This window comes from Pseudomonas sp. MAFF 730105 (genome assembly GCF_055380705.1).
Map to the genome: position 1 here is coordinate 4,214,349 of NZ_AP018438.1, position 230,686 is coordinate 4,445,034.

General features: G+C 61.7%; 205 protein-coding genes and 17 pseudogenes (2 of these 222 only partly in view). 121 read left to right on the forward strand and 101 right to left on the reverse strand.

The window, feature by feature from the left end; translation table 11 throughout:
* From PCOSP_RS17885 to PCOSP_RS17945, 13 genes and pseudogenes are all read right to left on the reverse strand, one after another.
* Positions 1-106 carry the start of a methyl-accepting chemotaxis protein gene (locus tag PCOSP_RS17885; RefSeq protein ID WP_175385679.1) on the reverse strand. The gene continues 1,502 nt to the left of window position 1, outside the view, so the window shows 106 of its 1,608 coding nt (coding positions 1-106); it begins with the start codon at positions 104-106; its stop codon lies off the left edge, out of view.
* A 200-nt stretch (positions 107-306) separates the two neighbouring features.
* Positions 307-711 carry a TraR/DksA family transcriptional regulator gene (locus tag PCOSP_RS17890; protein WP_024780047.1) on the reverse strand — a complete coding sequence of 135 codons (405 nt, stop codon included), beginning with the start codon at positions 709-711 and terminating at the stop codon, positions 307-309.
* A 326-nt stretch (positions 712-1,037) separates the two neighbouring features.
* The gene (locus PCOSP_RS17895; protein ID WP_175364225.1) at positions 1,038-2,060 is read right to left on the reverse strand and encodes an ABC transporter permease; all 1,023 of its coding nucleotides are present in this window, start codon (positions 2,058-2,060) and stop codon (positions 1,038-1,040) included.
* 164 nt (positions 2,061-2,224) lie between these two features.
* Positions 2,225-3,778 carry a sugar ABC transporter ATP-binding protein gene (locus PCOSP_RS17900; RefSeq protein ID WP_175364224.1) on the reverse strand — a complete coding sequence of 518 codons (1,554 nt, stop codon included), beginning with the start codon at positions 3,776-3,778 and terminating at the stop codon, positions 2,225-2,227.
* 80 nt (positions 3,779-3,858) lie between these two features.
* On the reverse strand, positions 3,859-4,785 hold the full coding sequence (locus tag PCOSP_RS17905) for a sugar ABC transporter substrate-binding protein (RefSeq protein ID WP_139648320.1): 927 nt from the start codon (positions 4,783-4,785) through the stop codon (positions 3,859-3,861).
* 53 nt (positions 4,786-4,838) lie between these two features.
* A complete protein-coding gene (locus PCOSP_RS17910; RefSeq protein WP_162843601.1) occupies positions 4,839-4,991 on the reverse strand; it encodes a hypothetical protein in 153 nt (50 codons plus the stop codon).
* Positions 4,992-5,132: 141 nt separating this feature from the next.
* Positions 5,133-6,184, reverse strand: a pseudogene (locus PCOSP_RS17915) (Gfo/Idh/MocA family protein).
* A 136-nt stretch (positions 6,185-6,320) separates the two neighbouring features.
* On the reverse strand, positions 6,321-7,331 hold the full coding sequence (iolG, locus tag PCOSP_RS17920) for a bifunctional inositol 2-dehydrogenase/D-chiro-inositol 1-dehydrogenase (protein WP_175385677.1): 1,011 nt from the start codon (positions 7,329-7,331) through the stop codon (positions 6,321-6,323).
* Positions 7,332-7,361: 30 nt separating this feature from the next.
* A complete protein-coding gene (gene iolD, locus PCOSP_RS17925) occupies positions 7,362-9,293 on the reverse strand; it encodes a 3D-(3,5/4)-trihydroxycyclohexane-1,2-dione acylhydrolase (decyclizing) (RefSeq protein WP_464709196.1) in 1,932 nt (643 codons plus the stop codon).
* A 145-nt stretch (positions 9,294-9,438) separates the two neighbouring features.
* Complete coding sequence (locus PCOSP_RS17930) at positions 9,439-10,260, reverse strand: TIM barrel protein (RefSeq protein ID WP_139648312.1); 822 nt, start codon at positions 10,258-10,260, stop codon at positions 9,439-9,441.
* A 59-nt stretch (positions 10,261-10,319) separates the two neighbouring features.
* Positions 10,320-11,128: pseudogene (iolB, locus tag PCOSP_RS17935) on the reverse strand (5-deoxy-glucuronate isomerase).
* Positions 11,125-12,018 carry a myo-inosose-2 dehydratase gene (gene iolE / locus PCOSP_RS17940; RefSeq protein WP_139648308.1) on the reverse strand — a complete coding sequence of 298 codons (894 nt, stop codon included), beginning with the start codon at positions 12,016-12,018 and terminating at the stop codon, positions 11,125-11,127. The pseudogene iolB and the gene iolE overlap by 4 nt, the downstream one beginning before the upstream one ends.
* Positions 12,019-12,180: 162 nt before the next feature.
* The gene (locus PCOSP_RS17945) at positions 12,181-14,118 is read right to left on the reverse strand and encodes a bifunctional 5-dehydro-2-deoxygluconokinase/5-dehydro-2-deoxyphosphogluconate aldolase (protein ID WP_464709197.1); all 1,938 of its coding nucleotides are present in this window, start codon (positions 14,116-14,118) and stop codon (positions 12,181-12,183) included.
* Positions 14,119-14,429: 311 nt separating this feature from the next.
* Between PCOSP_RS17945 and PCOSP_RS17950 the strand changes: the two genes are divergently transcribed.
* Positions 14,430-15,350: a MurR/RpiR family transcriptional regulator gene (locus PCOSP_RS17950; RefSeq protein WP_041022148.1), complete on the forward strand. Its 921-nt coding sequence runs from the start codon at positions 14,430-14,432 to the stop codon at positions 15,348-15,350.
* A gap of 159 nt (positions 15,351-15,509) precedes the next feature.
* Here PCOSP_RS17950 and hcnC read toward each other — a convergent pair.
* The 3 genes and pseudogenes from hcnC to hcnA all read right to left on the reverse strand — a co-directional run bounded on the left by hcnC (position 15,510) and on the right by hcnA (position 18,504).
* Positions 15,510-16,784: pseudogene (gene hcnC / locus PCOSP_RS17955) on the reverse strand (cyanide-forming glycine dehydrogenase subunit HcnC).
* Positions 16,777-18,184: pseudogene (hcnB, locus tag PCOSP_RS17960) on the reverse strand (cyanide-forming glycine dehydrogenase subunit HcnB). Before hcnB ends, hcnC begins: the two co-directional pseudogenes overlap by 8 nt.
* On the reverse strand, positions 18,181-18,504 hold the full coding sequence (gene hcnA / locus PCOSP_RS17965) for a cyanide-forming glycine dehydrogenase subunit HcnA (protein ID WP_041022151.1): 324 nt from the start codon (positions 18,502-18,504) through the stop codon (positions 18,181-18,183). Before hcnA ends, hcnB begins: the two are co-directional and overlap by 4 nt.
* A gap of 290 nt (positions 18,505-18,794) precedes the next feature.
* On the opposite strand from hcnA, the gene PCOSP_RS17970 reads away from it, so the two are divergent.
* Entirely contained in the window at positions 18,795-19,478 is a 684-nt protein-coding gene (locus PCOSP_RS17970) for a response regulator transcription factor (protein WP_139648297.1), read from the forward strand.
* A complete protein-coding gene (locus tag PCOSP_RS17975) occupies positions 19,456-20,841 on the forward strand; it encodes a sensor histidine kinase (protein ID WP_139648295.1) in 1,386 nt (461 codons plus the stop codon). The genes PCOSP_RS17970 and PCOSP_RS17975 overlap by 23 nt, the downstream gene beginning before the upstream one ends.
* Positions 20,842-21,013: 172 nt before the next feature.
* Here PCOSP_RS17975 and PCOSP_RS17980 read toward each other — a convergent pair whose 3' ends face one another.
* The 4 genes from PCOSP_RS17980 to PCOSP_RS17995 all read right to left on the reverse strand — a co-directional run bounded on the left by PCOSP_RS17980 (position 21,014) and on the right by PCOSP_RS17995 (position 25,969).
* On the reverse strand, positions 21,014-21,262 hold the full coding sequence (locus tag PCOSP_RS17980) for a DUF1652 domain-containing protein (RefSeq protein ID WP_139648293.1): 249 nt from the start codon (positions 21,260-21,262) through the stop codon (positions 21,014-21,016).
* A gap of 242 nt (positions 21,263-21,504) precedes the next feature.
* Positions 21,505-22,989 (reverse strand): helix-turn-helix transcriptional regulator, encoded by a 1,485-nt coding sequence (locus PCOSP_RS17985; RefSeq protein WP_139648291.1) that lies wholly within the window; start codon positions 22,987-22,989, stop codon positions 21,505-21,507.
* 96 nt (positions 22,990-23,085) lie between these two features.
* Complete coding sequence (locus PCOSP_RS17990; RefSeq protein WP_175364186.1) at positions 23,086-24,369, reverse strand: Zn-dependent hydrolase; 1,284 nt, start codon at positions 24,367-24,369, stop codon at positions 23,086-23,088.
* Between the two features lie 121 nt (positions 24,370-24,490).
* Complete coding sequence (locus tag PCOSP_RS17995) at positions 24,491-25,969, reverse strand: NCS1 family nucleobase:cation symporter-1 (protein ID WP_464709199.1); 1,479 nt, start codon at positions 25,967-25,969, stop codon at positions 24,491-24,493.
* A 624-nt stretch (positions 25,970-26,593) separates the two neighbouring features.
* On the opposite strand from PCOSP_RS17995, the gene hydA reads away from it, so the two are divergent.
* The 3 genes from hydA to preA all read left to right on the forward strand — a co-directional run bounded on the left by hydA (position 26,594) and on the right by preA (position 30,828).
* Positions 26,594-28,033: a dihydropyrimidinase gene (gene hydA, locus PCOSP_RS18000; RefSeq protein WP_175364184.1), complete on the forward strand. Its 1,440-nt coding sequence runs from the start codon at positions 26,594-26,596 to the stop codon at positions 28,031-28,033.
* Positions 28,034-28,185: 152 nt separating this feature from the next.
* Positions 28,186-29,553, forward strand: a complete 1,368-nt coding sequence (locus PCOSP_RS18005; RefSeq protein ID WP_464709200.1) for an NAD(P)-dependent oxidoreductase — start codon at positions 28,186-28,188, stop codon at positions 29,551-29,553.
* On the forward strand, positions 29,554-30,828 hold the full coding sequence (gene preA / locus PCOSP_RS18010; protein WP_464709202.1) for an NAD-dependent dihydropyrimidine dehydrogenase subunit PreA: 1,275 nt from the start codon (positions 29,554-29,556) through the stop codon (positions 30,826-30,828).
* Positions 30,829-30,942: 114 nt separating this feature from the next.
* On the opposite strand, the gene PCOSP_RS18015 is transcribed toward preA, so the two are convergent.
* Positions 30,943-31,563 carry a TetR/AcrR family transcriptional regulator gene (locus tag PCOSP_RS18015; RefSeq protein WP_175364181.1) on the reverse strand — a complete coding sequence of 207 codons (621 nt, stop codon included), beginning with the start codon at positions 31,561-31,563 and terminating at the stop codon, positions 30,943-30,945.
* A 567-nt stretch (positions 31,564-32,130) separates the two neighbouring features.
* On the opposite strand from PCOSP_RS18015, the gene PCOSP_RS18020 reads away from it, so the two are divergent.
* The 7 genes and pseudogenes from PCOSP_RS18020 to PCOSP_RS18050 all read left to right on the forward strand — a co-directional run bounded on the left by PCOSP_RS18020 (position 32,131) and on the right by PCOSP_RS18050 (position 39,417).
* Positions 32,131-33,360 (forward strand): OprD family porin, encoded by a 1,230-nt coding sequence (locus PCOSP_RS18020; protein WP_464711963.1) that lies wholly within the window; start codon positions 32,131-32,133, stop codon positions 33,358-33,360.
* Between the two features lie 308 nt (positions 33,361-33,668).
* Positions 33,669-34,490: an NAD-dependent epimerase/dehydratase family protein gene (locus PCOSP_RS18025; RefSeq protein ID WP_139648725.1), complete on the forward strand. Its 822-nt coding sequence runs from the start codon at positions 33,669-33,671 to the stop codon at positions 34,488-34,490.
* Between the two features lie 43 nt (positions 34,491-34,533).
* Complete coding sequence (locus tag PCOSP_RS18030; protein ID WP_464709204.1) at positions 34,534-35,439, forward strand: SMP-30/gluconolactonase/LRE family protein; 906 nt, start codon at positions 34,534-34,536, stop codon at positions 35,437-35,439.
* Between the two features lie 56 nt (positions 35,440-35,495).
* Positions 35,496-36,464 (forward strand): TRAP transporter substrate-binding protein, encoded by a 969-nt coding sequence (locus tag PCOSP_RS18035; protein ID WP_175362203.1) that lies wholly within the window; start codon positions 35,496-35,498, stop codon positions 36,462-36,464.
* A gap of 73 nt (positions 36,465-36,537) precedes the next feature.
* A pseudogene (locus tag PCOSP_RS18040) lies at positions 36,538-37,064 on the forward strand (TRAP transporter small permease).
* Entirely contained in the window at positions 37,064-38,344 is a 1,281-nt protein-coding gene (locus tag PCOSP_RS18045) for a TRAP transporter large permease (protein ID WP_175386746.1), read from the forward strand. Before PCOSP_RS18040 ends, PCOSP_RS18045 begins: the two are co-directional and overlap by 1 nt.
* 206 nt (positions 38,345-38,550) lie before the next feature.
* Positions 38,551-39,417, forward strand: a complete 867-nt coding sequence (locus PCOSP_RS18050; protein ID WP_464709205.1) for an aldose 1-epimerase — start codon at positions 38,551-38,553, stop codon at positions 39,415-39,417.
* A gap of 135 nt (positions 39,418-39,552) precedes the next feature.
* Here PCOSP_RS18050 and PCOSP_RS18055 read toward each other — a convergent pair whose 3' ends face one another.
* A complete protein-coding gene (locus tag PCOSP_RS18055) occupies positions 39,553-40,353 on the reverse strand; it encodes a sulfite exporter TauE/SafE family protein (protein WP_175362199.1) in 801 nt (266 codons plus the stop codon).
* Positions 40,354-40,490: 137 nt separating this feature from the next.
* On the opposite strand from PCOSP_RS18055, the gene PCOSP_RS18060 reads away from it, so the two are divergent.
* Entirely contained in the window at positions 40,491-41,354 is an 864-nt protein-coding gene (locus PCOSP_RS18060; protein WP_464709207.1) for an MBL fold metallo-hydrolase, read from the forward strand.
* 127 nt (positions 41,355-41,481) lie between these two features.
* On the opposite strand, the gene bkdR is transcribed toward PCOSP_RS18060, so the two are convergent.
* Positions 41,482-41,970 carry a Bkd operon transcriptional regulator BkdR gene (gene bkdR / locus PCOSP_RS18065; RefSeq protein WP_003202929.1) on the reverse strand — a complete coding sequence of 163 codons (489 nt, stop codon included), beginning with the start codon at positions 41,968-41,970 and terminating at the stop codon, positions 41,482-41,484.
* 191 nt (positions 41,971-42,161) lie between these two features.
* On the opposite strand from bkdR, the gene PCOSP_RS18070 reads away from it, so the two are divergent.
* The 5 genes and pseudogenes from PCOSP_RS18070 to PCOSP_RS18090 all read left to right on the forward strand — a co-directional run bounded on the left by PCOSP_RS18070 (position 42,162) and on the right by PCOSP_RS18090 (position 48,380).
* A complete protein-coding gene (locus PCOSP_RS18070) occupies positions 42,162-43,397 on the forward strand; it encodes a 3-methyl-2-oxobutanoate dehydrogenase (2-methylpropanoyl-transferring) subunit alpha (RefSeq protein WP_139648709.1) in 1,236 nt (411 codons plus the stop codon).
* Between the two features lies 1 nt (position 43,398).
* On the forward strand, positions 43,399-44,457 hold the full coding sequence (locus PCOSP_RS18075) for an alpha-ketoacid dehydrogenase subunit beta (protein ID WP_139648707.1): 1,059 nt from the start codon (positions 43,399-43,401) through the stop codon (positions 44,455-44,457).
* A complete protein-coding gene (locus PCOSP_RS18080) occupies positions 44,458-45,732 on the forward strand; it encodes a dihydrolipoamide acetyltransferase family protein (protein ID WP_175362196.1) in 1,275 nt (424 codons plus the stop codon).
* A 14-nt stretch (positions 45,733-45,746) separates the two neighbouring features.
* The gene (gene lpdA, locus PCOSP_RS18085; RefSeq protein ID WP_464709209.1) at positions 45,747-47,132 is read left to right on the forward strand and encodes a dihydrolipoyl dehydrogenase; all 1,386 of its coding nucleotides are present in this window, start codon (positions 45,747-45,749) and stop codon (positions 47,130-47,132) included.
* Positions 47,133-47,361: 229 nt separating this feature from the next.
* Positions 47,362-48,380 (forward strand): annotated as a pseudogene (locus tag PCOSP_RS18090) (branched-chain amino acid aminotransferase).
* A gap of 108 nt (positions 48,381-48,488) precedes the next feature.
* Here PCOSP_RS18090 and PCOSP_RS18095 read toward each other — a convergent pair.
* Positions 48,489-49,243, reverse strand: a pseudogene (locus tag PCOSP_RS18095) (ArsR/SmtB family transcription factor).
* A gap of 82 nt (positions 49,244-49,325) precedes the next feature.
* Here PCOSP_RS18095 and PCOSP_RS18100 point away from each other — a divergent pair.
* On the forward strand, positions 49,326-50,459 hold the full coding sequence (locus PCOSP_RS18100) for a cytochrome P450 (RefSeq protein ID WP_464709210.1): 1,134 nt from the start codon (positions 49,326-49,328) through the stop codon (positions 50,457-50,459).
* Between the two features lie 16 nt (positions 50,460-50,475).
* Here the strand turns inward: PCOSP_RS18100 and PCOSP_RS18105 are convergent, their stop codons facing one another.
* Entirely contained in the window at positions 50,476-50,817 is a 342-nt protein-coding gene (locus PCOSP_RS18105) for an FKBP-type peptidyl-prolyl cis-trans isomerase (protein ID WP_139648696.1), read from the reverse strand.
* Between the two features lie 177 nt (positions 50,818-50,994).
* Between PCOSP_RS18105 and PCOSP_RS18110 the strand changes: the two genes are divergently transcribed.
* Together PCOSP_RS18110 and PCOSP_RS18115 are read left to right on the forward strand one after the other, a co-directional pair.
* Positions 50,995-52,053 carry a M4 family metallopeptidase gene (locus tag PCOSP_RS18110; protein ID WP_139648694.1) on the forward strand — a complete coding sequence of 353 codons (1,059 nt, stop codon included), beginning with the start codon at positions 50,995-50,997 and terminating at the stop codon, positions 52,051-52,053.
* A complete protein-coding gene (locus PCOSP_RS18115; protein ID WP_139648692.1) occupies positions 52,053-52,376 on the forward strand; it encodes a protealysin inhibitor emfourin in 324 nt (107 codons plus the stop codon). The genes PCOSP_RS18110 and PCOSP_RS18115 overlap by 1 nt, the downstream gene beginning before the upstream one ends.
* A gap of 26 nt (positions 52,377-52,402) precedes the next feature.
* On the opposite strand, the gene PCOSP_RS18120 is transcribed toward PCOSP_RS18115, so the two are convergent.
* Positions 52,403-52,711 (reverse strand): RcnB family protein, encoded by a 309-nt coding sequence (locus PCOSP_RS18120; protein WP_041022179.1) that lies wholly within the window; start codon positions 52,709-52,711, stop codon positions 52,403-52,405.
* Positions 52,712-53,095: 384 nt separating this feature from the next.
* Entirely contained in the window at positions 53,096-55,174 is a 2,079-nt protein-coding gene (locus tag PCOSP_RS18125) for a putative bifunctional diguanylate cyclase/phosphodiesterase (protein ID WP_139648690.1), read from the reverse strand.
* Between the two features lie 262 nt (positions 55,175-55,436).
* Here PCOSP_RS18125 and pncA point away from each other — a divergent pair, with 262 nt between their 5' ends.
* On the forward strand, positions 55,437-56,066 hold the full coding sequence (gene pncA / locus PCOSP_RS18130) for a bifunctional nicotinamidase/pyrazinamidase (RefSeq protein WP_139648688.1): 630 nt from the start codon (positions 55,437-55,439) through the stop codon (positions 56,064-56,066).
* A gap of 3 nt (positions 56,067-56,069) precedes the next feature.
* Positions 56,070-56,711 carry a DUF1345 domain-containing protein gene (locus tag PCOSP_RS18135; RefSeq protein WP_464709212.1) on the forward strand — a complete coding sequence of 214 codons (642 nt, stop codon included), beginning with the start codon at positions 56,070-56,072 and terminating at the stop codon, positions 56,709-56,711.
* Between the two features lie 93 nt (positions 56,712-56,804).
* Here the strand turns inward: PCOSP_RS18135 and PCOSP_RS18140 are convergent.
* A pseudogene (locus tag PCOSP_RS18140) lies at positions 56,805-58,108 on the reverse strand (ATP-binding protein).
* Positions 58,109-58,112: 4 nt separating this feature from the next.
* Positions 58,113-58,814, reverse strand: coding sequence for a response regulator (locus tag PCOSP_RS18145; RefSeq protein WP_024777367.1), 702 nt, complete (start codon positions 58,812-58,814; stop codon positions 58,113-58,115).
* 266 nt (positions 58,815-59,080) lie between these two features.
* On the opposite strand from PCOSP_RS18145, the gene PCOSP_RS18150 reads away from it, so the two are divergent.
* From PCOSP_RS18150 to PCOSP_RS18160, 3 genes are all read left to right on the forward strand, one after another.
* Complete coding sequence (locus PCOSP_RS18150; protein WP_175362188.1) at positions 59,081-60,238, forward strand: efflux RND transporter periplasmic adaptor subunit; 1,158 nt, start codon at positions 59,081-59,083, stop codon at positions 60,236-60,238.
* Positions 60,239-60,252: 14 nt separating this feature from the next.
* A complete protein-coding gene (locus tag PCOSP_RS18155) occupies positions 60,253-63,354 on the forward strand; it encodes a multidrug efflux RND transporter permease subunit (protein ID WP_464709213.1) in 3,102 nt (1,033 codons plus the stop codon).
* Between the two features lie 162 nt (positions 63,355-63,516).
* A complete protein-coding gene (locus PCOSP_RS18160; RefSeq protein WP_464709214.1) occupies positions 63,517-64,032 on the forward strand; it encodes a hypothetical protein in 516 nt (171 codons plus the stop codon).
* 72 nt (positions 64,033-64,104) lie between these two features.
* On the opposite strand, the gene PCOSP_RS18165 is transcribed toward PCOSP_RS18160, so the two are convergent.
* The 7 genes and pseudogenes from PCOSP_RS18165 to PCOSP_RS18195 form a co-directional block, all read right to left on the reverse strand.
* Entirely contained in the window at positions 64,105-66,174 is a 2,070-nt protein-coding gene (locus PCOSP_RS18165) for an autotransporter outer membrane beta-barrel domain-containing protein (protein WP_464711964.1), read from the reverse strand.
* Positions 66,175-66,578: 404 nt separating this feature from the next.
* Positions 66,579-68,558 (reverse strand): hypothetical protein, encoded by a 1,980-nt coding sequence (locus PCOSP_RS18170; protein ID WP_464709216.1) that lies wholly within the window; start codon positions 68,556-68,558, stop codon positions 66,579-66,581.
* An 89-nt stretch (positions 68,559-68,647) separates the two neighbouring features.
* Positions 68,648-69,445, reverse strand: a complete 798-nt coding sequence (locus PCOSP_RS18175) for a hypothetical protein (protein WP_464709217.1) — start codon at positions 69,443-69,445, stop codon at positions 68,648-68,650.
* Between the two features lie 158 nt (positions 69,446-69,603).
* Positions 69,604-70,791: a pyridoxal phosphate-dependent aminotransferase gene (locus PCOSP_RS18180; RefSeq protein WP_464709218.1), complete on the reverse strand. Its 1,188-nt coding sequence runs from the start codon at positions 70,789-70,791 to the stop codon at positions 69,604-69,606.
* A gap of 42 nt (positions 70,792-70,833) precedes the next feature.
* A complete protein-coding gene (locus PCOSP_RS18185; protein ID WP_464709220.1) occupies positions 70,834-72,459 on the reverse strand; it encodes a methyl-accepting chemotaxis protein in 1,626 nt (541 codons plus the stop codon).
* Positions 72,460-72,647: 188 nt separating this feature from the next.
* The gene (locus tag PCOSP_RS18190) at positions 72,648-73,784 is read right to left on the reverse strand and encodes a glycerate kinase (protein ID WP_464709221.1); all 1,137 of its coding nucleotides are present in this window, start codon (positions 73,782-73,784) and stop codon (positions 72,648-72,650) included.
* A gap of 222 nt (positions 73,785-74,006) precedes the next feature.
* Positions 74,007-75,129, reverse strand: a pseudogene (locus tag PCOSP_RS18195) (sugar diacid recognition domain-containing protein).
* A gap of 160 nt (positions 75,130-75,289) precedes the next feature.
* On the opposite strand from PCOSP_RS18195, the gene PCOSP_RS18200 reads away from it, so the two are divergent.
* The 3 genes from PCOSP_RS18200 to rarD all read left to right on the forward strand — a co-directional run bounded on the left by PCOSP_RS18200 (position 75,290) and on the right by rarD (position 78,947).
* Positions 75,290-76,600, forward strand: coding sequence for an MFS transporter (locus PCOSP_RS18200; RefSeq protein ID WP_422775899.1), 1,311 nt, complete (start codon positions 75,290-75,292; stop codon positions 76,598-76,600).
* Positions 76,601-76,872: 272 nt separating this feature from the next.
* The gene (locus PCOSP_RS18205; protein ID WP_464709222.1) at positions 76,873-77,886 is read left to right on the forward strand and encodes an aldo/keto reductase; all 1,014 of its coding nucleotides are present in this window, start codon (positions 76,873-76,875) and stop codon (positions 77,884-77,886) included.
* Positions 77,887-78,062: 176 nt separating this feature from the next.
* Complete coding sequence (gene rarD, locus PCOSP_RS18210; protein WP_139648661.1) at positions 78,063-78,947, forward strand: EamA family transporter RarD; 885 nt, start codon at positions 78,063-78,065, stop codon at positions 78,945-78,947.
* 104 nt (positions 78,948-79,051) lie between these two features.
* Here the strand turns inward: rarD and hppD are convergent, their stop codons facing one another.
* Both hppD and PCOSP_RS18220 read right to left on the reverse strand, forming a co-directional pair.
* Positions 79,052-80,128 (reverse strand): 4-hydroxyphenylpyruvate dioxygenase, encoded by a 1,077-nt coding sequence (gene hppD / locus PCOSP_RS18215; RefSeq protein WP_139648659.1) that lies wholly within the window; start codon positions 80,126-80,128, stop codon positions 79,052-79,054.
* 248 nt (positions 80,129-80,376) lie between these two features.
* The gene (locus tag PCOSP_RS18220; RefSeq protein ID WP_139648657.1) at positions 80,377-81,321 is read right to left on the reverse strand and encodes a DMT family transporter; all 945 of its coding nucleotides are present in this window, start codon (positions 81,319-81,321) and stop codon (positions 80,377-80,379) included.
* 121 nt (positions 81,322-81,442) lie between these two features.
* On the opposite strand from PCOSP_RS18220, the gene PCOSP_RS18225 reads away from it, so the two are divergent.
* Positions 81,443-82,309: a LysR family transcriptional regulator gene (locus PCOSP_RS18225; RefSeq protein ID WP_139648655.1), complete on the forward strand. Its 867-nt coding sequence runs from the start codon at positions 81,443-81,445 to the stop codon at positions 82,307-82,309.
* 321 nt (positions 82,310-82,630) lie between these two features.
* Complete coding sequence (locus PCOSP_RS18230) at positions 82,631-82,996, forward strand: histone-like nucleoid-structuring protein, MvaT/MvaU family (protein WP_139648653.1); 366 nt, start codon at positions 82,631-82,633, stop codon at positions 82,994-82,996.
* Between the two features lie 92 nt (positions 82,997-83,088).
* Here the strand turns inward: PCOSP_RS18230 and PCOSP_RS18235 are convergent, their stop codons facing one another.
* Positions 83,089-83,625 carry a DUF4946 domain-containing protein gene (locus PCOSP_RS18235; protein WP_139648651.1) on the reverse strand — a complete coding sequence of 179 codons (537 nt, stop codon included), beginning with the start codon at positions 83,623-83,625 and terminating at the stop codon, positions 83,089-83,091.
* Between the two features lie 173 nt (positions 83,626-83,798).
* On the opposite strand from PCOSP_RS18235, the gene gloA reads away from it, so the two are divergent.
* Positions 83,799-84,320 carry a lactoylglutathione lyase gene (gene gloA, locus PCOSP_RS18240; RefSeq protein WP_139648649.1) on the forward strand — a complete coding sequence of 174 codons (522 nt, stop codon included), beginning with the start codon at positions 83,799-83,801 and terminating at the stop codon, positions 84,318-84,320.
* A gap of 226 nt (positions 84,321-84,546) precedes the next feature.
* On the opposite strand, the gene ahpF is transcribed toward gloA, so the two are convergent.
* The 4 genes and pseudogenes from ahpF to galU all read right to left on the reverse strand — a co-directional run bounded on the left by ahpF (position 84,547) and on the right by galU (position 89,522).
* Positions 84,547-86,109, reverse strand: a complete 1,563-nt coding sequence (gene ahpF, locus PCOSP_RS18245; protein WP_139648647.1) for an alkyl hydroperoxide reductase subunit F — start codon at positions 86,107-86,109, stop codon at positions 84,547-84,549.
* A gap of 124 nt (positions 86,110-86,233) precedes the next feature.
* A complete protein-coding gene (ahpC, locus tag PCOSP_RS18250) occupies positions 86,234-86,797 on the reverse strand; it encodes an alkyl hydroperoxide reductase subunit C (protein ID WP_020294651.1) in 564 nt (187 codons plus the stop codon).
* A 173-nt stretch (positions 86,798-86,970) separates the two neighbouring features.
* Positions 86,971-88,325, reverse strand: a pseudogene (gorA, locus tag PCOSP_RS18255) (glutathione-disulfide reductase).
* 357 nt (positions 88,326-88,682) lie between these two features.
* Entirely contained in the window at positions 88,683-89,522 is an 840-nt protein-coding gene (gene galU / locus PCOSP_RS18260; protein WP_003182953.1) for a UTP--glucose-1-phosphate uridylyltransferase GalU, read from the reverse strand.
* 234 nt (positions 89,523-89,756) lie between these two features.
* On the opposite strand from galU, the gene PCOSP_RS18265 reads away from it, so the two are divergent.
* Positions 89,757-89,972 carry a hypothetical protein gene (locus PCOSP_RS18265; protein WP_041022205.1) on the forward strand — a complete coding sequence of 72 codons (216 nt, stop codon included), beginning with the start codon at positions 89,757-89,759 and terminating at the stop codon, positions 89,970-89,972.
* A 117-nt stretch (positions 89,973-90,089) separates the two neighbouring features.
* Entirely contained in the window at positions 90,090-90,371 is a 282-nt protein-coding gene (locus PCOSP_RS18270; protein WP_139648644.1) for a hypothetical protein, read from the forward strand.
* Positions 90,372-90,396: 25 nt separating this feature from the next.
* Here the strand turns inward: PCOSP_RS18270 and PCOSP_RS18275 are convergent, their stop codons facing one another.
* Positions 90,397-90,747, reverse strand: a complete 351-nt coding sequence (locus PCOSP_RS18275) for a hypothetical protein (RefSeq protein ID WP_139648642.1) — start codon at positions 90,745-90,747, stop codon at positions 90,397-90,399.
* A 371-nt stretch (positions 90,748-91,118) separates the two neighbouring features.
* Between PCOSP_RS18275 and PCOSP_RS18280 the strand changes: the two genes are divergently transcribed.
* The 5 genes from PCOSP_RS18280 to ada all read left to right on the forward strand — a co-directional run bounded on the left by PCOSP_RS18280 (position 91,119) and on the right by ada (position 94,314).
* Positions 91,119-91,421 (forward strand): DUF1883 domain-containing protein, encoded by a 303-nt coding sequence (locus PCOSP_RS18280; protein ID WP_041022208.1) that lies wholly within the window; start codon positions 91,119-91,121, stop codon positions 91,419-91,421.
* 25 nt (positions 91,422-91,446) lie between these two features.
* A complete protein-coding gene (locus PCOSP_RS18285; RefSeq protein ID WP_464709225.1) occupies positions 91,447-91,617 on the forward strand; it encodes a hypothetical protein in 171 nt (56 codons plus the stop codon).
* A gap of 157 nt (positions 91,618-91,774) precedes the next feature.
* Positions 91,775-92,485: a 2OG-Fe(II) oxygenase gene (locus PCOSP_RS18290; protein ID WP_464709227.1), complete on the forward strand. Its 711-nt coding sequence runs from the start codon at positions 91,775-91,777 to the stop codon at positions 92,483-92,485.
* A complete protein-coding gene (alkB, locus tag PCOSP_RS18295; protein ID WP_464709228.1) occupies positions 92,472-93,152 on the forward strand; it encodes a DNA oxidative demethylase AlkB in 681 nt (226 codons plus the stop codon). The genes PCOSP_RS18290 and alkB overlap by 14 nt, the downstream gene beginning before the upstream one ends.
* Before the next feature lie 88 nt (positions 93,153-93,240).
* A complete protein-coding gene (gene ada, locus PCOSP_RS18300; protein ID WP_464709230.1) occupies positions 93,241-94,314 on the forward strand; it encodes a bifunctional DNA-binding transcriptional regulator/O6-methylguanine-DNA methyltransferase Ada in 1,074 nt (357 codons plus the stop codon).
* On the opposite strand, the gene PCOSP_RS18305 is transcribed toward ada, so the two are convergent.
* A complete protein-coding gene (locus PCOSP_RS18305) occupies positions 94,278-94,766 on the reverse strand; it encodes a GyrI-like domain-containing protein (protein ID WP_139648634.1) in 489 nt (162 codons plus the stop codon). The genes ada and PCOSP_RS18305 overlap by 37 nt on opposite strands.
* A gap of 148 nt (positions 94,767-94,914) precedes the next feature.
* Between PCOSP_RS18305 and PCOSP_RS18310 the strand changes: the two genes are divergently transcribed.
* The 8 genes from PCOSP_RS18310 (at position 94,915) to PCOSP_RS18345 (ending at position 101,440) form a co-directional block, all read left to right on the forward strand.
* Positions 94,915-95,988: an NAD(P)H-dependent flavin oxidoreductase gene (locus tag PCOSP_RS18310; protein ID WP_139648632.1), complete on the forward strand. Its 1,074-nt coding sequence runs from the start codon at positions 94,915-94,917 to the stop codon at positions 95,986-95,988.
* A gap of 227 nt (positions 95,989-96,215) precedes the next feature.
* Positions 96,216-96,968 (forward strand): molybdate ABC transporter substrate-binding protein, encoded by a 753-nt coding sequence (gene modA / locus PCOSP_RS18315; protein ID WP_139648631.1) that lies wholly within the window; start codon positions 96,216-96,218, stop codon positions 96,966-96,968.
* Complete coding sequence (gene modB / locus PCOSP_RS18320; RefSeq protein WP_139648629.1) at positions 96,969-97,649, forward strand: molybdate ABC transporter permease subunit; 681 nt, start codon at positions 96,969-96,971, stop codon at positions 97,647-97,649.
* Between the two features lie 3 nt (positions 97,650-97,652).
* Complete coding sequence (modC, locus tag PCOSP_RS18325; RefSeq protein ID WP_464709231.1) at positions 97,653-98,732, forward strand: molybdenum ABC transporter ATP-binding protein; 1,080 nt, start codon at positions 97,653-97,655, stop codon at positions 98,730-98,732.
* 235 nt (positions 98,733-98,967) lie between these two features.
* Positions 98,968-100,023, forward strand: coding sequence for a DNA topoisomerase IB (locus PCOSP_RS18330; RefSeq protein ID WP_139648625.1), 1,056 nt, complete (start codon positions 98,968-98,970; stop codon positions 100,021-100,023).
* A 105-nt stretch (positions 100,024-100,128) separates the two neighbouring features.
* On the forward strand, positions 100,129-100,692 hold the full coding sequence (locus PCOSP_RS18335; RefSeq protein WP_139648624.1) for an ATP-dependent Clp protease proteolytic subunit: 564 nt from the start codon (positions 100,129-100,131) through the stop codon (positions 100,690-100,692).
* 274 nt (positions 100,693-100,966) lie between these two features.
* On the forward strand, positions 100,967-101,149 hold the full coding sequence (locus PCOSP_RS18340; RefSeq protein WP_139648623.1) for a con-10 family general stress protein: 183 nt from the start codon (positions 100,967-100,969) through the stop codon (positions 101,147-101,149).
* A 63-nt stretch (positions 101,150-101,212) separates the two neighbouring features.
* Positions 101,213-101,440, forward strand: a complete 228-nt coding sequence (locus PCOSP_RS18345; protein ID WP_175362168.1) for a hypothetical protein — start codon at positions 101,213-101,215, stop codon at positions 101,438-101,440.
* 41 nt (positions 101,441-101,481) lie between these two features.
* Here PCOSP_RS18345 and PCOSP_RS18350 read toward each other — a convergent pair whose 3' ends face one another.
* Positions 101,482-102,015, reverse strand: coding sequence for a DUF3087 family protein (locus PCOSP_RS18350; RefSeq protein WP_464709233.1), 534 nt, complete (start codon positions 102,013-102,015; stop codon positions 101,482-101,484).
* A gap of 217 nt (positions 102,016-102,232) precedes the next feature.
* Here PCOSP_RS18350 and ppnN point away from each other — a divergent pair, with 217 nt between their 5' ends.
* On the forward strand, positions 102,233-103,606 hold the full coding sequence (gene ppnN, locus PCOSP_RS18355; protein WP_139648620.1) for a nucleotide 5'-monophosphate nucleosidase PpnN: 1,374 nt from the start codon (positions 102,233-102,235) through the stop codon (positions 103,604-103,606).
* 127 nt (positions 103,607-103,733) lie between these two features.
* Here ppnN and PCOSP_RS18360 read toward each other — a convergent pair whose 3' ends face one another.
* Together PCOSP_RS18360 and PCOSP_RS18365 are read right to left on the reverse strand one after the other, a co-directional pair.
* Positions 103,734-104,399 (reverse strand): HAD-IA family hydrolase, encoded by a 666-nt coding sequence (locus tag PCOSP_RS18360; protein WP_464709234.1) that lies wholly within the window; start codon positions 104,397-104,399, stop codon positions 103,734-103,736.
* Positions 104,400-104,542: 143 nt separating this feature from the next.
* Positions 104,543-105,888, reverse strand: a pseudogene (locus PCOSP_RS18365) (MATE family efflux transporter).
* A 722-nt stretch (positions 105,889-106,610) separates the two neighbouring features.
* On the opposite strand from PCOSP_RS18365, the gene PCOSP_RS18370 reads away from it, so the two are divergent.
* From PCOSP_RS18370 to PCOSP_RS18435, 14 genes and pseudogenes are all read left to right on the forward strand, one after another.
* Positions 106,611-107,522 carry a methyl-accepting chemotaxis protein gene (locus tag PCOSP_RS18370; RefSeq protein ID WP_464711965.1) on the forward strand — a complete coding sequence of 304 codons (912 nt, stop codon included), beginning with the start codon at positions 106,611-106,613 and terminating at the stop codon, positions 107,520-107,522.
* A gap of 11 nt (positions 107,523-107,533) precedes the next feature.
* Positions 107,534-107,902 (forward strand): response regulator, encoded by a 369-nt coding sequence (locus tag PCOSP_RS18375; protein ID WP_003203044.1) that lies wholly within the window; start codon positions 107,534-107,536, stop codon positions 107,900-107,902.
* A 15-nt stretch (positions 107,903-107,917) separates the two neighbouring features.
* Entirely contained in the window at positions 107,918-108,202 is a 285-nt protein-coding gene (locus PCOSP_RS18380) for an STAS domain-containing protein (RefSeq protein ID WP_175362164.1), read from the forward strand.
* 40 nt (positions 108,203-108,242) lie between these two features.
* Positions 108,243-110,333 carry a chemotaxis protein CheA gene (locus tag PCOSP_RS18385; RefSeq protein WP_464709236.1) on the forward strand — a complete coding sequence of 697 codons (2,091 nt, stop codon included), beginning with the start codon at positions 108,243-108,245 and terminating at the stop codon, positions 110,331-110,333.
* A 33-nt stretch (positions 110,334-110,366) separates the two neighbouring features.
* Complete coding sequence (locus PCOSP_RS18390) at positions 110,367-112,025, forward strand: methyl-accepting chemotaxis protein (protein ID WP_139648614.1); 1,659 nt, start codon at positions 110,367-110,369, stop codon at positions 112,023-112,025.
* 38 nt (positions 112,026-112,063) lie between these two features.
* Positions 112,064-112,600 (forward strand): chemotaxis protein CheW, encoded by a 537-nt coding sequence (locus PCOSP_RS18395; protein WP_024778565.1) that lies wholly within the window; start codon positions 112,064-112,066, stop codon positions 112,598-112,600.
* Positions 112,597-113,432: pseudogene (locus tag PCOSP_RS18400) on the forward strand (CheR family methyltransferase). Before PCOSP_RS18395 ends, PCOSP_RS18400 begins: the two are co-directional and overlap by 4 nt.
* A gap of 8 nt (positions 113,433-113,440) precedes the next feature.
* Positions 113,441-113,938 (forward strand): chemoreceptor glutamine deamidase CheD, encoded by a 498-nt coding sequence (cheD, locus tag PCOSP_RS18405; RefSeq protein ID WP_139648612.1) that lies wholly within the window; start codon positions 113,441-113,443, stop codon positions 113,936-113,938.
* Between the two features lie 2 nt (positions 113,939-113,940).
* On the forward strand, positions 113,941-115,008 hold the full coding sequence (locus tag PCOSP_RS18410; RefSeq protein WP_175362160.1) for a protein-glutamate methylesterase/protein-glutamine glutaminase: 1,068 nt from the start codon (positions 113,941-113,943) through the stop codon (positions 115,006-115,008).
* 731 nt (positions 115,009-115,739) lie between these two features.
* Positions 115,740-117,347, forward strand: coding sequence for an ABC transporter permease (locus PCOSP_RS18415; protein WP_464711967.1), 1,608 nt, complete (start codon positions 115,740-115,742; stop codon positions 117,345-117,347).
* A 10-nt stretch (positions 117,348-117,357) separates the two neighbouring features.
* Positions 117,358-118,662, forward strand: a complete 1,305-nt coding sequence (locus tag PCOSP_RS18420; RefSeq protein ID WP_139648608.1) for an ABC transporter ATP-binding protein — start codon at positions 117,358-117,360, stop codon at positions 118,660-118,662.
* Between the two features lie 60 nt (positions 118,663-118,722).
* A complete protein-coding gene (locus tag PCOSP_RS18425; RefSeq protein WP_139648607.1) occupies positions 118,723-119,775 on the forward strand; it encodes a sensor histidine kinase in 1,053 nt (350 codons plus the stop codon).
* Complete coding sequence (locus tag PCOSP_RS18430) at positions 119,768-120,397, forward strand: response regulator transcription factor (protein WP_464709237.1); 630 nt, start codon at positions 119,768-119,770, stop codon at positions 120,395-120,397. The genes PCOSP_RS18425 and PCOSP_RS18430 overlap by 8 nt, the downstream gene beginning before the upstream one ends.
* Positions 120,398-120,968: 571 nt before the next feature.
* On the forward strand, positions 120,969-121,526 hold the full coding sequence (locus PCOSP_RS18435) for a GNAT family N-acetyltransferase (RefSeq protein WP_464709239.1): 558 nt from the start codon (positions 120,969-120,971) through the stop codon (positions 121,524-121,526).
* A 16-nt stretch (positions 121,527-121,542) separates the two neighbouring features.
* On the opposite strand, the gene PCOSP_RS18440 is transcribed toward PCOSP_RS18435, so the two are convergent.
* Complete coding sequence (locus tag PCOSP_RS18440) at positions 121,543-122,223, reverse strand: phytanoyl-CoA dioxygenase family protein (protein ID WP_175385828.1); 681 nt, start codon at positions 122,221-122,223, stop codon at positions 121,543-121,545.
* A gap of 80 nt (positions 122,224-122,303) precedes the next feature.
* Positions 122,304-123,269, reverse strand: coding sequence for a hypothetical protein (locus tag PCOSP_RS18445; protein WP_464709240.1), 966 nt, complete (start codon positions 123,267-123,269; stop codon positions 122,304-122,306).
* Positions 123,270-123,634: 365 nt separating this feature from the next.
* On the opposite strand from PCOSP_RS18445, the gene PCOSP_RS18450 reads away from it, so the two are divergent.
* Positions 123,635-123,907, forward strand: coding sequence for a hypothetical protein (locus PCOSP_RS18450; RefSeq protein WP_175362153.1), 273 nt, complete (start codon positions 123,635-123,637; stop codon positions 123,905-123,907).
* 447 nt (positions 123,908-124,354) lie between these two features.
* Here PCOSP_RS18450 and PCOSP_RS18455 read toward each other — a convergent pair whose 3' ends face one another.
* On the reverse strand, positions 124,355-126,340 hold the full coding sequence (locus PCOSP_RS18455) for a M10 family metallopeptidase C-terminal domain-containing protein (protein WP_464709242.1): 1,986 nt from the start codon (positions 126,338-126,340) through the stop codon (positions 124,355-124,357).
* 166 nt (positions 126,341-126,506) lie between these two features.
* On the reverse strand, positions 126,507-127,418 hold the full coding sequence (locus tag PCOSP_RS18460) for a hypothetical protein (protein WP_464709243.1): 912 nt from the start codon (positions 127,416-127,418) through the stop codon (positions 126,507-126,509).
* A 43-nt stretch (positions 127,419-127,461) separates the two neighbouring features.
* Between PCOSP_RS18460 and PCOSP_RS18465 the strand changes: the two genes are divergently transcribed.
* On the forward strand, positions 127,462-128,007 hold the full coding sequence (locus PCOSP_RS18465) for a hypothetical protein (protein ID WP_024778587.1): 546 nt from the start codon (positions 127,462-127,464) through the stop codon (positions 128,005-128,007).
* A 195-nt stretch (positions 128,008-128,202) separates the two neighbouring features.
* Here PCOSP_RS18465 and PCOSP_RS18470 read toward each other — a convergent pair whose 3' ends face one another.
* Both PCOSP_RS18470 and PCOSP_RS18475 read right to left on the reverse strand, forming a co-directional pair.
* On the reverse strand, positions 128,203-128,838 hold the full coding sequence (locus tag PCOSP_RS18470) for a hypothetical protein (protein ID WP_464709244.1): 636 nt from the start codon (positions 128,836-128,838) through the stop codon (positions 128,203-128,205).
* 133 nt (positions 128,839-128,971) lie between these two features.
* Positions 128,972-129,859, reverse strand: coding sequence for a MerR family transcriptional regulator (locus PCOSP_RS18475; protein WP_175362149.1), 888 nt, complete (start codon positions 129,857-129,859; stop codon positions 128,972-128,974).
* Between the two features lie 147 nt (positions 129,860-130,006).
* On the opposite strand from PCOSP_RS18475, the gene PCOSP_RS18480 reads away from it, so the two are divergent.
* The 7 genes from PCOSP_RS18480 to PCOSP_RS18510 all read left to right on the forward strand — a co-directional run bounded on the left by PCOSP_RS18480 (position 130,007) and on the right by PCOSP_RS18510 (position 135,513).
* The gene (locus tag PCOSP_RS18480; protein WP_139648582.1) at positions 130,007-130,453 is read left to right on the forward strand and encodes a PAS domain S-box protein; all 447 of its coding nucleotides are present in this window, start codon (positions 130,007-130,009) and stop codon (positions 130,451-130,453) included.
* 103 nt (positions 130,454-130,556) lie between these two features.
* Entirely contained in the window at positions 130,557-130,979 is a 423-nt protein-coding gene (locus PCOSP_RS18485; RefSeq protein ID WP_464709246.1) for a nuclear transport factor 2 family protein, read from the forward strand.
* The gene (locus tag PCOSP_RS18490) at positions 130,976-131,731 is read left to right on the forward strand and encodes an SDR family NAD(P)-dependent oxidoreductase (RefSeq protein WP_464709247.1); all 756 of its coding nucleotides are present in this window, start codon (positions 130,976-130,978) and stop codon (positions 131,729-131,731) included. Before PCOSP_RS18485 ends, PCOSP_RS18490 begins: the two co-directional genes overlap by 4 nt.
* 3 nt (positions 131,732-131,734) lie before the next feature.
* Positions 131,735-132,982 carry an NAD(P)/FAD-dependent oxidoreductase gene (locus PCOSP_RS18495; RefSeq protein WP_464709249.1) on the forward strand — a complete coding sequence of 416 codons (1,248 nt, stop codon included), beginning with the start codon at positions 131,735-131,737 and terminating at the stop codon, positions 132,980-132,982.
* On the forward strand, positions 132,979-133,788 hold the full coding sequence (locus PCOSP_RS18500) for a DUF1365 domain-containing protein (RefSeq protein WP_464709250.1): 810 nt from the start codon (positions 132,979-132,981) through the stop codon (positions 133,786-133,788). Before PCOSP_RS18495 ends, PCOSP_RS18500 begins: the two co-directional genes overlap by 4 nt.
* A complete protein-coding gene (locus PCOSP_RS18505; protein WP_139648573.1) occupies positions 133,763-135,025 on the forward strand; it encodes an SAM-dependent methyltransferase in 1,263 nt (420 codons plus the stop codon). Before PCOSP_RS18500 ends, PCOSP_RS18505 begins: the two co-directional genes overlap by 26 nt.
* Positions 135,025-135,513: a DUF2878 domain-containing protein gene (locus PCOSP_RS18510; protein ID WP_175362145.1), complete on the forward strand. Its 489-nt coding sequence runs from the start codon at positions 135,025-135,027 to the stop codon at positions 135,511-135,513. The genes PCOSP_RS18505 and PCOSP_RS18510 overlap by 1 nt, the downstream gene beginning before the upstream one ends.
* Before the next feature lie 18 nt (positions 135,514-135,531).
* On the opposite strand, the gene PCOSP_RS18515 is transcribed toward PCOSP_RS18510, so the two are convergent.
* Genes PCOSP_RS18515 through PCOSP_RS18525 form a run of 3 tightly spaced genes read right to left on the reverse strand, consistent with a single transcriptional unit; the run spans position 135,532 to position 136,912 of the window.
* Positions 135,532-135,837: a DUF6482 family protein gene (locus PCOSP_RS18515; RefSeq protein WP_175362144.1), complete on the reverse strand. Its 306-nt coding sequence runs from the start codon at positions 135,835-135,837 to the stop codon at positions 135,532-135,534.
* Positions 135,834-136,370, reverse strand: coding sequence for a DUF3833 domain-containing protein (locus tag PCOSP_RS18520; protein WP_139648566.1), 537 nt, complete (start codon positions 136,368-136,370; stop codon positions 135,834-135,836). Before PCOSP_RS18520 ends, PCOSP_RS18515 begins: the two co-directional genes overlap by 4 nt.
* A gap of 2 nt (positions 136,371-136,372) precedes the next feature.
* Entirely contained in the window at positions 136,373-136,912 is a 540-nt protein-coding gene (locus PCOSP_RS18525) for a chalcone isomerase family protein (RefSeq protein WP_139648564.1), read from the reverse strand.
* 110 nt (positions 136,913-137,022) lie between these two features.
* Here PCOSP_RS18525 and PCOSP_RS18530 point away from each other — a divergent pair, with 110 nt between their 5' ends.
* Complete coding sequence (locus tag PCOSP_RS18530; RefSeq protein ID WP_464709252.1) at positions 137,023-137,514, forward strand: DUF1543 domain-containing protein; 492 nt, start codon at positions 137,023-137,025, stop codon at positions 137,512-137,514.
* Between the two features lie 19 nt (positions 137,515-137,533).
* Here PCOSP_RS18530 and PCOSP_RS18535 read toward each other — a convergent pair whose 3' ends face one another.
* Positions 137,534-138,535, reverse strand: coding sequence for an NADP-dependent oxidoreductase (locus PCOSP_RS18535; protein ID WP_464709253.1), 1,002 nt, complete (start codon positions 138,533-138,535; stop codon positions 137,534-137,536).
* 167 nt (positions 138,536-138,702) lie between these two features.
* Here PCOSP_RS18535 and PCOSP_RS18540 point away from each other — a divergent pair, with 167 nt between their 5' ends.
* Positions 138,703-139,305 (forward strand): TetR family transcriptional regulator, encoded by a 603-nt coding sequence (locus PCOSP_RS18540; protein WP_139648558.1) that lies wholly within the window; start codon positions 138,703-138,705, stop codon positions 139,303-139,305.
* A gap of 107 nt (positions 139,306-139,412) precedes the next feature.
* On the opposite strand, the gene PCOSP_RS18545 is transcribed toward PCOSP_RS18540, so the two are convergent.
* On the reverse strand, positions 139,413-140,624 hold the full coding sequence (locus tag PCOSP_RS18545) for an MFS transporter (RefSeq protein ID WP_139648556.1): 1,212 nt from the start codon (positions 140,622-140,624) through the stop codon (positions 139,413-139,415).
* Positions 140,625-140,719: 95 nt separating this feature from the next.
* Between PCOSP_RS18545 and PCOSP_RS18550 the strand changes: the two genes are divergently transcribed.
* Positions 140,720-141,541, forward strand: coding sequence for an AraC family transcriptional regulator (locus PCOSP_RS18550; RefSeq protein WP_464711969.1), 822 nt, complete (start codon positions 140,720-140,722; stop codon positions 141,539-141,541).
* 221 nt (positions 141,542-141,762) lie between these two features.
* Here PCOSP_RS18550 and PCOSP_RS18555 read toward each other — a convergent pair whose 3' ends face one another.
* Positions 141,763-141,927: a DUF2986 domain-containing protein gene (locus tag PCOSP_RS18555; protein WP_139648554.1), complete on the reverse strand. Its 165-nt coding sequence runs from the start codon at positions 141,925-141,927 to the stop codon at positions 141,763-141,765.
* Positions 141,928-141,976: 49 nt separating this feature from the next.
* On the opposite strand from PCOSP_RS18555, the gene PCOSP_RS18560 reads away from it, so the two are divergent.
* Both PCOSP_RS18560 and PCOSP_RS18565 read left to right on the forward strand, forming a co-directional pair.
* Positions 141,977-142,804: a hypothetical protein gene (locus PCOSP_RS18560; RefSeq protein ID WP_464709254.1), complete on the forward strand. Its 828-nt coding sequence runs from the start codon at positions 141,977-141,979 to the stop codon at positions 142,802-142,804.
* A 16-nt stretch (positions 142,805-142,820) separates the two neighbouring features.
* Positions 142,821-143,054 (forward strand): hypothetical protein, encoded by a 234-nt coding sequence (locus PCOSP_RS18565; protein ID WP_464709255.1) that lies wholly within the window; start codon positions 142,821-142,823, stop codon positions 143,052-143,054.
* A gap of 3 nt (positions 143,055-143,057) precedes the next feature.
* On the opposite strand, the gene PCOSP_RS18570 is transcribed toward PCOSP_RS18565, so the two are convergent.
* A complete protein-coding gene (locus tag PCOSP_RS18570) occupies positions 143,058-143,807 on the reverse strand; it encodes a substrate-binding periplasmic protein (RefSeq protein WP_464709256.1) in 750 nt (249 codons plus the stop codon).
* A 281-nt stretch (positions 143,808-144,088) separates the two neighbouring features.
* On the opposite strand from PCOSP_RS18570, the gene PCOSP_RS18575 reads away from it, so the two are divergent.
* On the forward strand, positions 144,089-145,045 hold the full coding sequence (locus PCOSP_RS18575; protein ID WP_464709257.1) for an alpha/beta fold hydrolase: 957 nt from the start codon (positions 144,089-144,091) through the stop codon (positions 145,043-145,045).
* A 137-nt stretch (positions 145,046-145,182) separates the two neighbouring features.
* Here PCOSP_RS18575 and PCOSP_RS18580 read toward each other — a convergent pair whose 3' ends face one another.
* From PCOSP_RS18580 to gabT, 3 genes are all read right to left on the reverse strand, one after another.
* Entirely contained in the window at positions 145,183-145,671 is a 489-nt protein-coding gene (locus PCOSP_RS18580) for an Lrp/AsnC family transcriptional regulator (protein WP_003203167.1), read from the reverse strand.
* Between the two features lie 44 nt (positions 145,672-145,715).
* On the reverse strand, positions 145,716-146,372 hold the full coding sequence (locus PCOSP_RS18585) for an HAD family hydrolase (RefSeq protein WP_175362136.1): 657 nt from the start codon (positions 146,370-146,372) through the stop codon (positions 145,716-145,718).
* A 90-nt stretch (positions 146,373-146,462) separates the two neighbouring features.
* Positions 146,463-147,755: a 4-aminobutyrate--2-oxoglutarate transaminase gene (gene gabT, locus PCOSP_RS18590; protein WP_139648544.1), complete on the reverse strand. Its 1,293-nt coding sequence runs from the start codon at positions 147,753-147,755 to the stop codon at positions 146,463-146,465.
* A gap of 194 nt (positions 147,756-147,949) precedes the next feature.
* Here gabT and PCOSP_RS18595 point away from each other — a divergent pair, with 194 nt between their 5' ends.
* From PCOSP_RS18595 to PCOSP_RS18605, 3 genes are all read left to right on the forward strand, one after another.
* On the forward strand, positions 147,950-148,876 hold the full coding sequence (locus PCOSP_RS18595) for a 2-hydroxyacid dehydrogenase (RefSeq protein ID WP_464709259.1): 927 nt from the start codon (positions 147,950-147,952) through the stop codon (positions 148,874-148,876).
* Between the two features lie 401 nt (positions 148,877-149,277).
* Positions 149,278-150,135, forward strand: coding sequence for a GNAT family N-acetyltransferase (locus tag PCOSP_RS18600; protein WP_139648539.1), 858 nt, complete (start codon positions 149,278-149,280; stop codon positions 150,133-150,135).
* 28 nt (positions 150,136-150,163) lie between these two features.
* Complete coding sequence (locus PCOSP_RS18605; protein WP_175385844.1) at positions 150,164-150,871, forward strand: cupin domain-containing protein; 708 nt, start codon at positions 150,164-150,166, stop codon at positions 150,869-150,871.
* Positions 150,872-151,100: 229 nt separating this feature from the next.
* Here the strand turns inward: PCOSP_RS18605 and PCOSP_RS18610 are convergent, their stop codons facing one another.
* From PCOSP_RS18610 to PCOSP_RS18670, 13 genes and pseudogenes are all read right to left on the reverse strand, one after another.
* On the reverse strand, positions 151,101-152,180 hold the full coding sequence (locus PCOSP_RS18610) for a tartrate dehydrogenase (RefSeq protein ID WP_175385845.1): 1,080 nt from the start codon (positions 152,178-152,180) through the stop codon (positions 151,101-151,103).
* Positions 152,181-152,220: 40 nt separating this feature from the next.
* Positions 152,221-153,678 carry an NAD-dependent succinate-semialdehyde dehydrogenase gene (locus tag PCOSP_RS18615; protein WP_175362132.1) on the reverse strand — a complete coding sequence of 486 codons (1,458 nt, stop codon included), beginning with the start codon at positions 153,676-153,678 and terminating at the stop codon, positions 152,221-152,223.
* Positions 153,679-153,940: 262 nt separating this feature from the next.
* Positions 153,941-155,098 (reverse strand): acetylornithine deacetylase, encoded by a 1,158-nt coding sequence (gene argE / locus PCOSP_RS18620; RefSeq protein WP_464709260.1) that lies wholly within the window; start codon positions 155,096-155,098, stop codon positions 153,941-153,943.
* Positions 155,095-156,252, reverse strand: a complete 1,158-nt coding sequence (locus PCOSP_RS18625; protein WP_464709261.1) for an NAD(P)/FAD-dependent oxidoreductase — start codon at positions 156,250-156,252, stop codon at positions 155,095-155,097. Before PCOSP_RS18625 ends, argE begins: the two co-directional genes overlap by 4 nt.
* Positions 156,249-157,625 carry an FAD/NAD(P)-dependent oxidoreductase gene (locus PCOSP_RS18630; RefSeq protein ID WP_464709262.1) on the reverse strand — a complete coding sequence of 459 codons (1,377 nt, stop codon included), beginning with the start codon at positions 157,623-157,625 and terminating at the stop codon, positions 156,249-156,251. The genes PCOSP_RS18625 and PCOSP_RS18630 overlap by 4 nt, the downstream gene beginning before the upstream one ends.
* Positions 157,607-157,915, reverse strand: a complete 309-nt coding sequence (locus tag PCOSP_RS18635; protein ID WP_464709264.1) for a (2Fe-2S)-binding protein — start codon at positions 157,913-157,915, stop codon at positions 157,607-157,609. The genes PCOSP_RS18630 and PCOSP_RS18635 overlap by 19 nt, the downstream gene beginning before the upstream one ends.
* A pseudogene (locus PCOSP_RS18640) lies at positions 157,912-159,755 on the reverse strand (ABC transporter ATP-binding protein). Before PCOSP_RS18640 ends, PCOSP_RS18635 begins: the two are co-directional and overlap by 4 nt.
* Before the next feature lies 1 nt (position 159,756).
* Entirely contained in the window at positions 159,757-160,632 is an 876-nt protein-coding gene (locus PCOSP_RS18645) for an ABC transporter permease (RefSeq protein ID WP_139648523.1), read from the reverse strand.
* Positions 160,629-161,585, reverse strand: a complete 957-nt coding sequence (locus tag PCOSP_RS18650) for an ABC transporter permease (protein ID WP_139648521.1) — start codon at positions 161,583-161,585, stop codon at positions 160,629-160,631. Before PCOSP_RS18650 ends, PCOSP_RS18645 begins: the two co-directional genes overlap by 4 nt.
* Positions 161,586-161,630: 45 nt before the next feature.
* On the reverse strand, positions 161,631-163,274 hold the full coding sequence (locus PCOSP_RS18655) for an ABC transporter substrate-binding protein (RefSeq protein WP_139648519.1): 1,644 nt from the start codon (positions 163,272-163,274) through the stop codon (positions 161,631-161,633).
* An 87-nt stretch (positions 163,275-163,361) separates the two neighbouring features.
* A complete protein-coding gene (locus PCOSP_RS18660) occupies positions 163,362-164,636 on the reverse strand; it encodes an NAD(P)/FAD-dependent oxidoreductase (protein ID WP_139648517.1) in 1,275 nt (424 codons plus the stop codon).
* 35 nt (positions 164,637-164,671) lie between these two features.
* Positions 164,672-165,340: a haloacid dehalogenase type II gene (locus PCOSP_RS18665; RefSeq protein ID WP_139648515.1), complete on the reverse strand. Its 669-nt coding sequence runs from the start codon at positions 165,338-165,340 to the stop codon at positions 164,672-164,674.
* Positions 165,341-165,808: 468 nt separating this feature from the next.
* Positions 165,809-166,693, reverse strand: a complete 885-nt coding sequence (locus tag PCOSP_RS18670; RefSeq protein ID WP_139648513.1) for a LysR family transcriptional regulator — start codon at positions 166,691-166,693, stop codon at positions 165,809-165,811.
* A 94-nt stretch (positions 166,694-166,787) separates the two neighbouring features.
* Between PCOSP_RS18670 and PCOSP_RS18675 the strand changes: the two genes are divergently transcribed.
* From PCOSP_RS18675 to PCOSP_RS18685, 3 genes are all read left to right on the forward strand, one after another.
* Positions 166,788-167,924: a DSD1 family PLP-dependent enzyme gene (locus tag PCOSP_RS18675; protein ID WP_464709265.1), complete on the forward strand. Its 1,137-nt coding sequence runs from the start codon at positions 166,788-166,790 to the stop codon at positions 167,922-167,924.
* Positions 167,914-168,300, forward strand: coding sequence for a RidA family protein (locus PCOSP_RS18680; RefSeq protein ID WP_139648509.1), 387 nt, complete (start codon positions 167,914-167,916; stop codon positions 168,298-168,300). Before PCOSP_RS18675 ends, PCOSP_RS18680 begins: the two co-directional genes overlap by 11 nt.
* 190 nt (positions 168,301-168,490) lie before the next feature.
* Complete coding sequence (locus PCOSP_RS18685) at positions 168,491-169,948, forward strand: aldehyde dehydrogenase family protein (protein WP_464709266.1); 1,458 nt, start codon at positions 168,491-168,493, stop codon at positions 169,946-169,948.
* A 5-nt stretch (positions 169,949-169,953) separates the two neighbouring features.
* Here PCOSP_RS18685 and PCOSP_RS18690 read toward each other — a convergent pair whose 3' ends face one another.
* The 3 genes and pseudogenes from PCOSP_RS18690 to PCOSP_RS18700 form a co-directional block, all read right to left on the reverse strand.
* Positions 169,954-170,343: a GFA family protein gene (locus PCOSP_RS18690; protein ID WP_464709267.1), complete on the reverse strand. Its 390-nt coding sequence runs from the start codon at positions 170,341-170,343 to the stop codon at positions 169,954-169,956.
* A gap of 94 nt (positions 170,344-170,437) precedes the next feature.
* Positions 170,438-171,138 (reverse strand): annotated as a pseudogene (locus PCOSP_RS18695) (LysR substrate-binding domain-containing protein).
* Between the two features lie 99 nt (positions 171,139-171,237).
* Positions 171,238-171,363: pseudogene (locus PCOSP_RS18700) on the reverse strand (LysR family transcriptional regulator); the annotation flags it as partial.
* 134 nt (positions 171,364-171,497) lie between these two features.
* On the opposite strand from PCOSP_RS18700, the gene PCOSP_RS18705 reads away from it, so the two are divergent.
* The gene (locus PCOSP_RS18705) at positions 171,498-171,899 is read left to right on the forward strand and encodes a RidA family protein (RefSeq protein WP_175385854.1); all 402 of its coding nucleotides are present in this window, start codon (positions 171,498-171,500) and stop codon (positions 171,897-171,899) included.
* Positions 171,900-172,164: 265 nt separating this feature from the next.
* Here the strand turns inward: PCOSP_RS18705 and PCOSP_RS18710 are convergent, their stop codons facing one another.
* The 3 genes from PCOSP_RS18710 to PCOSP_RS18720 form a co-directional block, all read right to left on the reverse strand.
* A complete protein-coding gene (locus PCOSP_RS18710) occupies positions 172,165-172,644 on the reverse strand; it encodes a VOC family protein (protein WP_139648498.1) in 480 nt (159 codons plus the stop codon).
* Between the two features lie 154 nt (positions 172,645-172,798).
* Positions 172,799-173,035, reverse strand: a complete 237-nt coding sequence (locus PCOSP_RS18715) for a hypothetical protein (protein WP_175362121.1) — start codon at positions 173,033-173,035, stop codon at positions 172,799-172,801.
* The gene (locus tag PCOSP_RS18720; protein ID WP_175362120.1) at positions 173,028-173,804 is read right to left on the reverse strand and encodes an MlaA family lipoprotein; all 777 of its coding nucleotides are present in this window, start codon (positions 173,802-173,804) and stop codon (positions 173,028-173,030) included. Before PCOSP_RS18720 ends, PCOSP_RS18715 begins: the two co-directional genes overlap by 8 nt.
* A gap of 329 nt (positions 173,805-174,133) precedes the next feature.
* On the opposite strand from PCOSP_RS18720, the gene PCOSP_RS18725 reads away from it, so the two are divergent.
* From PCOSP_RS18725 to kefC, 4 genes are all read left to right on the forward strand, one after another.
* The gene (locus PCOSP_RS18725) at positions 174,134-174,844 is read left to right on the forward strand and encodes a response regulator (protein ID WP_047700760.1); all 711 of its coding nucleotides are present in this window, start codon (positions 174,134-174,136) and stop codon (positions 174,842-174,844) included.
* Positions 174,841-176,190 carry a sensor histidine kinase gene (locus tag PCOSP_RS18730; RefSeq protein WP_464709269.1) on the forward strand — a complete coding sequence of 450 codons (1,350 nt, stop codon included), beginning with the start codon at positions 174,841-174,843 and terminating at the stop codon, positions 176,188-176,190. The genes PCOSP_RS18725 and PCOSP_RS18730 overlap by 4 nt, the downstream gene beginning before the upstream one ends.
* A 98-nt stretch (positions 176,191-176,288) precedes the next feature.
* Positions 176,289-176,810 carry a glutathione-regulated potassium-efflux system oxidoreductase KefF gene (gene kefF, locus PCOSP_RS18735; RefSeq protein WP_139648489.1) on the forward strand — a complete coding sequence of 174 codons (522 nt, stop codon included), beginning with the start codon at positions 176,289-176,291 and terminating at the stop codon, positions 176,808-176,810.
* A 1-nt stretch (position 176,811) separates the two neighbouring features.
* On the forward strand, positions 176,812-178,638 hold the full coding sequence (gene kefC, locus PCOSP_RS18740) for a glutathione-regulated potassium-efflux system protein KefC (protein WP_464709270.1): 1,827 nt from the start codon (positions 176,812-176,814) through the stop codon (positions 178,636-178,638).
* Between the two features lie 64 nt (positions 178,639-178,702).
* On the opposite strand, the gene PCOSP_RS18745 is transcribed toward kefC, so the two are convergent.
* Positions 178,703-179,566, reverse strand: coding sequence for an aldo/keto reductase family oxidoreductase (locus PCOSP_RS18745; RefSeq protein ID WP_464709271.1), 864 nt, complete (start codon positions 179,564-179,566; stop codon positions 178,703-178,705).
* 101 nt (positions 179,567-179,667) lie between these two features.
* Here PCOSP_RS18745 and PCOSP_RS18750 point away from each other — a divergent pair, with 101 nt between their 5' ends.
* The 6 genes from PCOSP_RS18750 (at position 179,668) to PCOSP_RS18775 (ending at position 186,450) form a co-directional block, all read left to right on the forward strand.
* The gene (locus PCOSP_RS18750; RefSeq protein WP_464709272.1) at positions 179,668-180,570 is read left to right on the forward strand and encodes a LysR family transcriptional regulator; all 903 of its coding nucleotides are present in this window, start codon (positions 179,668-179,670) and stop codon (positions 180,568-180,570) included.
* Between the two features lie 202 nt (positions 180,571-180,772).
* A complete protein-coding gene (locus tag PCOSP_RS18755; protein WP_464709273.1) occupies positions 180,773-181,450 on the forward strand; it encodes an SOS response-associated peptidase family protein in 678 nt (225 codons plus the stop codon).
* A gap of 25 nt (positions 181,451-181,475) precedes the next feature.
* Positions 181,476-182,342, forward strand: a complete 867-nt coding sequence (locus PCOSP_RS18760) for an NmrA family NAD(P)-binding protein (protein ID WP_464709274.1) — start codon at positions 181,476-181,478, stop codon at positions 182,340-182,342.
* 68 nt (positions 182,343-182,410) lie between these two features.
* Entirely contained in the window at positions 182,411-182,791 is a 381-nt protein-coding gene (locus PCOSP_RS18765; protein WP_139648477.1) for a RidA family protein, read from the forward strand.
* A gap of 1,235 nt (positions 182,792-184,026) precedes the next feature.
* Entirely contained in the window at positions 184,027-184,584 is a 558-nt protein-coding gene (locus PCOSP_RS18770) for a thioesterase family protein (RefSeq protein ID WP_139643690.1), read from the forward strand.
* Between the two features lie 102 nt (positions 184,585-184,686).
* A complete protein-coding gene (locus PCOSP_RS18775; RefSeq protein WP_139643693.1) occupies positions 184,687-186,450 on the forward strand; it encodes an L-lactate permease in 1,764 nt (587 codons plus the stop codon).
* Between the two features lie 110 nt (positions 186,451-186,560).
* Here the strand turns inward: PCOSP_RS18775 and PCOSP_RS18780 are convergent, their stop codons facing one another.
* Positions 186,561-186,896 carry a hypothetical protein gene (locus tag PCOSP_RS18780; RefSeq protein WP_139643697.1) on the reverse strand — a complete coding sequence of 112 codons (336 nt, stop codon included), beginning with the start codon at positions 186,894-186,896 and terminating at the stop codon, positions 186,561-186,563.
* Positions 186,897-187,160: 264 nt separating this feature from the next.
* Here PCOSP_RS18780 and PCOSP_RS18785 point away from each other — a divergent pair, with 264 nt between their 5' ends.
* A complete protein-coding gene (locus tag PCOSP_RS18785; protein ID WP_139643700.1) occupies positions 187,161-187,817 on the forward strand; it encodes a polysaccharide lyase family 7 protein in 657 nt (218 codons plus the stop codon).
* 26 nt (positions 187,818-187,843) lie between these two features.
* Here PCOSP_RS18785 and PCOSP_RS18790 read toward each other — a convergent pair whose 3' ends face one another.
* The 3 genes from PCOSP_RS18790 to PCOSP_RS18800 form a co-directional block, all read right to left on the reverse strand.
* Positions 187,844-189,073 carry a nucleoside permease gene (locus PCOSP_RS18790; RefSeq protein WP_175385865.1) on the reverse strand — a complete coding sequence of 410 codons (1,230 nt, stop codon included), beginning with the start codon at positions 189,071-189,073 and terminating at the stop codon, positions 187,844-187,846.
* Positions 189,074-189,267: 194 nt separating this feature from the next.
* Positions 189,268-190,347 carry a sugar phosphate isomerase/epimerase family protein gene (locus PCOSP_RS18795; protein WP_464709275.1) on the reverse strand — a complete coding sequence of 360 codons (1,080 nt, stop codon included), beginning with the start codon at positions 190,345-190,347 and terminating at the stop codon, positions 189,268-189,270.
* Positions 190,344-191,519, reverse strand: coding sequence for a Gfo/Idh/MocA family protein (locus PCOSP_RS18800; protein ID WP_464709276.1), 1,176 nt, complete (start codon positions 191,517-191,519; stop codon positions 190,344-190,346). Before PCOSP_RS18800 ends, PCOSP_RS18795 begins: the two co-directional genes overlap by 4 nt.
* A 179-nt stretch (positions 191,520-191,698) precedes the next feature.
* Between PCOSP_RS18800 and PCOSP_RS18805 the strand changes: the two genes are divergently transcribed.
* The 4 genes and pseudogenes from PCOSP_RS18805 to PCOSP_RS18820 all read left to right on the forward strand — a co-directional run bounded on the left by PCOSP_RS18805 (position 191,699) and on the right by PCOSP_RS18820 (position 196,243).
* The gene (locus PCOSP_RS18805; RefSeq protein WP_464709278.1) at positions 191,699-192,709 is read left to right on the forward strand and encodes a LacI family DNA-binding transcriptional regulator; all 1,011 of its coding nucleotides are present in this window, start codon (positions 191,699-191,701) and stop codon (positions 192,707-192,709) included.
* Positions 192,710-192,803: 94 nt separating this feature from the next.
* A pseudogene (locus PCOSP_RS18810) lies at positions 192,804-193,753 on the forward strand (TAXI family TRAP transporter solute-binding subunit).
* A 79-nt stretch (positions 193,754-193,832) separates the two neighbouring features.
* Entirely contained in the window at positions 193,833-195,860 is a 2,028-nt protein-coding gene (locus tag PCOSP_RS18815) for a TRAP transporter permease (RefSeq protein ID WP_464709279.1), read from the forward strand.
* Positions 195,857-196,243 (forward strand): DUF1850 domain-containing protein, encoded by a 387-nt coding sequence (locus PCOSP_RS18820; RefSeq protein ID WP_464709281.1) that lies wholly within the window; start codon positions 195,857-195,859, stop codon positions 196,241-196,243. The genes PCOSP_RS18815 and PCOSP_RS18820 overlap by 4 nt, the downstream gene beginning before the upstream one ends.
* Before the next feature lie 41 nt (positions 196,244-196,284).
* Here PCOSP_RS18820 and PCOSP_RS18825 read toward each other — a convergent pair whose 3' ends face one another.
* Positions 196,285-197,376, reverse strand: a complete 1,092-nt coding sequence (locus PCOSP_RS18825) for an SMP-30/gluconolactonase/LRE family protein (protein ID WP_464709282.1) — start codon at positions 197,374-197,376, stop codon at positions 196,285-196,287.
* A 278-nt stretch (positions 197,377-197,654) separates the two neighbouring features.
* Between PCOSP_RS18825 and PCOSP_RS18830 the strand changes: the two genes are divergently transcribed.
* Entirely contained in the window at positions 197,655-198,626 is a 972-nt protein-coding gene (locus PCOSP_RS18830; protein WP_175385868.1) for an EamA family transporter, read from the forward strand.
* Positions 198,627-198,783: 157 nt separating this feature from the next.
* Positions 198,784-199,645: pseudogene (locus tag PCOSP_RS18835) on the forward strand (CAP domain-containing protein).
* Between the two features lie 70 nt (positions 199,646-199,715).
* On the opposite strand, the gene PCOSP_RS18840 reads toward PCOSP_RS18835, so the two are convergent.
* The gene (locus PCOSP_RS18840; RefSeq protein ID WP_175362102.1) at positions 199,716-200,249 is read right to left on the reverse strand and encodes a cysteine hydrolase family protein; all 534 of its coding nucleotides are present in this window, start codon (positions 200,247-200,249) and stop codon (positions 199,716-199,718) included.
* A gap of 62 nt (positions 200,250-200,311) precedes the next feature.
* Positions 200,312-202,039, reverse strand: coding sequence for a gamma-glutamyltransferase (gene ggt / locus PCOSP_RS18845; RefSeq protein ID WP_464709283.1), 1,728 nt, complete (start codon positions 202,037-202,039; stop codon positions 200,312-200,314).
* Between the two features lie 131 nt (positions 202,040-202,170).
* On the opposite strand from ggt, the gene PCOSP_RS18850 reads away from it, so the two are divergent.
* Complete coding sequence (locus tag PCOSP_RS18850) at positions 202,171-202,596, forward strand: GNAT family N-acetyltransferase (protein WP_464709284.1); 426 nt, start codon at positions 202,171-202,173, stop codon at positions 202,594-202,596.
* A 441-nt stretch (positions 202,597-203,037) separates the two neighbouring features.
* Here PCOSP_RS18850 and PCOSP_RS18855 read toward each other — a convergent pair whose 3' ends face one another.
* Positions 203,038-203,388, reverse strand: a complete 351-nt coding sequence (locus PCOSP_RS18855; RefSeq protein WP_175385872.1) for a hypothetical protein — start codon at positions 203,386-203,388, stop codon at positions 203,038-203,040.
* Between the two features lie 138 nt (positions 203,389-203,526).
* Between PCOSP_RS18855 and PCOSP_RS18860 the strand changes: the two genes are divergently transcribed.
* From PCOSP_RS18860 to PCOSP_RS18890, 7 genes are all read left to right on the forward strand, one after another.
* On the forward strand, positions 203,527-203,862 hold the full coding sequence (locus PCOSP_RS18860; RefSeq protein ID WP_139643744.1) for a DUF6388 family protein: 336 nt from the start codon (positions 203,527-203,529) through the stop codon (positions 203,860-203,862).
* A 225-nt stretch (positions 203,863-204,087) separates the two neighbouring features.
* On the forward strand, positions 204,088-204,480 hold the full coding sequence (gene tusD / locus PCOSP_RS18865) for a sulfurtransferase complex subunit TusD (protein WP_175362099.1): 393 nt from the start codon (positions 204,088-204,090) through the stop codon (positions 204,478-204,480).
* The gene (gene tusC / locus PCOSP_RS18870) at positions 204,480-204,842 is read left to right on the forward strand and encodes a sulfurtransferase complex subunit TusC (protein ID WP_139643749.1); all 363 of its coding nucleotides are present in this window, start codon (positions 204,480-204,482) and stop codon (positions 204,840-204,842) included. The genes tusD and tusC overlap by 1 nt, the downstream gene beginning before the upstream one ends.
* A complete protein-coding gene (tusB, locus tag PCOSP_RS18875) occupies positions 204,842-205,135 on the forward strand; it encodes a sulfurtransferase complex subunit TusB (protein WP_464709285.1) in 294 nt (97 codons plus the stop codon). Before tusC ends, tusB begins: the two co-directional genes overlap by 1 nt.
* On the forward strand, positions 205,132-205,467 hold the full coding sequence (locus PCOSP_RS18880) for a TusE/DsrC/DsvC family sulfur relay protein (protein WP_464709287.1): 336 nt from the start codon (positions 205,132-205,134) through the stop codon (positions 205,465-205,467). The genes tusB and PCOSP_RS18880 overlap by 4 nt, the downstream gene beginning before the upstream one ends.
* The gene (locus PCOSP_RS18885; protein ID WP_464709288.1) at positions 205,464-206,465 is read left to right on the forward strand and encodes a glycosyl transferase family protein; all 1,002 of its coding nucleotides are present in this window, start codon (positions 205,464-205,466) and stop codon (positions 206,463-206,465) included. The genes PCOSP_RS18880 and PCOSP_RS18885 overlap by 4 nt, the downstream gene beginning before the upstream one ends.
* An 88-nt stretch (positions 206,466-206,553) precedes the next feature.
* On the forward strand, positions 206,554-207,552 hold the full coding sequence (locus PCOSP_RS18890) for a glutathione S-transferase family protein (RefSeq protein ID WP_464709290.1): 999 nt from the start codon (positions 206,554-206,556) through the stop codon (positions 207,550-207,552).
* A gap of 138 nt (positions 207,553-207,690) precedes the next feature.
* Here the strand turns inward: PCOSP_RS18890 and cysG are convergent, their stop codons facing one another.
* The 6 genes from cysG to ftsK form a co-directional block, all read right to left on the reverse strand.
* Positions 207,691-209,085: a siroheme synthase CysG gene (gene cysG, locus PCOSP_RS18895; protein ID WP_139643762.1), complete on the reverse strand. Its 1,395-nt coding sequence runs from the start codon at positions 209,083-209,085 to the stop codon at positions 207,691-207,693.
* The gene (gene serS / locus PCOSP_RS18900) at positions 209,086-210,366 is read right to left on the reverse strand and encodes a serine--tRNA ligase (protein ID WP_139643765.1); all 1,281 of its coding nucleotides are present in this window, start codon (positions 210,364-210,366) and stop codon (positions 209,086-209,088) included.
* A 13-nt stretch (positions 210,367-210,379) separates the two neighbouring features.
* The gene (gene crcB / locus PCOSP_RS18905) at positions 210,380-210,757 is read right to left on the reverse strand and encodes a fluoride efflux transporter CrcB (RefSeq protein ID WP_175362095.1); all 378 of its coding nucleotides are present in this window, start codon (positions 210,755-210,757) and stop codon (positions 210,380-210,382) included.
* Entirely contained in the window at positions 210,754-212,079 is a 1,326-nt protein-coding gene (locus tag PCOSP_RS18910) for a replication-associated recombination protein A (protein WP_139643771.1), read from the reverse strand. Before PCOSP_RS18910 ends, crcB begins: the two co-directional genes overlap by 4 nt.
* A 124-nt stretch (positions 212,080-212,203) precedes the next feature.
* Positions 212,204-212,827, reverse strand: a complete 624-nt coding sequence (gene lolA, locus PCOSP_RS18915) for an outer membrane lipoprotein periplasmic chaperone LolA (protein WP_024779296.1) — start codon at positions 212,825-212,827, stop codon at positions 212,204-212,206.
* A 56-nt stretch (positions 212,828-212,883) separates the two neighbouring features.
* Positions 212,884-215,289, reverse strand: a complete 2,406-nt coding sequence (ftsK, locus tag PCOSP_RS18920; RefSeq protein ID WP_084213792.1) for a DNA translocase FtsK — start codon at positions 215,287-215,289, stop codon at positions 212,884-212,886.
* A gap of 319 nt (positions 215,290-215,608) precedes the next feature.
* Between ftsK and trxB the strand changes: the two genes are divergently transcribed.
* The 4 genes from trxB to infA all read left to right on the forward strand — a co-directional run bounded on the left by trxB (position 215,609) and on the right by infA (position 218,472).
* Positions 215,609-216,568, forward strand: a complete 960-nt coding sequence (gene trxB / locus PCOSP_RS18925) for a thioredoxin-disulfide reductase (protein ID WP_464709292.1) — start codon at positions 215,609-215,611, stop codon at positions 216,566-216,568.
* Between the two features lie 83 nt (positions 216,569-216,651).
* A complete protein-coding gene (gene aat / locus PCOSP_RS18930; protein WP_139643777.1) occupies positions 216,652-217,332 on the forward strand; it encodes a leucyl/phenylalanyl-tRNA--protein transferase in 681 nt (226 codons plus the stop codon).
* A gap of 56 nt (positions 217,333-217,388) precedes the next feature.
* Positions 217,389-218,096, forward strand: a complete 708-nt coding sequence (locus tag PCOSP_RS18935) for an arginyltransferase (RefSeq protein WP_175362092.1) — start codon at positions 217,389-217,391, stop codon at positions 218,094-218,096.
* 157 nt (positions 218,097-218,253) lie between these two features.
* A complete protein-coding gene (infA, locus tag PCOSP_RS18940; protein WP_002553999.1) occupies positions 218,254-218,472 on the forward strand; it encodes a translation initiation factor IF-1 in 219 nt (72 codons plus the stop codon).
* A 220-nt stretch (positions 218,473-218,692) separates the two neighbouring features.
* Here infA and clpA read toward each other — a convergent pair whose 3' ends face one another.
* On the reverse strand, positions 218,693-220,963 hold the full coding sequence (gene clpA / locus PCOSP_RS18945) for an ATP-dependent Clp protease ATP-binding subunit ClpA (RefSeq protein ID WP_024779301.1): 2,271 nt from the start codon (positions 220,961-220,963) through the stop codon (positions 218,693-218,695).
* A 29-nt stretch (positions 220,964-220,992) separates the two neighbouring features.
* A complete protein-coding gene (gene clpS / locus PCOSP_RS18950) occupies positions 220,993-221,355 on the reverse strand; it encodes an ATP-dependent Clp protease adapter ClpS (RefSeq protein ID WP_041023703.1) in 363 nt (120 codons plus the stop codon).
* Positions 221,356-221,596: 241 nt separating this feature from the next.
* Between clpS and cspD the strand changes: the two genes are divergently transcribed.
* On the forward strand, positions 221,597-221,860 hold the full coding sequence (cspD, locus tag PCOSP_RS18955) for a cold shock domain-containing protein CspD (protein ID WP_175362207.1): 264 nt from the start codon (positions 221,597-221,599) through the stop codon (positions 221,858-221,860).
* 77 nt (positions 221,861-221,937) lie between these two features.
* Here the strand turns inward: cspD and icd are convergent, their stop codons facing one another.
* Positions 221,938-223,194: an NADP-dependent isocitrate dehydrogenase gene (icd, locus tag PCOSP_RS18960; RefSeq protein ID WP_024779303.1), complete on the reverse strand. Its 1,257-nt coding sequence runs from the start codon at positions 223,192-223,194 to the stop codon at positions 221,938-221,940.
* Between the two features lie 482 nt (positions 223,195-223,676).
* Here icd and PCOSP_RS18965 point away from each other — a divergent pair, with 482 nt between their 5' ends.
* The 6 genes from PCOSP_RS18965 to PCOSP_RS18990 form a co-directional block, all read left to right on the forward strand.
* Positions 223,677-225,902 carry an NADP-dependent isocitrate dehydrogenase gene (locus PCOSP_RS18965; protein WP_175385877.1) on the forward strand — a complete coding sequence of 742 codons (2,226 nt, stop codon included), beginning with the start codon at positions 223,677-223,679 and terminating at the stop codon, positions 225,900-225,902.
* Between the two features lie 232 nt (positions 225,903-226,134).
* Positions 226,135-226,581, forward strand: coding sequence for an NUDIX hydrolase (locus PCOSP_RS18970; protein ID WP_464709294.1), 447 nt, complete (start codon positions 226,135-226,137; stop codon positions 226,579-226,581).
* A 59-nt stretch (positions 226,582-226,640) separates the two neighbouring features.
* Positions 226,641-227,765, forward strand: coding sequence for a tRNA 2-thiouridine(34) synthase MnmA (gene mnmA / locus PCOSP_RS18975; protein ID WP_139643797.1), 1,125 nt, complete (start codon positions 226,641-226,643; stop codon positions 227,763-227,765).
* Entirely contained in the window at positions 227,762-228,385 is a 624-nt protein-coding gene (hflD, locus tag PCOSP_RS18980) for a high frequency lysogenization protein HflD (protein ID WP_139643800.1), read from the forward strand. The genes mnmA and hflD overlap by 4 nt, the downstream gene beginning before the upstream one ends.
* Positions 228,386-228,508: 123 nt before the next feature.
* Positions 228,509-229,879, forward strand: a complete 1,371-nt coding sequence (gene purB, locus PCOSP_RS18985; protein WP_175362088.1) for an adenylosuccinate lyase — start codon at positions 228,509-228,511, stop codon at positions 229,877-229,879.
* A gap of 84 nt (positions 229,880-229,963) precedes the next feature.
* On the forward strand, positions 229,964-230,686 hold the 5' portion of the coding sequence (locus tag PCOSP_RS18990; protein WP_464709296.1) for a ribosomal protein uL16 3-hydroxylase. The gene runs 444 nt beyond the window's last position; the window shows 723 of its 1,167 coding nt (coding positions 1-723); the start codon lies at positions 229,964-229,966; the stop codon falls past the right edge of the window.

The window sequence follows — 230,686 nt, forward strand, 5'->3', positions numbered from 1 at the left end:
GCAAGGTCAGGGCAAGACTCTGCAAGGTCGGCGTCAGCCAGCGCGCCGTGCTTTTTGTAGCAGATACCGAGGCAGGCACCGCCGCCAGAGATCCGTCTGTCGCCATGTTCGTCACCACACTTCTCGTTGTTATGTCAGCATTAAACGCCACTACCGAGCCATTATCCATGGTCCATTAGTCGCGTTCTTGCAGCAGATCAACGCAGGTGTAGAGATTTTTCGAAGGCCGCTACGCAACTTGGCGGGAGCAAGCTCCCTCGCCCAAGGTCTATGCAGCCTTCGGTATCGCGAATGGCAGGTCGAGGATCAGGCCTGGCGCTGGTGCTTGTCGATCTGCTCGTGACGTTCCTGAGCTTCGATGCAGTACTTGGTGGTCGGGCTGATCAGCAGGCGCTTGAGGCCGATCGGCTCGCCGCTGTCGTCGCACCAGCCGAAGCTTTCGTCGTTGATACGGTCCAGGGCCTGCTCCAGCTGGGGCAGCATGCGCTGGTCACGATCGATGGCGTTGACCAGCCAGGTACGCTCTTCTTCTACGGAAGCAGCGTCGGCCGGGTCAGCCGGGGAATCCAGGCTTTCAATGGCGATTCGGTTCTGTTCGATGCGCTCGTGGGTTTCGACTTTCATGTTCTGCAACAGCTTGGTGAAGAAAGCCAGCTGCTCGGCGTTCATGTAGTCATCCGCCGGCATGGCCAGCAACTTTTCCTTTGTCATTGATATCTCTATAAAAAAACGTGCATTAAGGCGAATTATGGAGCGTCCCGCAGCGCAGCTGCCACGCTCGTCAGGAAGGCGCCGTCTATTCCAAGCGCCACCCGGCACTCAATTTACGAGGGGCGGCAGTCTAAGGCCGAGTCGAGGCCTCAGCAACCGAAAACATGGGAAAATGTCCGACAACCCCTTCAAATGTTCTCTGACAGGCTTCTGGCGGTCATCGGAGTGCGTTTATAACAAGAAATTCGGTGTAATGGCTGTATTAAGAAGACAAATGGCAACGCCACGCGGGTCAGGCGTGGCGCTTTGTCGCAACAGGGCAATCGTTAACGCTTGAGTTTGCGCTTGTTGCGGTACTGGTCGATGACCACCGCGACCACAATGATCAGCCCCTTGATGATGTCCTGGATGTAGGCATCGACACCCACGAAGGTGAAGCCGCTGGCCATGACGCCAAGAATCAGCGCCCCGATCACCGTCCCGGTGATGCGCCCTACACCACCGGCCAGGCTGGTGCCGCCGATCACGGCTGCGGCAATCGCATCCAGCTCATAGGACATGCCCATGCCGGCCTGTCCGGTCGCGGCCCGCGCCGAGGCCACCACTCCGGCGAGGCCGGCCAGCAGCCCGGCGATGCTGTAGACAATGACCAGATGCCGCTTGACGTTGATCCCCGAGGTACGCGCCGCCTGCATGTTGCCGCCGATGGCATAGGTGTATTTGCCGTACTTGGTGTAGCGCAGGGCGATATGGAAAATCACCGCCACCACCAGGAAGATGATCACCGGCATGGCGCCATGCCCGATGGCGGTGTAGGAATCCGACAACATGCTCACCGGCTGACCTTCGGTGTAGTAACGCGCCAGGCCCCGGGCCGACACCATCATGCCGAGCGTCGCGATAAAGGGCGGAATGCCGGTGATGGCGATGATACTGCCGTTGATCGCCCCGGCCAGCAGTCCCACGCCCAGCCCGGCCACCACCGGGATCCAGACCGGCAAGTCAGTCAGCGACGGGAACACCGCTCGGGCGAAGTCCGAGGTCTGGGCCAGGCTGGCAGCAATCATCGCCGACAGCGCCAGCACGGAACCGGACGACAGGTCGATACCGGTGGTGATGATCACCTGGGTCACGCCGATGGCCAGCAGGCCGATGATCGACACCTGCAGGATCATCAGGACCAGGCGCTGGGAGTTCATCAGGAAGCTCTGGTCGCGCATGATCCAGCCGAACAGCTCGAACACCAGGCCAATGCCGATCAGTACCAGGAAGATACTCAGTTCCGTCGGCAACCGCCGGCGCGTCCTGGCCGGAGCGGCCGTGGGTTTGTTTTCCAGTATTGCGTTCATAGCCATCCACCTTTTTATTCTTCGACGAAGGCGCTCGTTCCCGCTGGGCGCCGCCATTGCTCTTGAACAGGGCCGCTTCGTGCTGGAGGGCCAGCCCGGCCCAGCGGGAGCAAGCTCCCTCGCCACGGAAATATTGCTCGATATCGCGTCTCTACCAGCACGCCTCAGGACAGCCCCGAGGCCAGTTGCATGACCCGCTCCTGGGTCGCTTCGCTCCGGTCGAGGGTGCCCATCAGGTCACCTTCGTGCATCACCAGGACCCGGTCGCTCATGCCCAGCACTTCCGGCAGTTCGGAGGAAATCATGATGACTGCCATGCCCTCGCCGGCGAGGTAGGCAATGAGCCGGTAGATCTCGGCCTTCGCGCCAACGTCGATGCCACGGGTCGGTTCGTCGAGGATCAGGATCCGCGGGTTGGTCATCAGCCAGCGGGCCAGTAGCGCCTTCTGTTGATTACCGCCGGACAGGGTATCGATGCACTGCTCCAGGGACGGGGTCTTGACCCGCAGCTTCTTGCACATGTCTTCGCACAAGGCGCGCAAGGCTTTCTGCTGGATGAACCCGTTGCCGACGTAATGGGGCAGCACGGCCATTTCCATGTTTTCCAGCACCGACAGGCACGGGAACAGCCCACTGAGCTTGCGATCCTCGGTCAACAAGGCGAAGCCCTTCTCGATGGCCATGTGCGGGTCGGTGATACGCACCGGTTGGCCGTCCAGCAAGATCTCGCCGCCGGTACTGGGCGTGACACCGAAGATCGCCTCGGCCACGTTGGTCCGTCCCGAGCCCATGAGCCCGGCGATGCCGAGGACCTCCCCGGCGTGGAGGTCGAAGGAGACCCCCTTGAAAATGCCATCCAGGCTCAGGTCGCGCACCGACAGCACCAAGTCGCCGATGGGTTTGTCCCGCTCCGGAAACAGCTGGCTCAATTCCCGTCCGACCATCATCGAGATCAGACTGTCGCCGTCCATGCTGTCGGCCCGTTGCAGGCCGATGTAGCGGCCGTCGCGAAACACCGCCACTTCATCGGCGATAGCAAACACTTCGTTCATTTTATGGGTGATGTAAATGATGCCCTTACCTTGGGCCTTGAGGTCGGCAATGATCGAGAACAGGTGGGCGACTTCCGTTTCGGTGATGGCCGAGGTCGGTTCGTCCATGATCAGGATGTCGGAGTCATAGGACACCGCCTTGGCGATTTCCACCATTTGCCGCTCGGCAATACTCAGGTTGCCCACCAGATCCTCGGGGTCGAGGTTGATCCGCAGGCGTTCCAGCAACCTGGCGGTGCAACGGTGCATCTCCCCGTGGTCGATCATGTGCAAGCCATTGAGCTGCTCGCGGCCGATCCAGATGTTTTCGGCGATGCTCATGTGGGGCATCAGGTTCAGTTCCTGGTGGATCATCGCAATGCCGGCCTGCAGCGCCGCCAGGGGCGTGTCGAAGGTGACCGGTCTGCCCCGCAGGCGCAGTTCACCGGCGTCCGGCTGGTAGATGCCGGCAATGATCTTCATCAGGGTGGATTTACCCGCGCCGTTTTCGCCCATCAGGGCCAGGACGGAGCCGGGACGTACCCGCAACTGCACGTCGGACAAGGCCACCACGCCGGGAAATCCCTTGCTGACATTGACGACTTCCAGCAGATACGGTTCGTCAGGTAATACGCCCGGCTGGACAGTCATTGCCGGGGCGCTCGAAGCTATCGCTGAGGCAAACATGGTCAGGTACTCCCTCGGCAAGGTCGGCGTGGCGTCCTTGCCTGCTTATTGTTGTGGTCGAACCAGTGGTGCGTGGAACGTTACTTGAACTGGTCGACGTTTTCCGGCGTGATCAGGCGATACGGCACCCACACGGCCTGCTCCACCGGCTGTTTCTTGATCATTTTCACCGCCGTGTCGATCGAACCGTCGGCCTGGCCCTTGGCATCCTGGAACACCGAGACCGCCATGTCGCCCTTCTTCACGGCGTTCAAGCCATCCGGCGTGCCGTCGACCCCGGCTATCAGAACGCTGCCCTTCTCCTTGCCGGCGCCCTTGAGCGCCATGGACGCGCCGATGGCCATCTCGTCGTTGTTCGCCACCACGGCGTTGAACTCACGCCCCTGGGTCAGCCAGTCGTTGACCAGGGTCATGCCCTTGTCCCTGGACCAGGTGCCGGTCTGTTCCTGTTCGATCTTGATGTTCGGGTACTTGGCGAGCACTTCCTTGACGCCCTTGGTGCGGTTGGTGGTGGAGTTGTTGGCCAGGTCGCCCAGCAGGATCACGATATCGCCCTTGCCCCCCATTTTGTCCGCCAGGTATTGCATCTGCATCCGGCCGGCTTCCAGGTCGTCCGAGGCAACAGTCACCACGCCCGCCGGCAGTTTCAGGTCATCGGGACGACGGTTGACGTAGACCAGCGGAATACCGGCGGCCACGGCGGACTTGGTGATGCGCTGGGTCGCAGCGGTGTCCACCGGGTTGACGATGATGGCGTCGACTTTCTGGCTGATGAAACTTTCCACCTGGCTCAATTGCTTGACCACATCACTGCGTGCGTCTTCGAACTGCAGGCTGACGCCGTCCGGCATGGACTTGGCTTTCTTGTCCATGGACTCACGCAGGTAAGTCAGCCAGGTGTCGTCGAACTGCGACATGCTGACCCCAATCTTCAGGTCCGCCAGGGCAGCGCCGCTGGCAAGCATCAACGACAGGGCCAACGAGGCGATACGGGTCTTGGTCTTCATGAACGGTCTTTCTCCACATTCTTGTTGGTTTTATGGATAAGGCGTGTCGGAGCTCAGGAACGGGGCAAACGCACGATGGGCGCACCGGGCATGCAACACACCACGGCGCCGTTGCGCTGGATGCACAGGGATTCGAACAGGGGAAGGACTGCGGACAAGCGCAGCAGATGTGACAGATGAAACGCAGAGCGGCTGAAGGTTTTCATCGACGGTACCTGGCTGTGTTTCTTGTTTTTGTTGAGTTCGCCGCTTGTTTAAGAAGCCATTGCACAAGCGGGAACAGGATGTCGGTAACCTGGAAAAGACTTTATTAGAAAATATTTTCCATATCAACAGATTTTAGAATTTTATTCGTTTTTTATTCCATGACCAATGGGCGTGGCTAACACCACCACTTCATGGCGCTCCGCGCTCTGCCGGGCAGCGTCCAGGATTCGGGTGGTCGCCAGTGCATCACAGGGCTGGACTGGCAGCGGGCCAGTTCCCTGCAATGCGGTTTGCAGGCGCTGGTAGAACTCGATCCAGCACCCCCGCTCCGACGTCACCCGCTCACGCTCGGTGCCGTGCTCGAACCAGCCCCAGCGTCGATGTTCTTCGGTCCCCAGCGTTCGCCCTCTGTGGCCGGGCTCAAACCGGCCAGGGCCTGGGCCTCCTGTCCGTCCAGGCCCTCGACGGTATAACAACCCTCGGAACCACTGACCCGGAACCGTGGACGCGGCGCGTTCTGCAGGCAACTGCCACTCAAGTGCGACACCACGCCGTCGGCATGGGTCAGGGACATGAAGAAGCCATTGTCGAAAACCTGGCCTGGCCGCCGGTAGTCCAGTTCGGCGTAGATTCGCACCACTGGCCCGAACAGCTGCAACGCCTGGTCCACCAGATGACTGCCCAGGTCACGCAGGAATCCGCCACCGCTGCCCTTGCCCACCGACGTCGGCGAATAACGCTCGACACTGGACTCGAACCGCAGGACCTGTCCCAGGACACCGGACGCCAACAATTTGCGCACGGTCAGGAAGTCCGAGTCCCAGCGCCGGTTCTGGTACACGCACAGCGGCACGTTGCGTCGCTCGGCGGCCAGCACCATCGCCTCGGCCTGCGCGGCATCAGGGGCGAAAGGTTTGTCGCTGACCACCGCCACGCCCCGCTCGATGGCCTCCATCACCACCGCCGGACGACCGTCCAGAGGCGTGGAAACCACCACCGCGTCGACACCGGCCGCCACCAGTTGCTCCAGCGTGTCGAAAGCCTGGACATCAGGATGTTCGGTCGCCAGTTGCTGGCGGCGCTCGGGAGACCGGGTCACCACACCCACGAACGTCGCCCCCGGCAAACTGCTGATCAGCGGCGCATGAAAGAATCGTCCACCCTTGCCGTAGCCCACCAGTCCGACTCGCATGAAAGCTCCTTGTCCCACAATTTAAATGCGGCCCTGTGGGAGCGAGCCTGCTCGCGATGGCGGCCTGTCAATCACATTGATGTCGCCTGACACACCGCCATCGCGAGCAGGCTCGCTCCCACATTTAAAACAGTGATCAACCGTAGAAACGCGGACGCTCGGGCAACTCCACCTTGACGATCTGCCCACTGCCCTGCGCCTCGATGCAGGCATCCGCCGCCACCGCCGCCGCGAAACCATCCCACGCCGAAGGGCCGCCCACCTGCCCGGCGCGGACGCCGTCGATAAAGGCCTGCAACTCGACGTCATAGGCGGCGATGAAGCGATCCTTCCAGTCCATCAGGATGGCATTGGACAGCTTGGCGCCACTGCGCAGCTGTACCTGGGACGGTTCCGGCAACTTGGCGATGCCGGTCTCCCCCACCACCTCGCATTGGATGTCATAGCCGTACTGACAGTTGACGAACACTTCCACGTCGATGCGCGTGCCCCTGGCGGTTTCCAGCAGGACGATCTGGGGATCGCGCAGGTGGGCCAGGGCCTTGCTGGTCTTGCGGGGGAAGACCACTTGCACCGACACGTAGTCGTCGGCCAGCAGCCAACGCAACACGTCCAACTCATGGATCAAGGTGTCGGTGATCGCCATGTCGGTCTTGTAGTTTTCACCCACGCTGGGGTTACGGTGGGCGCAATGCAGCATCAGGGGTTCGCCGATCTGGCCGCTGTCGATCACCGCCTTGAGCGCCCGATAGCCCTCATCGTACGGGCGCATGAAACCGACCTGCACCAATCGCTTGCCATGGGCCACCTCGGCCTCGACGATCCGGCGGCAGCCTTCTGCCGTGACAGCCAGGGGCTTTTCACAGAACACCGGCTTTCCGGCGGCGATCGCCGCCAGCACGAACTCCTCATGACTCGGCCCCCAGGACGTGACGAGGATCGCCTCGACTTCCGGCGCCTTGATCAATGCATGTCCATCGGGATAGACCTCGGCGGTCAGGTTCAGGTCGGCCACCACTTTCGCCGCCTGGGCCAGGTTGATGTCGGTCACCGCCACCACCTGGCTGTTGAGCAAGGTCTGACTGCAACGACGGATATGGTCCTGGCCGATGGCCCCGGTGCCGATGACGCCCAGCTTCAAAGACATGTAGAACTCCTTATGTAGGGTTGGGGCAAATCAGTACTGACGGGCCTGGGCCAGTCGTTCATTGAGGGCCTTGGCGACGGCGTTGGTCCGGGCGCTGGTGGAGACTTGCGCCACACCGACCCGCCACCAGGACAGGTAGCCGTGGATCATGGTCTTGGGCAGGACCTTGATGTCGATCAGGGTCGAGACCGTTTGCAGCCGTGCGTCCGCCAGGGCCGCGTGCAGTTCGTCGAGGGTCTTCACCTTGTAGGTCTTGCAGCCGTAGGCCGCCGCACTCATAGCGAAATCCACCGGCACGAAACCGCCGTCGAGCTTGCCGGTGTCGGGGTTGCGGAAGCGGAACTCGGTGCCGAAGCTGTCCATCCCGTTCCCCATCTGTAAATTGTTGATGCAGCCGAACGTCATGTTGTCCAGCAGCACCACATTGATCTTGCGCCGCTCCTGAATCGAGGTCGCCAGCTCCGAATGCAGCATCATGTAGGAACCGTCACCCACCAGGGCGTACACCTCTTTATCAGGCTCGGCGAGTTTCACCCCCAGCGCCGCATTCACCTCGTACCCCATGCAGGAATAGCCGTATTCGAGGTGATAGGTATTCACGCCCTTGCTGCGCCAACTGCGCTGCAAGTCCCCGGGCAGGCTGCCGGCGGCGGCGACAATGATCGCGTCATCGGCCAAAGCTTCGTTGAGCGTGCCCAGCACCCGACTCTGGGTCAGGCAGGAGCCGGTGAGTTCGATGAACTCGCGAAACACCGCCGGATCCATGCCGTCATCGATTTCCGGGACGAAACCCTCGGCCTGATAATCGGCCTGGTAGACCCGGTCCACCTCAGCCTCCAGTTGCCCCTTGGCGTCAGCGATCCGCCCGCCCCATTCGGCACGGTAATCCCCCACGGCACTGGACAGCGCCTCCAGCCCCGCACGAGCATCGGCCAGCAATTGCACGCCGTCGAGTTTCAGCGCGTCGCATGGGCTGACATTGAGGTTGAGGAATTGCACATCCGGATGCTGGAACAGCCATTTGGAGCCGGTGGTGAAATCGCTGTAGCGGGTACCGATGCCGATGATCAGGTCCGCTTCCTTGGCCAACAGGTTCGCCGCCAGGCAGCCGGTTTCGCCAACACCGCCGACGTTCAGCGGATGACTGGATATCACTGCGCTCTTGCCGGCCTGGGTCTCGGCAAAAGGAATGCCGAAGCGTTCGGCAAAGGCTTGCAATGCGGCGTTGGCGCCGGCGTACTTCACCCCACCGCCACAGATGATCAGCGGCCGACGCTTGCCCTTGAGCAGGGCCAAGGCATCGCCGAGCATCGCCGCGGTGGCCGGACGGCGGTCGATGCGATGCACACGCTTGGCCAGGAAGTAATCCGGGTAGTCATAGGCTTCGGCTTGCACATCCTGAGGCAGCGCCAGGGTCACCGCGCCGGTTTCAGCCGGATCGGTGAGCACGCGCATGGCGTGGATCGCGGCGCTCATCAATTGCTCGGGACGGTTGATCCGGTCCCAGTATTTGCTCACCGCCTTGAACGCATCGTTGGTGCTGATGCTCAGGTCGTGGAACTGCTCGATCTGTTGCAGCACCGGGTCCGGTTGACGGCTGGCGTAGACATCGCCGGGCAACAGCAGTAGCGGAATGCGATTGGCCGTCGCGGTGGCCGCCGCCGTCAACATGTTCGCCGCGCCGGGACCGACCGATGAGGTACAGGCATAGATCTTGCGGCGCAGGTGCTGCTTGGCGAAACCGATGGCGGCATGGGCCATGCCCTGTTCATTGCGGCCCTGATGGACCACCAGGTCGCCGCTGTCCTGTTCCAGCGCCTGGCCCAGGCCCAGCACATTGCCGTGGCCGAAAATGGTAAAGACTCCGGCGACGAACTTGCTCTGGACGCCGTCGACCTCGACGTACTGGTTATCGAGGAATTTCACCAGGGCCTGGGCCATGGTCAGTCGTGTTGTGGACATGCTTGCACCTTGTCTGGAATGCGATCCCTGTGGGAGCGAGCCTGCTCGCGAAGCGGTATATCAGACAACATCATTGTCGAATGTGAGATCGCTTTCGCGAGCAGGCTCGCACCCACAAGGGGGCTCATCATTTTTGAGAGGCGTGTCAGGCCTGGGAATTCTGCAGATGGCTCATGCTCGCCCCCAACGCCTGGCGGATATCGGCCAGTTCATGGACGCTCTCGGCGAACGGTTCGAAGGACAGGTAACCTTCATAGCCACCGGCCCGCAGCGCCTCGATCTGTGCGGCGTTGCCGAGGATGTCGGCCTTGCCTACCAACACCCGGTGGCCGTCGCGGATCGTCGCCAACGGCGCCTGGGCATCTTCCACGCCGGAGATGTGCACCAGCCCGGTCAGCTCGGGGAAGAACGCCTGCTCACCCGCCAGATGGTGGTGAAAAGTGTCGTGAACCAGGCGAAACACATCCAGCCCGCCGATGGCCTTGATCGCTTCCACCGCCGTCCCCTTGCGGCGCAACGAGCATTCCTCGAACCCCAGGGGCTCGATGAAGCCGTAGATGCCGAAGGCCCGCAGGATCGGCGCCAGTTCGCTGAGCGCCGTACGCAGCCCCGTCGCGCGCTCGGCCTCGCTGCGTGGGTCGGCACGCTCATTGAGCGGGCACATGACCAGGCCCTCGGCGCCACATTCGCGTGCATAGTCGGCCAACCTCACGGCCTGGGCGCGACGCTCTTCGTTCCATACATCGAAGGGATAGAGGGCGTTGATCGACAACACCTTGATGCCCCGCTCCTCGCACAATTCACGCACGCGAGCAGGTGCCATGCCGTTCTCGATCTCGACGCCTTTGAGATCGTTGCGGATCTCGATGGCATCGGTTTTCAGGGCCAGGGCCAGATCGATGAATTCGGGCAACGCCAGGCGCGGAGCGACCATTCGGTTCAAGGCAAAACGCAGGGGCTTATTCATCTTGTTATCCCTCCAGTGTCCATACGAAACGGTTTGGGTGATCGGGCAGCAAACGGTGTTCAGAGATCCAGCAACCAACTGTGCTGTGGGTCGTTATGGAACTGCCAGACCCGCTTCGGACCGGCCATGACATTCAGGTAATACGACTCGTACCCGTAGGGCACGCTGACCGGGTGGTAGCCCTTGGGCACCACCACCAGGTCGCCGTTCTCCACGGCCATGGCCTGGTCGATGCTGCGGTCGTCGGTGTAGACCCGTTGGAACACGAAGCCTTGGGACGGGCTGACCTGGTGATAGTAGGTTTCCTCCAGGAAACTCTGGTGCGGCAGGTCGTCGGTGTCGTGCTTGTGGGGTGGATAGCTCGACGAGTGACCCGACGGCGTGCGCACTTCCACTACCAGTAACGAATGGGCCGGTTCGCTGTCCGGTAGGATGTCGCAGACATACCGGGTGTTCGCCCCTTGCCGCGCACGCTGCGCTTCATGCTATCGGGACGGATCAGCCGTGGGCCGTAGTCGTTGTGGCTAGAGCCCGGCGCGGCACAGACGGCGACCTGAACATCGCTCAGGGCGATCACCTGGGCCTGGCTGCCGGGTGGCAGGTAGGCGGCATAGGGCGATTTATCCTCGAACACTGACTGACGATCGCCGAGGTTGTCCCAGGCGAAGCTGCCCTGCCCCGGCGCTTCGCCCTTGAGGCTGATGCGACCGCTGAGCAGCACCAGGCATAACTCCTTGTCGCCGGCGGCCACCGGCAGGGTCTCGCCGAGGCTCAGGCGGTAGGCCGCGAACCCGACGTATTCCAGCTCACCCTGGGGCAGTTGGACCATGGTCCGGCCACCGGGCTGGTTCTTGATCAACAGACTCATGACGAACTCCTTTCCTGCAGCAAGGCGCGCAAGGTGTCGTAACCCTTTTTGGCGTAGGCATAACTCGGCGCCACGGCCGGATCCTGCTCGGCTTCCACCACCAACCAGCCCTGATAATCGGCGGCCAGCAGGACGTCCAGCAACGCGGCGAAATCAATGTCGCCGTCCCCCGGCACGGTGAAGGTGCCGTTGACGATGCAATCCGGGAAGCTCCAGAGATGGTTGCGCGCCAGTTGCACCACCGGCTTGCGCACATCCTTGAAGTGCACATGACAGATCCGCTCGATGTGCTTGCGCAAGACCTGTAGCGGCTCGCCACCGCCCATATAGCAGTGACCCGAGTCGAACAGCAGGCCGACCTCACTGCCGGTCAGGGCCATCAGTTTGTCGATGTCCGAGGGCGATTCGACGTAGGCCCCCATGTGGTGGTGATACGCCAGGCGCACGCCCTGGGACAAGGTGAAGCGGGCCAGTTCGGTCAGCTTGTCGGCATAGGCCTGCCAGGCGGCGTCGGTGTGGAAACGCGGCCGCTCGATCAGGGGAATGCGCTGGCCCTGGATCGAGTCGGCGACTTCACCATAAACCAGCACCGTTGCGCCGTTTTGCGCCAGCAACTGGACGTGGGCGGCAATCGCGTCGATTTCCTCGGCCGCCGAGCGCCGGGCCAGGCGACTGGAGTACCAACCGGACACCAGTGCCAGGTCGTAGGGACGCAGCACATCGCCAACGCCCTTGGCGTCCTTGGGAAACTTGCCGTTGAGCTCGAACCCCTCGTAGCCGATGGCCTTGCCTTCGCTCAGCGCGGTGCTCAACGGCGTCTCACCGCCCAGGGACGGCAAGTCGTCGTTGCTCCAGGAAATCGGGTTGATGCCAATTCGAATAGCGGGCATGGCTGCACCTTTTATTGTTTTTACATAGCAATTGAAAGCTGCGCAGAACCTTGTGGGAGCGAGCCTGCTCGCGATAGCGGTCTTTCAGACGACTGATGGTCAACAGTTAGTCCGCTATCGCGAGCAGGCTCGCTCCCACATCAGGTTCAGTGTTCACATTATTCAGCTCCGGGCAGCACGCCACGCCTTGATCAACTCCACAAACGTGCCCTGCACCTGCTGGATCAGGGTTTCGTCATCGATGTCCCCCGCCAGCCAGGCCCGGCTCGGCTCTTGGAAAATCGTGCGGCCCACGGCGAATCCTCGGCAGCTGGTGCTCTGGCTGGCCTGGCGAAACCCCTCGGCCAAGGCCGCGGCCGGGGCGTTGAGCCCCAGGAGCACGACCCCGCGGCAATAGGGATCGCGCTGTTGGATCAGTGCGTCGAGCTGCTTCCACTCGTCCGCAGTCTGCGCTTCGATCTTCCACCACGCCGGGTAGATGCCCAGGTTGTAGAGGCGCTTGAGCGCGCGGTACAGCACATCGGGATGCTGCGAGGGATGATCCTTCGGTGGAATGACCTCCAACAGCAATTCATGGCCGCTGACCTGGGAAGCCTTGTAGAGCCCCATCAGTTGCGCCTCCTGCTCCAAACGCAGCAGCGGTTCGTCATCGGGGTGGAACTGCACCAGGCACTTGATGATTTGCTCGCTGGGCCAGGCGATCAGGTTGCTGCCGATGGAACGCCCGTGTTCGAACGCCAGCGGCCGCGAGCCTTGCACTTCCACCGGCCGCGCGACCCACCAACCGCGCCCGGTGGCGGCGTTCAATGAATCCTGGCCAAAGCGTTGATCGGCCAGCAAGCCGACATCGGCCTCGATGCCCTGGCGCTTCAGGTCGGCTTCGACCCGTTCCACCGCCTGGACGAACAGTTGCTTGAGCTTCCCAATGCAACTCAGGTCTCGATCACCCTTTTGCGCCAGTTCCACCAGTTGCCAACGATGGTCAAAGGCAAAGATGAACAGTTGTTTCCAGTTCTTGCGCGGCACGCTGACCTGATGCAACCGTTGCAGCACGACGTCCTGGTCCGGCCGGGTGATCGGTACCGGGCTGTCGAACAGATAGTCGAGTTCAGCCCGGGTCGGCATCGCTGGCGCACAGCCGTGGCGCGACACCACCAGACCACCGCAGGCGTTGGCCAATTGGCAGCAGCGCTCATCGCTGGCGTCCTCCAGCCAGCCGGCGAGGAAACCCGACATAAAGGCATCGCCGGCGCCCAGTACATTCAGGACTTCGACCCGGACTCCCGGATAAATCGCACCGTCCTCGAGCCGAGCCGGGATGGCGCCGTGAATCACCGTGCAACCCTGCGGGCCGAGCTTGACCACCAGGGTGGCCGCCGTCAGCGAACGGACAGTACGCAGCGCCGTCAGCAGATCTTCGCTGCCGCCGGCAATCAGGAACTCTTCTTCGGTGCCGACGATCAGGTCGAAGCGCGGCAGGATGCCTTGCACATGCTGGCTGACTTTCTGGTCGGCGACGAAACGGGTTTCCCCATCGGCCTTGCCCGTCAGGCCCCAGAGCACCGGTCGATAGTCGATGTCCAGTATGCGTTTGACGTTGTGTTTGGCGGCATGATCCAGCGCCTGGAGGCTGGCGTTGTAGACGCTTTCGGAGGAGAAATGAGTGCCGGTGATCAGGAGGGCCTTGCTCGAAGCGATGAAGGCCTCGTCAATGTCTTCGGCGCGCAGCGCCATGTCGGCGCAGTTTTCCCGGTAGAACACCAGGGGAAAGGTTTCCCGATCCTTGATACCCAGCAGCACCAGGGCGGTCAGGCGCTCAGGGTCAACCTTGATGCCGCTGACATCGCAGCCCTCGCGGGCCAGGGATTCCACCAGGAAACGGCCCATGTGGTCATCCCCCACCCGGCTCAACATCGCCGACCTGAGCCCAAGTCGAGCGGTGCCGAAAGCGATGTTGGCGGACGAGCCACCCAGGTATTTGGCGAAGCTCGACACATCTTCCAGCCGCGCCCCGACTTGCTGCGCGTACAGGTCAACGCCCAGGCGTCCCAGGCAGATCACATCCAATTGACGCCCACTGGCAAAACGAGTCTGGCCCATGCTGGCTCCTGTTATTTTTATCAGCCTGCGTTCGCTGCCGGACCGGCGCCAACGCTCTTGGTGGATGCAGACTAAAACGAGCAAGGGCCAATAATCAATAATTTTTCTATAAAAATTTTATGTGGAATATTTTTTCCAATAAACTTCCAATCAGCTGTATCAGACGCAGTGCATCGTTTCAGTCATGGATTGCGACGTTACCCATCATGATTTTCCCTGCGCCTACGCTGTAGACTGCGAACAGCCAACTTATTGTCGAGGGCCGGTCTTTCAGCGAACGGCCCTATAAGAACAAGCCAGAAGGATTATCTATGACCCGCCCCGATCTGCCGGCGCCATCCGAGAGCGCGTCCGAGGCCGCCCTCGCCAGCCCACCGATCAATGCCGAGCGTCTGTTGCAACTGATCACCGATGAATATGAAAGCCTGCCGCGCCAGCTCAAACGCATTGCCAGCTACATGAGCCAGCAAAGCGACCGGATCATGGTGGATCGCATCAGCGACATCGCCCGCGAGTGCGAAGTGCACCCGTCGGCCATCGTGCGCTTCTCCCAACGGTTCGGCTTCAGCGGGTTCAGCGAAATGCAGGCATTGTTTCGCGAGGCCTACACCCACAAGACCACACCGGTACAGAACTACCAGCAGCGTATTCGCAGCATGATCGCCAACAAGTCGCAGAAAGCCAGCGGCGGCGACCTGGCACGCGAATGCATCAACGCCACGCTGTCGGGCATCGAGCGACTGGGGCTGGAGCTGGACGACCAGGCGTTCGACAAGGCTGTCGACCTGGTGGTCAATGCCGACAACATCTATGTGGTGGGTGTGCGGCGCTCCTTCGCGGTGGCCGATTACCTGGTCTATAACCTTCAGCACACCAACAAGCGTATCCATCTGGTTTCCGGCCTGGGGGGCAGTTATCGCGAGCAGATGCGCAGTGTGCGGGCCAATGACCTGGTGATCGCCATCAGCTTCACGCCCTATGGCAAGGAAACCCAGCACTGCTTGCGCATCGCCCAGCATCACCAGGCCAAGACGCTGATCATCACCGACAGCAACCTGTCGCCCCTGGCGAAACGGGCCAACACCGTGCTGCTGGTGAACGAAGGCAGCTCCTTCGCCTTCCGCTCGCTGAGTGCCACCTTGTGCCTGTGCCAGGCGTTGTTCATTGCCGTGGCCTATCGGCTGGAACTCAAGGTCGATGAGATTCATGAACAGGTCGGGTTCGAGGATTGACGCTCGACCTACAACCCATCCCTGTGGGAGCAAAGCTCGCTCGCGATAGTGGCAGACCAGTCAATATTGTTGCCGACTGACTTACCGCAATCGCGAGCAAGCTTTGCTCCCACAGGGTGGAGGCTTCACTGACTTGCATTCGAGCATAGGCTCGATGCCTCAGGCCAACTCCATATCCTTCGGCTCAGCCACCCTCGGCATCACCTCGAAGCGGTCCGCCAGGAACGGCGTGATATCCAACGGCAGCGGCTCGTTGTTTACCAACCTGTCCAGCAAGACGCCGGTGATGGCCGAGGTCAGGATGCCCGTGCGGAAATGTCCGCAGGCATTGAGGTAGCCTTCCACGCCTCGCATCGGCCCCAGGATCGGCAATTCATCGGGAGAGCCCGGGCGCAGGCCAGCCCAAGTCCGCTTGAGGTTGATGTCGGCCAGTTGCGGGATGCACCGCATCGCCCCCTGCACCAGCCCCTCGATCTCTGGGTAGGTGGTGGTCACATCGAAGCCCTTGTCTTCCGTGGTGCTACCGATAAGGATTTCGCCGTTGTCTTTCTGCGCCACGTAGCAGTCGCTGGTGGTCAGGCACCCATTGAGAAGCTTCGGCATACGCTCGGTCAGCAGGATCTGCCCCTTGACCGGCTTGACCGGAATCCGCACGCCGGTGGCCTGCTCGCTCAGGTCCGCCGCCCAGGCACCGGTGGCATTGATCAGGGTCCGGCAGTTGAAGGTGCCGGCCTCGGCGGTGTTTACCCCGTCACCCGCGTCCCGCTACGCAACACCTCGGTAACGTGGGTATTGAAGTACAGGTCGACACCATTCTGCCGGGCACCTTCGGTGTAGGCGTCGGCCAGCCGGAACGGGCTGACCTGGTGGTCGCACAGGAATTCCAGGGCGCCCCGGGCTTCATGGCTGACGCTGGGCTCGGCCTCGCGCAGGGCGGCCTGGTCAAGCCAGCGCACCTGATCGGCCAGTGGGGAATGCAGGCGACGATGTGCTCGGCATACAAGCGATCCTCATCGTCGTAGATCACGAACTTGAGCCGGTTTCCTCGAATTTGATATCCATGCCATGGTTGTCCAGCAGCTCCCGGTGCAGTTGGGGGTACATCGCATTGGACTGCAAGGCAAAGTCGAAGAACGACTGCGGCAGGATATGCGGCGTGCTGGCATCCACCGCCACAGCCGCTCCCTGGGTCTGGCGCTTGCGGTTGGCCGACATCATGCGAAAGAAGATCACCCCGCACCCCAGCCCCACCGACTCGCCAATGGCCCACAGCCCGCCGGCCGAAGCGCGGGTCGCGTTGCCGGGGCGCTTGGCATCGATCAGGGCGACCCTCAGGTGCTTGCGCTTGGACAGTTGGTAGGCACAGGAAGCGCCGATCACGCCGCCACCGGCGATGACCACATCGTAGTCCCGGGTCTCTAAATGCTTAGTCATGCCGAGCGACCTCCATGCCAACATTACGGAAAGCTGAAAACGGTATCGGATCGATCGGAAAGCGTGGTCGCAGCCAGCCAACATCGGCACGCCCGGTGGCTTCGCGCAGGCGGTCGCTGCAGTACCCGACGCACATCCGTCCCTGGCAATCGCCCATGCTCACGCGGGTGCGCATCTTCAGGCTGGCCATGTCCTGCACACCCTGCTCCAGGGCCCGGTCGATGTCGGCGCGGGTGGCGTGTTCACAGCGGCAGATCACCGTATCGGCCGCCGGCAGGGCGGTTTGTCCGGCACCGCGTCGGGTGTAGCGATCCACGGCGGCACGGAAACGGATGATCCGATCCAACTGTGCCTGATACTGTTTGCGGCGCTCGAGGGCGACATGGGGCTCCAGCACATTGCATTGCATCAGCACCGACAGCGCGGCAATACGCCCGCTGAGCATGGCCGCTTCACCGCCGCGAATCCCGCCCATGTCACCGGCAAGGTGGATGTGCGCCTCGCTGCTTTGCTGCCAGGCATCGGCCACCGCCCGCAGGTAGCCATCGTCGCTGAAACCATGCTCAAGGCCCATCTGCTGGCTCAACTGGGTGCGCGGTATGAAGCCGTAGCCGACCGCCAACGTCTGGGCCGGCACTTGTTCGGCGCGTGCGAGGTCGGGCTCCCAATCGCTGGAATACGGCGCGACGGTGACCATGTTCAATTCATCCTCCCCGTGGGCCTGCACCACGCCCCAACCATAGCGCACGGGTATGCGATAACGCTTGAGATAGGCCAGCATGCTCAGGCCGTCGAGAAAAAGCTGCGGCTTGTTCAGTAACGCCAGGCTTTCCTTGGCGATCCGGCCGAATGCGCAGGCTTCATAGACACCAGCCACGGCCACGCCTGCGGCATGCAGCTGACACGCCACCAGCGGCAGCAACGGACCGGTACCGGCGATCACCACCGGGCTCGGAGGCTTGACCACCCCGCTCTTGATCTGCAGTTGCAGGCCACCCAACAGCATCACCCCGGCAAGGTCCAGCCGGGGAACGGCACGCTGCGCTCATGGCAACCGGCCGCCAGGACCAGATGGGAATAGGCAACCTCGCGCACGCGTTCATCGGCATCGAGCAGCATCAGCGCCCGCAACCCTTCGGCGCCGATGACGCGGTTGTTGAGCCGGACGTCGATCAGTCCGGCGTGCTGGTCAAACTCACCATGGAGTTTCTCCAGGGCTTCGCTGTAGCGCGGTCCCAGGTAGTCCAGGCTGACGCCGTCGCGCAATGGCCCCCGATACACCACGCCGCCCAGGCGCGGCGCCTCTTCAAGCAAGGTGCAGCGCAGCCCATGGCCGCCAGTTCGATGGCCGCCGCCATGCCCGCCGGCCCACCGCCGACAATCACCGGATCGAGGTTCATGGCGCCTCCGTTTCGACGATACGGTTGGTCCGGGTTTCGATCTGCATGCCGGGGCGCACCTGGGTCTGGCAGGCCCGGCGCTTGTGCCGGCCGTCGATCCTGACCAGACAGCATTGGCAGACGCCCATGCCGCAGTAGGCGCCGCTGATCTGGCCATGATCGTTGCGGGCCACCTGGCGCTGGCCCTGGGACTGGATGACGGTCAGGACGGTTTCACCCCGGGCGGCATTGACGATCCGCCCGTCCAGGTGCACCGTCATGTCAGGCCGGGTCAATGGCTGGATATCGAATTTTTGGCGTAGAAGGTCTTGAGGCTGCATGATGCGGCTCTTCCTTGATGCTTTTATTGAAGACCGGTGAGGTCTCGGCTCCTTGCAGCACACCATCACCGGTTAGCGTCGTTACCCGACGGCGACAGCGCGCCAAGGCAGGGTAACGGACGCAACATAATGGTGCGCACTCAATTCATGTTAGGGATTATTTGTGACCAAGTGTTGATCCAGGCCAGTGAAACCGCTTGGCCGTCCATGAACTTTTTTTCAGAAAGCCGACAGGTTTTCTTTGGCAGAATGCCGCGCAATGGCATCAATTTCTCAACTCGGTACCGCCCATGAACCGCATTCTGACCATCGAAGACGACGCCGTGACCGCCCGTGAAATCGTCGCCGAGCTGACCCGTAACGGCCTGAACGTCGACTGGGTCGACAACGGTCGCGAAGGCCTGGAGCGAGCGGTGAGCGGGGACTACGACCTGATTACCCTCGACCGCATGCTGCCCGAGCTCGACGGCCTGGTGATTGTCACGACCCTGCGCACCATGGGCGTGGCGACACCGATCCTGATGATCAGCGCCCTTTCCGATGTGGACGAGCGTGTCCGTGGCCTGCGGGCCGGCGGCGACGATTACCTGACCAAACCGTTCGCCACCGATGAAATGGCCGCCCGCGTCGAAGTGTTGCTACGACGCAACAATGGCACCCGGGAGCCGGAAACCATCCTGCGCGTGGCCGATCTGGAACTGGATCTGATCAGCCGTGAGGCCAGCCGCAACGGGCAACTGCTCAGCCTGCTGCCCACCGAATACAAACTGCTTGAGTTCCTGATGCGCAACAGCGGGCAGATTCTTTCGCGCATGATGATTTTCGAGGAAGTCTGGGGCTATCACTTCGACCCGGGCACCAACCTGATCGACGTCCATATCGGTCGCCTGCGCAAGAAAATCGATCCGCCGGGCCTGGAACCGCTGATTCGCACCGTGCGGGGTTCGGGCTATGTCATTGCTGAACCCTGCTAAGGGCTGGCGCTCTTCCAGCAGCCGCCTGCTGGCGCTGTACAGCGCGCTGTTCGTGCTGTGGAGCGCCATCCTGATGGGGGTGATGTACTACGAGGTTTTCGGCTACCTCGACAGCCTGGCCAAACATTCCCTGATGCAGCGCCAGCATCTGTTCGCCCGCATCCACGGCGATCAACTGGAAGACGCGCTCATGGCCAGCCTGACCCTGGACGACCGCGGTGTCGACGCCTACGGCCTGTTCGACGCCCAACTGCGACACCTGAGCGGGCCGATCCTGCGGGTCCCCGCCGACCTGCCGCTGGACGGCAAGATCCACATACTCAGCGATTGTGTCGACTACGACGACCCGAGCGTACCCTCCGACAGTTGCGATGCCGTGGCGAGCCGGACCCAGGACGGGCGCTGGCTGGTGCTGGCGCGGGACAACGGCTCGCTCTTCGCGGTGACCCGCATCATCCTCCATGCGTTGTTATGGGGTGTGTCGCTGACCATTCTGCCGGGGATCGCCGGTTGGCATCTTTTGCGCCGCCGACCGCTGCAGCGCATCCGCAAACTGCAGGCCAGTGCCGAGGCCATCGTCGCCGGCGACCTGACTCATCGCCTGCCGCTGTCGAGTCGGCGGGATGAACTGGACATGCTGGCGGCAATCGTCAATGCCATGCTCGATCGCATCGAACGCCTGATGAACGAGGTCAAGGGCGTATGCGACAACATCGCCCACGATCTGCGCACGCCGCTGACCCGTTTGCGCGCCCAGCTTTATCGTATCCAGCAGCAAGCCGCGGATGGATCACCCGAGGCCTTGCAGATGGATCAGGTGATCGCCGAGACCGATACCCTGATGGCACGGTTCCGAGGCTTGCTGAGGATCTCCGAGCTGGAAGACCAGCAGCGCCGCTCGGGTTTCGTGCGCGTCGACCCGCTGCAGTTGCTACAGGAGCTGCACGACTTCTATCTGCCCCTGGCCGAGGAAGGCGAGTTGACCTTCAGCCTCGAAGTACCCGAGACCTTGCCTTTGCTCAACGGCGACCGGGCGTTGCTGTTCGAAGCAGTGTCGAACCTGTTGAGCAACTCCATCAAGTTCACCCCGGCGGGAGGCAAAGTGACTCTGCGCGGTATCGACCAGGGCGACAGCACCCGCATCGAGGTGCTCGACTCCGGCCCCGGCATTCCGGAGCCAGAGCGCAAGGCCGTGTTCCGCCGCTTCTATCGTGCCGAAGGCAGCAGCCACCATGGCGGGTTTGGCCTGGGGCTGTCGATCGTCGCGGCGATTGTCAATTTGCACGGCTTCACACTGGAGGTGGGCAACAGCGAACACGGCGGCGCGCGGCTGGCGCTCGATTGCCGGGCGACGCTGTTGTAAAGATCGAGCCCAGTCTATTTGTGGCGAGGGGATTTAGCGAAACGTCGCACCGCCCCGCTGGGGTGCGAAGCAGCCCCAAAATAGTCACGTGATCGACGAACTTAGGGGGGCCGCTCCGCGACCCAGCGGGGATAAATCCCCTCGCCACAGAAGACTGCATTCAGTTGATTATCTACACGGGATCGTTGCGATGCCCTGGGGTGTTCTGCAGTTCATACCGCAATTCGTCGATCAGCTTCGCCAGGCTTTCTTCCGAGCGAACGCTGTCGAGGTTCAAGCCGCTCACCACCAGGTCCACCTCTCCGCTTCCGCGGTGATAAAGACGGACAGTCAAAGTACCATCACCGTTGAGGTTGCAGTCGCAGGACAGCGGCGAGAAACTTTCTTCGAGTCGGGCGCGCAGGGGGGCCAATTGGGTCATGGTCTGCCCCCTCAAAACAAGACACACAAAGGAGCGGCAAACAACGCCGAGCCCCGGGTTTCAGCAGACGTCCTGTCAATGACTCGTTGGCTTTGATCACTACACATTGTGGCGTATTCCTTGACTGTTTCGTGGGGACGCGGCACTGCTCTGACACTGCCGCACCCTCACATCCTAAGCAGCCACCTGCCCGTCAGAAACCCGAATTTGCACTAACCCATCCGGTGCATTTGCACTGGCTATCATGGTGCCTTCATGTTCCAGTCATTCCCGAACAGACCTCGCTCCCGAGCCCAGACAATGGCCTCGCTACGGCTGTGAACATCCAGTTTCGAGTACAGGGTGGCGACGTGATTTCGCACGGTGTTGGGCGCAAGTTTCAAACGTGCGGCAATCTCCTTGTCTGCCAGGCCCTGGCAAATGAGCCCCAGCACATCCCGTTCCCGGGCAGTCAACTCGGTATAGGAAGTGCTGGGCAATTGCGTGTTGATGCTCTTTACGTTGGCCAGCTTCTCGATCAATGTACGGCTGAACCAGGAAGCGTCCTTCATCACCTCCTCGATCGCCGCCACCAGCTCCAGTTGCGAGCGCTTGCGTTCGGTGATGTTCACCAGGACCAGCAGATAACAAGGCTGGTCCTGAATGACCACGGTGTCGGCCGCCACCTCGCAGTCGATCAGCTCGCCGCCCTTCTTGCGTACCTTGACGTCGACATTGGACACCGTCGTGGTCTTCTCCAGACGGGCAAACAGCGTGGCACTGGCGTCCTTGTCGAGAAAGCCGATTTCCGCCACGGTCTTGCCAAAGAGTTCTTCACTGGCGTAGCCGGTGGTCTCGAGAAAGGCGTCGTTGATTTCCAGCAACAGCTGTTCGGCGCTGCACACCAAGGTGGGCACCGGGGACAGGCGAAACGACTTGGCGAAGCGCTCCTCGCTCTGGCGCAGGGCCGTTTCGGCCTTGCGTCGCGGCTCCATGTCCATGAAGGAAAACAGCATGCAATCTTCGTCGTGCAGGTCCAGTGGCTGGCCGGCGACGATGACTTGCTTGCTCGTGCCTTCCGGCAACTTCAGCTCGGCCTGCATCTGCGGAATGGTTGCGCCCTGCCCCAGGCGCTCGATGGCCAGCTCACGTCGCTCGGCGGCCTCCAGCACGTCCAGCTCGTAGACCGAACGGCCGATCACCTGCTCGCGGCTGTAGCCGGTCATCTCCAGAAAACCCTGGTTGACCTTGATGTAGCGCAGGTCGCTGAGGCGACAGATCACCGCCGGCGCCGGATTGGCGCCGAAGGTTTTCTCGAACCGCTGTTCGGCGCTGGCCCACTCCGTGGCGTCGCTGAGAATCAGCACCAGTAACTCCGGTGCGTCGTTGCGATCGGTCAGTACCATGCTGCGGATGCGATGGACCCAGGTGCGGTCCGGATCGTCCACCGGTGTGACTTCCACCAACACATCGCTGAACTCCTCGCCACGGGCGACCCGGGCGATGGGGTAGTTGTCCGCGGTCAAGGGATGGTTGTTGCGATAACGCAAATTGAAGCGCTGGGCATACTCCCGGGCATTGGCACCCAGTTCCCCGAGGTTCTTGACCCCGTGCATGTTCAGCACGGCTTCGTTGGCCCAGGCGATGGTCTGGTCGACCTCTATCAACATCACCCCGTCCGACAGTCCGGCGATGATTTGCAGCAATTGACGACGATTGGTCTCCGTGGTGGGGACGTCCTGGCTCATTGGGTCTCCATAGGTCAGAAGCGCATGGAGGTTACGACCGTCCGTGGTCGTCGTGCGTTCCCTTGCGAGTACTGGTGAAGCCGCCGATTCCCCCGTTCAAGCCGCCATGCGCCCTTCGGCGATGGCCTGGGAGGCGGCGAGCATCGCCCGCAGCAACACCGCGCAGCCGGCAGCGAGATCGTCGGGGGCGGCGTTCTCGATTTCGTTGTGGCTGATCCCGCCCTCGCAGGGCACGAAGATCATCCCGGCCGGGCCCAGCTCGGCCAGGAAAATCGCGTCATGGCCGGCGCCGCTGACGATGTCCATATGGGACAGGCCCAGCCCCTGGGCAGCCCCGCGTACGGCTTCGACACAGCCCGAATCGAAATACAGCGGCGGGAAGTCGGCGGTGGGGGTCAACTCATACGTCAGGCCGTGTTGCCGGCAGGTGTCGTCGATCACTTGCTTGACCTCGGCGATCATCGAATCCAGCCGCGCCGGTTCCAGATGACGGAAATCCAGGGTCATGCGCACTTCCCCCGGAATGACGTTGCGCGAGCCCGGATAGGCTTGCAGGCAACCGACGGTGCCGCAAGCATGGGGCTGATGGCCAAGGGCGGCACGGTTGACGGCGCCGACAATGATCGAGGCGCCAACCAGGGCGTCCTTGCGCAGGTGCATCGGGGTCGGACCGGCATGGGCCTCGACACCTCGCAGCGAGAGGTCGAACCACTTCTGCCCCAGTGCGCCCATGACGATGCCGATGGTCTTGTGTTCGTCTTCCAGGATCGGGCCCTGTTCGATGTGCGCCTCGAAATAGGCGCCCACCGGATGACCGGTGACCTGGCGAGGACCGGCATAGCCGATGGCATTCAGCGCTTGCCCCACGGTGATGCCTTCGGCGTCGACCTTGGCCAGGGTTTCTTCGAGGGTGAATTTCTCCGCGAACACCCCGGACCCCATCATGCACGGGGCGAAGCGCGAGCCTTCTTCGTTGGTCCACACCACCACTTCCAGCGGCGCTTCGGTTTCGATGTTCAGGTCATTGAGGGTGCGCAACACTTCCAGACCGGACAATACGCCGAAGCAACCATCGAACTTGCCGCCGGTGGGCTGGGTGTCGATGTGACTGCCGGTCATTACCGGTGGCAGGATCGGATTGCGCCCCGGACGACGGGCGAAAATATTGCCCACCGCATCGATGCTGACGGTGCAGCCAGCCGCCTCGGCCCACTGCACGAACAGGTCCCGGGCCTGGCGGTCCAGGTCGGTCAGGGCCAGCCGGCATACACCGCCCTTGACCGTGGCGCCCAATTGGGCCAGATCCATGAGCGACCGCCAGAGGCGATCGCGGTTGATGTGTTGATGGGTGGATTGCAGGACGTCGATGGCGGCGTTCATGGAGATCTCCTTTTCCAGGCATTTTTCGCTGTATTCGAAGCCGCCATCGCGAGCAGGCTCGCCCCCACAGGGGAGTGCATTGCACATGTGGGAGCGAGCCTGCTCGCGATAGGGCCCTCCTCTACACGGCGGACTTGGCGACGGATGGGCTCGCACGCAAACTGCACAACCCGTAATAAATCACCCCACCCAGCGCCGAGCCGGTGAACCAGCCGTAGCTGTAGAACCAGTTGAACGCATCACTGCCCAGGGACAGCAGCGTCAATGCCACCGGCACGCCGAAGGCGATGAAACCGTTCCAGTTCCACGCAGGGTAAACGTCGTCGCGGTACAACCCGGCCAAGTCCAGCTGTTGTTTCTTGATCAGGAAGTAATCCACCACCATGATCCCGGCAATCGGCCCCAGCAGACTCGAATACCCCAGCAGCCAATTGGAATACACCGATTCAAGGCTGACGTCGGAGACAATCCAGCCGAGTTTTTTCAGCAGTTCGTGGGCCATCAGTGCCAGCCCCACCAGCCCGGTCAGCATCACGGCCTTGGAGCGGCCGATCACCTTGGGCGCCAGGTTCTGGAAGTCATTGGTGGGCGAGACGATGTTGGCGGCGGTGTTGGTCGAGAGCGTGGCGACGATGATCAGCACCATGGCCAGCGCGACCCACAACGGGCTCTGGATATGCCCGATCAAGGTCACCGGGTCGGAGACGGTCACACCCACCAATTTTTCCGAAGCGGCGGTCATGACCACGCCGAGGGAGGCGAACAGGAACATGGTCAGTGGCAGGCCTATGATCTGTCCCACAATCTGGTCCTTCTGGCTCTTGGCATACCGGCTGAAATCCGGAATGTTCAATGACAGGGTCGCCCAGAAACCAACCATGGCCGTCAGTCCGGCAAGGAAGTAGCTGGTCACGCCGGCACCCTCGGGTCGCTTGGCCGGCACCGCCATCAGCTCGGTCAGGGAGACATTCGGCAAGGCCCACATCAGCAGGCCGGCCCCCACCAGCACCAACAGCGGCGCGGACAGGGTTTCCAGCCACTTGATCGATTCGGCGCCCCGCAGCACCACCCACAGGTTCATGACCCAGAACATCATGAAGCCCAGTACCTCGCCCGTGCCCCCGAGGCTTTTCCAGCCTTCGAACACCGAACCGAGAAACAGGTGGATCGCCAGCCCGCCGAACATGGTCTGGATCCCGAACCAGCCGCATGCCACCAGGGCGCGGATCAGACAAGGAACGTTGGAACCGATGACCCCGAAGGACGAGCGCAGCAATACCGGAAACGGAATGCCGTACTTGGTTCCGGCAAAGGCGTTCAGGGTCAGGGGAATCAATACGATGATGTTGGCGAACAGAATCGCCAGCAGCGCCTCGCCCACCGTCAGGCCGAAATAGGCGGTGAGTACACCGCCAAGGGTGTAGGTCGGCACGCAGATCGCCATGCCGACCCACAGCGCAGTGATGTGCCATTTGTTCCAGGTTCTCTCATGCACTTTCGTCGGTGCGATGTCGTGGTTGTAACGGGGGCTCTCGAATACGTCGCTGCCGGCTTCAAGCTCGAACAACCCATCGCGCTCGGTCACAGTTGATCTGGTCATGTCCGCTCCACTGTTTTCATTATTTTTGCTCATCGACAGGGCGATGGCCGGAGTACTTGCATGTAAAGCACGCTGGCGACCGACGACCCTGCTTGGCAACGCAGACACTCAATTACCGTGCCGAATAACGCGCCGAGTTGACCGTTCGATCGATATAAGCGTTACAACCCTCTGATTCCTGGAAATAAAACAGCCATTCAAGGCCCTGCTGCTTTGCGCTGTTACCGTCTTCAGGCTAGATGACGTGCGCATTCTGTCGAGCCCGGGATTCAAAGTGGTGCATCCCGAATGAATGCGACGTGTCTAGGCCGCACGTCCACTGCTTTCAAGCCGCTGATTTACCATGACAAATCTCGCTCAAATAAGAATCCTGTCAAGTGCGTCAAAATGGTGAGCCCCCTCATCATTTTGGTGATTTGAATAATTATTTATTAAATATCAACAAGTTGAATTCACAAGTAACTTGTTAAAAATAATCTTGATCATTTCAATAACTCCAGCTAGCGTCTAATCCTGACAGCAATGACAGGATCAACAACCTGCATGACTGCGTCACTGTCCAATCGTGATCTATAAAACATAAAGAACCGACATCAGTCGGTCATTGCCTGCGAGGAACTCGGAATGTCTCTGTTGATCCGTGGCGCCACCGTTATTACCCATGATGAAAGTTACCGCGCCGATGTGTTCTGTGCCGACGGCCTGATCAAGGCCATCGGCGAAAACCTGGAGGTTCCGGCCGCGGTCGAAGTGCTCGATGGCAGCGGTCAATACCTGATGCCCGGCGGCATCGATCCCCATACCCATATGCAGTTGCCATTCATGGGCACGGTCGCCAGCGAAGACTTCTTCAGCGGCACCGCAGCAGGCTTGGCCGGCGGGACCACCTCGATCATCGACTTCGTGATCCCCAATCCCCAGCAGTCGCTGATGGAAGCCTTTCATCAATGGCGCGGCTGGGCCGAGAAAAGCGCCAGCGACTACGGTTTTCACGTCGCAATCACCTGGTGGAGCGAGCAGGTCCGTGAAGAAATGGCCGAGCTGGTCAACCACCACGGCGTGAACAGTTTCAAGCATTTCATGGCCTACAAGAACGCGATCATGGCCGCCGACGACACCCTGGTGGCGAGTTTCGAACGGTGCCTGGAACTGGGCGCGGTGCCCACGGTGCACGCCGAGAACGGCGAGTTGGTCTACCACCTGCAGCGCAAGCTGTTGGCCCAGGGCATCACCGGGCCCGAAGCGCACCCGCTGTCACGGCCTTCGCAGGTGGAAGGCGAAGCCGCGAGCCGGGCCATCCGCATTGCCGAGACGCTGGGCACGCCGCTGTACCTGGTACACGTTTCCACCCGGGAAGCGCTGGACGAAATCACCTATGCCCGCAGCAAAGGCCAACCGGTCTACGGTGAAGTGCTGGCCGGGCACCTGTTGCTGGACGACAGCGTCTATCGCCACCCCGACTGGCAGACCGCAGCCGGTTACGTGATGAGTCCGCCCTTCCGTCCCCGCGGACATCAGGAAGCGCTGTGGCACGGCTTGCAATCGGGCAATCTGCACACCACCGCCACCGACCATTGCTGTTTCTGCGCCGAACAGAAAGCCGCCGGCCGCGACGACTTCAGCAAGATCCCCAACGGCACCGCCGGCATCGAAGACCGCATGGCCGTGCTCTGGGACGAAGGGGTCAACAGCGGCAAATTGTCGATGCAGGATTTCGTCGCACTGACCTCCACCAACACCGCGAAGATCTTCAATCTCTACCCGCGCAAAGGGGCAATCCGCGTCGGTGCCGACGCCGACCTGGTGCTCTGGGATCCCCAAGGCAGCCGCACGATTTCGGCCAAGACCCACCATCAGCAAGTGGATTTCAACATCTTCGAAGGCAAGACCGTGCGCGGCGTGCCCAGCCACACCATCAGCCAGGGTCGGCTGGTATGGGCCAACGGTGACTTGCGGGCCGAGCGCGGTGCCGGGCGCTACATCGAACGACCGGCGTATCCGGCGGTGTTCGATCTGCTGAGCAAGCGGGCTGAGTTGCAAAGGCCCACTGCCGTTAAACGCTGACAGCGGCCTTCGGCCGATCGCGAGCAGGCTCGCTCCCACAGGGGCCGCATTTCCAATGTGGGAGCGAGCCTGCTCGCGATGGGGCCAGCGCAGCTCCCCAGAAAAACACTGCCCATCAGAGGCAGCACCTCCAACACCGTGAGGCCCATTCCATGATCCAGCCCTTGAGCCACCTTCCCCATTCCCAGGAAGACCCGACCACCCTCGCCGCCCGCTTCAGCGACTTGGCGCCACCGCTCAACGCCAGGCAAGCCCACCTGGAAGCGGCCCGGTGCCTGTACTGCTACGACGCCCCGTGCGTGAACGCTTGCCCGAGCGAGATCGATATTCCTTCGTTCATTCGCAACATCCACCAGGACAATGTCCAGGGCGCGGCTCAGAAGATTCTCTCGGCCAACATCCTCGGCGGCAGTTGCGCCCGGGTCTGCCCTACGGAGATCCTTTGCGAGCAAGCCTGCGTGCGCAACAACAGCCACGAATGCGCCCCGGTGTTGATCGGCCTGTTGCAGCGCTACGCCGTGGACAATGCCCACTTCAGCGAACACCCGTTCAAACGGGCCGCCACCACGGGCAAGCGCATCGCCGTGGTCGGTGCCGGTCCGGCGGGCTTGTCCTGTGCTCACCGCAGTGCGATGCACGGTCATGACGTGGTGATTTTCGAAGCCCGGGACAAGGCCGGCGGTCTCAACGAATACGGGATCGCCAAGTACAAACTGGTGGACGACTACGCCCAGCGCGAGCTGGACTTTCTGCTGGAGATCGGCGGCATCGAAATCCGCCACGGTCAGAAACTGGGCGGGAACCTCAGCCTGAGCGAACTGCACCAACAGTTCGACGCGGTGTTCCTCGGCCTCGGCCTGGCCGCCAGCAAACAACTGGGCCTGAGCGACGAACAAGCGCCGGGGCTGCTGGCCGCCACTGACTACATCCGCGAGCTGCGCCAGACCGACGACCTCAGCCAATTGCCGCTGGCCGACCGTTGCATCGTGCTCGGAGCCGGCAACACCGCCATCGACATGGCCGTGCAGATGGCCCGCCTCGGTGCCCGGGACGTCAGTCTGGTTTACCGTCGCGGACTTGAGGACATGGGCGCAACCGGGCACGAACAGGACATCGCCAAGGCCAATCAGGTCCGCCTGCTGACCTGGGCCCAACCGCAACAGGTGCTGCTCGACGACGCCGGGCACGTGCGGGGCATGCGCTTCTCCCGCACCCACCTGGAGAACGGCCGACTGGTCATCGATGCCGACACGTTCGACCTGCCCGCCGACGGCATTTTCAAAGCCATCGGCCAGGCTTTCGATGAGGACGCACTGGCGGACCCGCTGGCCCGGGAACTCAAGCGCCAGGACGGACGGATCCTGGTGGACGAACACCTGCGCACCAGTATCCCCGGCGTGTATGCCGGCGGCGACTGCACCAGCCTGGACCAGGACCTCACCGTACAGGCGGTGCAGCACGGCAAGCTCGCCGCCGAGGCGATCAATGCCCAACTCATGCTCAACGTGGAGGCTGCGTAAATGGCCGATCTGTCGATTGTCTTCGCCGGCATCAAAGCCCCCAACCCGTTCTGGCTGGCCTCCGCGCCGCCCACCGACAAAGCCTACAACGTGGTGCGTGCCTTCGAGGCCGGCTGGGGTGGCGTGGTCTGGAAAACCCTGGGGGAAGACCCGGCGGCGGTGAACGTGTCGTCTCGCTACTCGGCCCACTTCGGCGCGAATCGCGAGGTGTTGGGCATCAATAACATCGAGCTGATCACCGACCGCTCCCTGGAGATCAACCTGCGGGAAATCACCCAGGTGAAGAAGGACTGGCCAGACCGGGCCTTGATCGTGTCGCTGATGGTGCCCTGTGTCGAGGAGTCCTGGAAACACATCCTGCCGCTGGTGGAAGCCACCGGCGCCGACGGTATCGAGCTGAACTTCGGTTGCCCCCACGGCATGCCGGAACGGGGCATGGGGGCGGCGGTCGGCCAGGTGCCGGAGTACGTCGAGCAGGTGACCCGCTGGTGCAAGACCTATTGCTCGCTGCCGGTGATCGTCAAGCTCACGCCGAACATCACCGACATCCGCGTCGCCGCCCGGGCGGCCCATCGCGGTGGCGCGGACGCGGTGTCGCTGATCAACACCATCAACTCCATCACCAGCGTTGACCTGGACCGGATGGTCGCGCTGCCCACCGTCGGCAGCCAGAGCACCCATGGCGGTTACTGCGGCTCGGCGGTCAAGCCGATCGCACTGAACATGGTGGCGGAAATCGCCCGTGATCCGCAGACCCACGGCTTGCCCATCTGCGGCATCGGCGGCATCGGCAGTTGGCGCGACGCCGCGGAATTCATCGCCCTGGGCAGCGGCGCGGTGCAGGTGTGCACGGCGGCGATGCTGCACGGTTTTCGCATCGTCGAAGAGATGAAGGACGGCCTGTCACGTTGGATGGACAGCCAGGGGCACGCCAACCTCCAGGCGTTCTCCGGTCGCGCGGTGGGCAACACCACCGATTGGAAATACCTGGACATCAACTACCAGGTCATCGCGAAAATCGACCAGGAGGCCTGCATCGGTTGTGGTCGCTGCCACATCGCCTGTGAAGACACCTCACACCAGGCCATCGCCAGCCACAAGCAAACTGACGGAACGCGCAAATATGAAGTGATCGATGAAGAGTGCGTAGGCTGCAACCTGTGTCAAATTACCTGCCCGGTGCAGGATTGCATCGAGATGGTCCCGGTGGAAACGGGCAAGCCGTTTCTGGATTGGGACCATGATCCGCGTAATCCCTATCATGTAGCCGTTTGAGAGCTGCGGTGCCTGGACTGGCGCCATCGCGAGCAGGCTCGCTCCCACAGGGGATCGCATTTCCAATGTGGGAGCGAGCCTGCTCGCGATAGCGCCGTCAGCCCCGACACAACACTAAGGCTCCAACCCGATCCCCCGCAAAATCACCCCGGTCACCGTCTGCACCGCCCGCTCGAACTGCATGTCCGACAACGGCTGGTGATCGTTGAGGATGTTGATCTGATGGTCGAAGTCGGCGTAGTGCTGGGTCGAAGCCCAGATCATGTAAAGCAGGCTCGACGGCTCCACCGGCAGGATGCGTTTGTCCTCCACCCACTGGCGAATTTTCGCTTCCTTCATCTTGGCCCATTCATAAAGACTGGCGTCCAGCGCCTGCCCCAGCGTGGGCGCGCCATGGATCACTTCGTTGGCCCAGACCTTCGAACCATAGGGCCGGCTGCGGGAATGGTTCATCTTGGCGCGGATATAACTGCTGAGCACCACCCGCGGATCGTCGAACATTTCGAAGCACAGGGCGTCCTGCTTCCAGACTTCCAGCAGATCGAACAGCACGGCGCTGTAGAGCTCGGTCTTGGTGCTGAAGTAGTAATGCAGGTTGGAACGGGGCAACTGCACTTCAGCCGCGATGTCGGCCATGGCAGTGCTGCCGAAACCTTTCTCGGCAAAGACCTTCTCGGCGGCCAGAAGGATTTTCTCGACGTTACTGCGACGAATCTCGATCTTGTGATTGCCCATGAGGGCTCCCTGGCAACAGCGATGCCCAAGACTAGCATTCCCCACTGTCGAAAACACCGGGATTGCCTGTGGGAGTCGCTCCTTGTGGCGAGGGGATTTATCCCCGCTGGGCTGCGAAGCAGCCCTAATTACAGACACCTGGATGTATCTGACCTATTGTGCGAGTACCCAGGGGCTGCTCCGCAGCCCCAGCGGGGATAAATCCCCTCGCCACAAAAACTGAGGTGCTTCGAGGGAACCATTCGACCAATGTCTTAGACCAGTCATCGCATAACTTTCAGGCAAGGCGGCTACCTGCATCGAACCACTGCCAAGGCCGCGTTCTGCACTCCCCTCTGCTGCAACCGTCGACCCAGGCGACTTTCAAGCATCGCTCAATTGGATAATTCCGATCATGGCCAGTTGACAACGCGCAACGGCCCACAAATAATCGACGCCATGTTGTACGACGACGTATGACAAAAATAAAAACAACAAAAGTAGGAAGCCATCATCGTGAGCACACGTGTCCGTTTTTCGCCCGACAGCCGTCCAACCCGCCGTACCCTTCTCCATTCCAGCCCCGCGATGCTCCTGCTCGGTTGCAGTGGTCTGGCCGCGTTCCTGCCAACCGCCGTCCACGCCGAAGGTTTCGTCGACGACGCCAAGGCCACGTTGACCCTGCGCAATGCCTACTTCAACCGCAACTTCATCAACTCGAACAACGCCCAGGGCAAGGCCGAGGAATGGACCCAGAACTTCATCCTCGACGCCAAGTCCGGTTTCACCCAGGGCCCGGTGGGGTTCGGCATGGACGTGCTGGGCCTGTACTCGATCAAGCTCGATGGCGGCAAAGGCACCGCCGGCACCCAGTTGCTGCCGGTCCACGATGACGGCCGCCCGGCCGATGACTTCGGTCGCCTGGGGGTAGCCCTCAAGGCCAAGGTGTCGAAGACCGAACTGAAGGTCGGCGAATGGATGCCGGTGTTGCCGATCCTGCGTTCCGACGACGGTCGTTCCCTGCCGCAAACCTTCCGCGGTGGCCAGGTCACTTCCACCGAAATCAGCGGCCTGAGCCTCTACGGCGGCCAGTTCCGCGGCAACAGCCCGCGCAACGATGCGAGCATGGAAGACATGTTCATGAACGGCCGCCCGGCCTTCACCTCCGACCGCTTCAATTTCGGCGGCGGCGAGTATGCCTTCAACGACAAACGCACCCAGGTCGGCGTCTGGTACTCGGAACTGAGCGACATCTACCAGCAGCAGTATTTCAACCTGACCCACAGCCAACCCATCGGCGACTGGACCCTGGGCGCCAACCTCGGCTACTTCATCGGCAAGGAAAACGGCAGTGCCCTGGCCGGCGACCTGGACAACAAGACCGCCTTCGCCATGCTCTCGGCCAAGTACGGTGGCAACACCTTCTACGTCGGCCTGCAGAAACTCAGCGGCGACGATGCCTGGATGCGCGTCAACGGCACCAGCGGCGGCACCCTGGCCAACGATAGCTACAACTCCAGCTACGACAACGCCAAGGAAAAGTCCTGGCAAGTGCGCCACGACTTCAACTTCGCCGCCGTTGGCGTGCCGGGCCTGACCCTGATGAACCGCTACATCAGCGGCGACAACGTGCACACCGCCACGGTGGACGACGGCAAGGAATGGGGTCGTGAAAGCGAACTGGCGTACACCGTGCAGAGCGGTGCGCTGAAGAACCTCAACGTAAAGTGGCGTAATGCGTCGATTCGTCGGGACTACAGTACCAATGAGTTCGACGAGAACCGCATCTTTATCAGCTACCCGATCAGCTTGTTGTAAAGCGGCTGCGGTGGGTCTGTCGCTCAAGTGACGGCTGACCCACCACTTTCGCGAGCAGGCTCGCTCCCACAGGGGATGGTGATGAACACATTATTTGCACGCGACGCCAAACCACTGTGGGAGCCGAGCTTGCTCGCGATGGCGGCGGTACATCCAACTTCTATGCAAGCTGACCCGCCACTTTCGCGAGCAAGCTCGGCTCCCACAGTGGAATGGCGCTGAAGATCAGCATGAGGACAAGGATATTTTCCAGCGGTCAAACGGCAACCCATAACTGATACCTCTCACTGTTTTGCTCAGGTAACTCCATGACTACCACACACATCCGTCATCCCTTCAATCGCTTGCTGCTGACCGGCGCCGCCGGCGGCCTGGGCAAAGTCCTGCGCGAACGTCTCAAGCCTTTCGCCCGACACATTCGCCTGTCGGACATCGCCAACATGACCCCGGCCATCGACGAAAGCGAGGAAGTGGTGCTGTGCGACCTGTCCGATAAACAGGCGGTGCATCAACTGGTGGAGGGCGTCGATGCGATCCTGCATTTCGGTGGCGTTTCGGTAGAGCGTCCGTTCGAAGAAATCCTCGGCGCCAACATCAGCGGTGTGTTCCACATCTATGAAGCCGCCCGCAAGCACGGCGTCAAACGCGTCATTTTCGCCAGCTCCAACCACGTCATCGGTTTCTACAAGCAAGATGAAGCCCTCGACGCCCTCTCCCCTCGCCGTCCGGATGGCTACTACGGCCTGTCCAAGTCCTACGGCGAAGACATGGCCAGCTTCTACTTCGATCGCTACGGCATCGAGACCGTCAGCATCCGCATCGGCTCTTCGTTCGTCGAACCCCAGAACCGCCGGATGATGAGCACCTGGCTGAGCTACGACGACCTCACCCAGTTGATCGAATGCTCGCTCTACACCCCGAACGTCGGGCACACCGTGGTGTACGGCATGTCCGCCAACCGCGATGTCTGGTGGGACAACAGCCACGCCGCGCACCTGGGTTATCAGCCCAAGGACAGTTCCGAAATCTTCCGTGCCAAGGTCGAAGCCCAGCCGATGCCGGCCGCCGATGACCCGGCCAGGATCTACCAGGGCGGTGCTTTCGTAGCGGCCGGCCCGTTCGACGACTGATTCGCCTGTTTTTCATGGGATACGAATGCACAAGGGAATCACCATGCAAGCTGAATTGATTGTCGACGCACGCAACGCCGTCGGGGAAAGCCCGGTGTGGGTCCCCGAGGAAAACGCGCTGTATTGGGTGGACATCCCCAGTGGCGGCCTGCAGTGCTGGAACGCCGGGACCGGCCAACTAAAGGGCTGGGGAACGCCGGAAATGCTCGCCTGTATCGCCCGTCACCAGGACGGTGGCTGGGTGGCCGGCATGGAGAGCGGTTTCTTTCGCCTGCACCCCAATGACGACGGGACGCTGGACAGTGAGTTGTGCGCCAGCGTCGAGCATAGCCGCGCCGACATGCGCCTCAACGATGGCCGTTGCGACCGTCAGGGGCGTTTCTGGGCCGGCAGCATGGTACTGAACATGGGCGCCAATGCCGCCGAAGGTCGGCTGTACCGTTATGAGGCGGGGCAACGCAGCCCGGTCGAGGCGCAACTGAGCGGTTTCATCGTGCCCAACGGCCTCGGTTTCAGCCCGGACGGACGGACGATGTACCTCTCCGACTCTCACCCCCTGGTGCAGCAGATCTGGGCCTTCGACTACGACCCCGACAGCGGTACGCCCTCCAACCGGCGCGTGTTCGTCGATATGCAACCGTTGGCCGGGCGTCCCGACGGCGCGGCCGTGGATGCCGAAGGTTGCTACTGGATCTGCGCCAACGATGCCGGGCTGATCCATCGCTTTACCCCGGATGGCCGCCTGGACCGTTCGCTGGCCGTACCGGTGAAGAAACCAACGATGTGCGCCTTTGGCGGCAGCCGTCTGGACACCCTGTTCGTCACCTCGATCCGCCCAGGCGATGACAACGACCCGCAATCCCTGGCCGGTGGCGTGTTTGCCCTCAACCCCGGCATCAAGGGCCTGGCTGAACCTGCTTTCGGAGGACGGAAACACTCCGCGAACTGATCTGCTTTGCCGCTTCACATCGATAGACATAAAAACAACAACACTGGAGATTGATCATGAATTTCAAACGCACGCTTTTGATCGCCGCTTTGCCCCTGGCCTTCCTGGCGCAGGCAGCTCATGCCCTCGATATCAAGATCGCCGACATCCACCCCAAGGGCTACCCGACCGTGGTCGCCGAGGAATCCATGGGTAAAACCTTGGAGAAGGAGAGCAACGGCGAGCTGAAATTCAAGTACTTCCCAGGTGGCGTACTGGGCTCTGAAAAAGAAGTCATCGAGCAGATGCAAGCCGGCGCGATCCAGATGTCCCGCGTCAGCCTGGGTATCGTCGGCCCTGTGGTGCCAGACGTGAACGTATTCAACATGCCATTCATCTTCCGCGACCAGGCCCATATGCGCGCCGTCATCGACGGTGAAGTGGGTGATGCGATTCTCGACCGGATCACCAACTCCGAATTTGGCCTGGTGGCCCTGGCCTGGATGGACGGCGGCACGCGCAACCTCTACACCAAGAAGCCAGTGCGCAAGCTCGAAGACCTCAAGGGCATGAAGATTCGCGTGCAAGGCAACCCGATGTTCATCGAGACCATCAATGCCATGGGCGGCAATGGTATCGCCATGGACACCGGCGAGATCTTCAGCGCCTTGCAGACCGGCGTGATCGACGGCGCGGAAAACAACCCGCCGACCATGCTCGAGCACAACCACTACCAGAACGCCAAGTACTACAGCCTGACCAATCACCTGATCCTGCCCGAGCCGATCGTGATGTCGAAGATCACCTGGAACAAGCTCACACCGGAACAGCAGGACATGGTGAAAAAAGCCGCCAAGGCAGCCCAGGCCGAAGAGCGCGTGCTGTGGGACAAGAAGTCCATCGCCAGTGAAGAAAAACTCAAGGCTGCCGGCGTCGAGTTCATCACCGTCGACAAGAAACCTTTCTACGACGCCACCGCACCGATCCGGGCCAAATACGGCGCGCCTTATGCCGATCTGATCAAGCGTATCGAAGCGGTCCAGTAAACCTCGATCTGTACTCATGAAAAGGCCGGGCGCGCCTGCGGTTAAAAGGCGCGCCCGGTTACGGTGGAACCCGATGAAGAATTTACTGCTGCGTATCAACGACACGATTTACATGACTTGCATCTGGGTGGCCGGCCTTTCTGTCCTTGCCGTTGCGCTGATGATTCCGTGGGGGTGTTTGCCCGCTACGTACTCGGTACCGGCTCAAGCTGGCCGGAGCCCACCGCCATTTTGCTGATGATCGTTTTTACGTTCATCGGTGCCGCCGCCAGCTATCGCTCCGGCTCGCACATGGCCGTGGACATGGTCACCAGCCGGCTGCCCCCGCGCTGGCAAACCCTGGCTTCGATTTTCACCCAACTCCTGATGGCCGCGGTGTGCATTTTCATGACCGTCTGGGGCACCAAGCTGTGCATGACCACCTGGAATCAATTCATGAGCGCCATCCCCACCCTGCGCGTCGGCATCACCTACATGCCGATCCCGGTCGGTGGTTTCCTGACACTGATTTTTGTCCTGGAAAAGCTCTTGCTGGGTGATCAAAGCAAGCGTCGGGTCGTGCAGTTCGACCTGGTTGAAGAAAACGAAGGTGCCGCTTAATGGACGCTCTGATTCTGCTAGGCAGTTTTTTGTTGTTGATCCTGATCGGCATGCCGGTCGCCTACGCGCTGGGCGCTGCCGCCCTGATCGGGGCGTGGTGGATCGATATTCCGTTCCAGGCCATGATGATTCAGATAACGGGCGGCGTGAACAAATTCTCGTTGTTGGCCATTCCCTTCTTCGTCCTGGCCGGTGCGATCATGGCCGAGGGCGGCATGTCCCGCCGATTGGTGGCATTTGCCAGTGTGCTGGTGGGCTTCGTGCGCGGCGGCCTGTCATTGGTCAACCTCGTGGCCTCGAGTTTTTTTGGTGCAATCTCCGGTTCCTCGGTAGCCGATACCGCTTCGGTCGGCTCGGTGCTGATCCCGGAAATGGAACGCCGCGGCTATCCGCGTGAGTTCGCCACCGCCGTCACCGTCAGTGGTTCGGTGCAAGCGCTGCTGACGCCGCCCAGCCACAACGCGGTGCTGTACTCCCTCGCCGCTGGCGGCACCGTTTCCATCGGATCGCTGTTCATGGCTGGCATCGTCCCCGGCATCATGATGAACCTCTGCCTGATGGCGCTGTGCCTGGTCTTTGCGAGAAAGCGCAATTACCCCAAGGGCGAGGTGATTCCGCTCAAGCAAGCGTTGAAGATCTGCAAGGAAGCCATGTGGGGCATGATGACGCTGTTCATCATCCTTGGCGGCATTCTCTCGGGTGTTTTCACGGCCACCGAGTCGGCCGCCATTGCCGTGGTCTGGGCATTCTTCGTGACCATGTGCATCTATCGCGACTACAAGTGGAGCGAGTTGCCAAAACTGATGCACCGTACGGTGCGCACCATCTCCATCGTGATGATCCTGATCGGCTTCGCCGCCAGCTTCGGCTACATCATGACGCTGATGGAAATCCCGGCGAAGATCACCACCGCGTTCCTGACCTTGTCGGACAACCGCTATGTGATCCTGATGTGCATCAACGTGATGTTGCTGTTGCTCGGCACCGTGATGGACATGGCGCCGCTGATCCTGATCCTGACACCAATCCTGATGCCGGTGATCATGGGCATCGGCGTGGACCCGGTACAGTTCGGCATGATCATGCTGGTGAACCTGGGCATCGGCCTGATCACGCCGCCGGTGGGCGCAGTGCTGTTCGTGGGCTCAGCCATTGGCAAGGTCAGCATCGAATCCACCGTCAAGGCCCTGCTGCCGTTCTACGCCATGTTGTTCCTGGTACTGCTCCTGGTGACTTACGTCCCCGCCATTTCGCTGTGGCTGCCGCATCTGGTGTTGTAACTCGAAGTAAATCCCCTGTGGCGAGGGGATTTATCCCCGCTGGGCTGCTCAGCAGCCCCATCACAGCAGACTCAATCTGTCTGACACACCGAGGCGGCTGGTTTTAGGGCTGCTTCGCAGCCCAGCGGGGATAAAATCCCCTCGCCACAACAGCGTTTACATAGAAGCCCTTGCACCGCCCCTCCTACCCTGCAGACAGCGCCCACATGACATCCCTCCTGCACCTCGAAGACGAACTCACCCACCTCACCGTGGCGCCGCACCTGGGTGCCAGCCTGGTCAGTTGGACCTTGCGCAGCAACGGCCAGCCTCTGTTGCGCCCGCCCGCACCGCAGGCGCTGGAAAACCGCCTGCCTGGCAAGCTCGGCTGTTTTCCATTGATCCCCTGGTCGAACCGGATCGCCAACGGCGGCTTCGATTGTCCCGGCGGCTGGCTGGCATTGGAGGCCAACAGCCCCAACGACCCGTTTCCGATCCATGGCAGCGCCTGGCAACAGGCGTGGCAGGTGAGCGAACAGAGCCCTCAGGAGGCATTGCTGCAACTGCACAGCCAATACCCATTCGCCTATTGCGCCAATCTGCGCATCCGCCTGGACGGTGGCCAATTGCAGGTTTCGATGCAGGTCACCCACCTGGCCGAACAGCCGGCCTGGCATGGGTTGGGCTTGCATCCTTACTTCCCCCGGACCATCAACACCCGCTTGCAGACCTGCGCCACCGACGTCTGGTTGTGCGACGCCACGAAGCTGCCGACGCAGTTGAGTGATGTTCCCGCACACTGGGACTTCCAGCAGCCTCGTGCGCTGCCGGATGCCCTGGTGGATAACGGTTTCGGCGGTTGGGACGGACACTGCCTGATCGAACAACCCGACCTGGGCTATGCATTGGAATGCCGAGCCAGCGGCAGCGATTACTTCCTGCTGTACTGCCCGGTGGGCCTGGACTTCTTTTGCATCGAACCGGTCAGTCATCCGGTCAACGCCCACCACCTGCCAGGGCGACCGGGGTTGCGCCTGCTGGAACAAGGGCAGTCTGTGGCGTTGGGGTTTTCTATGCAGTGCAAGCCACTGTAATCCCTGTGGCGGGGGAGCTTGCCGTGGGAGCAAGGCTTGCCCGCGATAGAGGCGACACGGTTCCAAGGTAAAAACCGCGCTAACTTCATCGCGGGCGCGCCTTGCTCCCACACTGGGTTTCCACAGCTGCGCGCATTACGCCCGCACCCACATGTACACCGCTACCCCCAGACACACTCCGGCAAACCCGACCTGCAACACCCGGGCCGGGACCCGGGACGCCAGTCGCCGGCCCAGCACCATGCCGACAATGCTGGCCACGATGAACATTGCCCCAACCTGATCGATACGCACCCCGGCATGAAGGGCCCCCGCCACGCCGATCAGCGAAATCAGGCTGATGACCATCAGCGAGGTGGCGACGATCCCGCGCATCTGCACGTCGGTCAGTTGCTTGAATGCCGGCACGATCAGGAAACCACCGCCCACGCCCAGCAGGCCGGACACCACGCCGGTCACCGCGCCGAGCGTCGCCAGCGTGGCGGTGCAGCGCGGGGTCCAGGCCAGGCGTCCGGTCTGGCGATCGAGCATGCAATTCTTCTGGCCCCAACTGGCCGCACCGTGGTCGCTCGGCCCCGGCTGCGCGCTTTCCCGTCGCAACATGCGCACCGCCACCAGCACCATCAACAAGCTGAACAGGATCATCAGGATTTTTTCCGGGAGTTGATGGGCCAGGAAGATGCCCAGTGGCGAAAACACCGCCCCCAGCAATGCGATCAACAACGCCGCGCGATAGCGCACCAGGCCATGGCGCAAGCCATCGATGGCGCCTACCGCCGCCGAACTGCCCACGGCGAACAACGCCACGGGCGCGGCCTGGGTCATGGTCAAGCCCAGCCCCAGCACCAACGCCGGAACCGCGAGGATGCCGCCGCCCGCCCCGGTCAATCCCAGGACCAGGCCCATGACCACGCCGAAAAAACTTGCCAGCAACATAAGATTCTCTCAAGCCGCGCACACCTGTTGGCAGGTGCGATCGCATTTGCAGGAGGCCTTGGCCCTCACTAAGCTGCGGACCATATGTTGCCAACCTTACGTGTTGCAACCGGTTCCTTCCGTACAGGTTAGTCGTCATGCCCGCGCAGATCCAAAGCTTCCTCGACCCCGCTTCAAAGACCTACACCCATGTCGTTTATGAGCAGGACGCAGGGCAATGCGCGGTGGTCGATCCGGTGCTCGACTACGACCCGGCCTCGGGGCGCAGCGGCACCACGCAGGCTGACCGGGTGATCGCGTTCGTACGCGAACACCGGTTGACCGTGCAGTGGCTGCTGGAGACCCACGCCCACGCCGACCACCTTTCCGCCGCGCCCTACCTGCGTCGGGAACTGGGCGGCAAGATCGCCATCGGCCAGTCCATCGGCCAGGTCCAGAACGTCTTCAAGGCACTGTTCAACCTCGAAGCGCAGTTTGCCGTGGACGGTTCGCAGTTCGATCATCTGTTTGGCCCCGATGAAACGTTCTTCATCGGCAACCTCAAGGCCACCGCGTTACACGTGCCCGGCCATACCCCGGCGGACATGGCCTACCTGATCGACGACGATGTGATCCTGGTGGGCGATACGCTGTTCATGCCCGATGTCGGCAGCGCCCGTTGCGACTTCCCCGGCGGTAACGCGCACCAGCTCTACGCCTCGATCCGCAAGCTGCTGGCCTTCCCCGCCAGCGTGCGGCTGTATGTGTGCCATGACTATCCGCCGGATCATCGCGAGCCCCACTGCATGAGCACCGTGGGCGAACAGCGCCAGCACAATATCCACGTTCACGATGGCATCGACGAAGCCACCTTTGTCACCATGCGCACCCAGCGCGACGCCACGTTGGGTATGCCAACGCTGCTGTTGCCGGCGATCCAGGTCAATGTGCGGGTAGGCAACCTGCCGCCCGCCGAGGCCAATGGCGTGACGTATCTGAAGATTCCGCTCAATCAGCTTTAAGGGCAAAAACCCTGTGGAAGCGAGCCTGCTCGCGATAGCGGTGGGCCAGCTTGCATTGATGTCGCAGGCGCTGACGCTATCGCGAGCAGGCTCGCTCCCACAGGGGATTGCGACTATCCGTTGAGGTTCAGGTACCCAAGGTCAACCCATTGGCCGGCAGCGGCAATGCCGTCTTGTAGCGTACCTGCTTGAGCGCGAAGCTGGAGCGGATATTCGCCACGCCCGGGACCTTGGTCAGGAAGTCCATCATGAACCGCTCCAGGGACTGGATCGTCGGCACCAGCACGCGGATCAGGTAATCCGGATCGCCCGCCATCAGGTAGCACTCCATCACCTCGGGCCGGTCCGAGATCGCTTCTTCGAAATGCTGCAGCGCCTCCTCCACCTGCTTCTCCAGGCTGACGTGGATGAACACGTTGACGTGCAGGCCCAGCAGGTCGGCATCCAGCAGCGTGACCTGCTCGCGGATCACCCCCAGCTCTTCCATGGCGCGGACCCGGTTGAAGCACGGCGTCGGCGAAAGATTGACCGAACGGGCGAGATCGGCGTTGGTGATGCGGGCGTTTTCCTGAAGGCTGTTCAGAATGCCGATGTCGGTGCGATCCAGTTTACGCATGAGACAGATATTCCTGATTTTTATCGTTGTGCAGATTTTTTATCTGCAAATGGTCCGAACAGCAAGCCAACTGAGAAAAATATTCTTCGCCGTCGAGCCTATGATTGTTGTAGGACAATTCTCCTCACCCAGGGGATTTGTCAGCTAGCGCGCCCACTACAAGAAATTCACAAGATCGAGCGTAGAAAGCCATGAACCCAGCGTACGAACCGCTACGCCTGCACGTCCCCGAACCTACGGGCCGTCCCGGCTGCAAGACCGACTTTTCCTACCTGCATCTGAGCGATGCGGGCACGGTGCGCAAACCTTCCATCGACGTTGAGCCGTCCGATACCGCCGACCTGGCCCGGAGCCTGATCCGCGTGCTCGACGACCAGGGCAATGCCCATGGTCCCTGGGCCGAAGACGTGCCCCTCGACATCCTGGAAAAGGGCATGCGCGCCATGCTCAAGACGCGGATCTACGACAACCGCATGGTGGTCGCCCAACGCCAGAAAAAGATGTCGTTCTACATGCAGAGTCTCGGCGAGGAAGCCATCGGCAGCGGCCAGGCCCTGGCGCTGAACATCGACGACATGTGCTTCCCGACCTATCGCCAGCAAAGCATCCTGATGGCCCGTGACGTGCCATTGGTGGACATGATCTGCCAGTTGCTGTCCAACGAGCGGGACCCGCTCAAGGGCCGCCAGTTGCCGATCATGTATTCGGTCAAGGAAGCCGGTTTCTTCACCATCTCCGGCAACCTCGCCACGCAGTTCATCCAGGGCGTGGGCTGGGGCATGGCGTCGGCGATCAAGGGCGACACCAAGATCGCGTCGGCCTGGATCGGTGACGGCGCCACCGCCGAGTCGGACTTCCACACCGCCCTCACTTTCGCCCACGTCTATCGGGCGCCGGTAATCCTCAACGTGGTCAACAACCAGTGGGCAATCTCCACCTTCCAGGCCATTGCCGGCGGTGAAGCCACCACCTTCGCCGGACGCGGCGTCGGTTGCGGCATCGCCTCGCTGCGGGTCGACGGCAACGACTTCATGGCCGTCTATGCCGCCTCGCGCTGGGCCGCCGAACGCGCCCGCCGCAACCTCGGCCCGACCCTGATCGAATGGGTCACCTACCGCGCTGGCCCGCACTCTACCTCCGACGATCCTTCCAAGTACCGGCCTGCCGATGACTGGAGTCATTTCCCGTTGGGCGATCCGATTACCCGTCTCAAGCAGCACATGATCCGCATCGGTCAATGGTCGGAAGAGCAACACGCCGCCGTCACCGCCGAGCTGGAAGCGCAGATCATCGCGGCCCAGAAGGAAGCCGAACAGTACGGCACCCTCGCCGGCGGCCAGGTACCGAGCGCCGCGACGATGTTCGAAGACGTCTACAAAGAGATGCCGGAGCACTTGAAGCGCCAGCGTCAGCAGTTGGGGATCTGACATGAACGATCACAACAACACTATTGCGCTGGATACCGCCATGACCACTACCACCATGACCATGATCCAGGCCCTGCGCTCGGCCATGGACGTGATGCTCGAACGTGACGACAACGTCGTGGTGTTCGGCCAGGATGTGGGCTACTTCGGCGGCGTGTTCCGCTGCACCGAAGGCCTGCAGAACAAATACGGCACCTCGCGGGTGTTCGACGCGCCGATCTCCGAAAGCGGCATCGTCGGCGTGGCCGTAGGCATGGGCGCCTACGGATTGCGGCCGGTGGCCGAGATCCAGTTTGCCGACTACGTCTACCCGGCCTCGGACCAAATCATTTCCGAAGCAGCGCGCCTGCGCTATCGCTCGGCCGGCGAGTTCACCGCGCCCATGACCCTGCGCATGCCCTGCGGCGGCGGCATCTACGGCGGCCAGACCCACAGCCAGAGCATCGAGGCGATGTTCACCCAGGTCTGCGGCCTGCGCACCGTGATGCCATCGAACCCCTATGACGCCAAGGGCCTGCTGATCGCCTCCATCGAAAACGATGATCCGGTGATCTTCCTCGAACCCAAGCGCTTGTATAACGGCCCGTTCGACGGCCATCACGACCGCCCGGTAACGCCGTGGTCGAAACACCCGACGGCACAAGTACCCGACGGCTACTACACGGTACCGCTGGACGTCGCCGCCATCACCCGTCCAGGCAAGGACGTGACCATCCTCACCTACGGCACCACGGTCTATGTGTCCCAGGCCGCCGCCGAGGAAACCGGCATCGATGCCGAGGTCATCGACCTGCGCAGCCTGTGGCCGCTGGACCTGGACACCATCGTCAAGTCGGTGAAGAAGACCGGCCGTTGCGTGATCGTCCACGAAGCCACCCGCACCTGCGGCTTCGGCGCCGAGCTGGTGTCGCTGGTCCAGGAACACTGCTTCCATCACCTGGAAGCCCCTATCGAGCGTGTCACCGGTTGGGATACCCCCTACCCGCATGCGCAGGAGTGGGCATATTTCCCAGGGCCGTCCCGGGTGGGCGCGGCGTTGAAACGGGTCATGGAGGTCTGAATGGGCACGCACGTTATCAAGATGCCGGACATCGGCGAAGGCATCGCGGAAGTGGAATTGGCGGCATGGCACGTCAAGGTTGGCGACCTGGTGACCGAGGATCAGGTTCTGGCCGATGTCATGACTGACAAGGCCATGGTGGACATCCCCTCGCCCGTGCATGGCCGGGTCATCGCCCTGGGCGGTGAGCCGGGTGAAGTCATGGCGGTGGGCAGCGAACTGATCCGTATTGAAGTGGAAGGTGCCGGCAACCTGAAGGAATCGGCACAACCACCGGCTGCGGCTACGACTCCGGCCGCCGAGCCCGCACCGTCCAAAGCGCCTGAGCCGGTGGCGGAAAAACCTGCCGCCGCGCCCCGCCCGGCCCAGCAACCCCAGGCCCCTGTGGCCCGCGATCCCGACGAGCGCCCACTGGCCTCGCCGGCTGTGCGCAAACACGCCCTGGACCTGGGCATCCAACTGCGTCTGGTCCAGGGCAGCGGCCCTGCCGGCCGGGTACTGCACGAGGACCTGGAAGCGTATCTGGCCCAAGGCCCCTCGACGCCGGCCAAGGGCGGCTCAGGCTACGCCGAGCGCCACGACGAGCAGCAGATCCCGGTGATCGGCATGCGGCGCAAGATCGCCCAGCGCATGCAGGAAGCCACCCAGCGCGCCGCCCATTTCAGCTACGTCGAGGAAATCGACGTCACCGCCCTCGAAGAGCTGCGGGTTCACCTGAATGAAAAACACGGTGCCAGCCGTGGCAAGCTGACCTTGCTGCCGTTCCTGGTGCGGGCGCTGGTCGTGGCCTTGCGGGATTTCCCGCAGATGAACGCGCGCTATGACGACGAGGCCCAGGTCATCACCCGCTCCGGTGCGGTGCATGTCGGGGTCGCGACCCAGAGCGATGTCGGCCTGATGGTGCCGGTGGTGCGTCATGCCGAGGCCCGCAGCCTATGGGACAGCGCGGCGGAGATCGCGCGCCTGGCCACGGCAGCCCGCAATGGCAAGGCCAGCCGCGACGAACTGTCCGGCTCGACCATCACCCTGACCAGCCTCGGCGCGTTGGGCGGGATCGTCAGCACTCCGGTGCTGAACCTGCCGGAGGTGGCAATCGTCGGCGTGAACAAAATCGTCGAGCGGCCCGTGGTCATCAAGGGCCAGGTGGTGATCCGCAAGATGATGAACCTCTCCAGCTCCTTCGATCACCGGGTGGTCGACGGCATGGATGCTGCGCAATTCATCCAGGCCCTGCGCGGCCTGCTTGAACAACCCGCCACCTTGTTTGTGGACTGATACCAGGAGCAGGCATGCAACAGACTTTGAACACCACCCTGCTGATCATTGGCGGTGGCCCTGGCGGTTACGTAGCGGCGATCCGCGCCGGTCAGCTGGGCATCCCGACCATTCTCGTGGAGGGCCAGGCGCTGGGCGGGACTTGCCTGAACATCGGCTGCATCCCGTCCAAGGCGTTGATCCATGTGGCCGAACAGTTTCATCAGGCACAACACCACAGCCAGGGTTCAACCCTGGGTATCACGGTGTCCGCGCCGGTGCTGGACATCGGCAAGAGCGTGGAATGGAAGAACGGCATCGTCGATCGCCTGACCACCGGTGTGGCGACACTGTTGAAAAAGCACAAGGTCCAGGTCATTCACGGCTGGGCCAAGATCATCGACGGCAAGACCGTCGAGGTCGGCGATAGCCGCATCCAGTGCGAACACCTGCTGCTGGCGACCGGCTCGAAAAGCGTCGATCTGCCGATGCTGCCCATCGGTGGGCCGATCGTTTCTTCCACCGAAGCCCTCGCCCCGACCTCGCTGCCCAAGCACCTGGTGGTGGTCGGTGGCGGTTACATCGGCCTGGAATTGGGCATTGCCTACCGCAAGCTCGGTGCCGAGGTCAGCGTCGTGGAAGCCCAGGAACGGATCCTGCCGGCCTACGACGGCGAGCTGACCCAGCCGGTGCATGAGGCGCTCAAGCAATTGGGCGTGAAGTTGTACCTCAAGCACAGCGTCGAGGGTTTCGACGCCCAGGCCAGCACGTTGCAAGTGCGCGACCCCGTCGGCGACACCTTGAGCCTGTCCACCGACCGGGTCCTGGTGGCGGTCGGTCGCAAGCCCAATACCCAAGGTTGGAACCTCGAGGCCTTGAACCTGACGATGAACGGCTCGGCGCTGAAAATCGACAGTCGCTGCCAGACCAGCATGCGTAACGTCTGGGCTATCGGCGACCTGAGCGGTGAACCGATGCTCGCCCACCGGGCCATGGCCCAAGGTGAAATGGTCGCCGAACTGATCGCCGGCCAGCCTCGCGAGTTCAACCCGACGGCCATCGCAGCCGTGTGCTTCACCGATCCGGAGCTGGTGGTGGTGGGCAAGACGCCGGACGAAGCCAAGGCAGCCGGTCTGGACTGCATCGTTTCCAGCTTCCCGTTCGCCGCCAACGGCCGGGCGATGACGCTGGAGTCGAAGAGTGGTTTCGTGCGGGTGGTGGCGCGTCGGGACAACCATGTGATCGTCGGCTGGCAAGCGGTCGGCGTGGGTGTCTCGGAACTGTCCACCGCGTTTGGCCAATCCCTGGAAATGGGCGCACGACTGGAAGACATCGCCGGCACCATCCACGCCCATCCGACGCTCGGCGAGGCGGTACAGGAAGCGGCGCTGCGGGCATTGGGGCATGCGTTGCATCTGTGAGATAGCGACCTGAGGATCGTTCCCACGCTCCGCGTGGGAATGCAGCCAGGGACGCTCCGCGTCCCAAAGCCGAACGCGGAGCGTCCGTTGAAGTATTCCCACGCGGAGCGTGGGAACAATCATGCGAGTGAGGCTGCGAAACACCCCTGGAATGAAGTATTGTTGTCCCCATCCAAAAAACGTCAGAAGCCTTGACCGTTTCGACGGTTATGAAGATATAGAGGGTGTCATGGGTAACGAGAGCATCAATTGGGACAAACTGGGCTTTGACTACATCAAGACCGACAAGCGCTACCTGTCGCACTGGCGCAATGGTGCCTGGGACACCGGCACCCTGACCGACGACAACGTGCTGCACATCAGCGAGGGCTCCACCGCCCTGCACTACGGCCAGCAGTGCTTCGAAGGCCTCAAGGCCTACCGCTGCAAGGACGGCTCGATCAACCTGTTCCGCCCGGACCAGAACGCCGCCCGCATGCAGCGCAGCTGCGCCCGCCTGCTGATGCCACACGTCGACACCGAGCAGTTCATCGACGCCTGCAAGCAAGTGGTTCGCGCCAACGAGCGCTTCATTCCACCTTACGGCACCGGCGGCGCGCTGTACCTGCGCCCCTTCGTGATCGGCGTGGGTGACAACATCGGCGTGCGCACCGCCCCCGAGTTCATTTTCTCGGTGTTCTGCATTCCAGTCGGCGCTTACTTCAAGGGCGGCCTGACCCGCACAACTTCCTGATCTCCAGCTTCGACCGCGCCGCCCCACAAGGCACCGGGGCCGCCAAGGTTGGTGGCAACTATGCCGCCAGCCTGATGCCGGGCTCTCAGGCCAAGAAAGCCAGCTTCGCCGATTGCATCTACCTTGACCCGCTGACCCATTCGAAAATCGAGGAAGTCGGCTCGGCCAACTTCTTCGGCATCACCCATGACAACAAATTCGTCACGCCCAACTCCCCGTCGGTCCTGCCGGGCATCACCCGCCTGTCACTGATCGAGCTGGCCAAGACCCGCCTGGGCCTGGAAGTGATTGAAGGTGATGTGTTCATCGACAAGCTGTCGGACTTCAAGGAAGCTGGCGCCTGCGGTACCGCGGCGGTGATCACCCCGATCGGTGGCATCAGCTACAAGGACAAGCTGCACGTGTTCCATAGCGAAACCGAAGTCGGCCCGATCACCCAGAAGCTCTATAAAGAGCTGACTGGCGTGCAGACCGGCGATGTGGAAGCGCCGGCTGGCTGGATCGTCAAGGTCTGATCCGATTGTACCGGGGGGGCTTGCTCCCCCGCGTGGCAGTGCTGCTGATGACGCCATCGCGAGCAGGCTCGCTCCCACAGGGATTCTCAGTGGTCATGAGGCTTGCGTTCAACGCAAATCCACTGTGGGAGCGAGCCTGCTCGCGATAGCGCCGGCGGGTTCGACATCCCTCTGCGCACTGACACCCAATCGCCCGGGCATTTCCCGGCGCCCCTTGGCCGTCACGGCCAATGCCCGGCTGTCCAGATCCTGAGTCAGCCACTGGCGCCTGATCGCCAATTGCAGCAACGCGGCCCCCAAGGCACCGCCCAGATGCGGCCGACGCATGCTCCAGTCCAGGCAGGGGCAGGCAAATCGGCGCCGTTCACTGGCCAGGGCCTGGACGTCGATGCCTAACGCCTCGAACAGCGTCTTGCCGGATTCGCTCAGCCGATAATCCTGCCCCTCCCCTCTACCAACCATCCGGCGTCAATCATGCGGTCATGCAACCGCACCGCCAGGGTGCCAGCCATGTGGTCGTAGCAGGTGCGAGCAAATTGCAGGCGATCCGGAGTACGCGACACAAAAGCCGGCACGGGCTTCTGACCGATCACCATCAACGCTTCCAGCGCCTGGGCGACACGCTTGTCCGCCAGGCTGTAGTAGCGATGACGGCCCTGGACATGTAGACGGACCAGGGCCAGGTCCTTGAGCTTCGCCAGATGGGCACTGGCGGTGGAGGCGCTAACCTCGGCGATGCTCGCCAATTCTGTGCTGGTACGGGCATGACCGTCCATCAACGAACAGAGCATCCGGGTACGCGCCGGTTCGGCAATGGCCGCAGCCACCTGGGACACACCTAGATCAAAGTGTTCTGCGCTCATATTTCGCTCCCGGACGAATCAAGTCATGCATCGACTGGGGATAGTAGCAACACTTTCGTCAACACGAACAAGGCAGCGCTGCATGGACCCGATCACCGCCGCGACCCATCCCGACCCCTACCCTTACTACGCCAGCCTGCGAGCCCAGGGAGGGCTGACCTTCGATCCGCACCTGAAATTGTGGATCGCCAGCAGCGCCGAGGCGGTGTGTGCCGTGCTGCGCCACGCCGATTGCCATGTGCGCCCGGCCCACGAACCCGTGCCGAAAGCCATTGCCGATGGCCCTGCCGGCCGAGTATTCGGGCGCCTGATGCGCATGAACGAAGGCGAGCGCCAGCGTTGCCCCCGAGCGGCCATTGCATCTGGGCTACAGGACATCGACCCGCAACAGGTGGAGGCACTGGTCAGGGCACGTTTCATCACGGAGGACGACGTCGACCTGCACCCTCGGCAGTTCATCGGACCGGCCAGCGTGGTAGCGACGCTGCTGGGTTTCAGTCCGACGCAAAGCCACTTGGTCAGTGAACTCACCGGGGATTTCGTCGCCTGCCTGTCGCCCTTGAGTCAAGCCACGCAGTTGGATGCGGCGCACCGGGCCACCGAACAACTGGAAATGCTGTTCCGGGAACGCATCGACACGCCGGACAACCCTCTGCTGAAACGCATCTGCCAGGGCTTGGCAACCGATCCGGACAGCCTGGTCCCCAACCTGATCGGCCTGCTTTCGCAGACCTATGAAGCCACGGCGGGCTTGATCGGCAACGCGGTGCTGGCACTGATCCGCGACCCGGCGTTGCGACGGACAGTCATCGCCGCCCCCAAGCAGATCAGCCCGCTGCTGGCCGAAGTCCAGCGCTTCGACCCGGGCGTGCAAAACACCCGCCGCTTCGTCGCCGCCCCCTGCGAAATCCTCGGCGCGACGCTGAACAGCGGCGATGTGATCCTGGTGCTGCTGGCCTCGGCCAACCGTGACCCGCGGCTCAATCCGCAACCGGACGACTTCCTGCTGGATCGCTCGAACCGTCGCAGCGTCAGTTTCGGAACCGGGCGTCATGAATGTCCCGGGCAAACCCTGGCGCTGAGCATCGCCCACGCCACACTCGAAGCGATGCTTGAACGAGAACCGCGATGGGACCGTTTGACCTGGAGCTACCGCCCCTCGATCAACGGGCGCATCCCGATATTCAGCGACCGGTCAGGCCCCCAAGCACCTTGACGTGCCCCAGCGCTCGTCAATCGTCCCTGGTCAGCACTTCCAGCAGTTCGATTTCAAAGATGAGGTTGGCGTTGGGCTTGATGTGGGCGCCCATGGATCGCTCGCCATAGGCCAGGTGCGCCGGCACCAGCAGCTTGCGCTTGCCGCCGACTTTCATCCCCATCAGGCCCTGGTCCCAGCCCTTGATGACGCGCCCGGTGCCGATCACGCACTGAAAAGGCTTGCCGCGACTGTAGGACGAATCGAACTCGGTGCCGTCCTCCAGGGTGCCGCGGTATTGGGTGGTAATCAGCGCGCCTTTGACTACGCTTTTGCCGTCGCCCTGTTCCAGGTCGATGATTTGCAGTACTTCGTTCATGGGTATTCCCGAGTGATTCCAGGCGCGGTTTTTCGCAGAAATCGGCGCGCCTGGCAACTCCAATGGTCTTTGAGCGCAACGTGCGCCGGCGGATGAATCCGGTAAACAGGAGGGAACCGTAGCGCCCGCGTCGGTTCACATGGGTATCGACCCTGCTATTCAGATAAGGATGTTCTGATGATCGACTCTCGCCCTCTCAACGGCTTTATTCCTCCCTATATCCTCAATCGCATCATCGCCCACGGCTCAGAACAGCAACGCTCCAGTGCCCTCGGCACCCTGACCCATGTGCGTAGCCTGCGGCACAACCCGGGTCCGCCTGGCAACTCTCCCGCCGCCGCTGTGCTGCCCAAGGGTAAGGCCGGACACCCACAGCGCAGCGTGCACGATGCCCAGAACAGCATGGAGCTGCCCGGCCAGCCGGTGCGCCTCGAGGGTCAAGCGGCCAGTGGCGATGCGGCCGTGGACGAGGCTTACGACGCCCTGGGCGCGACCTATGATTTCTTCTGGAAGGTCCTGGGCCGCGACTCCATCGACAACAAAGGCTTTGCCCTGGTAGGCAGCGTGCATTATGGCAAGGGCTATGAGAATGCCTTCTGGAACGGCGCGCAGATGGTCTTTGGCGACGGCGATGGGGAAATTTTCCAGCGTTTTACCCGCTCCCTGGACGTCGTGGCTCATGAGCTGGCCCACGGCGTCACCGAAAGCGAAGCCGGGTTGATCTATGCCAATCAATCCGGTGCCCTGAACGAGTCTATCTCCGACGTGTTCGGTGTGCTGGTCAAGCAGTTCGTCCTCGAACAGACGGCCGACCAGGCCGATTGGCTGATCGGTGCCGACCTGCTCACCGATAAGATCAACGGCGATGGCCTGCGCAGCATGGCCAATCCCGGCACCGCCTACGATGACCCGCTGCTGGGCAAGGACCCGCAGCCCGCTCACATGCGCCAGTTCGTCATCACCCGTGAGGACAACGGCGGTGTGCACATCAACTCCGGTATCCCCAACCACGCCTTTTATCTGATAGCCACCGCACTGGGCGGATTTGCCTGGGAAAAGGCCGGGCGGATCTGGTATGAAACCTTGTGCGACAGGAACCTGGCCAACGACGCGACTTTCAGTGCCTTCGCCCACCTGACCGTCGAGCATGCACGCCAGCGGTTCGGCGAGCGGGAGGTACGAGCGGTACAGGACGGCTGGGCCCAGGTCGGCGTCAACCTGACCGAGGAGAGCTGATGAAAACCCTTCCAGACCTTGACGACAACGCCGTGGTGCGCCTGTCGCGCCAGGGCGGCGTGGCAGCGATCCATGCCCTGACCCGCCCGCGGGAAATCGAGTTCGCCCAATGCGACCTCGACCAGCGCACGCGCATCCATTCGGTTCTGGAGGGTTGCCTGCCGCTGACCTCCTCCACCTCGGGTCAGGGGGATCAACGTTTCTTCCAGATCGAAGTACGCTATCGCACCGACGATCAGGACAATGAAATGGTGTTACAGGTGCCCGAGGACCGGGCACCCGGCGAGCTGGTTCACTTGTGGGACAAAGGAGAAGTGCTCTGAAGTCCTAAAGACTTTCCACACAGAGCCTAACGCGTGGCCGGAACGATCTTGACGATCGCGCCGGACACGGTTTCGATCAGCAAGTATTTGTCGTCGATATGCACCCATTGCTGGTCGTTTGTCGGCTGTTCGAGCTTCTTCTGTTTCCAGTCTTTCATGGCCCTGTCCGCGCGCTGGTAATCCGCGGGTACCCGGTCGTTCTCCACCAGCCTGCGGCCATTGCTCGGCGAATGCTCCAAGGCATCCCCGGTTTTCTCGACCGCTTGTGCAACAGGCCCAAGGGCTCCAAGGCCGACGATCAGCGCCAGGCTGGCGATCAAGGTTGGTTTACGCATAGAAAGACTCCAGTTATCAAGGTACTGAATCTCCGACTTCAACGGTGGCGAATCATTCCTTTTACTGTAGCGACCAACCAAGATACATAAAGCCTGTGGGACCGGCTTGCTCGCGATAGCGGTGTATCGGCCACAAAGATGTTGAATGGACCGCCGCCTTCGCGGGCAAGCCCGGCTCCCACAGGTCCAGCGGCGTACTCGATATCTCCTGCACCATGACTCCCCCTGTGGGAGCGAGCCTGCTCGCGATGACGGCTGCACAGTCGACTCACCTGCAACTGAGCCATCGCTATCGCGAGCAGGCTCGCTCCCACAGGGAATGGCGGTAGACATGAACTCTCCGGTCATCCCGGAACCAGGTTCGCTCCCACAGGCGATGCTGTTTCAGACCACCGCCAAGCGTGGCACCTGGCGGATATTCTGCAGGAAGCGATCGGCCGGCATTGGATGGCCCAGCAGGTAGCCTTGCAGTGAGTCGCAGCCCAGTTGGGTCAGGAAGTCCTGTTGCACATCGGTCTCCACCCCTTCGGCGACGATCCGCAGGCCAAGGGCCTGGCCGAGGGCGACGATGGCCGAGACGATGGCGGCGTCGTCGCTGTCGTGCTCCAGGTCGCGCACGAAGCCGCGATCGATCTTCAGCTCGTTGGCCGGCAGCCGCTTGAGGTACATCAGGCTCGAATAGCCGGTGCCAAAGTCGTCGATGGACAGGTCCACACCCATGTCCGAAAGCTGCTGCAATACCGTCATGCTGGCATCCGCGTCGCTCATGGCGGTGGTTTCAGTGATTTCCAGGGTCAGGCTGTTGGGCAGCAAATGGTGCACCTCCAGGGCCTTGGCGACACTTTGCACCAGTCCGGCATGGCAGAACTGCAAGGCCGAGAGGTTCACGGCGATACGCCAATCGGTATAACCGAGCACGTACCATTCACGCATCTGCCGACAGGCCTCGTTCAGTACCCATTCGCCAATGGGGATGATCAGCCCGGTCTTTTCCGCCAGGTCGATGAAGGTGTCGGGCATCAACAGGCCCTGGGTCGGATGGTGCCAGCGCAGCAACGCCTCGGCGCCGACCGGACGACCGTTGGCCGCGTCGAACTTGGGTTGATAATGCAGGCTGAACTGCCGCTGTTCGACGGCGATGCGCAAGTCTTGCAGCAACTGCAATTGCTTGCGGGCATTGCTGTTCATCGAAGCATCGAAAAAGCTGTAGCCATTCTTGCCGGCGCCTTTGGCGTGGTACATCGCCGCGTCGGCGTTCATCAGCAGCTCTTCGGCGCTCAGACCGTTACCGGGGAACAGCGCGATACCGACGCTGGCGGAAATCTGCAGATCATGCTCAGTGACCCGGAACGTGCGGCCGATCAAGCCGACCTGGCGCGCCGCCAGCCGCAGGGCATCGTCGGGCTCGGCCAGTTGCACCAGCAACACGAATTCATCACCGCCGATCCGCGCCAGGGTGTCCTGGCTGCGCAAATCTTCGCGCAGGCGCAGGGCCACGTCGCGTAGCAGCAAATCACCCATGTGATGGCCAAAGGCGTCGTTGACCGGCTTGAAGCCGTCCAGGTCGATGAACATCAAGGCGAAGCAGCCACCCTGCTCCTGCACCCGGTGCATGGCCTGGTCGATGCGATCCGCCAGCAGCACCCGGTTGGGCAATCCGGTGAGGGGGTCGTGCAGGGCCAGTTGAGTCAGTTCCCGGTTCGCCTGGGTCAACGATTGGGCCAGTTCCGCGGTACGGGCCTCCAGGCGTGCGTCGAGAATCGACGTCAGCAAGGCAATGGCCAGCACCGCCAACGTCGTGATCAGCACCACATTGTCCAGGCCTTTGCCGCTCAAGCCGTCGAGGGAACCACAGAAGCTGCCCTCCCTGAACTGCGCCCCCGCCATGCCGGTGTAATGCATGCCGACAATGGCCACGCCCATGATCACGGCGGCGCCGGCACGGGCCAGTCGAACACGGGGACTGTTGTGGCGCAGGCGAAAGGCAATCCACAACGCCGCGGCGGAGGCCCCTACCGCGATCACCAGCGAAGCGCCGAACAGCGTCGGGTCGTAGTCGATGCCCGGCTGCATCCGCAGGGCCGCCATGCCGGTGTAATGCATGGCGCTGATGCCGGCGCCCATGATCAGCGCGCCAAAAGCCAACTGCCAGGCCGGCAAACGTGGCTGGCTGACCAGCCACAGGGCAAAACCACTGGAAAGAATGGCAATCAGCAACGACAGCGCAGTGATGGACAGGTCGTAACCAAGTTCCACCGGCAAGGTGAATGCCAGCATGCCGATGAAATGCATTGACCAGATACCCACCCCCATCGCGAATGCGCCACCGGCCATCCAGAGGTGAGCAGCGTGGCCACGGGTGGTGGCGATACGTCCGGCCAGATCCAGCGCGGTGTAGGACGCCAGTACTGCAACCAATAGGGAAATCAAAACAAGGGCGGGGGAATAACTGCCGATGAGCATGGGGGTTTTCTCGTAGCTGAAACGCCGAACTGCCTCCATGCCCGGTTGAGGCTGCGATTGTACTCAATCCCTTCGCAGGAAGTATCAAAAAGCCATCAATCTGGGAATGTTTACGACGAAAGACACTTCGCCGTGCATGGAGATTACTGTTGGGTGTGCCGCCGCTTCGCGCGGCTGTTCGCGATGACGTAGTAGCCCGCGACGATACTGGATCCGATCCGGTTCCGCTAAGCTTGCAGACGACTTCAAGGAGAACGTAGCCATGACTCGCGCCACAACTACTGCATTGCTGGTGATAGACGTACAGAACGATTTCATCCCGGGTGGCCAGTTGGCCGTGCCAGGGGGCGATGAGATCGTGCCACTGATCAACCGTCTGGGCCGGTCATTCACGCGGGTCATCCTAGCACAGGACTGGCACCCGGCCGGACACGCTTCGTTTGCGTCCAGCCACCCTGGCAAGCAACCGTTCGACACCATCCCGTTGCCCTACGGCGAACAAACCCTGTGGCCCGACCACTGCATACAAGGCAGCCAAGGCGCGGCGTTGCACCCGGCACTGGACCTGCCCCATGCCCAACTGATCATCCGCAAGGGCTGCAATCCGGACATCGACAGTTATTCGGCGTTCATGGAGGCCGACCGCCAGACACCCACCGGGTTGGCGGGTTACCTCAAGGAGCGCGGCGTCGACACCGTCTATGTGGTGGGGCTGGCCCTGGATTTCTGCGTGATGTTCACCGCCCTGGATGCGCGGATCGCGGGGTTCAATGCCGTCGTGGTACTCGACGCTTGCCGGGGCATCGATATCGAGGGTTCGATAGACGCGGCGCTACGACGGATGCAACAAGCGGGTGTGCAATTGATTCAGTCCACCGACATGACGAACTAACCTGTGCCCTTCCTCGCTCGCACCCACCCACGCCTTTCCGGCGCAACGGCCCTTGGCCTGATCGCGGGACTCCTGGTTCCCGCGGATTCAGTCATCGGCAAAATCCTCATCGGCTGGAATGTCGGAGTCTGGACGTACCTGGCACTGATGGTCTGGCTGACCGTGCGCGCCAAGGCGCCCGACGTCAGGCGCATCGCCGAGATCGAAGACGAAAATGCCGGGCTGGTCCTGCTGGTGGTCTGCATCGCGGCGCTGGCCAGCCTGGCGACCATCACCTTCGAGCTGGCCGGCAGCCGCGACCTGCAAACCGCAGGCAAGCTGCTGCATTACGGTTTCACCGCGCTCACGGTGATCGGTTCATGGCTGCTGATCGGGGTGATCTTCAGCGTTCATTACGCGCGTTTGTATTACACCTGGGACGGTAAGGAGCCGGCCCTGCGGTTTGCCGAAGGGCTGACCACGCCCAATTACTGGGACTTCCTGTATTTCTCGTTCACCATCGGCGTGGCCGTCCAGACCTCGGACGTGGGCGTTGCCACCCGGCAGTTACGCAAGATCGTGCTGGCGCAGTCGTTGATCGGGTTTGTGTTCAACACGGCGATTCTCGGGTTCTCGATCAATATTGCGGCGGGGTTGTTTGGGTGATGAAGGGGGGGCCGCTTTGCGGCCCAGCGGGGCGGTGCGACGTTTCGCTAAATCCCCTCGCCACAGTAAATCCTCGCCACAGGAAACTGCAGGTTATGGCTGGGGCGTTGGCAGCCACAACCTGAAGCGTGCGCCGCCCAGCGGTGAGACGTCAGCCGTCAAGGTGCCCCCCTGGGCTTCCAGGGCGCGGCGACTGATGGCCAGGCCCAGGCCGAAACCGCCCGTGGCGCGGTCGCGGCTGCGGTCCAGGCGGTAGAACGGCTCGAACACCCGCTCGCGCTCGCCGTCGGGAATGCCGATGCCGTCGTCGTCGACCCAGATCTCGCAGCCCTCGTCGCCCACTCGCACACCGACCTGGATCCGCTTCTCGCAATAACGCATGGCATTGCGCAACAGGTTCTGCAGTGCCCGGGCCGTCAGCCGCGGGTCCAGCACAAAACGCTCCAACGTCCCATGCAAGAGCACGTCGATCACCACGTCCGGCGCAGCCAGGTCCTCGTCGACGCTGCCCAGGATGCTGTCGATGAACTCGTCCAGCGGCACTTCGACCTGCTCCGGCAGGCGCTCGGGATTCTGCAACCGACTGTAGGAGAGCAATTCCAGTACCAGCTCGTCCAGTTCACGAATGTGCGCCACCAACCCTTGCAGGCGCTCGCGGCTGGCCGGTGGCAAGTCATCGGACAGCGCCAGGGCCAGACCGAAGTCGAGCCGGGTCAAGGGGTACGCAATTCATGGGAGACCGCATTGAGCAAGTCCCGCTGCTGGTTGAGCAGGTTCTCGATGTCACTGGCCATGGTGTCGAACACATGGGCCAGGCTACCGATGTTCGAGCTGGAGGCGATGTGCGTGCGCTCGCTCAAATGGCCCTTGCCGAAGCGTTCGGCGGTGCTCCTGAGGCGCTCCAGGTCGCGCCAGTGCGGCCGCAGCCACAGCAACAGGCACGCCAGCATCGTCGCGCCGATCAACACGTTGATGCTCCAGTACAACCAATTGACGTCGGTCGGGTCAGGAGGAACGATCATCTTGACCACCGTGCGCTCGTCCAGAGGCGCCACCGCCAGGGTGCGCCAGGCCCAGTCACCCAGGCGCACCACGTTCTCGCCACGCTTGAGACGCGCCTGCTCATCCGCGCTGAAATCCGCGTCATCAATGGCAGCCAACTCGATGCGCAGCGGTTCGAATTCCTTGTCCATCTGCGCCGCCAGCGCCGGCCATTGCTCACTCGGCACGGCATGGAACTGCTTGCTCATCAGGGTTTGCAGGCCACGGGAGTAGTCGAGGTTGTAGCTCATGAACCGCTCATGGAACAGGCGGATCACCAGTTCCGGCATCAGGTAGATCGCTGCGCTGTAGGACACGATGGTGACCAGGTAAAGGCGGATCAACAGCTTCCACATCGACTCAGCACTCCCACTCGGAGCGGCTGAACAGATACCCCTTGCCCCACACTGTCTTGATCTTGCGCGCTTCGCCGGCGTTGTCGTCGAACTTGCGCCGCAGCTTGGAAATCGCCACGTCCACCGAGCGGTCGGTGCCGTTGAATTCGATGCCGCGCAAGCGTTGCAAGATCTGGTCGCGGCTCAACACTTCGCCGGAATGACGGGCCAGCACCACCAGCAGGTTGTACTCGCCACTGGACAACTCCACCGCTTGCCCGCGCCAGGTCACGGTACGTTCGGATAAATCGATGCAGAGGTTGCCCATGAGGATGCGGTCGTTGGCCGTCTGCGGCTCGCTGAGGCTGCTGCGCCGCAGCAAGGTGCGCACCCGCGCCAGCAACACCCGCGGCTCGCACGGCTTGGTGACGTAGTCGTCGGCGCCCATCTCCAGGCCCAGCACCTGGTCGTGACTGTCGTCCCGGGCGGTCAGCATCAGGATCGGCAGGGTCGCCGAATCGGCCCGCAGCAAACGGCAGACCTGCAAGCCGTCCAGCCCCGGCAGCATCAGGTCGAGGATCACCAGGTCCGGCGGATCGACCCGCGCCCGTTCGCGCACATGATCGCCCCGGCTGAGCACGCTGACCTGATAGCCGTTGCGTTCCAGGTAACTGGCGATCAGTTCGCTGAGGGCGGTGTCGTCTTCCACCAGGAGGATGTTGGGCATGGGGGATTCCAGAAAGTGCTGTGGCGCCTGGCACACCGCTATCGCGAGCAGGCTCGCTCCCACAGGGTTTGCGTGAACCTTGTGGGAGCGAGCCTGCTCGCGATGAGGCCCTGCCAGGCGCAGAAAATCTCAAGCAGCCAAGGATATACGTCCTCACCCGCTCGCGAGCAAACCCCTTACACAATTTCACACACCCCCTACAAACCTTTACCGCTGTCCCCCACCGCTCTCCGTAGCATGGCGATGTTCATCATTGGGGAAGCACCATGCCAAAGAACTCTTTCGCCACCCTGGGCCTGTTGCTCGGGGTACTGTCGTTGAGCGCCTGCGACAAGGCCTCGCCACCCACGGACGAGGCACCGCGCCCCACCGTTGCCATCGAAACCGTCGAAGCCCGGCCGCTGTCCATCAGCAGCGAATTGAGCGGGCGTATCGCCGCGCCGCGCATCGCCGAAGTCCGCGCACGGGTGCCCGGTGTGGTGTTGCAACGGGTCTACCGCGAAGGCAGCGATGTGAAAAAGGGCGACGTGCTGTTCCGCATCGACCCAGCGCCGTTCAAGGCCGACCTGGACAGCGCCGAGGCGGCGTTGCGCAAGGCCGAGGCCAACGCGTTCCAGGCGCGCTTGCAGGAGCAGCGCTACGCCCGGTTGATCGAGGACAACGCCATCAGCGCCCAGGACTACGACAACGCCCGCGCCGCCGCACGCCAGACCGCCGCCGATGTCGCCGCCAACAAGGCCGCCGTCGAGCGGGCCCGGTTGAACCTGGGTTATGCCACGGTCACCGCGCCGATTGCCGGACGCATCGGCCGGGCACTGGTGACCGAGGGCGCGCTGGTGGGGCAGAACGAAACCACGCCGCTGGCCCTCATCCAGCAATTGAACCCGATCCACGCCGACCTCACCCAATCGACCCGCGAACTCAACGAGCTGCGCCGGGCCTTGCGTGCCGGTCAGTTGCAGCAGGTCGGCCAGGACCAGGCCAAGGCCACGCTGATCCAGGACGACGGCAGCCTCTACCCGCTACCGGGCAAGCTGTTGTTCACCGACATCAGCGTCGACCCGGGCACCGGCCAGATCACCCTGCGCAGCGAGTTCCCCAACCCCGATCTCGACCTGCTGCCCGGCAGCTTCGTGCGCGTGCGCCTGGAGCAGGCCGTCGACCGCCAGGGCATCAGCGTGCCGCAACGGGCCATCCAGCGTGACAGTGCCGGCGTCGCCCAGGTGTTGCTGGTCGACGCCGAGCAGCAAGTCAGCCTGCAACCGGTGGAACTGGGCGGCGTACAGGACAACCGCTGGATCGTCACCCACGGCCTGAAGCCGGGCGACCGCATCGTCGTCGAAGGCCTGCAACATGCCCGCCCCGGTGAAAAAGTCCAGATCGACAACTCCCCTCTTCCACTCGCCCAGGCACCTGGTCAGTAAGCAGGACGTTTCCCATGCCGCAGTTCTTTATCGACCGTCCGGTGTTTGCCTGGGTGGTCGCGTTGTTCATCCTGCTGGCCGGTGTGCTGGCGATCCCGCAATTGCCGGTGGCCCAGTACCCGGACGTCGCGCCACCACAAATCGAGATCTACGCGGTGTACCCCGGTGCCTCGGCGCAAACCGTGGACCAGAGTGTCGTCAGCCTGATCGAGGAAGAGCTCAATGGCGCCGACAACCTGCTGTACTTCGGTTCCCAGAGCAGCCTGGGCAGCGCCACTATCACCGCGACGTTCAAGCCCGGCACCAACCCGGAACTGGCCCAGGTCGACGTGCAGAACCGCCTCAAGGCGGTGGAGTCGCGCCTGCCCCAGGCGGTCACCCAGCAAGGCTTGCAGGTGGACAAGGTCTCGGCCGGTTTCCTGCTGCTGATCACCCTCACGTCCAATGACGGCAAGCTCGACGACGTCGCCCTCAGCGACTACCTGGCGCGCAACGTGATGAACGAGATCAAGCGCCTGGACGGCGTCGGCAAGGCGCAGTTGTACGGCGCCGAACGGGCGATGCGGATCTGGATCGACCCACAGAAACTGCTCGGCTTCAACCTGACTCCGGCCGACGTCAACGCCGCCGTCCTGGCGCAGAATGCCCAGGTTTCAGCGGGCAGCATTGGCGACTTGCCGAGCCGCGGCACCCAGGAAATCACCGCGACCATCCTGGTCAAGGGCCAGTTGTCGACGCCGGAAGAATTCGCCGACATCGTGCTCAAGGCCAACCCCGACGGTTCCACCGTGCGCATCGGCGATGTGGCGCGGGTGGAAGTCGGCAGCCAGGAGTATCAGTTTTCCACCCGCCTCAACGGCAAGCCCTCCACGGCCGTCGGCGTGCAGCTGTCGCCGGGGGCCAATGCCCTGAGCACGGCGACCCTGGTGCGGGCGAAAATGGACGAACTGGCGCGCTACTTCCCGGCCGGCGTGGAATACAAGATTCCCTACGACACCTCGCCATTCGTCAAGGTCTCCATCACCAAAGTGATCTACACCCTGGGCGAGGCCATGCTGCTGGTGTTCGCCGTGATGTTCCTGTTCCTGCAGAACATCCGCTACACCCTGATCCCGACCCTGGTGGTGCCGGTGGCGCTGATGGGCACGTTCGCCATCATGCTGGCGCTGGACTTCTCCATCAACGTGCTGACCATGTTCGGCATGGTGTTGGCCATCGGCATCCTGGTGGACGACGCCATCGTCGTGGTGGAGAACGTCGAACGGATCATGGCCAGCGAAGGGCTGTCGCCCAAAGATGCGACGCGCAAGGCGATGCGCCAGATCACCGGGGCCATCATCGGCATCACCCTGGTATTGGTGGCGGTGTTCATTCCAATGGCGTTCATGCCGGGTTCAGTGGGGGTCATCTATCGACAGTTCTCGCTGTCCATGGCCACGTCGATCCTGTTCTCGGCGTTCCTGGCCCTGAGCCTGACGCCCGCCTTGTGCGCCACCCTGCTCAAGCCCATCAGCCAGGACGAGCATCACGCCAAGGGCGGCTTCTTTGGCTGGTTCAATCGCCGCTTCGATCAACTGGGTGAGCGCTATCAAGGCTGGGTCGCCTATGCCCTCAAGCGTACCGGACGCTACCTGGTGATCTACGGTTTGCTGCTGGTGGGCATGGGTCTGCTGTTCAGTCGCCTGCCCTCCTCGTTCCTGCCGGTGGAAGACCAGGGCTACACCATCACCGACATCCAATTGCCGCCCGGCGCGAGCAAGAACCGCACGGTGCAAGTGGTCGAGCAGATCGAAGCCCATAACGCCGGCGAGCCGGGTGTCGGTGACAGCACGGTGATCCTGGGCTTCAGTTTCTCCGGTAGCGGGCAGAACGCGGCGCTGGCGTTCACCACCCTCAAGGACTGGTCACACCGTGGCAGCGACGACTCGGCCAGCGCCATAGCCGAGCGAGCCAACCAGGCCTTCGGCGGGATCAAGGACGCCATGGCCTTCGCCGTGCTGCCACCACCGGTGGATGGCCTGGGGACGTCCAGCGGCTTCGAGTTCCGCCTGCAGGATCGCGGCGGTCTCGGCCACGCGACGCTGATGCAGGCCCGCGACGCATTGCTCGCCGCCGCCGAAAAAAGCCCGGTGCTGATCAACGTGCGCGAAAGCGCCCTGGCCGAAGCGCCGCAAGTACAGCTGGAAGTCGACCGCAAGCAGGCCAATGCCCTGGGAGTATCTTTCGCCGATGTTGGCAATGTGCTGGCGACCGCTGTGGGTTCGAGCTACATCAATGACTTCCCCAACCAGGGGCGCATGCAGCGGGTGGTGGTCCAGGCCGAAGGCGACCAGCGCAGCCAGGTGGCCGATCTGCTGAAGATCCATGTGCGCAACGATGCCGGGAAAATGGTGCCGTTGTCGGCCTTCGTCCAGGCCAAGTGGACTCAGGGCCCGACGCAACTGACCCGCTACAACGGCTACCCGGCCATCAGCATTTCCGGCGAACCGGCACCGGGCTACAGCACCGGCCAGGCCATGGCGGAGATCGAACGGCTGGTGGCCCAGGGGCCGGCAGGCCTGGGCCAGGAATGGACCGGTCTGTCGTTGCAGGAACGCCTGTCCGGCACCCAGGCGCCAATCCTGCTGGGCCTTTCATTGCTGGTGGTGTTCCTGTGCCTGGCGGCGCTGTACGAGAGCTGGTCGATTCCCGCCTCGGTGCTGCTGGTAGTACCGCTGGGGGTACTCGGCGCGGTGCTGGCGGTGTCGTTGCGCGGTATGCCCAACGACGTGTTCTTCAAAGTCGGCCTGGTGACCATCATCGGCCTGTCGGCGAAGAACGCGATCCTGATCATCGAGTTCGCCAAGAGCCTGTACGACGAAGGCCACGACCTGGTCGACGCCACCCTCCAGGCCGCACGCCTGCGCCTGCGGCCGATCATCATGACCTCCCTGGCGTTCATCCTTGGTGTGGTGCCCCTGGCAATCGCCACCGGGGCCAGTTCGGCGAGCCAGCAGGCCATCGGGACCGGGGTGATTGGCGGGATGATCAGCGCGACGTTGGCGGTGGTGTTTGTGCCGGTGTTTTTCGTGGGGGTGATGAGGCTGGTGCGTGGCCGCCGGAAGGATCTCAACTGAATGGCGTCCAGATGATTAACTCCAAAAGAGTCACAGGAATGTCGGTGCGTAAACTGTCAGGTCTTACAGTTTACAAGTTCGTCAGGGCGGCATTACATAGGTTGATCTCGCCTGTTTTCCATTGGTGAGACATCACTTGTCATGACAGTGGAGACTATATCAATGAACGCACTTGCGAGCACGAATACGCAACCTCAGTTACTGGGAATGTGCCAAGGAGTTATCAATGGAACAGAACCCTTTAGCGCCAGTCTGGTAGAGCTTTCGGAGGCCGACTATCCCGACTATCCTCCACCTCACGAAAGGGCTCATGTCATGCTGGCCACACAGATTGCCCCTGGGCCGGACTACACGTACAAAGAGTTACTGATGTCCTTCACCAAGGACTTTCAGAATGGCCGGTATAAACTGGGTGAGACTCCCTACCCTGTAGGTATGAGCTTCATTGATCGGTCAACACCGGCTACACCGGTGGTCTATACCCCCATCCAAGGCGTCGTCGGGCTTGAGTACGATCCAGAAAAATCAACGCTCTCAGGTGAGCTCAGTGCAGAACTCGAGAATCGGGATGAAGACACCGTCAAGACACTGAACCTGCGGGTCATATTTCATGCCTATCCTCCCGTAAGGACTCCCAGGAACTTGCGTCATCCCAAATCGCGCGCAAGGAATTGCTAATGCTTAGCGCGATATCACGCAAGTCGTAAATAAAAAAGGAGGCCAAGGCCTCCTTTTTGACTTACGTTGATATTAAAACGCGTATCGCAACCCCAGTGTCAAGCCTCCCGGTTGTCGGAAGTTCTTGCCATCGTTGTATTCGTAATCCGCATGCACCTGCAACTTGTCTGTCATCGCGGCGGCAATACCGGTCCCGAAACCCGCTCGAGAGCCGGAAAGGTCGTTTTTAAATACATTGTCATTGACCTGCACTTCATTGTTTTTTGCGAACTCATAACCGCCTGAAACACGGACATAAGGCTGCAACTCAACGTCGTTTTCCAGTTTGAAGTTGCGTCCTGCGGTCAACCCGACCTCGCCCAACAATGATCGAGCGCGGTCCCCTTCGGCACGCAGATCATTATCCAGGGAATAGCTCTTGCCCTGGATGACCACCGCCGACCACTTGGTGAACGGCTCGATGAAATACCCATCGTCGAGCTTGATGTGCCGGCCGAACTCGACCGATCCACCCACGCCGCTGTTGTCATAGTCACCTTTGGCTCGGGTTCCATCGCTCAGACGGGCTTTGGCTTCGTTGCGAAACCGGTTCACTTTCAGCACGGCATCCGCGTAGTACCCGCTGCTCGCATCGAGCCAGGTGGCATATGTGCCCAGGTAGAAGCTGTCGACGTTACCCGAGCTGCCGCCCTGCAAATTGAGATCGGAGGTGCTATGGCCTCCCATGATCCCCACCAGCCATTGGCCATCCCCCGCCGGCAACGCAGCGTCAGCGCCGAGAGTGAATCCACGTTGGGACTGCCGATAACCGACACCGGAACCATCGGCGATGTCGAACTTGTTGCCATAGGTACGTCCCCATGCCCCGGACTGGCCAGGATTGAAACGCAACTCACCCATGCGAGAGCGCAATGACGTCAACTCACCGTACCAGGTAGGCAGTGGCGTATTGAACAATGCCAACACCGAGCGCGTCCCTGGGCTGATGACACGCGTTTCCGGGTCCAGGATCCAGTCATTGCCGCTCTTGGCCAGCCCATAGGAATAAGCGCCCTGATCCACAACGTCATTGAACAATGTGAATGTTGCGTTCCCCCCGGCGGTGGTCACGACGGTGATCGGCCGACCGGCCGCGGGTTCGGTACCGCTGCTGGCAATCAGCAATTCATGAGTGCCGCTGGCGGTTCCGGTCACGTTAAGCACATCCGTCCGGCCCGTGGCGAAGTCGGTGCCCATGATGAACCTGCCCTGGCCCGACAGGTTCGTCACGTTCAATTGGTAGAACGCATTGTCAGCCCCAAAACTGACCGAACCGCCATTGAGTGCAAGGTCACCGACCTGGCTGTCACCCACCAGTACCCACTGAGAGGTGTCGTTGATGGTCGCACTGGCAACATTCTCCAACTGCCCGGTCAGCACGGAGTTGTTTTGCAGGGTCAATGCCGTGCTGCTGCCGGCCTCGGTGACAATATTGCCATTCAGTACACTGCCATTGACCGTCATCGTAGAGGTGGCGCCGCCCTTGACCTCAAGCAACGTACCGTTGCCGGCCAGCAGGTTGGAGTTGGTCAGGGTCAAATCAGCCGTGGAACTGCCCTGATTAGCGAAATCCACCACGATGGCAGAACCGGTCTTACCCTGGACCGTCGTGTTTTCCAGGTTCAGGGTGGCCGGAGCAATGCCGGTGATATCCAGTTCGACAAGCACGCCGTTCTGCCCACCGACGATCGTACTGCCCCTGGCAACGGCGCTGGCACTCTGTAGCCGCAGGCCAGAACTGGTGGCCGACGTCCCTTCGAGGATGGAATCGGTGACATCGATAAGGCTATGGGAGGAAGCAAAGGCACCGGAATTAACCCCGGAAATGGTGCTATTTCCCGTTATGTGGACTGTGGAGCCGTCCTGGGTATTGTTGACCCGTACCGCTGAGATCCCATTGAGTCCGCCACTGATATGGGTGTTGTCGACATTGGCCTTGCTGGAGACCAGCTCGAGTCCCGCTCGCCCACTGCCCGCCACGTTGGCGCCACTGAGATTGACTGTAGAATTCCCGCTCGCCGATATCGACTGGGTGCTGCTGCCGGCATTGACATTGACCGTTGACGCATTGGCGCTGATGTTCAACGTCTGGGCATTGTTCACGTTCAACGTTGCGCCTTGGCTTAGTGCCCAACTTTCAACAGGATCGCCACTAAGGACATCCTCGACCCCGCCCACAACGGGTGCCGCTTCAGTAAAGGAAGAAAGTAACAAGACGGGCAGGCACAACACCGTCTTTGTGAAAGGGGGGGCGAAAACAGCAAGGATTTGAAGTGCATACTGAATACCTGCATCGAAAGTACGGATCGAATTTCGGAAGCAAGCCGTGAAATTCAACGACCTACTTTTTGAGGTCCGCAAGGCTATCGAGTAATGGCGCGCCATTATGTAGGACTTTTCCCAATGCGCGGCCAGATAAATCCTTTAACAACCCCAACGACTCGGAATGCGAACCATGTGGGCATGACAATGAAACCTCTCATATCCACACGGTTCAATAACCCGTATCACGGGATCGGGTTGGCGATCTCACAATACTCACCGTTGTTATCCAGCAAGAACACCCTATGAATAGCTGCATCCGAATCCGGCACTATACCAGTGATGGTATAGGTCAACTTCCCATAACCACCTGAAACCGGCTTGAAATTATCAAAGTAATCACCTATTTCCAACTCTATTCCATTTACGGGTACTGGCCCTACAACAGTATGGGTCACGGTCACTTCTGTACCCTGAATGGGAACCGTCGCAAACTCATCAGTGTACCCGCCCCATTTCAACACCACGTCCTTACCATCGACAAGCGATGAGCTGGGTGGAATGATAACTTTCAGATTTCTACGAGACGTCCCATCGCCCGGCGGCACGAAGTTCAATGTAGGACAGGAGATATTGTTCCTTACAAGCCCTTGCACCAATGGCTTAGGTAAGTCGATCTTTGTAATATCGACATTCACGTCTTGGAATCGTGAGGAAACTGGATTATTACCTCCGATAATTGACAGGACCCACTTCACCTTCACGATGCCATTGGGCTTTTGTGCAATGATATCCCAAGGTACTGTCGCCGCGAGAATTTCCGTGCCTTCCTCCCCAGCCGCCAGATAATAAGGTGGTGAAAGCTCGTTATCATCATACCAGACGGTTACGAGCTGCCCCGCCTCCGTTGCGGGAGAGTCATAGAGCTGAACAAAAACTTTTGCATCCTCACCATAATCGTTATCGTCAAGGATATTATCCACACCTTGAGATGAGACCAGACGAGGATATTCGAAGTCTGGGTTAACCGGCTTTGGTTTGTCAGGGTTTTCCGGCCCAGGATAGGAAATATCGACATCAATAGTTGTTTCCTGCCTCACTACGACGTTGCCCGACCCGCGTAACATGACATAACTGACCCTTGTTGGAACAGATCCATCAGTCACACCATAAGCCGTCTCGATATCCGCGAAGTTTACGTTAAAGACAAGCAGCGTCTCCGTTCCTACCGTCTGCGGAGGCAAATCAATGTCCTTCCAGGTCGCAACGATCCGGTCATTGGGAGAGCTGGGCACAGGCACCTCGATCTCTATCGTGACCCCTTGATCACAATCGGCCAGATCGATCAAGGTATCGCCATCGGTCCCGTCTGCCAACGGTACGACGGGCGGCTTACCCACGGGAGGGGCCAAACGACGGACGTTCCGCTGATTCTGCCTGGATACGCGGCTGACATTGCCTGGCAGATCTGTCACTCGAAAAGTCAGGGTATTCAAGCCTTCGTTGGAGTTCTCGAAAATATCGATCGGAAGCACGATCTTGCCGTCACTGGGCACCAATACATTGCTCAGAATAGGGGTGGCATAAGCGGGATCGGCGGGATCGCCCCAATAGATATCAACCCTGTCGGTGGCTTCAGCGTTACTGGACGCTAAAGTCAATGTAATCTCGATGCCGCCTGGGTGGTTGCCGATATATTCGTCATCAATATCCTGGCTAGGGGGCAAATCAGCGGGAAATGCCGCCGCTGGAGGCGAAAGATCCGTCGCAGGTGTTTTGGTCTGATAGGGCCTGGTCTTGTCAACATGAAACTCGGCGACCCCCTCTTCAGTCGGGTTAGCACCATCAGCAACGACTATATATACCAGTTCATATTGGGTGGGCGTTTCTGGTGTCGCAAGTTCCACAAGTTTGCCGAGTGGAACTTTCATGGGCAGCGGCCAGTCACGATCGGCAATCGGCCCTAACGGCTTGTCATACTCAAGGTAATCCATCGTAGGATCACCTTTGAGCCGTAAGAAAACATCCAATGTATCCCCCTCATACTCCATCAAGGGCTTTGGAATTGTGAAATCCAGATCGGCATCCAGCGCAGCGCGTGGAATTCGCAAGTCGCCGCCTGGCAAATTCTGCGCGGGGATGTCAGGTGGATCGGTTTGCAGCACACCATCATTCTGCAGCGAAACCTGCCTGCTTGAACCGAGACTTCCAACTTTAATATTCATAGAAACAAACTCCCTTTTTATGCACGATGGCGCCTCGTCGACAATGCGACGCACATGAATTACATACACTTACAACAAATTATGATGGCTCAAGGCCCGCAAGGACGTGATTCGCCCGGAATGATTCGATCAATTTTTACCAATCGTTTGACCGAGCCACCGATTTTTTTCCTGCCGCGATACAGGTTGTAGTTCGCCAAGGCCGATGCATTACTCTGCATGGGTTCAAGATGGGGGCGAAAAGGCTCTATCGTGACTGAGAAGCCATTTCTTATTTCCTGATCAGTCAACAACGGTTTTTCGATGTTTTTATAGGTGGAAGCAATTGGCGGACCACTACCGTTCAGGCTCTGATAGCCAATCCATTCCACGCTGCAAACATCACCTATTCGGCAAAAACCAGGAAGTGGCGGAACTTTAACTTCCACGCCCTCCCAGATTGGAGGTTTGGTTTCACAATTGAGGTAGCCGTGTAGATTCTTTGCGGGAAAATCAACGCCCTCAAGATCCAGGGGAATGGGTGTGTGATCGATGGTCAGAGGTCGAGGGTCTGAAGGATGTGGATTCCCGGCATAGTTATAAGTCGTATATGAAACCTGCACCACACCATCGTTCACAAGGTAATTCGGAGCAATGAAAATGAAAAACTCCGTCTCGGTAATCGGCCCAGGATGAGAAGTATCCGACACGAACTCTTCCACCCCGCCACGCTTCATTTCGACAACAAGTCTGTCAACTTGGCCAGGACCTGCGGGAAAAGGCCAGATCGGCACCCTGACCTCAATGCCGCTCTGCAGTAATTCAAACGGAATATGACCCTCCGGATCGTTTTCATCGACCCCGACCACTGTCGGCGGATCATAGGCCTGGATTTCCAAAGGCGGCATGATTGCTCTCCCTTGCACTCATTTTTGAGTACGTCGTCAGAGCAAATTAGGCATCCAATTGCTTTTATGAACCACTGTCAGGTTTGACAGTTAATATGACCGCTCGTCGGTTTATATAGGTCCGACCAAACAAGTTTCCTCAGAAATAATCGGACTGATCATGCCCGCCGTTCCTGCAGCAAACCCGCCGCACACAACGCAATCCGCCGGCACGCCTGCGCCAGCTTCACCCGGTCGACCACCAACCCAATCCGAATATGCCCCGCCGCACTCGGTCCAAACGCCTCGCCGGCCAGCACCGACACGCCATACCCATCCAACAGCCGCTCGGCAAACGCCTGGGCAGCGAGCCCCGTCTGGCGTACGTCCACCATCACGAACATGCCACCATCGGGCCGAATGGGCGTCAGCCCTGGGCAGTCATCCAGCATGGCGCACACCAGGTCCCGACGCTGGCGATACTCGTCTTGCATGGACACCACTTCAGGCAGTTGCTCCTCCAGCGCAACCAGGGCCGCCCGCTGCACGAATTCCGGCAGGCCGAACAGCATGCACAACGAAAGATTCGCCAGGTGTGAGGCCAGGGGTTCGGGGCCGATGACCCAGCCGATGCGCCAACCGGTCATGGCGTGGGATTTGGACAGGCTGTTGATGGTCGCGGTGCGTTCGGCCATGCCCGGCAGGCTGGCCGGGCTGATGTGCTCACCTTCGTACAACAGGTCGCTGTAGACCTCGTCACTGATCAGCCACAGGTCATGCTCGATGCACAGTTGCGCCAGCGCCTGCCAGGTGGGCAAGCGCAGGCTGGCCCCGGAGGGATTGTTGGGGCTGTTGAGTAGCAGGGCTCGGGTCCGAGGGGTGATCAGGCGGGCAACATCGGCCGGTTCGACCCGGAATGCATTCTCCGGGCGTACCGCCACCGGTATCACTTTCGCGCCACAGGCACCGAACACCGCTTCGTAGGTAACGTACATGGGCTCGGCCACGATGACTTCGTCGCCGGGGTCGAGCAGGCATTGTGCGACCGCATACACCGCGCATTGCGCGCCCGGCAGCACCGTGACGTGCTCAGCCCCGACCGACTGGCCGCTTCGCCGACGATGACGACCCGCGATGCTGGCGCGCAGACCGTGGAGGCCGCGCACGTCGCAATAGTGAGTGTCCCCGGCTCGCAGGCTGTCCACGGCGGCGTCGACGATGGCCCGTGGCGTGTCGAAATCCGGATCGCCCACCGACAGCAACAACACGTCCCTGCCCTGCTCACGCATGGCCAGTGCCCGGTCGTGGATCTGCCACGCGGCGGCACCCTCGCCGGTGATGCGTTGGGTCAAGGCTGAATAGCGCATGTACGGCTCCTGGTTTATGCGGTGTCCAGCCTCAACCCTATCTCAAATCACAAACCGCGCCACCATCGCATTCAAGCCCACTGCCAGGCGCGACAGTTCGTGGGTCGCGTCGCTCGTCTGCTGCGCGCCCGAAGCCGATTGCGTCGCCAGGTCGCGGATGTTCACCAGGTTGCGGTCCACTTCACGGGACACCTGGGCCTGTTCTTCCGAAGCGCTGGCAATGACCAGGTTGCGTTCGTTGATCTGGTGGATCGACTGGGTGATCTGTTCCAGGGCGACGCCGGCGGCACGGGCCAGCTCCAGGGTGCTCTGGGTGCGCTGGTTGCTCTGCTGCATCGATTGCACCGCCTCGCCGGTGCCGTTCTGGATGCCGGCGACCATCCTTTCGATTTCCTGGGTCGACTGTGCGGTGCGATGGGCCAGGGCCCGGACTTCATCGGCCACCACGGCGAAACCGCGTCCGGCTTCCCCTGCGCGAGCCGCTTCGATGGCGGCGTTGAGTGCCAGCAGGTTGGTCTGTTCGGCGATGGCACGGATCACGTCCAGCACCTTGCCAATGTCGCGTCCCTGGACGGCCAGGCCCTCGACCATGGTGGCGGTGGCTTGCACGTCATGGGTCATGGTCTGGATCGCCTCGACGGTTTCCACCACCCGGCTGCGACCTTCCTGTGCGGCCTGGGTCGACTGGTTTGACGCTTCGGAGGTCGACACGGCGTTGCGGGCAACCTCTTCCACGGCGGCGGTCATCTCATTGACGGCGGTCGCCGCCTGTTCGATTTCATTGTGCTGGCGTTGCAGGCCACGGGAGAATTCCTGGGTCACCGCACTCAATTCCTCGGCCGCCGCGCCCAATTGGGTGGCGGAACCGGCAATCTGCTCGATGGTCTTGCGCAGGCTGCTTTGCATGTCGGCCAGGGCCTGGAGCAAACGAGCAGGTTCATCCTTGCCGTCGACTTCAATGGCCTGGACCAGGTTACCGCCGGCGATGACCCGTGCCGCCTCCAACGCGCGGTTGAGCGGCGTGACGATGCTGCGAGTCAGGAGCACAGCGAGCAATACGGTGGCTAATGCGGCAATGACCGAGACGGCGATGATTCCGGTGATGGCGCCGCTGTAGTGTTCACCCGCGCTGGCCGAGGCCTTGCTGGCATTGGCCACATTCAGCGTGATCAGCCCGTTGAGCTGCTCGCCCATGAGGTCAGTGCCTTCCTTGATCCGAGTATTGATGTGCGCACGTAGCTCATCAAGCTTGTCCTGTCGCGACAGCTCGAGCATTTGCTCCTGATCCTTCAGGTATTTCTCAAGGGTCACGGAAAAGGTCTTGTACAGCCCGGCCTCTTCGGCGCCGGCCGGGAGCGCCGCGTAAGCGGCGTTAGCCTTGTTCAGCTTTTCCACCAGAACACCGATACGGGTCTCGGCTTCCTTCAAGCTGGCCGGGTCCCGGTTGACCAATATGCGAAACGAGAGAATGCGCATGCGCAGCACGCTCTCCATCACATTGGACAGGTGGCCGAGACTGGGTACCTCATTCTGCTCCATGTCCAGCGAGGCCTGGCGAACGTCGGACATACGATCGGCGGCGAAAACACCGAGGATAATGACCAGCAAGGCAATGAAGGCAAAGCCGAGAAAGGCTCGGGGGGCGATATTCAGGCTGCGTAACGACATGGGTGGACCTCGGTGTGATGGGGTCGAGCGTCCATGCCGGTCAGCGTATCGATTGCAGGAGTTATGAGAACGCTTGCCCCGTTATCGGCTGGACGTGAGCCTTCATTTAGGGCACCCATGAAATATATTTCATAATGTGTCAAAAAATCGTGGCAAGGGCGCGTGCTCCCTGCGCCACGGTTAGCCGGTCACCGGGCGGCGACCCGCCAGAGCCGGGCGATGTCCCGGGCTCGTTCGCGCAGCAAACGTGGTGCGTCGACGCAAGCCTCTTGCAGCGTCATCGGCCCGCTGACCAATGCGAAGGCGGCATCGATGCCATGCTCGTACAGCGCCTGGTAACCCTCCCCCAGCGTGCCGGCAATGACCAGCACCGGCACGCCATGACGGCGTGCAACGCGAGCCACGCCAAAGGGTGTCTTGCCCCGCAAGGTCTGGGCGTCGAAGCGGCCTTCTCCGGTAATCACCAGGTCGGCGTCCTCGATGCCATCGGCCAGGCCAGTCAGTTGGGCGACGACGTCCACGCCGGCCCGAAACTGCGCATCCAGAAATGCCTTGGCCGCGAATCCCAGCCCACCGGCGGCGCCGCTGCCCGGTTCGTCCCTGACGTCGCGGCTCAACACCTGGGCGCAGTGTCCGGCGAAGTGCGCCAGGGCCTGGTCCAGTTGCTGCACCTGCTGCGCGGAGGCGCCTTTCTGGGGACCGAAAATCGCTGAAGCGCCATGGGGCCCGCACAGGGGATTGTCGACATCGGCGGCAATCTCGACATTCACCCCGTCCAGGCGCGGGTCCAGGCCACTCAGGTCGATACGCGACAGTTTTGCCAGGGCCAGGCCGCCGGGTGGCAGGGGTTGCCCGTGCTCATCCAACAACGCCACGCCCAGCGCTTGCATGGCACCCGCACCGGCATCGTTGGTGGCGCTGCCGCCAATCGCCAGGATCACCCGCCCAGCCCCTTCATCCAGGGCCGCACGAATCAACTCGCCGGTGCCATAGGTGCTGCTGGTACAGGCATCGCGCTGCCCCGGTGGCACCAACTGCAAGCCACTGGCCTCGGCCATTTCGATGATCGCCGTGCGACTGTCGGCCAACCAGCCCCAACGCGCCTCGACCGCAGCGCCCAAGGGGCCCCGGACGCGGGTATGACGCCATTCGCCGTTGCACGCGGCCAGCACCGACTCCACCGTCCCCTCGCCACCATCGGCCATCGGGCATTTGATCAACTGCGCATCCGGCCAGACCTCACCCAGCCCGACGGCGATGGCATCGGCTACGCCCTGGGCGCTGAGGCTGTCCTTGAACGAGTCGGGGGCGATGATTATTTTCATTTTGGTCTCCGGTTCCGATGCTCGACATGCTGCCAGCAGACCGCCGACGTCGCGCCGGTCTGCCGCACAAAAGACACGTGGGATTATTGTTCAGATTCACAAAAGCAGGTGCGTACACCGAAGATCCACTGTGGGAGCGAGCCTGCTCGCGATAGCGTCAGTTCAATCAACCTTGATGTGGACTGACACAGCGCTATCGCGAGCAGGCTCGCTCCCACAGGGTTATGTGGCGGGACTTTCGGTCTGTGGCAGCAGTTGGATGCCAAGGTACAACGCCAGCATCCCATCCAACCGCAGCGGGTCTACACCACTGAGCTCGGCGATGCGCTCCATACGGTAACGCAGGCTGTTGCGATGGATGCCGAGGGCTTCGGCGCAGGCCTGGCTCTGGCCGTCGTGTTCACACCAACTGCGCAAGGTCGCGAGCAGTTGGCCGTTGCTGTCCTTGGCGATGACTTTGCGCAACGGCGTGAGCAACTCGTCCAGGGCGTCATCGTTGCGATGGCGCCAGAGCATCACCGGCAGCCGATAGCGATTGAGCGTCAGCAACCTCGATTGCGGCAGCACATCACGCCCATAGGCCAGCAGGTCCCCTACCCGTCGGTAGCAACGCCGCAGACCCCCAGTCCCTCGGCCTGGCCGCCCACCGCGACCCGCAGGATATTCCAGCCCAACCCGTCGAGCTTGCCCAGCAAGCGCTCGTTCTCCACCGAGGCGGTGACCGGTCGGCACCAGAGCAAGGAGGACTTGGACGAGGTCAGGCACCAACTGTCGGGGTAGCGGGACATCAGCCAGGCGCTCAGCGCCTCGACGGTCTGCCCCGGCCCATGTTCCAGCCCCAACTCGAACAGATACGGCACCCGTGACAATTGCGGCTTGAGGCCCATCTGCCGCGCCTCATCCAGCAACCGCGGCGAATCCCCCGCGTCCCCAGCAACAACGCCAGCAAGTCATCGCAACGCTGGCGGCGCCACTGCTGTTCGGCCTGTTGGTTGCGCTGGCCCAGGAGCATTTCGGCGGTCATGCGCACCAGCTCGGCATAGGTGCGCAACGGCTCCGGCTCGCCGGTGATGCCCAGCACACCGATCAGCCGTTGATCGAGCATCAGCGGCAGGTTGATGCCCGGTTGCACGCCCTTGAGCCGCAGCGCCGTGTGCGCATCGATCTCCACCACCCGACCATTGGCCAGGACCAGTTGCGCGCCCTCATGACGGGTGTTGATCCGCTCGCGCTCGCCACTGCCCAGGATCAGGCCCTGGTTGTCCATGACATTGACGTTGTACGGCAGGATCGCCATCGCCCGGTCGACGATGTCCTGCGCCAGGTCGTGATCGAGTTCGAACATGGGCGGAGTTCCTTGCAAGGGGGATTGGTCAGGCGCACAGGGTCCGGGCGCAAACCCTGTGCCCAGGCACAAAGACACGGGGCCTTGGGCTGGCCGAGACTCAAGGGGCGGTCAACGTTACCCCTTGGCTCGCAAAAATCATAATAAAGAGAGACTCGCCATGTCCCAGAGCGCCACAGCCGTCCTGGCTACTCCAGACGAAAAAAACAGCGTCTACAAACGCATCACCCTGCGTTTGATCCCCTTTATCTTCATCTGCTACCTGTTCAACTACCTTGACCGGGTCAACGTCGGCTTCGCCAAGCTGCAGATGCTCGACGCGCTGAAGTTCAGCGAAACCGTGTACGGCCTCGGCGCCGGGATCTTCTTCATCGGCTACGTGCTGTGCGGTGTGCCGAGCAACCTGGCCCTGACCCGATTCGGCCCACGGCGCTGGATCGCGCTGATGATGATCACCTGGGGCACCTTGTCGACCTGCCTGCTGTTCGTCACCACTCCTACCGAGTTCTACACTTTGCGGCTGCTCACCGGCGCCGCCGAAGCCGGGTTCTTTCCCGGCGTGGTGCTGTACCTCTCGCAATGGTTCCCGACGTTCCGCCGCGGCCGGATCATGGCGTTGTTCATGTCGGCCATCCCGGTGTCCGGCCTGCTGGGCAGCCCGTTCTCCGGTTGGATCCTCAACCACTTCGCGGCGGGCCAGGGTGGCCTGGCGGGCTGGCAGTGGATGTTCCTGCTGCAGGGGATCCCCACCGTCATTCTCGGCGCCCTGGCGTTTTTCCTGCTCAGCGACACCTTCGCCAACGCCAAGTGGCTGACCGCGGAAGAACGCGCCGTGCTCACCGCCGACCACGCGCAAGACCTGGCGAACAAACCGAAGACCAGCAGCGACTCCCTGCTCGCCGTGTTCAGGAACCCGGCGATCTGGGCGTTCGGCCTGGTGTACTTCTGCATCCAGAGTGGCGTGTACGCGATCAACTTCTGGCTCCCGTCGATCATCAAGAACCTGGGCTTCAGCGATAACCTGACAATCGGTTGGCTGAGCGCGATTCCCTACCTGCTGGCTGCGCTGTTCATGCTGTTGGTGGGGCGCTCGGCGGACCTGCACAAGGAACGTCGCTGGCACCTGGTGGTGCCGATGCTGATGGGCGCGCTGGGGTTGCTGATCGCGGTCAACTTCGCCGGCACCCCGGTCATCGCCATACTGGGCCTGTCCATCGCCACCATGGGCGCCCTCACCGGCTTGCCAATGTTCTGGCCGGTGCCCACCGCCCTGCTCAGCGCGGGCGCGGCGGCCGGCGGCCTGGCGCTGATCAATTCCATGGGCCAGATGGCGGGCTTTCTCAGCCCATACCTGGTGGGCTGGGTGAAAGACGCCAGCGGGTCGACCGATGCGGCGCTGTACCTGCTGGCGGGGGTGATTGTCTGCGGGAGCGGGCTGGCATTGCGCATGACCCGTACTTTGAAAGCCTGACACCAGATCTGCGACAGCAAGGCTGTGACAGCAAGACTGTGGGAGCAAGACTGTGGGAGCAAGACTGTGGGAGCAAGACTGTGGGAGCATGGCTTGCCCGCGATGAAGGCGCCTCGGTTCCCAGGTGAATCGCGTTGACTTCATCGCGGGCAAGCCATGCTCCCACAGAGGCCCGCCCATATGGGTTCCTGGGTGTTTGATAAATGTGTTTGATCCGTGCGGTCGTTCTGGGGTTTGATTGAGCCTTTCCCATCGATAAAAAGGATCTTGTCATGAGCTACCGCACACTGGGTCACTCCGGGTTACACGTCTCGACATTGACCCTGGGCACCATGATGTTCGGCGAACAGACCAGCACCGAGGATTCGTTGCGGATCATCGACAAGGCCTGGGACCAGGGCATCAACTTCATCGACACGGCGGACGTCTACACCAACGGACGCTCCGAAGAAATCGTCGGCGAGGCGATTGCCAGTCGCCGCCAGGAATGGGTGCTCGCCACCAAGGTCGGCTTCGGCCCGGCGGACGGCGTGCCCAACCGCAGCGGCCTGAGCCGCAAGCACCTGTTCAATGGCATCGAGGCCAGCCTCACCCGCCTGGGCACCGATTACCTGGACATCTATTACCTGCACCGCGAAGACCACAACACACCGCTGCACGTCACCGTGTCGGCCATCGGCGACTTGATCCGCCAAGGCAAGATCCGCTATTGGGGCCTGTCGAACTACCGTGGCTGGCGCATCGCCGAAGTGATCCGCATCGCCGACAGCCTGGGCATCGACCGGCCGGTGATCAGCCAGCCGCTGTACAACATCGTCAACCGCCAGGCGGAAACCGAGCAAATCACCGCCGCCCAGAACTATGGCCTTGGCGTGGTGCCCTTCAGCCCTCTCGCCCGGGGGGTACTCAGCGGCAAATATGCGCCGGACGTGGCACCGGACGCCAACAGCCGCGCCGGCCGCCAGGACAAACGCATCCTGGAAACCGAATGGCGGATCGAGTCCCTGCGCATTGCCCAGCAGATCCAGCAGTACACCCGGGAACGGGGCGTGGGTATCGTCGAGTTCGCCATTGCCTGGGTGCTGAACAACCGCGCCGTCACCTCGGCCATCGTCGGGCCGCGCACCGAGGAACAGTGGGATGGCTACACCAAGGCGCAAGCCGTGACGATCACCGCCGAGGACGAAGCCTTCATCGATTCGCTGGTGACGCCGGGGCATGCGTCGACACCGGGCTTCAATGACGTGGGGCATTTCGTGCCGGGGCGCGTGCCGCGGACGTCATAAAACCACTGCGTACAGCGAACCTCATTGTGGTGTGCCGGGCTGTGGGAGCAAGGCTTGCCCGCGACGAAGACGCCTCGATTCCCAGGTGAATCGCGTTGACTTCATCGCGGGCAAGCCTTGCTCCCACAGTGTTGCGCTCATTGTTCTGGTGCTGTCTCATTTTCCAGAGAGTTATCGTGTCCAAAGGCATCGCCCTATCGGTTTCGGCCTCCACGCTGTTCGCCGTCATGTATTACTACACCTCGCTGCTCTCTCCATTGAGCGGCCTGGAAATCTTTGGCTGGCGCATGTTGCTGACGATGCCCTGCATGACCGTGTTCATGCTGATGGCAAAGGAGTGGACGCGGGTCACTGAACTGGTCCGGCGCCTGATCGCCACGCCGCGCCTGTTGCTCGGGGCGATGGCTTCTTCGGCGTTGATGGGGTTGCAACTGTGGCTGTTCATGTGGGCGCCGCTCAACGGCTACAGCCTGGATGTGTCGCTGGGGTATTTCCTGTTGCCGCTGTCGATGGTCCTGACCGGGCGCATGTTCTTTGGCGAACGCTTGTCCTACTTTCAGAAAATCGCCGTCTTCCTCGCCTCCCTCGGCGTGCTCAACGAGCTGATCCAGGTCGGCGGTTTTTCCTGGGCGACCCTGTTGGTGGTAGTGGGTTATCCGATCTATTTCATCTTGCGCAAACGCCTTAGGACCGACCACCTGGGCGGCCTCTGGCTGGACATGGCCCTGATCGTGCCGGTCGCCCTCTGGTTCGTCCAAAGCGGTGAACAGGGTTTCGCCGTTTTCGATCAACACCCATGGTTATCGCTGCTGATCCCCGTGCTCGGCGTGATCAGCACGTCAGCGCTGGTGACCTACATCGTCGCCAGCCGGTTGTTGCCGTTCAGCCTGTTCGGGTTATTGAGCTACGTCGAACCGGTGTTGCTGCTGGGGGTTGCGCTGCTGTTGGGAGAAAGCATCAAGGCCGCCGAGTGGCTGACCTACATCCCCATCTGGCTGGCGGTGGCGGTGTTGGTGTTTGAAGGCTTCAAGCATCTGACGCGGCAGCGGCGCCGGACTTGACCCATGTGGGAGCGAGCCTGCTCGCGATGACGGCCTGTCAGTCAATGCATCGGTGACTGACACACCGCCATCGTGAGCAGGCTCGCTCCCACAGGATTCGGGTATTACTCGGTCGTCAACACCCCACGCCGCACCTGGTCACGCTCGATGGACTCGAACAATGCCTTGAAGTTGCCTTCGCCAAACCCATCGTCGCCCTTGCGCTGGATGAATTCGAAGAACACCGGCCCCATCAGGGTTTCCGAGAAAATCTGCAGCAGCAGGCGCTTGTCGTCCGGGTTGGAAGAACCGTCCAGCAGGATGCCCCGCGATTGCAGTTCATCCACCGGCTCGCCGTGGTTCGGCAAACGCCCTTCGAGCATCTCGTAGTAGGTGTCCGGCGGAGCGGTCATGAAGCGCATGCCGATCTTCTTCAGCGCATCCCAGGTCTTGACCAGGTCGTCGGTGAGGAACGCCACGTGCTGGATGCCCTCGCCGTTGAACTGCATCAGGAACTCTTCGATCTGCCCTGCGCCTTTGGACGATTCCTCGTTCAACGGAATACGGATCATGCCGTCCGGAGCGGTCATGGCCTTGGACGTCAGACCGGTGTACTCGCCCTTGATGTCGAAGTAACGGATCTCGCGGAAGTTGAACAGTTTCTCGTAGAAGCCCGCCCAGTAGGCCATGCGGCCGCGATACACGTTGTGGGTCAGGTGGTCGATGATCTTCAGGCCCGCGCCCACCGGATGACGGTCGACACCGTCGAGGAACACGAAGTCGATGTCATAGATCGAGCTACCTTCGCCAAAACGGTCGATCAGGTACAGCGGCGCACCACCGATGCCCTTGATTGCCGGCAGGTTCAGTTCCATCGGACCGGTTTCGATATGGATCGGCTGGGCGCCGAGTTCCAGGGCACGCCGGTAGGCCAGCTGTGAGTCCTTGACCCGGAACGCCATGCCGCAGACCGACGGACCATGCTCGGCCGCAAAGTACGACGCCACGCTGTGGGGTTCGTTGTTGAGGATCAGATTGATCGCGCCCTGGCGATACAGGTGCACGTCCTTGGAACGGTGCGTGGCGACTTTGGTGAAGCCCATGATCTCGAAGATCGGCTCCAGGGTATTGGGTGTAGGCGATGCGAATTCGATGAATTCAAAGCCCATCAGGCCCATCGGGTTTTCGTATAGATCTGCCATGTCGGCGCCTCATCATGCTTATCAATTAACGGAACGTTAGTTGCTGGCCATGCTGAGGGTGCAAGGTGGCGCGCAGGAGATACCGCGAACGCTGCGGGCGAGGAAATCGCCATAGATCAGTTGTAACCCAAGTATCTTCATTGTCGACCCAAGGCTTTTGCGGGCGAGGCTTCTGCTGCCAGAAGACGTTATTCTTATATGCGTAAATCGATTCTACACAGCGTAACCGGATTTGTCCGCCTCCTCTATCAAATCGTCTTTTTCGCCGACCGCGCAAGGGGTCTGTTACACAGGAAAATGCCTGTCAGGATCAGCCCGCCGCCCACGCTCATCAAGGCCGTGAGCCGTTCGTCCAATAGCACCGCCCCCAACAGCACCGCCGTCAGTGGGTTGAGGGCAATGAATACACCGGAACGGGTAGCGCCGATCCGGCGAATGCCGTCGTACCAGGCGATGTAGGCCAGGGCGGAGCCCAACACCCCCAGGTAAAGCAAGCTCAACCATTGCCTGCCGTCCAACCCGCGCAGGGCTTCGAAACGAACCTCACCGCCGACCGCACAGGCCAGCCACAGCATCAGCGTGCCCAGCAGAATCGACCAGGTGACGGTCTGCAACGGGCCGAGACTTTCATTCAGGCTGCGCGAAAACAACGAATAGACGCCCCATCCCAGCACGCAGCCGAAAATCAGCAGGTCGCCAATCCAGCCCTGCGCGGACGCCTGCAGCAAGGAAGGATCGCGACTGACAATGACCAGCCCCGCGCCGCCGATGCACAGCGCGATGCCACCGACCTTGGACCGACTCAACCGCTCCTTGAACAACCACCAGGACGCCAGGCCGATCACCGCCGGGTTCAAGGCCACGATCAGCGAGGCCCGCGACGCATTGATGTAGTGCAAGCCGTAGAAGAAACACAGGTTGTAGAAAAGGATGCCGAAGAATCCCAGCACCGCCAATTGCAGACCCTGTTTCACCGTCGGCCTGGCCAGCGGGATCCTCGCCAGGCCGAGGAACAGCAGCAGTGCCACACTGGCCAGCAAAAAACGCAGACTGGCGGCCAACAGGGGCGCCAGGGCATCGGACAGAACCCTGCCAGCCACGAAGGTGCCGCCCCAGATCATGGTGACCATGGACAGCTTCAGGTAGACCGGCAGGTCCGAGGGGGTCGAAAAGGTGTGTTCGAGGGTTTTCATGTTCACCACAGACAAATAAAACGAGGTACACCACCTCGCCACAAGGTGGTGTCTATCCAGTTCGAATCGGATGCCCCATTATCCAGCTCATGTTAAGTCATCGTAAAATGAGCAATTCCTCATGACCCTCACCCAGCTCGAAATCTTCTCCCTGGTGGCCGAACTGCATGGTTTCACCGCTGCGGCGACGCGCTTGGGCATCAGCCAATCAGCGGTGTCCCATGCCATCAAATCGCTGGAGCAGGAACTGGGGGTCGAACTGTTCAGGCGGCACCAGTCCTTGGTAGAGCTCAGCGACATCGGCCAGCAATTGCTCCTGCGCGCCCGCGCCATGCTTGGGCTGGCCAACACCCTGCGCCAGGAAGCCGCCGACGCCCGCGGCATGCGCCGTGGCACTTTGCGCATCGGCTCGTTCGGCCCGACCTCATCGATGAAGCTGTTGCCGGCCATCCTGCAGCGCTATCGTGCCTTGCATCCGGGGATAGAGGTGCACATCGACGAAGGGCCGGACCGGCAAGTCATCCAATGGCTGGATGAGCGACGGATCGATGTCGGCTTCGTGGTACTGCCTGAGGACCGTTTCGATACGTTTGCCCTGATGGAGGACCAGATGGTCGCCCTCCTTCCCACCGCCCACCCCCTCGCCGCCCGAACCAGCTTGAGTCTCAGCGATCTGTGCCACGACCCCTTCGTGCTCACCGAGGCCGGATCGGCGGAGCTGGTCACTCGCCTGTTCAGTGCCGCCCGGCTCACCCCGAATGTGCGTTATCGCTGTTCACAGTTGCTCAGCACCTTGAACACCGTCAGCCGGGGCGAGGCCGTGACCGTGATCTCCGAAGGCTCGCTGCCACAGGGGGACCAACCGCACTTCGTCGTACGGCCCTTGTCGCCCCCGGTACCGCGCCAGATCGGCCTGGCGGTGCTGGACAGTCGCCAGGTTTCGCCTGCCACTCGGGCATTTATCGAATTGGCTTTGGCTATTGAATGAAGAAAGCCTGGGTTGTACTGGGCGATATCGTAATGCCATCTATCGACAAGCGAAGCACAACTTCCAATCGGATTACCCATTTGAATCTATACTTTGTACACACACCGACCTGGCGCAGACTGCGATGCAACTTGAGGAAAACGTTTGCTCTTGTTACATGATGAAAAAGATACGATTTACACTGTCCGGTTTAACTACTACAATTTTTCTGCCTGTGCTGGATAGCAGGAGAGTCATTTATCACGAGGCGCTTCAAAGCGCTTGGCTTATAGCTTTGTCTGCGGTTGGTCTCAGCCAAATATTTGATTGGAGTAACGATAATTGTCCAGACTCGTTGAATTTCGTAAAGCCGAAAAGGCCCTTCAGGATCAGCTCAAACAGTTGGAATTGCTGAAGAATGATGCCGGGCTCAAGAAAGAAATCGAATTCGAAGAAAAGCTCCAGGCACTGATGAAGACCTACGACAAGGGTTTGCGCGACATCATCGCAATTCTTGACCCAAACCCGTCAAAAGCGGGGGCTTCATCGGCCAAGGCGCCTAAAACCCGCCGTGCCCGAGTGGTCAAGGTCTATCAGAACCCGCACACCGGCGAACTGATCGAAACCAAGGGCGGTAATCACCGCGGCCTGAAAGCCTGGAAAGAACAATACGGCGCAAGCACCGTCGACTCCTGGGTACGTACCTGACATCCAGGATGAATAAAAAAGCCCTGAACATAGCAGGGCTTTTTCATGGACTCACACTTCTGGAGTAAGCCTGGCGCATTAGGTGGATAGCCTTATAGTTTCAGACTATTTCGTACCGCCTGTATTTCATCCTGGCTTTCAACAAACACCTGGGCCTGTCCCGCATAGGACAGTACATAAGCCCGACCTTCATTAAGTGCTGCGACCAGTGTCTGAGACAACACATGTCGGCCGTTCTGCGTGATCGTACAGGTAGTTTCCAGGGCGGTTACCCCGCCCAATAGGGATGCATGAATCTTATTGCATACACTTTGATAACCACCCTGAAAAAAATCCTTCTGGATCGACTTGCGCATTTCCAGAAGCACGCCTTGCAAGTTGACTTGATGACCGGGCTCGGTGGGCGTGGTGGTCAGTTCCATGACCATCACGGCATTGCCTGCCGGGTCATTCTTGGTCGCCCGTTGCCGAGAGGTTCCCGGTGCCACCGGCGCGACAGATGCATCGGCAGGCAGCGGCTCGATGAACCAGCCCTGGGGCCAGGTGACCTGCGGTTCGGCGGCCTGGACGGCGGTATTTGCAGCCATGGCAAAAAACAGGACGAACAACGAAAGGAACGGTCGAATCATTGCGCTGCACTCAAGGACGAATCGCGAAGTCTGAAGCTCACTGCAGCACCAGGCAATAGCCGCACATGGTTTGGCGATGCCGCGCACCCTGCGTATCATGTTTGACGCAAGCCACAGAACCGTCGCGCCAAGCCCTGCGACGTCGTTTGCCCCACTTATTTTCCGGAGGGCCCATGAGCCTGCACGAACTCGACACTTTCCCGGGCGTCACCGCCCAACCCGATGCTGCCACGGCCAACTTCGTCTTCAACCACACCATGCTGCGGGTCAAGGACATAACCAAGTCCCTGGATTTCTACACCCGCGTACTGGGTTTCTCGCTGGTGGAAAAGCGCGACTTCCCTGAGGCCGAATTCAGCCTGTATTTCCTCGCCCTGGTGGACAAGCGCCAGATCCCGGCGGACGCTGCGGCGCGCACCGAGTGGATGAAATCGATTCCTGGCATCCTGGAACTGACCCACAACCATGGCACCGAAAGCGACCCGGCGTTCGCCTACCACAACGGCAACACCGACCCACGCGGGTTCGGTCACATCTGCATCTCGGTACCGGATGTGGTCGCAGCCTGCGAACGCTTCGAAGCGTTGGGCTGTGACTTCCAGAAGCGCCTGAGCGACGGCCGCATGAAAAGCCTGGCGTTCATCAAGGACCCGGATGGCTACTGGGTCGAGATTATCCAGCCTGCGCCGCTCTAAGACCCACCGAGAAACCTAGCTGTGGTAGCAAGGCTCTCCCTCCACAAACCTGTGGGAGCAAAGCTTGCTCGCGACGACGGTAAATTCAGTCAGCAACAATGTTGACTGGTCTAGCGCTATCGCGAGCAAGCTTTGCTCCCACAGGGCTCGGTGGTGGATATGAAAGCTCAATAAAAAACCCCACGGGCCAGGCCCATGGGGTTTTGTTTTTCCAGTGCCTGGCTGTTTATGCTGGCGCGGAAGTCCGGATCAGATGGTCGAAGGCGCTCAACGAAGCCTTGGCCCCCTCGCCTACGGCGATCACGATCTGCTTGTACGGCACGGTGGTCACATCGCCAGCGGCGAACACACCGGGGATGGAGGTTTCACCCCGGGCGTCGACGATGATCTCGCCACGCGGTGACAGCTCGACAGTACCTTTGAGCCAATCAGTGTTGGGCAACAGGCCGATCTGCACGAATATCCCTTCCAGCGCCACGTCACGCACTTCACCGCTTGGACGGTCCTTGTAACGCAGGCCGTTGACCTTCTGACCATCGCCCGTCACTTCGGTGGTCTGGGCATTGGTCACCACCGTCACGTTCGGCAAACTGTGCAGTTTGCGCTGCAACACCGCGTCGGCGCGCAATTGCACATCGAACTCCAGCAAAGTCACATGGGCCACGATGCCGGCCAGATCGATGGCCGCTTCGACACCGGAGTTGCCCCCGCCGATCACCGCCACGCGCTTGCCCTTGAACAGCGGACCGTCACAGTGCGGGCAGTACGCCACGCCCTTGTTGCGGTATTGCTGCTCGCCCGGCACGTTCATTTCACGCCAGCGGGCGCCAGTTGCCAGGATCACGGTCTTGGCCTTGAGGCGCGCACCGCTGGCGAACCGGACTTCGTGCAGAGCGCCGTCCGTGCCTGGTATCAGCGCATCGGCACGTTGCAGGTTCATGATGTCCACGTCGTACTGCTTGACGTGCTCTTCCAGGGCGACGGCCAGTTTCGGCCCTTCGGTTTCCTGGACCGAGATGAAGTTCTCGATGGCCATGGTATCGAGCACCTGACCGCCGAAGCGTTCGGCCGCCACACCGGTGCGGATGCCTTTACGGGCCGCATAGATCGCTGCCGACGCGCCAGCCGGGCCACCGCCGACCACCAACACATCGAAGGCGTCCTTGGCGCTGATTTTTTCGGCCTGGCGTTCGATGCCGCTGGTGTCGATCTTGGCGAGAATCTCTTCCAGGCCCATGCGGCCCTGACCGAAGTTCTCACCGTTCAGGTAGATGCTCGGCACGGCCATGATCTGACGTTCATCGACCTCGGCCTGGAACAGCGCACCGTCGATGGCTACGTGGCGGATGTTCGGGTTCAGCACCGCCATCAGGTTCAGCGCCTGGACCACGTCCGGGCAGTTCTGGCACGACAGCGAGAAATAGGTCTCGAAGTTGAACTCGCCTTCAAGGGCGCGGATCTGTTCGATAACTTCGACACTGGCCTTCGAAGGGTGGCCGCCGACTTGCAGCAAGGCCAACACCAGCGAAGTGAATTCGTGGCCCATGGGAATACCGGCGAAACGCAGGCTGATATCGGCTCCCGGGCGGTTCAACGAGAACGAAGGCTTGCGCGCATCGGTGCCGTTGTCGAGCAAGATGATCTGGGTGGAGAGACTGGCAATGTCTTTGAGCAGCGCCAGCATTTCCTGGGATTTCGCACCGTCGTCGAGGGATGCAACGATCTCGATCGGTTGGGTGACCCGTTCCAGATATGACTTCAACTGAGCTTTAAGATTGGCGTCCAACATACGGGCGATTTCCATTTTTGAATTTCAGAAAAAACAACGCCCGAGCGAATCTCGCCCGGGCGTTTTTTGGGGGCGAAGCGGCTTACTTGATCAAGAGCTGATCGCCCTCGGATGACCCACGGGCTTAGATCTTGCCAACCAGGTCCAGGGACGGAGCCAGGGTGGCCTCGCCTTCTTTCCACTTGGCTGGGCAGACTTCGCCAGGGTGAGCAGCGACGTACTGGGCGGCCTTGATCTTGCGCAGCAGCTCGGAAGCGTCACGGCCTACACCGCCGTCGTTGATTTCGACGATCTTGATCTGACCTTCAGGGTTGATCACGAAAGTACCGCGGTCAGCCAGGCCAGCTTCTTCGATCAGCACGTCGAAGTTGCGGGAGATGGTCAGGGTCGGGTCGCCGATCATGGTGTACTGGATCTTGCCGATGGCTGGCGAAGTGTTGTGCCAGGCAGCGTGGGCAAAGTGAGTGTCGGTGGACACGCTGTAGATCTCGACGCCCAGTTTCTGGAATTCGGCGTAGTTGTCGGCCAGGTCTTCCAGTTCGGTTGGGCAAACGAAGGTGAAGTCAGCCGGGTAGAAGAACACGACAGACCACTTGCCTTTCAGGTCGGCGTCCGACACTTCGACGAAAGCGCCGTTTTTGAATGCGGTAGCTTTGAACGGTTTAACTTGGCTGTTGATGATAGGCATCGGTGTTTCTCCATCAGGGTTGAAAAGTTGATGGAGAGAAGCTTACCCACTCATGCCCAACCTGGCTCATTGGCAAAGCTGATGCGAATAATTGGTTTTGGCTATCAGGGAACGGTATAGATAGAAAAAATCTGTAGAAGCTGCCGCAGCCCGGCAGCTTCTACTCCACAGCGTCAGGCCGCGGGGGTGCGCATGGTGACGAACTCTTCGGCGGCAGTCGGATGCACGCCAATGGTTTCGTCAAAATCGCGCTTGCTGGCGCCGGCCTTGAGGGCAATGGCCAGGCCCTGGACGATTTCCCCGGCGTCCGGGCCAACCATGTGGCAACCCAGGACCTTGTCGGTCCGGGCATCCACCACCAGCTTCATCAGCGTACGTTCCTGACAGTCGGTCAGGCTCAGCTTCATCGGCCGGAAACGGCTTTCGAAAATCTGCACCTCATGCCCCTCTTCCCGGGCCTGCTCCTCGCTCAGGCCAACCGTGCCGATGTTCGGCAGGCTGAATACCGCGGTGGGAATCATCCGGTAGTCCACCAGGCGGTACTGCTCGGGCTTGAACAGGCGCCGCGCCACCGCCATGCCTTCGGCCAGGGCGACGGGTGTCAGCTGTACGCGCCCGATCACGTCGCCAATGGCAAGGATCGACGGCTCGGAGGTCTCGTATTTTTCATTGACCTGGACAAAGCCCTTCTCATCCAACGTGACAGCGGTGTTCTCCAGGCCGAGGTTATCGAGCATCGGCCGCCGGCCGGTGGCGTAGAACACGCAATCGGTCAACAGCGTGCGGCCGTCCTTGAGCGTCACCTCCAGGCTGCCATCGGCCAGCTTGTCGATGCGCTGGATATCGGCATTGAACTGCAGATCCAGGCCCCGGCGCGTCAGTTCCTCGGCCAGGTGCTTGCGCACCGCGCCGTCAAAGCCGCGCAAGAACAGCTCACCGCGATACAGCAAGGACGTCTGCGCCCCCATGCCGTGGAAAATCCCAGCGAACTCCACCGCAATGTAGCCCCCCCCACCACCAGCACGCGCTTGGGCAGTTCCTTGAGGAAAAAAGCCTCGTTGGAGCTGATGGCATGCTCACGCCCCGGAATCTGCGGGATGACCGGCCAACCGCCGGTGGCAACCAGGATGTGCTCGGCAGTATGGCGCTGGCCATTGATCTCGACCTCATGAGGACCGGTGATCTTCGCATGGCCCTCATGCAACGCCACGCCGCTGTTGACCAGCAGATTGCGATAGATGCCGTTGAGGCGGTTGATCTCCTGGTCCTTGTTGGCAATCAGCGTGGCCCAGTCGAAACTCGCCTCGCCCGCCGACCAGCCGTAGGCTGAAGCCTGCTCGAAGTCTTCGGCATAATGCGCGCCGTAGACCAGCAGCTTTTTCGGAACGCAACCAACGTTCACACAGGTACCGCCCAGGTAACGGCTTTCCGCCACGGCCACCCTGGCGCCAAAACCGGCGGCAAACCGCGCAGCCCGCACACCACCGGAACCGGCGCCAATCACATACAGGTCAAAATCGTAGGCCATTTACTGTCTCCTTAGGCAGGCCATCAGCATACCCGCTGTTTCCAGACGGGTCAGCGTTGCGTGGGTTATGGGGGCGGAAAATGAAAAAGCCAGGGTGAGCGTCATCAAGCCAAGCGCGGCTCCTGTGGCGAGGGGATTTAGCGAAACGTCGCACCGCCCCGCTGGGCTGTGAAGCGGCCCTAAAACCAGGCGACTTGGTGTGTCAGGCAGATTGAGTTGGTTGGTTTGGGGCTGCTATGCAGCCCAGCGGGGATAAATCCCCTCGCCACAGGGTTCTATGCCAGACACGGCAATACATTGCCCCAAAAAAAACGCCCCGAACCAGTCGGGGCGTTTTTCAGTCCGCGGCGTGGGCTATCAGTAAGCCTTGCCGGTCTTGTAGAAGTTCTCGAAGCAGAAGTTGGTCGCGTCGATGTAGCCTTCGGCACCACCGCAGTCGAAACGCTTGCCCTTGAACTTGTAGGCCATGACGCAGCCGTTCTGGGCTTGCTTCATCAGGGCGTCGGTGATCTGGATCTCACCGCCCTTGCCTGGTTCGGTCTGTTCGATCAGGTCGAAAATGTCCGGCGTCAGGATGTAACGGCCGATGATCGCCAGGTTCGACGGAGCGTCTTCAGGCTTTGGCTTTTCAACCATGCTGTGCACACGATAGATGTCGTCGCGGATCATTTCGCCGGCGATCACGCCGTACTTGTTGGTTTCCTGCGGATCGACTTCCTGGATCGCCACGATGGAGCAGCGGAACTGCTTGTACAGCTTGACCATCTGGGTCAGCACGCCGTCGCCTTCCAGGTTGACGCACAGGTCGTCCGCCAGTACCACGGCGAAGGGTTCGTCGCCGATCAGCGGACGGCCGGTCAGGATCGCGTGGCCCAGGCCTTTCATTTCGGTCTGGCGGGTGTAGGAGAACGAACACTCATCCAGCAGCTTGCGGATACCGACCAGGTATTTTTCCTTGTCGGTGCCCTTGATCTGGTTTTCCAGCTCGTAGCTGATGTCGAAATGGTCTTCCAGCGCGCGCTTGCCACGGCCGGTCACGATGGAGATTTCCGTCAGGCCCGCATCAAGGGCTTCTTCGACACCGTACTGGATCAGTGGCTTGTTCACCACCGGCAGCATTTCTTTGGGCATGGCCTTAGTCGCTGGCAGGAAGCGAGTACCGTAACCGGCTGCTGGGAACAAGCATTTCTTGATCATATGAATCCTTTAAAAGGCGGTGTGTACGACGAGTTTCGGCGCAGTCTAATCAGGCCGCAGGCACCTTACAATGCCTGCACTGGCCAACCGATGCCATCATAGAGAAATAAACCGGCGGATAGTTCAATCGCCTTTCGTTTCGGGGGTTCAACGGTCTTGCTGCAAGCCCGCAGGCACCGTTTGCGTGCATTTGGCGTATCATGGCGCCCTTGATCCCGCCAATGAGGCAGCTAGATGTCGGCAACACGAAACGCAAACGGTTATTCGGTCAGTCAGGACAAGGACGGCCAGTGGTGGATTGTCAATTACCATGGCGAGCAGGTTGCCGGTCCCTTGCCCACCAAGACCATGGCGGTGGAAGTGGCCGCGGTGTTCCAGGATGAGCGTCCTGCGCCCGCCGCCAAGGAGCGCGAAAAAGCTCCGGCACGCACCGATCGCCGCAAGAAATAACCGGACGGGCCTGGGTCAATTGCCTTGTGGCGTTGGCGCAGGCCTGTTGTTTATCTGTACCGAAATGACCATTCGCTATAACCTCGCGCTTGTCCCTTCCCTTGCGATGACCACTCCATGAGAACTTTTCTGGCGCTGTTTACGGTCCTGGCCCTGGCGGGTTGTGCCTCGACTGAAAATACCTATCTGGCCAACGGCGAACAGGGCCTGACCATTGACTGTTCAGGCGAAGCCAATTCCTGGGCCGCCTGCTATGAAAAGGCAGATGCCTCCTGCGCCGGCACCGGCTACCGTATCGTCGGCACCGAAGGTACGCCCCAGGCCAATGAAAGCGACAAGACCCTGGGCGTGAATGTCGGCAACTTCACCAGCCGCAGTGTCGTGGTGGTATGCAAGTAAGCTCCAGACGGAGCTGATACCTTTCTCAGCCGGAAATACAGGCGTTGGCCGCATCCTGCACATCACCCGGGCGCAGCGGTACATTGGACATGCTTTCATGCAGCTTGATGCTGCTGCCGCTGGAGCGTTCGTCAATATCGAACACGGCCGCCGGCAGGCTCGATAGTTTGCCGGGAACGATCAGCCGGACGCCGTTCTTATGGGGTTCCATCTGCAATGCGCCACGGCTGCCGGCCAGCTTGTCGGCGACGCATTTGGCATATTCGTGAGGTTTCTTACCGGAGATAACGCTCATGGTGGGCGGCGTCTGGTTGATGTCCGATACCGATGCACATCCACTTACGGCCACTGCCAACACCCACGCACTACGCTTCATATGATTCCTCCGACAAAGACCCTCCGACAGCGTAGAAGCTGTTTTTCTCCGGCGCCCTGCATTTTTTTATCCGCTACTGCTGCGCTAAATCAGCAAAGCCGGGTCGAGGGCTAATGCCAGTCAGTCAAGCCACAAACCTGTTGGAGCAAAACTTGCTCGCGATTGCGGTAAGCCAGTCAGCAGCAATGTGGACTGCTCTGTCGCTATCGCGAGCAAGCTTTGCTCCCACAGGTTTTGCGCCGTATTAGGCTTTTCGTACAGAGCCTAGGTCGAGGGCCGGCTATTTCACCCTCGGTGCTGATAAACTGCGTCCCATTATTGCAGCCCCCTACCGTGTCGAGCGTGTAGAAAAAGCCCTTCTGGAGGCGCCCATGAAATTCATCCACCAACGCGAGCACCTCAACGAAGACGATATTGTCGTCATCGAATGCTCCCAAACGTGCAACATCCGCTTGATGAACGACGCGAACTTCCGCAGTTTCAAAAATGGCGGACGGCATACTTACCATGGCGGCGCGTTCGATACGTTCCCGGCGCGGATCACCGCACCGAGCACCGGTTTCTGGAACATCACCATCGATACCGTCAGCCGTCGGGCCATCAGCGTCACGCGCAAGCCGACCCTGACCCACAAGATCAAAATCATCCGGCGCTCCAGCTCGAAACTGAGCTGAGCCCCCAGCTCACATAGGCAAAACCGTGGCCCAGACAACCAAATACGTCATCAAGTACAAACTCAACGACGAACGCCGCTTCGAGTTCGCGCAGCTGGAAACCGGCACCAAGGAAGAAGCCCGGGCGGCGCTGGAAGCGATGCATGGAAAGTCCGACGATGTGATCAGCGAGGTCAAGGTCAGCAAGGCGTTGTAAAGCTTTTTGTGGCGAGGGGATTTACCCCCTCGCCACAGGGTGATGCGGCGTGAGAGATGGCCCCCGGTCCAGAATGGAACATTGACCGCAAGCCCCGGAGTGTTGGCCAACAGGACATCCACCAAACTGACCAATCCTCTCCCCCAGGATTGTCACCATGTCTCCTCCGCCCCAGTTCATCAACGCAGTCGACCTTCCAGCCCTGGAACAGAGCCTCGAGCAGGATGGCAGCGGCGTGCTTCGCCACCTGTTGTCGGCGACTCAATGCCGACAGCTCAGCAGCCTGTACGCGCAGTCCGGGCTGTTCCGTTCCCGGGTGATCATGGCTCGCCACGGCTTCGGACGCGGCGAATATCAGTATTTCCGCTACCCGCTGCCCGCTATCGTCCAGCAACTGCGAGAAGCGTTGTATCCGCTGTTGGTGCCCCTGGCCAATCGCTGGAACGAACGCATGGACCTTGAGGTGAGATACCCCGACGCGCACAGCGATTTCATCCAGCACTCCCATGACGCCGGGCAACAGCGTCCGACGCCGTTGCTGCTGCAATACGGTCCCCAGGATTACAACTGCCTGCACCAGGATCTGTACGGCGAGCAGGTGTTCCCGCTGCAGGTGGCGATTCTGCTGTCGGAACCGGGCCAGGACTTTACCGGTGGCGAGTTCGTGCTTACCGAACAACGCCCGCGCATGCAGTCACGTCCCCAGGTCATCGGTCTGAAACAAGGCGATGCCGTGGTGTTTGCCGTGCATCAACGACCGGTCAAAGGCGTTCGCGGTTATTATCGGGTGAACATGCGCCATGGCGTCAGCCGCGTGCACAGCGGCCAACGGCACACCCTCGGAATCATTTTTCATGACGCGCAATGACGACACCCCGATCACGCTGGACCTGTTCGCCGACGAGCCGACGACGACACCCGGGCAGATCGAACAGATTGGCCAGCAGGCGTTCGTGCTGCGCGGCTTCGCCCTGCCTTGGCTGGAACGGTTGCTGCCGGACCTGGAAACGATCCTGGAGGCTGCGCCGTTTCGGCAGATGGTCACGCCCGGCGGCTTTACCATGTCGGTGGCCTTGAGCAATTGCGGCGCGTTGGGCTGGACCACCGACCGCAGCGGCTATCGCTACACCACCTATGACCCACAGAGCGGCCGCCCCTGGCCCGACATGCCGACGCTGTTCCGCGAACTGGCCCGGGCCGCCGCGCGGACAGCACATTTCGAGGACTTCGTGCCCGACGCCTGCCTGATCAACCGCTACGTGCCGGGCGCGCGGATGTCGTTGCACCAGGACAAGGACGAGCACAGCCTCACCGCCCCCATCGTCTCGATCTCCCTGGGTCTGCCGGCGGTGTTCCAGTTCGGCGGATTCGAGCGCAGCGACAAGCCCTTGCGCGTTCCGCTGTTTCACGGCGACATCGTGGTCTGGGGCGGCGTCGACCGGCTGCGTTACCACGGCGTGCTGCCGCTCAAGGACGGCCGGCATTCACGGCTGGGCGCGCAGCGCATCAACATGACATTCCGCACCGCCGGATAACCGTGCAGAATTCAACCGCAAGAGCCGGAGTGTCGCCCTCCCGCAGGCTGGTTACGGTAGCCAAAACGGGCCAATGGACAAAACGACCATGAACACCACTTCGAACACCCTCGCCCCTGAACTGGATCCCCGCTGGGCCGCCGTGCTCGCCCGGGACCCACGCGCTGATGGGCAATTCGTCTACGGCGTGAAAACCACCGGTATCTACTGCCACCCCAGCAGCCTGTCGCGCCTGCCCAATCCGCGGAATGTCGAATTCTTCGACACGCCGGAACAGGCCCAGGCCGCCGGCTATCGTCCCAGCAAACGCGCCGCCAGGGACCAGACCCAGGTGGCCGCCCAACAAGCCGCCCGGGTCGCGGCGGCCTGCCGGCAGATCGAGGCGGCAGAGGAGCTGCCAGGGCTCAATGAACTGGCGCAAAGCGCAGGCCTGAGCCCCTTCCATTTCCATCGGATCTTCAAGACCGTCACTGGCCTGACCCCCAAGGGCTATGCCGCCGCCCACCGCTCGCGCAGGGTGCGCGAACGCCTGGCCGACGCGGGGACCGTCACCGAAGCGTTGTACGACGCCGGCTTCAACTCCAACAGCCGCTTTTACGAAGCGGCCGATAAAGTGCTGGGCATGAAACCCGCCGACTACCGTGCCGCCGGGCAGAACACCGACATCCGCTTCGCCGTCGGGCAATGCTCCCTGGGAGCGATCCTGGTGGCGCAAAGCGAACGAGGCGTGTGTGCCATCCTGCTGGGGGACGACCCGGACGCGCTGGTCCGCGACCTGCAGGATAAATTCCGCCGCGCCAACCTCATCGGCGCCGACCGGGAATTCGAGCAACTGGTCGCCCAGGTGGTCGGCTTCATCGAAGCGCCCGCCCTGGGCCTGAACCTGCCCCTGGATTTACAAGGCACGGCGTTCCAGGAGCGAGTCTGGCAGGCCCTGCGGGAGATTCCGTCCGGCAGCACCGCCAGCTACGCCGAGATCGCCCAGCGCATCGGCCTGCCCAAGGCCGTGCGCGCAGTGGCCCAGGCCTGCGGCGCCAACAGCCTGGCCGTGGCGATCCCCTGTCACCGGGTGGTGCGCAGCGACGGCAACCTCTCGGGCTATCGCTGGGGCGTGGAGCGCAAGCGTCAGTTGCTGGCGTTGGAGCGCTCGTCCGGGGACTGAACGCCAATGTAGATCGCCACCGAATCGGGGCCGCTGTAGACCTCGAAGTCGGTGGCGAAGCGGCGCACCGTCTGTGGGTTGTCGGCGAAATACGCCCAGATCAGACCCCAGGTCTGGATCACGCAGTCGGGCATCGGCCCCTTGGCCGAGAACACCAGGTAATCCCCGCCCTCGATGTCCACGGCGGGGTAGCCTGGACTCGTCGCGTCGACCTCCACGCCGGCCGTCACATCGAAGTGCCCGGTCGCATCGGACTCATAATTGGAATACACCCCATAGACGAACGACTCCGAGCGTCTGGCTGGAATCCGGTCGAACAGGCCCTCGGTGAAGAACTGCTCCCACATCGGGCCGATCCTTGCCGTGTCGGGTTGCTGCTCATCGGTGTTGCGGGTGCGGACCTGCAAACCCGCCACGCTAAAGGGTTCGACTGCCTTGAGTTTTACATCCATGGCTAAGGCTCCTGGGTGAGTGAAGCACGCATGGTAATCCTCTCGCCCGAGGGATCAAGCGCTGCCTTCGATTGAAAAACTCGACTGGCCCTGGCGGGGCCACACCTGCTACAAACGGGGTTTCTTGCCCTGCCGGAGCACCCTGCACATGAGCCAATGGCCAGACACCCGCCTCCTCGACCTGCTCGGTATCGAGCTGCCCATTATCCAGGGGCCGCTGGCCGGGGTGACCGGGCCCGCCATGGTGGTCGCCACCTGCAATGCCGGCGGGCTGGGCTCGATGCCGGCGGCGATGCTGGACGTCGAGCAACTGCGCCAGGCATTGACGACGATCAGCGAGCAGACCGACAAGCCGTTCAATGTGAACTTTTTCTCCCATCAGCCACCGGCCTTCGACGAGCAGCGGGCCGAGGCCTGGAAGCAGCGACTCAAGCCCTACTATGACGAACTGGGCGCCGATTTCGAGGCGCCGACGCCGGTGTCCAACCGCACGCCATTCGACGATGCCGCCTGCCGGGTGCTGGAGGAGATGCGACCGAAAGTGGTCAGCTTCCATTTCGGCTTGCCGGAGCAATCCCTGCTGGATCGGGTAAAGGCCACCGGGGCGAAGATCCTTTCTTCGGCAACCACCGTCGAGGAGGCTATCTGGCTGGAACAGCACGGTTGCGACGCGATCATCGCCATGGGCTACGAAGCCGGCGGCCACCGTGGGATGTTTCTCAGCGACGACCTCAACACCCAGGTAGGTCTGTTCGCCTTGCTGCCCCAAGTGGTGGATGCGGTGAAAGTGCCGGTGATCGCCACCGGCGGCATCGGCGATGCGCGGGGAATCGTTGCGGCGTTTGCCCTCGGCGCATCGGCGGCGCAACTGGGCAGCGCGTACCTGTTCACCCCCGAGGCCAAGATCAGCGCATCCCACCACCGGGCGCTGCGCACCGCCCGGGAAAGCCAGACCGCCGTGACCAACCTGTTCACCGGGCGGCCGGCCCGGGGCATCGTCAACCGGGTGATGCGCGAAGTCGGCCCGATGAGCCCGCTGGCACCGGCATTTCCCCTGGCAGGTGGTGCCTTGATGCCGCTACGGGCCAAGGACGAAGCCGATTTCAGCAACCTCTGGGCGGGCCAGGCGTTTCCCATGGGCCGGGAGTTGCCGACCGGCGAACTGACCCGGCGCCTGGCTGATGAAACACTGGCGCGGCTTGGCAAGTGTTCAAGTGCCTGAGAGCCTCATCGCCGGCCCGGACGCCATCGCGAGCAGGCTCGCTCCCACAGTGTCCGGTACTAGAACAGGATCAAGCACAGATCCCTGTGGGAGCGAGCCTGCTCGCGATGAGGCCGGCACATTCTCACCCCACTGCCAACAGCAACAACACAAAACTCACATTCCGTTTGTCAGGCATTCGCTATATATTTCCGTATATAGCGAAACCACCCCTTACGGAGTCTTCAATGCGCCCCACCCGCTTCGCGTCATTGCTGCTGACCACCTTCCTGGCCGCTGGCGCCGTCGAGGCCGATGAAGTACAGGTGGCCGTGGCCGCCAACTTCACCGCACCGATCCAGGCCATCGCCGCTGACTTCGAAAAAGACACCGGCCACAAACTGGTGGCAGCCTACGGTGCAACGGGGCAGTTCTATACCCAGATCAAGAATGGCGCGCCCTTCGAAGTGTTCCTCGCCGCCGATGACACCACCCCGGCCAAGCTGGAAAACGAAGGTGACACCGTCAAGGGTTCACGCTTCACCTACGCCATCGGCACGCTGGCGCTGTGGTCGGCCAGGGACGGCTATGTCGACGACCAGGGCCAGGTCCTCAAGAACAACGGCTTCCAGCACCTGTCCATCGCCAATCCCAAGGCCGCGCCCTACGGCCTGGCCGCGACCCAGGTGCTGGACAAACTGGGGTTGGCCGCAGAGGTCAAGGGTAAGATCGTCGAAGGCCAGAACATCACCCAGGCCTATCAATTCGTCTCCACCGGCAACGCCGAACTTGGCTTCGTGGCGCTGTCCCAGGTGTACAAGGACGGCAAGCTCACCAGCGGTTCGACATGGATCGTCCCGGCCGAACTGCACGACCCGATCAAACAGGACGCGGTGATCCTCAGTAAAGGCCGCGACAACCCCGCCGCCAAGGCATTGATGGACTACCTCAAGGGCCCGAAAGCCACCGCCATCATCCAAGCCTACGGTTACCAACGCTAAATGCCGCTGACCAGTGCCGATTATTCAGCGATCTGGCTGACCCTCAAACTCGCCTCGCTGACCACAGTGATTCTGCTGCTCATCGGCACGCCCGTCGCCCTGTGGCTGTCGCGCACCCGATCCTGGTTGCGCGGGCCGGTGGGTGCGGTGGTGGCCCTGCCGCTGGTGCTGCCGCCTACGGTGATCGGTTTCTATCTGCTCCTGGCATTGGGGCCCAATGGCTGGATCGGTCAGTTGACCCAGGCCCTCGGGCTGGGCACCCTAACGTTCAGTTTCGCCGGGCTGGTAGTCGGCTCGGTGATCTATTCCATGCCGTTTGTGGTGCAGCCCCTGCAGAACGCGTTCTCGGCCATCGGCAGTCGCCCCCTGGAGGTCGCCGCCACCCTGCGCGCCGGTCCCTGGGACACCTTCTTCAGCGTCATCCTGCCCCTCGCCCGCCCCGGCTTCATCACCGCGGCCATCCTCGGCTTCGCCCACACTGTCGGCGAGTTCGGCGTGGTGCTGATGATCGGCGGCAATATCCCGGACAAGACCCGGGTGGTGTCGGTGCAGATCTACGACCACGTCGAAGCCCTGGAATACGCCCAGGCCCACTGGCTGGCGGCGGCGATGCTGGTATTTTCATTCGTTGTGCTGCTGGCGCTGTATACCCGCCGCAGGACCCGGACAGCCTGGAGCTGATCGATGATTCAGGCGCGTTTGCAGCTCGACCAGGGCGATTTTTCCCTGGACCTGGATGTGCAACTGCCGGGCCGGGGCGTGACGGCGTGGTATGGTCCATCCGGCTCCGGCAAGACCACCTGCCTGCGCTGCATCGCAGGCCTGGAGCGCGCGCCACGAGGCTTCGTGCGGATCAACGGCGAGGTGTGGCAGGACAGCGAGCGCGGTATGTTCGTGCCGCCCCATCAACGGGCAGTGGGATATGTGTTCCAGGAGGCGAGCCTGTTCAGCCATCTGTCGGTGCGGGCCAACCTGGCATTCGGTCTCAAGCGCATCGCCCCGGGGCAACGGCGGGTGGACATGGACCAGGCCACCGAACTGCTGGGCATCGGCCACTTGCTCGACCGCCAGCCCCACAACCTGTCCGGCGGTGAGCGCCAGCGGGTGGGCATCGCCCGCGCCCTGCTGACCAGCCCACGCCTGTTGTTGATGGATGAGCCGCTGGCCGCGCTCGACATCCGGCGCAAGAACGAGATCCTGCCCTACCTGCAACGGCTCCACGATGAGCTGGACATCCCGGTGCTGTACGTCAGTCATTCCCAGGACGAAGTGGCGCGCCTGGCCGATCACATTGTGTTGCTCGACGGTGGCCGCGCGCTGGCCAGCGGGCCGATTGGCGAGACCCTGGCGCGGCTCGACCTGCCGCTGGCCCTGGGGGATGACGCCGGCGTGGTGATCCAGGGTACGGTCAGCGATTACGACCCCGCCTATCAATTGCTCACCCTGACACTGCCCGGTAGCCCGCTGCACGTGCGGGTAGCCCATACGCCGCTGGCCATCGGGCAGCCGCTGCGCTTCAAGGTCCAGGCCCGGGACGTCAGCCTCAGCCTGGCGAACGATGCCCAGACCAGTATCCTCAATCGCTTGCCGGTCACGGTGACCAGCGAACTGGCCGCCGACAACGCCGCCCACGTGCTGATCCGCCTGGAAGCCGCCGGCACGCCGCTGCTGGCCCGCATCACCCGCTATTCCCGCGATCAGTTGGCGCTGCACCCGGGGCAGGTGCTGTGGGCGCAGATCAAGGCGGTGGCGGTGTTGGCCTGAGCAGTAGACGCGGCCTGACAGCCGACCGGTCTTTTGAAGCGTTCGCTATTCCCTGTGGGAGCGAGCCTGCTCGCGATAGCGGTGGTTCAGTTGCATTGATGCTGAACGTACCGCCGTCATCGCGAGCAGGCTCGCTCCCACAGGGGTTCTGGGTGTTCTCAGAATTTCGGCACGACCGCAACGGGCCGCGGTCAATGAATCCATAGGCCACCGCATAGCTGCCAAGGATTTCTCCATGCCCGACACTCCGCTGCCCGAAGCATTGCCGGCCGATCTGCATTATGTCGACGACACCGGCCCCGGTATCACCCGCAGGAAGTTACGGGGCAAGTTCTGTTATTTCGATCCTCAGGGTCAACGTATCACCGATGCGGCCGAAATCCAGCGCATCAATGCCCTTGCGGTGCCGCCAGCCTATACCGATGTGTGGATCTGCACCGACCCGCGCGGGCATCTCCAGGCCACCGGCCGGGACGCACGCGGGCGCAAGCAATACCGTTACCACGCGCGCTGGCGCGAGGTGCGCGATGCCGACAAGTATTCGCGGATGCTGGAGTTCGGTCGCACCCTGCCCCGCTTGCGCAAACGCCTGGAGGCGATTCTCGCGACACCCGGTTTCAGTCGCGACAAAGTCATGGCCACCGTCATCACCTTGCTGGACGTGACCTTGATCCGCGTCGGCAACAGCCAGTACGCCCGGGAGAATCGCTCTTATGGCCTGACCACCCTGCGCAGCAAACATGTCGAGGTCAACGGCAGCGCCATCGCCTTCCAGTTCCGTGGCAAGAGCGGCGTCGAGCACCAGATCACCGTGAAGGACCGGCGCCTGGCACGGATCATCAAGCGCTGCCAGGAAATACCCGGGCAGAATCTGTTCCAGTACCTGGACGAACACGGTGAGCGCCACGCCATCAGTTCCTCGGACATCAATGCCTACCTCAAGACCCTGACCGGCGCCGAGTTCACCGCCAAGGATTACCGCACCTGGGCCGGCAGTGCGGCGGCCCTGGCAGGCTTGCGGACGTTGGGCTGGGAAACCGAGACAGAAGCGAAAAAACACATCGCCGAGATGGTCAGGCAGGTCGCCCGGCAATTGGGCAATACGCCGTCCGTCTGTCGCAAGTGCTACATTCATCCTGCGGTGCTGGAAGGTTTCCTGCTCGGCACGTTGAAGCAACTGCCCAAGCCCCGGGCCCGTAAAGGTCTCAGCGAAGAAGAAGCCGGGCTGGCGATTTTTTTGCAACGGGTGATGCAAGCCACGCAAGCGTGCGAGTCGAAGTTCGGAAGCTGACACGACCCGAACAATGGTCTCTCCCTCAGGAACATCCAGCCAACGGTGAACTCCCAACTGTACGGTCCCGCAATACCTCACGCGTGAAATCGACAGGAGTCCTCGATGTCTGAACACATTGTCCATTTTCATTGCCAGATCGATCAGGGAACCACCGAACGTTTCCGCGACAACTGCCTGGAGGCGATCGAGAAAGGCGCAGATTCACTGATGCTCAATCTCTCCACGGTCGGCGGCAGCACCAACTTCGGCTTCACCCTCTACACCTTCATCAAGTCCCTCCCCGTGCCGGTGCGTGCGGTAAACGCCGGCAATATCGAATCCATGGGCATCGTCATGTACCTGGCCGCCAGCGACCGCACCACAACCCCTCATTCGCGCTTCCTGATCCATCCCATGAACTGGTATTTCGGCCAGAAATCGGTGGATCACTCGCGTCTGCGCGAATACCTGTCCAGCCTGGACAACGACGTCGCGCGATACGTGGAGATCTACGTCAAGGAAACCGCCGGGGCTGCCACGCAGCTGGATATATTCAAATGCCTGTGCAATGAGGAACGGGTCATTCCGGCGGAAAACTCCCTGGCCTTCGGCATCGCCCACCGGGTCGAACAGGTGGTCTTCCCCACGGACGCCAGGCACTGGAAAGTCAGCGGTGGTGAGGATTGAGGCCCCGGGTGGCGCAACGCCTGTCAGTTAAGCCACCGTTTGTGGGAGCAACGCTCTTTTAATGCGATTAACAAAATGAGGTATTCCTTGCTTCATTATAAAAATATTCAATTCCTTACAACTACGAAGCGAAGCGGCGAGACAACTCTTTTAATTAACATCCAATGACCATTCGTCGCCAGTACAACGCTTTTATTAAACTTCCTTCGCCACTTACCTTTCACATTTAATGCGAGGCACGTTGCTCGCTTAAACCAGTATGAGGATTCTCGAAATGGCTAACAGCGGAAACAAAAACCCAGGCAACTTCGCAAATGATCGTGAAAAAGCATCTGAAGCCGGTAAGAAAGGCGGACAGGCATCGGGCGGCAGCAACACCAACGACCGCCAAAAAGGCTCTGGCGCTGGCAGCAAAGGCAGCGAACGCGGCCAGAGCGGCGCTGGCAGGAAGTCCTAACCCCTGAGACCCGCTGGGGCGCAGCCTTGCTGCGCCCTGGTGCTCGATGAATCGAGGTGAAGCATGAGCACCCCGGAGCGGTTCATCGTCAGCTTTATCGCCAACGGCCAACCTGATAGCCGCGTGATGCAAGCCGACAGCGAGACATTGAGTGTCAGCGAAGCCGAAGCCCTGTTAAGAGTTTCTTTCAGTGAACTCCAAGACGCTCAATTGAGTGATGTTCAAGTTCAGAAAAGAACACGACCCATTGAACAGGAACATGGCGTACCCGGACACTTTAAACAGCCATAGCTGATAGTGTTTAAATGTTTATCAGGTTATCCGAGAGCCGATCAACGCTGCGCATAAGTCTTCTTCAGCGTATCGATCCACGCCAGGTCCAGGCTCGACTGCTCAGTGTCCAGGCCCATCCCCCGCATCGTCTCCGCATGTCCATCGGCTTCTCGCACCAGCGCCTGCTGATCACTTGAATTGCCATCCAGCTGATGCATCTGGGCCAGCCCCAGGTGATAGAACCGCAACACCTTCATGGCGACCGGATCCCGGGCCTGTACGCCGTCCGTCACCTGATGCATGACGTTGGTGACGCGCATCAGATTGCGCTTGAGTTGCCAGCCGTACACCGCCGCCGCCATCCAGGGTTGCGTCCAGAGATACAGACGCATCAGCGCGGCCATCACCAGCACTGCCACAATCACCCCGCCGAGGTTGAAGCGAAAATTATCGGCCCCAGGCGTGCCGAACAGCATCACGGCCAGGCTGGACAACAGCATGGCCAGCGCCAGGAACACCACGGCGATGATCAGTGTGCTGCGGCGGGTCTGCTGTCGGTAGAGGTCGGCGTCCCACGGTTTGATCTCGAACATCGCAGTGCAATTTCCTTGTACGGGACAAAAAGAGTCGAGCATTATCGCCTGCCCGGCCGATTTAGCTATGCTGGGGCTCATTTTGTGCGGCAGACGAGCCGAAGGAACCGGATCAAAGTCCATGGCGATACCACAAGGATCGTGCGATCTTTGCGCGGGGACGTTTTTTTCAAGATGCCGTCGTTGTGTGCACGGCATCGTTTTCAAGGAAAGCTGAATGACTCAAAGACATGTAATCAACGCTTCAGTGAGCCCGAAAGGCAGCCTGGAGACCCTGTCCCAGCGCGAAGTCCAGCAACTGAGCGAAGCCGGTTCCGGCAGCATCTATACCTTGTTCCGCCAGTGCGCCCTGGCCATCCTCAATACCGGCGCCCATGTCGACAACGCCAAGACCATCCTGGAGGCCTACAAGGACTTCGAGATCCGCATTCATCAACAGGACCGTGGCGTGCGCCTGGAACTGTTGAACGCGCCGGCCGACGCCTTCGTCGACGGCGAGATGATCGCCAGCACCCGGGAAATGCTGTTCAGCGCCCTGCGCGACATCGTCTACACCGAGAACGAGCTGGACAGCCAGCGCATCGACCTGAGCTCGTCCCAGGGCATCAGCGACTACGTCTTCCACCTGCTGCGCAACGCCCGCACCTTGCGTCCAGGTGTAGAGCCGAAAATCGTCGTGTGCTGGGGTGGTCACTCGATCAACACCGAAGAATACAAGTACACCAAGAAGGTTGGCCACGAACTGGGCCTGCGCAGTCTGGACATCTGCACCGGCTGCGGCCCGGGCGTGATGAAGGGCCCGATGAAAGGCGCCACCATTGCCCATGCCAAGCAACGCATCCATGGCGGCCGCTACCTGGGCCTGACCGAACCGGGCATCATCGCCGCCGAGGCGCCAAATCCGATCGTCAACGAGCTGGTGATCCTGCCGGACATCGAGAAACGCCTGGAAGCCTTCGTGCGTGTCGGCCATGGCATCATCATCTTCCCGGGCGGTGCCGGTACGGCGGAAGAGTTCCTGTACCTGCTGGGCATCCTGATGCACCCGGCCAACCAGGACCTGCCCTTCCCGGTCGTGCTCACGGGGCCGAAAAGCGCCGCGCCGTACTTCGATCAGTTGCATGCCTTTGTCGGTGCGACTCTCGGCGAAGCGGCCCAGAAGCATTACCAGATCATCGTCGACGACCCGGCCGAAGTGGCACGGCAGATGACTCAGGGGCTCAAGGAAGTGAAGCAGTTCCGCCGCGAGCGCAACGACGCCTTTCACTTCAACTGGCTGCTGAAGATCGATGAAGGCTTCCAGCGTCCGTTCGATCCGACCCACGCCAACATGGCCAGCCTGGGCTTGAGCCTCGACCTGCCGTCCCATGAGCTGGCCGCCAACCTGCGCCGTGCGTTCTCCGGAATCGTGGCCGGTAACGTCAAGGACAAGGGGATCCGCCTGATCGAAGAACACGGCCCTTACGAAATCCACGGCGACCCCGCCATCATGGAACCCCTCGACCGCCTGCTCCAGGCCTTCGTCGCCCAGCACCGGATGAAACTGCCGGGCGGCGCGGCCTATGTGCCGTGCTATCGCGTGGTGACCTGACCCTCCGGAACACCCGGCCCCTTGTGGGAGCGAGCCTGCTCGCGATAGCGGTGGTTCAGTTGCATTGATGCTGAATGTACCGCCGTCATCGCGAGCAGGCTCGCTCCCACACAGGGGTCTGCTGCGGCTACAGAATTGTGTTCAGCTGCATCAATCCTGATGCATCCAATCCAACGCCAAGCCCAAGGTAATCCTTGATCGACGGATGGACAGTGTGCACCGGATGCACGTGCGTCGCCGTCACCACCATCACATCCGCCCCCGCCGCCTCGCCGGCCCGAATACCGGCGTCGGCATCCTCGAACACCAGACAATCCTCCGATGCCACTCGCAACCGCTCGGCAGCCAATCGATAACAGGCGGGGTTGGGTTTGCCGTCGCTGACATCTTCGGCGGTGACCATCACGGCGGAACGCGGGATGCCGGCGGCCTCCATCCGACGCAAAGCCAGTGCCATAGGGGCCGAGGTGACGATCGCCCAGCGCTCGGGAGGCAGGCCATTCAAGAACGCCACGGCGCCCGGCACGGCCACCACGCCTTCGACGTCTTCGATTTCCTCCCGGGTAATCCGCTCGGCTTCAGCCTGGGCGTCCACGCCCGGCAGATGTTGGCGCGCGATGGTGTCGATGGCCCTCACGCCATGGATGGTGGGCAGGAACGCCGCCACGTCCACGCCGTGGCGCAGCGCCCAGCGGGTCCAGATCCGCTCGGCGGCGGCGATGGAGTTCAGCAGGGTGCCGTCCATGTCGAAGAGAAAGGCGTGGTAGGCCTTGGATGAGTGCTTTACGGACATCGGATTCTCACAGTCAAAACATTGGTCCCCGGTGGGAGCGGGCTTGCTCGCGAATGCGTCGGCACCGTCGATTGGAGGTTGCCTGACACACCGCTATCGCGAGCAGGCTCGCTCCCACAGGGGGGCTATGGTGTCTGGGGTATTTATACCAACCGCTCGATCGACTGATGTTGCCAGACCCGTTTGTAATACAGCACCTGCAGCAACAACATGCTCAGGTACGCCACGGGAAACGCTATCCATACCCCTTCCAGGCCGAAGTGAGCGTCGAGCAGGTAAGCCGCCGGCACCTGCACGCCAATGATGCAGAAAATCGAAATCGCCACCGTCGGCAGCACCGTGCCGCTGGCGCGCATGATGCCGCTGACGATGGCCTGGAAACCGAACACCAGCAAGCTCCAGAGCATGATGTGCAGCAGGTGTTCGGCCTGGACCCGTGCCGCCGGGTCGGTGATGAACAACCCCAGCAGCCAATGGGACAACAGGTACCCCAGCAACACCAGTCCCCCGTCAGGTAGACGTTGATCAGCAGCCCCGTGCGCAGGATCGGCCCCAGGCGCTCCAGGCGTCCGGCGCCAATGGCCTGGGCACCGAGGATCGAGGCACTGATGGCAATCGACAACGCCGGGAACTGCACGTAGTTGACGATCTGCGTCACCGCGCCGTAGGCCGCCGTGGCCTGTGAACCGTGGCGATTGACCAGCGCCAGGATCACCAGTTCCGACAGGGAGATCACCACCATCTGCAACCCCGTCGGCAGGCCGATGCGCAGCACCTTGGCGAGGATCTCCCGGTCCAGGCGCATCGCCGCGAACAACGCCCGGTCCGGTGCCAGGGCATGCTCACGACGGTTCAAGCGCCACGCCAGCAACACCATGGCCGACGCCGTGCCCACCAGCCCCGCCAGTGCCGCGCTCTGGATGCCCATCTGCGGCAAGCCCAGCCAGCCACGAATCAGCGCCGGGGTGAGCAGCATCCCGACCCCGGTGGACACCATCAACGCCAGCAACGGCGTCAGCGTATCGCTGACCCCGCGCAACAGCTGGGTGAACAATACGAACACCAGCAATATCGGCAGAATCCACATCATGACCCGGGCATAGGCAACGGCGTCTTCCAGCACATCCGCCGGCGTGCCCAAGCCTTGCAGGGCCTGACGCGTAAAGACGCTGCCGAGCACCGCCGCCACCAGTCCGATGATCGCTCCCAACAACAGCGTCGAGCCGGCAATCGCCTTCACCGTGCCGGTTTCCCGGGCGCCGTAGGCCTGCCCGATCAACACCCCGGCCCCCGCGCCCAGGCCGATCACCAGTGCAATGAAGAAAAACAGGATTGGAAACATCCCCGACACCGCCGCCAGTGCCTGGGTGCCGAGCATCTGACCGATGTAGATGCTGTTGAGCGTGCCGGACATGGACTGCAAGAAATTGGACAGGACCATGGGGATGAGAAAAAGGAGGTAGGTTTTCCAGAGCGGCTGGGTCGGCATGGGGGCTCTTGATGGCAGGTTCAATTCGGGTGTGGCTAATTTAGCGCAATCCATACTTGTGGCGAGGGGATTTAGCGAAACGTCGCACCGCCCCGCTGGGCTGCGAAGCGGCCCCGAACCAGTCAAACCCGAACAACCTGACACACCGAGGTGTCTGGTTTTGGGGCTGCTACGCAACCCAGCGGGGATAAATCCCCTCGCCACAAGGTTCACTAAGGCTGGCAGCTACCTTCGTCAGGCCGATTCGACATTTCACAGACTGTGACTAATCTGAAGTAGCACAGTGCCACGCCCTGAGTAGGTCGTTGCCTACAGAAGTCGGAAATCGGACGACTGGTCTTCAAGTCAAATCCGAGGTCGCAGATAACCAGTTATTCGCCAATAACCAGTTAGCAACACTGTTCAAGGACCGAACCATGACGTCGTACCCACACGGTCATTCCTTATCTTCAACCCCTTCTCGCCTGCTCTGGAGCCCCGTGCTCGTGGCCGTTGCCGCGGCTGTCGGCGTGTTGACGCTCAACGAGACGAATGCCCAGAACATCGGTTTCAGCGCGGTGCTGCTGGCCCTTGGCCTCGGCGCAGGCGTATGGGGCGCACGTGCACAACGCCGGCAATGGGACGACACGGTCAGCGCCTCCGCCGCCCGGCACGACCTGCAAGCCAGCGAGCACGCCACCCATAAGGCCAGCGCGCAACTCAACGAAGTCATCCTCGGTGCCATGCCGATCTGGGCCAAGCAGGTGGAAAGCTCCCGGCAACAGACCGAGGCCGCGATCGTCTCGCTGACCAGCCGCTTTACCGGCATTTCGTCACGCCTGGAAGAAACCGTGCAAGCCTCGCAACTGGCCGCCGGCGAGCTGGCCGGGAAAAGCAATGGCGGCGCCTTGCAGGTGCTGGCCCAGAGCGAAAACGAGCTGGTGCGGGTGATCGATTCCCTGAAAGCCACCCAAGCCAGCCGTGACGAAACCCTGGCCCAGGTGCGTAACCTCACCGCCTACACCGGCGAGCTGCGGACCATGGCCGCCGACGTCGCCGCGATTGCCGCGCAAACCAACCTGCTGGCCCTCAACGCCGCCATCGAAGCCGCCCGGGCCGGTGAAGCCGGGCGCGGTTTTGCGGTGGTGGCCGACGCCGTGCGCAGCCTGTCGAGCAAGTCCAGCGAGACCGGCCAGCAGATGTCGGCCAAGGTCGACATCATCAACACCGCCATTACCCAACTGGTCCAGGCCGCCTCCAGTGGCGCCGACCAGGACAGCCAATCGGTGTCCACGTCCGAGGACAGCATCCAGCGCGTATTGGAGCGTTTCAAAAGCGTCACCGGGCAGCTCGCCGACTCGGCGGACCTGCTGCAACAGGAAAGCTTCGGCATCCGCGACGAACTCACCGAGGTGCTGGTCAGCCTGCAATTCCAGGATCGGGTCAGCCAGATCCTCAGCCACGTGCGCGACAACATCGAGGACCTGCACGTGCATATGCAGCAGGCCAGCCAGTCGCCCGACCAGGCCGTGTCCATCGATGCCCGCCAATGGCTGGCCCGCATGGAAACCACTTATGCCACCGACGAGCAACGCCGCAACCACCACGGCGACTCGGGCGTGCAACAAGCTTCACAGGAAATAACCTTCTTTTAGGAGAGCCGTTCATGGCTAAAAGTGTATTGGTTGTCGACGACTCCGCGAGCGTTCGGCAGGTCGTCGGCATTGCGTTGAAAAGTGCCGGCTACGACGTGATAGAGGCCAGCGATGGCAAGGATGCGCTGGGCAAGCTCAATGGGCAGAAAGTGCACCTGATCATCAGTGACGTGAACATGCCAAACATGGACGGCATCACCTTCGTCAAGGAGGTCAAGAAGCTGGCCAGCTACAAGTTCACGCCGATCATCATGCTCACCACCGAGTCCCAGGAATCGAAGAAACAGGAAGGCCAGGCGGCAGGCGCCAAGGCCTGGGTGGTCAAGCCGTTCCAACCCGCGCAAATGCTGGCGGCGGTTTCCAAACTGATCCTTCCTTGATGGCCGGAGGCTGTGATGCCGCTGCTGTACGAAACACAGGGTGACACCGCACAGGTGCAGATCGACGGCGAGCTGACGATCTACACCGCCGCCGACCTGGCCGCGCAATTGCTGCCATGCCTGGGCAATGCGCCGGCCATGGAGCTGGACCTGTCACAGGTGACCGAAATGGACGGCGCCGGCCTGCAACTGCTGCTGATAGCCCTGCGCGAGGCGCCGAAGGCCGGCACCCAGTTGACCCTGACCGCTCGCAGCAAAGCTGTCAGCGAAACGCTCGAGCTGTGCAACCTGCTGGCCTAGGGTCCAGCCGTCACCGCCCGACACGACAAAGGATATGAGCGTGAGCATCAATCTCGACCAGGCACAACAAACGTTCATCGTCGAGGCACGGGAGCAGTTGCAGGCAATGGAAGAATCCCTGCTGCAACTGGAAAACGACCCGGCCGACGATGACGCCATCGGTGCGATCTTCCGCGCGGCCCACACCATCAAGGGCTCGGCCGGACTGTTCGGCCTGGAACCGATCGTCAGCTTCACCCACATCGTCGAAGATGTGCTCGACCGCTTGCGCAACGGCAGCGTCGAAGTCGACACCGGCCTGATCGCCGTGCTGCTCAAGTCCAGCGACCACATGCTGGAACTGATCAACGTGGTGGCCAACCAGGGCGGGACACTGGCGCCGCCGGCCCTGAAGCGGGAGATGGAGCTGTGCCAGGTCCTGCAGGAGTACCAGGCGCCCCCGCCTGACGACGCGCCGGCACCGGTGGCTGAAACCGCCACACAGGAACCGTCCGAGACGCGCCTCTGGCACATTTCCCTGCGCTTCGGCCAGGACGTGTTCCGCAACGGCATGGACCCGCTGTCGTTCCTGCGCTATCTGCAGACCCTCGGCGAAATCGTCCACCTCGACACGCAGACCGAGACGTTGCCCAACGTCGAAGCCTTTGACGCCGAATCCTGCTACCTGGGGTTCGACATCGACTTCCGTTCAGCCGCCAGCCACAGCGCAATCAATGAAGTCTTCGATTTCGTCCGGGAGGATTGTCTGATCGAGATCGTGGCCGTCGACGAGCGTGCGAACACCGGGCTGGTCGCCACCGCCCAGGAATCGAACGACGAGAGCACGGCGCTGGTCGCCACCGGCGAACTGCTGCCGGACCAGCGCAAGACGCCGCGAACGGCGGCCCAACTTCCTGCCGAAAGGCCACCGGCCAGCAGTGAAAACAAAGCCAAGGATGGCGCCTATGTGCGGGTCAATGCCGACAAGCTCGACGAACTGATCAACCTGGTGGGTGAACTGGTCATCGCCAGTGCCGGCACCAGCCTGCTGGCCCGCAACTGCCACGACGATTCGTTGCAGGAAGCCACCTCGACGGTGTCCGGGTTGGTGGAAGAAATCCTCGACGGTGCGTTGCGCCTGCGCATGATCCCCATCGGTGAAACCTTCAACCGGTTCCGCCGGGTGGTGCGCGATGTCAGCCAGGAACTGGGCAAGGACATCGACCTGATCATCAGCGGCGCGGAAACCGAACTGGACAAGACCGTGGTGGAAAAAATCGGCGACCCGCTCATGCACCTGCTGCGCAACGCCATGGACCACGGCATCGAGACCGCCGAAGCGCGGCTGGCCGCCGGCAAGCCAGCCAAGGGGCATCTGCACCTCAACGCCTACCACGACTCGGGCAGCATCGTGCTGGAGATCGCCGACGACGGCGCCGGCCTGGACCGCGACCGGATCCTGGAAAAGGCCCAGGAGCGTGGCCTGGTAGCCCCAGGCGCCAGCCCGACCGACCAGGAGATCTACAACCTGATTTTCGAACCCGGCTTCTCCACCGCCCAGGCCGTCACCAACCTGTCGGGGCGGGGCGTGGGCATGGACGTGGTCAAGCGCAACATCACCCTGCTGCGCGGCGCCGTGGACCTGGACAGCCAGCCGGGCCGGGGCACCGTGGTGCGCATCCGCTTGCCGCTGACCCTGGCGATCATCAATGGCTTCCTGGTGGGCATCGATCAGTCCACCTATGTCATTCCACTGGACATGGTCCAGGAGTGCATCGAGCTGAGCGAAGACGACGGCACCGCCAGTCGCGAACAGGGCTACCTGGATCTGCGCGGCGAGGTGCTGCCCCTGGTGTACCTGCGCGACCACTTCAATCACGAAGGCCGGGCTTCGCGCCGGCAGAACGTGGTGGTGGTGCGTTATGCCGAACTCAAGGCCGGCCTGGTAGTGGATGACCTGCTCGGCGAATTCCAGACTGTCATCAAGCCCTTGGGCAAGTTGTTCGGCGCACTGCGCGGCATCAGTGGCTCGACCATCCTGGGCAGCGGCGCCGTGGCCCTGATTCTCGACGTGCCGGCGCTGCTCACCCAGATCGCCCAGATAGAAAACCGCTACACCCCTACCCAATTCTCACAAGCCAACGCTCGCTGACGCTTTAGCAACTCCATGGAGAGGTATTTCCCAATGAAATGGTTCTACGATCTTAGAATCGCCACCAAACTGATCACCTCATTTCTTGTGGTGCTGGCCCTGACCGCCGTCATGGGGGTGTTCTCGATCATCCAACTGGGCGAAGTGAACGGCACCACCACCGAAATCCGTGAAAACTGGATGCCGTCCATGCGCGCGGCATCCGGCATGCGTTTCTACGCTGCGAACTATCGCCTCAAGGAAAACCGTCACATCACCGCTGATTCCGAGCAGGAACGCACCACAGTCGAACAGGAAGCGGAAGAAGCCAGGAAAGGTTTCGAGACCCGTATGGCGACCTACGAAAAACTGCTTTCCAACGCCGAAGACCGTCAGCTGTTCGAGACAACCCGCAATGACTGGGTCGCCTATCTGGCGATCAGCAAAGACCTGATGGCACTGTCCCGGCAAAACCTCACCGAGCAAGCCCATGCGCTGCTCAAGGGCGAGTCCCGGCGTCGTTTCGAGCTGGTGACCGGTGACCTGCAGAAACTGGTGGAACTCAATGACGTCGGTGCTGGCGCGGCCAGCGAACGCGGCACGGCACTGTTTGAAAAATCACGTCTGTCGATCATCGCCGTGCTGGCTGCGGCCCTGCTGATCGGCCTGGGCCTGGCGCTGTTCATCTCCCGGATCATTTCCCGTCCCTTGAAGCAAGCCGCATTGGTGGCCGAACAGCTGGCCGAAGGCAACCTGAACGCGAAAATCGAGGCCGGCTCCAAGGACGAAACCGGCATGGTGCTCAACGCCATGCAGAACATGGTGGGCAAGCTGTCCCACATCATCGGTGAAGTGCGCAACGCCGCGGACAACCTGGCCAGCGCCTCCGAAGAGGTCAGCGCCACCGCGCAGTCCATGAGCCAGGCCACCAGCGAACAGGCGGCCAGCGTCGAGGAAACCAGCGCCTCCATCGAGCAGATGAGCGCCAGCATCAACCAGAACACCGAGAACGCCAAGGTCACCGACGGCATGGCCAGCAAGGCCGCCAAGGAAGCCACCGACGGTGGCGAATCAGTGCAGCAGACCGTGGTGGCGATGAAGAAAATCGCCCAGCGCATCAGCATCATCGACGACATCGCCTACCAGACCAACCTGCTGGCGCTCAATGCCGCCATCGAAGCCGCCCGTGCCGGCGAGCATGGCAAAGGCTTCGCCGTCGTCGCCGCCGAGGTACGCAAACTGGCCGAGCGCAGCCAGGTCGCCGCCCAGGAAATCGGCGAACTGTCCTCCAGCAGCGTCGACATGGCCGAGAAGGCCGGCAATCTGCTCGATGAGATGGTGCCCTCGATCAACAAGACCTCGGACCTGGTGCAGGAAATCAGCGCTGCTTCCGAAGAACAGGCCGCCGGCGTGGCGCAGATCAACACCGCCATGACCCAGCTCAACCAGGTGACCCAGCAGAACGCCTCCAGCAGCGAGGAACTGGCTGCCACCGCCGAGGAAATGAGCAGCCAGGCCGAACAACTGCAACAGGCCATGAGTTTCTTCACCCTGGACACGCCGCCCAAGTCGGCCAGCCTGCCAGTGAAGGTCGACCACACACCCGGACCGACCAACCGCAAGCCGGCCCGGGCCTCGGTGACTACTCTGCCCAAGGCGTTCGCCTACAACATGGCCGGCGCACCGGACGAATCCGAATTCACCCGGTTCTGACGGTCCGCTTGCACAGGCTCGCTTAAAGGAGAAAAGCCATGGGCGCCATCGCTACTACCCGTCAGACCGCCATCGCGGTCGAGGAAGAAGCGCAATACCTGACATTCATGCTCGGCACAGAGATGTTTGCCATCGGCATCCTCTGCATCAAGGAGATCATCGAGTACGGCAACCTGACCGTGGTGCCGATGATGCCGGCCTTCGTCCGCGGGGTGATCAACCTGCGCGGCGCGGTCGTGCCGGTGGTGGACCTGTCGGCCCGTTTCGGTCGGCAGAACTCGTCGATCACCCGGCGTTCGTGCGTAGTGATCATCGAGGCCAACACCGAAGACGGCCACGCCCAGGACATCGGCCTGCTAGTGGACACAGTGTCGGCGGTGCTGGAAATCCCGGCCTCGCAGATCGAACCGCCACCGAGTTTCGGGGCGAAGATCCGTGCTGACTTCATCAGCGGCATGGCCAAGGTCGACGGCAAGTTCGTGATCGTGCTGGAGGTGGGGCGTGTGCTGTCCATCGACGAAATGTCCCAACTGGCCGAAGCCAGCCCCACCGCGCTGGAGTTTGAAAGCCAGTGAACGCCGACACCTGCAAGGAACGCACCGTGAACTCACTGGCCCTCAGTGATCGAGAGTTCAGCCAGTTTCAATCCTGGCTGTACAAGGCTGCCGGAATCAACCTGTCCGACGCCAAGAAAGCCCTGGTGGCCGGACGTTTGTTCAAGCGCCTCAAGCACTATGAGCTGGGCAGCTACGGCGAGTATTTCAAACTGATCATGAACGGCCAGCGCAGCGATGAATTGCAGGTGGCGCTGGATTTGCTCACCACCAACGAAACCTACTTTTTTCGCGAACCCAAGCACTTCGATTTCCTGCGCCAGCATGTACTGCCCAAGGCGACACCGGGCAAGACCTTTCGCCTCTGGAGCGCGGCCAGTTCGTCGGGAGAAGAACCCTACAGCCTGGCGATGACCCTGGCCGAAGGGCTGGGCACCACACCTTGGGAAGTGATCGGTTCGGACATCAGCACCCAGGTGCTGGCCAAGGCGCGCTCCGGGCACTATCCGATGGAGCGCGCCCGCACCCTGCCCCAGCCGCTGCTGAAGAAATACTGTCTCAAGGGCACCGGCAGCCAGCAAGGCACGTTCCTGATCGACCGGGCGTTGCGCAACCGCGTCAACTTCGTCCAGGTCAACCTCAACGACACCCTGCCGGAGCTGGGGGAGTTCGATGTGATTTTCCTGCGCAACGTCATGATCTATTTCGACCAACCCACCAAAAGCAAAGTGGTTGCCCGACTGATCCCCCGACTCAAGTCCGGGGGTATTTCATCGTGAGCCATTCGGAAAGCCTCAACGGGGTTTCCGATGCCTTGAAGATGGTGATGCCATCGATTTATCGCAAACCATGAGCGCCGCCATGCAACCCGCGACAAGGGACGTTGCCGAAGTCTACCTGGCACCGGGCGAATTCCGCTTCGCCACGTGCCCGACCCGGCTGCGTACGATCCTCGGTTCCTGCGTGGCGATCACCTTGTGGCATCCCGAACACCGGATCGGCGGCATGTGCCATTTCATGCTGCCCAGTCGCATACGCTGCTCCACGGCCCTCAACGGCATGTACGCCGACGAAGCCATCGAACTGTTCATCCGTGAGGCGCGGGTCCATCATACCGAACCCGAGGAGTACCAGCTCAAGCTGTTCGGCGGCGGCGAGATGTTCCCCGAGCTGCAACGGCATGTCCCCTTTGGTGATGTCGCGCGGCTGAACGTCAATGCGGCGTTGGAAATGGCCGCCCTCTACCGCCTGGACCTGATTGCCCAGGACATGGGCAGCACCGGCTACCGCAACATCATCTTCGACCTGTGCAGCGGCGATGTGTGGGTCAGGCACCAACCGATAAGGACCCGGCATTAACCATGTCAAAAAAGATCAATGTATTGCTGGTGGATGACTCTGCCGTGGTTCGCCAGGTATTGCTGGCGATTCTCAGTGACACCCCGGATATCCACGTCATGGGCGCGGCCTCCGACCCGATTTTCGCCATGGAAAAACTGGCCCGGGAGTGGCCCGACGTGATCGTGCTGGATGTGGAAATGCCACGCATGGACGGCATCACCTTCCTCAAGAAAATCATGAGCGAGCGCCCGACTCCGGTGGTGATCTGCTCGTCCCTGACCCCCAAGGGCGCGGAAACCACCTTGCAGGCGATGGCCGCCGGCGCGGTGGAAATCATCACCAAGCCCACCAGCGGCTTGAAGAGTTTTCTGTTGGAGTCAGCGGCGGAACTGGTGGCGGCAATCAGGGGGGCCGCCCAGGTCAATGTCCGCAATCTGGGCAAGCGTCCCGCGCCACTGGTACCGGCCGTCAAGCTCAACGCCGATGCCATGCTGCCCGCCGCGAACGGCCACGCCATGGCGCAGACCACTGAACGCATCGTCGCCCTCGGTACCTCCACCGGCGGCACGCAAGCCCTGGAGGCGGTGTTGACTGCCCTGCCGCGGGTGTGTCCGGGGATCGTCATCGTCCAGCATATGCCGGAAAAATTCACCGCCTCGTTCGCCGCCCGGCTCAACAGCCTGTGCCAGATCGAAGTCCGCGAAGCCCGCAACAACGACCGCATCCACCCGGGCCTGGCACTCATCGCCCCCGGCGGCAAACACATGATGGTGACCCGCAGCGGCGCGTTCTATCACGTGCAGGTGGTGGACGGGCCGCTGGTCAATCGCCATCGCCCGTCGGTGGACGTGCTGTTCCGCTCAGTGGCCAAATTCGCCGGCCGCAACGCCACCGGCGTCATCATGACCGGCATGGGCGACGACGGCGCCCGCGGCCTGAAGGAAATGCTCGACGCCGGCAGCGCCACCGTGGCCCAGGACGAAGCCAGCTGCGTGGTCTTCGGCATGCCCAAGGAAGCCATCAAACTCAACGCCGCACAACGGGTGATGGGGTTGCAGGAGATTGCGCAGGTGATTTTGCATCGGTAGCCATCGGGGGCTTTGTGGCGAGGGGATTTATCCCCGCTGGGCTGCGAAGCGGCCCCCAAAGCGGTCACCTCGATCTACCTGGCACCGAGTCGGCTGATTTCAGGGCTGCTTCGCAGCCCAGCGGGGATAAATCCCCTCGCCACAGGCGTCTACACCGGCGGAATCGTCGCAAGCACGCCAATCAGCAAGGTCAACGCCAGGAAACCACCCAGAAAAATTGCCATCTTCGTCATAAGCACTCCAGAAAGAAACACACAGCAAGCAGCCACTTCATAACCCCTGTGGGAGCGAGCCTGCTCGCGATGACGTCGGCACAGTCAACTTCCTTGCCGACTGACAGAGCGCCATCGCGAGCAGGCTCGCTCCCACAGGACTCTGAGGTGAACTCGGTTTCCGATGAATACCTCGCAATATTCTGGCTTGAAACTCAGGTTGCATTACAGCCGCACCTGTCAGCAAAAAAAACCGGATCAGATCCCCTTGCCACGCCCCTCGATATACCAACGTATATTTTCCCGCCCTTAATCTCAGTGGTCATCGCCAGAGGCTGGACTTAATCTCGCCGCACTCAAACACCGACGATACAAAAGAGGTGCACGATGCGCTCTCCACTCGCCGCCTCAGCATTGACCCCTTTCAAATACAACGAGCCAGGTGCCTGGTGGGCTGATGTCACGCTGGTTGGCCTCATCGTGGTGCTGGTCGTATTCATTACCTACGGCGTCGAGCAAATGAACCAGCCGCTCGGTGTGCTGGATGCCTCGCCGCTGTCACTCGATCTGGCCCACTTGCCGGGATACACCCTGCGTACCACCTTGCGCATGTTCATCGCGCTGTTTGCGTCCTTTGTGTTTTCCCTGCTCATCGCCACGTTGGCGGCGAAAAGTCGCAAGGCCGCCCTGGTCATCCTGCCGGCGCTGGATGTTCTTCAATCCGTGCCGGTCCTGGGGTTCCTGACCTTCACCGTGGTGTTCTTCATGGGGCTCTTCCCAGGCAAGGAGTCCGGAGTGGAGTGCGCAGCGATCTTCGCCATTTTCACCAGCCAGGTCTGGAACATGACCTTCAGCGTCTATCAATCACTGAGGACCGTACCCAACGACCTCTACGAAGTCAGCCGGCAGTTTGCGTTTTCGCCCTGGCAGCGGTTCATCAGGCTGGAGTTGCCCTTCGCCACGCCAGGGCTGGTGTGGAACATGATGATGTCCATGTCCGGTGGCTGGTTTTTCGTGGTGGCGTGCGAGGCCATTACTGTCGGCAACACCACCGTGAATTTGCCGGGGATCGGTTCCTGGCTGGCGCTGGCGATCGAACGCAAAGACATCGTCGCGACCGCCTGGGCCGTGCTGGCCATGGCCGTGGTGATCATGCTCTACGACCTGTTGTTCTTCCGGCCGATCGTGGCCTGGGCGGACCGGTTTCGCTTCGAGCAGACCGCCTCCCAGAAGCGCCCTCGCTCCAGGGTCTACGACCTGCTGCGCTCGACTCGCCTGGTGCCCTTGGCGCTGCTGGCACTGGGCAGTCTCGGGAGCTCCTTATTCCTGGACAAACTCCCCACGCTGCCCCGCCTGCGCTTCAAGGCCAGTGCCCGTTTCAGCCGCGCGACCGACCTGCTCTGGATTGCCTTGATCGTCCTGGCCTGCATGGCCGGAATCTTTCAGTTGTCAGCCTTCATTAGCAGTACCTTGGGCCTGGAGGACGTCATCAGCGCCGTCAGCCTGGGGCTTGCCACCCTGCTGCGCGTCGTCGTGCTCATCGCGCTCGCCAGTCTGGTCTGGATACCCGTCGGCGTGTGGATCGGCCTGAACCCGCGCTGGGCCGAACGCCTGCAGCCCATTGCACAACTGTTGGCGGCCTTTCCCGCCAACGTACTGTTCCCGTTTGCGGTGGTCGCCATCGTTGCCCTGAAACTGAACCCCGATGTCTGGCTGTCGCCGCTGATGGTGCTGGGCACCCAGTGGTACATCCTGTTCAACGTGATCGCCGGGGCCAGTGCGCTCCCAACCGACCTGCGAGAAGCCACCCGCAGCTTCCACCTGCGCGGTTGGCAATGGTGGCGACAGTTCGCCCTGCCCGGCGTCTTTCCCTACTACGTCACCGGCGCCCTGACGGCGGCGGGCGGATCGTGGAACGCCAGCATCGTCGCCGAGGCCGTATCCTGGGGTAACGAGCATCTGTACGCGTCAGGGCTCGGCGCCTTCATTGCCCAGGCCACCGAGGCGGGAGACATGCAACGGGTGGCGCTGGGGGTTTCGGTCATGGCGATCTTTGTCGTGGGTTTCAATCAACTGCTGTGGCGTCCCTTGTACGGTTTCGCCGAGCGCCGACTGCGAATCGATTGAGGATGAACCAATGCAAGTGATGGAGAAGCGCTGCCTGGTCGACGTGCAGCAAGTGGGTCATGTCTATGGCACGGCCGGCGGCGCCGAGCGGCGGGTCCTGGACGATGTCTGCATGCGCCTGAACGAGGGCGAAATCGTCGGTCTGCTGGGACGCTCAGGGTCTGGAAAGTCGACCTTGCTGCGCTCCATCGCAGGCCTGATTTCGCCGACCGCGGGCGTGGTTGAATTCCCCGTCGATGCCCAGGGATCAGCGAGTTCGGTACGCATGGTGTTCCAGAGCTTCGCCCTGTTTCCCTGGCTGACGGTATTGCAGAACGTCGAGGTCGGCCTCGAAGCCTTGAACGTGCCGGTGCCCGAGCGCCGCCGACGGGCCCTGGCCGCCATCGACATGATCGGCCTCGACGGCTTTGAAAGCGCCTTCCCGAAGGAGTTGTCCGGCGGCATGCGCCAGCGTGTCGGCCTGGCGCGGGCGCTGGTGGTCGCCCCGGATGTGCTGTTGATGGACGAGCCGTTCTCCGCATTGGACGTGCTCACCGCCGAAACCCTGCGCACCGACTTGCTGGACCTGTGGCGCGAAGGGAGGATGCCGCTCAAGTCGATCATGATGGTCACCCATAACATCGAAGAAGCCGTGCTGATGTGCGACCGGATACTGATCTTTTCCTCCAATCCGGGGCGCATCATGAAGGAAATCAGCGTCGACCTACCCCAGCCGCGCAATCGCTCCGACCTGGCGTTCCAGGCCTTGGTGGAACACATCTACGTGCAGATGGCCGGTGGTGGACGTGCGGATTCTCCACGCCAGGGTGTGTTTGCAGGTACGGGCGTGGGCATGGTCTTGCCGTCGATCTCCACCAACGCACTGGCCGGATTGATCGAAGCGGTCCAGGATCACCCCTTTGACGGCCAGGCCGATCTGCGGGAGCTTGCGGGGGCGCTGCGCTACAGCGACAGTGATCTTTTTCCGGTCGCCGAGGTGCTGCAGCTGATGCGTTTCGCCGACCTGCATGATGGGACCCTCACCCTGCTACCCGCCGGGCATCGCTACGGGGAGTCGGATGTCGATGAGCGCAAGCAATTGTTCGCCCGGCACCTGCTCCGGTATGTCCCGCTGGTGGGGCATGTGCGAAGAGTACTGGACGACCGCCCTACCCGCACGGCGCCCGCCCGACGTTTCCGGGACCAACTGGAGGACTTCATGTCCGAGCACGACGCCGCCCACACCCTGGACTGCGTCACGCAGTGGGGACGCTATGCGGAACTGTTCGCCTACGATGAAGTGGCCGATCAGTTCAGCCTGGACAATCCGTCCTGAGGTGATTCAAATGACAAGGTCGAAGCCCGGCCGGATCGAGCGATACGAGATGAATATTCAATGAGAAAAACTCAATGGGCGCTGCGTCTGCTGCTTCTGCTGGGGCTGGCGCTCGGCATCGCGGCGATAGACACCATCACCGATCTCGAGATCGCCGTGGGAGTCTTCCAGATAGTCGTGGTGCTGATTGCCGTGAGGATCCTGCCAGCGCGTGCGGTCGCGGGCGTATCGTTCATTTGCATGGTGCTGACGATCTTCAGCTATCGGCTGACACGCTTCGGTGATTCGGAGGCCGGCCAGATCAACGTGCTGATCAGCCTCGCCGCCATCGCCGGCACGACCTACCTGGCCCTGCGCCTGTCGGCCGCCATCGAAACCGTGCATCGAACCCGCGCACACCTGGCACACATCGCTCGGGTCAACATGCTGGGCGAACTGGCCGCCTCCATCGCCCACGAAGTGAACCAGCCCTTGGCCGCCGTCGCCAACAGCAGCGGCGCCTGCCTGCGCTGGATGGCAACGGAGCCACCCAATTTGCCCAAGGCCCGCCTGGCGGTGGAACGCATCATCGCCGATACCCATAGGGCCAGTGAAATCATCACCCGCCTGCGCGGCATGGCCCGGCACCAGGCCCCCACCAAGCAATGGTTGAACGTCGCCGACACGGTCAATACCGCCCTGCGACTGTTGGCCGGAGAACTGAACGAGCAAGGCATCACCCTGCGCGTGCATATCCAGGAAGGCCTGCCGCCGATGCTGGCGGATGAAGTGCAGATCCAACAGGTGATATTGAACCTGGCGATGAATGGGATCGACGCGATGCGCCAGGTCGACGCCGACCAGCGGTTCCTGGAGTTTCATGCCGTGCTGGAGTCCGGTCAGCAACTGTTGTTTTCCGTGTCCGACCAGGGCAAGGGCCTGTCTGGAAACGACCACGAGCGGGCGTTCGACGCGTTCTACAGCACCAAGCCAGACGGCATGGGCATGGGCCTGGCCATCAGTCGCTCGATCATCGAGGCCCATGATGGGCGTATCTGGGTATCCAGCAACCCGCAATCCGGCGCAACCTTCCACTTCACCCTGCCGGCGGTGACAAGAGAATCCGATGACTGAGCCCCAACTTGCCGAAGCGATGGTGTACATCGTTGACGACGACAGCTCCGTACGCGTCTCACTGCAAGACCTGCTGGCCTCCGTGGGCCTGCCGAGCATGGCTTTCGCCTCGGCGCGCGAATTCATGGACGCCACGCTGCCAGACATCCCCGCCTGCCTGATCCTCGACGTGCGCATGCCGGGGATGAGCGGGCTGGACTTCCAGCAGGAAATGGCCCGCTTGAACCTCCAGCTCCCCGTGATCTTCATCACCGCCCACGGCGACATCCCCATGTCGGTAAAAGCCATGAAGGCCGGGGCGCTGGAGTTCTTGACCAAGCCCTTCCGTGAGCAAGACCTGCTCGACGCCATCAGCCAGGGCCTGAACCGCGACAGGGAACGGCGCAAGGCCGCCTCGGTGATGGATGACTTGAAACGGCGCTATGACAGCCTGACTGACGGCGAACGGGACGTGATGGAGTGGGTGGTGTCAGGCTTGCTGAACAAACAAGTGGCCGGACGCTTGGGGTTGAGCGAAGTGACCGTGAAGGTCCGGCGCGGCGCGTTGATGCGCAAGATGGATGCGGACTCGTTGGCGGCGTTGGTCAAAATGTCGGAGCGGCTCAAGGGTATGAGTCACTAAGGAATCCCGAGGCTCTGCTTTTTGTGGGAGCGAGCCTGCTCGCGAAGACGGCAGCACATCCAACACCGATGCCAACAGACCCACCGCTATCGCGAGCAGGCTCGCTCCCACAGGGGATCTGGGACGAACTCAGGTCATGTAACCAGGCCACAATCCAATGTGGGAGCGGGCTTGCTCGCGAAGACGGCAGCACATTCAACACCGATGCCAACAGACCCACCGCTATCGCGAGCAGGCTCGCTCCCACAGGGGATCCGGGGACGAACTCAGGTCATGTAGCAGGCCACAATCCAATGTGGGAGCGAGCCTGCTCGCGATGACGGCAGCACATTCAACACCGATGCCAACAGACCCACCGCTATCGCGAGCAGGCTCGCTCCCACAGGGGATCCGGGGACGAACTCAGGTCATGTAGCAGGCCACAATCCAATGTGGGAGCGAGCCTGCTCGCGATGGCGGCAGCACATCCAGCACCGATGCCAACAGACCTACCGTTTTCACTCCCATCCCAGTCGACATCGATACCGGAATCCAATTACCTTCATCCATCCGCGCTCAAGGACCGACCGCCATGCCCAGCTTCCCGACCTTCCAAACCCAACGCCTGATCCTCACTCCACTGCAACTGACCGACGCCCCCGCCATCCAGGTGCTGTTCCCCCAATGGGAAGTGGTCCGCTACCTCGATAGCCGAGTGCCTTGGCCCTACCCCGCCGACGGCGCTCTGGCCTACGTGCGCGACCACGCCCTGCCCGCCATCGAGCGTGGCAAAGAGTGGCACTGGATGATCCGCCTGGCGTCAGACCCGGCCCAGATCATCGGCAGCATTTCCCTCTTTGACCAACCAGACAACCACCGCGGCTTCTGGTTGTCACCGCAATGGCAAGGGTTCGGCTACATGAGCGAGGCGTGCGAGGTGATCAACGAGTATTGGTTCGTGACGCTTGATCGCCCGGTAATGGTGGTGCCCAAGGCCGTTGGTAACCAGGCCTCTCGGCGCATTTCGGAACGTGAGGGGATGCGATTGCTCAGGACTGAACGAGGGCGATTTGTCAGCGGGGAATTGGACAAAGAGGTATGGGCATTGGACCGTGAGCAGTGGCTGGGGCGTACTACTCAGGTACGGTAATTGAAAGCTGCATCGGCTATACCGAACCAAAGACAAAATCGGCAGGCTCGAACCGCTCGCTCGTGTCCATCCGGATATTCCGTAAGTGTGCCGTTTCCAGGTGCGACGCATAAAGCTGTTCCGAAAAATAGCCCACCAAGATCGAACGACGACGAGCCCCACTCACGTTCAGACTGGCCGCGTGGACCAGCTCGGCATCGAACACCAGGATGTCGCCGGCATACCCCGAAAGCTGCATGGAGCGGGACTCGTCAGCGAAGTCGAAGGGTGGCGTTCCCGGCGGCGGGCGATGGCTGCCAGGCACAATACGCGTCGCGCCGTTCCCAGGGCCATAGTCGTCGAAAAAAGCCAGGGCGACCGCCGTATCGCCCGGCCGTTGGGCCGACAGGTCGCGGTGCAACTGCTGATGACCGCCACCTGCCAGGGGCTCGCGTCCTTCCACCTGCGCGAGAAAAAAACGCTCGCCGATCAACTCGCCCACTGCCGCCAGCAACGGTGGCAGACGACACACCGCCTGGATCGTTGGATTGCAGTCCAGCAGCGAATGACGCCAATCCCAGCCACGGGGGGTTGGCCATTGATCAGACGGTATTACGCCCGCATCGAATAGGCTACGCAGCTCTGCGAGCCACTCGGTTGGGATCGCACGATGCAGCAGGACGTAGCCATCCAGGTGGAGTTGATTGCGGTTGGTCATGGCGCTGGCAATATCCTTGTATGTGGCGAGGGGATTCATCCCCGCTGGGCTGCGAAGCGGCCCCCATCGAGGCTTCAGAATTACCCTCTGGAATTGGAACCCATCCGCCCCCGAAACGCCATGCGCAGGCACCCCCAGGCGATGGCTCCAACGATCAACACCTCCGCGACACCCATCAGCAAATTGAAGGAAAAGCTCAGCGGTTGCTCCGCCCAATAGAAAATCGTCGAGCCCGTCCGAAAACCGCTGGCGTGCAGCCGTCCGGTAAACACAGACGGCACCAATGCGACCAGGTTAATCAGCTCCAGCACCGCGAGGAAGGTACCCAACAGCATGAGCAAGGCGCGGGCAGGCATACCAAGCTCCGCGCTCGATTCGGACGCAGCCGCGGCCTCCTTCCCTCTCCGTCTTCTAGCTTCCCTCACCGCCTTACCGCTGGTGGGCGCTGGAGCCGGCCTGTAGGCAGCCTTCGCAGCCATCGCCGAAGCACCGACGACCTCGGTAGGCACCGCCACGTTCAGGTAATCGGCCAACTCACGCAACCACAAATCGGTGCGCTGACTGCCCGGCACTACCGGAACGTTATCGGTGGTCAGGCGATGCTCACTGCCATCGCGCATCACCAGCCACAGCTGGGTTCGGGCTTGCTCAGCCTGCGGAAGACGACGAAGTTCAAGGCATTTGACGGCATTGATTCTGAATACCGACTGCACACGCTCGCGGCGTCCAAAAAAGTTTCGGGTCAGGCGTTTGCCTTCACCATTGACGCGCGACAACACCAAGGTCTCGCGGACTCCGGTGTAAACCATCAGCATCAGGCCAAGGGCCGGAATCAGCAGCAGCCCGAGAACGATGAGCAACGAGGACAGCGGATCCAGGCCAACCGATGGCGAAAGTCCCTCAGCGACCGCGAACACGGCGAACGCCATCGGCAAGAGGAAGGCAAGCGCGCCTACCAGCAACACGGCGGTACTCTGCATCTTATTGTGCGAGTGGATATGCAGGTCATCCTGGGCGGTGCGTTCGAAGCGGTGTCCGATCAACATGCAGAACTCCTTCTCACTGTCCTACGAATCCTGAAAATGTTGGTTCGTTTCCGCGCAGAACTCTCACGATTCCTACGATGCTCTCGGAATCTCTCACCTTGTCCGGTTTGGGCGCGAAAAACTATAGTCTTTCCCGTCGCCCAAGGGGGGCGATCAGGTTTGGCGACCTGGGATCACGTGCAAAAGTACTGCGCTTTTTGCGAAGGCTTTGGCACACTTGCGCGGCTACCCGTTATGGTAGTTGCGCGTGGGAGACCTTCGGGTCTGCCGGTTTCCGATCCCGGTTCGCCAACCTGCGTGCAACTGCCACCCAATTGTTTGGCGACGATTGAGTGGTCCAACCTCACTAGATCGGAGTTTCAAACATGGAACGATACGTCCCCATCACAGGCATTGACTGCACCCCGGCTTCCCTGCTCATCGATACACAAGCACCGCTTGACGTTCTGCACGCAACCGCTGACTACCGGATTCGTGTGGTGACTCAGGTACTGGAGAACATGGCGTTCCGATCAGAGATTGCCAGCGATACGGTGGTGCTTTCGGACTTTGCACAGCTTCTGGTGATTCCGTTGCGTGATGGGTGTGATTTGCTGGAGGTGATTGGACGAAGACTTCAGGCGCAGGTTGAAAGCTGATAGAACGACGGGCGCTTGAGAGTGCCCGTTTTTTCCTCCCGGAGGATTGCACAGGCAGACTCACCCGTTCGCGTCCTCAAGCCTTACTAATGCGTCGGTTTTATCGAACATGTCAGTGATCATGCGTAACCGAAGACTGCCATCAAAACTCACAACCCGGAAGGCTGCTTTCGGCCGATTCTGTTGAAAAAGTCTGCCATGGTTTCCACTGCAGAAAAGTAAGCGCTTGAGATTGAAATCTTTACTTTGTGCAGAGGATTCCGAGCTCAGATTTCGCATAGCTGCGCGCAAAAAAGGCATTTTCAGCAGCCAGTATGTGGGCAATCAGGAAGGACCGACTTTTTCAACACAATCGGCCGGAAGCAGCCTGTCCCGCTGACCGATTGTTGTTGACGAAGACGCTTACTGACGTAGTATCGCCGCCCCCAAAAACACCCGAAAAGAGTCCTACACCCAGAGATCCACCACTCCGATCAATTGAAAAACCTCCTCTCCCGAAGGCTCGGCGAAGATGATGTCCAGGTTCAGGTAACCGGAGTGGTCCCCTACCAAGCTCAACTCGAATCGAGCCCCATGATCGTCGGTTTCATAGGTCTTCAAGTACGTCAGGTTCTTGGTTTCATTGAACACCACGTCCAAGGTGCCGTTGTAACCATTTCCCAACTGGGTGAAGCCCAAGGCGGACACATCGATCCTGTCTTCACCCACGGTGTAGTCAATCAGCCGATCAGTGTGGTTCTCGGTGGCGGTACGGTAGCTGTCGTTCAGTGCATCGAAGCGGAACACATCGTTGTTGCCGCCCCCCACCAACAGGTCCCGGCCCTCCCCGCCAACCAATATGTCATTCCCCAGCGCGCCATGAAGACGATCATCGCCCGCCAATCCTTCGATGATTTCGCCTCGGGCGTTGCCCTGTAAACGATCGGCTTCTTCGGTGCCCGTCAAGCTGGCTTGCTGAAACAGAAGGTTGGTTTCATTCAGCGTTTGGCTCAAGTCACCGTCGAAAACCAGTTCGAAGCGTTCCCCATTCGCGTTGGCATCGAAGCTTTTGAGGTAGGTCCGCGTCCCGCTTTCATTGACTCGTATCGCCAGCGTTCCGTCATGTCCATCGCCCAGCCCGAGGAAGCCCAGGGAGAAGAGCTCGATGGTATCGGTGCTGGGGTCGAAGTCGGTGATTCGGTCGCTATGGGCGGCCGTTGCGGTTCGGTAGCTATCCGTGACTGACTGGTAACGGAACGTATCGGTCCCGGCACTGCCCGTCAGCAGGTCACGGCCTTGCTGGCCATCGAGCAGATCGTTACCGGCGCCGCCCGAAATCGCATCGTCGAACGAGGCGGTACCCAGCAAGAAATCATCATCGCCGCCACCATCAAGGTGGTGATAGCCGTCGTCGGGATTGCCGAAGCTGTGGTCCAGGCTGCCGTCGGCGTTCAACTGAACCAAGGCGGCCAGATAGCCGTCCGCGCTCGTACCCTGACTTCCGCCAATCAACAGCTTGCCGTCGGCCAGCACGATCATGTCGGCTACAGCGAAAGGAGCGCTTTCCGAACCCCAACTGACCTGCCCCTGATGACCGAAATCGGTGTCGAGCGAGCCGTCGCTGTTGAGTCGGATGACAGTCGCCACGCCGCCCGAGGCGCCCGCCAGGAGGATTTTGCCGTCGTCCTGGATGACGAGGGCATTTGTATGGACATCCAGAGCCAGGCTGCCCCCGTTCGCAAAGCTGCTATCCAGAGTACCGTCCTGGTTGACGCGAGTCAGGGTATCCCGCCCCGTGATCAATACTTTTCCGTCTGTCTGCAGCGAAACGTCGATCATGCTGGCAGGGTGAATGCCGACGGACGCCGTCAGGTCCAGGATCCCGCCCTCGGCGAAAGACGAGTCCAAAGTCCCCGTCGCGTCGAAGCGGGCGATATGGATCTCCCCGGAGGGATACCCAGCGCTTGCGAAAAAGCTGCCGTCGGTTTGTACAGAGAACGACGCTTGCTGGCTTAGAAAATCATTCCAGTAGAAAGGCACTGTCGCGGTGCCTCCGTTCCCGAAACTCATATCGAGGCTGCCGTCAGCCAAGGTACGACTTATGCCCGACACCCAGGCGTCGCCAACTTTCACGTAATGCGTCACCAGGTACCCGCCTCCCGGCTGCACCGCGGCATTACCGCCGTCCTCGATATCGAGCGACACAGGCAGGAGCGATTTACCGTCTTCACTGAAGCTGCGGTCCAGGCTTCCGTTAGCGTTGAACCGGACCAGGCTACCGGTGAAGCCTGAATCCTCTTCGCCTCCTAGTCCCAGGCGACTATAAGCGCCAAGCCAGATAGCACCGTCCGGATCGACCGTGATGCCTCCGATTTTGTCCGAGCCCCATAAGGGCGTGACCACCATGCCTGTATTCCGCACAGCTGAAGCGGCGGGCGAAATGCTCTGGCCCATGTCCATGCCTCCGTTAGCCATCTGTCGCCCGAAACCATAGACACGGGTCAGTCTGGTTGCCACTTTACGAGACGAAAGGAGGTTCTTGGGCGCCCCCCTACGCTGCTATCGATGCAACCAATCCCCTTCTCGCTAAATGCGGCCCCAGCCGATTTGCCCATCTGAATCACTTCACCGATGGTGAGGCAACAACAGGCACCGGTGGTACTGTAACGCCTAAATACTTCGCAATTCGCGCTGTGTCTTCTCGGCACCCATGGGCGAAAGCCAATCTCAAGAATCCCGCCTTGGATGCTTTCGTTTGCTCGTTTGCTCCCGACATAGCCAGCGTGTAATAACCCTCCGCGCGGAAATCCTCGGCGCTCAATGCTTGGGGCCTCGCATTGTCCACGACCCATTGGACAGCGTCTTCGCCCGGCTGCAACGCTGGTTTGTGCTTGGGAAAGCAGTATGGGAATGAGGTCATTAGCGGGTACTCCGACAAATAGGGATCCCGGCCCTCAATCGTCACCCGAAGTATTTCCAGCCGCCTGGAGTACTCTTCGCTGGGCGGGTAAAAATCAACGCATTTGGCATACTCCAAAGCACCCGCCATCAGTCCACGCTCGGCGGCACGACTATATAGCTCACACATGTCCTTGTTGTCTTTAAATGGCTTTTTTGCAAACAGCAGCTTAGCCTTTTGGTACATCGCGACGGCGTGCCCAGCGGCGATGGCATTATCCAGGTGCGTGTACATGCGCTTGCTGATGTTGATTAACTCATCAGCAAGTGCTCTTCCTTTCGCCGGGTCAGTGTCAGCCTGCGCAGCCAGGGTCTGAAGTTGCGCATAGCCGTTTTGTAAATCATCCATGTCCTTCTGTGCTGCGAGATACTCGGCAATAGCTTCAGGCCGCGGTGCTTCAGCGAATGACAACGAAGAAATGAAGCTAAGACACAGAATTGAAAGGCAACGGTGGTACATGCAAAACACCTTGGTGAGTAAATGAGAAATTTTTCTGATGTGATTATTCGCGAGAGGCCAATTTTGGCCCATCACCCACAACAGCGCTTCCAATCCTTGATAGCTTAATGCCATCCACCGATAATCCCCCTTCCAAAAAAGCACATAAGGATTTGCTGTGAAGAAGCTCTACCTGGCTCTACCGTTCTGCGCTCTCCTGCTCCAAGGCTGCGGCGTCACCATGGCTCGCTATGAACCCAATTTCCAGAACGTCCAGCAGCTCAAGCAACATGAGCCGATGCAACCCCTGCGCGAAGCCCAGGTGAATGCAGATTCCGGTCAAGGGTCGCTGATGGTGCGCATGAACCCGATCTCTTCACCCGCAGGCAGCGTTCCACTGCACATCCAGGCGGCGATCAACGATGAGCTGCGCCAGGCGGGTCTGCTGGACCCACGTGCTGACCGGCAATTGCAGGTTCAACTGATCAAGAACCAGCTCACTGCCGGCATGGGCAGCGGTCATGGCGAGCTGTCTGCGCGCTTCACGCTGCGCAAGGGTGACCAGGTTCTCTACGAAACCACTAAGGACGTGCAGCGTGAGTGGGATAGCAGTTTCTTCGGCCCGATCGCCATTCCGGCGGCTGCGAACAACTACAACCCGATGGTGCAGGACCTGCTCAAGAATTTGTACAGCGATCCACAATTCACTCAAGCGTTGAAGTAAGCACAAGAAAAGAGCCGCAATCGCAGCTAATGCCAGTCAGTTAAGCTACACACCTGTGGGAGCAAAGCTTGCTCGCGATTGCGGTAAGTCAGTCAGCAGTAATGTTGACTGGTCTGTCGTTATCGCGAGCAAGCTTTGCTCCCACAGGCTTTGCTGACGGGTATTACGCAATCGCAGCTCTTTTCTTATCGGTTGTCAGCCCCGTGGAATGCGGGTGTCGACAGCGGAGTATCTCATGCGGTTGTTGTCGACCCAGTTCTTCAACAGCGCATTGACCTGGCGGTTGAAGGTGTCGGTGACGGCCGCCTTGGGCGTGTTGCCTGCCAGCGGCAGGAACCAGATGCCGATCCAGGTGTTGATCGCATCGTGGTTGCTGGCCTTGGCCAACGATTGACCCCGCTCGTCCACGGTTTCCAGGCTCATTGTGTACTGGTCTGTTCCCAGTGCAGGAATAACCCCGAGCGAAAAACCGCTGATGAACGCCAGGACCATTTGCCCACCGCCTGGCGCGTGGTTGTACACCTTCAGGCGCAGGCTGTAGTCGCCGGGTTGCTTCTGGAACTCATCGAAAACCACACGGCCAAACAGCCCTGATTCATCGAAGGTACGTTTCAGCTCGGGCTTGAGCATGTCCCGGGCTTGCGGCATCTCGGTGGCCTTGGCGCTGTCGGGTTCGCCCTGGTAGAAATCGAAGTCGACATAGACGTTCGGCTTGTTCGAGTAGCTGGCCATCGAAGGCAGGTTCACGGGGGCGACTTCATCTTTGGTGAAGCTGGCGCAGCCAGTGAGGCTCAGGGTCAGGGCGAGGCCTATGGCTTTTCCAAATTGCATATCATCTTCCTTGCGTAATTTGCTATATGCCGCTCATGAGGAGGGTGGCGGATTCTAGCGGGATCCAACTAAAATCAAAAGGCCATCACTTGGATGGCCTGAATGCTTGTCCGCAGAGTCGTGCAAACGCTGGTCACAGATCCAGGTTGCCCCTGATCAAGGCGTTGAGCACGCCCTCGACATCGGCGTCCTGTTGGTTCAACAGGCACAGCGGAATGCCTTGCAAGGCGGCTTGCGAGCGGTCCAGCCCCGCGCCCATCAGGGCCAATGGACAAGCGATGTCCATCTGCAACGAACGCAGGCGCCTGGCCAGGATGGGGTTCACCGGCGCTTGCAGCGCAATCACCAGTGCTGCTGGCTGGATGGCCGCGCACACCAGGGGAAGTTCCTCCAATGGCTGCCCGCAGCCGAGCACCTCGACGCCTTGTTGCTTGCCGCCCAGCAGCACCCCGGCGCACAGCAATTGCAGTTCGGCATGCCCTTCGGTGCCTGCCAGCAGCACCCGCGGCGCATCCGCCTGGTCCATCTGCAGGCGCAGCAGCAGCCGGCCACGCAGGAACGTGTCGAGGAACAGCCATTGGCTGCACTCACCCGGCGCACTGCCCGAAGCCAGGTCATGCCAGACCGGCATCAGCACCTTGCGCAGCGCGACAGCCTTGGGCAAAACCATGAACAGCTGTCGATAGAGCGCATCCAGAGCCTGGGTATCGAAAGCTCTCGTGGCGTGCACGACGGCCTCACGCCAATCGTCAAGCTCGCTGTCCTGGGGTGGGACCACCTCACGCTGGCCTTCGAGCATTTCGCCGACTTTGCTGATGGACAAGCCTGCGGCCGTCCAGCGCAGGATGTCGCGTATGCGCTGCACGTCATTGGCCGTGTACAACCGATGGCCACCGTCGGTGCGCTGCGGGCGGATCAGCCCATGGCGCCGCTCCCAGGCACGCAGTGTCACCGGATTGATGCCGGTCAGGCTGACCACATCACGCATGGGCAGCAAATCGGGTGAAGTGGCTTCAGTCATATGAGGGGTTTATCCGAAAGGTGGCACATTCTAAACCCATACAGTCTTTCTGCGGCGAGCATCCGTAGGTCATCATGTGGCAAACCGCGCCGGCGCTCCGCACAGGTGCGCTACGCAGACTGCTGCATAATTTCGTGGGTGGGCCAAATGATCGACGCAAAACTCCTGCAATTGATGGTCGAGAACTCCAACGATGGCATCGTCGTCGCCGAGCAGGAGGGCAGCGACAGTATCCTCATCTACACCAACCCCGCCTTCGAGCGTCTCACCGGTTACAGCGCCGATGACATCCTCTACCAGGACTGCCGCTTTCTCCAGCGCCAGGATCATGAACAGGCAGGCATCGCCGCCATCCGCGAAGCGATCAGCCAAGGCAGGCCCTGCCGTCAGGTCCTGCGTAACTACCGCAAGGACGGCAGCCTGTTCTGGAACGAATTGTCCATCACGCCCGTGCACAACGAGGCGGACCAACTGACGTACTACATCGGCATCCAACGCGACGTCACGGCGCAAATAGCCGCCGAGGAGCAGGTTCGCGCGCTGGAAGCAGAAGTTGCGCAGCTGCGCCAGCAACTCGCCGAGGCCAATCGCTGAAGAAATAACTGTACAAGAGGATTGACTTGTACAGATTTAACCGTACGCTTCAGACATACCTGTACAACATTTCTTTTTTGTACAGGATTACCTGGAGCGCCCCATGTCAGCTTACCTACAGCAATTCGCCGAGGCGTTCGCCACCCTCACGGGAGACAATCTCGACGCGGTGGAAAAGCTGTACAGCGAAGACATTATCTTCTGCGATCCCCTGCATCAGATTCAGGGCCTGACGGACCTGCGGGCCTACTTCACCGAGCTGTACGCCAACGCCGACGATATTCGCTATGCCTTCGCCGGCGCCGACGAAGTCCGCCCTGGCGAGGGTTACCTGCGCTGGACCTTGCAATTCCGCCACCCACGCCTGGCCCGCGGCCAGCCGATCACTTTGCAAGGCTGCAGTCACTTGCTGTGGCGCGACCGGGTTCATTTTCACCAGGACTATTTCGACGCAGGTGCCCTGCTCTATGAACACATTCCGGTCATGGGCGGCGCTATCCGCTGGCTCAAAGGCAGGTTGGCATGAGCCGCTGCTGGTTGACCGGTGCCAGCAGCGGTATCGGTGCCGCGCTCGCGCAAAGCCTGCTGGAGCAAGGCCACCAAGTGGCTTTGGGCGGTCGTCACGCGGATAGCCTGGCGTCTCTGGCGGAACGTTTTCCAGGCCAGGTGCTGCTGGCGATCGGCGATCTCGATGACCCGGAGCAAGTCGCCGAGATCGCAGCTCGGATACAGCTGGCTTGGGGAGCGCTGGACATGGCGATCTTCAATGCCGGTACCTGCGAATACCTGGAGCCTGGCCATTTCGACCCGGCCGTGGTCGAGCGCGTGATCCGCACCAATCTCATGGGGGTCAGCTACTGCCTGGCGGCCGCCCTGCCCTTGCTACGCGCCGGCCATCGTCCTCACCTGGTGGTGATGGGCAGTTCAGTGACCTGGCTGGCGTTGCCCCGCGCCGGTGCCTACGGCGCGTCCAAGGCGGCCGTGCGCTATCTGGTGGAGTCGCAGCGTATCGACCTGGCCCGCGAAGGCATCGACGTCACCCTGGTCAGCCCGGGCTTCGTCGACACGCCACTGACCCGCCGCAACGATTTCCCCATGCCGCAACTTTGGTCGGCACAGCGCGCCGCCCGGCATATCGCCAAGCGCCTGTCGCGGCGCCCATTGGAGATCAATTTTCCCGGCATTTTCACTCTGGCGTTGCGCCTGCTCGGGGCCATGCCCGCGCGCCTGCGCCTGGTACTGGGCCAACGCCTGGCTCGCCATGAACAGGACCGATGATCGATGCGTATAGCAATCATTGGCAGCGGCATCGCGGGCCTGACCTGCGCCTACCTGCTGTCCCGCAAACACGAAGTGACGGTTTTCGAGGCGGACGAATGGATCGGCGGCCATACCCATACCGTCGATGTGAACTGGCGCGGCGAACGGCATGCCATCGACACCGGCTTCATCGTCTTCAACGACTGGACCTATCCGAACTTCATCCGCTTGCTCGATCAGCTCAAGGTTGCCTCACGGCCGACCGAGATGAGTTTCTCCGTGCATGACCCGCTCACTGGCCTGGAATACAACGGTCACGACCTGAACACGCTGTTTGCCCAGCGCAGCAATCTGGTGTCGCCGGAGTTCTGGGGAATGTTGCGCGACATCCTGCGCTTCAACCGCCAGTCACTCGCAGACCTGGACGCCCGACGTATCGACGCCAGCACCACGCTGGGCAGTTACCTCCGGGCGCAGGGCTACGGTCATCGCTTCATCAAACACTACATCGTGCCCATGGGGTCGGCGATCTGGTCGATGTCCCCCGCGGACATGCTCGATTTCCCCCTGCAGTTCTTCGTGCGTTTCTGTCGCAACCACGGCTTGCTGTCGGTGAGTCAGCGTCCGCAATGGCGGGTCATCGAAGGTGGCTCGCGCAGTTATGTCGCGCCGCTGTGCCAACCATTCGCGGAACGTATTCGCCTCAACTGCAAGGTTCGCCGCGTCAGCCGTGACGAAGGTGGTGTAACGCTTATCACCGCCGCCGGTCCGGAGCGTTTCGACACGGTGGTGTTCGCCTGCCACAGCGACCAGGCCCTGAAACTGCTGGAAACCCCAAGCCTGCAAGAGCGCGCCGTGCTGGGCGCCATCCACTACGCCGAGAATGACGTCGTGCTGCACACCGACAGCCGCCTGCTGCCGCGTCGCCGGAGGGCCTGGGCCAGCTGGAACTATCGCCTCGGCGGCAGCGACCAGGCTCCGGCGGCGGTGACCTACAACATGAACATCCTGCAAGGCATCCAGGCAGCGGAGACGTTCTGTGTGAGCCTCAACCAGACGGCTCTGGTGGACCCGGCAAAGATCATCGCCCGCTTCCAGTACGCCCATCCGCAATACAGCCTCGCCGCATCTGCCGCGCAAGCGGACCAGGCGCAACTGCAGGGCCAGCAATTGACCTACTACTGCGGCGCCTATTGGGGTAACGGCTTTCACGAGGACGGGGTGGTCAGCGCGCTGAAGGTGGCTGAGCATTTTGGAGAGACGTTGTGAACAGCAGCCTTTGCCTGGGCTGGATCAGCCACCGTCGCTTGTCGCCGCAACGCCATGCCTTTCGCTACCGGACGGGCCTGTTCTACCTGGACCTGGACGAGCAGGCCTGGCTACTCGGCCTGTCGCGCTGGCTAGGACGCTGGCGCCTGGCGCCGCTGAGCTGGCGCGAGACCGACTACCTACCCGCCCGGACCCGACAAGGCGAGTCATTGGCCCAGGCCGCCCGCTTACTGGTCGGACAAGCCACGGGGCAAACGCCCGACGGCCCGGTTCGCCTGCTCACCCAACTGCGTTGCTGGGGCCTGTCGTTCAACCCGGTGAGTTTCTATTTCTGCCATGACCGCGACGGGCACCTGGCGGCGATCCTGCTTGAAGTGCGCAACACGCCGTGGCGTGAACGTTTCCATTACGTGCTGCCGGTGCAAGGCAACCTCGCCAGACCGTTCGCCGTGGCCAAAGCCTTCCATGTGTCGCCGTTCATGCCACTGGACATGGACTATCACCTGCGATTTGCGTTGGACGAGCGACACGTGCGCATTCACATGGAGAACTGGCAAGGCGCCGACAAGGTTTTCGAGGCGGACCTTGCCTTGCGCCGCCAGCCGCTGGATCGAAAGGCGCTGCACCGATACATCCTGACTTTCCCATGGATGAGCCTGCGCACTGTCTCGGCCATTTATTGGCAAGCCCTGCGCCTGTTGTTCAAACGCACCCCCATCCATGACCACACGACCTGCCAGGGCGACCTGGCGCTCGGCCAACCTTGCGAGAACCCCGACCATGTCCAACCCAACCCTGAGCGTTAACAAGTCCACAGGCCTGGCGCCGTTGCTCGGCGGGCTGGCGCGCAGTGCCGTGCTCGCTCAACTGGGCAAACTGCGCCACGGTCATCTGCGGCTGCTCAGTCACGGGCGCCAGTGGAACTTTGGTGATGCCGCCAGCCCGTTGCAGGCCGAAGTGGAGATCCTCGACGACACCACCTGGAGCATGATTGCCGGCAATGGCTCGATCGGCGCGGGCGAGGCCTACATCCACGGCTTCTGGCGCAGCCCGGATCTGGCGCTGGTGACCCGCCTGTTCGTCGCCAACCTGGACGTGCTCGATGCCCTGGAAGGCGGCCTGGCGCGCTTGGGGCGCCCGGCCCTGCGGCTGCTGCATCGGCTGAACCACAACAGCCGGCGCGGTTCCCGACGCAATATCCTGGCCCACTACGACCTGGGCAATGCCTTGTTCGAGCGGCTACTGGACCCGACCATGATGTATTCGGCCGCCCAGTTCGAGCACCCTGGACAAACGCTGGAGCAAGCCCAGTTGCACAAGCTGGAAAGCATCTGCCAGAAGCTTGAACTGCACCCCGGCGATCATCTGCTGGAAATCGGTTGTGGCTGGGGCAGTCTGGCGATCCACGCGGCCACCCGGCATGGTTGCCGGGTCACCACCACGACGCTTTCCGAGGCGCAATACGCCCATACCCTGCAACGCGTCCACGCCTTGGGGTTGGAGCAGCGTGTGACGGTGCTGCGTGAAGACTACCGCGACCTCAGGGGCACATTCGACAAGCTCGTCTCGATCGAAATGATCGAAGCGGTCGGCCACCGTTACCTGCCGGTGTACTTCCGCCAGTGTGCGGCACTGCTCAAACCCGATGGCCTCATGCTGTTGCAGGCAATCACCATTCGCGACCAGCGCTATGCCCAGGCACGGCGCTCGGTGGACTTCATCCAACGCTACATCTTCCCGGGCGGCGCCCTGCCCTCGCTGAGCGTGATGCTGGACACCGCCAGCCGTCACACCGGGCTCAACCTTGTGCACCTGGAGGATTTCGGCCTGGACTATGCCCGGACCCTGGAACACTGGCGCGACAACTTGCGCCAGGCCCGCACCGAACTGGCGACGCTGGGCTATGACGATACGTTCCAGCGTCTGTGGGAGTTCTACCTGTGTTATTGCCAGGGCGGTTTCCAGGAGCGCGCCATCGGCGTGGCGCAACTGCTTTGGGCTGCGCCTCAGGCACGGCGTGCGGCCTTGCCCGGGCAGGCTTGATGCCCGGGCGTTGGCAGGTCGCCAATGCACTTTGGTTGCAGGTCGGCTGGTGGATCTGCGTGCTGGGGGCCCAACGCCCCTGGCTGTTACTGCTGGTGCCCCTCGGCTTGGCCTTGCACCTGTGCTTGTGCCGGGATTTCAATGCCGAGGTAAAGGCCCTGCTGCGCACCGCACTGGCCGGCTGCGCGCTGGACAGCCTGCTGGGCGCATTTGACGTGTTCCGATTTGATAGCTGGCCACTGCCCCTGTGGCTGGCATTGTTGTGGCTGGTCCTGGCCAGCGGTTTGCGCCATAGCCTGGCCTGGGCCGGCGGGTCCTTTTGGCGCGGGGCGTTGCTGGGCGCAGTTGCAGGCCCGTTGGCGTACGTAGGCGGCGCCAGGGTGGCATATGTCGACTTGCCGCTGGGCACGATGGAAACCGGCCTGCTGTTGAGCGCGATCTGGGCGTTGGCCTTTCCCCTGCTCGTGTACATCGCGGCGTGGCGCTGACCCGTGGCGTCTTCCGCTCTACCACTGGCTAGCCAGCGTCAACGGCAGCCGCAAGGGCGCGACGGGGCCGTCACGCTGCCCGCACATTTCATCATGCACCACGTGCTGCACCAGCGTGCAGGGCAACGGTGGCAGGTCGATCAACAACTGACGCAACTCGGTGGATGAACGCAATCGAACAGGCTGCCCCTGCGCATCGCTCAGTGTGACCGGGCCGGCAGCGGTCATGGCGCGCAGGATGTAGAAGCCGCCTTCCAGCGATAGCAGTTCAAGCGCTTCGACTTCCCCGGCCGCGACCCGCTCGATGAGGTTATTCAAATTCATGGCGTGCCCTCCGGCAGACGACGGAAAAACAAGGTGATCTGGCCGATCTCCACCCCCAGTTTGCTCATGCTCGAACGGTTGATCAGGGTGTCGTCATCCATCAGGTACATCCAGTCGTCCAGGTCTACTTCCCAGTGCCGCCCTTCGACAGGCAGGTCCAGTCGGTAACGCCAACGCAGCGCATTACCGGCCACTTCACCCTGGGCCTCGCCGATCACGTCCCCTGCCGTTCCACGCCAGCGACCCGGGCCGTCCGGCACAATCGTCCAGGTACGCTGCTGTCGCGTGCCGTCGCTGTAGAGGAAATGTTCGTCGAGGATCAGCCGCTCGCCTTCACGACGACTGTCGATGCGAACATGGAAGCGCTTGACCACTTCCCCGGACCGCTTCTGGAACATCCCCCAGGCCTGCACCGGTCGCGAGAAGAACGCCGCCAAGTCCAAATGCGGTTGTTCACCAGCGTAGTGGTCGACACCGACATTGCCGCAACTGCCGAGGAACAGGCAGGCGGCCAGCAACAGTGCTTTGTACATGTTCAGGTCCCTCGGTCGTTGTCGGCCAGGCCGAGCAGGCGCTGGCGCAATTGTGGGTCCCGGGCCCGCGGATCGAGCCAGATGGCGAAGAACGCCCGGGCAAACACCGGGTCGGCAATTTCATGGCTGAGCTTGCCGTCCACGTAGAAGCGGCAGCCCTTCCCCGGCAGATACAGGCCAGTGATGCGCATGCCGGGACGCACGTCCACGAATGCGGCCCCCATCGCCTGGGTCCAGGCCTCAAGGGACTGGGCCGTCACGCTGCCGGGGCCAAGCCGCTGCATTTCCTCAAGGCTGGCCTGCACCAGCGTTTCCCGGGACATCGATCGGTGGTAAAGCAGCTCCAGCGCGAAGGGCCGGTTCCAATCCTGCGCCGGGCCGGCGGTCCACAGCCGGGCGGTGTACAGACGCAGGCCAAACCAAGTGAAATCCCCCTCACCCAGCCGTTGCGCGGTTGGCAGTGCCGCTCGCCAATCTGCGGCGGCCGACGACATCACCGTCAACATCAGGCAGAGGCAGGCCCAACGAACAGGATGCGCCATGAGGAACCTGTAGAATGATAAAATATCTGTACAAAGTTAGTTTCTTGTACAGATAAATGCAATTCATGTATAGATTTTTGCGCTGCACGGCCCCCTGAAAAGGAGTTTTCATGCTGTACGTAGTCATGCTCGGCGGTCGTCACCCCCGCGCCAGCATCGAGATACACGACGTGGTGTTCGCGCAGGCGGACTCGCTGGAACACGCTTATCCCCAACTGCGCCAGGCCTGGTTTGGTAGCCAAAAGGGTTTGCACATCGACGCCTGGCTGGAAGTGGACGGCATCGACACCTACCGGGTCGAACTCAGCCCAATGGCCCCAGGCCCTGATGAGCCAAGGCTGTTTTTCATCAACCTTGGCGGCTACGAGCGCGATGTGTTTGGCGAGGCTCACCGCTACCTGCTGGTGGTGGCTCGGGACAAAGCCCAGGCCAAGCAGCTGGGCAAGCGACGCATGCCGACGGATTGGCTCAAGTCACACACCGACGCCGTGTTTGAGGTGGATGATTGCCTGCCGGTTGACTGGGTGAACGGCCACTACGTCCATCTGGTCGCAGGTGCCCACAAGGGTATTCGCCCATGCAGCGATTACATCCAGATATGAAGTTTGGCCGCCAAGCCCCTTACTTGATCCTGACCACAACCTTCCCCTTCGCACGGCCCTGAGCCAAATAATCAAGCGCCCCCTTGGCTTGCTCGAAGGGAAAGACCTGATCGATCACTGGCTTGATGTGCCCGGCTCTGATCAGTTCGCCAATCGCATTCAATTGAGTTCCCTCCGGGCGAACGAAGAGAAATGAATAGCTGATGTCGTTTTTCTTCGCCAGGCCCATGATCTTGCGACTCATCAGGCCGAATACGAAGGCGAGGAAGAAGTTCAGCCGGCGAGTTTGCGCGAAGGCTTTGTCCAACGGGCCGATGAGGGAAACAATTTTTCCTCCGGGTTTGAGAATACCAACGGACTTTTCAAGGGTATCGCCCCTGGTCGTACCGAGTACCACATCGTATCCCTTCAGTACCTGTTCGAACGCCTGTTTCTTATAGTCGATCACCTCGTCCGCGCCCAAGTTGCCAACCCACTCGGTATTGACGGTGCTGGTGGTCGTGGCGACCTTGGCGCCCAGGTATTTTGCCAGTTGGATCGCGAACGTCCCGATGCCCCCCGAGCCAGCCGGTATAAATACTTTCTGGCCGGATTCAAGGTGCGCACGCCCTTTCAACGCTTGCCAGGCGGTGAGCCCCACCATCGGAATAGAAGCGGCTTGCACGAAGTCCAGGTTGTCTGGCTTTAGCGCTGCAACACGCTCCGGTACGGCGACATACTCGGAGATTGAACCGATGCCAAGGTCAAACACACTGGCAAAAATGGCGTCACCGACCTTGAAGCGAGTCACAGCGCTTCCAACCTCCCTGACTACGCCAGCGAGATCGCTGCCCATCGTGGCGGGCAGCTGGAATTTCAAGACGGGTTTGAACATGCCGGTGGTAATCATGTTGTCGATCGGATTCAACCCGGCAGCGTGGACCTCGACCAATAATTCGTCAGGCTTGATGCTCGGGCGAGCAACTTGCTCAAACCCGACATCCGGCGACTTGCCATAGCGTTTGAATGTGAGTGCTTTCATATTGATTCCGATAGATGAATGGGGCTATGGCGTATCGCGGCTCAGATCTGATTTCGGCTTCCAATGGAAGTGCACATAATGATTACGACCAAACTCTAAAAAGTCAATATTTTGATGTCGGACGACATCAATGTATGCTGACGGCATAGAAAACACGTGGATAGACCATGAAAGTCTCGAAAAAACAGGCGCAGGAAAACCGTGCGCACATCGTGGCAACGGCATCGGCTCTCTTTCGAGAGCGCGGTTATGACGGCGTCGGCATAGCGGATTTGATGGCCGCCGCCGGTTTTACCCAGGGAGGGTTCTACAAGCATTTCAACTCCAAAGCCGATCTGATGGCGGAGTCGTCTGCGTGCGGCATTGAACAGTCTGCGGCGCTATTGGCTGGCGCCTCGGCTGAGGATTTCGTGAAGACCTACCTGGCGCGCGATCATCGCGATCATCGCGCCACAGGTTGCACACTGGCGGCCTTGTGCGCTGACGCCGCGCGCAAGGAAGAAACGGTTCGCACCACGTTTGCGGCCGGTATTGAAGCCCAGCTCGCGGCACTGTGTGAAGGCAGTAGCGAAGCGGACGGCCCAGACGCTGCGCAGGTCCGTGCAAAACATCTTGCCTTGATGGCCCATGCCCTTGGCGCCGTGGTCATGTCCCGCGCCTGTCCGGATGACTCGCCGCTGGCCGATGAAATTCTTGCGGTGTGCCGTGATGCGATTCTTGGAATGATCGCGCCCGCGGGAACGGCGGAGGCGGCCGAACAGGAAAAATGATGCTTGGGATGGCGAGGCTGCTCGCGATGGCAGCGGCACATTCAGCCTCTCGGTGACTGACATACCGCTTTCGCGAGCAGGCGCGCTCCCACAGAGGGATAGCGCTTTTAAACGCCTTTGGTCGAAGGCAGCAAAATGGTCAACACACCCAGCAACGGCAGGTAGGAACACAGCGTGTAGACATACTCGATACCGTGGATGTCAGCGAGGTAGCCCAGCAACGCAGCGCCGATGCCGCCGAAACCAAACATCAGGCCGAAGAACACGCCGGCAATCATGCCGACATTGCCCGGCACCAGCTCCTGGGCAAAGACGACGATGGCGGAGAACGCCGAGGCGAGGACGAAGCCGATGATCATGCTGAGCACGCCGGTCCAGAACAGGTCCACATAAGGCAGCGCCAGGGTGAAAGGCGCGACGCCGAGGATCGAGAACCAGATGACCTTCTTGCGACCTATCTTGTCGCCGATAGGGCCGCCGAAGAACGTGCCGGCAGCCACCGACCCCAGGAAGAGGAACAGGTACAGCTGGGAGCTGGTCACCGACAGGTGGAATTTTTCGATCAGGTAGAACGTGAAGTAGCTGGTGAAACTCGCCATGTAGAAATATTTGGAGAACACCAGCAACGCCAGGACCACCAGCGCAGCGGTCACCCGGCCCTTGGACAGGCCGTGGGTTGCCTTGCCGCCCTGTTTCAACTTGAACAGGTTGAGGTGGTTGCGGTACCAACGACTCAGGCCGTACTGCACGAAGATGGCGAAGACGGCAAACAGACCGAACCAGGCAACATGGCCTTGACCATATGGGATCACAATGGCCGCGGCCAGCAACGGACCGAAGGCACTGCCCGCATTGCCGCCGACCTGGAACGTCGACTGCGCCAGACCATAGCGACCACCTGAAGCGAGCCGTGCGACACGGGAGGTTTCCGGGTGGAAGGTTGAAGAGCCGATGCCCACCAATGCGGAAGCGATGAGGATCGCGCCAAAACTGCCGACGAACGCCAGCATCATGATGCCGATGAGGGTGCAGACCATCCCGGCAGGCAACAGCCAGGGTTTGGGATGACGATCCGTGTGATAGCCCACCCACGGTTGCAACAGCGAGGCGGTCAGTTGGAACGTCAGGGTGATCAATCCCACTTGGGTGAACGTCAGGCCGTAGTTGGCCTTCAGCATCGGATAGATGGAAGGCAGCACGGCCTGAATGAGGTCATTGATCAGGTGCGCGAGGGCACAGGCACCGATGACCCGCATGACAAGCGGGCTCGTTTGGTTGACGACGGATGCCGTGGTCGAGGCTGTGGCGGTGGTGGACATGACAAAAGCTTCCAGGCGATAGGTCTGAAAAAAAACCTGGGCAGAAGGTGACAGGACTTTCTGACAGGCGCGTCGTCATCCTAGAATCCACGGAAATGTCTGTCTCACTGGACAAGGGAATCAACCATCGCAAAAAGGACATCATGATCAAGCCCTTGAATGAAGCGTTGCTCGAGATCGACGAAGGTGCCTGGACCATGATCGGCAGGGCAACCGATTACCCTGCGGATTGGTTCATCTCACCCCACTCCCATGAAAAGCACCAACTGATCTACGCCGTCGAAGGCGTGATGGTTGTACACACGGCATCAAGCCAGTGGACGGTGCCGTCGAACCGGGGGCTATGGATGCCATGCGGGCAGGTACATTCCGTGCGGTGCGTGGGGCACGTCAAAATGCGCAGCGTATTCGTCCGGCCTGATGCCGTGGCAGACCTTCCAACCGAAACGAAGGCGGTCAGCATTTCCGCCCTGTTGAGTGAGTTGATCAAGGTCGCCGTGCACCTGCCGCTCCCCCATGCCCCGAACACCCGCGCGGCCAGGGTGATGGCGTTGATTCTCGATGAGCTCGCCCTGCTCCCCACCCTGCCGCTGCACCTTCCGCAACCCACGGACCCGCGGATCAAGAAGATCTGCGTCACGCTGCAAGGCGACCCTGCCGATGGCTCGACACTGTCGGACTGGAGCGCCCGACTCGACCTTGACGGGAAGACGATCCAGCGGCTGTTTCGCAAGGAAACCGGGATTACTTTCGGACAATGGAGACAGCAGGCTCGCCTGCTGCAAGCGGTTGAGCGAATGGCGGTGGGAGAAAAAATCATCGATGTCGCGCTGGCACTGGGATACGACAGCCCCAGCGCGTTTACGAACATGTTCAGGAAGCAGTTCGGCAAGACGCCGAGCAAGTTTTTTACCTGAAAGGAGCGTTTCCAGATTTGCCAGTGACGGCTGACAGGCCGCCATCGCGAGCAGGCTCGCTCCCACAGGGTTTGTGGTGAACACCAACCCTGTGGCCACCCAGCAAAAATGTGGGAGCGAGCCTGCTCGCGATGGCGGCAGATATTGAACATTTCAGCGACTGACACTCCGCATTCGCGAGCAAGCCCGCTCCCACAGGTTCTGTGATCTACTCACTGACACTACTCAGTTTCAGGGATAGTGGCTGATTCTTCACTGGACTCAGCAGCCAGTTTCAATCGATCCGCTTTACTGATGTACTTGGGTTTGTTCTTCGGCGCCAACTTGGCACTCGCCTTTTTGGCGTGGGCCTTTAGTAGCTGCTTGATTTTTTTCTGACGATTCATACGCTTCTGCTCAAATTCCGGCTTCCAGGATAATGACAGACCTCAACCCGTGAACGCCACAATCCCCTATGATCGGACCTACATGAACCCCATCGACGCCCTGTCGTTCCAACGCATCATCGCCGCCCATGGCTCGCTCGAGGGCGCGGTGTATTTCGACGCTGAAGAAGACCTCGTCCAGGAAATATTTCCCGATCGCATCGTTTTCCAGACCAACTACCTGGATTACCGCAGCTATGAAGTCGATCTCGCCGACGGCGCGATACGTGTCCTCAAGACACGGCTGGACAACTACCAGCGCGGCGACAAGGCAAAGGTGGTCGAAGATGACATGGATGAGGAAGACTGGGAGGAGCTGGGCACGCTGTGGCAACGCTTGAGCCGGGACCTGGACAGTCAGGGGTCACAGCCCAATCGGGTCGAGACGTTGGCCGATCTGTACGATTGCCTGTTCGACGAGGATCGCGCGCAAGTGCTCATTCAAGGCATTGCGCCCCCAACGGCACAGTGGGACTGGGCGTGGACTCAAGTCGCATCAGCCCTTGCCCAGGCCAATCAATTGGCCGAGTTCGAATGGAAAGAGTGGTCGTCCTGCGGGATCATCGCCGTCAACACCCTTGCCCCGCTACAGCAACTGAACATCGAGATCGCGATACCCGACCGTAAAACCGTCGATGCCATCAACGGCGCCAACGATTGGGAGCGGGCGCTGCTCCAGTATTTCAACGCACAGCTGGATGCCCATGATCTGAAGCTGCTGGCCATCGGCACTCACTTCGATGAGCACCAGACCTTTGCCTGTCTGCCCATGAACGGCTTGGGCCTGGTCAATGCGTTGGAAATCATGGGTAGGCTGGGTATCGTCCACAAATTCTGAGCCCCGAGTCGACGACATGAAAATCTGTGATCAATGCAGGAGCCTCATCCTCGACGACAACGCGGCCTGCCCGCGATGCGCCGAAGAGATGAGGGTCACCGTAGAAGCCCTCGCGCCACGGTCCAAACTGCCGCTGTTGCCGAGGGTCCTGAAGTGGCTGTTCATCGGCGTGGTAGTCGCGGTACTCGTGGCGGTGGCAGCGATCACCTGGATTCTGAATTCGCTGGGGCCGATGCCTTCTTTCGGTTAACGTTCATTGCCCAGCGAGCTGCTCGTACCGATGCTGGATACGCCTCAACTCGCCAGACTGGCGCAACTGTTCCAAGGCACTGGCCCACGCGGCGACCCGTTCGTCGTCACTGTCGGGACTGAAGGCGATGTACAGCGATGAACGGTACAGTTCAATAGGTATTTTTCGCAGCGTGCCGGGGGCGATGTTCAACTGGCGGGTGTAGTACGCCACCCCCGCATCGGTGTCCCCCACGATGATATTGGTGCGCCCCGCCAGCAGCATGCGGTAGAGCAACTTGCTCTCGGTTGCGCTTTTGTCGAGGTTCTTGAAGCCCAGCGATTGCAGCTTTTCAGGTACCAGCCCGGCGTGCCGCGTGGTGATCTGCTGGGCGCCCAGCAGTTGTTCCAGAGAATGCACCGGCGGCGTACTCGCCAGTTGATAAGGATAAATGGCCTCCTCCACGATCGGTCCGACCCACTTGTACAACGGCTCACGCTCCGGCGTGCGGAACAGCGAGTACATGATCGTCTTGGGCCGGGTTTTCAACACCTGAGTGGCGCGCATACTGGGCTGCAGCACCACTTCGAATTCATCCCCGGTCAGCGCCATGATGGCCCGAACGATCTCGGTGGTCATGCCGGTGAGCTGATGGTTCTCCTGATAGTTGTACGGTGCCCACTCCTCGGTGACGACCTGATATTCCTCGGCCCTGACAGCCCCCGTGCCAAGCAATAGACAGAACAGCGCCGTGGCGGGTATCGAAGGTTTCACGTGGTCTCCTGGAGGGGTCCGGGCCGTTCATGGGTGGGCTGATGGGAAGGATAAGGTAAGCATAGACCCAAACACGGGTGTGCTTGACTGAGCCGGCGATCTACCTTCAAGGCCCCATCGCGAGCAGGCTTTTCACAACCAAAGCCTCCCAAGTATCTGTTATTCCTATAGTCGCTATCGATACCGGCACCGTTCTCGTCATCGTCCTCTCTCTCTAATCTGCCCACCAACGCGATCGACAGCGGTCGCGACAGTCAACCAGCCCTTATGGAGAGAGCCCAATGAACACACTCAACCGCACCCTGGCCATCGCTACCTTGGCACTCGCGACTCTCGGCGCAGAAGCCGCACCGGCACAGACCACTGCTACGACCACTGCTTCGGCTATCGGCAGCGTCATCCAATCCGCCAGCTACGTCACCACCAAGGACGGCGTTCAGCTGTATTACAAGGACTGGGGCCCGCGCGATGGCCAGGTCGTCACCTTCAGCCACGGCTGGCCGCTGGACTCCGACAGTTGGGAAGCGCAGATGATGTTCCTCGCGTCGAAAGGTTATCGGGTTGTCGCCCACGATCGTCGCGGCCATGGACGTTCCAGCCAGCCTTGGGAAGGCAACGACATGGATCACTACGCCGACGACCTGGCGGCGGTCATTGAAGCGCTGGACCTGAAGGATGTGACCCTGGTGGGCTTCTCGACAGGGGGCGGTGAAGTGGCTCGCTATATCGGTCGCCACGGGACTGCCCGAGTCAAGAAAGCGGTGCTGGTGTCCTCTGTTCCGCCATTGATGCTCAAGACCGACACGAACCCCGGTGGCCTGCCACTCGCGGTGTTCGACGGCCTGCGCAAGGCGTCCCTGGAGAACCGCTCGCAGCTTTACCTGGACATCGCCTCCGGCCCCTTCTACGGTTACAACCGCAAGGGCGCCAAGCCGTCCCAGGGCCTGATCCAATCGTTCTGGGCCCAGGGCATGCAGGGCGGCGCCAAGAACACCTATGACTCGATCGCCGCGTTCTCGGCCACCGATTTCCGCGACGATCTGAAGAAGTTCGACGTGCCGACCCTGGTGATCCATGGCGACGCCGACCAGATCGTGCCGATAGATGCGTCCGGCAAGGCTTCGGCGGCACTGATCAAGGGCGCCCGACTGATCGTCTACCCTGGCGCGCCGCACGGGTTGACCGAGACCCACAAGGATCGTCTGAACCAGGACCTGCTGACCTTCCTCAAGGAATAAAGCCAGCACACCCACGACAACCTCTATGGGAGCGAGCCTGCTCGCGATAGCGGAATATCAGTCAGCATCTTATGCGTCTGATACACCGCCATCGCGAGCAGGCTCGCTCCCACATTTGTTCCCGGTAGGTAATCGGATCAGTGCCGCAGCAACTTGCGCAATGGAATCTCGTCCTTGCGTACCGGCGACTTGATGACGATGTAGCTGAAGTACTTGGAGATGCCGATGTTCTTGTCCAGCAGACTTTCCATCACGTCCTGGTAGTCCTGGATGCTGCGGGTCATGAAGCGCACCAGGTAATCGTAGCCCCCGCTGATCAAGTGGCACTCCAGCACTTCGTCCACCAGGCGGATGTTGGATTCAAATTTGGCGAAGTCTTCGCGCTTGTGGTCGCTCAGGGTGACTTCGGTGAAGACCGTCACCGAATCGGTAATCTTCGCCAGGTTCAGGTGCGCCTTGTAGCTGGAGATGTACCCCAACGACTCCAGCCGCTTGACCCGTTGCAGGCAAGGGCTGGCGGACAACCCCACGGCATCGGCCAGGCTGACGTTGGTCATGCGGCCGTCTTTTTGCAGCTCGACCAAAATGCTGATGTCAATACGGTCCAGTTTCGCTAAACCTTCCATCGCATACCCCTTGCGTGCCGTTTGTAGACTATCTTCTAACAAAATCAGTGACGTAGCGACAACTGGTGCTGCGCCACCAGATCCGCCATGCTGCTGATGCAGTAGTCCGCCGCGCACGGCTGGAGCGGCAGCTCGGGGTTTCGGCAGATCAGGCACACAGCCCGATCCCGGCGTGAATGGGCGCCCGGACGGGTTACCTGGAGAATAGCGCCGGGATCGAGACCGTTGGCCGCCAGCCAATCGGGATCCTGCAAAGGATCGTTCGCCAGTGAGATGAAATCCTCCGGCTCGATACCCAGGCGTTCGCACAGCACGCCCCGGTCCTCGGCATCACGGTCGCCCAGCACCAGCAGACGGTAGAACTTGCGCAGGTAGAGCATCGCACCCGGTGCATCCTCGAACAGCGTCCAACTGGCCGCCGAGCGGGCGAAGCTCATGCCCTCCTCCCAGCTGACCTTGAGCTGCCAGCGCTCAGCCAACTGACGGTGGGCGAAGCACAGCAGCCCACTGAAGCCGAGCTCGCCAAAACGTGGATAGAGGGCCCGCAGCGCCTCATCGAACTCGGTCAGCACCTGAGTTTTGTCCGGCGGGTCGCCATGGGTCTCCAGCAGCGGCTGCAAGGCCGTCCAGATGCCGGAATCCCGATCCACCAGGACCTCGTCGCAGTCGATCAACAACGCTCGATATTCAGTCAGCCTCATGGCTAAAAGCCTCCGATGAGTCCCTAATGCAGTTCATCCAACGCGTTGGAACGAGTGTGGCGAGGCAGCCTGCTTCCTCGCCACAGGCGCTCAGTTCAAGACCCGCGCCAGTGCCCCTTCAAGAATCTGCAACGCTTCATCGATCTGCGCCTCGCTGGTCACCAGCGGTGCCAAGAAACGCATCACGTTGCGGTAGACCCCACACTTGATGACCAGCAACCCGCCCACACGGGCTTCGTCGATCAGGCGTTGGTTCAGGTCCGCGTCGGGGGTGCATGCTTCATCATTCTTGATCAACTCCATGGCCAGCATGAAACCGCTGCCACGCACATCACCGATCTGCGGGTAGCGGGCTTGCAGACGCAACAGCCCCTGACGCAGGCGCTCGCCCAGGGCGTCTCCGCGCGCCAACAGTTGTTCCTGCTCATAGGCCTCGATCACCGCCAGCGCCGCCGCGCACGACAATGCGTTGCCGCCATAGGTCCCGCCCAGGCCGCCAGGCAGTGGAGCGTCCATGATCTCGGCCTTGCCGACCACACCCGACAATGGCAGGCCACCGGCGAGGCTCTTGGCGACGGTGACCAGGTCTGGCTGGATACCGGCATGCTGGAAACCGAACCACTTGCCGGTGCGCCCGAAACCGGTCTGGATTTCATCGAGGATCAACACGATGCCGTGTTTCTCGGTCAGCGCACGCAGGCCCTGGAGGAACTCTACCGGCGCCGAAAGGAAACCACCATCGCCCTGCACCGGTTCGATGATGATCGCCGCGACCCGCTCAGGCGCCACTTGGGTGGCGAGCAGTTCGTCCAGCGCCTGGAGCGCCATCTCGCTGGTGACACCCCGATAGGCATTTGGATAGGGCGTGTGGAAGACTTCCGGCGCGAATGGCCCGAAGTTCTGTTTGTAGGGCTGGCTCATTCCGGTCAGCGTGGTGCCGAGCAGCGTCCGGCCATGGAACCCGCCGCGAAAGGCGATCACCGCCGAACGATGGGTGTGGGCGCGGGCAATCTTCACCGCGTTTTCCACCGCTTCGGCGCCGGAAGTGAAAAAGGCCGCTTTATAGGCGTGCTGGCCACCGATCATCTGGCACAGCCGCTGGGCGAGGTCCAGGTACGGCTTGTAGGCCACTACCTGGAAGCAGGCGTGGGAAACCTTTTGCAGTTGCGCCTGCACTGCCGCCACTACCTTGGGGTGATTGTGCCCGATGTTCAGCACACCGATACCGCCCACGAAGTCCAGGTAGCGCTTGCCGTCGACATCCCACAACTCCGAGCCCTGGGCCCGATCGATCACCAGCGGGTGCGCGGTCACCAGACCACGGGGGACGAATTGATCACGCTGACGGAGCAGACTTGGGGTTTCTTCGACTTTACTGTTCATGGCATTTCCCATAGTGAGCCAGGCAACCCGAAGCGGCTGCGATGTGTTCACAGGTTAAGCCTTCGACACAATGCTCTAAGCCGAACTTGCCCGCTGAGAAATCCGGATCGACTGTTTACACCCCGGCAAACAGCAGAATCCTCTCGCCCCATTGAGGCATGCTGGATACTCCTTATTTCCCGGCGAGAAGACCCATGGCCCTGCTCTACAAAGCTGACCCGGTACGCGGCGAACAGTGGAAGCGCCTGTTCGCCGAACATGCTCCGGATATCGAATGGCGCGCCTGGCCGGACATCGGTGACCCACGGGATATTCGCTACCTGGCGGCGTGGCAGGCACCGGACGATATCGAAACGGTGCTGCCGAATCTTGAGGTGCTGTTCGCCTTGTCGGCGGGGGTGGATCAGCTCGATCTGGGTCGCCTGCCGACGAACCTGCCGGTGGTGCGCCTGCTCGATCCGGGCATCAGCCAGGGCATGTGCGAATACGCCACGTTCGCCGTGCTCGGCTTGCACCGGGACATGCTGCGCTACCGTCAGCAACAGGCCGAACGGTGCTGGCAGGCACACCGACTGGTTCCCGCCCGGCAGCGTCGGATCGGGGTCCTGGGGTTGGGCCTGCAGGCCCGGAATATCCTCACCGCCTTGCAGCCATTCGGCTTCGCCCTGTCGGGTTGGGCCCGCAGTGAACACCAGATCGCCGGGGTGGCGTGCTTTGCAGGTACCGAACAACTGCCGGTGTTTCTGGGCCAATGCGATATCCTGCTGTGTGTGCTGCCGTTGACCGAGCAGACCCGGGGGATCCTCAAGCGCGAGGTATTCCAGCAACTGCCCAAAGGCGCGGCCCTGATCAACATGGGCCGAGGCGGCCATCTGGTCGAAGCGGATCTGCTGGAAGCGCTTGCCGACGGCCAGCTCAGCGCGGCCGTGCTCGACGTACTGGAACAGGAACCGGCCGCACCGGATCATCCCTTCTGGCATCACCCGCAGATTCTGTTGACCCCGCACATCGCGGCAATGACCCAACCCGAAAGTGCGTTTGGCGTTCTGCTGGACAATATCCGCCGGCATCAGCGGGGCGAATCGATGCTTGGCCAGGTGAATCGCGAACGGGCCTACTGACGTTTCGAAAACACTGTGGGTGCGGGCTTGCTCGCGAAGACGGCGGCACGGGCAACATCACTGCCAACTGACCCACCGCTTTCGCGGGCAAGCCCACCGGGGATTCGGGGTGGAGATAGCTCCTGTGAGCACCCCGCAAACACTGTGGGAGCGAGCCTGCTCGCGATGGCGGCGGCACAGCTGGCAACACTTCCAACTGCCCCACCGCTTCGCAAAACCGCCCCGATATTTACTGCTGGCCCGACACAGGATTTGAGCAAAAAATGTGGCCGGTGAAGCCGTCGTCAACGGAACCTGCCGAATCCATTCCAGCCTATTGTCAGGCCCGGTGGCAGGTGAGATACAGGGGCTCTCAGCGGACGAATCCGTCCGATTCCACGCCTTCCCAACGGGGATCTGCCATGTCCATTTCGCAACGCCCTGCTTACCTCTATCGACCCATGACTGCGGCAGATGTCCCCCGCGCCCATACGTTGTCCGTGAAACTGAAATGGCCCCATCGCCTGGAAGACTGGGCAATGCTGGAGCGTGTCGCCCAAGGGTTTGTGGTGGAAGACCAGGGTCGCCTCATCGGCAGTGCGTTCACCTGCCCACAGGGCAGCCATGCCAGCATTGGCCTGGTCATCGTCGATGACGAATACCAGGGCCAAGGCATTGGCCGCAGGCTGATGGAGCTGGCCCTCGAGGCCTGCGGGACGCGTACGCCCATGCTCAACGCGACGTTGGCCGGTGCACCGTTGTATGCCAGCCAGGGCTTCGTCGATTTCGGGCATATCCAACAACATCAGGGACAGGCGCTTTCGCTTGCACCGCAGCCACTGTCCCCTGGCGAACGCTGCCGCCCGCTGACCGAAGCCGATCAGGCCGCAGTGATCGAACTGGCCAATGCCGGAAGCGGCCTGGATCGAACTGTCGTGCTGAACGATCTGTTCGATGTCGTCGAGCAGGCGGTAGGCATAGAGCAGGACGGCCGCCTGTGCGGCTTCGCCCTGCTGCGCCCGTTCGGGCGGGGTCGCAGCATCGGCCCGGTCGTTGCGCAGACCCTGGAGCAGGCCCGGCACATGATCGCGGTCCTGCTGGCGCAGATCCCGGACGCTTTCGTACGCATCGACATTCCTTCCAATAGCGGCTTGACGGCCTTTCTGGAAGAGGCCGGGCTCAAGCAAATCGACACCGTCGCCCAAATGGCCCTCGGCACACCTCCCCAGGCCACCGGCGCGGTGCAACAGTTCGCGCTGGTGACCCAGGCCATTGGCTAACACATACTTTTCCTGGAGAGTCACCCTCATGCCCGAACCTACTGCAATGCTGTTGGCCCGCGCCGACGGCAGTCCTGTCGCCACGACCTTCATCCTGACCTCGTTGGGCGCCAACGACCCTTTCGACCGGCTGATCGCCTTTGCCGGGGAGGATGGCATCGCCGCCGGTGTAGTCGAGGTGAGCGGCCAGACCCGAGTCGACCACTATCCGTTCAGCGAAATGATCGTGGTGCACGCCGGTGCCGTCACCCTGCGCAGCCAGGAGCAGACGCTCCAGCTCAAACCCGGTGAAAGCGCGGTGATCGCCCGCGGCACAGCAGTGGAGATCGACGCACAGCCCGATTCGCGCTGGGCCTTCTGCGCCGACACCCAACCCGTCGCAGCGAGCACCCCCGGGCTCACGGCACTGCCTGCGCACACCCTGCTCTCGCCTTCCGCTGCGCCCGATGCCGAGATCCTGCTCAGCCCGGCGCCGCAGTGCCGCTCGTACAACGTGTTCGTCGAACAAGCCACCGACCTGCGCATCGGTGTCTGGGATTCGACCCCCTACACGCGCAGGGCACGGCCTCACAAACTGCATGAACTGATGCACCTGATCGAAGGCAGCGTCACCTTGCAGACAGCCGACGGCAGTGACCTGATCGTCAACACCGGCGACACGGTCTTCGTTCCCCTCAATGCCCGTTGTGCCTGGAAGAGCAATGTCTACGTGCGCAAGTTCTATGTCGTCAGATAGCCCTGATTGAGCAGCACCACCGCCATCGCGAGCAGGCTCGCTCCCACAGTGTTTCCGGGTGTTCACAGAAGTGGTGTCCACCTCAGATCCCTTGTGGGAGCGAGCCTGCTCGCGATGACGGTGGCACAGTCACCATCACCTTCAACGGCCCCACCCGCTTCCACAAAGAAAACCACGCAAAAAAAAGCCCGCAGTGTGAGCGGGCAAAAGGTGTTGCGTGACCGTGGGCTCAAAGCGCCGCAGCAATCGCCCCGCCAACGTCCTGGGTCGAGCCCTGCCCGCCCAGGTCCGGTGTGATAGGCCCTTGGGCGATCACGCGTTCGATGGCCTTGAGAATCCCGTCATGGGCCGCCCGGTAACGCTCATCCCCATTCCCCAGGAAGTCGAGCATCAAGGCGCCCGACCAGATCATCGCAATCGGGTTGGCGATGTTCTGCCCATAGATATCGGGGGCCGAGCCATGCACTGGCTCGAACAGCGACGGGAAACGTCGTTGCGGGTCGAGGTTGGCCGAGGGCGCAATGCCGATGGTGCCGGCGCATGCCGGGCCGAGGTCGGAAAGGATATCGCCGAACAGGTTCGACGCCACCACCACGTCAAAACGGTCAGGCTGCAAGACGAAACGCGCGCACAGGATGTCGATGTGCTGCTTGTCCCACGTCACCTCGGGGTACTGCTCGCCCATCAGCGCCGTGCGTTCGTCCCAGTACGGCATGCTGATGGAGATCCCGTTGGATTTGGTCGCCGACGTCAGGCGCTTGCGTGGCCGGGTCTGGGCCAGGTCGAAGGCGAACTTGAGAATCCGGTCGACACCACGGCGGGTAAACACCGACTCCTGGAGCACGAACTCGTGCTCGGTGCCTTCGAACATCTTGCCGCCAACGGAGGAATACTCGCCCTCGGTGTTTTCACGGATGACGACGAAATCAATGTCTCCCGCCTCGCGCCCGGCCAACGGACACGGCACGCCGGGGAACAGTCGCACCGGGCGAATGTTCACGTACTGGTCGAAGTCGCGACGAAACTTGAGCAACGACCCCCACAGGGAAATATGATCCGGCACCTTGTCCGGCCAACCCACGGCACCGAAGTAGATCGCGTCGAAGCCCTTGAGCTGTTCGAACCAGTCGCCGGGCATCATCTGCCCATGTTCCAGGTAGTAGTCGCAGTGAGCCCAGTCGAGCACTTCGATGTGCAAATCCAACTGCCATTTCTTCGCGGCCTGCTCCAACACCCGTAGCCCTTCCGGCAAGACTTCCTGGCCGATGCCATCGCCGGCAATGGCGGCGATTCTGAATGGTTTACTCATCAATCCTGGTCCCCTGCTGTCTGTTCAAACGATGACCGACTCACAACCCACCGATGTGGAAAGCCTTGACTTCGAGGTACTCGTCCAGCCCGTACTTGCTGCCCTCGCGACCCAGGCCCGATTGCTTGATACCACCGAAGGGCGCCACTTCCATGGAGATGATCCCGGTATTGAGGCCGACCATGCCGAACTCCAGTGCCTCGCCGAAACGCCAGGACCGACGCAAGTCCTGGGTGAAGAAATAGGCGCCCAGGCCATACGGCGTGGCATTGGCCAGGGCCAGCGCCTCCTCTTCGGTGGTGAAGCGCATCAACGGCGCCACCGGGCCGAAGGTTTCTTCGTTGGCCAGCAACATTCCGGCATGGGCTTCGCCAAGCACGGTGGGCTGCACGAACTGGCTGTCACCTTCAGGGATGCCACCACAGAGCAGGCGAGCGCCCTGGCTCAACGCATCGTCGATGTGCCGGGCGACCTTGCTGACCGCCGCAGGGTTGATCAGCGGGCCGATCGTCACATCCGCTTCCAGGCCATTGCCGATCTTGAGCTTGCCCACCTCTTGCACCAGGCGTTCGGCGAAACGCTCGTAGATGCCATCCTGCACCAGGATGCGGTTGGCGCAGACACAGGTCTGGCCGGCATTGCGAAACTTGCTGAGCATGATGCCGGTCACGGCCTGCTCCAGGTCCGCGTCATCGAACACGATGAAGGGAGCATTGCCGCCCAGTTCCAGGCTCAGGCGCTTGATGTGCTCGGCACTCTGGCGCATCAGCAGCCGACCGACCGCCGTGGAGCCGGTGAAAGAGATCTTGCGCACCGTCGGGTTGCCGGTCAGCTCTTCGCCGATGCCCGCGGGCAGGCCGGTGACGACGTTGAACACACCTGCGGGAATCCCGACCCGCTCGGCCAGCACCGCCAGCGCCAGGGCCGACAGCGGCGTGAGGTCCGAAGGTTTGACAATGACCGGGCAACCCGCCGCCAGGGCCGGGGCGCACTTGCGGGTGATCATTGCGTTGGGGAAATTCCAAGGGGTAATGGCCGCGCAGACCCCCACCGGTTGCTTGAGGGTGAGCAGGCGACGGTCGCCGCTGGGCGCCGGGATGGTTTCGCCATAGATCCGGCGGGCTTCCTCGGCAAACCATTTGGCGAAACCGGCACCGTAGCGGATTTCACCCTTGGCTTCGTTCAGCGGCTTGCCCTGCTCGCAGGTCATGATCAGCGCCAGGTCGTCGAGGTTGTCGATCATTGCCTGGTACCAGCGCTCCAACAGCACCGCACGCTCCGCCGCCGGACGGGCGCGCCAGGCCGGCCAGGCACGCTCGGCGGCCTCGATGGCACGACGGGTCTCCACACCCTGCAGGGCCGGTACGCGGGCCAGCAGCTCACCACTGGCCGGGTCGATGACGTCAAGGGTGGCGGCATCGTCAGCGCCGGTCCACTGACCGTCGATATAGGCGAGCTCTGCCAGCAGGCTGGGGTCTTTCAATAGCGTCTTGAGCATGGTCGTGTCCTGTTCCGAGGTATTTCCAGTCTAGGGAGATGCCGCGGCGCAGGATGCTGAAAGCGGGTGTTGGGCAGTGCGGGATGCTGAAGTTGCGGGGTGGGACGGCAGGCTCTACCGGGACATGAAAATCACCACCAACCCTTGTGGGAGCGAGCCTGCTCGCGATAGCGCTGGGTCAGTCAACGACGATGTCGACTGTGACATCGCCATCGCGAGCAGGCTCGCTCCCACAGGGGTTCGGTGGTGATTCAAGAGGCGTTTACAGTTTCAAGGACCCCAACACCCCTTCCAGAAACCGTTCACCCGCGTCCATCTGGCTGACCTCGATGAACTCATCGGGCTTGTGCGCCTGTTCGATGGAGCCTGGGCCACAGACCACTACGGGTACATCCAGGCGTTGTTTGAACAGGCCGCCTTCGGTGCCGAAGGACACCTTGGCGGTGCCGGTGTCCGGGGCGGCGAAGTTTTTCAGGAAGCGCACCGCCTCCACGCTCGGGTGGGTATCCAGGCCCGGGTAGACGTTCAAGGTGTCGATCTCGATAGCCGCCACGCTGGAGAGTTTTTTTGCTTCACCGACGATCATTTCGGCGCGCTCGCGCAGTTGCTCCAGGAACTGATCCAGGTTGTCAGCCGGCAAGTTGCGCACCTCGAAATCCAGGGTGCACAGGTTCGGCACGATGTTCAGGGCCTTGCCACCGACGATCTGCCCGACGTGCACGGTGCTGTAGGGCACATCGAAATCCGCATCCCGGGCGCCCTGCTCCTGCAACTGCTGCTGGCTCTGGCGCAGCGCCGCGATGAAATCGCAAGCCACGTGAATCGCGTTCACCGAAAGCGGCGCCAGCGACGAGTGCGCCTCCAGGCCCCGACAGTAGGTACGGTAGGAACCCTTGCCCTTGTGCCCGAGCACGAACTGCATGTTGGTCGGCTCGCCGATCACGCACAGGAACGGCCGGACCGGCGCCAGGTGAAGCACATCGAGCAGACGACGCACGCCGACACAACCGATCTCTTCGTCATGGGACAGCGCCAGTTGCAACGGTCGGCTCAACGAGCAGTCGGCGGCATCGAGCATGGCGTCGATGGCCAGCGCGATGAAGCCTTTCATGTCACAGCTGCCGCGACCGTAGATCCGGCCGTCGCGCAGCGTCGCCTGAAACGCCGGGACGGTCCACGCCTGTCCCGCCGCCGGCACCACGTCGGTGTGCCCGGACAACAGGATCCCCGGCTGCTCACGGGGGCCGGTGCTGGCGAAGAGGTTGGCCTTCTTGCCGCTCTCGTCCTTGACGATCAGCGACTCGATGCCCTTGCTCGCCAGCAGCTCGCGCACATACTCGATCAAGGCCAGGTTCGACTCCGAAGAGACCGTTTCAAATGCCAGCAGGCGTTCGAGAATCGCCAGTACCCTTGGTTTCATGACGCTTTGCTCCGTTGCTCGGCAGAAGAGGCGAACCGGCAAATGGAGAACGGTTCGATGGAAGTGCTGGTACTGCCGGTGCTGATCAGCTCGGCCATGACATCACCGACACCCGGGCCGAGCTGGAAGCCGTGACCGCTGAAACCGAACGCATAGTACAGACCATCCACATTGCCACTGGGCCCCATCACCGGCAGCGAGTCGGACAGGTAGCCTTCGATGCCGCTCCACACGCGGATGATGTTCAGGTTGCCGATACCTGGCACCAGGCGGTGCATCTGGTCCAGCTGATTGAGAATACTGCGCGGCTCGACATGGGCCCGACGGTTGAGCATGTCCGGCTTGCAGCGATAGCCACCGCCGATGATGATGTTGCCCCGGGGGATCTGACGGAAGTAGATCACCTCTTCGGGTATCTTGGTGTACACGCCGATCACCGTCGGCAAGGCATACGGCACCGGCTCGGTGACCGCCATCTGCGGGCCGTTGGTCTCCAGCGGCACCGGTTCACCGAATTGCTCCGAGAGCTTCTGGCCCCAGGCCCCCGCCGTGATCAGCAGGCGCGCGGCGCTGAACCGGCGACCGTCGGTGGTGGTGACGCTGAACGTATCGGCGTTGACCTTCTGCACTTCGGCCACTTCGGTCCGCTCTTCGATGCGTGCCCCCAGCCGCCGGGCCGCCCGCGCAAACGCAGGCGCCGCCAGACGCGGGTTGGCGTGGCCGTCGTGAGGCGCATAAGAGCCTCCCTTCACGTCTTTGCCAAGGAACGGAAAACGTTCATGCAGTTCGGCGCCACGGTAGATCTTCAAATCCAGCTGCACCGCTTCAGGGGCTGCGGCGTAAGCCTCAAGCTCAGCAATCTCGTCTTCGCGATAGCACACGCGCATATGCCCGCTGGCGATGAATTCCAGGTCGTCGTCGATCAATTCCGGCAAGCGTTTCCACAGGGCAAAGGAGCGATTCGCCAGCTCCAGTTGCCCGAGGTAACGCCCCTGGCGCCGGACGTTGCCGAAGTTGACGCCGCTGGCGTACTGACCGATCAGGTCGCGTTCCAGCAGAATCACCGACTGCCCTCGCTGGCGCAGGAAAAATGCTGACGCCGCGCCCATCACACCACCGCCGACAATCAACACATCGGCCTTGTTCTGGGTCATGGCGTCACCTCCCGGGTGAGCATCGAAAGCGGTTTGACTGGCGCCTGGCCACGTTGGCGGCCGACCTCCCGGACGTCGACACCGGCCGCCGCGGCAATCACTTCGGCCCCGGCCTGGGCGCAATAGCGCCCCTGGCACCGGCCCATGCCGACCCGGCTGAAGGCCTTGGCCCGGTTGACTTCGCAGGCGCCCTTTTCACTGACGGTGCGCCGCAGCTCGCCAGCGGTGATCATTTCACAACGGCAGACAATGGCCTCGTCCGGCAATGCCTTGGCTTGCGCCGCCGGCCAGGGAAACGCCTGGGCCAGACCGAGGCGAAACGCGTCCATCACCTTGAGCGCCTGGCGCTGTTCGGTGACCTGGGCGGCATCCACCGGCTGCTGTAGATCGCTCAGCACCGCCAGGGCGGCCAGGCGACCGGCGCATTCGGCGGCATCGGCGCCACGGATGCTCGAACCATCTCCGGCGGCATAGACACCGCTGACCGAGGTTCGCCCGTCCTCATCCGTCGCCAGCAGCCACTGGCTGGATGCCTCGTCGAAACGCAAGACACAGCCGGCCAGATCGGCCAACTGGGTTTCCGGACGCAAGTGATAACCCAGGGCGACGGCGTCGCAATCCACCGTCAACGTTTCGCCGTTCGCGGTACGCACGCGCACGCCACTGACACCACTGTCCGCCTCCCCCAGTATTTGCAGCGGTGAAATACCCAGGTGCACCGGGACTTTCGCCTGGCGCAACTGCGCCAGCAGCTTCATGCCGGTGAACAATAAACGGGGACGCGCCATGAGTTTGGGCAGGGCCTTGATACGCTTGCCCAAGGGCGAAGTGTCGAGCACCGCAGCCACATTGGCACCGGCCTTGAGGTATTGGCTGGCAACGAGATAGAGCAACGGCCCGCTGCCCATGAACACCACCCGGTGACCAATGGAAACCGCCTGGGCCTTCAACGCGATCTGCGCCCCGCCGAGGCTGTAGGTGCCGCCCAACTGCCAGCCTTCGATGGGCATCAGGCGGTCGGTGGCGCCGGTGCAAAGCACCAGCGCGTCGTAATCCACCGTCAAATGTTCGCCCTGGCTGACGCAACACAGTTGCCCCGATGTCAGGTTCCACACCAGGGTGTCCGGACGGTAGTCGATCTGCGGGCGCAAACGGTCGAAACTGTCGTGCAGGTCCCGGGCCTTCTCGGCCTCGGTGCCGTACAGCGTGGTGTAGGTACGGGTGAATCCTTCGGGCTGGCGGCGGTAGATCTGTCCGCCGTCGCGCCGGTTTTCGTCGATCAGGATCGGCCTGAAGCCCGCCGCGACCAACGTCTGGGCACAGCGAATGCCCGCCGGCCCGGCACCGACTATCGCTATCCGCGCAGTGGCCATATTGCCTCCGGTTGCCGGGTGATGATGTCCAAGCCCTCGCGGACTTCATTGGAGCAGGCACGCAGGCGTTCGCCGCTGCGGGTCCAGACCCAGCAGTCCTGGCAGGCGCCCATCAGGCAGAAACCGGCGCGGCTGCCCGGATCGAACTCCGACTGGCGCAACGCCAGGCCGTGGGTCAGCAGCGCGACCATCAACGTGTCGCCCTGCAACGCCTCGACGGGGACGCCATCCACGGTCAGTTTGACGACGGGCCGGCCCTGTTCGGCCAGCCTTACGAAACGAGCGCTCATGCGTAGGCTCCGACAATCATGCTGTTTGCATCCTGCTGCGTCTTGAGCAGCTCGCCACCGTCGTGATGACAGAGCACCTCGCTGCCCCCTCGATGACGCGCCGGGGCGGCGCGGTGCGGTTGCACAGGCCGTCGACGCGCACCGGGCAGCGATTGAGAAAGGTGCACAGCGTCGACGCCTCGGCCTTTTCACCCAGTGCGGGCAGCGTGCCGCAGGTGGTCGTGCCACAGCTTTCCAGCCAGCCCTGGCGCAACTCAGGCACCGAATGGATCAGCAGGTCGGTGTAGGGATGGAACGGTGCCTGGGCGAACGATTGCCGTGAGCCCTCCTGGACCTTGTGGCCGCTGTACATCACGACGATGTCATCGCACAGCGCCCGCACCGTGGAAATGTCGTGGCTGATGAACAGGTAGGAAACCCCCAGTTGCTGGCGCAAGTCGCGCAGCAGTTCGAGAATCGCCGCGCCCACCACCGTATCGAGGGCCGAGGTCACTTCATCGCAAAGAATCAGGTCCGGCTTGGCCGCCAACGCGCGGGCCAGGTTGACCCGCTGCTTCTGCCCGCCGGACAGTTCGCCCGGACGGCGCTCGGCCAGGGTTCGCGGCAGGCGCACCAGGTCCAGCAACTCGCCGATACGTTCACGCAGCGCTGCACCCTTGAGGCCGAAATACATTTTCAGTGGTCGGCTCAGTATGGTGCTGATGCTGTGCATCGGATTGAGCGCGGTGTCGGCGTTCTGGAACACCATCTGGATTCGCCGGAACTGTTCATCGGTGCGCTCGGACAGGCTGCCGCCCAAGGGCTGGCCATCGAACGTCAACCCGCCAAGAGCCGGTGGCAACAGCCCCGCCACCACCCGCGCCAGAGTGGATTTACCCGACCCCGATTCGCCGATCACCCCGATGGCCTGGCCCCGGCGCACGGTCAGGTCGATGTCCTCGAGCACGCGGATCATCGGCATCCCGCGACGGTCCTTGTCGCCATAGCCGGCGGTCAGGCCCTGGATCGTCAACAGCGGCGTGTCCGCGGCCACGCCGCAGGGTGGACGAATCGTCGTGTCCGGCCGCGCCGCCGCCAGCAGGCTGCGGGTGTATTCGTGGGCCGGCCCCTTGAGCAGTGGCGCGGTGGCGCTCTGCTCGAAGATCTGCCCGCCGTTGAGCACGACGATCTGGTCGGCCATCTGCGCGACGACCGCCAGGTCGTGGGACACATAGACCGCCGTCGCGCCACGCTCGCGTACGACCCGCTTGAAGGCCCGCAACACGTCGATCTGGGTCGTGACGTCGAGGGCCGTAGTCGGCTCATCGAGCACCACCAGCAGCGGATCGCTGATCAACGCCATGGCGGCCATCACCCGTTGCAGCTGGCCGCCGGAAACCTGATGGGGGTAGCGCTGGCCGATGCGTTCGGGGTTCGGCAGCGCCAGGTCCCGGAACAGCCCGATGGCCTTGGCTTCGAGCGTGGCCCGGTTGCCCAGGCCATGGATCAGCGCGCCTTCTACCACTTGGTCGATCAGCTTCTTGGCCGGGTTGAACGCCGCGGCGGCGCTCTGGGCAATGTACGAGACACGGTTGCCGCGCAAGCCTTGCAACTCGCTTTCACCGAGGGCCAGCATGTCATGCTCGCCGATGCGCACGCTGCCGCCGGCCAGGCGACAACCGCGCCGTGCGTAACCGAGCAGTGCCAGGGCAATGGTGGTCTTGCCGGAGCCGGACTCGCCGATCAGCGCCAGCACTTCGCCTTTCTCCAGGGAGAAACTCACACCCTTGACGATTTCGACTTCGCCGCGTTCGTCACCGGCGACGACCCGCAGGTTTTCGACTCGGATCAATTCGCTCATCTCAATGGCCTCCCGAACGTCGATTGCGCCGCGAAGACAGGCGGTCGATAAACAGATTCACGCCGATGGTCAGGGTGCCGATGGCCAATGCCGGAATCACGATGGCCGGCGCGCCCTGGTTAAGGCCGCCAATGTTCTCGCGCACCAGGGAGCCGAGGTCGGCGTCCGGCGGTTGCACGCCCAGGCCGAGGAAGCTCATGCCGCTGAGCAGCAGCACGATGAAGCCGAAGCGCAGGCCCAGGTCCGCCAGCACCGGGTTGAGCATATTGGGCAGGATTTCCACGCAGGCGATGTACAGCCGACGCTCGCCACGGGTGCGGGCCACTTGCACGTACTCCAGGGCCTCGATATTCACCGCCATGCTGCGGGCGATACGGAACGCCCCCGGGGTGTAGCTCAGTACCGCCGTGCACACCAACAAGGTCACCGACGAGCCGAACGCCGAAACCATGATCAACGCCAGCATCTTGCTCGGAATCGAAATGAACGCGTCCATCAGGCGGCTGATCAGTTCGTCCAGCCACTTCGGTGAAACCACCGAGAGCAACGCGCAAGTGGTTCCCAGCCCGCTCGCCAGTACCGCGGCGACCAACGCCAGGCCCACGGTGAATTGCGCGCCGACCAGGATCCGGCTGAGCATGTCACGGCCCAGGTAGTCGGTGCCCAGCGGGTAAGCGGCACTGAAGCCGTCGAAGACATTGTCGGACACCACTTCCCCCACCGGGTGGGGTGCCAGCCAGGGGCCGAAAATCGCCACCAGCAACCACATGACACACATCACGGCACCGATCAGCCCAAGCCAGGACGAACCATGAGCGTCTTTGCCCAATGCCAGTGCTACCGCCGCAGTCGGGGATTTCACAATGGGATTGTTCATTGGTTTCTCAGCCTCGGATTGGAAAGGATCGCGCACAGGTCGGCAATCAACACCAGCGACAGGTATGCGGTACAGAACAGCATGGTGCAGGCCTGGACCAACGCCATGTCACGGTTGGTCACGGCATCGACCATCAGGCTGGCGATGCCGGGATAGTTGAAAATCGTCTCGACGATCACCACGCCGCCCAACAGATACGACAGGCTCAAGGCAATGGCATTGGCAATGGGCCCGATGGCGTTGGGCAGCGCATGACGCAGCACCACCCGCACCGGGCTCACGCCCTTGAGACGGGCCATTTCCACGTAAGGACTGTCGAGTTGATCGATCACCGCCGCCCGGGTCATGCGTGCCATCTGCGCAACGATCACGCAACACAACGTCATCACTGGCAAGGCGTAGGTCCGCATGAATTGCAACGGCGAAGTGATTTCACTGGAATACGACAGCGCTGAAAGCCAGCCCAGGTTCACGGCGAAAATCAGCACCGCCAGGGTGGCCACCAGGAACTCCGGCACAGCCACCATCATCAGCGTGAAGAAGCTCACGAAACCGTCGATGCGACCGCCGCGGCCCATGGCCGAACCGATGCCCAGGACCAGCGCCAGCGGCACCGACACCAGCGCCGTCGCGATCGCCAGCATCAGGGTGTTGGGTACCCGTCCCGCCATCAGTTCCGCAACCGACGTGGCATTGGACGCCGACACCCCAAGGTCGCCGCTGAGCAGGTTCGTCAGCCAGTGCAGGTAACGCAACACACCCGGCTGATCCAGCCCCATTTTCACGCGCAGCGCCGCGACCTGCTCTGGCGTGGCGAATTGTCCGAGGGCCTGCTGTGCCGCGTCTCCCGGCAATACCGCCGTGATGGCGAACACCACCATCGATACAATCAGAAGGGTCACGATCGCTGCACCGAAGCGCCGGCCGATCAACCACAGTGTGTTGCTATTCATCGCCCTATCCTCGTGCACTGTCAGCCAGCGAAACACCGACGCTCATCAAGCGTCCAGCCAGACCTGCTCGGCGAACATGTAGCCCATGAAGCCGCCCAGCGGGTTGGTGCCATAGCCCTTCACGCGCTGGTCGACGCCATCGATGTTGCTGATGAACACCGGGATGCCGATACCGCAGTGATCATGCACCAGGGTCTGCATGTCGGCGTACATCTTGCCGCGCTTGGCTTCGTCGGTTTCGCCCCGGGCCTGTATCAGCAGCTGATCGAACTGGGCATTTTTCCAACCGGACTCATTCCACGGTGCCGTCGACTGGAAGAACTGCGAGAACAGCATGTCGGCGTTGGGCCGTGGGTTGATGTTGCCGAAGCTCAACGGATGCTTGGCCCAGTGGTTGGACCAGTAGCCGTCGCTCGGCAGACGGTTGACGTTGAGCTTGAGCCCAGCCTCCTTGGCCGACTGCTGCAGCAGCACCGCAACGTCCACCGAACCGGTGGCAGCCGGCGAACACATTACCGGCATGCTGATGCTTTCCATGCCGGCCTTTTTCAGCAGGAAGCGCGCCTTCTCCGGATCGTAGGTCCGTTGCGGCAGGTCGGCATTGTGGAAACGCGAACCGGGGGCAATCGGATGGTCGTTGCCGACCCGGGCAAACCCGCGGAAGATCGCCGACTTGACCTGTTCCCGGTCCAGCAGCAGCTTCATGGCTTCGGTGAATTCCGGGTTCTGCCCGGGCATCTGGTCCTGGCGAATGATCAAGTCAGTGTAGTTACCCGACGGCGAGTCCACGACCCGGTGGGTGGTGCTGTCCTTGATGCGCGTCGTCGAGCGAGGGTTGACCTCATTGATGATCTGCACGTCGCCCGAGAGCAGCGCGTTGACCCTGGACGGCTCGTCGGCAATGCCGATGAACTCGATCTCGTCCAGGTACGGCAAACCGGGTTTCCAATAGTTGGTGTTGCGTGCACCGATGGACCGCACCCCCGGCTTGAACTCCTTGACCTTGAACGGACCTGTACCGACACCCTGGCTGAAGTCGCTGGTACCTTCGGGCACGATCAGCATATGGGAAACAGCGAGAATCGATGGCAGCTCGGCATTCGGGCCACTCAAGCGGATCTGCACTTCATGGGTGCCGTTGGCCTTGACCTCGGCAAACTGCTCGGCCAAGGGCAGGACCTTGGATCCGGTAATCGGATCCTTGTGTCGCAACAGGGAATACACCACATCAGCGGCGGTCAGGCCCTTGCCGTTGTGAAACGTCACTTCCTTGCGCAGGGTAATCACCCAGAGCGTGGCGTCAGTGGTATCGATGCGCTCGGCAAGCTCCAGTTGCGGCACCATGTGGCTGTCGAAACGGGTCAGGCCGTTGTAGAACATGTAATGGCGCACGTAGTCCGTGGAGGATGAACCCTTGGCCGGATCCAGCGTATCGGAGGTGGAGCTGGAAATACCGGCGACGCGAATGCGCCCACCCGGCTTGCCCTTGCCAGGGCTCGCGGTTTCGTCGGCCAGCAGTTTGCCAGCGGCGCCGAACAGGCTGCCGGCCCCTGCCGCGGCCACCCCGGCCAAGCCCAGCATCTGCAGCGCATGACGGCGCGACATGCCCCGATTGAGCCCTTCAAAAACACGCAGACTGTCTGTACCGGTAATCAACTGGCTATCAATGCTGCTCTTAGTGTCAGTCATGTCAGTTCTACCTTTCGCTTATGGTAAGGGCTCGGTTGCGCACGGTTGACGCAACGTGGATGAAACGTAAAAACAACGTCATATGAATCAGTGGAGATAGTCCTGCAGGCGGTAATACGCGCCTACCAGCGGCAAGAACCAGGGCTTGCCGAAATGCCCGGGAATCGCCGGCCAGTCGAGCTCGCGCCACGGATTGGCCTCAGCCTTGCCAGCCATGACCTCGGCCATGACCTGCCCCATGTGCACCGACATCTGCACGCCATGGCCGCTGTAGCCCATGGAGTGATACACCCCGCCATGCTGGCCGGCCCGGGGCAACCGGTCGGACGTCATGTCCACCAATCCGCCCCAGCAGTAGTCGATCCTGACGTTGGCCAGTTGCGGGAACATCCGCACCATTGCCGCTTGCAGCACCTTGCCGCTCTTGGCATCGGAAACACTGTCGGACATGGCAAACCGCGCACGCCCGCCAAACAGCAGACGGTTGTCCGGGGTCAGGCGGAAGTAGTTGCCGATCATGCGACTGGTGACATAGGAGCGGCGCGCCGGCAGCAAGCTGTCGATCAGCGCCTGGGGCAACACCTCGGTGGCGATCACGAAACTGCCCACTGGGACGATTCGCCGCCGATACCAGCCCAAGCCGCCATGCTGACTGGCACCGGTCGCCAGCAAGACCTGCGAAGCGTGCAGTGTTCCCTTGCTGGTGTTGACCTGATAACCACCGGCGCTGGCCTTCCAGTCCTTGACGGCCACGCCCTGGAAAATCAACGCGCCGTGACGCGCGGCGGCCTCGGCCAAGCCGACGCCAAAGCGCCCGATGTGCATCTGCACACCATTGCGCTGCAGCAGGCCGCCATGAAACTGGTCGGACTTGACCTCCGCCCGCGTCTCTTGGGCGGACAGCAGCTCGACCTCGGCATCGACTTCCTTGCGGATCAACTCACAGGTGCGTGCCAATCCCTCGTAGTGCATCGGCTTGGCGGCGAGTTTGAGCTTGCCGTTGCGCTTGAGGTCGCAGGCAATCCCCTCCTGTTCCACCAGCGCGACGACGCTCTGCACGGCGCTCTCGTAGGCCTGGTAATACGCCCGCGCTTTATCGGCGCCGAGACTGGCGGTGAGCGCCGCGTAATCCTGGGCGACGCCGGTGCTGCAATGCCCGCCGTTACGCCCCGACGCCTCGCCAATCACCCGTCCCGCTTCCAGCACCGCCACGCTGGCCCCCTTCAGGGCCAGGGCACGGGCGGCCGCCAGCCCGGTGAAACCGCCACCGACGACGGCGACATCGACCTGCCTCGGCAACCCGCCGAGTTGAGCACCTGTGAAGGCCGGTGCGGTATCGAGCCAATAGGACTCACTGCCCATGTCTAACCCCTTTCGCCTTGGAAAGTGCGTGCGTCTCAGAGCCCGACCAGAGCGGCCAACCCGCCGATATCGGGAATCTGGTGATAGCCATAGATCGCGTTGCCCGGCTGCTCGTGACCACGGGCAACAAAGGCCTTGTTCTTGATCTTCATGTCATGGGCAGGCATCAAGTCGTAGCGGAAGCTGGACGATACGTGCAACACGTCTTCCGGCCCGCAGCCGAGGTTATCGAGCATGAATTCGAAGGCCGCCAGGCGCGGCTTGTAGGCCTGTGCCTGCTGGGCGGTGAAAACTTTATGGAAAGGCGCGCCGAGCTTGTCGACGTTGGACATGATCTGCTCGTCCATCGCGTTGGAAAAAATCACCAGGGGGATCTTGTCGGCGATTTTCGACAGGCCCGCCGGCACATCGGCGTGAGGGCCCCAGGTCGGCACGGCGTCGTAGTAGAGCTGACCTTCGCCCCGATACTCAACACCCCAGCGCTTGCAGACGCGGGCCAGGGACGTCTTGATGATTTCATCATAGGGGCGCCAGTCACCCATCACTTGATCCAGGCGATAAGCGGCGAAGTCCTTGACGAACTGATCCATCTGCCCGGCATCGACACGATCGGCGAACAGCTCGCGGGTCATGCTGCCCATCTGGAAGTTGGTCAACGTGCCGTAGCAATCGAAGGTGATGTACTTGGGTCGAAGAAAGCTCATGGGTGCGGTCCTGAATGGTTGTTGGAGGCATGAACGTGGCAAGCATCGGCGCCATTCGTTAAGCACCGGCACAACGCTGCATCACATTTTCATTACAACACCATGAGACCGTGGATAATCGGTTAAAAATAGTGGCGGCTTGGTACAAACCACCGTTTTGCGGGGCTCCCTCAGCAGACTTTGCGGGATGCTCCAGGCACGGGCGTTGCGCCCATGTTTCAGTGGGTTTGCGGGCAGTTCTGGTGCACCAAACGGCACTGCGGCGAGCTGTTTGCGGCAGAATCTGCGCAGGAACCGTGGGCGTTTCAGCATCTTTGTCGAACGGGCTGACGCCATCGCGAGCAGGCTCGCTCCCACAGGGATTTGGCTTGGATCACAAAGCGCGATGGCTCCCAGAATTCCATGTGGGAGCGAGCCTGCTCGCGATGCCAGTAGCACTGTCAAAAGACAGCATGGCGCTGCCTTCGATCAGGCTTTCAACTCAGCTTCCAGGAAGCTGACCAACGCCTGGACCCGTGCGCTGCGCACTTTGCGCGAAGGCACCAGCAGGTTGATGGGGGCGCTGTCGAATTGCCAATCGGCGAGCACCCGTACCAGCCGCCCGTCGGCGATGGCCCTGCTGACATCCCACTGCGAACGCAGCACCAGCCCCAGCCCTTCTTCTGCCCAACGCCGCGCCACGCTGCCATCGTTGCTCAATAAAGCCGGTTTGATCCGCAGCGTCTTGTGCTGCTGATCTTTACGCAAGTGCCACAGGGTGACGTCCTCGTCGTTTTCGCGAATGCAAATGCAACGATGATCAGCCAGTTGCTCGGGCGCTGACGGCGTGCCGTTCAGCGCCAGATAGGCGGGACTCGCGCACAGCCACCGATCATTTTGCGTGAGGGTCCGGGCGACCCACTGGCTGTCGCTGAGGTTGCCGATGTGAATCACCGCGTCGCTGTCATGCCGATCCGGCCAAGGCGTTTCCCGCAGATCCAGGTGCAGGCACAGCTGCGGATGCAACCTGGCGAAACGCGCCAGCAACGGCGCGAGGCGCTGGCGCCCATAGCCGAACGGCGCCGCCAGCCTCAGGGTGCCGACCAGTTGATCATCCTGCCGCCTGAAGGACTCGGGGAGGGCCTCAAGCTGCTCCAGCAACAGCGCGCTCTGACGGGAAAAACGCTCGCCGTCGGCGGTCAGGCTCAGGCGCCGGGCATCGCGATTGGCCAAGGTCAGCCCGAGGACGCCTTCCAGCTTGCGCAGACGCATGGACAGCGCCGGTGGCGAGACATCCAATGCCCTGGCGGCCGCGCTCAAGGAGTCGCAACGCGCCAGTGTCGCGGCCATTCGCAGGTCTTCGATGCTGATCATTCAGTTCAACTTAATGATTGATGACACCGCATTGAACCATGACTTCACGACGCCTGAGTAGAGTCGACCCCGTCTTCCACCACCGGGCCCTGCCATGCCAGCCTCGACCGCTTCCCTCGACACCCCCGCCGCGCTCATCGATAAGCCACGCATGCAACGCAATATCCAACGCATGCAACAACGCATGGACGACTTGGGCGTGCGCTTGCGCCCCCACATCAAGACCAGCAAATGCCTGCAGGTGGTACAGGCCCAGATTGCCGCTGGAGCCAGCGGTGTCACGGTGTCCACCTTGAAGGAAGCGGAGCATTGCTTCGCCAACGGCATCCAGGACATCTTCTATGCCGTGGCCATCGTGCCCGGCAAACTGGACCAGGCCCTGGCGCTCAGGCGCAAAGGCTGCCGGCTGAGCATCCTGACGGACAGCCTGGTGGCAGCCCGGGCGATTGTCGAATTCGGCCAGCGTCACGACGAACCCTTCGATGTATGGATCGAAATCGATTGCGACGGCCATCGCTCCGGCGTGCGCATCGAAGACGGAGCGCTCGTCGATATCGCACGAGCCCTCGGCGAAGGTGGACAGCGGCTTTGCGGCGTCATGACCCATGCCGGATCCAGCTACGAGCTGGACACCCCCGAGGCGCTGCAAGCCCTGGCCGAACAGGAGCGGCAGGTCTGCGTCAGCGCGGCCCGACGCATCCGCGACGCCGGGCTGGCATGTCCGCAGGTCAGCATCGGCTCGACGCCCACGGCCCTGTCGGCACTGAACCTGGACGGCGTCACCGAGGTTCGGGCCGGTGTGTATGTGTTCTTCGACCTGGTGATGCACAACGTCGGCGTTTGTCAGGCGGATGAGTTGGCGCTGAGCGTGCTGACCAGCGTCATCGGTCATCAGCCAGACAAGGGCTGGATCATCACCGATGCCGGTTGGATGGCGATGAGTCGTGACCGGGGCACTCAGCGCCAGCAGCATGATTTCGGCTATGGGCAGGTATGCACCGACGCCGGCGACTGGATCGAAGGGGCACGGCTCACCGGCGCCAATCAGGAACACGGCATCGTCACCCTGTCAGGTGCCGAGCACGTCGACATCACCGCGCGCTATCCCATCGGCAGCCGCCTGCGCATCCTGCCCAACCACGCCTGTGCCACCGGCGCCCAATTTCCCCATTACTGCGCCTGTGATGACACTGGCGAAGTCCAACTCTGGAGTCGCCTGCATGGCTGGTGAAATCGAGACGATCCGCACAACCGATGCCGCCTTGCCGGGTGGGCACTACGCCCAGGCGGTTGCGCACCAAGGCGTCTTGTACGTGTCCGGGCAACTGCCGGTGCACGCCGATGGCAGCCACAGCGTCGAGCAACCGTTCGACGTGCAGGCCGCCCTCGCGCTGGACAACCTGCTGGCGATTCTCGCGGCGGCCGGCCGACAGCCAAGGGATCTGCTGAAGGTGACCGTCTACGTTGCGGGCATCGAACACTGGCCGGCTTTCGACCGTGTCTACGCCCGTTATCTCGGTGAGCACCGGCCCGCACGCGCCGTGGTGCCGGTTCCAGCCTTGCACCATGGCTACCTGATCGAAATCGAAGCGCTGGCCCGTATATGAAGCGCAGCAAGGGGTCAGGCGAGCGCAGTGCACGTTTTGTCCGGTTAGCCCGGCAGATTCAGCAGATTCTCCTTTGCCAACCTCAAGAACGGCACATCCCGTCAGGGTCGCTTTGTTAGTTTATTTGAGCAGGCACAGCCTCACGATCTGCTGCTGGCAATGTCCTCACTGCTCTATGGGAGCCCGTTGCATGACAACCCGATCTTCTGACAGCTACCTCGACCCACAGACTTTGGGGCAGCTTTATATCAATGGCGCCTGGTCGTTTCCGGCGTATCCGACCACGCTGCCGGTGATCAACCCGGCCACCGAGGCGATGGTCGCCGAAGTCGCCCAAGGCTCCTGCGCGGACGTCGATCGGGCGGTAGCGGCGGCACGGGCGGCGTTTCCCGGCTGGTCCACGACCGCGGTCGCATCCCGTGCGCAGGTCCTGGGCAAGATCCATGAACTGATTCTGGAACGACAAGAGCAACTGGCCCAGGTGCTCTCCCTGGAGATGGGCGCGGCCATCGGTTTCGCACGAGCCATGCAGGTCCCTCTGGCGGCCGAGCACGTGCGGGTCGCCCGTGATCTGCTGTCCAACTACAGTTTCCGCAACGTCGAAAACGGTACGGCCATCCAGCGCGAACCCATTGGCGTCTGCGGGCTCATCACGCCGTGGAACTGGCCGCTTTACCAGATCACCGCCAAAGTCGCCCCGGCGATTGCCGCCGGCTGCACCGTGGTGCTCAAGCCCAGCGAACTGTCCCCCCTGAGCGCCCTGCTGTTCGCCCAGTTGCTGCATGATGCAGGTCTTCCACCGGGCGTGTTCAACCTGGTGAATGGCAGCGGCGCGGACGTCGGCGCAGCCATGGCCGCCCACCCCGATATCGACATGATCTCCATCACCGGCTCCAACCGCGCAGGCGCGCTGGTGGCCCAGGCTGCCGCCCCGACGGTCAAGCGCGTCACCCAGGAACTGGGCGGCAAGTCACCCAACGTATTCTTGCCGGACGCCGACTTCACCAAAGCCGTGCCACCCGGCGTGATGTCTGCGTTTCGTAACGTCGGCCAGTCATGCAGTGCACCGACCCGGATGATCGTGCCGCGTAGCCGGCTGGCGGAAGTCGAAGCCCTGGTCACCGCCACCGTCGAAGCGATCATCGTCGGCGATCCTCGGTCGGAAGAAACGCAACTCGGCCCCATCGCCAACGAAGCCCAGTTCAATCGCGTGCAGGCGATGATCGAGGCAGGCCTGAGTGAGGGCGCCAAGCTCCTCTGCGGCGGCCCAGGACGAGTGCCAGGGTTTGCGAAAGGCTTCTACGCCCGCCCAACGGTCTTCTCCGAAGTGGATAACGCCATGCGCATCGCCCAGGAAGAAATCTTTGGCCCGGTGTTGTGCCTCATCCCCTATGACACGGTGGAAGAAGCCATCGCCCTCGCGAACGACACCGTCTACGGCCTCAGCGCCCATGTGCAAGGCCAGGACCTTGAAGCTGTACGCACCGTGGCCTCGCGCATCCGCGCCGGGCAGGTGCTCTTGAACTACCCGGCGTGGAACCCGTTGGCGCCGTTCGGCGGCTACAAGCGCTCGGGCAATGGTCGGGAATACGGTGTTCATGGGTTCGAGGAGTACACGGAGGTCAAGGCGATTGTCGGGTTTGGTTGATCGCCCTACTCCTCGGACCGACCTTTGCCGGCACGATCATGCTCGTATCGCGTCAACGGAAACGCCGGCAGCCAGGCCTCGCGTCGCGAGGTCCAGCATTCGTAGCTAGGCATCAACTGGTCAGGGGCGTCCAGGCTGCCCAGGTTCACTTCGATCTCGTCACCGCTGCGGGCAAAGACCGGCGAGCCGCAGCGGGGGCAAAAGAATCGACCGGCGTAGTTGCGGGTATCACCTTCGACCTTCACTGCTTCCTGGGGAAACATGGCTGCGGCGTAGAAAAGCGCGCCGTGGTGCTTGCGACAGTCGAGACAGTGGCAGAGGCCGACCCGGTAAGGGCGGCCCGAAGCTTCGAAACGGACGTTGCCGCACAGGCAGCCGCCGGTGAATCGGTCCATGGAATGTCTCCTCTGCAATCGAGCGGTGTAAATCTTCGACCGTCCTCGTCTCTACGGGTTTAATCCATTGGTGCCCGGCAAGTCAGGCTTCTGTTTACACACCACTTCGATCAACAACCGGCGCATGCTGCGCCATCAGCTCCACCATCCATTCGATGAATACCCTCAACCGGGCGCTGAGGTGCCGGTTCGGCGGGTAAGCCAGGTAGAGCGGCATCGGGTCGATGCGCCACGTTTCGAACAGCGGCACCAGTTCGCCGTTGGCTTCGTGGGGCCTGGACATGTACGTGGGTAGCCACAGTACCCCAGCCCCGCCAGGCCTGCCGCGAGGTAGGCGTTGCCGTCGTCGACGGCCAGGGCATAGCGTCCATTGATGTGCAGGTGCTCATTGTCGTTGTGCATGGCATAGGGCACGGCTTTGCCAGTGCGGGCCCACAGGAAGCCGACGATACGATGCAGGGAATCCTCGAGGTCTCGTGGATGCGCGGGCGTGCCGACGCGTGCCAGGTAGCTCGGCGCCGCGAAGACGCCCAGCTCAAGATCACCGATGCGTCGGGCTATCAGCGACTGGTCCGTCAGTTCACCACCGCGCACCACGCAATCGACGTTTTCATCGATGATGTCCACGATGCGATCGCTGACGCCCATGTCGATCTGGATGTCCGGGTATCGCGCATGGAACGTCGGGAGCGCCGGCATCAGGATCAGCGCAGCCAGCGGGCTGGGGACGTCTACCCGCAACCGCCCCCTGGGCAGTGCCTGGGCGTCGGACAGACTGGTTTCGGCATCTTCCATGTCGGCCAGCAAGCGCAACACCCGCTGGTAATAGACGGCGCCCTGGGCGGTGATGTTGACTTTGCGTGTCGTGCGGTTGAGCAGCTTGACCCGCAGGCGCGCCTCCAACTGCTGCACCAACTGGGTCACGGTGGTCTTGCTCATGTGCAGAGTCTCGGCGGCCTTGGTGAAACTGCCCGCCTCCACCACCCGGACGAATGCCTGCATCGCATCAAAACGATCCATTGCTGCTCCGCATGTCGATGATTATTTGGATTTCACAAACAGTGATCGCCAAGGTTGCGCGTTTATCGCCCGGGCACAAGCCCCTAGAGTGACTTCATCGTTGTTTCCCTGGCTGATGACCGATGGAGGTTCCCATGACACCGCGTGATGTAGTTTTCCCACCTGGACGCCAAGCGCTTTACGAGCGTAATCGTTATTCACCGGCGATCCGGTCCAATGGTTTTCTCTTCGTATCGGGGCAAGTCGGCAGCACCGACGACGGTTCGCCCGAACCCGATCTGGAGGTTCAGGTCCGGCGTGCGTTCACGAACCTGGAAGCGATTCTCGCCGCGGCCGATTGCAGCTTTGACGATGTGGTGGATGTCACCGTTTTCATGGTCGATCCAGAATCGAAGTTCGAGACGATCTGGAAAGTGGTGCCTGAATTCTGGGGCAACGCGCCGCACCCGACACTGACGGCGGTGGGGGTGACGTGGTTGTATGGGTTCGAGTTCGAGATCAAGGTGATTGCCAGGTTGCCTGACGCTGGGCGGTGAATCAGTGATGACGCCATCGCGAGCAGGCTCGCTCCCACAGGGAGTTGCGGTGTGCTGTGGATACCGGGCCCACTGGAGATCCATTGTGGGAGCGAGCCTGCTCGCGATAGCGGTGGGTCAGCTGGCATCGAGGCTGGATGTGCCGACGCCTTCGCGGGCAAGCCCGCTCCCACAGGTTTTGGGTGTGCTGCGGATATCGGGTCCACTGAATATTTACTGTGGGAGCGAGCCTGCTCGCGATGGCGGTGGGTCAGTCGCCAGCCGGTTAGCCTTTCAGCGCCGCTTCAATCGCTGCGACGTCGATCTTGGTCATCTGCATCATGGCCTCGAACGCGCGCTTGGCGGCGGCTTTGTCGGGACCGGCGACGGCGTCGGTCAGGACGCGCGGGCTGATCTGCCATGACAGGCCCCACTTGTCCTTGCACCAGCCGCAGACACTTTCCTCGCCGCCGTTGCCGACAATCGCATTCCAGAAACGGTCCGTTTCAGCCTGGTCATCGGTGGACACCTGGAACGAGAAGGACTCGTTGTGCTTGAACACCGGGCCGCCGTTCAGCCCGATGCAGGGAATGCCCATCACCGTGAACTCCACCGTCAACACATCGCCTTCCTTGCCCGATGGATAATCGCCAGGCGCGTGATGAATGGCGTGTACTGCGCTGTCTGGAAACGTCGCAGCGTAGAACTGCGCCGCCTCCACAGCATCACCTTCGTACCAGAGACAGATCCTGTTCTTGTTATTCATCCGGCTTCTCCGAGAGGGATTGGTCGATGCAGTCTAGCAGCGCACCTTTTCCAGGATCGATCAGGTGATGAGCGGCTTTTTGCACTTGCAAGACGTTCCGACTCGTCGCGGCTATCGAGCAATCGTGCCGAGAGATTCGGCGACCGCGCCCCGGCTACACCCTCACCCGCTCCCCATGCTCCATCATCCAGCGAATCAGGTGCGTCATCGATACCTGATGCTGCTGGATAACGCATTCACCGCCTTGTTCATGGCGGTAGCGTTCGACGTAACGGCTGAGCAACACATGATCGCCATCCTCCGCCAACCGTAGCTCTACCTCGCGGCACTGCAGACCACCCTGGCCGAGCGCCTTCACGCTTCGCCGCAGAACCAACGCATCGTTAGTCATCGGCCTGCCCTCCCTCGCATTGGGCGGTCACCGCTCCCAGTTTGCCTTGCGCGACAACATCGGCGCGCTGCTGCGCCACGGCGTCGCGCAGGGCCACGTAGTAATCCGGCTGGGTGCGAAGTTGGTCGGTCAGCGGCAGCGCCTGTGCGCGGCCATCGACGATGCCGCCTGCGGTATTGATCGTGCCCAGGGTATCGACAGTGCTGCTGTCGCCGCCAAACGGGTCGACCACGAAACTGATCACCTTGCCGGTGGCATCCCTCAGGTTGGCCGTCCCCAGCAGTGGCAGTTCCACCGTCGGCCCCGGGGCGATGTTCCAGACGCCGAATGTCTGGCCAAAATCAGCCTCGTGGCGCTCGATACCGAGTTTGCCCGATACATCGATCAAGCCGACGATGCCGGCCGTGGTGTTGATGACAAAACGCCCCAGGGTGTTGACCGAGCGCTGCGCATTGCCTTGCAGCAGATCGTTGATGAACACCTTGGGCTCACCGAAGTTGGCCACGAAGTTGTGCATGCCGGTCTGCACGGCATCCGGAAGATGGCGATAACCACGGGCGATGGGGGCCAAGGCGTAGTCGTCTACGGTGCGGTTGAAGGCGAAGATGCCGCGGTTGATGGGCTGCCCGGGATCGTAAACGGTGTACGGAACACTCTCGCAACTGCCAGGTTTTGCAGCGGGCGTGCTGGCGCAGCCGCTGGCGAGTGCTGCGAGCATGATGACCACGGAGTGACGAACGCGGAGCGAAGCGGGATCGGTGAGCGGCATACGGGGCTGTCTCGGCAAGGAATGGGCGACGCCAGTCAGTCGAGGAATGAAGCCATTCACAGTTCCCGTGGGAGCCGAGCTTGCTCGCGATAGCGGTGGTTCAGCCAACATCTTTATCAACTGACCAGCCACTATCGCGAGCAAGCTCGGCTCCCACAGGTTCTGCGCTCAACGGGACGGGCATTGAGCAATCCTGCCGCTGTTTTTTTGCCTGGAGATTTCCAGAATATTGCCCGCCGGCAACTTTATTGCAGGATTGAAATATATGACGCAGGGCGTGGATTGACCCTAGTATCGCTCCCTGTATTCATGACCCGACGTGCCCCACCGTGAGCCATTTACTACTGGTGGACGATGACCTCGAAGTCCTCGCCCTCTTGCGCAAATTCCTCGAACAACATGGCTACAGCGTCGACGTGGCCGCCGACGGTGCCGCCCTGTGGCAGGCGGTCGAGCGCCAATTGCCGGACCTGATCATCCTTGACGTCATGCTGCCAGGAGACAACGGCCTGGTACTCTGCCAGCGCCTGCGGGCCGAACACAGGGTCGGCATCATCATGCTCACCGCCATGGGCGAGTTGAGCGACCGCGTCGTCGGCCTGGAGATGGGTGCTGACGATTACCTGACCAAGCCTTTCGACGCGCGGGAGTTGCTGGCCCGGGTGCGGGCCGTGCTCAGGCGTACCGCCGAAGCCAGGGGCACGCCGAACGACGCCTCGCGACCGGTCCTGGAGTTCGAAAAGTGGCAGTTGGACGTCACCCGGCGTGAATTGCGCTCACCGGATAAGGTCATGATCCCGCTTTCGGCGGGCGAGTTCGAATTGTTGCTGGTGTTCGCCGAACACCCGCGTCGGGTGCTGAGTCGCCAGCAGTTGCTGGACCTGGCGCGCGGCGAAACCTTCGACGCGTTTGACCGGAGCATCGATGTGCAGGTCAGCCGCTTGCGTCGCAAGCTGGAGACCGATATCAGCGGCGCGTCGATGATCCGCACCGTGCGCAACAGTGGCTACTACTTCAGCCCCCACGTGGTGAAACGATGAAACCGCCGATCCCTGGCACTCGCCGCCCGCGCGATACCCTGGCGCGCTGGATCGCCCTGACCACCCTGGTTGCCATGCTGACGCTGCTGGCCCTGAACGCGTTGTTCAGCCAACTGGCCGGAGCCTGGGCACGCCCGCCCCTGATGGAAACCGGCCTGTTTGAAAAGATCTCCGCCATCGCCCGCATCATCGACTCGGTAGCGCTTGAACAGCGGCCCGCCATTGCCAAGGCCGCCAGTGACCGGGAATTTACCACCCAATGGCTGCAAGACCATGCCGAGGCGCGAGTGCCGGTGGTCGACGACGACCCGGAATACAGCGACGGCGTGGCACGGCTGCGCCAGCAACTGGGCAGGTCCGACGCACGGATAGAAGGCTACGAGCCGAGCGACTGGCCCGCCGACCAGCCCGGCGGGCGCTACGCCGCGCTGATCGAGCTGAGCGACCATTCATGGGTGATGTTTTCCATGCCCGCGCGCAACTGGGGCCTGGAGGAGTGGGAGCGCAATCTGATCATCATCGCGCTGATCCTGCTGTCGGCATTCATCGTCGCGCTGGTTGCCACCCGGCATCTGGCCGCGCCGCTGGAGCGCTTCGCCGAAGGCGCCAGGCGTTTCGGCATGGACCACAAGGCACCGCCCATTCCGGTCATCGGCCCCTACGAAATCCGCCAGGCCATTCTCGCCTTCAATGCCATGCAGGCCCAGCTCAAGCACTTCATCGAAGACCGCACGCAAATGCTCGCCGCCATCTCCCATGACCTGCGCGCGCCGTTGACCCGCATGCGGCTGCGCGGGGAGTTCATCGAGGACACCGAGCAGCAATCCCGATTGTTCAGGGACGTGGACGAGATGCAGACGATGGTCAATTCGGCCCTGGAGTTTTTCCGCGACGATGCACGGCTCGAACATGCCACCGCCTTCGATCTGGCTGAGCTGCTGCACACCGTCGTCGATGACTTCAAGGACGCCGGCAGCGAGGTTGCCTTCGAGGGCGCCCCCCGCTTCGTTTACGTAGGTAGGCCTATCGGGCTCAAGCGAGCGTTGGTGAACCTGATCGACAACGCGATCAAATATGGCACAGAGCCCGGTGTTCAGCTCAAGGCCTGGAGCGACCGCGTTGAAATCCGCATTCTGGATCGGGGTCCGGGCATCGAGGCCAAGTACCACGAGCAGGTCTTCACCCCGTTCTTTCGTCTCGAAGGCTCACGCAACAAGAACACCGGTGGCGTCGGGCTCGGCCTCTCGGCGGCGCGGGCGACCGTGCTAGAACACGGTGGAACATTGACCCTCGGTAATCGGCGCGATGGTGGGCTGGAAGTGACGATTTCGCTGCCATTGAGCTGACCACTGCGGGCCCGTTGGCAAACAAAGCCTAAACAACCGGGGCCATCCTCGGTAGGATGGCCGGCCTTTCCGCCTGGACCCGCCCTGGAATCGCCCCGATGATCCTGATTGTCTACGCCCACCCCTACCCCGACCAGTCGCGGGTCAACCAGCAGATGCTCGAACGAGCCTCCAGCCTTCCGGACGTGGTCGTACGGTCCCTCTATGATCTCTACCCGGATTTCGACATCGACGTCGACGCCGAACAGCGCGTCGTCGAGCAGGCGGACCTGATCGTCCTCCAGCACCCGATGTACTGGTACAGCATGCCGCCCCTGCTGAAATTGTGGATCGACAAAGTGTTCACCCATGGTTGGGCATACGGCAAAGGCTCCACGGCCCTGAAGGACAAGAGCCTGCTGTGGGCCGTCACCACCGGTGGCGAGCCGGACCATTTCGAGATCGGTGCCCATCCGGGCTTCTCCGTGCTGGCCCAGCCCCTCCACGCAACGGCTGTCTATTGCCGCATGCGCTGGCTGGATCCGGTCGTCGTCCATGGCGCCTATGCCGCTGAATCGCATTCCCAACAAGCACAGATCGAACACTACCGCGCCCGCCTGGCCTCCTGGAAGGAAGATTGAAATGGAGACTCATAGCCTGATCGAGATGCTCATCTACCTGGCCTCGGCAACCTTGATCGTGCCGATTGCCGTCAGGTTGGGCCTGGGACCGGTGCTGGGCTACTTGCTGGCCGGGTGCGTCATCGGCCCCTGGGGCCTGAAGCTCATTACCGACGTCAAGGCCATTCTGGAATTCGCCGAAATCGGCGTCGTGCTGATGCTGTTCATCATCGGGCTTGAGCTCGACCCCAAACGGCTGTGGGCGTTGCGCCGGATGGTGTTCGGTGGCGGAGCCTTGCAGATGCTGGCTTGTGGCGCTGCCATCGCGGTGTTCTGCGCAGCCCTGGGCCTGAACTGGACGGCCGCGTTGCTGGTCGGCCTGACCCTGAGTCTTTCCTCCACGGCTATCGCCATGCAGGCGATGAATGAACGCAACCTGACGGCAACCGCCGTTGGCCGCAGCAGCTTTGCCGTGCTGTTGTTCCAGGACATCGCGGCCATTCCCCTGGTCGCCATGATCCCCCTGCTGTCGGCCCACGGTGAAACACCGTCAGGCACTGCCCTGGCGCTGTCGATCGTCAAGATCGTCGCGGCCATCAGCGTCGTCGTGCTACTGGGACGCTATGTGACACGGCCATTGCTGCGCTTCGCCGCCCGCTCGGGCCTGCGGGAGATCTTCAGCGCCGTGGCACTGTTCCTGGTGTTCGGCTTCGGTTTTCTCTTGGAAGAAGCTGGCCTGTCGATGGCCATGGGCGCCTTCCTCGCCGGGGTGCTGCTGGCCAGTTCCGAATACCGGCATGCCCTGGAAAGCGACATTGAACCGTTCAAAGGCCTGCTGCTGGGGCTGTTCTTCATCGGCGTCGGCATGTCGATCGACTTCGGCACCCTGATCAACGCACCGTTGAAGGTCACCACCCTGACCCTGGGCTTCATCCTGATCAAGCTGCTGGTGATCAAGACCGTGAGCCGGTTTCTCAATGTCCCCGCGGGCCAACGCTCATGGCAGGCGGTGTTGCTGGGCCAGGGCAGCGAATTCGCCTTCGTGGTGTTCGGCGCCGCGACGCTGGCTGGCATCCTGACCGATCAGTGGGGCAAGAGCCTGACGCTGGCGGTGGCCCTGTCCATGTGCCTGACACCCTTGCTGATCCTGCTGCTGGGTCGACTGGAATCCGTCACCAAGAAAAACCACAAGGAATCCGACCTCGTCGATCAGCAGAATCCACGCATCATCATCGCCGGGTTCGGTCGCTTCGGGCAGATCGCCGGCCGCTTGCTGATGTCCTGTGGCGTCGAGGTGGTGGTTCTGGATCACGACCCCGACAACATCGAGACGCTGCGCAAATTCGGCGTGAAAGTGTTCTACGGCGACGCCACGCGCCTTGACCTGCTGCACGCCGCCGGCGCGGCCCAGGCCGTCGTGCTGATCAATGCCATTGACGATCAGCAGGACAACCTGACGCTGACCCGGCTGGTCCAGGAGCATTTCCCCACCTTGAAGCTGATCGTGCGGGCGCGGGACATGGGACACCTGATCACCCTGCGGCAGATGGGGGTGGAGGCGGCCGAACGGGAAACCTTCGAAAGTGCGCTGTCCTTGGGCCGACGCGCGCTGATGCAGATGGGCGTCGGGGCTTACGAAGCCCGCGAACGGGCGGATCAGTTCCGTCGCCTGAACCTGCAAATGCTGGAAGAAATCGTCGCCCAGCCGGAAGATGACCTCAAGTTCCGGCACGACGCCTACCGCCGCGCCAATGCGCTGCTCACGGACATGTTCAACGAAGACCGCGCGCGCCCCGTCGACCGCTGGCCTGAACATCATCGCAACGAGACGGATGAGGCGCGTAGCTGAGGTCGCTGCAATGGCCGACGGGCTCGACATCGGAAGATGGCGAGACGCCGGGGTTCCAGGCGGCTTAGGCCAATGCGTCCAACTCGGCCAGCATCGGCGCCGGAATCCGCAGCTCGCTGGCCGCGAGGTTTTCCCGCAGGTGCGCCACCGACGATGTACCTGGAATCAGCAGCAGATTCGGCGCACGTTGCAGCAGCCACGCCAGCGCAACGCACAGCGGTGACGCCTCCAGGCGCGCCGCGACGATGGAGAGGGCCTGTGATTGCAGCGGTGTGAAGCCACCCAGAGGAAAGAACGGCACGTAGGCGATGCCCTGCCGACCGAGATCGGCGATGAGTGACTCGTCACCTCGATGGGTCAGGTTGTAGTGGTTTTGCACACACACCACGTTGGCGATGCCCTGGGCTTGCTTGACCTGCGCAGCCGTGACGTTGCTCAACCCCAGGTGGCGGATGAGACCCTGGTGCTGCAACTCAGCCAATGTAGAGAACGACTCCTCGATGGAGCCCTCCGTAGGCGCTTGCATGTTGCCCCAAGCCCGCAGGTTGACTACGTCCAATGCGTCAACACCCAGGTTGCGCAAGTTGTCGTGGACGGCCTGGGTCAACTCGGCGGGGCTCAGGGCGGGATTCCACGAAGCGTCGGCGCCACGGACGGCACCCACCTTGGTGACGATCACCAGATCACTGGCATAAGGGTGCAGTGCTTCGCGAATCAGACGGTTGGTGACATGGGGCCCGTAGAAGTCAGCGGTGTCGATATGATTGACCCCAGCCGCCAAGGCTTCACGCAGCACGGCGAGGGCCGCTGCCGGGTCTTTCGGTGGCCCGAACACGTGAGGCCCCGCCAGTTGCATCGCGCCATAGCCCATGCGATTGATCTTGCGGTCGCCCAGTAAAAAACTACCTGCCTTGTCTACCCTGCTCATCGCGAATACCTCGGATTAAATGCGTGAGCCGACTATAGGCGTTGACCACTCCACTGATAATCAGGTGCAATCCGCACAGGTTGTACGGTACAGAGAACACTATGACGGATATCCAGGACCTGCTGTCCTTCGTGGCCGTGGTCAATGCAAAAGGGTTTCGGGAAGGCGCTCGGCTGAGCGGTAAGTCCGCCTCCAGCCTCAGCGATGCGGTACGACGGATGGAAACTCGGCTTGGCGTGCGCCTGCTCAACCGCACCACCCGCAGCGTGGTGCCGACCGAAGCCGGTGCCCGACTGATGGAGCGCATCGTGCCGGCCCTGGGTGAAGTCGAGTCCGCGCTGGACGTGGTCAACGAGTTCCGTGATCGTCCTTCGGGCACCCTCAGGCTGAATGTGCCGGTCAGTGCAGCGACGCTGGTGTTGCCGTCGATCATCACTCCGTTTCTGAAAAGTTACCCCGATATTCGCCTGGAGATCATCACCGAAGAAAGCTTCGTCGACATGCTCGCGGCCGGTTGCGATGCCGGTATTCGCTACGACGATCGCCTCGAACAGGACATGATCGCCATTCCCATCGGTCCACGCGTGCAGCGTTTCGCAACGGCCGCCTCACCGGCCTATCTCCAGGCCAGGGGACGCCCTGCTCATCCTCGGGACCTGCTCCAGCACGCCTGCCTGCGGGGCAAGTTCCCCAGTGGGGCCATGCCGCTCTGGGACTACGAACGTGACGGCGAAACCGTCAGCGTGGACCCGGGCGGCCCCTTGGTTTTCCGCGTGGCAGGCGCCGTGGACCTGGCCATAAAAGCTGCGCTGGATGGCTTGGGGGTGATCTATCTGTTCGAGGATTGGCTCAAACCCTACCTGGACAGCGGTGCGCTGGTGCCGGTGCTAGAGCCCTGGTGGCAGGGTTTCAGCGGGCCATACCTCTACTACCCCGGCCGCCGTTACCTGCCCTCGCCATTGCGGGCTTTCGTGGACTTCATCAATGAGAACCGAGAGCACTGACCCTCCGTTGTACTGCTCATCCTGCTCCGCACAGACGGCTACAGCCGCTCGTCTCCCCGTTCCGAAGATTTTCGAACCAAGCCCCTGCGCACGGCTCGGACCTACATGACACCACTGAAATCAGTGATGACGCGCTTGAGCAGTCGAGACTCGAACGGCTAGCGCGACGGTCCGTTGCGTTTCGATTCCGGGAGTTTTCGCCATGTGTGAGGGTTTTGTTCAGCACGTTTCCTCAAAGGACGCCCTGGCGTATTTCGCCCAGCGAGACACCCCGGGAGGACGTTTCGATTCCAGCGTGACGCACCTGGACTTGTACAGGATGGTACCCGCCAGGCCACAGGAGCGGCACAACCTGATCAAGCCGAACATGCAGGTCAGCGCCATTCGCCGCCGTGGCGGGCACTTGGAATCCATCAAGGTTCGTTGGGGCTGGTCACCCATCTGGTCGGTGGGAACGATGCCTCCGCTGACGCATCTGCCGCTGCATCTGGTGATGCGCTCCAAGGTCTTCGAACCTATCAAGGGCGAAGGCCGCGTGCTGGTGCCCGTGGAAGGCTGGTACGACTCACAAGCGCCCTGCGACTCAGCCCAGGCGCAACCCTTCAGCTATACGACCTCACGGCAGCCGGCGCCGATTTTCCTGGCGGCCCTGGCCCAGGCCAGCGAGACCTCCTTTGGCTGCGACGGCCTGGCCCTGGTGACTTATGGCGATATTGCCAGCCAACAGCAACGCGTACTGGCCTTGAGCACAGACGAAGCACTCGATTGGCTGGGACCTGAGTTCGGTTGGGAGCAGGCACAACAATGGGCCGAGCGCCTGAACAGCGTGGAAGCGCACCTTGAACCGGCGATAACAGCCCAGGTCCAGGCCAACCTTTGACCCTGGCCCCGGAGGGAGGTAAATCATGTACGTGATCATGGGAGGTACCGGGCATGTAGGCTCGGCCACCGTCCAGGCATTGCTGACCCAGGCAGCGCCGGTGATTGTCCTGACCCGCAACGCCGCCCATGGGGAGGAGTGGCGCGCCAAAGGCGCTCGGATCGTCGAGGCGGATGCACAGAGTGTGGAATCGCTGCGGGCCGCCTTGCGACTCGGGCACCGGGCTTTCATCCTCAACCCGCCAGCCCCTCCGAGTACCGATACCGATGCGGTGGAACGGCACACTGTGGCCAACATTCTCGCCGCGCTGGACGGCTCGGGCCTGGAGAAGATCGTCGCCCAGTCCACCGCCGGTGCCCAACCCGGCGAGCGTCTCGGCGACCTCAGCGTCTTGTGGGAGCTGGAAGAAGGCTTGCGCAATCAATCGATCCCGGCAGCGATCAATCGCGCCGTTTATTACATGAGCAACTGGGACGGCGTGCTCGACACCGTCCGCGCTAAAGGCAAGCTACCCACCCTGCTTCCCGCAGACCTGGCCCTGCCCATGGTCGCTCCCCAGGACATGGGCGAAATAGCAGCGGCTAGGCTGTTGTCGCCGGTGACCGATGTTGGCGTTCGTTATGTGCAAGGGCCTCGCCTGTATTCACCCAACGATGTTGCGCAGGCTTTTTCCGAGGCGCTCGGTCGGCCGGTCGAGGTGCAGGTGATACCGAGGGACCGTTGGGAACAGGCCTTCCTGGAGCTCGGCTTCAGCCCTGCCGCCGCGCAATCCTATACTCGGATGACCGAGGTCAGCGTCGACAGCGGCTTCGAGATTGTCGAGGATGGGCTGCGCGGCACCACCACGATCGAAGCCTACATCCGGGCGCTGGTGCGAAACGAAGATAGATAAGGAAACCGGGAACGGCGCACCAATGGACGGTAGACTGCGTCTTTTTCCTTTCCTGCATGAGGCACCGCATGGCTAACCCAGACATCACGTTCACTCCCGACCCGGATGCGGACTCCATCTCCTCCGACGTCGCCGGCTTCGGCGGCCTGCTGGTCACTACCCAGATCCCGACGCGCGCCGACGGCAGTTTGGAGCTGGGCGACATCACCCTGCAGAGCGAATGCACGTTGCAAGCGCTCAAGACCGCGCTGGAACGTGCCGGCAGTTCCCTGGACCGGGTCTTGCACCTGACCATCTACCTCACCGACATGACCGAACGCGCCGCCTTCAACGAAGTGTACAAACGCTTCTTCGCCAAACCCTGGCCGGTCCGCGCTGCGATCGGCGTGGCGGCACTGGGGGTCGAGGGCATGCGGGTGGAAGTCACGGCGATGGCGGCCAAAGGCTGAAACGCTCCTCGCACGCTTGCTTGCAGTGGGGTCGATTGTGCCGACGCCATCGCGAGCAGGCTCGCTCCCACATGAGTTTTCCCGGCGGTCACAGAGCCAACGTATCCCGCAGACCCCACAGTTTTTCTGCGGCGCCCCGCAAATCCTGTTGACCACAAATTCCCCAGTGGGAGCGAGCCTGCTCGCGATAGCGGAGTGTCTGTCACGCCGCTGTTGAATCTGCCATCGCCTTCGCGGGCAAGCCTGGCTCCCACCGGTCTGGTGGCGCCCCACACAGGTTGCGCGCAACCCAAATCCAATGTGGGAGCGAGCCTGCTCGCGAAAGCGGAGTGTCTGTCACGCTGCTGTTGAATCTGCCATCGCCTTCGCGGGCAAGCCCGGCTCCCACCGGTCTGGTGGCGCCCCACAAAGGTTGCGCGCAACCCAAATCCAATGTGGGAGCGAGCCTGCTCGCGATAGCGGAGTGTCTGTCACGCCGCTGTTGAATCTGCCATCGCCTTCGCGGGCTAGCCCGGCTCCCACCGGTCTGGTGGCGCCCCACACAGGTTGCGAGCAACCCAAATCCAATGTGGGAGCGGGCTTGCTCGCGATAGCGGAGTGTCTGTCACGCCGCTGTTGAATCTGCCATCGCCTTCGCGGGCTAGCCCGGCTCCCACCGGTCTGGTGGCGTCCCACAAAGGTTGCGCGCAACCCAAATCCAATGTGGGAGCGAGCCTGCTCGCGAAAGCGGAGTGTCTGTCACGCCGCTGTTGAATCTGCCATCGCCTTCGCGGGCTAGCCCGGCTCCCACCGGTCTGGTGGCGTCCCGCAAAGGCCGCGTGCAACCCAACTCCAATGTGGGAGCGAGCCTGCTCGCGATAGCGGAGTGTCTGTCACGCCGCTGTTGAATCTGCCATCGCCTTCGCGGGCAAGCCTGGCTCCCACCGGCCTGGTGGCGCCCCGCAAAGGTTACGAGCAACCCAAATCCAATGTGGGAGCGAGCCTGCTCGCGATAGCGGAGTGTCTGTCACGCCGCTGTTGAATCTGCCATCGCCTTCGCGGGCAAGCCCGGCTCCACCGGTCTGGTGGCGCCCCGCCATTTCTACATCGGTGCCAGCGGCTCATAGCTGGGTGTGAGCAATCAGGCATGCAGACATGTCCCAAATGCGCGTTTTGCCGGCAAACAGTCATTTACGCACCTGGCCCGGGCCACCCCACCTGTCTAAAGTGGGCTTTTTTCCCTTTGCGGTATTTCCATGAATCTCTGGTTCCGACTGTTGCTGATGCTGTTTCGTCGTCCCTGGCGCAAGCCGACGGCCCCCCTGGACACCACCGTGGTGCGCATGCGTGTATGGCCGCTGGACCTGGACTTCAACCGCCATGTCACCAATGGCCGCTATTTCACTCTGGCGGATGTTGGACGCATGGATTACGTCCTGCGCAGCGGCGCCTACAAAGTGGCCCTGCGCAACCGAGCGATACCCATCGTGGGAGATGTCTGGGGCAAGTTCCGGCGCGAATTGAAGCTATTCGAAGCGTTCGAGTTGCATACCCGGATGCTCGGCTGGGATGACAAATGGACCTTCATGGAGCACCGTTTCATGAGCCGCGGGCGTGTGGTCGGGGTGGTGATCATGCGTGGCCTGTTCCGCTCGGCCAAAGGCACGGTGGCACCAGGTGAATTCATCCGTGAACTGGGGCTGGCAGAACAGTCGCCGGCCATGCCGCAATGGCTGACGGCCTGGTCGCGAAGCTGCGATGATTTGAGCCTTGAGCTTCGACTGGAGGAAGGCCCGCGCACCGACGCGCGTTAGTCGCCACAGGCATGCCCCATGCCCTGCCCGATCCCCGCCTATACTCTTCTGCCAATCCCCCCTGGGGCCTGCACTTCCAACAATAAAAAGCAGAGGTGGAACATGGTCTGGCAACAAGTCTACGATCCCTTCGGTAATGCGGTGCTGTCGACCTTTCTGGCGGCGGTCCCGGTGGTGGTGATGCTGGCGTCCCTGGCGTTCTTTCATATCAAGGCGCACCTGGCGGCATTGCTGGCCCTGGCCTCGGCCCTGCTGATCGCGATTTTCGCCTTCGGCATGCCCGCCGGCATGGCCGGTTCGGCGGCGCTCTTTGGCGCGGCCAACGGGTTGCTACCCATTGGCTGGATTGTGCTCAACATTATCTTCCTGCATCGGCTGACCACCGAAAATGGTTCGTTCAAGGTCCTGCAGGATTCCCTGGCGCGCATCACCGATGACCGGCGCCTGCAATTGCTGTTGATCGCCTTCTGCTTCGGCGCGTTTTTCGAGGGGGCGGCAGGCTTCGGTACACCGGTGGCGGTGACTGGAGCGATCCTGATCGGGCTGGGCTTCTCCCCGTTGGCCGCCTCGGGCCTGGCCCTGATCGCCAACACCGCGCCGGTGGCGTTCGGCGCCTTGGGCACCCCTGTCATCACCTTGGCCAAGGTCACCGGGCTGGATGAAATGGAGCTGTCGATGATGGTGGGCCGGCAGCTGCCGTTCTTTTCGGTGATCGTGCCATTCTGGCTGATCTGGGCCTTTGCCGGATGGCGCAAGATGCTGGAGATCTGGCCGGCGATTCTGGTGGCCGGCGTCAGCTTTGCCATCCCGCAGTTCGTGGTTTCCAACTACCACGGGCCGATGCTGGTGGATGTGATTGCCGCGCTGATTTCCATGGCCTGCCTTACCGGGTTTCTCAAAGTCTGGAAACCGGCGACGGTCCACACCTCCGCAGCGTTGTCGGGACGCCACGATGATTCGAAGATCGACGCCAGCGAAGAACAACAGCCGGTGACCGGCGGGGCGTTCTCCAATGACACCCGGCCGGCGGTGCTGCGGGCCTGGATGCCGTGGATCATCCTCACGGTGTTCGTGTTCGCCTGGGGTACCCAGGGCTTCAAGAACCTGTTCGATACCCGTCCAGCGATCGACCCACAGTCCCAGTCGGCCAAACTCGATCCCCAAGGCAAGCCGATGCGCGAGGCGAATCCGCTGTTCTCGCCCATGGTGACCTTCAGCACCCTGCACCAGCAGATCGAAAAAGTCCCGCCCGTGGTGCCGCAGCCTAAAACCGAGGAAGCGATCTACAAGTTCAACTGGTTCACCGCCACTGGCAGCGGCATCTTCCTGGCGGCGATTCTCGGTGGGTTGCTGATGGGCTACTCGATCCCACAATTGGTGCGCCAGTACCTGCGAACGTTGTGGGTGGTGCGTTACTCGCTAATCACCATCGTCGCGATGCTCGCCCTGGGGTTCCTGACGCGCTATTCGGGCCTGGACGCCACCATGGGCCTGGCCTTCGCCGCAACGGGCATTTTCTACCCCATGTTCGGCACCCTGCTGGGCTGGCTCGGCGTTGCGCTGACCGGCTCGGATACCGCCTCCAACGTGCTGTTCGGCGGCTTGCAACGGGTAACGTCAGAGCAGTTGGGCCTGAGCCCGGTGTTGATGGCCGCCGCCAACAGTTCTGGCGGGGTGATGGGCAAGATGGTCGATGCCCAGTCGATCGTGGTCGCCTCCACCGCCACCCGTTGGTATGGCCATGAAGGGGAAATCCTGCGCTACGTGTTTTTCCACTCGGTGGTGCTGGCGATTCTGGTGGGCGGGCTGGTGACGCTGCAGGCGTATGTCGAGCCGTTCAGTCGCATGGTGGTTGGCGGGCATTGACCGGCACGTCTACCGATCGTTCCCACGCTCTGCGTGGGAATGCATCCAGTGACGCTCCGCGTCACGCTTTGGCAGCGGAACGCAGAGCGTGGGAATGATCGAACTGACCTTTACTGAACGTTCTTCAGCTTGACCACGTCCCCGGACACCGAGGTGGTGTAACCGGTCAGGACCCAGGCCCAGAACCAGTTTTCCTGCACCTGGGTGTTGATCATGGCGTCGCCGCCCTTGGCCAGGATCGCGGCGTTCTGGGCGCGTACGAAGCGGTTGTTCTGACGAATCGGGATCACGCCAAACAGCAACAGGCCGGTGGCCTTCGCTTCACTGTGGCCGACAACGGTGTATTGGCTGCTGTCGTACTGCTGGGTCTTCATCGGGGTGCCGGTGCAACCCGCCAGGACCAGGCCGAACAGTGCGCTGGCAACAACCTTGCTGAAACTTTTCATTGACTACTCCATGGGGAAACGCCCGGGATCCATCTCTCGGGCGGCGCGTACTCTACCCGATCAACATCAAATTGACATTATCCATGATCAATTTGCAGCCTCGCCCCTGAAGCTCATGCTAGAGCCATTCGTCAGCTGCTCCTCCAACGTCCTCCAGTGCCCAAGCGCCATGTCGATAACCAAGTAACAGTGCCACGGAAGGCAAAACCTGCCTTTGCCGGCTGACATCGATCTGCACCGGCTGTACCGTTGGAGCGCTTGACCATGATTGACCTGACTGTCTGGAACCTCACCCTTCCAATCGAAACCCCTGCCCTGACCATTGCAACCAAAGCGGTTCCGACCCTGCAGAACCCGTACTTCACCAACACCGGCGACAAGATCGTCTTCTGGGCCCCGGTGACCGGTTCCCACACAGGTAAAAGCGAGTTCCCGCGCTCCGAGCTGCGGGAAACCTCGAAAGACGGCAAGCTGCGCAACTGGCTCTACAACAGCGGGATCAACACCCTCAAAGGCACCCTGGCCGTGAACCAGGTGCCCTCGGCCGGTCGCGTGGTCGTCGCGCAGATCCACGCCAAGGATGCGCCTGCCCCCTTGCTCAAGCTCGTTTACCGTTTCACCAAGGGTGTCGGCAACCTGGATGTCGAATACCGGGTCAAGCCCAAGGATGCAAAAAGCCCGGTGATGTTCACCGTGCCGAACGTTGCCTTGAATAAAGTCTTCACCTATTCCCTGCAGATGAACAAACAGGGCATGGTCACCGTGATGATCAACAACCTCGGCAAGCAGGTGAAGCTGGATCCGTCCTGGTATGGCTACAACTTCTACTTCAAGGCAGGCGTCTACACCCTGGACAACGTCGGCTATGCCACCGAAGGCGGAAAAGTGACCTACACCAAACTGGACGTCAGTCATCTATGACCGATGTCCAGCCTGGTGCTTGTACTTCAGGCCTTTGAAGGAACGGCGACCGCCTGCCGGCCGCTGAAAGCCACCAGGAAACAGACGAACACCAGCAGCGCAAACCCGGCAGGGAACAGCCAGATGCTGGTCCAGTCATGAGCGCCCGCCTCGGCAAAACGATCGGTGACCTGCCCCGCTACCCGGAAGCCGATCAACATGCCCAGGCCATAGGTCGCCAGGGTGATCAGCCCTTGGGCCGAACTGCGCAGATGCTCCGGCGCCTTGGCGTCGGTGTAGATCTGCCCCGAGACAAAAAAGAAGTCATAGCAGATGCCGTGCAGGGCAATGCCGGTGAACAGCATGAACGCCAGGTCACCGTTGTTGCCATAGGCGAACAGCAGGTAGCGCAACGCCCAAGCCAGCATCCCCACCAACAGCGCCAGCTTGATCCCGAAGCGCTGGATGAATAGCGGCAACAGCAGCATGAACAGCACCTCGGACACCTGCCCGATGGCCATCTTCGCCGTGGGGTTGGTCATGCCGGTTTCGGCCAGGAACGGGTTGGCATTCTGGTAATAGAACGCCAACGGGATGCAGATCAGGATCGAGGCGATGAAGAACACCAGGTAACTGCGGTCCTTCAGCAGCCCCAGGGCATCCAGGCCCAGCAGTTGCTTGATTCCGCCGCCAGCTTCAGCCTTGAGCGGCGCCGTGGCCGGCAGCGTGAGGCTGTAGATGCCCAAGGCCAGCGAAGCAATCGCCGCCATCAGGAAGGTATTGCGCAAACCGCCCGCCGCAATGGCCTCCCGTGAATCCCAAGCGAACACGAAACTGATGACCACCCCGGCGACGATCCAACCGAGGGTGCCCCAAACCCGCACCCGGGAAAACTCCAGCGCCGGATCGCGCATCTGACGGAACGCCACGGAATTGACCAGGGCCAGCGTCGGCATGTAGACCACCATGTACGCCAGCACGAACGGGTAGAAGCCACTGAAGTCCTGCGCCGAATACAGCTGGTACAGCAGCACCGCGCCCAGCAGGTGCAGCACCGCCAGAATACGTTCGGCATTGAAGTAGCGGTCGGCGATCAGGCCGATCACGAACGGCGCGATGATCGCCCCCCAGGACTGGGTGGAAAACGCCATGCCGACCTGCCCGCCGCTGGCACCCAGGGTGCTGGAAAGAAAGGTCCCGAGGGTGACGAACCAGCCACCCCAGATAAAGAACTGCAGGAACATCATCACGCTCAAGCGTGCGTTCATCGTGGTCATGACAGTCACCGTCTATTTGTTGTTCTTGTAAGCCAGCCAGTTGGTAAAAGCACTTTGTGGACAGGGGACCATTGTGGGAGCAAGGCTTGCCCGCGATGCAGGCGCCTTATTCTTCCTAAGGACCTCGTCGGCTTTATCGCGGGCAAGCCTTGCCCCCACAATGAACTCCCTTGCCACAGTTTTTTTGGTATCGGTTACCTCGGCAGCCCCAGCAGCCGCCGATTGGACGCTTCATCCGCCGTCACCCCGGCAAAATCATCGAACGCCTTGCGGCTCTTGTTGATCATGTGCCGCTGAATGAACGCAGCCCCTTCAGCGGCACCCTGTTGCGAGTCCTTCAGGCAGCACTCCCATTCCAGTACCGCCCAGCCGCTGAAGTCGTACTGGGTCAACTTGCTGAAGATCGATTTGAAATCGATCTGCCCATCCCCCAGGGAACGGAAACGGCCGGGGCGATCCACCCAGCCCTGATAACCGCCGTACACCCCGGACCGGGCATCGGGGCGAAACTCCGCATCCTTGACGTGGAACATGCGGATGCGCGCGTGGTAGCGGTCGATGAAACCCAGGTAGTCCATCTGTTGCAGCAACAGGTGGCTGGGGTCGTAGAGGATGGCTGCCCGTGGATGGTGATCGACCGCTTCCAGGAAGCGCTCGAACGAGGCGCCGTCATGGAGGTCTTCGCCGGGATGGATTTCGTAGCACAGGTCCACGCCGGCCGCCTCGAAGCAATCGAGAATCGGCAACCAGCGCCGGGCCAGTTCAGCGAATCCTTGCTCGACAAGCCCGCTCGGGCGTTGTGGCCACGGGTACATGTAGGGCCACAACAGCGCGCCGGAAAACGTCGCATGGGCATTGAGGCCCAGGCGCTGACTGGCCCGGGCCGCCAGCTTGAGCTGCTCGATGGCCCACTCGGTCCGGGCCTGGGGTTGGCCGCGCAAGTGGGCCGGGGCAAAGTCGTCGAACAGCGCATCGAACGCCGGGTGCACCGCCACCAGTTGGCCTTGCAGGTGCGTCGACAGTTCGCTGATCTCGACCCCGGCCTCTGCGCAGGTGGCCTTGATCTCATCGCAATAGGCCTGGCTGTCGGCGGCCTGGGCCAGGTCGATGTAACGTGTGCCCAGGGTCGGCAACTGAATGGCTTTGTACCCTTGTGAGGCGGTCCACCGGGCGATGTTCGCCAAGGTGTCGAACGGCGGCTCGTCGGACATGAACTGGGCCAGGAAAATAGCCGGCCCGCGCAGGCCGTTCGGTGTTTGATCGGCGGTATTCACAACAGCGACTCTCCGGTCTGCAGCGCGGTCCACTTCGCCTCGCCACGATGATTGATGAGGGCGGCCTCGATGAACGCCATGCCGCGCAAGCCGGTTTCGATACCGGGTACGCCAGGCACATCGGGGCCTTCGATCCGCTCGCGAATGGCGCGGGCAAAGTCGCCGTAGAGGTTGGCCATGGCCTCCAGATAACCCTCGGGATGTCCCGCCGGCAGGCGCATGCGGCGTGTGGCGGCCTCGCACAACCACGGCTGGCCGACGCCGCAACGCAGGATGCTCAGGGGTTGGTCGAGGGCACGATGGATCAGGCTCGACGGTTCCTCCTGGCGCCATTCCAGGGCGCCTTTATCGCCATAGACGCGGATCTTCAGCGGGTTCTCTTCACCGGCGCAGACCTGGCTGGCGATCAACACGCCGCTGGCGCCATCACTCATGCGCAACAGCATCGCGGCGTCGTCGTCCAATTGCCGGCCCGGAATGTGGGTACCCAACGCCGCACAGAGCTGTTCGACGTGCTGGCCGGTCACGAACTCTGCGAGGGAAAACGCGTGGGTACCGATGTCACCAATGCAGCCGCCCAGGCCGGACTGCTCGGGGTCATCGCGCCAACCGGCCTGCTTGTTGCCCTGCCTGGCGACGTCCTGGCTGAGCCAGCCCTGGGGATACTCCACCAGCACTTTGCGCACCGTGCCGATCACGCCCGAGCGCACCATCTCTCGCGCCTGCCAGACCATGGGATACCCCAGGTACGTGTGAGCCAGGCCGTACAAGCGGCCGCTGCCTCGCAGCACGTCCTTGAGCGCGAGCAACTCACGCAGGTTCAACGCTGCGGGCTTTTCGCTGAACACATGAAAGCCCGCCTTCAGCGCCCGACCGGCAATCGGTGCATGCAAATGGTTGGGCGTCACGATGACCAGCAACTCCATGCGACGGTCGGCGGGCAATGCCGCTTCGGCGTCCAACAGTTGCTGCCAGTCGCTGTAGCAGCGGGAAGCGTCCAGCCCCAGGGCTGTGCCGGTTTGCTGGTTATTGCGGGCATCGCGACTGAATGCCCCACACACCAACTCGAACCCGCCATCCAGGCCAGCGGCCTGACGATGGGCCTGGCCGATGAAAGCACCCTCCCCACCGCCCACGAAACCCAGTCTTATTTTCGGTGCTACAGGACTCATCACGACTCTCTCAGGTCAGGGCTGATGACAATGTAACCGGTTACATCACGGCGGAATCTAGGCGCAGTTTCGCGGCGTGTCAAACCCTACGGTCTTCATGCAGGGACGTTTGTGAGGCGCCCAACCTGCGGTAAGCTCCCCTTCGCGCCGCTATGTTCCGGCGCTCGATCGAGGTGCTTTTGTCCAATATCCGTGAAGTAGCCCGGCTGGCCGGCGTGTCGGTGGCTACGGTTTCCAGAACGCTCAAATCCCCCGAACGGGTACTGCCCGAGACACGGGACAAGGTCAACGCGGCGGTGGAACAGGCCGGCTACCGGCCGAACCTGATGGCTGTGCAATTCCGCTCCCGTCGCACCGGCAACCTGGTGATCCTGGTGCCGACCATCGCCAATACGTTCTTTGCCCGGGTCATCAGCGGTGCCCAGCAGTCCGCCCAGGCGGCGGGTTATCGGCTGTTGTTGTGCGACACGCAAGGCCAGGCAGAAGTCGAGCGGGAGTTCGCCGCGCTGGTCTATGCGCACCAGGCCGACGGGGTGATCCAGTTACGCGCGAGCAATCCTTTCGCGTCACTTCCCCCTGGCGCCGAAGCCCTGCCGCTGGTCAACGCCTGCGAAGTGGTCAAGGGTGCCGACTACCCCACCATCAGCCTCGACAACCGCGCCGCCGCCCAGGCCATGACCGAGTACCTGATCGGTCTTGGTCACCGCCGCATCGGCATTATCAAGGGCCCCCGCAGCAGCCCCCTGACGCTGGACCGCGTGGCCGGTTACGAGGACGCCTTGCGTCAGTCCGGTCTGGTCGTCGACCCAGGCTTGATCTGCCACGGCGACTTCACCTTGAACGCCGGGTACGACGGAGCCGAGGCGATGCTGGCGCTGGCCGAGCGACCCAGCGCGCTGTTCTGTGAAAACGACGAGATGGCCATCGGCGCCCTCAAGCGCATCAAGGAATCAGGGTTGCGGGTGCCCGAGGACATTTCCCTGGTGGGGTTCGACGACATCCCGTTCGCGGCGTACTGCGATCCGCCGCTGACCACCATTTCCCAGCCTGCCGAGACCTTTGGCCGCAAAGCCGTGGAAATGCTGATCGCACTGATCGAGAAAAAGCCTATTCCGCAACGGCATGTGCTGCTGCCGTTCGAGTTGACCGTGCGTGGCAGCAGCGCAGCTCCGGGTCCCGGCAAGGCCTGACCAGGCACATCAGTTTTAACAACTCGCCATCGGGCCCGTTTCAACTACAGTGGAAAGACTCTGCATAAAGCCATAACAAGACGGAGAGTTTTCCATGCGAGTCAACAAACGCTTCACCCTTCTGGCCGCCGCGGCAGCCTTGGTGGTCACGACCACGGCCCAGGCCGCCCCGGTGTACATCAACATCCTGACGGGGGCACCAGTGGGGTGTATTACCCGATCGGGGTCGGGCTGTCGCAGATCTACAGCACCGGCATCAAGGACGCCAAGACCTCGGTGCAAGCCACCAAGGCTTCGGTGGAAAACCTGAACCTGCTGCAGGCCGGGCGCGGAGAATTGGCCCTCGCGCTGGGCGACTCGGTGGCTGACGCCAAGAATGGCGTGGAAGATGCCGGCTTCAAGACCCCCTTGACCAAACTGCGCGCCATCGCCGGCGCCTACCCCAATTACATCCAGATCGTTGCCAGCCAGGAGTCGGGCATCAAGACGCTGGCCGATCTCAAGGGCAAATCCATCTCCGTGGGGGCGGCAAAATCCGGCACCGAGCTGAATGCGCGAGCCATTCTCAAGGCCGCGGGACTGAACTACAGCGACATGAAGGTTCAATACCTGCCCTTCGCCGAATCGGTGGACCTGATCAAGAACCGTCAACTGGACGCCACGCTCCAGTCTTCGGGGCTGGGGATGGCGGCGATCCGCGACCTGGCCTCGACCATGCCACTGAACTACGTGTCGATTCCGACTGACGTGGTGACAAAAATCGGCAACCCGGCCTACCAAAGTGCAACGATCCCGGCCAATACCTATGACGGCCAGGCCGAAGCCGTGCCCACCGTGGCAATCACCAACATCCTGGTCACCCGTGAAGACGTTTCGGACGAAGTAGCCTACCAGATGACCAAGCTGCTGTTCGAAAACCTCTCTCGTCTCGGCAGCGCACACTCCGCAGCCAAAGACATCACCTTGGATAAAGCCGCGAAAAACTTGCCTATCCCCCTCCATCCCGGTGCCGAGCGCTACTACAAGGAAGCCGGCGCCCTGTAAGCCGATCTGGCGCGGCGGTGGTGATCGTCGCCGCGCCCTTGCGGTTCGCACCTTCGATGCAGGCAAGAGGACATCCTTGATGAGTGAGATTCAGCCCGGCATTCCCAGCGATCCACGGGACTGGCCCAGAACACTGTTCTACGTGGCCCTGCTGTTTTCGGTATTCCAGATCGTCACCGCGGCGTTCGCCCCTGTCTCCAGCCAGGTCCTGCGTGCCGTGCACGTGGGTTTCCTATTGTGGGTGGTGTTCCTGAGTTATCCCGCCCATGGCACCGGGCGTCCCTGGCAGCCACTGGCATGGGTGTTGTCCCTGGCCGGCGTGGCCACAGCCCTGTACCAATGGGTATTTGAAGCCGACCTGATCCAGCGCTCCGGTGACCTGACCGATACGGACCTCATCGTCGGTATCGTGCTGATCGTATTGGTATTCGAGGCAGCCCGACGGGTGATGGGGATTGCGCTGCCGTTGATCTGCGGTCTGTTCCTGGCCTATGGGCTGTTCGGCGAATACCTGCCGGGCGATCTGGCTCATCGCGGTTATGGCTTCGATCAGATCGTCAATCAACTGTCCTTCGGCACCGAGGGGCTGTACGGCACACCGACCTACGTGTCGGCCACCTACATCTTCCTGTTCATCCTGTTTGGCGCCTTCCTCGAAAAAGCCGGGATGATCAAGCTGTTCACCGACTTTGCCATGGGCCTGTTCGGCCACAAGCTCGGCGGCCCGGCCAAAGTCGCCGTCGCTTCCTCCGCCTTGATGGGGACCATTACCGGCTCTGGCATTGCCAACGTGGTGACCACCGGGCAATTCACCATCCCGCTGATGAAGCGCTTCGGCTACAAAGCCGCGTTCGCCGGTGGCGTGGAAGCCACTTCCAGCATGGGCAGCCAATTGATGCCGCCGATCATGGGGGCCGTGGCGTTTATCATGGCCGAGACCATCAACGTGCCGTTCGTTGAAGTCGCCAAGGCCGCCTTGATTCCCGCGTGCCTGTACTTCGGCTCGGTGTTCTGGATGGTTCATCTCGAAGCCAAGCGCTCCAACCTCAGAGGCTTGCCCAAGGACCAATGCCCCAGCGCACTGGGCGCCGTAAAAGACAACTGGTACTTGCTGATCCCGCTCGCGGTCTTGATCTATCTGCTGTTTTCCGGGCGCACGCCGCTTTTTTCCGGCATGGTGGGACTGGCGCTCACCGCCATCGTGATCCTCGGCTCGGCGATCATCCTGCGCGTGTCGAGCTTTGCCTTGCGCTGCGCTTTCTGGATCGCACTGGGTGTCCTGTGCGTGGGCTTTTTCCAACTGGGCATCGCCGTCATCTTCGCGGTGATCGCGGTGTTGGTCATCATCTGCGGGCTCATCAAAGGCGCGCGGGAAACCCTGACCATCTGCCTCCATGCATTGGTGGAAGGCGCGCGGCATGCGGTTCCTGTAGGGATTGCCTGTGCCCTGGTGGGCATCATCATTGGCGTGGTGTCGCTGACCGGGGTGGCGTCGACCTTCGCCGGTTACATCCTGGCCATCGGCAAGGACAACCTGCTGCTGTCGTTGATCCTGACGATGCTCACCTGCCTGGTGCTCGGCATGGGCATCCCCACCATCCCCAACTACATCATCACCAGCTCGATCGCCGCCCCCGCCCTGCTGGAACTGGGCGTACCGCTGATCGTGTCCCACATGTTCGTGTTCTACTTCGGCATCCTCGCCGACCTCACGCCGCCAGTGGCGCTGGCTTGCTTCGCGGCCGCGCCGATTGCCCGGGAAACCGGCCTGAAAATCAGCTTCTGGGCGGTGCGCATCGCGCTGGCTGGCTTCGTCATTCCGTTCATGGCGGTCTATAACCCGGCACTGATGCTTCAGGGTGACAACCTGTGGATGAGCGCTTACATGCTGATCAAGACGATGCTGGCCGTCGGGCTCTGGGGCATGGCGTCCACCGGCCATCTGCAACAGAAGATGCCAATCTGGGAGCGTCTGCTGTGTTTTGCCGCCGGAGCCTTGCTGGTCGTCGCGTTACCGCTGACCGATGAGATTGGCTTCGTGCTGGCGGGACTGTTGATCTTCCAGCACCTATGGCGCTCGCGGCGTATCGGACGGGCCCAGGCGTGATCGGCTTATGCCTGGGCCTGGCCGGCGTGACCTGGGCCCAGCTTCCCCTCCGGGATTTCACGCTGGCGTGGAATCACACCATCGAGAAAATCCGCTGGGAGGAAGACTACCGGGTTACCGCGCAGGGGTTGGTGCTGGGGGAAGCCAGGGTCAAAGGCAACGGCGCTGGCATGGAGATTCCCGACGGCGCCTGGCTGAAAAACGACAGCTGGCACTACCTGCGCCAACTGCCGCCTCTGCAACCGCTGAGACTGGGCCGCACACCCCAGGCTGGGGATTACCAGCTGTGTTTGAATGGACATTGCGAGCCAATGAGCCATTGGCTGGGGCCACCAACGGCAGATCAACCGTTGGTGGAATTGTGGAGTTGCGATCCGTCCTGAGCCGACCCACGGCGGCGAGGCCCGCGGCCCAAGCCATTCAGTCAGCTGAATGTGGCCCCTCGGGTATTCACGAACAGCGAATACAGCGAGTGACTGCCGGCCATGAACAAGCGATTACCTTCCCGCCCGCCAAAGCAGATATTGGGGCAGCGTTCCGGCAGGGAAATATGGCCGATTGCTTTGCCTTCCGGGTTGAACACCCGTACACCGTCGAGCTTTTCCAGGTCGGCCTTGGGGTCGCCGTTGCCGCCCCAGCCGCACCAGAGGTTGCCGCTCTCGTCGCATTTGATGCCATCGATGGCCGCGTAATCCAGACCTTCGATGTGCTTGCGCCGCTCGCCCAGCGTCCCGTCGTCCTTGACCGTGATTGCCCAGATCAGCCGGTTGGGTTTGGCCCTGCCCTCCACCACATAGAGAATTCTCTCGTCCGGGGAGAAACACAGGCCGTTCGGCCCCGCCAAGTCATCGATCACCCGGCTGACCTTGCCGGTTTCGCCATCGACGCGGTACACCGCGTGGGGCTGGGACGGGGTGACCTTGTGTCCTTCGTAGTTGTTGCCGGTCTGGAATGGCGGGTCGGTGAACCAGACCGAACCGTCGCGCTTGCACACGATATCGTTGGGCGAATTGAAAGGCTTGCCCTCGAAACTGTCCGCCAGCACGGTGATGGTGCCGTTGTGCTCGGTACGGGTGACGCGCCGCCCCTCGCTCGAGGTGGTGGAGCCTTCGCACACCAGCAACCGCCCTTGGCGATCACGGCACATGCCGTTGGAGAAATTGGCATTCTCGCGGTACACCGACAGACCGCCAGTAATCTCATCCCAACGCACTATGCGGTTGTTCGGAATGTCGCTGACCAGCAGGTAGCGGCCGTCGCCGATCCACACCGGCCCTTCGGCCCAGCGCAGGCCAGTGGCGAGTTTTTCCACGCTGGCATTGAAGAGGCGCAAGTCCATGAAGCTGGGATCGAGGATGTTGATCAGCGGGTCCGGGTAACGCTGGCTCAACGGCTCGGCCTGGACGAGCCCGGGCAGGTTCCCCAAAGTAGCGGCAGCCGCCGAGACCACCAGGGATTTTTTCAGGAATACCCGACGACCTTGGTCGGCGGGGCTGATCAGTTGTGAAGTTTCCATAGCGCGTCTCTCCGTTAATTATTATTGGACGGGACGACAGTTTTACTACGTGATAAGACATCGTACAAGAATACTGTCTTTGTCCCCAGTGAAAGCATACGGACGCGCGCCCGCTAAAGCCGTCTTCTTTAGAGTTCCCTAGAGCGCTACGGTCTCATCGCCACTTGTTCCAACGGACAAGATGCGGTAAAAATTCCGCCACGTTGTACGACAACAATAACTAAAATCACCGCCCGAGGCCTCTCGCTTCGGCGGTCGTTCTTTTGAGAATTCCTGCCATGGCCCACTCCACCTACGCATCGGACACCCCCGCCCCGTTTCCACGCCAACTCGCCGTGCTCGTCCTGCTGTGCATGGGGTGTGCCTTCGCCGGCAACCATGTCGCGGCGCGAGTGGCGTTCGATGATGGCGCCGGCGTGCTGCTGGCGATCCTGATGCGCTCGGGTGGGACGCTGCTGGTGCTGGCTGTGATGGTGCTGTGGCAGCGCCAGGGCCTGCGCCTTCCAACGGGCGCCTGGCGCTGGCAGTTGCTCCTTGGACTGTTGATAGGCACGCAGAGCCTGTGTCTGTATTCGGCCGTGGCAAGGGTACCGGTGGCGCTGGCATTGCTGGTGGGCAATGTGTTCCCGATTTTGCTCGCATTACTGACTTGGGCACTGGGCGGCCCCCGCCCCACCACCCGCACAGCCGCGCTGATGGGGATGATTCTGCTGGGCCTGGTCTTCGTGCTGGAGGTGCCGGCGCGGTTATCGTCCGAACAGAGCGTCGGTCCGCAATGGCTGTTGGGCGTCGGCCTGGCCTTCTGCGCGGCTTGTGCGTTCGCCTGCGCACTGTGGATCACCGACCACAAGCTGGCCCAGGTCCGTGGCTCGGTACGCAGTCTGCTGACGATCTTCATCGTGTTCAGCAGCGTCAACCTCGCCGGCCTGAGCGGTGCCCTCCCCGGCGGCTTCAATCTGCCGGCCACCAGCACCGGCTGGTTGGCCCTGGCCACCCTGGTGACGCTCTACGGCACCGGGTTTATCGTGCTGTTCATTTCCGTGCCGCGCCTGGACATGCCGCGCAACGCTCCGGTGATGAACATCGAACCGTTGGCCACCCTGCTGATCGGCTGGCTGGTGCTGGACCAGATGCTCAGCCCCGGCCAGATACTCGGCGGCGCTATCGTGGTGGCCGGCATCGTGCTGTTGACCTATCGCAAGGTCGAACGGATCAAGGCGCCCGTGGCCGGGGCGGCTGGAAACAACTGAACTCGCCACAGGGGTTGGGTGCCCCTGCTGAAACTTGTCTTCAAACCCACAGTCCTACCCCAGCCGTGAAAGCCTCGCCGTCCTGTGCGAAGCGCTTGCGGCTGATGGGCGCCAGGCCTGGCGTTCGCGTAACTCTCCCTCTTGAGCCGTCCGCACCATGCGCCACCCTGTTCGCTCTTGCCGTCTCGCTTCGCTTTGCCTGCTCCCCCCTGCTGCCCTTGCTCGCCAGTCCTGCCCACGCTCGAGGCGAGGGGCAACTGGTGGACGCCATCAACGACTACCGCAGCCAGTCCCGTCGCTGTGAATGGCGCACGGTCCGGGCCTCCCCGCCTTTGGTGCTGCGCTCGCGCCTGGCCTTGCCGATCGGCTTTCGTGACGGCTTGCGGGAAACCTTGAATGACGCCGGCTATCGAGCCCGGGCCGTGCGCAGCATCCGCCTGACTGACGCGCGGGATGCCCAAGAGGCTTTCGACATGTTGGCGGACGAGCACTGCGACGCCTTGCTGGACAACCAGTACGCCGACATCGGCGTCAACCGGGTCGGTGATGAGTGGCGAGTGGTGCTGGCGCAGCCCATGGGCGGTGCACCGGCCAGCGACGCCTCATCGATCGGCAAGGCGCTGCTGGCCCAGGTCAACGCGGCGAGGGCCAAGTCCCGTGTGTGTGGTCGCCAGCGCTTTGCCGCCGCCCGGCCACTGAGCTGGAACGCCGCACTCGGAGCTGCCGCCCAGGGACACAGCCAGGCCATGGCCCACGGCAACTATTTCGCCCACCGCGATCCCGACGGCCGCTCCGTCGCCGACCGGGCCAAGGGCGCGGGCTATCGTGGCCGCAAGTTCGGCGAGAACATCGCCGCCGGCCAAAGCTCGCCGAACCAGGCCATGCAAGACTGGATCGCCAGCCCCGGGCATTGCGCCAACCTGATGAACCCGATGTTCACGCAAGTGGGCGCCGCCTCCGCCAGTGACTCACGCAGCGATGCGGGGGTTTACTGGACAATGGTGTTTGGCGCGCCTTGAGCGAGTGCGAACCCCCTCTCTCGTAGCGTTGTGACAAGAAGCTTGCTACCCCGTCACAGGTTGATATCGCTTACAGACGGACCTCGGCCGCCGGCACCACATCGATCCGTGACACTGCGCTGCTCAGGCGTCCCAAGCGCTCATTGTGGTTGGCGATGATCTGCTCCGCCGCCAGGCTGCCGTTGTCCAACGTGCTATGGGCATCGGCAGCCAGGACCACTTCATACCCCAAGGTGTGGGCCTGGCGCACCGTGGCGTTGACGCAGTAATCCGTCTGCATGCCGCAGATCACCAGGCGGTCGATGCTTCGGGCCTGCAGCAACGACAGCAGGTCCGTCTGGTAGAACGCATCTGGCGTGGTCTTGCGCACCCGCAGGTCGTCCGTGGAGGTCAACAGCCCGTCCGCCAGTTGCCAGGCAGCAGAGCCGTATACCAGCGAACCTTGCAGCTCCTCGTGCTGGATCAGGATCACTGGCAAGTCTAAAGCCCTGGCCCGGGCACTGAGGTCGTTGATGGTCCGGATAACCCGCTGGCTCTCGAAACATTCTTCTTCACCGGTGCACAGGGCGCTCTGGACATCGATGATCAGCAAAGCGGTGCTCATGGTTTCCCTCTTCAAGACAATGATGAACGGCCACGGGGTTGCCTCCGGCAGCCCCCCTCTGCTCAATAGCCCAACGATAACCCCGTGTTGCGACGTGGATCGTTGGCCCCATAGAACCGGTTCTTGCCCACCGGTTTTCCACCCAGCGACGGTGCGCCCACCAGTATCGCGGCAATGTGGTTGGGGTCCTGGGGACCCGCAAACTTATGCCCCCAGCTTTCCAGGATCTTTTGTGTGTCGGGGCTGGCGGCGTAGGCTTCCAGGTTGGTCTGCTCGGGCATCCATTGCTGGTGGAAGCGCGGCGCATCGACGGCTTCCTGCAGGTTCATGCCGTAGTCGATCACATTGAGGATCGTCAGCAAAGTCGCGGTAATGATCCGGCTGCCGCCCGGCGTCCCCACCACCATGACGGTCTTGCCATCCTTGGTGACGATGGTCGGGCTCATGGACGACAACGGTGCCTTGCCCGGCGCGATGGCATTGGCCTCCCCCTGCACCAGGCCATACATGTTGGGGACGCCGATCTTGGCGGTGAAGTCGTCCATTTCGTCGTTGAGGATCACCCCGGTCTTGCTCGCCATGACGCCCGCGCCGAACCAGTCGTTGAGGGTGTAGGTGACGGAAACAGCGTTGCCCCACTTGTCGACGATGGAATAGTGGGTGGTGTTGCTGCCCTCATGAGGCGCTACGCCGGGCTTGATCGAGTGCGAGTCACCGGCCTTTTGCGGTTCGATGGCGGCCCGCAATTTGGCGGCGTAGCTTTTGTCCAGCAGATGGTCGATGGGGTTCTGTACGAAGTCCGGGTCACCCAGGTAGCTGTTGCGATCCACATAGGCATGCCGCATGGCTTCGATCTGGTAGTGCATGCCCTGGGCCGAATGGAAGCCCAGTTCTTTCATCGGATAGCCGTCAAGGATGTTCATGATCTGGCACAGCACCACGCCGCCGGAACTGGGCGGCGGCGCCGAGATGATGTGGTAGCCGCGATAGTCGCACTCCACCGGTGCCAGCTCACGGGTCTTGTACTTGTCCAGGTCGGCCTGGGTGATGATGCCTTTGTTGGCCTGGCTGGAGGTGACGAGGGCATCGGCGACCCAGCCCTTGTAGAACCCGTCGGCGCCCTTGGTGGAGATTTCCCGCAGGGTCCTGGCGAGGTCTTTCTGCACCAGCTTCTGGCCGACCTGCATCGGTTCGCCGTTGTGCAGGAAGATCGAGCCCGAGTCACGCATGTCCTTCTTGAACACGTCGGTGGCAGTCTCCAGCAGGTCTACATCGCCCTGCTCCAGGGTGAAACCCTCTTCGGCGAAGCGGATGGCCGGGGCGATCAGTTCGGCCCGGGGTTTGCTGCCATACTTCTTCAGCGCCAGCTCCATGCCGGACACCGTGCCGGGCACACCTACCGCCAGGTGCCCGCGAGTGCTGAGGTCGGGGACGACATTACCGTCCTTGTCCAGGTACATGTCCGCCGTGGCGGCCAACGGCGCTTTTTCGCGGAAATCCAGGAAGGTCTTGCGCCCATCGGCCAGTTGCAGGGTCATGAAACCGCCGCCCCCCAGGTTACCCGCCGCCGGATACACCACTGCCAGGGCATACCCCACCGCCACCGCCGCATCCACGGCATTGCCGCCGTTCTTGAGTACATCGACCCCCACATGGGTCGCCAGGTGCTGGGCGGTGACCACCATGCCGTTTTCGGCGGCGACCGGGGCCTGGGAGGCGGCCTGCACATAAAAGCAACTGAGGGTCAGGGATGTCGCAACCAGGGTTCGGGTCAAGGATTCGAACTTCATGAGCCGCTCTCTTCTTGTTTTTGAAATCCAGGGAAGTATGGCCCGGTTTGCGAAATGCGCCCGTTCGCTGCCGGACGGTCTTTTGGGGTAGGCTCATGCCGTTCATTCTCCCCGCAACAAGGACATCGCTGATGACGCTGCGAATCGAACGCACCGACACTCCCACCGACGAGGAGCGCCAGGCTATCCTGGCGCCGCTACGCGCCTACAACACCGCCAAGACCGGCGGCACCCTGCCGGAACTGGTCGCCTGGCTGGTACGGGACGAACACAGCAATGAAATAGTGGGCGGGCTCTACGGTCGGGTGTTCTTCCGCTGGTTCTATATCGAGTTGCTGGTGGTGCCGGAACAGGCCCGCGGCCAAGGCACCGGATCGGCATTGATGCAGAAGGCCGAAGCGCTGGCCAGGGAGAAGAACTGCGTCGGCATCTGGCTGGATACGTTCGACTTCCAGGCCCCAGCGTTCTACCGCAAACACGGCTTCACAGACATCGGCCAGATCGACGATTACCCGCCGGGGCACCAGCACTTCTTCCTCCAGAAGCGCCTGACTTGAAACACACATCCAGCGGACTTGCTCGCGAAAGCGGTCTACCCTTCAATAATGTTCTCGACTGACCCACCGCCATCGCGAGCGGGCTCGCTCCCACATGGGTTCCGGGCTGGCCGGGAGATTTGCATCCACCACAAATTCCTGTGGGAGCGAGCCTGCTCGCGAAGCGGTCTACCCTTCGACACTGTCGTCGACTGACCCGCCGCCATCGCGAGCAGGCTCGCTCCCACATGGGTTCCGGGCTGACCGGGAGACTTGCATCCACCACGAATTCCTGTGGGAGCGAGCCTGCTCGCGAAGCGGTCTACCCTTCGACACTGTCGTCGACTGACCCGCCGCCATCGCGAGCAGGCTCGCTCCCACATGGGTTCCGGGCTGGCCGGGAGACTTGCATCCGCCACAAATCCCCTGTGGGAGCGAGCCTGCTCGCGATGCTCTACCGGCTTACAGGCAAGTCGCCAACGCCGCCAACCGGCGCTTGGCCATGAAGTCGTCGTGCTTGGCGTAGTAGTTCAACGTCGTACCGGTAGCACCGGTTTCCAGGTCGACAAAGGATTCAGCGGAGCGGGTGTACACCGTCGAGCCGCCTTTCTTGTCCGGTTGCAGGTAAGCCCCGGCGTCGACGCCGAATACCGCCTCGTCCTGCCAGGAAAACTGCACGCACTGGGCCACGACCTGTTCCGGCTTGTCCGAGGCCAGCGTCTTGTAAGGCGCCTGGGTCCGGGCCTGGTTCATCGCCGAACCCGCGCAGCCGGCCAGCAAGGTGGCGGCCAGGGCCACCGTCAGCATTCGCATTGCGTTCACTCATCGAGAAAAAAGCGGACTGTAGCACCACGCCCCCGCTCTTCGTGCGGCTTTACTGAAATTTATACGCGACACCGGACGACGATTCGCGCAACCTGTCACGCCTTTTGTCATCAGCAGAGAGTCACCATGGCGGCAACCGAACAGCAGCATGAGCGGGCGTTGGAAAAGTTTCTCGACGAGCGCCCCGAACTCCGCACCGAACTGGACCACCTCAACCCACTGCTGGCCCAGGCCAAGGGCGAGACGGCGGAACAATACCGCGCCGAGCGGTTGCATGAAGCCTTCGAGGCCGAGGCCGAACGCCAGGGCCTGTTCGCCTGGGAACTGACCCTGCAATTGACCGCCGCCTCGCCAGAGGACTATCAGTCCCAGCGCATGGACGTGCACCGGGAAGTGGCAGAGATGGCGGGGATGGATTGGGCGGAGTATTGCGAGTTGCATGGCCTCACGGACGACTGCTGAACCAGTGTGGCGAGGGGATTTATCCCCGCCGGGCTGCGCAGCAGCCCCTCCTTCAAGGCACAGTAATTTGCCTGATGTACCTCGCGGCCTGGTTTTGGGGCTGCTGCGCAGCCCAGCGGGGATAAATCCCCTCGCCACAAGGATGTCCCCACAATCCTGCAGTGCCAATCGCCCCCCTGCCCATAAAGCTTTATCATGGCCGCAGTTTTGCTGATCGGATCTGCCATGAAGTTCGCCATTGCGCTGTTTTCCGCCGCCCATGCGCCGTCCTCGCGCCGAGCCTTGCTGTTTGCCCAGGCCGCGCTGGCCGGCGGGCATGAAATCGTGCGGCTGTTTTTCTATCAGGACGGTGTCTATAACGCCGACAGCGGTGTGGTCACCCCCCAGGACGAACAGGACCTGCCCAAACAGTGGCGCAGCTTTGTCAGCGACCACCAGCTCGACGGCGTGGTCTGCATCGCGGCGGCGTTGCGCCGTGGGGTGTTGAACGCCGAAGAAGCCCAGCGCTACCAACGCTCGGCCGTGAGCGTCGAGACACCCTGGGCGCTGTCCGGGCTCGGCCAACTGCACGACGCGATCCAGGATGCCGACCGCTTGATCTGTTTTGGAGGCCCATGATGGCCAAGTCCCTGTTGCTCATCAGCCGCCAGTCCCCATGGTCGGGCCCAGGCGCCCGGGAAGCGTTGGACATCGTCCTGGCCGGCGGGGCGTTCGACCTGCCCATCGGCCTGCTGTTTCTCGATGACGGCGTACACCAGTTGCTCCCCGGCCAGAACGCCAAGGCCGTCCAGCAAAAAGACCTGAGCGCGAACCTGCAGGCATTGCCCATGTTCGGCGTCGAAGACCTCTTCGTCTGCGCAGACAGCGCCGCCGAGCGCGGCATCGACGCCGATGCCTTGGGCCTGGGCGACCTGAAGGTGCTGACCGCGCCGGACATCACCGCTCTCATTGACCGTTACGACCAGGTGATTACCCTCTGATGTCGACTTTGCATGTGTTGTCCCATTCACCTTTTGGCGATAACCGCCTCGCCAGTTGTCTGCGAGTCCTGGGAGACAAGGATGCACTGCTGCTGTGCGGCGACGCGACTTACGCATTGCAGCCCGGCACCGCACCGTTTACCCGGTTGCAGGCCGCTGGCCTGAAGCTGTTCGCACTGGCCGAAGACCTCCAGGCCCGAGGCTTGCCGGCCCCTGACTGGGTCGAGATCATCGACTACCCGGCCTTCGTCGAACTGTCGATCCAGCATGACAAGGTCAACACCTGGCTATGAATGCGCTGAACGTGGGCGAACGCGCCATCGCGCTGGACAAGGACGGCTACCTTGCCGACCGGGACGACTGGTCAGTCGAAGTGGCCACGGCCCTGGCCGCCGCCGAAGACATCGAGTTGAGCCCCGAACACTGGGAAATCCTCGAACTGCTGCGGGCTTTCTACGACGAGTTCCAGCTCTCCCCCGCCACCCGACCGCTGATCAAGTACACCGCGCTGAAACTGGGTGCGGACAAGGGCAACAGCCTGCACCTGAACCGATTGTTCAAAGGCACTCCCGCCAAACTCGCCGCCAAGCTGGCGGGCCTGCCCAAACCGACGAATTGCTTATGACCGACGTTCCATCGCTGACCCTCGAGACCCCGGCCGAACATCCATTCGCCCAGTTCGTGCGCATCCTTGGCAAAGGCAAGCGCGGCGCCCGTGACCTCACCCGTGAAGAAGCCCGCGAGGCCATGGGCATGGTGCTCGACGAGCAGGTCGAGGACAGCCAGCTTGGCGCCTTCCTGATGCTGTTGCGGCACAAGGAAGAAAGCGCCGAGGAAATGGCCGGTTTCACCGAAGCCCTGCGCGCACGCCTGGCTGCCCCGGCGCTGGCGGTGGACCTTGACTGGCCGACCTATGCCGGCAAGAAACGTCATCTGCCCTGGTACCTGCTGGCGGCCAAGTGCCTCGGCCAGAACGGCGTGCGCATCTTCATGCACGGCGGCGGTGCCCATACGGCGGGTCGGCTTTATACCGAACAGTTGCTGGGATTTCTGCACATCCCGCTGTGCCGTGACTGGCAGCAGGTCGGCACGGCCCTGGATAACGGCGGCCTGGCCTTCATGCCGCTGGTGGACTGGGCACCCCAGATGCAGCGCATGATCGACCTGCGCAACACCCTGGGCCTGCGCTCACCGATCCATTCCCTGGCGCGGATCCTCAATCCGCTGAAGGCCCGGTGCGGACTGCAAAGCATCTTCCACCCCGGCTACCAGGCGGTGCATCGCGATGCCAGCGGCTTGTTGGGGGATACGACTATCGTGATCAAGGGCGACGGTGGCGAAATCGAGATCAACCCGGATGCCGACAGTCACCTGTATGGCACCACCGGCGGCGCGAGCTGGGATGAAGAATGGCCAAGGCTGTCACAACAACGTCACGTCAAGCCGGAGAGCCTCGACCCCGAGCATCTGAAAGCTATCTGGCGCGGCGACATGGAGGACAGCTACCCGCAACTGGCCCTGGTCGCCACCATGGCCCTGGCCCTGCGCGGCCTCGGCCTGACGCGTGAAGACGCGTTCGAACGGGCCCGGCAGTATTGGGATGCTCGGGATCGATCGATTTAATCGATCATCAAAGCCCAACCTTTGCGCTTTTAGTTCGAACCTATCGGAATAGACTCGCCTCCAATGTTTATGGTTCGAGGAGATCGAGATGGGTTTGTTAGTCGAAGGCCGCTGGCAAGATCAGTGGTATGAAAGCAAGGACGGCACCTTCCAGCGCGAACAGGCGCAACGCCGTCACTGGATCACCGCAGACGGCAGCGCCGGCCCCACGGGCGAGAGTGGCTTTGCCGCCGAGGCCGGGCGCTACCATTTGTATGTATCCCTGGCCTGCCCCTGGGCCCATCGCACCCTGATCTACCGCAAGCTCAAGGGCCTGGAAGACCTGATCGATGTCTCGGTGGTCAGCTACCTGATGCTGGAAAACGGCTGGACCTTCGACAAGGTCCACGGCTCCACCGGCGACAAACTGGACAACCTGCGCTTCCTGCACCAGCGCTACACCGCCGATACAGCGGATTACACCGGTCGCGTCACCGTACCGGCGCTGTGGGACAAGCGGCAACAGCGCATCGTGAACAACGAATCGGCGGAAATCATCCGCATGTTCAACAGCGCCTTCAATGACCTGACCGGCAACCACCTGGACCTGTATCCCGAACACCTGCGCAGCAAGATCGATGCGCTGAACGAGCGGATCTATCCGGCGGTGAACAACGGCGTCTACCGCGCCGGGTTCGCCACCACGCAACAGGCTTACGAAGAAGCGTTCGACCAGTTGTTCGCCGAACTCGATCGGTTGGAGGCGCTCCTGGGATCACAGCGCTACCTGGCCGGCGAATACCTGACCGAAGCGGATATCCGCCTGTTCACCACCATGATCCGTTTCGATGCCGTGTATTTCGGCCACTTCAAATGCAACCTGCGGCGCATCGCCGACTACCCGAACCTGTCGAACTGGCTGCGGGAGCTGTACCAATGGCCGGGCATTGCCGAGACGGTGGATTTCACCCACATCCAGCGGCATTACTACGGCAGCCACAAGACCATCAATCCCAACGGGATCGTGCCCAAGGGACCGGAGCAGGATTTCAGCGGGGCCCATGACCGGGCGCGGTTGGTGGGGAAAGGGATCTGGGGCGGGGACTGATCCGGGATTTGTCGTGGATGTAAAGGCCTCATCGCGAGCAGGCTCGCTCCCACATGGGATCAGGGTACAACCATAAATTCCTGGTTACACCCAGCCCTGTGTGGGAGCGAGCCTGCTCGCGATTTGGGACAACGCGGTCTAGACCTGCCCCTGAGCCCCTTCGAACCACGCCAGTTTCTCGCGCAGCTGCACCACTTCCCCCACGATCACCAGCGTCGGCGCATGGACCTCATGCTCGGCCACCAGCTTCGGCAAGTCTGCCAGAGTACCGGTGAACACCCGCTGGTTGGACGTCGTGCCTTGCTGGATCAGCGCCGCCGGCGTATCGGCCGCGCGACCGTGCTTGATCAGCTCGCTGCAGATGCTCGGTAGTCCCACCAACCCCATGTAGAACACCAGGGTCTGGGCCGGGGCGACCAGGTCCGCCCACGGCAGATCGCTGGTGCCGTCCTTGAGATGGCCGGTGATGAAACGCACCGACTGGGCATAGTCGCGATGGGTCAGCGGAATGCCGGCGTACGCCGCGCAACCACTGGCTGCGGTGATGCCCGGCACGACCTGGAACGGGATGCCCTGGGCCGCCAGCTCTTCGATCTCTTCCCCGCCGCGCCCGAAGATGAATGGATCACCGCCTTTGAGGCGCACCACCCGCTTGCCTTGCCGGGCCAAGTCGACCAACTGCTGGTTGATCTGGTCCTGGGGCACGGCATGCTCGGCGCGGCGCTTGCCGACGTAGACCCGCTCGGCGTCACGCCGGCATAGCTCAAGGATCGCTGGCGCGACGAGACGGTCGTACAGCACCACATCGGCCTGCTGCATCAAACGCAGGGCGCGGAAGGTCAGCAGGTCGGGATCACCCGGCCCGGCACCCACCAGATAGACTTCTCCCGGTGCGTGCGGGGCCTGGCCGGCGATTTTCTCGCGCAACAGACGCTCGGCTTCAGTGCCCTGCCCGGCCAATTGGCGGTCGGCGATAGGGCCCTGGAACACATCCTCCCAAAACGCCCGGCGTTGTTGCACATCCGGGAACAGCCGTTTGACCTGGCTGCGAAACTGCGCCGCCAAACCCGCCAACTGCCCGTAGGTCGAGGGAATCCAGGTTTCCAGCTTGGCCCGGATCAGCCTTGCCAGCACCGGCGCATCGCCGCCGCTGGACACCGCGATCACCAGTGGCGAGCGGTCGACAATAGCCGGGAAAATCACGCTGCACAGTGCCGGCGCGTCCACCACGTTGACCGGCACACAACGCTTGTGGGCGTCGGCCGACACCCGGGCATTGAGGATTTCGTCGTCGGTGGCGGCGATGATCAACCCGCAACCGTCCAGGTCCGTTTCGAGGTAACCGCGCAGGACGCATTCGCCCCCGCTGCCACTGACCAGATCCCGCAGTTGCGGCTCGATTTCGGGTGCGACCACCCGCAGCAACGCACCGGCGTCGGCCAGCAGGCGGGACTTGCGCAAGGCAATCTCGCCGCCGCCGACCACCAGCACGCGGCTGCCGCGCAGGTTATGGAACAGTGGCAGATAGTTCATTTAGCCGATGACCTCGATGCCACCCATGTACGGTTTCAACACCTCGGGCACACGGATCGAACCGTCGGCCTGCTGGTAGTTTTCCAGCACCGCCACCAGGGTACGGCCCACCGCCAGGCCCGAGCCATTGAGGGTGTGGACCAGTTCCGGCTTGCCGGTTTCAGGGTTGCGGAAACGCGCCTGCATGCGACGGGCCTGGAAGTCACCGCAATTGGAGCACGACGAAATCTCGCGGTATTTGTCCTGGCTCGGAATCCACACTTCCAGGTCATAAGTCTTGACCGCGCTGAAACCCATGTCGCCGGTGCACAGGGCCAGGGTCCGATACGGCAGTTCCAGCAGTTGCAGGACCTTCTCGGCGTTGGCGGTCAGACTTTCCAGGGCTTCCATGGATTTTGTCGGTTCGACGATCTGCACCATCTCGACCTTGTCGAACTGGTGCTGGCGGATCATGCCGCGGGTATCGCGTCCCGACGCCCCGGCTTCACTGCGGAAGCACGGCGTATGGGCGACGAATTTGATCGGCAGTTGCTTGGCATCGACGATCTCGCCGGCCACGATGTTGGTCAGCGATACTTCGGCCGTCGGGATCAGGTACAGGTCGGCTTCACCTTCGCGGCCGATCTTGAACAGGTCTTCCTCGAACTTCGGCAACTGGCCGGTGCCTTGCAGGGCCGGAGCCTGGACCAGGTACGGGGTGTAGGCTTCCTCGTAACCGTGCTCGGTGACGTGCAGGTTGATCATGAACTGGGCCAGGGCGCGGTGCAGGCGGGCAATGGGTCCGCGCAGCAAGGCAAAACGGGCGCCGGACAGCTTGGCGGCGGTTTCGAAGTCCAGCCAGCCGAACTTCTCGCCCAGGGCCACGTGGTCCAGCACCGGGAAATCGAACGCTTTGGGCGTGCCCCAGCGACGGACTTCGACGTTACCTTCTTCGTCTTCACCGACCGGCACCGACTCGTGGGGCAGGTTCGGGATGCCCAGCAGGATCGAATCCAGTTCGGACTGGATCTTGTCCAGGGCCACCTTGCCGTTGTTGAGTTCGGTGCCCATGCTCTCGACGTTCGCCATCAACGGCGCGATGTCTTCACCGCGCTGCTTGGCCTGGCCAATGCTCTTGGAGATCGCATTACGCTCGGCTTGCAGCTTTTCAGTCTGGGTCTGGACGGTCTTGCGCTGCTCTTCCAGCGCTTCGATGCGCGCGACGTCCAGGGCGAAGCCACGGGACGCCAGGCGGTCCGCTACGTCCTGAAGGTTGCTACGTAACAGTTTGGAATCGAGCATGTCGGTCTCTCGTTTAGATAAGTTTGGTCAGGGACAGGCCGGCCCAGGTGGCGAGCAGCCCGCCGAATACGCTGGCGGCCGCATAGCCCAGGGCCAGCGGCACCTGCCCGCTTTCCAGCAGGCGCACCGTATCCAGTGAAAAGGACGAAAAGGTCGTCAGGCCGCCAAGGAAGCCGACGATCAGCCCCGCGCGCACTTCGACAGGCACCTCGGGACGAATCAGGAACAGACCGTATAAAACGCCGATCAGCAGACAGCCCACGATATTAACGGTCAGCGTCGCGGTATAGAAGTGCCGGGGCCAATTTGCGTTGACCCAATTGCTAGCGGCGAAACGTGCCAGGGTGCCGGCGATACCGCCAGCGGAAACTGCAAGTATCAGGGGAATCAAGGTTTTCTCCGCTGCCGTGGGCTCAGGCGATCCAACTGCGCCAGATGGTTCAGCTTCTCGCCGATCTTCAGCTCCAGGCCACGGGGCACCGGCTGATAGAACGACTGGGGTTCGAGTGCTTCGGGAAAATAGTCTTCGCCAGCGGCATAGGCGTCCGGCTCATCGTGGGCGTAACGGTATTCTTCGCCATAACCCAACTGCTTCATGAGCTTGGTCGGCGCGTTGCGCAAGTGCAGCGGAACCTCGAGGGAACCATGTTCGGTGGCGCTGCGCATGGCCGCCTTGAAGCCCATGTACACCGCGTTGCTTTTCGGCGCACAGGCCAGGTACGTGATGGCCTGGGCCACGGCGAGTTCGCCTTCGGGGCTGCCCAGGCGCTCTTGCACATCCCAGGCCGCCAGGCACAGGCTCAGGGCCCGGGGATCGGCATTGCCGATGTCCTCGCTGGCCATGCGCACCACCCGCCGCGCGAGGTACAACGGATCGCAGCCACCGTCGATCATCCGCGCAAACCAGTACAGGGCGGCATCGGGGTTGGAACCCCGTATGGATTTGTGCAATGCCGAGATCTGGTCGTAGAACGCCTCGCCGCCCTTGTCGAAGCGCCGCCGGGTGTCCCCAAGCAGGCTTTGCAGCAGCTCGACACCGATCTCGCTGTCATCCTCGGCCAGGTCCGAAGCATTCTCCAGCAAGTTGAGCAAGCGGCGGCCATCGCCATCGGCGGCTGAACACAGGATCTGGAAACCTTCGTCGCTGAGGCTCAGCTTGCGCTTGCCCAGGCCGCGCTCCTCGGTCAGCGCGCGGTCCACCAGCTTGCGCATCGCGGCCTCGTCGAGGCTCTTGAGCACATAGACCCGCGCCCGGGACAGCAAGGCGTTGTTGAGTTCGAAGGAAGGGTTTTCGGTGGTGGCGCCGATGAAGATCAACGTGCCGTCTTCGACATACGGCAGGAACGCGTCCTGCTGGGACTTGTTGAAGCGATGCACTTCATCGACGAACAGAATGGTGCGCTTGCCGTATTGCCCGGCCTGCTGCTTGGCGACTTCCACCGCCTGGCGGATCTCCTTGACCCCGGCCAGGACCGCCGAAACCGTTTCGAAATGGGCATCGGACACTTCCGCCAGCAGCCGGGCCAGGGTGGTCTTGCCCACACCCGGCGGACCCCAGAAGATCATCGAATGCAGCGCACCCTGCTCCAAGGCCTCGCGCAGGGGCTTGCCCCGGGCCAGCACATGCTCCTGGCCGACGTACTCATCCAGGTTGGTCGCGCGCAGGCGGGCGGCCAATGGCTGGGCAATCGGGGCGCTTCGAAACAGGTCCATCACTGCTTATGCAACCTCACTTGATCCTGGTGCCGATACTCTCTGCCGGAAGGCCGCTCTGCTGGAGCAGCTTTGTAGGAGCAGCTTTGTGGGAGCAAGGCCATATCCCACAGGGGGGCGGCACTTATTCCTGGATGACGTCGGCACCCTTGGGAATGTCGAACTTGAACTTGGACGCCGCGATCGGCTCGTTGGCCTTGACCCCGGTGAACAGGATGTTGGTACGCTGGCCGACGCTGTCGATCAGTTGCATGTCATTGACCAGGCCGTTGCGGAACGACAGGCGCAGGCTGTCGAACAGACTGTCCTTGGTCTTGGGCTTGAGGGTGAAGTCGATCACGCCGCCCGCTTCCTTGGCCGTGATGTCGAAGCTCTGGCTGATCTTGGAAATGTCCCCCGACAGCAACAAGGCCGGCGTCTGGGTCAGGCGCTGGTCGAGATTCTTGATGGTGACCTGCTCCAGGTCCGGGTCCCACAGGGAGACTTTCTTGCCGTCGGACACCATCAACTGCTCGGCCGGTGCATCGGTGTGCCAATAGAACAGCCCCGGACGCTGGAGCGCCATGTCACCGGCGGTTTCCTGCAACTGGGTGCCGCTGCCGTCCAGGGTCAGCTGGGAAAAGCGTGCGGTCAGGGTCTTGGATGTTTCCAACAACTGGGTCAGGCGAGCCACATCCTTTTCATCGGCATGGGCCGACAAGGTGGTCAGGGCCAGTACGGGCAACAGCAACATGCGAATCAGGCGCATGGGAGTCCTCATGAATTCGTGGGGACGAGCGGCGCGTACAGGGCCGCCCGGAGTCATTAGTCACGCATCGGGCCCGGCGCCAGCACTTCGCGCGAACCATTGGTGTTCATGGCCGTCACGACCCCAGCCATTTCCATGGCTTCGATCATGCGTGCGGCACGGTTGTAGCCGATCTTGAGCTTGCGCTGGACAGCGGAGATCGATGCCCGGCGGCTTTCCAGAACGAACTGCACCGCTTCGTCGTAGAGCGCATCGGTTTCCGCATCCTCGTCGCCACCGCCACCACCGCCCTCGAAACCGCTGCCGGCTTCTTCGACGCCGTTGAGGATGTCGTCGTTGTATTCGGGAGCGCCGCGCAGTTTCCAGGCTTCCACCACGCGGTGTACTTCATCGTCGGAGACGAACGCACCGTGCACCCGGATCGGCAGGCTGGTGCCCGGCGGCATGTAGAGCATGTCACCATGACCGAGCAATTGCTCGGCGCCGCCCTGGTCGATGATGGTCCGCGAGTCGATCTTGCTGGACACCTGGAACGCCATACGGGTCGGAATGTTGGCCTTGATCAGGCCGGTGATCACGTCCACCGACGGCCGCTGCGTGGCGAGGATCAGGTGGATACCGGCCGCACGGGCCTTCTGGGCGATACGGGCGATCAGCTCTTCGACCTTCTTGCCGACGATCATCATCATGTCGGCGAATTCGTCCACCACCACCACGATGGTCGGCAGCTTGTGCAGCAGCGGCGCCTCGTCGTGGATGTTTTCGCGGTGGTACAGCGGGTCGGTCAATGGCGTGCCCGCCTCTTCGGCTTCCTTGACCTTGGCATTGAAGCCCGACAGGTTGCGCACCCCCAGCTTCGCCATCAGCTTGTAGCGGCGCTCCATCTCGGCGACGCTCCAGCGCAAGGCGTTGGCGGCGTCCTTCATGTCGGTGACCACCGGACACAAGAGGTGCGGGATGCCTTCGTAGATCGACAATTCAAGCATTTTCGGATCGATCATGATCAGTTTGGCGTCTTCCGGGCCGGACTTGAACAGGATCGACAGGATCATCGCGTTCACACCCACCGACTTACCGGAACCGGTGGTACCGGCCACCAGCAGGTGGGGCATCTTCGCCAGGTCGGTGATGACCGGCTTGCCGCCGATGTCGTGGCCCAGGGCCAGGGTGACCGGCGACTTGTGGTTATCGTACTCAGGGGTCGACAGCACTTCGGAGAAGCGCACGATCTGACGGTCTTCGTTGGGGATCTCGATACCCACGGTGGTCTTGCCGGGAATCACCTCCACCACCCGCACGCTGGTCACGGCCAGCGAACGCGCCAGGTCCTTGGCGAGGTTGGCGATGCGGCTGACTTTCACACCGGCAGCCGGCTGGATTTCGTAACGGGTGATGACCGGGCCCGGGTGAATCGAATCCACCGACACCTCGACACCGAACTCCTTGAGCTTGATCTCCAGCAGATGACCAACAGCCGCCAGGGATTCGGGAGAGTAATTGAGTTGTTTCTTTTCCGCCGGATCCAGGATCGAAATCGGTGGCAAGGTGCCTTCCACCGCACTGTCGACGAACAGCGGCACCTGTTTTTCCTTCTGCACGCGCTTGCTCGGCTCCGGCGCCTTGGCCGGGGCCATGGTGATCACCGGTGGCACCTGCTTCTCGCGCTCGGACATGTGCTTGCTCAGGGCCTGCTCGCGCTCGATCAGGCGTTCCTTGACCTTGGCCTGCTCGCGCTTGTCGGGCACCGTCGGGGCCACCACGTCATGGACCCGGTCGTCCACTTCACGCAGTTGTGCCACCAGTTGCTTGCGCTCGACGCGGGCCGCCCACCAACGATTCACGGCGCCCTGGATCAGTTCGATCAGGTCGAGGGTGATCTTGCCGGTGACGTCCATGACCTTGAACCACGACAGGTCGGTGAACACCGTCAGGCCGAACAGGAACAGGGCGATGAACAACAGCGTGCTGCCCTGGATATTCAAGGCGTTCCTGGCCAGGTCGCCGAGGCTTTCTCCCAGGGCGCCGCCCGCCCCGGCCGGCAGGCCGGTGGGGGCATGGAAATGGATATGGGCCAGCGCGGCCCCCGACAGCACCAGGAACACCAGGCCGATCAGCCGCCAGGAAAACAGCCAGCCGCTCCACTGCCACGGCTCGTGGCGCTGGCGAAAGATCTGGTAGGCCTTGATTGCCAGCAACAGCGGGAAGATATAGGCGAAATAACCCAGCACCATGAACAGGATGTCGGCGCTGTAGGAGCCGGCCGGACCGCCGAAGTTCTGCACGTCGTCGATCTTGCTGTTATGGCTCCAACCCGGATCGTCCTTGCCGTAGGTCAGCAAGGCCATCATCAGGAACAGGCACAAGGCACCGATGGCGATCAATGCACCTTCCTTGAGCCGGTAGTGCAACTGCTGGCGCCAGAGCGGAACGACTGTTTTAGGTGCTGCGGTGGATTTCTTCAAAACGCTTCTTTTCCTGCGCCAACGGCGCGTCCATCTGTTGAATGACTATAAAAAACTGCTCATTACAAGCAGGTAAAAAAGTGAATGTGCACAACCAGTACTACTTTTACCACTGAGAGGTGCGTCCAGAAAACCGCAGGTGTTGCCGAAGATGTTGATCTTTAGCCCATCCTGCGTTCAAAACTCAAGCATTGTACGGGTTTGTTGACACCAAGGCATTGCCCGCACGCCGGGTGACAGGGTAGCCGTAAACGGACCGTACAAGCGCCAATTGGACCATGCATTGTCTTTTGTGACAAAGGCTTATGAGGTGTTTTTTATGAACGAAGTGAAGCATTCACGCCTGATCATTCTCGGTTCCGGCCCCGCCGGGTACAGTGCAGCGGTCTACGCGGCCCGAGCCAACCTCAAACCCGTCGTCATTACTGGCATGCAGGCCGGAGGCCAGCTCACCACCACGGTCGAAGTCGACAACTGGCCCGGCGATGTCGAAGGGCTGACCGGCCCAGTCCTGATGGAACGCATGCAGCGGCACGCCGAGCGCTTCGACACGCAGATCGTCTACGACCATATCCACACCGCCAAGTTGCAGCAGCGACCATTCGAGCTCATCGGCGACAGCGGCACCTACACCTGCGATGCCCTGATCATCGCCACCGGCGCGTCAGCCCAGTACCTGGGCCTGCCATCGGAGGAAACCTTCGCCGGCAAAGGCGTTTCCGCCTGCGCGACCTGCGACGGATTCTTTTACCGCAATCAGGTGGTGGCCGTGGTCGGCGGCGGCAACACCGCCGTGGAAGAAGCCTTGTACCTGTCCAACATCGCCACGGAGGTGCATTTGATCCACCGCCGGGACAAGCTGCGCTCGGAAAAAATACTGCAGGACAAGCTCTTCGAAAAAGCCGCCAACGGCAATATCAGGCTGCACTGGAACCAGAACCTCGATGAAGTGCTCGGCGACGCCAGCGGCGTGACCGGCGCGCGCCTGCGCAACAGCCAGAGCGGCGAAACCAGCACCTTGCAATTGGCCGGGGTATTCATCGCCATCGGCCACAAGCCCAATACCGATCTGTTCCAGGGCCAGTTGAGCATGCGCGACGGCTACCTGCTGGTGCGCGGCGGCAGCGAAGGCAATGCCACTGCCACCGATATCGAAGGCGTATTCGCAGCCGGCGACGTGGCCGATCATGTGTATCGACAAGCCATTACCTCGGCCGGTGCCGGCTGTATGGCCGCGCTGGATGCGGAGAAGTATCTCGATGACATCCCGGCCGCTTGACGGTTAATCTTCGAACCAGTGCTCATGGCGAGGGGCTTCCCCCCTCGCTACATCACCCTCCCCTTCTGCAAGTTCGGACAACAATGCTGACGTGGTTACAACGCAACACCTTCGATTTTCCACCCCTGGAAAAAGCCATGCGCGATCCCAACGGCTTGCTGGCCGCGGGTGGCGATCTGTCTGCGGACCGGCTGATCCAGGCCTATCGCCATGGCTGCTTTCCCTGGTTTTCCGAGGGACAACCGATCCTGTGGTGGTCTCCCGACCCTCGCACGGTGCTGTTTCCCGACGAACTGCACGTCTCGCGCAGCCTGGGCAAGCTCCTGCGCAAGCAGCGCTATAAGGTGACGTTCGACAAGGACTTCGCGGCGGTCATCCAGGCCTGCGCCGCGCCGCGGGCGTATGCTGAAGGCACCTGGATCACCGAAGCCATGCAAACCGCCTACCTGGAGCTGCATCGACGCGGCTTTGCCCATTCGGTGGAGGTCTGGGACCAGGGCCTGCTGGTGGGCGGCCTGTACGGCCTGGCCATGGGGCAGCTGTTTTTCGGCGAATCCATGTTCAGCCGGGCCGACAACGCGTCAAAATTCGGCTTCGCCACCCTGGTCCAACACCTCAAGGCGGCCGGTTTTGTGCTGATAGACTGTCAGATGCCCACCGAGCACCTGCACAGCCTGGGCGCCCGGTCGATCGCTCGCACGGCATTTGCCGGTTACCTCAAGGCGCACCTGGACCAGCCCAACCACGCGACCTGGGTTTGCTGAGCGACATTCTCACCAGTGGCTTACACTTAATCCAAAGCTTATCCCGGGGGTTGATCATGACCGAGTTGGCGCGCTTGAAGTTTTATGCCACTCAACCTCACTCTTGCAGTTATCTGCCCGAAGAGCAGGCCACGACGCTGTTCCTCGACCCTAGCCAGCCCATGGATGTGCATGTCTACGCAGACCTGTCGGAAATGGGCTTTAGGCGCAGTGGCGATCATCTCTACCGACCCCATTGCCAGCATTGCAATGCGTGTGTGCCGGCGCGTATCCCCGTGGCGCAATTTACCCCTGATCGCCAGCAGAAACGTATTTTCAAGCGCAATGCCGACCTCCAGGTCCGGCCGGCCAAGCCACAGTTCAGCGAAGAGTATTTCGACCTGTACCAGCGCTACATCGAGCAGCGCCATGCCGACGGCGACATGTACCCACCCAGCCGCGATCAGTTTTCGACCTTTCTGGTACGCGACCTGCCCTTTTCCCGTTTCTATGAATTCCGCCTCGAAGGACGACTGGTGGCGATTGCCGTGACGGACTTGCTGCCCAACGGACTTTCGGCGGTGTACACCTTTTATGAGCCGGAAGAAGAACGGCGTAGCCTGGGACGTTTTGCCATCCTCTGGCAAATCAACGAAGCCCGACGCCTGGGCCTGGAAGCGGTGTACCTGGGCTACTGGATCAAGAACTGCAAGAAAATGAACTACAAGACCCAATATCGGCCGATTGAACTGCTGGTTAACCAGCGCTGGGTTGTCCTCAGCTAGCGTCCTGTCTCGGAATTAGGCTGTTCATTTTTGGCGGCGTCTGAGACAGGCCACTAGAACCCCTTGGCTTGCCCCCCCTTTTTCGGGCACAATGCACGCCGCTTTTGCCTGGCGCAGTTGCACCGGGCCATTCACTGGACACCGAGGGCTTTACTGCATGTCGAAAGAAGACAGCTTCGAAATGGAAGGCACTGTCGTCGACACCCTGCCCAACACCATGTTTCGCGTGGAGTTGGAAAATGGGCACGTCGTTACCGCGCACATCTCCGGCAAGATGCGCAAGAACTACATTCGTATTCTTACCGGCGACAAAGTGCGCGTCGAGCTGACGCCCTATGACTTGAGCAAAGGGCGCATCACTTACCGCGCTCGCTAACAGGTCAATACAAAACGCCCGGCTTATACCGGGCGTTTTTGTTTGCCTGGGATTTGATAACCACGCAGATCCCATGTGGGAGCGAGCCTGCTCGCGATAGCGGTGGATCAGCTTGCATTGATGTTGAATGTGTCGGCGCTATCGCGAGCACGCTCGCTCCCACAAGGACAGACAGCAAAAAGGCGCCTTCCGGCGCCTTTCTGCTTATTACAGGTTTCGATCAGGCCATTTCAGCCGTGGTTTCGAAGTCGAAGGTCAGCTCGCCGTCCTTGATGTCGATGTGGACCACACCGCCATGCTCGGCCAGTTCGCCAAAGAGGATTTCCTCGGCCAGCGGACGCTTGATCTTGTCCTGAATCAAGCGAGCCATCGGCCGCGCGCCCATCGTCACATCGTAACCACCTTCTGCCAGCCAACTGCGGGCCGCGTCGGTGACTTCCAGCAGCACACGCTTGTCTTCGAGCTGCGCCTGAAGTTCGGTGAGGAACTTGTCCACCACGCTTTTGATGACCTCATGACTGAGGCGACCAAACTGGATGATGGTGTCCAGGCGGTTGCGGAATTCAGGCGTGAAGCTCTTCTTGATCACTTCCATCGCATCGGACGAATGGTCCTGATGGGTGAAACCGATCGAAGCACGCGCTGCGGTTTCGGCACCGGCGTTGGTGGTCATGATCACGATCACGTTGCGGAAGTCCGCCTTGCGCCCGTTGTTATCGGTGAGCGTACCGTGGTCCATGACCTGCAGGAGCAGGTTGAAGACTTCCGGATGCGCCTTCTCGATTTCATCGAGCAACAGCACGCAGTGGGGCTGCTTGGTGATGGCTTCGGTCAACAGGCCGCCCTGGTCGAACCCGACATACCCCGGAGGTGCACCGATCAGACGCGATACGGTGTGACGCTCCATGTACTCGGACATGTCGAAGCGCACCAGCTCGATCCCCATCGCCTTGGCCAGTTGCCGCGCAGCCTCGGTCTTGCCCACACCGGTAGGACCGGCGAACAGGAAGGAACCGACCGGCTTGTCCGGCGACTTGAGACCGGCGCGGGACAATTTGATGGCGGTCGACAGCGAGTCGATGGCCGCGTCCTGGCCGAACACCGTCAGCTTCAGGTCACGCTCCAGGTTACGCAGCAGCTCCTTGTCGGAACTGGTGACGTGCTTGGGCGGAATACGTGCGATTTTCGCCACGATGTCCTCGACCTGAGGCACTTCGATGCGCTTGACGCGCTTCTCTACCGGCTGCAGGCGCTGATAGGCACCCGCCTCGTCGATCACGTCGATGGCCTTGTCCGGCATATGCCGGTCGTTGATGTAGCGCGAGGCCAACTCGGCAGCGGCCCGCAGGGCTTCATCGCTGTACTCGATACTGTGGTGCAGCTCGAAACGCCCCTTCAGGCCGCGCAGGATACCGATGGTGTCTTCCACCGAAGGCTCCGAGACGTCGACTTTCTGGAAACGCCGGGCCAGGGCACGGTCCTTCTCGAAGATCCCGCGGAACTCCTGGAAGGTAGTCGACCCGATGCAACGGATATCGCCCGACGACAGCAATGGCTTGAGCAGGTTCGAGGCGTCCATGACCCCGCCGGACGCGGCGCCCGCACCGATGATGGTGTGGATCTCATCGATGAACAGGATGGCCTGCGGACGTTTCTTCAACTCGCCCAGCAACGCCTTGAAGCGCTTCTCGAAATCGCCGCGGTACTTGGTGCCGGCCAGCAAGGCACCCAGGTCAAGGGAGTACACCACGCTGTTGGCCAGCAGGTCAGGCACCTGGTTGTCGACAATGCGCTTGGCCAGGCCTTCGGCAATCGCGGTTTTACCCACGCCCGCCTCACCCACCAGCAACGGGTTGTTCTTGCGACGCCGGGCCAGGATCTGCGCGACACGCTCGACCTCGGCTTCGCGCCCGACCAACGGATCGATACGCCCCTGGCGCGCCAGTTCGTTCAGGTTGCTGGCATAGGCATCCAGCGGATTGCCCGAAGAAGAAGACTCACCACCCTCCTCGTCCTGCATATCCTGTTCACCTTCGGAATGATCGCCATGCCCAGGCACCTTGGAAATGCCATGGGCGATGTAGTTGACGACATCTATACGGGCAACGCTCTGCTGCTTGAGCAGGAAGACCGCCTGGCTTTCCTGTTCGCTGAAGATGGCAACCAGCACATTGGCACCGGTGACTTCACGCTTGCCCGAGCTCTGCACATGAAAGACAGCACGTTGCAGGACACGCTGGAAGCCCAGGGTTGGCTGGGTTTCACGATCCTCGTCATGGACGGGGATCAACGGCGTGGTGGAGTCAATGAACTCCTGCAGGTCATGCTTGAGTTTATCGAGGTTCGCGCCACAGGCACGCAAAACGGTGGCGGCAGCCTCGTTATCCAGTAGGGCCAGCAGCAGGTGCTCGACCGTCATGAATTCATGACGCTTCGAACGGGCCTCCTTGAAGGCTAGATTGAGGGTGACTTCGAGCTCGCGGTTTAACATGGCTTCACCTCATACCCAAGTGGTCGGCGTTAACCGTCCTTCTCGATTTCACAGAGTAGCGGATGCTGGCTTTCCCGGGCGTACTGGTTGACCTGCATAGCCTTTGTCTCGGCGATGTCGCGGGTAAACACTCCGCATACTGCCCGTCCCTCTGTATGAACGGCCAGCATGACCTTGGTCGCCAGCTCGCGATTCAGGTTAAAAAACACCTCGAGCACTTCGACGACGAAATCCATCGGTGTGTAGTCATCGTTGAACAAAACCACCTTATACATCGGTGGCGCCTGCAACGTAGGCTTTGCTTCCTGAACAGCAATGCCTGCGGAATCGTCGTCATGTAGATCCGGGCGATCCTGATTGAATGTTAGTCGAATCTGGCTGATTGCATGCATGGAAAGAAAGGTTCGTTTAGTTGGCAAATACAGTGATGGGGGCACTGGCTGGCGATTTCAACCACCGCCGCCAGGTCACCTTGACTATCGGCAAAACGGTGTTACAACCAATAGAGCCCATCGCGGGTTAAAAAGGTCCGTGGAATCGATCCTTAAAACAAGATTAGATTGCGGATGAACTGGATGATACTCCAGTGATGGAGTGCGTTGCAGAGGGAAATGGTCTATGTCGGTCGTCAAGATGAGTGGCAAGGTGAAATGGTTCAACAACGCCAAGGGCTACGGCTTTATTCTGGCGTCTGGCAGGGATGAAGACCTTTTCGCGCATTTCTCGGCAATCAGGATGGACGGTTATAAAACCCTGAAGGCCGGGCAGCCCGTGACATTCGAAGTGATCCAAGGCCCCAAGGGCCTGCATGCGGTCAATATTTCGCCGGTCGAGGTCGAAAGCACCTCCACCCCCGAAAAAGTCAAAGTCAAAACCAGAGTCACCGAAACCCACTGACCTGCTGTCATCATCGGTCAACAAGACGCCCGGCTCGATCACTCGAGCCGGGCGTCTTTTATTACACGTCGATCCGCTTACATGTGCGAAATCAAGGCATCGCCGAAGCCTGAGGACGACACCAGCTTGGCACCTTCCATCAGGCGTTCGAAGTCATAGGTCACGGTCTTGGCCGAAATCGCGCCGTTGGTGCCCTTGATGATCAGATCGGCTGCTTCGGTCCACCCCATGTGACGCAGCATCATCTCCGCCGACAGGATCAACGACCCCGGGTTGACCTGGTCCTTGCCCGCATACTTGGGCGCGGTACCGTGGGTGGCTTCGAACATCGCCACGGTGTCGGAGAGGTTGGCACCCGGCGCAATACCGATACCGCCCACCTCCGCCGCCAAGGCGTCGGAGAGGTAGTCGCCGTTCAGGTTGAGGGTGGCGATCACGTCATACTCAGCCGGACGCAGCAGGATCTGCTGGAGCATCGCATCGGCGATGGCGTCCTTGACCACCACGTTCTTGCCGGTCTTCGGATTCTTGAACTGCATCCACGGTCCGCCGTCGAGCAGCGTGGCGCCAAATTCCTCGGCTGCCACTTCATAGGCCCACTCCTTGAAGGCACCTTCGGTGAACTTCATGATGTTGCCTTTGTGCACGATGGTCAGCGAATCGCGGTCATTGTCGACCACATATTGCAAGGCCTTGCGCGCCAGACGCTTGGTGCCTTGTTTGGAGACCGGCTTGACGCCGATGCCGCAATCCTCGTCGAAACGGATCTTGGTGACACCCATTTCTTCTTTCAGGAACTTGATGACCTTGGTGGCTTCGGCCGAACCGGCTTTCCATTCGATGCCAGCGTAGATGTCTTCGGAGTTCTCGCGGAAAATCGTCATGTCCACGTCGCCTGGCTTCTTCACCGGGCTCGGCACGCCTTCGAACCAGCGCACCGGGCGCAGGCAGACATACAGGTCCAACTGCTGACGCAGGGCCACGTTCAACGAGCGAATGCCGCCACCGACCGGCGTGGTCAGGGGGCCCTTGATGGAAACCACGTAATCCTTGACCGCATCCAGGGTTTCCTGGGGCAGCCAGGTGTCCTGGTCGTAGACCTGGGTGGCTTTTTCACCGGCATAGACTTCCATCCAGGAAATCTTGCGCTTGCCGCCGTAGGCCTTCTGAACCGCAGCGTCCACAACCTTGATCATGACCGGGCTGATGTCGACACCAATGCCGTCACCTTCGATGAAGGGGATGATCGGGTTGTCGGGAACATTAAGAGAATGGTCTGCATTGACGGTGATTTTGTCACCGACGGCTGGAACCTGAATCTTTTGATACCCCATGCTGAACTCCATTGCTTGGATTGAACATCTGGCTGCGTTCGAGCGTACCCCAGTTGAATCGACGCGCAAACCCTACGTTAGGCCCATCGGCGGGAAAGTCGCCCAGTTCGCGGCGTACAAGCCTGAAAAACAAGGGAAAAACGCCAAATATGAGCATAGCCCAGCACGCCGGACCTGCGACGTTTAGACCAATGGACGTGTACGGAGGTCTATGAACCATCGGCAGATTGCCAGCTACCTATGTATAATGCCGCCGCTGACCGCAGGGTCACTACGGCTGACTGCTCTACCAAGGGCCTTCCCGCCAGTTGTAAAGCCGGACCGTTACCGCGGCCCGACCGCTTGACGCTCGACTGATGCACCCAACATCACCGCGAAGAAACCTCGACATTCGGCTCACGGCTGACTTTGAACGAACGCGCTTACCCGGCGCCCCTCGAGTTTCTGCGCATGCTTTAGCAAAGAAGAGAGTTAATCCGAATATGCCCACCCGCTCGAAGATCATCTATACCTTCACCGACGAAGCGCCCGCCCTCGCCACCTATTCACTGCTGCCGATCATCGAAGCCTTTACCGCTTCGGCCGAGATCGCCGTGGAAACCCGCGACATCTCCCTCGCAGGGCGCATCCTGGCCAGCTTCCCCGAGCAACTGGGTGACAAAGCCGTAGCCGACCACCTCGCCGAACTGGGCGACCTGGCCGTTACGCCTGAAGCCAACATCATCAAGCTGCCGAACATCAGCGCCTCGGTGCCGCAACTGCAGGCCGCGATCAAGGAATTGCAGGCCCAGGGCTACGCACTGCCGGACTACCCGGAAACCGTGACCAGCGAAGCCGACAAAGAAGCCAAGGCCCGTTACGACAAGATCAAGGGCAGCGCCGTGAACCCGGTCCTGCGCGAAGGCAACTCCGACCGCCGCGCACCGCTGTCGGTCAAGAACTATGCCCGCAAGCACCCGCACAAGATGGGCGCCTGGGCAGCCGACTCCAAATCCCACGTGGCCCACATGAGCACCGGTGATTTCTACGGCAGCGAAAAAGCCGCACTGATCGACGCCGCCGGCAGCGTGAAAATCGAGCTGATCGCCCAGGATGGCACTGCCACCGTCCTGAAGGAAAAGACCACCGTGCAAGCCGGTGAGATCCTCGATTGCGCCGTGATGAGCAAGAAGGCCCTGCGCGACTTCATCGCCGCCGAAATCGAAGACGCCAAGCAAAAAGGCGTCCTGCTGTCGGTTCACCTCAAAGCCACCATGATGAAGGTCTCCGACCCGATCATGTTCGGTCAGATCGTCGCCGAGTTCTATAAAGACGCCCTGGCCAAGCACGCCCAGGTGCTGGAGCAGATCGGCTTCAACCTGAACAACGGCATCGGCGACCTGTACGCCCGCATCAAGGCCCTGCCGGCCGAGCAGCAGGCGCAGATCGAAGCCGACATCCAGGCGGTCTACGCGGCACGCCCATCCCTGGCGATGGTCAACTCCGACAAGGGCATCACCAACCTGCACGTGCCGAGCGACGTCATCGTCGACGCCTCGATGCCAGCCATGATCCGTGACTCCGGCAAGATGTGGGGCACCGACGGCCAGCTGCACGACACCAAGGCCGTGATCCCGGATCGCTGCTACGCCACCATCTACCAGGCGGTGATCGAAGACTGCAAGGCCAACGGCGCCTTCGACCCCACCACCATGGGCAGCGTGCCGAACGTTGGCCTGATGGCCAAGAAAGCCGAAGAGTACGGCTCCCACGACAAGACCTTCCAGATCAAGGCCGACGGCGTGGTTCGCGTCTCGGACAGTACCGGTCGCACCCTGCTGGAGCAGAGCGTCGAAGCTGGCGACATCTTCCGCATGTGCCAGACCAAGGACGCACCGATCCAGGATTGGGTCAAGCTGGCCGTCAACCGTGCCCGCGCCAGCAACACCCCGGCGATCTTCTGGCTGGACCCGATGCGCGCCCATGACGGCGTGGTGATCGAGAAGGTCCAGACTTACCTGAAGGACCACGACACCAGCGGCCTGGACCTGCGCATCATGTCGCCGGTCGAGGCGATGAAGTTCACCCTGGCTCGTACCCGCGAAGGCAAGGACACCATTTCGGTGACCGGTAACGTCCTGCGCGACTACCTGACCGACCTGTTCCCGATCATGGAACTGGGCACCAGCGCCAAGATGCTCTCCATCGTGCCGCTGATGAACGGTGGCGGCCTGTTCGAAACCGGCGCTGGCGGCTCGGCACCCAAGCACGTTCAACAACTGCTGGAAGAAAACTTCCTGCGTTGGGACTCCCTGGGCGAATTCCTGGCCCTGGCCGCTTCCCTGGAACACCTGGGCGTGACCTACAACAACCAGAAAGCGCTGGTGCTGGCCAAGACGCTCGACCAGGCGACTGGCGAGTTCCTGGACCGCAACAAGTCGCCTTCGCGTAAGGTCGGCGGTATCGACAACCGTGGCAGCCACTTCTACCTGACCCTGTTCTGGGCACAGGCACTGGCCGCCCAGGATGACGACGCAGCCCTCAAGGCACAGTTCACCACCCTGGCCAAGACGCTGACCGACAACGAAGAAAAGATCGTTGCCGAGCTCAATGCCGTTCAAGGCAAGCCGGTGGACATCGGCGGTTACTACTTCGCCAACCCGGAGCTGACCAGCAAGGCCATGCGCCCGAGCGCAACCTTCAACGCGGCCATCGCTGCGCTGGTGTAAGGTTGTAAGGAAGCACCACAAACCCCGGCCTTGTGCCGGGGTTTGTGTTTCCAGCCCATTCCCTTCTGGCTGGGGATCAGCTGCAGTTTTTGAATTCACCGCCCCTGTGGGAGCGAGCCTGCTCGCGATAGCGGTTTATCATCCGACACTTGTATTGGCTGACCCACCGCTATCGCGAGCAGGCTCGCTCCCACAGGGCTTGTGTTTCACTATCAAATTTCGAGGAAACCACATGGATTGGAAACCCCACATCACCGTCGCCACCATCGTCGAGGACAACGGCCGTTTCCTGATGGTGGAGGAATCCAAGGGCGGGCGCGCCGTGCTCAACCAGCCCGCCGGGCACCTGGACCCGGACGAGACCCTGATCGAAGCCGCCGTGCGCGAAACCCTGGAAGAAACCGGCTGGGACGTCGAGCCCACCAGCGTGATCGGCATCTACCTGTACACCGCCCCCAGCAATGGCGTGACCTACCAGCGGGTCTGCTTCGCCGCCAAGGCACTCAAACACCACCCCGACTATCAACTGGACGACGGCATCCTGGGCGCCCGATGGCTGACCCGCGACGAACTGCTCGAACGACGCGACCATTGGCGCAGCGAGCTGATCATCCGTTGCATCGACGATTATCTGGCCGGCCATCGCCACAGCCTGGCACTGATCCGTCCTTCCCTTTAGCCTTGCGCGCCCGGGCCTGATAGAATCGCGTCCTTTTTCAAGACACTCATTGAATCCCTATGCGTGATCCAGCTCCTTCCGGTACCACCAAGAAGCGCGTCATTGTCGGCATGTCCGGCGGCGTGGACTCTTCCGTTTCCGCCCTTCTGCTGATCGAGCAGGGTTATGAGGTGGAAGGCCTGTTCATGAAGAACTGGGAAGAAGACGACGGAACCGAATACTGCACCGCCATGGACGACCTCGCGGACGCCCAGGCCGTGTGCGACAAGATCGGCATCAAGCTGCATACCGCCAACTTCGCCGCCGAGTACTGGGACAACGTGTTCGAGCACTTCCTGGCCGAGTACAAGGCCGGTCGCACACCGAACCCGGACATCCTCTGCAACCGCGAAATCAAGTTCAAGGCGTTCCTCGACTACGCCATGATGCTGGGCGCCGACCTGATCGCCACCGGTCACTACGTGCGTCGCCGCGACATCGACGGGCGCACCGAACTGCTCAAGGGCCTGGACCCGAACAAGGACCAGAGCTACTTCCTGCATGCCGTCGGCGGCGAGCAGATTGCCAAGACCCTGTTCCCGGTAGGTGAACTGGAAAAGCCCGAAGTCCGGGCCATCGCCGAGAAACACGCCCTCGCCACCGCGAAGAAGAAGGATTCCACCGGGATCTGCTTCATCGGCGAACGGCGCTTCAGCGATTTCCTCAAGCAATACCTGCCGGCCCAGCCGGGCGAGATCAAGACCACCGAAGGCGAAGTCATCGGCCGCCACCATGGCCTGATGTATCACACCATCGGCCAGCGCCAGGGCCTGGGCATCGGCGGGCTGAAAGACGCCGGCGAAGAGCCGTGGTACGTGCTGATCAAGGACCTGGAACACAACGAGCTGATCGTCGGCCAGGGCAACGACCACCCCTGGCTGTTTTCCCGCGCCCTGCTCGCCTCCGACATCTATTGGGTCAACCCGATCGACCTGAGCGAACCGCGCCGCCTGACGGCCAAGGTGCGCTATCGCCAGAGCGACCAGCCCTGCACGCTGGAAAAGACTGCCACGGGCTACCGTGCCACCTTCGACGATCCACAACGGGCAGTCACCCCCGGCCAGTCCGTGGTGTTCTACGACGGCGAAATCTGCCTGGGCGGCGGCGTGATCGAAGTCGCAGAGCCATGGAGCAGCAAGGCATGAGCCCGACCCAGGAGCAACTGACGGCGCTGGGCGGTGTGTTTCTGGCCGCAGTGCTGGTGGACCGGATCGCCAAGACCGGCCAGACCTCCGAGGCCGGCCTGAGCTGCATGCTCGGCAGCCTGCTGGTACGCGACCCCAAGGACACCCTGGAAGTCTACGGCGGCGACGACTTGAACCTGCGCGAAGGCTATCGCGCGCTGATCGGCGCCCTGGAGCGCGATCCCAGCGCCCTGCAACGCGAGCCGCTGCGCTATGCCCTGTCAATGCTGGGCCTCGAACGCCAGCTCGCCAAGCGCGACGACCTGCTGGACACCATCGGCAAGCGCCTGCCGCAGATCCAGTCCCAGGTCGAGCACTTTGGCCCCTCTCACGAAAACGTCGTGGCCGCCTGCGGCGCCCTGTACCAGGACACCTTGAGCACCCTGCGCCAGCGTATCCAGGTGCACGGCGATATGCGCAACCTGCAGCAACCCAGCAACGCCTCGAAGATTCGCGCCCTGTTGCTGGCGGGCATCCGTTCGGCACGGCTGTGGCGGCAACTGGGTGGGCATCGCTGGCAGTTGGTGATCAGCCGGCGCAAATTGCTGAAAGAGCTTTACCCGTTGATGCGCAACGAATAAGTCGCCTCAGCCCGTTTTTTACTTAATCACGCGTAATACGCCGGTCAGTTGGCGACGGACCGGCGCTTGTTTTCATGTATGATACGCGCCCCATTTCGTTGCCCGACTGTCCGAGAACACCCCATGCAGCTCTCTTCGCTCACTGCGGTTTCCCCTGTAGACGGCCGCTACGCCGGCAAAACCCAGGCCCTGCGCCCGATTTTCAGCGAGTACGGCCTGATCCGTGCCCGCGTCCTGGTTGAAGTGCGCTGGCTCCAGCGCCTGGCCGCCCACCCCGCCATCGGCGAAGTCCCGGCGTTTTCCGCCGAAGCCAACGCGGTGCTCAACACCCTGGCGGACAACTTTGCGCTGGAGCACGCCGAGCGCGTCAAAGAGATCGAGCGCACCACCAACCACGACGTCAAGGCGATCGAATACCTGCTCAAGGAGCAGGCGGCCAAGCTGCCGGAATTGGCCAACGTCAGTGAGTTCATCCACTTCGCCTGCACCAGCGAGGACATCAACAACCTGTCCCACGCCCTGATGCTGCGCGAAGGCCGTGACGACGTGATGCTGCCGCTGATGCGCCAGGTCGCCCAAGCCATCCGCGAACTGGCGATCCGCTTCGCCGACGTGCCTATGCTGTCGCGTACCCATGGTCAACCGGCGTCGCCGACCACCCTGGGCAAAGAGCTGGCCAACGTGGTGTATCGCCTGGAGCGCCAGATCGCTCAAGTCGCCGCCGTGCCGCTGCTGGGCAAGATCAACGGCGCCGTGGGCAACTACAACGCCCACCTGTCGGCCTACCCGCAGATCGACTGGGAAGCCAACGCCCGCGCCTTCATCGAAGACGAACTGGGCCTGAGCTTCAACCCGTACACCACCCAGATCGAACCGCACGACTACATCGCCGAGCTGTTCGACGCGATCGCGCGCTTCAACACCATCCTGATCGACTTCGACCGCGACATCTGGGGCTACATCTCCCTGGGCTATTTCAAGCAGCGCACCATTGCCGGCGAAATCGGTTCGTCGACCATGCCGCACAAGGTCAACCCGATCGACTTCGAAAACTCCGAAGGCAACCTGGGCATCGCCAACGCGCTGTTCCAGCACCTGGCGAGCAAACTGCCGATCTCCCGCTGGCAGCGCGACCTGACCGACTCCACTGTGCTGCGCAATCTGGGCGTGGGTTTTGCCCACAGCGTCATCGCCTACGAAGCCAGCCTCAAGGGCATCGGCAAGCTGGAACTGAACGAGCAGAAGATCGCCGCCGACCTGGACGCCTGCTGGGAAGTCCTGGCCGAACCGATCCAGACCGTGATGCGTCGCTACAACATCGAGAACCCGTACGAAAAACTGAAAGAACTGACCCGTGGCAAGGGCATCAGCCCCGAAGCGCTGCAAACTTTCATCGACGGCCTGGACATGCCTGCCGATGCCAAGTCGGAGCTGAAGAAGCTGACCCCGGCCAGCTACATCGGCAACGCGGCGGCACAAGCCAAGCGCATCTGACACACGGCTGCACCCTTGAGACGCCCGGCCGCGCCGGGCGTTTTTATTCGCGTCTGAAAAGTATATTTTTTCAATAGGTTACACATGAATCCTGACATTCCTCTGCAACTCCTGGGCGGTATCACGGCACGGGAGTTCCTGCGTGACTACTGGCAGAAAAAGCCGCTGCTGATCCGCCAGGCGATTCCCGACTTCGAAAGCCCGATCGATGCCGACGAACTGGCCGGCCTGGCCCTGGAAGAAGAAGTCGAATCGCGCCTGGTGCTCGAGCACGGCGAGCGCCCGTGGGAACTGCGTCGCGGCCCGTTCGCCGAAGACGAATTCAGCAAACTGCCGGAGCGCGACTGGACCCTGCTGGTGCAGGCGGTCGACCAGTTCGTCCCGGAAGTCAGCGAACTGCTGGAGCACTTCCGCTTCCTGCCGAGCTGGCGCATCGATGACGTGATGATCAGCTTCGCCGCCCCGGGTGGCAGCGTGGGTCCGCACTTCGACAACTACGACGTGTTCCTGCTGCAAGGCCACGGCAAGCGCAACTGGAAAATCGGCCAGATGTGCGACTCCGACAGCCCGTTGCTGCCTCACGCCGACCTGCGCATCCTCGCCGACTTCGAAGCCACCGATGAGTGGGTCCTGGAACCGGGCGACATGCTCTACCTGCCGCCACGCCTGGCCCATTGCGGCGTGGCCGTGGATGACTGCATGACCTACTCCGTGGGTTTCCGCGCACCGAGCGCCGCCGAAGTGCTGACCCACTTCACCGACTTCCTCAGCCAGTTCCTGCCGGACGAGGAACGCTACACCGACGCC

Coding starts and splice junctions, on each gene's coding strand:
- iolE (WP_139648308.1), bottom strand. CDS start 12,018: ATGCCCGCTATTCGAATTGGCATCAACCCGATTTCCTGGAGCAACGAC.
- PCOSP_RS17985 (WP_139648291.1), bottom strand. CDS start 22,989: ATGAGCCAGGACGTCCCCACCACGGAGACCAATCGTCGTCAATTGCTG.
- PCOSP_RS18850 (WP_464709284.1), top strand. CDS start 202,171: ATGACGCTGCGAATCGAACGCACCGACACTCCCACCGACGAGGAGCGC.
- PCOSP_RS17900 (WP_175364224.1), bottom strand. CDS start 3,778: ATGTTTGCCTCAGCGATAGCTTCGAGCGCCCCGGCAATGACTGTCCAG.
- PCOSP_RS18455 (WP_464709242.1), bottom strand. CDS start 126,340: ATGGGCCAGAGCATTTCGCCCGCCGCTTCAGCTGTGCGGAATACAGGC.
- PCOSP_RS18070 (WP_139648709.1), top strand. CDS start 42,162: ATGAACCCAGCGTACGAACCGCTACGCCTGCACGTCCCCGAACCTACG.
- PCOSP_RS18185 (WP_464709220.1), bottom strand. CDS start 72,459: ATGTCGTTACGCAGCCTGAATATCGCCCCCCGAGCCTTTCTCGGCTTT.
- PCOSP_RS18030 (WP_464709204.1), top strand. CDS start 34,534: ATGCAAGCTGAATTGATTGTCGACGCACGCAACGCCGTCGGGGAAAGC.
- clpS (WP_041023703.1), bottom strand. CDS start 221,355: ATGCATGCAATCAGCCAGATTCGACTAACATTCAATCAGGATCGCCCG.
- PCOSP_RS18545 (WP_139648556.1), bottom strand. CDS start 140,624: ATGTCCACCACCGCCACAGCCTCGACCACGGCATCCGTCGTCAACCAA.
- tusB (WP_464709285.1), top strand. CDS start 204,842: ATGTCGACTTTGCATGTGTTGTCCCATTCACCTTTTGGCGATAACCGC.
- PCOSP_RS18410 (WP_175362160.1), top strand. CDS start 113,941: ATGTCAAAAAAGATCAATGTATTGCTGGTGGATGACTCTGCCGTGGTT.
- PCOSP_RS18350 (WP_464709233.1), bottom strand. CDS start 102,015: ATGTTCGAGATCAAACCGTGGGACGCCGACCTCTACCGACAGCAGACC.
- PCOSP_RS18470 (WP_464709244.1), bottom strand. CDS start 128,838: ATGCAATTTGGAAAAGCCATAGGCCTCGCCCTGACCCTGAGCCTCACT.
- argE (WP_464709260.1), bottom strand. CDS start 155,098: ATGAAACCAAGGGTACTGGCGATTCTCGAACGCCTGCTGGCATTTGAA.
- PCOSP_RS18730 (WP_464709269.1), top strand. CDS start 174,841: ATGAAACCGCCGATCCCTGGCACTCGCCGCCCGCGCGATACCCTGGCG.
- PCOSP_RS18225 (WP_139648655.1), top strand. CDS start 81,443: ATGACCCTCACCCAGCTCGAAATCTTCTCCCTGGTGGCCGAACTGCAT.
- kefF (WP_139648489.1), top strand. CDS start 176,289: ATGATCCTGATTGTCTACGCCCACCCCTACCCCGACCAGTCGCGGGTC.
- PCOSP_RS18220 (WP_139648657.1), bottom strand. CDS start 81,321: ATGAAAACCCTCGAACACACCTTTTCGACCCCCTCGGACCTGCCGGTC.
- lolA (WP_024779296.1), bottom strand. CDS start 212,827: ATGCGCCTGATTCGCATGTTGCTGTTGCCCGTACTGGCCCTGACCACC.
- PCOSP_RS18760 (WP_464709274.1), top strand. CDS start 181,476: ATGTACGTGATCATGGGAGGTACCGGGCATGTAGGCTCGGCCACCGTC.
- PCOSP_RS18580 (WP_003203167.1), bottom strand. CDS start 145,671: ATGGAAGGTTTAGCGAAACTGGACCGTATTGACATCAGCATTTTGGTC.
- PCOSP_RS18020 (WP_464711963.1), top strand. CDS start 32,131: ATGCTCCTGCTCGGTTGCAGTGGTCTGGCCGCGTTCCTGCCAACCGCC.
- PCOSP_RS18540 (WP_139648558.1), top strand. CDS start 138,703: ATGAAAGTCTCGAAAAAACAGGCGCAGGAAAACCGTGCGCACATCGTG.
- iolD (WP_464709196.1), bottom strand. CDS start 9,293: ATGTCCACAACACGACTGACCATGGCCCAGGCCCTGGTGAAATTCCTC.
- PCOSP_RS18510 (WP_175362145.1), top strand. CDS start 135,025: ATGCCCGGGCGTTGGCAGGTCGCCAATGCACTTTGGTTGCAGGTCGGC.
- clpA (WP_024779301.1), bottom strand. CDS start 220,963: ATGTTAAACCGCGAGCTCGAAGTCACCCTCAATCTAGCCTTCAAGGAG.
- cheD (WP_139648612.1), top strand. CDS start 113,441: ATGCAACCCGCGACAAGGGACGTTGCCGAAGTCTACCTGGCACCGGGC.
- PCOSP_RS18880 (WP_464709287.1), top strand. CDS start 205,132: ATGAATGCGCTGAACGTGGGCGAACGCGCCATCGCGCTGGACAAGGAC.
- infA (WP_002553999.1), top strand. CDS start 218,254: ATGTCGAAAGAAGACAGCTTCGAAATGGAAGGCACTGTCGTCGACACC.
- modA (WP_139648631.1), top strand. CDS start 96,216: ATGCGCCCCACCCGCTTCGCGTCATTGCTGCTGACCACCTTCCTGGCC.
- PCOSP_RS18650 (WP_139648521.1), bottom strand. CDS start 161,585: ATGAATAGCAACACACTGTGGTTGATCGGCCGGCGCTTCGGTGCAGCG.
- modB (WP_139648629.1), top strand. CDS start 96,969: ATGCCGCTGACCAGTGCCGATTATTCAGCGATCTGGCTGACCCTCAAA.
- PCOSP_RS18290 (WP_464709227.1), top strand. CDS start 91,775: ATGTCTCCTCCGCCCCAGTTCATCAACGCAGTCGACCTTCCAGCCCTG.
- gloA (WP_139648649.1), top strand. CDS start 83,799: ATGAGCCTGCACGAACTCGACACTTTCCCGGGCGTCACCGCCCAACCC.
- PCOSP_RS18530 (WP_464709252.1), top strand. CDS start 137,023: ATGCTGTACGTAGTCATGCTCGGCGGTCGTCACCCCCGCGCCAGCATC.
- PCOSP_RS18860 (WP_139643744.1), top strand. CDS start 203,527: ATGGCGGCAACCGAACAGCAGCATGAGCGGGCGTTGGAAAAGTTTCTC.
- gabT (WP_139648544.1), bottom strand. CDS start 147,755: ATGAACAGTAAAGTCGAAGAAACCCCAAGTCTGCTCCGTCAGCGTGAT.
- PCOSP_RS18750 (WP_464709272.1), top strand. CDS start 179,668: ATGACGGATATCCAGGACCTGCTGTCCTTCGTGGCCGTGGTCAATGCA.
- PCOSP_RS18380 (WP_175362164.1), top strand. CDS start 107,918: ATGCCGCTGCTGTACGAAACACAGGGTGACACCGCACAGGTGCAGATC.
- PCOSP_RS17995 (WP_464709199.1), bottom strand. CDS start 25,969: ATGACCAGATCAACTGTGACCGAGCGCGATGGGTTGTTCGAGCTTGAA.
- PCOSP_RS18440 (WP_175385828.1), bottom strand. CDS start 122,223: ATGACCAACCGCAATCAACTCCACCTGGATGGCTACGTCCTGCTGCAT.
- PCOSP_RS18100 (WP_464709210.1), top strand. CDS start 49,326: ATGGACCCGATCACCGCCGCGACCCATCCCGACCCCTACCCTTACTAC.
- PCOSP_RS18630 (WP_464709262.1), bottom strand. CDS start 157,625: ATGGCCACTGCGCGGATAGCGATAGTCGGTGCCGGGCCGGCGGGCATT.
- PCOSP_RS18025 (WP_139648725.1), top strand. CDS start 33,669: ATGACTACCACACACATCCGTCATCCCTTCAATCGCTTGCTGCTGACC.
- PCOSP_RS18160 (WP_464709214.1), top strand. CDS start 63,517: ATGAACGCACTTGCGAGCACGAATACGCAACCTCAGTTACTGGGAATG.
- PCOSP_RS18495 (WP_464709249.1), top strand. CDS start 131,735: ATGCGTATAGCAATCATTGGCAGCGGCATCGCGGGCCTGACCTGCGCC.
- PCOSP_RS18775 (WP_139643693.1), top strand. CDS start 184,687: ATGGTCTGGCAACAAGTCTACGATCCCTTCGGTAATGCGGTGCTGTCG.
- tusC (WP_139643749.1), top strand. CDS start 204,480: ATGGCCAAGTCCCTGTTGCTCATCAGCCGCCAGTCCCCATGGTCGGGC.
- PCOSP_RS18720 (WP_175362120.1), bottom strand. CDS start 173,804: ATGCCGCTCACCGATCCCGCTTCGCTCCGCGTTCGTCACTCCGTGGTC.
- PCOSP_RS18770 (WP_139643690.1), top strand. CDS start 184,027: ATGAATCTCTGGTTCCGACTGTTGCTGATGCTGTTTCGTCGTCCCTGG.
- PCOSP_RS18075 (WP_139648707.1), top strand. CDS start 43,399: ATGAACGATCACAACAACACTATTGCGCTGGATACCGCCATGACCACT.
- PCOSP_RS18475 (WP_175362149.1), bottom strand. CDS start 129,859: ATGACTGAAGCCACTTCACCCGATTTGCTGCCCATGCGTGATGTGGTC.
- PCOSP_RS18005 (WP_464709200.1), top strand. CDS start 28,186: ATGATCCAGCCCTTGAGCCACCTTCCCCATTCCCAGGAAGACCCGACC.
- PCOSP_RS18520 (WP_139648566.1), bottom strand. CDS start 136,370: ATGTACAAAGCACTGTTGCTGGCCGCCTGCCTGTTCCTCGGCAGTTGC.
- pncA (WP_139648688.1), top strand. CDS start 55,437: ATGACTCGCGCCACAACTACTGCATTGCTGGTGATAGACGTACAGAAC.
- PCOSP_RS18170 (WP_464709216.1), bottom strand. CDS start 68,558: ATGAATATTAAAGTTGGAAGTCTCGGTTCAAGCAGGCAGGTTTCGCTG.
- PCOSP_RS18665 (WP_139648515.1), bottom strand. CDS start 165,340: ATGAGCTTTCTTCGACCCAAGTACATCACCTTCGATTGCTACGGCACG.
- serS (WP_139643765.1), bottom strand. CDS start 210,366: ATGCTCGATTCCAAACTGTTACGTAGCAACCTTCAGGACGTAGCGGAC.
- PCOSP_RS18605 (WP_175385844.1), top strand. CDS start 150,164: ATGCCCGAACCTACTGCAATGCTGTTGGCCCGCGCCGACGGCAGTCCT.
- PCOSP_RS18055 (WP_175362199.1), bottom strand. CDS start 40,353: ATGTTGCTGGCAAGTTTTTTCGGCGTGGTCATGGGCCTGGTCCTGGGA.
- cspD (WP_175362207.1), top strand. CDS start 221,597: ATGAGTGGCAAGGTGAAATGGTTCAACAACGCCAAGGGCTACGGCTTT.
- mnmA (WP_139643797.1), top strand. CDS start 226,641: ATGCGTGATCCAGCTCCTTCCGGTACCACCAAGAAGCGCGTCATTGTC.
- PCOSP_RS18505 (WP_139648573.1), top strand. CDS start 133,763: ATGTCCAACCCAACCCTGAGCGTTAACAAGTCCACAGGCCTGGCGCCG.
- tusD (WP_175362099.1), top strand. CDS start 204,088: ATGAAGTTCGCCATTGCGCTGTTTTCCGCCGCCCATGCGCCGTCCTCG.
- PCOSP_RS18375 (WP_003203044.1), top strand. CDS start 107,534: ATGGCTAAAAGTGTATTGGTTGTCGACGACTCCGCGAGCGTTCGGCAG.
- galU (WP_003182953.1), bottom strand. CDS start 89,522: ATGATCAAGAAATGCTTGTTCCCAGCAGCCGGTTACGGTACTCGCTTC.
- PCOSP_RS18050 (WP_464709205.1), top strand. CDS start 38,551: ATGACATCCCTCCTGCACCTCGAAGACGAACTCACCCACCTCACCGTG.
- PCOSP_RS18450 (WP_175362153.1), top strand. CDS start 123,635: ATGGAACGATACGTCCCCATCACAGGCATTGACTGCACCCCGGCTTCC.
- PCOSP_RS18655 (WP_139648519.1), bottom strand. CDS start 163,274: ATGACTGACACTAAGAGCAGCATTGATAGCCAGTTGATTACCGGTACA.
- PCOSP_RS18200 (WP_422775899.1), top strand. CDS start 75,290: ATGTCCCAGAGCGCCACAGCCGTCCTGGCTACTCCAGACGAAAAAAAC.
- PCOSP_RS18485 (WP_464709246.1), top strand. CDS start 130,557: ATGTCAGCTTACCTACAGCAATTCGCCGAGGCGTTCGCCACCCTCACG.
- kefC (WP_464709270.1), top strand. CDS start 176,812: ATGGAGACTCATAGCCTGATCGAGATGCTCATCTACCTGGCCTCGGCA.
- PCOSP_RS18610 (WP_175385845.1), bottom strand. CDS start 152,180: ATGAGTAAACCATTCAGAATCGCCGCCATTGCCGGCGATGGCATCGGC.
- ahpC (WP_020294651.1), bottom strand. CDS start 86,797: ATGCCTATCATCAACAGCCAAGTTAAACCGTTCAAAGCTACCGCATTC.
- PCOSP_RS18635 (WP_464709264.1), bottom strand. CDS start 157,915: ATGAGCGCTCGTTTCGTAAGGCTGGCCGAACAGGGCCGGCCCGTCGTC.
- PCOSP_RS18660 (WP_139648517.1), bottom strand. CDS start 164,636: ATGGGCAGTGAGTCCTATTGGCTCGATACCGCACCGGCCTTCACAGGT.
- PCOSP_RS18840 (WP_175362102.1), bottom strand. CDS start 200,249: ATGAGCACCGCTTTGCTGATCATCGATGTCCAGAGCGCCCTGTGCACC.
- PCOSP_RS18270 (WP_139648644.1), top strand. CDS start 90,090: ATGAGAACTTTTCTGGCGCTGTTTACGGTCCTGGCCCTGGCGGGTTGT.
- aat (WP_139643777.1), top strand. CDS start 216,652: ATGCTGACGTGGTTACAACGCAACACCTTCGATTTTCCACCCCTGGAA.
- PCOSP_RS18885 (WP_464709288.1), top strand. CDS start 205,464: ATGACCGACGTTCCATCGCTGACCCTCGAGACCCCGGCCGAACATCCA.
- PCOSP_RS18120 (WP_041022179.1), bottom strand. CDS start 52,711: ATGCGTAAACCAACCTTGATCGCCAGCCTGGCGCTGATCGTCGGCCTT.
- PCOSP_RS17895 (WP_175364225.1), bottom strand. CDS start 2,060: ATGAACGCAATACTGGAAAACAAACCCACGGCCGCTCCGGCCAGGACG.
- PCOSP_RS18615 (WP_175362132.1), bottom strand. CDS start 153,678: ATGCTCAAGACGCTATTGAAAGACCCCAGCCTGCTGGCAGAGCTCGCC.
- alkB (WP_464709228.1), top strand. CDS start 92,472: ATGACGCGCAATGACGACACCCCGATCACGCTGGACCTGTTCGCCGAC.
- PCOSP_RS18745 (WP_464709271.1), bottom strand. CDS start 179,566: ATGAGCAGGGTAGACAAGGCAGGTAGTTTTTTACTGGGCGACCGCAAG.
- PCOSP_RS18115 (WP_139648692.1), top strand. CDS start 52,053: ATGAAAACCCTTCCAGACCTTGACGACAACGCCGTGGTGCGCCTGTCG.
- PCOSP_RS18330 (WP_139648625.1), top strand. CDS start 98,968: ATGCCCGACACTCCGCTGCCCGAAGCATTGCCGGCCGATCTGCATTAT.
- ada (WP_464709230.1), top strand. CDS start 93,241: ATGAACACCACTTCGAACACCCTCGCCCCTGAACTGGATCCCCGCTGG.
- PCOSP_RS18235 (WP_139648651.1), bottom strand. CDS start 83,625: ATGATTCGACCGTTCCTTTCGTTGTTCGTCCTGTTTTTTGCCATGGCT.
- icd (WP_024779303.1), bottom strand. CDS start 223,194: ATGGGGTATCAAAAGATTCAGGTTCCAGCCGTCGGTGACAAAATCACC.
- PCOSP_RS18625 (WP_464709261.1), bottom strand. CDS start 156,252: ATGACCCAGAACAAGGCCGATGTGTTGATTGTCGGCGGTGGTGTGATG.
- PCOSP_RS18370 (WP_464711965.1), top strand. CDS start 106,611: ATGCCGATCTGGGCCAAGCAGGTGGAAAGCTCCCGGCAACAGACCGAG.
- PCOSP_RS18565 (WP_464709255.1), top strand. CDS start 142,821: ATGAAAATCTGTGATCAATGCAGGAGCCTCATCCTCGACGACAACGCG.
- PCOSP_RS17950 (WP_041022148.1), top strand. CDS start 14,430: ATGACCCGCCCCGATCTGCCGGCGCCATCCGAGAGCGCGTCCGAGGCC.
- PCOSP_RS18830 (WP_175385868.1), top strand. CDS start 197,655: ATGGCCCACTCCACCTACGCATCGGACACCCCCGCCCCGTTTCCACGC.
- PCOSP_RS18265 (WP_041022205.1), top strand. CDS start 89,757: ATGTCGGCAACACGAAACGCAAACGGTTATTCGGTCAGTCAGGACAAG.
- PCOSP_RS18550 (WP_464711969.1), top strand. CDS start 140,720: ATGTCTGTCTCACTGGACAAGGGAATCAACCATCGCAAAAAGGACATC.
- PCOSP_RS18345 (WP_175362168.1), top strand. CDS start 101,213: ATGAGCACCCCGGAGCGGTTCATCGTCAGCTTTATCGCCAACGGCCAA.
- cysG (WP_139643762.1), bottom strand. CDS start 209,085: ATGAACTATCTGCCACTGTTCCATAACCTGCGCGGCAGCCGCGTGCTG.
- PCOSP_RS18755 (WP_464709273.1), top strand. CDS start 180,773: ATGTGTGAGGGTTTTGTTCAGCACGTTTCCTCAAAGGACGCCCTGGCG.
- ppnN (WP_139648620.1), top strand. CDS start 102,233: ATGACTCAAAGACATGTAATCAACGCTTCAGTGAGCCCGAAAGGCAGC.
- PCOSP_RS18155 (WP_464709213.1), top strand. CDS start 60,253: ATGCCGCAGTTCTTTATCGACCGTCCGGTGTTTGCCTGGGTGGTCGCG.
- PCOSP_RS18710 (WP_139648498.1), bottom strand. CDS start 172,644: ATGAATAACAAGAACAGGATCTGTCTCTGGTACGAAGGTGATGCTGTG.
- PCOSP_RS17910 (WP_162843601.1), bottom strand. CDS start 4,991: ATGAAAACCTTCAGCCGCTCTGCGTTTCATCTGTCACATCTGCTGCGC.
- PCOSP_RS18705 (WP_175385854.1), top strand. CDS start 171,498: ATGACACCGCGTGATGTAGTTTTCCCACCTGGACGCCAAGCGCTTTAC.
- PCOSP_RS18360 (WP_464709234.1), bottom strand. CDS start 104,399: ATGTCCGTAAAGCACTCATCCAAGGCCTACCACGCCTTTCTCTTCGAC.
- PCOSP_RS17980 (WP_139648293.1), bottom strand. CDS start 21,262: ATGACCCAATTGGCCCCCCTGCGCGCCCGACTCGAAGAAAGTTTCTCG.
- PCOSP_RS18685 (WP_464709266.1), top strand. CDS start 168,491: ATGACAACCCGATCTTCTGACAGCTACCTCGACCCACAGACTTTGGGG.
- PCOSP_RS18150 (WP_175362188.1), top strand. CDS start 59,081: ATGCCAAAGAACTCTTTCGCCACCCTGGGCCTGTTGCTCGGGGTACTG.
- hcnA (WP_041022151.1), bottom strand. CDS start 18,504: ATGCAGCCTCAAGACCTTCTACGCCAAAAATTCGATATCCAGCCATTG.
- PCOSP_RS18310 (WP_139648632.1), top strand. CDS start 94,915: ATGAGCCAATGGCCAGACACCCGCCTCCTCGACCTGCTCGGTATCGAG.
- PCOSP_RS17930 (WP_139648312.1), bottom strand. CDS start 10,260: ATGAATAAGCCCCTGCGTTTTGCCTTGAACCGAATGGTCGCTCCGCGC.
- PCOSP_RS18340 (WP_139648623.1), top strand. CDS start 100,967: ATGGCTAACAGCGGAAACAAAAACCCAGGCAACTTCGCAAATGATCGT.
- PCOSP_RS18060 (WP_464709207.1), top strand. CDS start 40,491: ATGCCCGCGCAGATCCAAAGCTTCCTCGACCCCGCTTCAAAGACCTAC.
- PCOSP_RS18690 (WP_464709267.1), bottom strand. CDS start 170,343: ATGGACCGATTCACCGGCGGCTGCCTGTGCGGCAACGTCCGTTTCGAA.
- PCOSP_RS18490 (WP_464709247.1), top strand. CDS start 130,976: ATGAGCCGCTGCTGGTTGACCGGTGCCAGCAGCGGTATCGGTGCCGCG.
- PCOSP_RS18480 (WP_139648582.1), top strand. CDS start 130,007: ATGATCGACGCAAAACTCCTGCAATTGATGGTCGAGAACTCCAACGAT.
- PCOSP_RS18780 (WP_139643697.1), bottom strand. CDS start 186,896: ATGAAAAGTTTCAGCAAGGTTGTTGCCAGCGCACTGTTCGGCCTGGTC.
- PCOSP_RS18515 (WP_175362144.1), bottom strand. CDS start 135,837: ATGAATTTGAATAACCTCATCGAGCGGGTCGCGGCCGGGGAAGTCGAA.
- PCOSP_RS18790 (WP_175385865.1), bottom strand. CDS start 189,073: ATGACCACGATGAACGCACGCTTGAGCGTGATGATGTTCCTGCAGTTC.
- PCOSP_RS18825 (WP_464709282.1), bottom strand. CDS start 197,376: ATGGAAACTTCACAACTGATCAGCCCCGCCGACCAAGGTCGTCGGGTA.
- iolG (WP_175385677.1), bottom strand. CDS start 7,331: ATGTCTTTGAAGCTGGGCGTCATCGGCACCGGGGCCATCGGCCAGGAC.
- PCOSP_RS18645 (WP_139648523.1), bottom strand. CDS start 160,632: ATGAACAATCCCATTGTGAAATCCCCGACTGCGGCGGTAGCACTGGCA.
- ggt (WP_464709283.1), bottom strand. CDS start 202,039: ATGAAGTTCGAATCCTTGACCCGAACCCTGGTTGCGACATCCCTGACC.
- PCOSP_RS18970 (WP_464709294.1), top strand. CDS start 226,135: ATGGATTGGAAACCCCACATCACCGTCGCCACCATCGTCGAGGACAAC.
- PCOSP_RS18715 (WP_175362121.1), bottom strand. CDS start 173,035: ATGACTAACGATGCGTTGGTTCTGCGGCGAAGCGTGAAGGCGCTCGGC.
- PCOSP_RS18305 (WP_139648634.1), bottom strand. CDS start 94,766: ATGGATGTAAAACTCAAGGCAGTCGAACCCTTTAGCGTGGCGGGTTTG.
- PCOSP_RS18280 (WP_041022208.1), top strand. CDS start 91,119: ATGAAATTCATCCACCAACGCGAGCACCTCAACGAAGACGATATTGTC.
- PCOSP_RS18670 (WP_139648513.1), bottom strand. CDS start 166,693: ATGATCAGCATCGAAGACCTGCGAATGGCCGCGACACTGGCGCGTTGC.
- preA (WP_464709202.1), top strand. CDS start 29,554: ATGGCCGATCTGTCGATTGTCTTCGCCGGCATCAAAGCCCCCAACCCG.
- PCOSP_RS18535 (WP_464709253.1), bottom strand. CDS start 138,535: ATGAAAGCACTCACATTCAAACGCTATGGCAAGTCGCCGGATGTCGGG.
- PCOSP_RS17970 (WP_139648297.1), top strand. CDS start 18,795: ATGAACCGCATTCTGACCATCGAAGACGACGCCGTGACCGCCCGTGAA.
- modC (WP_464709231.1), top strand. CDS start 97,653: ATGATTCAGGCGCGTTTGCAGCTCGACCAGGGCGATTTTTCCCTGGAC.
- PCOSP_RS18420 (WP_139648608.1), top strand. CDS start 117,358: ATGCAAGTGATGGAGAAGCGCTGCCTGGTCGACGTGCAGCAAGTGGGT.
- PCOSP_RS18275 (WP_139648642.1), bottom strand. CDS start 90,747: ATGAAGCGTAGTGCGTGGGTGTTGGCAGTGGCCGTAAGTGGATGTGCA.
- PCOSP_RS18445 (WP_464709240.1), bottom strand. CDS start 123,269: ATGTTGATCGGACACCGCTTCGAACGCACCGCCCAGGATGACCTGCAT.
- PCOSP_RS18080 (WP_175362196.1), top strand. CDS start 44,458: ATGGGCACGCACGTTATCAAGATGCCGGACATCGGCGAAGGCATCGCG.
- PCOSP_RS18585 (WP_175362136.1), bottom strand. CDS start 146,372: ATGAGGCTGACTGAATATCGAGCGTTGTTGATCGACTGCGACGAGGTC.
- PCOSP_RS18395 (WP_024778565.1), top strand. CDS start 112,064: ATGGGCGCCATCGCTACTACCCGTCAGACCGCCATCGCGGTCGAGGAA.
- PCOSP_RS18415 (WP_464711967.1), top strand. CDS start 115,740: ATGAACCAGCCGCTCGGTGTGCTGGATGCCTCGCCGCTGTCACTCGAT.
- PCOSP_RS18525 (WP_139648564.1), bottom strand. CDS start 136,912: ATGGCGCATCCTGTTCGTTGGGCCTGCCTCTGCCTGATGTTGACGGTG.
- PCOSP_RS18425 (WP_139648607.1), top strand. CDS start 118,723: ATGAGAAAAACTCAATGGGCGCTGCGTCTGCTGCTTCTGCTGGGGCTG.
- PCOSP_RS18595 (WP_464709259.1), top strand. CDS start 147,950: ATGGCCCTGCTCTACAAAGCTGACCCGGTACGCGGCGAACAGTGGAAG.
- PCOSP_RS18800 (WP_464709276.1), bottom strand. CDS start 191,519: ATGAGTCCTGTAGCACCGAAAATAAGACTGGGTTTCGTGGGCGGTGGG.
- PCOSP_RS18965 (WP_175385877.1), top strand. CDS start 223,677: ATGCCCACCCGCTCGAAGATCATCTATACCTTCACCGACGAAGCGCCC.
- PCOSP_RS18145 (WP_024777367.1), bottom strand. CDS start 58,814: ATGCCCAACATCCTCCTGGTGGAAGACGACACCGCCCTCAGCGAACTG.
- PCOSP_RS18435 (WP_464709239.1), top strand. CDS start 120,969: ATGCCCAGCTTCCCGACCTTCCAAACCCAACGCCTGATCCTCACTCCA.
- PCOSP_RS18575 (WP_464709257.1), top strand. CDS start 144,089: ATGAACACACTCAACCGCACCCTGGCCATCGCTACCTTGGCACTCGCG.
- PCOSP_RS18935 (WP_175362092.1), top strand. CDS start 217,389: ATGACCGAGTTGGCGCGCTTGAAGTTTTATGCCACTCAACCTCACTCT.
- PCOSP_RS18035 (WP_175362203.1), top strand. CDS start 35,496: ATGAATTTCAAACGCACGCTTTTGATCGCCGCTTTGCCCCTGGCCTTC.
- PCOSP_RS18600 (WP_139648539.1), top strand. CDS start 149,278: ATGTCCATTTCGCAACGCCCTGCTTACCTCTATCGACCCATGACTGCG.
- PCOSP_RS18175 (WP_464709217.1), bottom strand. CDS start 69,445: ATGCCGCCTTTGGAAATCCAGGCCTATGATCCGCCGACAGTGGTCGGG.
- ahpF (WP_139648647.1), bottom strand. CDS start 86,109: ATGTTGGACGCCAATCTTAAAGCTCAGTTGAAGTCATATCTGGAACGG.
- PCOSP_RS18765 (WP_139648477.1), top strand. CDS start 182,411: ATGGCTAACCCAGACATCACGTTCACTCCCGACCCGGATGCGGACTCC.
- PCOSP_RS18555 (WP_139648554.1), bottom strand. CDS start 141,927: ATGAATCGTCAGAAAAAAATCAAGCAGCTACTAAAGGCCCACGCCAAA.
- trxB (WP_464709292.1), top strand. CDS start 215,609: ATGAACGAAGTGAAGCATTCACGCCTGATCATTCTCGGTTCCGGCCCC.
- bkdR (WP_003202929.1), bottom strand. CDS start 41,970: ATGCGTAAACTGGATCGCACCGACATCGGCATTCTGAACAGCCTTCAG.
- lpdA (WP_464709209.1), top strand. CDS start 45,747: ATGCAACAGACTTTGAACACCACCCTGCTGATCATTGGCGGTGGCCCT.
- PCOSP_RS18815 (WP_464709279.1), top strand. CDS start 193,833: ATGAGTGAGATTCAGCCCGGCATTCCCAGCGATCCACGGGACTGGCCC.
- PCOSP_RS18125 (WP_139648690.1), bottom strand. CDS start 55,174: ATGCTCATCGGCAGTTATTCCCCCGCCCTTGTTTTGATTTCCCTATTG.
- PCOSP_RS18390 (WP_139648614.1), top strand. CDS start 110,367: ATGAAATGGTTCTACGATCTTAGAATCGCCACCAAACTGATCACCTCA.
- PCOSP_RS17975 (WP_139648295.1), top strand. CDS start 19,456: ATGTCATTGCTGAACCCTGCTAAGGGCTGGCGCTCTTCCAGCAGCCGC.
- PCOSP_RS17890 (WP_024780047.1), bottom strand. CDS start 711: ATGACAAAGGAAAAGTTGCTGGCCATGCCGGCGGATGACTACATGAAC.
- PCOSP_RS18335 (WP_139648624.1), top strand. CDS start 100,129: ATGTCTGAACACATTGTCCATTTTCATTGCCAGATCGATCAGGGAACC.
- hydA (WP_175364184.1), top strand. CDS start 26,594: ATGTCTCTGTTGATCCGTGGCGCCACCGTTATTACCCATGATGAAAGT.
- PCOSP_RS18855 (WP_175385872.1), bottom strand. CDS start 203,388: ATGCGAATGCTGACGGTGGCCCTGGCCGCCACCTTGCTGGCCGGCTGC.
- PCOSP_RS18890 (WP_464709290.1), top strand. CDS start 206,554: ATGGGTTTGTTAGTCGAAGGCCGCTGGCAAGATCAGTGGTATGAAAGC.
- PCOSP_RS18430 (WP_464709237.1), top strand. CDS start 119,768: ATGACTGAGCCCCAACTTGCCGAAGCGATGGTGTACATCGTTGACGAC.
- purB (WP_175362088.1), top strand. CDS start 228,509: ATGCAGCTCTCTTCGCTCACTGCGGTTTCCCCTGTAGACGGCCGCTAC.
- PCOSP_RS17945 (WP_464709197.1), bottom strand. CDS start 14,118: ATGGGCCAGACTCGTTTTGCCAGTGGGCGTCAATTGGATGTGATCTGC.
- PCOSP_RS18105 (WP_139648696.1), bottom strand. CDS start 50,817: ATGAACGAAGTACTGCAAATCATCGACCTGGAACAGGGCGACGGCAAA.
- PCOSP_RS18180 (WP_464709218.1), bottom strand. CDS start 70,791: ATGCGCTATTCAGCCTTGACCCAACGCATCACCGGCGAGGGTGCCGCC.
- PCOSP_RS18460 (WP_464709243.1), bottom strand. CDS start 127,418: ATGGCATTAAGCTATCAAGGATTGGAAGCGCTGTTGTGGGTGATGGGC.
- PCOSP_RS18045 (WP_175386746.1), top strand. CDS start 37,064: ATGGACGCTCTGATTCTGCTAGGCAGTTTTTTGTTGTTGATCCTGATC.
- PCOSP_RS18785 (WP_139643700.1), top strand. CDS start 187,161: ATGATTGACCTGACTGTCTGGAACCTCACCCTTCCAATCGAAACCCCT.
- PCOSP_RS17990 (WP_175364186.1), bottom strand. CDS start 24,369: ATGAACGCCGCCATCGACGTCCTGCAATCCACCCATCAACACATCAAC.
- PCOSP_RS18680 (WP_139648509.1), top strand. CDS start 167,914: ATGGCTGGTGAAATCGAGACGATCCGCACAACCGATGCCGCCTTGCCG.
- PCOSP_RS18190 (WP_464709221.1), bottom strand. CDS start 73,784: ATGAAAATAATCATCGCCCCCGACTCGTTCAAGGACAGCCTCAGCGCC.
- PCOSP_RS18015 (WP_175364181.1), bottom strand. CDS start 31,563: ATGGGCAATCACAAGATCGAGATTCGTCGCAGTAACGTCGAGAAAATC.
- PCOSP_RS17905 (WP_139648320.1), bottom strand. CDS start 4,785: ATGAAGACCAAGACCCGTATCGCCTCGTTGGCCCTGTCGTTGATGCTT.
- PCOSP_RS18110 (WP_139648694.1), top strand. CDS start 50,995: ATGATCGACTCTCGCCCTCTCAACGGCTTTATTCCTCCCTATATCCTC.
- PCOSP_RS18910 (WP_139643771.1), bottom strand. CDS start 212,079: ATGGACCTGTTTCGAAGCGCCCCGATTGCCCAGCCATTGGCCGCCCGC.
- PCOSP_RS18205 (WP_464709222.1), top strand. CDS start 76,873: ATGAGCTACCGCACACTGGGTCACTCCGGGTTACACGTCTCGACATTG.
- hppD (WP_139648659.1), bottom strand. CDS start 80,128: ATGGCAGATCTATACGAAAACCCGATGGGCCTGATGGGCTTTGAATTC.
- hflD (WP_139643800.1), top strand. CDS start 227,762: ATGAGCCCGACCCAGGAGCAACTGACGGCGCTGGGCGGTGTGTTTCTG.
- PCOSP_RS18675 (WP_464709265.1), top strand. CDS start 166,788: ATGCCAGCCTCGACCGCTTCCCTCGACACCCCCGCCGCGCTCATCGAT.